Below are 230,686 nucleotides of genomic sequence, written 5' to 3'. Positions count from 1 at the left end.
AAGATTAATACTGGAATCAGGAAGCAAAAGACTAAAAAATTCGGCAATAATTAATATCAAAAACAACGAGTTTAAGCTGATGATAATCCATTTGGCATACCTTGGTGACAGTAAATAATGAATATCAAATTTCATATAACTAAAATCCCGTTATTTTATAAACATGCAAATGCGCTTATTCTTTGTTAAAAAATAATATACACCCAACACTGTTGGGTATGAACCCATACTAGCATAAATTACCTGAACTTCATTAAAAATGGTTATAAACCTCAGGACAAGTACATCTACATATTGAACAATAACAGAATTCCCTACATCATCTCAAATCCAGGTGGAGCAAGAGTCAGGGATTTCCTCGTTAAATAATTATTGTCAACAGCTGCTGATTCGCTACAATGGGGTAGCGTTTGCCTTCGAACGAGGCCTTAAATCTGTTCCATTCATGCGACCCATGTTATTAAGGATACCCATGTTACAATCAGTATTAATTATCGCACTAATGACTTTTAGTTTTATCACGCAGGCAGCACTACCCTCCGATCCAATCCAGCGCTGTCTTGATGTCAGACGATATGCTGACTTCACTACACGTATGAAAATGGCTGCCAAAGAACCTGGAGTGCTGCGTTTTAAATTTCATAAAATTTCCCCCTCCGAGCTGCCTATTACAAACCCTGAGGGTTCTATGAGTGAGGTAATTAATGCCTTAAATAACCAACTCAAAAACTGCAACAGAAGTCGTGGAGAATTTCAAACCATTACTATAGCCGGGCGTAAATTAACCCGTCAGGAATGGTGCCACCAAACCAATACCAAGTTGCTTGCTCTAGCGAAAGCTGCTGGTGGTGATTTCAAACGCTATTTATCAAGCATTAAAACAGAGTTTGATTGGTACCAAAGCGATGGTTGGCCTGAAAATCACGCAGGATTTAAAAAAGGCGAATTTCAATTTACCGCCTATTATGCACCCGCTGCTATTGAAGCAAAATCCAAACCTGTAGGTGCGTTTGTTCACCCTATCTACAAAAACCCAGGTGTGGTAAATGCCTCTTTGGAATGTAAAAAAATTCATTGCAAAGCCCCTCTTTGCGGTGTTGATCCTTTGACGAAAATTCCTCGTGGATTTTGCATGAAAAATGCGAATGGTACTTATTCGGTTGCACCTGACCGAAGTGAAATTGATCGTGGTGCCTTACATTCCAAACACATTATTGGTTATGTTAAAGACGCTAATGATCCTTCATTTCTGATGGTTGAAGGTTCAGGTTCTTTAATGCTTGATGGACAGTTATTTCATATCAATTACGATGGCTACAACGGCAGGCCTCGTACCATGCTGGGTCGAATAGTCCAATGCGCACAAGATCCAACCTGTGGTGGTAATCTGGATACTATAGAACGCTGTTCCAAAGATCCCAAATGTCATGACGAGGCGAAATTACGCTGTAATGTATCACAAAAAATCAGACAAAGCGCAGCCTCAGAAAAGCAAATTAGACAATACCTGGATTCACTGAGTAAAGAAAAAGCAGCCAACTTGCGCAACAGAGATCAGAGTTTTGTGTTTTTTGCCAAAGAAGATGGAGGGCCTTATGGCTCCGAAAACATTACTCTGACGCCCCATGCGTCTTGCGCCACCGATCACAGAGTTATTCCTGTAGGTATGAGCTTTATTTATAATACCAAAAATACAACGTCCTGGTGCCTTGCTCAGGATTCAGGAGGAGCTATAGTAGGCGCTCATGTTGACTGCTATAAGGGTGAAGGGGATCAGGCGGGTATAGAAGCAAATAATCTGAACCATATTGGAACCCTTTATGTGGCTCTACCTAAAAAGCGATAAATTTAAACTCACTCGATAGTAAAACCTAAACCAAACCCATTTGTTTCAATAATGGGTTTGGGTCTTAATGAGGATCAACAGTTTCCCCTCCCCTAATTTCCTTTGTTAGAAAATAATTTATACCCGTTATGAAGCAGATGCAGTTTCTCGAAATTTTTAGCCTACCCCTTCATAATCGTGATACTATTTCTCTCTTACTGCTTCTTTTATAAACTAAAAAACATGGTTGAACATTATCTTAATTAAAAGGAATATCCAATGGCATTTGAAATAACGCTTCCTGACCCCAGCATTCCATTCAGCAGATCTGCTTTTATGGAGTCAGTACTCAATGCGTTGAAAACCAGTATTGAATACAGGCAAATCACATTAGCTGATGTACTAAGTTTTAATTTCTACTCGTCTGAGCAAAGAAAAATTGCAACGTTGATTGACTACTTGATGAGTAACCAATGGCAAACGAGCTTTAAAAAAAGCCTGCCTTTACATGAACTCTTTAAAATGTTTCATAGTCTGGACTCTGAGTATCAAAACGAATTGCGCACCAAATGCTCTATTTATCTAAAGATTTTTTTTAACACTAAAGAAAATCTGAAAAGAGATGACTTCTTGTCCTCTCACCAATCCAGTGAGCGCATCCAAAGATCTTTATTATGTGACGATACAGCAAGAATTTTGAGCTACCTGGAACAGCACCAAGCAATTGATTTGCTCAATCATATAACCCCTAAAGGATATACTGTTTTGGCTCATTTGCTTAAAGTACACATCTTATCCCCTGTTATCAGATTCCTGAGACAGTTACCTGAGCACATCAAAAAAGACCTACTTAATACCATTCCTATTCCTCACTTTCTTGTCAACCTGGACAGTATCATTTATTCAGACGAAAAATTTCTGATTGAAGAACTGACCAGCGAAATAATTAAAGTCAATCCCTCTATCCTGGAACCTTATATTGTAGAGTTAGATCCTCTATTGTTTATATTAGGAAAAAGAAAATACAGTACTGATTTAATTTTAGAAGTATTTGCCCAATACAGTGATATACAAATCATGGAACTGGCCAAAATAAAGACTCTGAAAAAACAAGAAAATATACTCGAATTGTTTGCCTATAATCCTATAGTTTTTACCACTGTTTACAAGAGGTTAACTCAATTACTTTCTCCGGCTGAGTTAAACCACTTAATTTTATCATCCAAGAGTTTATTCGCAGATTTAATATTATTCCATCCCAAAAGCATCTTCATGCTTAAACCATACCTCAAAGATACAGACATCGATGCTTTAATAGAACAAAAAAACAAAAATGGAGATAACCTGCTCATGCAAGCAATTGACTCCTACAGTCCTTATGATGCTGTAGTGGCAGTTTATAATCTATTAGGCGAAATGCCTCATAAAAGAATGCAATCGTTAATGACCCTTTACAGTAATTCGGAGTATGAGAACACTATATTATTCTCATGCATTGATATTCGAACTGAAGTTTATTTACTGGAACGAATGACTGAATTTGCCCCGCAGTTAATTACAGAAATACTTTGCCACCGCCCCAATGGAGAGCACAGTGTGTGGGCTCGTGCTATGAGTCAGAATGGTTTAACCGATCAAGGTCGAACAGCTGCATACCTCAAATTGTTTTCTTTGCTCGATAGCGTCCAACAAAATATTTTGCTTGATTCCTTGAGACCATCACATGCTTCAACCGTTGATACACAAGCTACCCTATCAGCAACCTCATCTCTATTGACGCCCAAACCACTCCATCAACACCAATCGGGTGCAAGCAGCTCCATAACTGATTCACAACACAGATTCTTTTCTCAACCAGTTCAACTCATGCAACCGTTAAAGACAGTGGAAAATGACCATACGCCCCGTACGGAACAAAAAAACACTGAACTAATATGTGCTCGTGCCCAACATTGATGGAACCTTTGCCCGGTTTTTGAAGGATGATAAAGAGAAACTTTGCGCATGAAGCATGCTTAGCGAATTATCCAATACATCTGCATTTCTTCGTAGCAAAGGGAGTTGTTATGGAGAGTCGTTAGGTCGCTGCGAGTTTAAACCTAGAAATAGCAGCCTTGATGCAGCGCAAGCGAAATCAAGGTTGTTATATTCAGCACATTCAATTATTTTCCAATCCAACCCGTAGTGTATTTTCGTCATTAGGACGTATTGACAGTTGCCCCGCCTACGTGCCTCGGACAAGCCGAGGCACGTAGGCGGGAACAATTGTGAACACGCCCTAGTTTAAATAACTGTAATGCTGTGTTAATTTTTTTAAAATATCTTCAATAGGTAATCCCATAACATTAAAGCGAGAACCTTTAATTTCCTTAACAAATGAACCAAAAACATTCTGTATACCGTATGAACCCGATTTATCAAAAGGATCACCGGTTTTGATGTAATCGTTTATTTGCTCATCGGTGAGGGAATGGAACGTGATTTTTGTTAGAGCATAATCAACGTGTACCCTTAGGTCTGGAAGGTAAACCAAAGCATACCCCGTATATACCTCGTGAGATACACCACTGAGCATACTTAACATTCTAAAGGCATCTTGGCGATCTTTTGGTTTTTCTAAAATATGATTGTGAAGAGCAACAACAGTATCTGCGGCTATAATAACGTCAGGAGAACCAGGACAGTTTTGCGAAACTATTTTTTGTGCTTTTTCTTTCGCAAGCCGTGTGACGTAGGTTTGTACATCTTCTCCTGCGCAGTGAATTTCTTCTATATTTGCTGGCATAGCAATGGCATTTAAACCGTGTTCTTGCAATATGCTTAATCTTCTTGGTGATGCACTGGCGAGAATAATGTTTAACTGGTTAAGCGGTTTCATAATTGATCATTTATGCTTTTAAAGCGGAATAAAAAAAAGGCTGAGCTTTAAGCTCAGCCTTGCTGAAAGCGCTGCGTTACTTGGCGGCAGCAGCTTTCTTTTCTTTTTCTTTGGCGATTACTGTTTCAGCAACACTGGCGGGACATGGTGCGTAGTGAGAAAATTCCATTGAGAATTGACCACGACCAGAAGTCAGAGTACGCAATGTGCTGATGTAGCCAAACATTTCAGACAAAGGAACGTCAGCTTTAATACGAACTCCAGCAGCACTTGGCTCCTGACCAGAAATCATACCACGACGACGGTTCAAGTCACCAATGACGTTACCAACATCTTCTTCTGTACTGTACACATCAACTTTCATGACAGGTTCGAGTAACTGAGGAGCCGCTTTAGGAATGGATTGTCTAAACGCACCTTTTGCGGCAATTTCAAACGCAATCGCTGAAGAGTCCACTGGGTGGTAAGCACCATCACTTAAATTAATGGCTACATCCAATACAGGGAAGCCTGCCAAAGTACCGGAACCCATCATGGAACGGAATCCTTTCTCAATTGCAGGGAAGAATTCCTTGGGTACGTTACCGCCCACAACGGAAGTGACAAAAGTAAAGCCACTACCTGGCTCACCTGGCTCAATGGTATAGTCGATTTTACCGTACTGACCAGCTCCACCCGATTGTTTCTTATGGGTATAACTGTCTTGAACCGCTTTAGTAATGGTTTCACGATAGGCTACCTGGGGCTGTCCTACAATCAATTCAACGTCATAAGTACGTTTGAGGATATCCACTTTAATATCAAGATGCAGCTCACCCATACCGCGCAGAATGGTTTCACCAGAATCTTCATCAGTTTCAACTCGGAATGTAGGATCTTCTGCAACCATTTTACCAATGGCAATAGCCATTTTTTCGTTAGCGCCTTTGTCTTTAGGTTGAACGGCAATAGAGATTACGGGTTCAGGGAACACCATCGCTTCAAGAGTACATTCATGGTTAGGATCGCATAGAGTATGTCCGGTACGTACGTTTTTCATACCGACAATAGCAATAATATCACCGGCTTCTGCGTGCTGTAATTCCTTACGCTCATCAGCCTGCATTTCCACCATACGGCCAACACGCTCGGTTTTACCAGTAAACGAGTTAAGTATGGTATCACCCTTGTTGAGTTTACCAGAGTAAATACGTACGAAAGTTAAAGCACCAAATCGGTCATCCATAATTTTGAATGCCAAAGCACGGAAAGGCTCATCAGGAGAAACAATGGCAAATTGACCATTAGGCTCACCTTCGGCATTGGTTAAAGGCTGTGGGTTGACTTCATGAGGTGCTGGCAAATAATCAACTACTGCATCCAGAAGCAATTGCATGCCTTTGTTTTTGAAGGCTGAACCGCAATAAGTTGGGAAGAATGCCAACTCAAGTGTACCTTTACGAATACAACGCTTAATGTCTTCAATTGCGGGCTCTTCCCCATCAAGGTAAGCCATTAATAAATCATCATCCATCTCAAGCGCAGTTTCGATAAGCTGAGCTCGGTACATTTCGACATCGTCTGCCATATCAGCAGGAACATCTTGAATGGTGTAATTTTCTGGTTGTCCGGTTTCATCCCAGACATAGGCTTTGCGTGTTAACAGATCAACAACACCCACGAACGTGTCTTCAAATCCAATAGGCAATGTCATGATTAATGGATTAGCACCCAGAACTTTCTTGATTTGTTCTGTTACTTTGAGGAAGTTTGCACCGATACGATCCAGTTTGTTCACGAAGATTAATCGAGATACTTTAGAATTGTTCGCATAACGCCAGTTAGTTTCAGACTGAGGCTCGACCCCGCCAGAACCACAGAACACGCCAATACCACCATCGAGAACTTTCAGCGATCGGTATACTTCTACCGTAAAGTCTACGTGTCCCGGGGTATCAATTACGTTAAAGCGAGTGCCTTTCCAGAAACAACTTACCGCTGCAGACTGGATGGTAATACCCCGCTCGGCTTCCTGCACCATGAAGTCAGTTGTAGATTCACCCTCGTGAACTTCACCAATTTTGTGAATTTCACCGGTGAGTTTAAGAATTCGTTCGGTAGTGGTGGTTTTTCCGGCATCAACGTGGGCGAAGATACCAATATTTCGATAATGGTTTAAGTCAGTCATAGCGCTCTTATAATTTTAAATGGAATAAAAATAGTGGAATAGTATACAGTATATTATGAGGATTTAAAGCAGTTCCGTGCATGAAGATCAATAAATTATTCATCCACCCTGTTCTCCATTAACCCAGAACTGAAATGATGTAATGTTCTTCATATCCAGGATATTAAAATAGTTTTTATAAAACAACAAAAGTTCAAATAATGTACTAATATTATCACATGTACCATAGTATTCAGGTGTATCATGACTAAGAAAGATCCCGCTCTTGATTGCCCAAATCCCAGACTGATTTCAGCTGTGTATTTTGGTTTATTGTCTGTGGTTGGTACCGTATTGACTAATGCATTTCTAACGTCCATGGGTGTCAAGGAAGCGATACCGCTTTTTCAGGCGGTCATTTTAGGCATGTTCGTATCAGCTTGTACTGGCGCAATTATGGGAGAGCGCATTATCCATTGTCCAAAGCCTTACAAAACCAAAACCTTTTTTATTGGCTTTACCATGGTTATCGCTTCATTACCTGTTTTTGATTTAGGACTGTTTCTGTTTATGATAGTTGAACGTTCCGAATTATTGCCTGTGGCACAGCTGGATAAAATGATTGAATTCTACTTGTTTATACTGGCCTATACCTACATTAGTTTTGGGGTATTACTGGCTATTTGCTCAGGAGTTGCAGCGATGTTTTTACGTGGCCAACTGGTTTATGACATCTTATCTACCTATCTTCCAAAGAAGAAACCACTGAAATTATCTGCATCTCCTTTGGAACGAAGTGAAATAGAACATTCAGATAGAGTAAGCATCAGACCAGGAAAGACTCGTTAATTGACGATTAAGAATTGATGAACTGTTCCAGCCAGAATACTGAATTCCTACCGAATATCGATTACCCATAATTCTTTGCCTCTTTTTTTCTGAGGCAGAGATCACTTTTTTTTGTAATTGTTTTCTTGCCTACGCATGCATCCCTCACTAGAATGTCCTTCATGTTATTTATTCATATCATCTGTTTAAGCTTTAGTAACCAAAGAACCTAAAATGCAGGTAAAAAACTAAATGAAATCAGATTTGGCAGGATTATTTCGGGATTTGAATTTTTTAAAAAGGATTAAAGTACAATGAAAAGAACTCACTTTGATACACGCGCAATTCACGCTGGACAAGAGCCCTGCCCCAGTACCGGTGCAGTTATGACCCCAATATACGCCACTTCGACCTATAAACAAAGTGCTCCGGGCGAGCATCTGGGCTATGAATATTCCCGAACCCACAATCCCACCCGCACAGCTTATGAAGCCTGTATCGCCAGCCTGGAATCTGGTCAGAGAGGTTTTGCCTTTGCCTCTGGAATGGCGGCTATCAATACAGTTATTGATCTTCTGGATGCAGGAGACCACGTGATCGCAATGGATGATCTCTATGGAGGTACCTTCAGATTATTCGATAAAGTTAAAACCCGTACCTCTAAGTTATCTTTTTCCTTTATTGACATGTCAAACCCTGCGACAATAGAAGCAGCAATCACTCCCAAAACCAGGTTGTTGTGGTTGGAAACCCCATCAAATCCCATGTTAAAACTGGCTGATTTAAGAAAAATAGCTGCTCTTGCCAAAAAACACGGCCTTATTACTGTGGCAGATAACACTTTTGCAACTCCCTGGATTCAAAGACCCATAGAACTGGGATTTGATATTGTTCTGCATTCTGCAACCAAATACCTTAACGGGCATTCCGATGTAGTCAGTGGTGTTGTCGTTGTCGCTGATAAGCCTGAACTGGCTGAGCGAATCGCTTTTTTGCAAAATTCCTGTGGGGGAGTTGCAGGACCTTTCGACAGTTTTTTGGTTTTAAGAAGTTTGAAAACCCTATCCATTCGCATGGAAAGACACTGCCACAACGCAAATCAGCTTGCCGAATGGTTGAGCCACCACCCCAAAATTAAAAAAGTTATTTATCCTGGTTTAACCAGTCATCCACAACATGAGCTGGCCAAAGAACAAATGCATGATTTTGGTGGTATGATCTCTATGGTCATAGACGGTGGGCTGGAAGACGCCAGAAGATTTTTAGCTCGCTGTGAATTATTCACGCTCGCAGAAAGCCTGGGTGGCGTTGAAAGTCTGATTGAACATCCAGCCATAATGACTCATGCATCGGTACCAGCACCACAACGAAAAGCCCTGGGTATAGATGATGGTTTAATCAGATTATCCGTAGGTATAGAACACGTAGACGATTTACGTGCCGATTTAGAACATGCTTTAGGTTAAAACTTTCAGTTGATTTCAGGAGTAGAGATACATGCAAACACCAAATAAATTAACAGGACATATTCACGGGGTAATCGCTACCTTATTTCTTATCTGTTCTACTACCCTTTGCTTCATCCCTGTCCTGTTTATGGGGTTATTAAAACTAATACCGCATAAACCCTGGCAAGCACTATGTACTCGCAGTGTTGATGCGATAGCTACCTTTTGGTGCGGTATTAACAACTTCTATGTCAATAATATGCAAAACATTACCTGGGATATTACCGGTTTAAATAATCTTAATGCTAAAGACTGGTACCTGGTTATTGCCAACCACCAAAGCTGGCTAGATATTGTAATTCTGCAGAGGCTGTTTAACAAAAAAATACCTGTCTTAAAATTTTTCATTAAAGACCAACTCAAATGGATTCCCTTACTGGGATTTTCCTGGTGGGCTATGGGCTGTCCTTTCATGAAACGTTACAGCAAAGAGTACCTTGCAAAAAAACCGCACAAACAAGGAAAAGACTTGGTATCAACTATCAAAGCCATAGAAACGTTCAAGAAAACACCTGCATCAATCATGAATTTTGTTGAGGGCACTCGATTTACGCCAACAAAAAAAGAACAGCAGCAATCACCCTACAATCATCTGCTTAAACCCAAAGCGGGTGGTATCAGTTTTATCATCAGCACCATGGGCTCGCAAATCAACAGCTTGCTGGATGTGACCATAGTTTATTCAGAAAAAAATCATTCGCTTTGGGATTTTCTGTGTAAAAGAATAAGATCCATTAAAATTCACATCAGACAAATTCCCATTCCAACCCAGTTTACTTCTTTAAATCTCATTAATGACAGCGCAACACAAAATGAATTTAAAGACTGGCTCAACAACCATTGGGCTGAAAAAGATACCCTAATCGCCTCATTACAGGAATAAAACATGAACTCATTGCAAACTACAATTGAACACGCATTTGAACAACGGCAAAACTTATCTATGGAAACCGCTTCAGCCGATCTGATTGCCGCCATAGATGAAGTCATGTCCTGTCTTGATAGCGGACAATATCGCGTCGCTGAAAAAATTAATGGGGAATGGACTGTACATCAGTGGATAAAAAAAGCGGTGCTTTTATCATTTAAACTGTTTCCCAATCAGATAATTGATTCCGGTTTTTGTCAGTTTTATGACAAAGTTCCTCTCAAATATACCGGTTACAGTAAAGAACAATTTCAACAATCAGGTGTCAGAATCGTACCGCATGCGATGGTGAGACGAGGTGCTTATATTGCAAAAAATACCGTACTCATGCCCTCATATGTGAATGTCGGAGCGTACATAGACGAAGGCGTAATGGTAGATACCTGGGCAACTGTAGGTTCCTGTGCGCAAATTGGCAAAAACGTTCATTTATCAGGAGGTGCGGGTATAGGTGGCGTCCTGGAGCCACTCCAGGCAAATCCCACGATTATCGAAGATAATTGCTTTATAGGAGCACGGTCTGAGGTTGTAGAAGGCGTTATAGTAGAACGAGATTCCGTTATATCCATGGGAGTATTTTTAGGTCAAAGCACCAAAATATACAACAGACTAACCGGCACCATCACCTATGGCAGAATTCCTGCGGGCTCAGTTGTCGTTGCGGGTAATTTACCCAGTGACGATGGCAGCCACAGTTTATATTGCGCTGTAATCGTCAAACAGGTTGATGAAAAAACACGATCTAAAGTCAGCATTAATGAATTACTCAGAGCTTGAACCTATGAATGATATAAAAAACATTCTGGCTGAACTTGTTCGCTTTCCATCCATAACTCCCGATGATGCCGGATGCCAGGATTTTATAATCCAGTTTCTGAAACGATTAGGGTTTACCTGTCAAATAATGAATCAAGGGCCAGTATCTAATTTCTTTGCCTGTTATGGCTCAATTGGACCTTTGCTGGTTTTTGCCGGACATACGGATGTAGTTCCAGTCGGTGAGCTTGGGAAGTGGGATACTGATCCGTTTATTCTTCAGGCCAAGGGCGACATGCTCTATGGCCGTGGTGTTGCCGACATGAAGGGTAGCCTTGCCTGTATGTTAGTGATGGCAGAGCGCTTCATTAACACTTATCCCTCGTTTATTGGACGATTAGGCTTTTTGATAACCAGTGGCGAGGAAGGTGATGATTATGATCTTGGAACGCCCTATGTTATGGAACAATTACATCAACAAAATACCCACATAGACTATTGTGTAGTCGGTGAGCCATCGAGTACCAGTCAGGTAGGTGATGTTATAAAAATAGGCCGAAGAGGTTCTTTAAGTGCCAAAATCACCTTGCATGGCAAACAAGGGCATGTAGCCTACCCTCACCTTGCTGAGAATCCGATTCATACCATAAGCCCTGTTCTGGCAGAATTAACCTCTTTACAGTGGGATAATGGTAATGCTTTTTTCCCCCCAACTTCACTGCAAATTACCCACATTCACTCTGGCGGCCAGGCAAATAACATAATCCCTGGTGAATTAAATTTACATCTCAACTTCAGATACTCCACGGAGCAGACAGAAGAATCACTGATCAATAAAGTAATGGGTATATTTAATAAACACCATCTCCAGCCAACTACCGAATGGCGACTCAGTGGAGAGCCCTTTCTTACGGATAAAGGGGAACTGCTGGAATGTTGTAAAAAAGTCATTCCCCAAATTACCGGACTAACGCCTGAGTTATCGACCAGCGGCGGGACTTCCGATGGACGTTTTATTGCGCCCTATGGGGTTGAGGTAGTCGAGCTTGGTCCATGCAATGCGACAATACACCAGGTTAACGAATGTGTTGCGCTAAAAGATCTTGAATTACTGGAATCAGTATATTTTGCTCTTTGTGAAAAGCTGTTAATTGCCTAAATAGTGTCCATTGAAAAACCAATGGACAATAACCAAAGCAAAGAAATGGGTTACAAACCGCTTTTATCCCAGCTCAAGCTCCAGAGCTGAGCTCTTTTTAGGTAGGACTTTTAGCTCTTCTTCAGCAACCGCTTTATCGTTAACAACTTTGGTGACACAGGCATCGGACCAAACATTTAAAGCGGTCTCCAACATATCAATCATGGCATAAAAGGGTAAAATGACCCCCATCAAGGTTATGGGCACGTTCATGCTGGATAACAGGCTTACGCTAAGGAAAAAACAACCCATAGGGACACCTGCGTTACCGATAGCCGCAATAGTTGACACAAAAATCCACAAACCCATAGTCGCATAGGATATGGGCATGCCATGACTTTGCATCAAATAAATCACTGTCGCAAATATAAACGCTGCGCAGCCATTCATGTTGATACTGGTGCACAAAGGCAAAACAAAACGACTTATTTTGGGTTTAACCTGTAAATTAGCCTCTATAGTATTCATGGTTATGGGTAACGTGCCGACAGAAGACTTGGAGAAAAAGGCAACAGATAACGCAGGTATCATCGCCCGCATAGTGGCGAAGGGTTTAATTCCATTCATTCGTAACCACAAAGGTAAAATAATGAATCCTTGAATAAGATTAGCCAATACGATTATCAGTAAATATTGACCTATTCCCTTAATATCCATCCCTGAACGTAACTGAACGACGGTAGACGTGATAAATCCAAACAAGCCCAAAGGAATCAAAGTGATAATCCAACGGGTCATCACCAAAAACATGCCATGTGCACCCCGAAAAAAACGAGCCAAACTCTCTCTGGAATCCTCTTCGGGTATTTGCCGTATCGCAAATCCAATAACAATACTCAGCAATAATACCCCCATGACCTGCTGCTCAAGAAAGGGTGACAACAGATTGGTCGGTACGATATTGGTTAAGTAAGCTAAATAGCCAAGATTATTAACAGAATCGGCAGCCGTTGCCTGCAAATTGACTTGCACCGTATTGGGATTAATCAATAGATAAAGCAAACAACTCATGGTAGCTGCCACTAATGTGGTCAAAAAGGTGTATTTGATGGTTCTTTGCCAAATACGTTTCATCACTCCATCAGTTTTATAGTTTGCCAAAGTGACAATTATGGATAGGGAAATAATGGGCAAACTGATGCATTTAAATATCTTGATGAACAATTCAGAGATAAGCAGCCCCAACCCTTTTAAAAGGGCAATATCAGACATGCCACTTAAAATTCCCAAAACAATCACGAGAAAATAAATAACAGGAGTGGTTAAAACAGTTTTCTTACTTTTTTGATGCGCTGCACACATGGTTAAATCCTTAAATCAGAGAATAAAAAATAAAGCGGATTTAACAGCAACAACAGTACAATAACCTGATATTTGAGTGAAGCATAAGGCGGGCAAAATGCGTGAATTGAATTGACATAAACATCACTACCTTGATAAATATTTGAACACATCGACTACATTCTACCACATCATGAGTCTACGTCAAGACTATAAGTCCAAATTATATTGAAACATGTATTTAGAAACTCACAAGCTCAGCAGTACTGATCTGTTGCTTAAAGCGCTTGATACGTCTAAAGGCATCGTCAATTCGTTTCACATCAATACGCTGTTCAAGCACGAGTTGCTCAATACAATCAATTACTTCAGTTGCTGAATGTGTATTTAATTGATTGGCGAATATCACCATATCAGCACCGGCATTAATGGTAAGTGCAAGCGATTCTTTAAGTGAATAATGCTTGGCAATTGCCTGCATTTGCAAATCATCACTAATGATGATGCCATCGTAACCTAAAGTCTGCCTTAAAATTCCGGTTAATATTTCGTGAGAAAGAGTTGCCGGCAGTCCCTTACTGTCCAATGCTCTGTTAACAACATGAGCAGTCATGACCATTACCGGTTTATCATTATCTTTTAACAAGGTACGATAAGGAGCAAGCTCATCATCACTGAACGTATCAGTAACATCAACAAATCCCTCATGGGTGTCTCCAATAGCGCTGCCATGCCCAGGAAAGTGCTTGTAACAGCACCCTATTCCATAACGGCTAAACACTGATACGAATTGTCTTGCAACCTGGCTTACCACTTCCGGGTTATCCGAAAAACTCCGTCCCAGTTTGCCAATGATGCCTTCTTGATCGTTTAAATTTAAATCCACAACGGGAGCGAAATTTAGGTTAAATCCTAGAGATTTTAATGTAGATGCCATTTGGGCTACTTCTTCATTGAAATCATGTAAGGGCAATTTAGCGAGTTCACAAGGCCTCATGGTCGCCATGCATCCATCGATTTTCGTCAATCGATCAACGACACCCCCTTCATAATCAAGAGCAACTAATAATGGACAATGCTCCTCTTCGGCAAAACACTGCATAGAATAACGATTGAGTTGATGAATCAATTGCTTGATCTGAGCACTGTTTTTAAGATTTTTACCGTAGGTATCTGTAGAAACATCTTTATCAAATAATAAAACACCACCAAGACCATCATCGGATAACCATCGCACCACGGGGCTGTGCTCATTAAGTTCTGCTCCATTAAACCCCATTACCAGCATTTGTCCAATTTTATTTCTAAGAGTAATCATTTCGTTGCCCTATCCTGACTTATGCACGAAATAATACACAAAGTTGGCAAGCATGGCTATGTGTTATTCAGGAACTGTAAAAACCTGCTTGTTATTATCAGGGTTTAGGGGCGGGAATAGCGCTCATATCACACTTACAATTTCCCTTTGCATCGGGGGGTAATGGAATTTGTGAAAAATCAGCTGAAAAACAGATATTTAAAGTCCAGGCTTCATCTCCCGGGTTTATTGTACCAGGCAAACTCCAACTTCTAATCGCTGGGTAAACTTTACCTTTTTCGCTTTCCCAAAAGACAGGAGAGTATCGGGAAAAATACATCAAACTTTGAGCGGGAGTACAGGAAAATTCCACTCGCCCCCAAGATTCTCCTTTAGGAACAGTTATGGTGAATATTTTATCTTGTTTTGCAGAATCCATGACATCAACGCTGACTTCGTAATTCGTCCAACAACTGTCCTTAACCAGTGTATAATAACACTTAAAAGACCATAAGGGCGCACTCAAAAAACCCAGACAAAAGACAGTCAGTAAGCGCATCATAGAAGAATCCTGTTTCAGTCGATTAATGATTAACCAGTATTCTAAAGTATATACAATTTTGCATAAAAAGATATTGTTACAGAAACAAGGTTCTGGCGTACTCCAGTGTTAACCAGCGGGCATTTAACGAAAAAATGCAGTCAGGATGGTGTAACTGGGGTGTTTTTTTCATGATGTTTGAAGAAAACAAGTCCTCAGTTGAATTCCTTTTCAACTGAAAAAACTGCATCTGCGTCATTGCCTAAGGACAGAAACAACAGGATTCTATCTCTCCGTATAATGATGGTTCGGGTTGCATTACGTCAGCCAGAGCCATTAATCCATATCCCACACCCATTACAACCGCAGCCATAGCCCAACCTGCCAGTATTGCAGCGCCAACCATAGGCACTCCCAAAAGAACGGATAACCCCACTGCGATGAGAGAGGTAATAGGTGAAGCAATGAGTAGAGGAAGCGGATCAACTCTTGGACCCCAAAACAGCGCCCCTATCAGGAAACCCGTTAGAAAACTGTTGTGATTTTTATTCGCATAAGCAAGGAGAACAACATCAATTGCAACGGTACCAAATGCAGCCATAATCAAAAGACCTGCTCCACCACTGTACATCAAAATCTTGCCCATAATCATAGTCAAATCAGCAGTACCTTTCTGTACTTGTTTACAAACAGCCATGGCCATGTCGTTCCCCAACAAAAAAAAAGTTAAAATACACTTTTCCTTGGTAAGGATCAACCATTATTGTTCATTTAACTCTCAATTAATTCCATGCCATGTGATTTAACTGGTCATTTTATTAATCATTTTAAATTCTGTCTTGCAATTATTTTCTGACCAGTATAAGCTTGGCCGATTGGAGAGGTGGCCGAGTGGTTGAAGGCGCACGCCTGGAAAGTGTGTATACGGCAACGTATCGAGGGTTCGAATCCCTCTCTCTCCGCCAAAATTAATTTCTCACGCCTACATGCTGTAAAAACAAGCTTCGATTTCTGAGTGAACTAATTTAATTAGGGATATGACAGATGAAAATGAAATTGCAATTAATCACATTAGGAATTTTATTGTCAGTCAATGTATTCGCAGATGGCTACTATCCCGAGCTCACCTCACAGGATCAACCCTGGACCATCACCGCAAGTGTTGGCAATGGCCGATATCAGGACATCTATTCCAGAGACGGCAAAGCAGTTATTGGACGTTTGGCGTTGGGTAATGAGCTGATGCTCTCAGGAGATATTGCCCTCGGTTTGGAATTAGGATTACAAAACGGCAAACAAATGCGGCTTAATATTCCTAATGAAACTCTGGCTGTTCTTGAGTGGCTTCCAGTCAAAACAACGCTTGGTCCCATGCTGGATTTACTCATCACTGCCAAAAGTGATCCACTATTAGGTAGCTCTATTTTTGCACAGTTAAAAGGCGGAGTAGCTTACAGATACTGGCAGGTAGAGCACAGACCGATAAAAGAAGTATCTCAACTGGCGGGTGAACTGCAAGCCGGGTTTGGTTATCCGATTACCGCTCTAGCCAGCTTGAATTTGTTATATCAGGGTGTATACGGTAACGATGCAAAAATTAAAATTTACCCAAGTACACGCACAGCCAGCATCTCCAATATACCCATTTTACATGCTGTGCTGTTAGGCATGACCGTAAATCTCTAATGCTTGAGGTTAACGCTCCGCATCACAACTAATCCACACCATTTTCGATACATGAATCAGTACAAATTTTGTATACAAGAGGGTTGGATTATTTAGCCTTGCGTTATCGCAAACCCAGGCTGAATAAAGGTACTTCAAGGGAAAGCCCTATATTTTTTCAACAAACCATTGCCGAATAGAATCACTACTTTCTCAATTATTATAATTTAATCCTAAAACCTCTGGACAAAAAACTGTTTTTTAGTAACCATTCAGCTCATAATTCTTTCTAAACTAAAAAGGGTATACTGATGTACTTATCTGGATTAAAAAAAATAGCGACTCTATTGTCATTGATTCTCATTTGCCTGCAATTGGCGCATGCGGGATCAGCTCAAAAAACGGCTGAAAGCGACACAACTATAGAAAATGCTATTTTAGTTCACATTAATCAATACAGACAGCTTCATGGATTAAATCCCTTAAAAATGGACTCCAGAATAGTACTGGAAGCAAAACGTCATTCAGCGGATATGGCACATCACAAACTCCCGTTTGGACATAAATATTTTAACAATCGCATAGACCGGTTACATCGCCAAATCAAGGAATCTAACGCAGGGGCTGAAAACGTCGCATTTAATTACAAAGATGCTGAAGATGTAGTAAAAAATTGGTTACGAAGCCCAGGACACAAAAGAAACATCGATGGAAACTATAATCTAACCGGGATAGGAATTGCCCGTGATGCTCATGGAAAAATGTACTTCACCCAAATTTTTTTAAAAACAGGATCTCACAATAAATACAGCACAAGACATCCCAAAAGCGCTCTGTTCAACATATTTAAAAAATTAGGTTAAATAAACATAAGTATCTTCCCACGGTATCCCAAAACTGGGACATACCGTGGGGATTGGTAACAGTCATTATTTTACGACCTCATTCTTAACGCTATCTTTGCAATAAATCAATGTTCAGCACTGGAATTATCTGAAATAGTAACCTATTCTAAACTCATAGACGGTACACATTGTTCAGCCAACATCACACCCTTGGAAGCCAGAGTGAAAATGTGGTGCGCATGCTTAGCCAGACTAAGAAGCCTAAAGCATTTCAGAGGAGTCCACCTAGTGAACCAGGACTGTAATCGATATTGCTGTCTATCCAGTTAAAAAAATCAGGGCGCATTCAATGCGCCCTTTTCTTTTCGAAGGTATGAATTATTCGTTAGTTACTATCAAACGACTGCGGCAACATGAATCATGACGCCATGAGTATAAAAATGCTCCAGACTAAGCCCAGTGCCCAGAGTCTGTTCAAATGCTCTGCCTAATTGGTTTTTACCCCAATCAGCAAATTCATAACCTACACCAACTTGCCAGTTTTTACCCACTTGTCTTTGCACTCCAGCACCCAGTGTATAAGTAAATGCAGTCTTGGTTTGATTATTAAACTCAGGAGTAGGCACCGCTTCATAAATAACAGGTCTGCTTAAAAAATCAGAGGCTTGGTTAAACCCTGCACCAACACTGGCGCTTACCCAAGGGGTGACTATAAACCCGACATCGGATAACAATTTACCCTTGAGAGCAACATGGGTATGTTGTACTTTGTAGTTGTACACGTAATTATCAAACTGAGGATCTGCATCATCCCAGATTACACCCTGAAGTCTCCCCTTCCCGGTAGTCGCCACAGCAACCCCGATTTGGCCAGTCAAAAAGGAATGCCATTTTTTTTGGATACCTAAAAAAAGCTCACCATCAGGTATCACTTGTGATGATTGTTGAGCACTGTAGGTTTTTTCTATGTCTGGGGTCAAGAAAAGCGTCTGTGTCTTGCCCTCATTTTGCCATACTGGTCCGGCGCTTAAAGCAAGAATATAATTCCATGCCGCATCAGGGGAGTTATTCATAGTACCTGCGGTAGCATCAGCGCCAAGCAAGGCAGCGCACAAAGAGAGCATGGCCTTACCGCAATTTTTTTTGTTATCCAACATTAACCCTATTCCTTGTAAATTACCTTCAGGGGGTATGATATAAAGAAACGGGATGATTTCCAAATATTTTTCTCTTATTTGACATTTTATCTAATAGCAAATTATATTTAATTACAATAGGATGGATATAGAACGGTAAAAGGATTACCTCATGAACATAACAACCTTACTGGAATCAGGTCGGGAAACCCGCGTCGCTATTACACCTCATTCGGCTAAGCAACTGATAAAACTGGGATTTCACGTTGCCATTGAAAAAAATGCTGGACTGGCTTCTGATTTTTCGGATGCAGCGTACCAACAGGTCGGTGTTGAAATTATAGACAACAAAAAAACGCTCCTGACAAAAACGCAAATTCTTTTGTGTGTTAATGAACCCGAGCCTGAAGATTTGAAAGGTTTAGCGAAAGATGCTCTGGTAATAGGCCACATAGACAATGATCCACAAAGCAAACTGCTGCAATGGGGATTAAAAGAGCATATTTCTCTTTTTTCCATGAATATGATTCCCCGAATAAGTCGTGCACAAAGCATGGATAGCCTATCATCACAAGCGAACCTGTCAGGCTACAGAGCCGTTCTTGAGGCCGTAACTCAATTTCACCGAGTTGTCCCTATGATGATGACTGCTGCTGGAATGATTCAACCCGCCAAAATATTAATATTAGGTGCCGGCGTGGCAGGATTACAGGCTATAGCAACAGCCAAACGATTGGGTGCCGTTGTTTATGCGTTTGATGTGAGAAGAGCAGCTAAAGAACAGGTTGAAAGTTTAGGAGCCGAGTTTGTGGAGGTAATCCAGGAACAAGACAGCGAAACCCAGGGCGGTTACGCAGCAGAAACCAGTGAAGAATACAAACAATTACAAGCTGAGTTAATCGATCAATACGCTCGAATTTCTGATATCGTTATCACTACCGCATTAATACCAGGACGCAAAGCACCTGTTTTACTCTCCCAAAAAACTGTTGAGCAGATGAAACCCGGAGCTATTATCGTTGACTTGGCCACTTCTAGGGGCGGGAATTGTGAAGTGAGCGTTCCTGATCAGGTTATCCAGCACGGAACAGTAACTGTTATTGGCTTGAGTAATATGGCCGGTCTCGTTCCTGCTACAGCCAGCGACCTGTATGCAAATAATCTGGTTCATTTAATCAATTTACTGGCGACAGACCCGCCACAGATCGCCTTTAATCCTCAAGACGAAATTATTCAGCAAGCACTTTTGTGTTACGAAGGGAACTACTTGCCTTATAGAGCCAACAAGGAGAACCAAAATGCATGAAGTTCACTCAATTGCTAACCCTTACATAACCATATTGACTATTTTTGTCCTGGCATGTTTTGTAGGGTACTACGTCGTATGGAAAGTAACACCAGCGCTGCATACACCTCTAATGTCAGTTACCAATGCAATTTCAAGCATTATCATTTTAGGCGCTTTAATCGCTGCGGGAAGCCAAACTATGGGCTCTATTACCTGGCTGGGAGGGTTGGCAATATTCATCACTTCCATCAATATTTTTGGTGGTTTTGTTGTAACCCAACGCATGCTTCGTATGTATAAAAAATAACGAATTTAAGGATGGACTCTGCAATGAATTCACTTGTTCCCCTGTTTTATTTATCTGCTGCGGTGTGTTTTATCCTTGCTCTTAAGGGATTAGCCAGCCCATCCACCTCCAGAAGAGGCAATCTGCTGGGCATTCTTGGAATGACGCTTGCAATTGGCTCCACGCTCATGATGCCCTCCATATTCCATCACTACATGTTGGTAGGACTAATCATCGCTGGCGGAATCATTGGTACCTTTATCGCCTTAAAAATTAATATGACGGCCATACCTCAACTGGTAGCTGCATTCCACTCTCTGGTTGGTATGGCTGCAGTTTTGGTTGCATTTTGCGCCTTCTTATCACCTGAGTCATTCCATATTGGCAGTACGGGTAATATAGAAAAAGCAAGCCTGATTGAAATGAGTTTGGGATTAGTGATTGGTGCAATCACCTTTTCAGGCTCAGTCATCGCCTTTCTGAAACTGCAAGGCATCATGTCAGGCGTACCCGTGCGCTTCAGCGGGCAAAAAAGTGTCAACCTGTTGATAGCTTTGGCTATTCTGGGATTTTTTATCGTATTCTTACTAAATCAAAGTTTAATGTTATTTGGTGTTCTGGCCGGATTGGCTTTTCTTATTGGTGTTTTGCTCATTATTCCCATAGGCGGTGCGGATATGCCCGTTGTCATTTCCATGCTGAACTCTTACTCAGGATGGGCTGCTGCTGGCATAGGCTTCACTTTAAGCAATGATCTGCTGGTAATTACCGGAGCGCTTGTAGGCGCCAGTGGAGCTATCCTCAGCTACATCATGTGCGTTGGGATGAACCGCTCCATTTTCAACGTCATATTCGGTGGACTGAACTCTGCAGGAAATACTCAACTGGCTCATAAGGGTGACGAATCCAGATCGGTAAGACAAGCGAATGGTGAGGATGCTGCTTTTTTATTAAGTAATGCCAAGGACGTCATCATTGTTCCCGGTTACGGTATGGCAGTAGCACACGCACAACATGCGGTTAAGGAATTGGTTGATGCTCTTGAGGCACGCTCCATCAAGGTTCGCTTTGCCATCCATCCCGTTGCAGGGCGTATGCCTGGCCATATGAACGTATTGTTAGCAGAAGCCAATATTCCCTATGATAGAGTTTTTGAACAAGATGAAATTAATCGTGATTTTGCCGCCTGTGATGTTGCTTTTGTTATAGGCGCTAACGACATTACCAATCCCGCCGCCAAAACTGACCCCAGCTCACCAATCTATGGCATGCCTGTACTGGAGGTTGAGAAAGCAAAAACAGTTTTGTTTGTTAAACGAGGAATGTCTCCTGGATATGCTGGTGTAGAAAACAACCTGTTCTTTCATGACAATACCTACATGTTGTTTGGCGACGCAAAAACCATGACCGAGTCTATTTCCAAAGCATTGGGAGAACTCTAATCCAACAATTTATCGTGTTCAGATAACCGGGGTGGGATCCCAAAAATACTGCGCAAATGCCTCCTAATTTGCCAAGGAAATAAAATAAATGTATCTTAGCCTGTTAATTTTTCACATTGGAGATATCTATGCTACGAAAAATCGGCTTTTCCTTATTATGCGCAGCCTCAATAGTAAGCACAAATGTTTACTCTGTTGTAACGAATATAATGCAACCCAGCATGAGCATTGATTATGAATTAATGCCTAATGAGCCGCAACTATTTGTTAATTACCTCTATTGGGATTTACAAGCCAACTGCGTTATTACTACCAATGACGAGAGTAATGAACTTTTTGTTGAGGCTTTAGCAAAGCAAGGCACAATTAACGATGTAATACTGGTAAAAGGCGCAACAATGAGGATTATTGTACGTCAAGGAGACACGTTAAAAATTAATGCTCAATCTGGCGCTAAAGTTAAAATAACCAATCTGGGACAAAATACCATAAAAGCAAGCTGTTCTACTTAAGCGTACCGACAGACCTTTTCAGGTCAGATGACCTGCATCTACTGAATGTAGATACAGGTTATTGTTTTAAACAGGCCGAATAAACAGTCAAATGGATTAATTGTAACCCTTTATTAATGTTCTCTGGTCGCCTTAAACTTAATTTTGGGGTAACGTTCTTCGGCCATAGTGAGGTTAACTCGGGTAGGAGCCAGATACATGAGCGTATCGCTACCGTCCAAAGCCAGATAATCAAACGCTTTATCACGAAACTCACTCAATGCCTTGTCGTCATCAGCATAGACCCATCGGGCACAGGTCACACTCACCGACTCATAAACACAATCGACCTTGTATTCATGTTTCAGGCGATGAGCGACAACATCAAACTGCAAGATTCCTACTGCGCCAAGAATAAGCTGATTACTGTTTAAAGGTCTGAACACCTGAGTTGCGCCCTCTTCAGACAACTCAATCAAGCCCTTTAATAACGCTTTGCTTTTCAAAGGATCTTTTAAGCGAACCAAACGGAATAACTCAGGAGCAAAATTAGGGATCCCTGTAAATTTCAACTGCTCACCCTGAGTAAAGGTGTCGCCAATACGGATGGTGCCATGATTATGCAGCCCGATAATATCTCCGGCCAAAGCAATTTCAGTATGAGATCGGTCACCCGCCATAAACGTTAATGCATTAGGTATTAACACCTCTTTGCCAATGCGCAGATGACTTAACTTCATCCCTTTTTTGTAGGTGCCGGAACAAATGCGCAGAAAAGCGATTCGATCTCGATGTTTGGGATCCATATTGGCTTGAATTTTAAAGACAAAGCCACTGAATGCTTCTTCATCAGGGTGAACTATTCGTTCTTGGGTTGCTCTGGCTTGCGGGCCAGGAGCATACTGTACAAAATCGTCTAAAAGTTCTTTAATGCCAAAATTATTAATTGCAGAACCGAAATACACTGGAGTCATTTTACCAGCAAGATAGGCTTCCAGATTAAACTCATGTGATGCGCCCTTTACTAAATCAATTTCATCACGAAGCTCTTGAGCGCTATCTCCAAGTAATTCATCCAATTCGGGGTTATCCAACCCTTTAATCTGCATGGCCTCCTGTTTTTGAGCGTTTTTGCCATGCTGATAAAGATATACCGTATCTTCATAACGATGATAAATTCCTTTGAAGCGTTTCCCCATTCCTACAGGCCAGGTTATAGGCGCACACTGTATCCCCAATACCGATTCGACTTCATCAAGCAGATCTATAGGCTCTCGTCCCTCACGATCGAGCTTGTTAATAAAAGTCATAATAGGTGTATCGCGCAGACGGCATACTTCCATAAGTTTTACTGTTCGGTCCTCAACGCCTTTGGCAACGTCTATAACCATCAAGGCAGAATCAACAGCAGTCAAGGTACGATAAGTATCTTCAGAGAAATCCTCATGCCCTGGTGTATCCAATAAATTCATCACATGATTATTATGAACAAACTGCATCACCGAGGTAGTTATAGAAATTCCCCGCTCTTTTTCCATCTCCATCCAGTCAGAAGTGGCGTGTCTATCTGCTTTACGTCCTTTTACCGTACCGGCCAACTGAATAGCACCTCCAAATAACAGCAGTTTTTCAGTTACCGTGGTTTTACCCGCATCGGGGTGAGAAATAATGGCAAAAGTTCGTCTTTTATTGAAGTCTTGATAAAAATCAGACATAAAACTCTCTGGATAGTTTAATCATGTGCTGAATTCTAAGGGAAATACACCAAACTAACAATTTTTTCGACTGCTTTTATGCCTTTTGTCGGCATAAATGACCAAAAATCATCTAAGCCTTAATTGCTTGTTCCCTTTAAGCGAAATAGGAACGAACGGTACCAGGTAAGCACTCGGTGGCCAATTCAATTCGTTCATGTATACTCAAATGAGGGCCTTTAAATAATACACGCAAACTTAATACAGTTTTTGCCAAAAAATGCATCGTTTACAGGTACCGTAAATTAAAGGATTTAATTTAAAAAAAATAATAAGGAGTTTGCTATGAGACCTAACTGCTTTATTGCTCCTCTTGTTTTAATTCCTCTGTGCTCTTACAGCCAAGTGATGCTTCACACCGACAGGATGACGCCAGGTAATAATTTATCCCCCCGAAATTCCATAGAAAAAACCTATGCAAACATCCCTAATGCTCTGCATGAACAGCAAGCCTTTACCCGCACCATGGATTATCCTACGCAAATTATTCGTATGTCAGCATCCATGGAAGGTCAACAATTAACCTGCGATCAAGTCAACGAAGCAATTGAAGAGAAAATTATCCGCTTTATTACCACAGATAAATTTTCTTACCAGACTTATTTTAGCTGCACTTATAACCCAGATACCCATTATGCAATTCACTTTAAAATCAACAGCTATTTTGACGCCATCAATGATGAAGCGGTCACGTATTTGCAATCCTATCTCAATGCAAATAACGGTTCTGAATTTCTTGGAACTCATCTCAACATTGAGCCGGCTCAAGGGCTTGTCATAGCGCTCACGTTTTCAGCAGGTACAAAAAAAAATCCAACCAATCCACCTTTTATTGAATACCGACAGGATAGAGCAAATTTTTATTTCAAAAATAATTATGAAATGAATAAACACTTTTTAACGGCAATTAAAAATAATTTTTATTCCAACGAACCTGAAAAAATCCTGCCTTTCCTTGATAGATGGTTATTTCCCCATGCAGGAACCGTATACAAAGCCGTTTTACGGGATGCGAATTATACAGAGCTTAGGCCAGAACAAATTTTTCTCATGAAACATGGCGAGCCAATTTTTGTTTCCGATTTAAAATACCATTTTGCGCACAGTTGCGCCAAATATGCCAATAAGCGCTGTTTGATTCAAGGAGGCTAGGTTATTAATTCTCACTGAATGAATTGCCCAAAGTCACTTGAGTGATACATCGTTTTTGATGTGCATAAAAAATTGTGCAAGAAAATCCCCAAGACTGTCGAATCAGTCTTCGGGATTGATGCACACAAGATTAAATAACAATCAACTCCAGACCGGAATGAAATCGCTCGAAATAGTTCTCCACCATAGTATCGGGTATCAAATCCAGTCTTGATGGTTTCCAGTTGGGTTTTTTATCTTTGATGATCAACAAAGAACGCACTCCCTCATAAAAATCTCTGTCTTTCATAAAATGAGCGACCAAGTCAAAGTCCATCTTCAAACACTCGGCTAAAGATAACCCTTTTGCTTTGTGTAACTGAGCAAGAGTAACCTTCAAACTTAAAGGGGCTTTCTGCTCCAAAGTATTGTAAACACCTTCAGCCCAAATACCATCACAACGTCGAAGAGCATCACAAATAAGCTCTATAGTTGGGTGAGCAAAACACACATTAATTAAGGGCTTAATCTGGCTGACCTCATTGCTAGAGTCTGAATGAGTGAACGTTTGAATACATGCGTCTACCCGAGTATAGGCATCTTCTGATAAATCAGCAGCAATTAGCGCCTCAGTCAAAGCCCCCATTTGGCTGGAGAGAACGCGGTATTTAATCAATCCGGCTTTCAATGCATCCTGAGAACCTATCCGATTACCGGTTAATCCCAAGTAAATACCCAGAGAGCCGGGGCAGCGTGTTAATAGATGACTGGCGCCTATGTCAGGAAAAAAACCAATTCCAGTTTCTGGCATAGAAAAAACAAATTGTTCACTGGCTACAGAATGGCTGCCATGCAGCGAAATACCCACACCACCACCCATAGTAATTCCATCCATTAAAGCGATATAAGGCTTGCTGTAATGGTGAATGAAATGGTTAAGCCTGTATTCATGCCAGAAAAACTGCATTTGCTCGGAGTTACTGCTTCGTCCTGAATTGTAGAGCCACCGCACATCCCCACCAGCACAAAACGCATTCCCCGGCACGGCTCGAACAATCACTGCCTTAACGGAATTATCCTCTTGCCAAACTTCAAGTTGCTTTTGCATGGCCAGAATCATAGGTAAAGAAAGGGCATTTAACGCACTTGGCCTGTTTAGCGTGATTAAACCTATCTGCCCTTCCTGAGTAAAGAGAATTTCATCAGTCATGCTTATTCTCCTTTAAAAACAGCAGGTCGCTTACCAAGAAATGCTGCTACTCCTTCTGTTTTATCTTGGGTTGCGCACACTTTGGCGAAATGAATCGCTTCCAGATGAAGAGCCTCCTGTAATGATAAATCATAGCCATGATCAATAACTTCCATCACTCCTGCTATAGCCAAAGGCGCCATACTTAAAATACCATTTAACAGTTTTTTTCCCTGTTCCAGCAACTGTTCCGGTTCAGTAACCTCAGAGACTAATCCCCAGTTCAAAGCGGTTTCTGCATTGATAAAACGTCCAGTCAAACACAAATCCAGCGCCCGTCCCTTGCCAATAAGGCGAGCTAATCTTTGCGTGCCTCCATATCCAGGAATAACACCTAATTTGACCTCGGGCTGACCAAACATTGCTTTGGTTGACGCAATCCTCAACGTCGCTGCAATCGCCAATTCACAACCGCCGCCAAAAGCAAAGCCATTAATCGCAGCCAACGACGGTTTTCCCATATTTTCCAGCATACGAAACACATCCTGCCCATAACAAGCAAACTCATACCCGGACTGTGCGTTGCATTCAGCGAGCCTATTAATGTCAGCACCTGCGCAAAACGCTTTGCCATTACCCGTTATAAGTAATGCCTTAACCTGGGAATTATCTTTTGCGTGACGAAACAATTCAGCCAGCGCATCGAGGACGTCTGTGCTCAAGGCATTGAGTTTTTCTGGTCTGTTTAACGTTAAGGTTAATATACCGTTTGCGTCCAATTCATGTTCAATTAAATTCATTAATTAACTCCTGATGTCATCCTAATCAATAAAAAACTCTTCATCCAGGCTCGCTTTAGCGATAATTTCCCGCATGATTTCGTTGGTTCCTTCGAGAATCTGGTGCACTCTTAAATCCCTGAAAATCCGCTCAATCTGATAATCTCTTAAATAACCGTAACCTCCATGTAATTGCATTGCTTTATCACTGATTTTAAATGCTACATCTGTGGCAAGTCGTTTAGCCATAGCACAATACATAGGCGCATTAACGTCATTATTATCCATGGCTGTTGCCGCTCTGTAGACCATCAGGCGCGCCGCCTCATAATCGCTGAGCATGTCCGCAAAATAAAAACGTAAGGCTTGCATTTTGGTTAATGGCTTCCCAAACTGCTTTCGTTCATGCAGATAAGTTTGAGTTAAACGCAAGCAGGCAAGAGCGCCCCCCAAAGAACATGATGCAATATTAATGCGTCCGCCATTTAACGCATTGAGAGCGATTTTAAATCCAGCGCCCTCCTCGCCAACCAGATGAGAAACCGGAACCCGGCAATTTTCAAAATAGATCATGCAGGTCGGTTGACTACGCCATCCCATTTTCTTTTCCAGTTTGCCAAAGCTAAATCCGGGGGTATTTTTTTCGATGAGCAGGCAACTTATCCCATGATGTGATTCATCCCCTGTACGTACCATACACAGATAAACATCACTGACACTACCACCTGAAATAAAAGCCTTGGCGCCGTTAAGAACATAATAGTCTCCCTCCCGCACTGCTTTAGTCTTTAGGGAAGCAGCATCCGAACCGGACTCCGGTTCAGTCAAACAATAACTGGACAGCACCTCCATAGAGGTTAATTTAGGCCCCCAATAGGTGCGTAACGCATCGGATGCATAACGATCTATCAGCGAGGTTACCATGTTATGAATGGAAAGATAGGCACTGGTAGCAATGCAACCTGTAGCCAATTGTTCAAAGATTAACGAAGCGTCCAGACGGGTCAATTGCGCACCGCCGATGTCTTCTTTTGCCACCATACCCGCCATGCCCAATGCAGCAGCCTCACGGAGAATATCGGTAGGAAAGTGACTGTGTTCATCCCAACTATCAGCCATAGGCGCCAGTTTATTTTGCGCAAAATCGGCTGCCATCTGACGAAATGCCTGATGTTCAGTAGTGAATTCAAAATTCATAGACCGTCCTTAGAAAATTTGTTTTAACACTCCATATACCCATAGGGTATCAATACAAAAGAGTTTAATCTAATGCAACGATTAGGGCACTAAATTTTACAAAAATTCGTAGACTTAGCCCGCACAACGTCAAGTTTTTATTAAACTGCTCTGTTTACGGCTTAAAAGATGCTATTATTGCAAAATTTTAGCGCCTGTGAACGACAACAAGAATAATCACATGGGATCAATAGCGCAATCGACATCAATAAATACAAACGCCCTGACCGTCTTAAAGGACTACTTTGGCTTCGATTCCTTCAGAGCCCCGCAGGAAGACATCATCAATGATGTAATTGCCGGAGTCGATGTCCTCGTGCTGATGCCCACGGGCGGCGGAAAATCACTGTGCTATCAAATACCTTCATTGGTAAGACCTGGTGTAGGTATCGTTGTTTCACCTTTAATTGCGTTAATGGAAGATCAAGTTGCCTCCTTAAGACTACAAGGTATTAACGCCGCATACTACAATTCCTCTTTGTCCAGTGAAGAAGCCAGAAAAGTTTTGGCACAATTGCACAACAATGAACTGGATTTATTGTATATCGCACCGGAGCGACTTATCAGCGCTTCTTTTTTGGAGCGGTTGGAGGAGTGCGAGATCGCTTTATTTGCCATTGATGAAGCACACTGCGTTTCCCAATGGGGGCATGATTTCAGACCTGAATATGCCGCACTTGGACTGTTAAAAACGCACTTCCCTAATGTTCCAATGATTGCATTAACAGCAACCGCAGACAAACAAACCCGGGAAGATATTGTTGTCAAACTCAACTACAACCCCAAAAAATACGTTGCCTCTTTTAACAGACCTAATATTCATTACAAGGTTGTTCCTAAAATCAACGCAGTAAAACAGTTGAATCAATTTTTACAAACACAAGCCCAGCAATCAGGAATAATTTATTGCGGCACACGCAACAGCGTTGAACGAGTTGCAGAAAAATTAAAGGAAATGGGGTTTAAGGCAAGGGCGTATCATGCCGGACTCGCACACAGCGAGCGCCGGGAGGTGCAAAGCTTATTTCGCCATGATCGAATTGATGTTGTTGTCGCAACGATTGCCTTTGGTATGGGCATTGATAAACCTAATGTACGATTCGTAATCCATTATGATTTACCTAAAAATATCGAAGGCTACTATCAAGAAACAGGACGAGCTGGGCGTGACGGTTTGCCTGCAAGAGCACTGTTGCTTTACGATGCGGCAGACAGCGCCAGACTGCGCTCCTGGATAATCAATACGCCGCTTGATGAACAAAGAAGAGTTGAAACCAGTAAACTCAATCACATGCTGGCTTTTGCAGAAGCATCACATTGCCGCCGTCAGATTCTCTTGCGTTATTTTGATGAACCATGTGACACAGAATGCAAATACTGCGATGTCTGTGATAACCCACCTGAATTAACTGACGCAACAGAAGATGCGCAAAAATTACTTTCCTGTATTTACCGATTAAAACAAAATTACGGGTTAACTCATACCATAGACGTGCTCAGAGGCGCAGTAAACGACAAAATAAAACAGTTTGGACATGACCAACTTAGTACCTACGGTATTGGCAAAGATAAATCAGCACATTACTGGAAACATCTGGCCTGGCAACTCATTCATAAAGACTATTGCGAGCAGGATATGAGCCATTTTAATGTCTTGCGCCTTACGCCTAAAGCGATTCCTGTTTTAAAAGGTGCGGAAAAAATCTCTTTGACCATCCCAAATAACGACCTGAAAGGAACTAAAAAAACCAATAAAGAACGAAGCTCTATCAAACCGGATAGCAGTCCTTTATTTGAATTATTACGCAGTTTAAGGCGTAAGCTGGCAGATGAAGAAAATAAACCTCCATTTATGATCTTCAGTGACGCAACCTTACATGAAATGACACAGCAAAGACCTCATAATACCGATGAGTTGCTGAATGTATCAGGGGTGGGGCAACACAAACTAAACTACTACGGGCATCATTTTCTCAAAGTGATAAAAGAATTCAGCGACTAAATAATTAGCCCCAAACCTTAAGGTATTATGCTGAAAAACACCGAACAGGATTTAAAAAAAATACTCCCTGCATGATCCCGAACCCGAGCGTAAGAAAGATGAGATGATGCGCAGGATAAACGCATCTAAATTATGAACATAAATCTCCACCCTTTTGCCTACGTCCTGCGCTTTATGCGTAGGATCCATGCGATCTTAGTGCAGGCAAAGATCTGGATTCTACGCATAAAGCGCAGAACGTAGGCGTATTGGTCTTAGATAATACGTTTAGATGCGTTTGCCCTGAGATGATGGGGAGAGTTACAAAAGAAATAATAATGGTATGATATTGAGGTTAAAAATTAGTGTACAAGTTAGTACAAAATCATCTAATACTAAGCATAAAAGAGAAGTACCCGACCCATCTTATGCAAAACCTCCCTTCTTCCGCTGGCGGGAGAAGGTGCCCGAAGGGCGGATGAGGGCAGTTAAAATCAAAACCATTGCTCAATGAATATGCTGGCACCCGCTCCGAACATGTCGCAGCAAAAGATTTTAAAAACACCAACATGCCCTCACCATACAATAGATGTAAATAATTTTTACTGATTAACTCTATGCAAAAAACCCATAATATGGAATAATTATCGTCCAATCAAATTAAATTTTGTCTATTTATATGAAAATAAAAGCAATTTATTTCGTGATGGCATTATTGCTTCCAGTCACATCGTTAGCTAGCACTTCAACCTGCCCCTTGTCTGACGGAATTAATGTACTCACCGCAAAACGAACTTTAGCAATTTGTAAACACGGTTCGGTTATCAAGACCTTTAAAGTCGCTCTTGGATATAAAGGTGTAGGTAAAAAGAAAGCTGGAGATAATAAAACACCAGTAGGCCTATATCGTTTAGCTTACCCCAGAAAATCAAGACAATTTAAAGTATTTATTCCCATCCTGTACCCCACACCCAAACAGGCAGCTGCAGGATATACTGGAGCAGCCGTTGGTATTCATGGCCCCACTCAGTCATCTCAGGGTTTAAATTTGTTTAACAACTTACCTTACTCTACTCGAGGGTGTGTTGCTGTTGGCAGAAATAACTATATTGAGTATGTCGCAAATTGGGTAAAAGCGAACCCGGGAACCAAAATTCTGATCATCTAAACAGCGAATCAATGGAACTTATGTTCCATTGATAACCGGTCAATTTCAAATCACCAACAATTCAAGATGGTAACAAACAGATTCAATGACGGTATAGCCAAGGCTTAATAATAACTGCATTTGGAACTATACGTTTTATCCGCAAAGAAATCCCGGGATGATGGCAGCTACTTGCTGTAGTAACCGATTTTCAAATGGACCTGGTAATATCTAACTTTATTATCGTCAATGTACCCACGGGTCTCTAATACCTCAAACCACTCCAGTTTACCATGAGGTTGAGCTGCCTTTATTGCATTATCAATAGCCTGCTCAATTCCCTCTTGCGACGTGCCAACCAACTCTACAAATCGATATACTTTATCTGTCATTTTGCTTACTCCCTAAATTAATTTGATCCTGAGCTTTTGCGATCGCTTTACGTATCGCCTGAGACTCCTCAGACTGCTCCGGCGCCATCACTAGCAGGCGTTGCCAATAAGTAATAGCTGTTTCGTAATCATGACTCATGTAAGCATTCATAGCAAGCATAGCCAGTGCATCAGGCTGATTAGGATTTTTGTTCAAGAGCTGGGTAAATAAGTCGATTATCTCCTTGCTAAATTGCTGATTATTCAACAACCAAAGACTGTGTGCATAATTCACCGTATACTGCTCATCTTCAGGAGCTAACAAATGCGCTTTAGCAAAGGCTTGGGATGCATTTTTAGCCTCATTTTGACTGGTGTACAGACGCCCCAATAAATACCATCCCTTGGCACTTTCTGGATCTTCATCCAATCTGACTTTTAGTTTATCGATCAATTCCTGAGGACTTTTAATTGATTTCAAGACGTGTTGCGCTCGTTCACGAGATTCATTTTGGTGAATGAATTCCTGCCAGGGTGCAAAATTACCCCAGAAATAATAGCCTGTTGCACTGGCTATAAAAATAACAGGTACCAGAGCAAAACGAGCAAATAAGCTACCCTTCAGAGGATGGATTATCAAAACACTTACACTCCCGGTTATGATAACCAGAATACCAATCAACCACCATTCAGTCATAGGATCTTCGCTTAAAACAAGTTCGCCAAAAAATTAAAATACCCAATAATAAAAAAACAAAAGGACCAAACCACAACAATAAAGTAACCGTCTTTACTGGCGGTTTAAAAAGAATAAAATCACCGTATCGTGACGTCAGATAGTCGTGGATTTCACTATCACTTTTACCTTCTTTAACCATTTGATAGACTTGCAAACGTAAATCCTTGGCCAGCTCAGCATTTGAATCAGCCAAATCCTGATTTTGACAAACCAGACAACGCAAATCTTTTAACAAGTGTTCGAATTGTGCTTCTTGAGCCGGTGAGTTCAAAGGATAAAAACTATTAGCAAAACTGGCCGGTATGAACAAGAAAAACAACAACACGCACCAAGATAAATCTGTGATTTTCATGCGGCTTGCTCCAAAGCATGCATCAGCGGCAAAACATCTCTAAGCCACACATCCTGAGTCATAATCCCTACGTGCCGATAACGAATAATACCGTGTTTATCAACCAAAAAGGTTTCAGGTGCGCCATAAACACCCAAATCCATGGCAACCTTGCCATCACTATCCTGAACCACTATTTGATAAGGATTGCCCCATTGTGCTAACCACTGCAAAGCATCAGCGGATTTATCTTTATAATTTAATCCATAAAGCGGCACACCTTCCCTGGCGAGTTGCAACATAAAAACCTGTTCTTCAATACAGGCGCGACACCAGCTGGCCCAAACATTTAATAAAAATACCTTATTACCCAGTTGGGTGGAACTGAATGTCTTTTCAGGATGTTGGAGTTGAGGTAAGTTGAATTCAGGCATCGCTTTACCAATTTGCGCAGAGGGTAAGCGATGCGGATCAAGAGACAGACCTCTCCAAAGAAAAAAACTCAATAGTAAAAAAAGAATAACGGGGATTATCTTCCAGCGGATGCCACTCATGCCTGTACCTCCTGAGATCTAAGTACCGCAGCTTTTCTGTTGGTATAATATCGTCTGTCAGTCAAAGCAAAAAAACCACCAGCAAGAATTAAAAACCCTCCCCCCCAAATCCAGCGTACAAAAGGTTTATAATACACTCTTACAGACCAGGACTCACCGGCTAAAGGCTCGCCTAAAGCAACATAAATGTCCCTGAACGGAGTAACGTCTATAGCTGACTCGGTCATGGCCATCTGACCAATTGTGTATACTCTCTTTTCCGGATAGATGAGGCTGGTTTTTTCATGATAACTGATCTTGAACTCTGCTCTTGCCCCTTTATAGTTAGGGCCAACCACATCAGCTTGATTGATAAATGCAATCTGATATCCCGCAAGAGAAACTTTTGAGCCAGGCGCCATTTGCACATCATCCTGAATGCCATATGCTGTAGAAACAGCAACGCCAATCACCGAAGCAGCAACACCACAATGCGCCAAAACCATGCCCCAATAGGCCTGACCTACACCTGCAAAACCACGATCCTTAATTCGCCTCTGCAAAGCGTTAAACGTACTTAACACAACCCAAAATGCCAACATCAAACCGATTAGCGCTGAGCCATTAAACGGGCTGGAACTAAACCATAAAACAACCACAGGTAACAACAGACTAAGAAGAACAGTCCAATTTAGCCGGTTATAAACCGCTCTCCACCCGTCACTATTCCACTTTAAGTGAACACCAATACCCATAATCAGCAACATGGGGATCATCAGCGGAACAAACACCGCATTAAAATAAGGTGCGCCAACTGAGAGCTTACCCAGTCCCAAACCTTCAATCAACAAAGGATATACCGTTCCCATTAACACGGTCAGCATGATGACGACCAAAAAAACATTATTCAGTAACAATGCACTCTCTCGGGATAAGGGACTGGGATTGGTTGCTGTTTGCAACGTTTGCGCACGAAACAAAAAAAGGATTAAAGAACCCCCTATGACCAGGAGTAAAAAAGCCAATATAAACAATCCACGCTGAGGATCTACTGCAAACGCATGCACTGAAGTCAATACTCCAGAGCGAACCAGAAATGTTCCGATAAGACTTAAAGAAAAAGCGGCAATGGCCAGCAGCATAGTCCAAGCCTTAAACTGTTGACGTTGCTCGGTAACCGCCAGGGAATGAATTAAGGCAGTGCCTACAAGCCAGGGCATGAACGATGCATTCTCCACAGGATCCCAAAACCACCAACCGCCCCAGCCTAACTCTCTGTAAGCCCACCAGCTACCCAAAGTGATGCCTGCAGTCAAACAACACCAGGCTGCCAGGGTCCATGGTCTGGTCCATTTAGACCAGCTGGCTTCAACAGTACCTGCCCATAATGCGGCTATTGCAAATGCAAAAGCAACAGAAAAACCAACATATCCCATATAAAGCATTGGCGGATGAAATAAAAATCCGGGATCTTGCAATAAGGGATTCAAATCACGTCCCTGGGTATTTAAAATCTGAAATTGGCGCAGAAATGGATTTGATGTGGTTAATAAGAAAAGAATAAATCCTATGCTTAACCAGCCCAAAACAACCAATACCCGAGTACGCATTGCTTTATCCAGACTTTCGCTAAAATAGCCTACCAGAATCATCCAGAAACTAAGGATTGCTACCCACAACAACATAGAACCTTCATGCCCTCCCCAAACAGCACAAAGCTTGTAAAACCAGGGCAATAGAATACTTGAATTATTAACCACATAGACCACAGAAAAGTCATTATTAAGAAAACACCCTGTGAGGCAAATATAGGAAAGACTCACCATGAGAAATTGCAATCGTGCGTAAGCCTTGGCACTGTCCATCCAGGCGTCACGCCTGAGATACAGACCAGCAAGCGGAATCGTAGCCAGCAGCAAGGCGGCCAGTAAAGCCAGAATTAAACAAAAAAGGCCTATCTCTGCAATCATGAATTCACCTGTTTAGCCAAGGACGCTTTCACCTCAGGAGGCATATAATTTGCGTCGTGTTTTGCCAGTACCTGAGTAGCTCGAAAATGCTGTGAATCAATAACCTCGCCTTCAGCAACAATTCCTTGTCCCTCCCTGAATAAATCGGGCAAAATACCTGTGTAGGTTATCGTAATCGTTTTATTGAAATCAGTGATCTTAAACTGGACATCCAGTCCCTCTTTAGCTCTCACTATACTGTTTTTTTCAACCATTCCGCCTACACGTATCGAATGAGCTAATGGTGCCTCTCCCGATGCGACCTGGCTTGGTGTATAAAACAAACTGATGTTTTGTCTTAGCGCATACAGCACCAGTCCAGAAGCCACAGCTAAAATAGACATAAAAAACAGAATCTTGAGTAACTTGCGCTTTCTTGCCGGGTTCATAAATTTTATCTCTTAAACCATCGTTGCAGTTTTTGCCGAGTTTGATTTCTTTGTCTTTTAATACGCAAAAAATTCATGATAAGAACAAAACCAACCAATCCATAGGAAGACCAAACATAAGCAGAGTATCCACCCATTGCCAACCATTCGTTAAACGAGTTCATAGGCGCTCCTCTTCAATCAAGACTTTGACCCAGTTTTGTTTTTTTTCTCTGATCAGTAATTCATTCCTTGCTTTTTCTAAAATCATCCAGAAACAATACAAAAAAAATCCGGCCAAGGTAAGCAGTAAGGGATACAACATACTGGTTTCGATTTTGGGTTTGGCAAAAACCGATAAAGTAGCGCCTTGATGCAAAGTATTCCACCAGTAAACCGAATAGTGAATTATGGGCAAATCAATCAAGCCTACCAGCGTCAATATGGCTATAACTTTATCGCCATCTTCTTTATTTTTAACCGCATGATGGGTGGCCAAAACAGCAGCATAGAGCAACAACAAGATTAATTCCGAGGTCAAGCGTGCGTCCCAGACCCACCATGCTCCCCACATGGGCTTTCCCCAAATGCTGCCGGTAACCAAGGCAAGAAAAGTCATACTCAAGCCAATTTGAGCGACCAGACTAATCAATAAACCCGCAATTTTAATGCGCCAAACCAGAAGCAAAACCGCCAAAAACCCCATATAACCATAAAGAGCCATAGACAAAAATGCGCTTGGAACATGCACGTAGATGATCCTGAAGGCATCGCCCTGCTGATAATCGGGCGGAGCAAAAACCAGCCCCCAGAGAACGCCAACCACCAAAGTCAATAACGCTCCGGCTGCCAGCCACGGAATGAAACGCCCAGCAAGGGTATAAAATGTTTTAGGTGAGGCTAGTTGGTATAAAAACTTCCACATAGGAAACTATGAAATCAGGAAAAAGAAGCGAATTTTAGCATGTATCCGTGTTTTAGCAAAATAAACCCTTTAATCACCAGGGTAAACGCATCTAAACGTATTATCTAAGACCAAGACGCCTACGTTCTGCGCTTTATGCGCAGAATCCAGATCTTTGCCTGCACTAAGATCGCATGGATCCTGCGCATAAAGCACAGGACGTAGGCAAAAGGGTGGAGATTTATGTTCATAATTTAGATGCGTTTGCCCTGCTTTAATCAGCCTGCGTGATTCGAATCACACCGCTTATGGCATAAGGCAGAAAAGCAGCCGCAATTAAAGACATAGCCAATAACAATGCCAAATAGCCGCTAACAGGCAGCCCCTGCATGGCAATCTGAATCGTTCCGCTGCCAAAAATAAGTAAAGGAAGAGTCAGAGGAAGTAATATTAACGCCATTAATGCTCCCCTTTGATTCACGCCAACCCCAAAAGCAGCTGCCAGTGCACAAAGATAAAACAATGCAGGGGTACCGCAAATTAGACTAAACACCAATACCAAGGTTTCCCATAAAGAAAAGGAAAAAAATAATGCGGCTACAGGTGTCAGGAAGAGTAAAGGAATTAAATGAAACAACCAATGTGCCAAAACTTTTGCACTGACTATAACAGGTAATGACAGCCCTGAAACCAACCATTGCTCGATAACTCCATGCTCATAGTCCTGTTGAAACAGCCGCTCTGCGGAGAGCAACATAGAAAGCAACATGGCCATCCAAATCAAACCCGGAGCAATAGTTCTCATAAGCAGAATTTCAGGCTTTATGGTCAACGGAAATAAAAACAACAGCATTAAAAAAAACAGGCATGAATTCACTAAATAGCGGATTTGTCTCGTCTGGATTATTAATTCACGCTGAAACAGATTGGCGCACAACATAAAGCACGAATTCACAAATGATACTCCTGATACTCCCTCGCACTTGCTGGCAAATGTTGATGAGAAGTGAGCACTACCATACCGCCTTGTGCACGATGCTCTTCAATTTTATGCATCAAGGTCGCCAATGCGGTCTCATCCAGGGCTACGAGTGGCTCATCGAGTAACCATAATGGTCTAGCGGTCATCCACAATCTGAGAAGACCCACTTGTCGTCTTTGACCAGCTGAAAGCAAGCCACAGGGATGATCTAAAAAACGCTCGAGCTGAAAGTGCGCTGCCAAAGCAGTAATATCTGTTTTATTCTCGCCATAACTCAAATCAAACAAACAATTTTCTTTAATGGTAAGGTAAGGATTAATGCCCGTTTTGTGTCCTACAAAAGATAGCTGTCGTTGATAGGCTGAAAGCATAGTGAAAACAGGCTGCTCAAAAAAACGAATCTGTCCCTGCAGGGGTTGATGCAATCCTGCAATGACTTTTAGCAAGGTCGTTTTACCCGCTCCATTAGCTCCCTTCAAATGCAATAGGCCACCCGGGGGCACTTTGAAAGAAACACCATGTAACAAAGGTTGTTCCTGATAATCAAAATCAAGATCGATAACTTCAAGCATAAGAGTATATTTTAACCATAAAAAGCGAGACTAACCAGAAACGACAGACAAAACAAGTTTTTTAACCCAAACCGTGGCGTGTTAGCTGATATTTATCTTGCGAAGTCTACTCGTGATCGCCATAATTCCTTTTATTTATTCAAAGGGTAACTATGGAATTTCTTAGCGAATACGGCATGTTTCTTCTCAAATGTGTTACTTTGGTGACGGCATTATTAATACTTACGGGGGGCATTTTTTCTTTAGGCAGAAAGCCCAAACCAAAATTGGAGATTACCTCTCTTAACGAAGAATACCAACACGTTCAATCCCTGATGAACAAGGAAATCCTCGCTAAAAAAAGCAGTAAGAAGAAAAAAAGTAAAGAAAAGAAACCCACCTTGTTTGTTATCGATTTCAGCGGTGATATCAAGGCAACTCAAGTAGAACAGCTTCGTGAAGAAATTACTTCCGTTTTAAGCATTGCTCAACCCGAAGATGAGGTTGTTATTCGCTTGGATAGCCCGGGCGGAGCAGTCAACGGTTATGGGCTTGCTGCATCCCAGTTACAACGAATTCGTGATAAAAACATCCCACTAACGGTATGTATTGATAAAATGGCAGCCAGCGGCGGTTATCTCATGGCTTGTGTAGCCAATCAAATCATAGCTGCGCCCTTTGCAATCATTGGTTCAATTGGTGTTGTGGCGCAAATACCCAATTTTCACCGTTGGCTTAAGAAAAATGACATTGATGTCGAATTATTAACTGCGGGGGAATACAAGCGCACCCTGACTCTTTTTGCTGAAAATACCGACAAAGGCCGGAAAAAATTTCAAGAAGATTTAGAACAGATTCATACCGCATTTAGAAATTACGTTCTTACAAACCGAAGTCAACTCGATATGGACAAAGTTTCTACCGGTGAGCATTGGCTGGCAACAGATGCCTGTGCGTTAAGTCTTGTCGATAAACTGGCTACCAGTGATGAATATCTGATTGAAAAAATGAATCAATATAACGCATTCAAGGTCACCGTTCAGCCTCAAACAACGCTGATAAATAAACTTTTAAAACCAGCTATGAACCTGATGCAGCCTTGGGCCTAAAAATCTCGAGCCATTCCCATTAAAAACATCGTTTTAAATGGGGAGCAAGACGAGAGATGCAATGGGAGGACGCTTTAGCGTGCTTCCCAAAAAAGTAGCATAACAACAAAAGATGTAATATGAGTGTATAATTAAAGAAGCAATTCATATTCTGTGATGGAGTGAACCATGAACGATTTTAAATCCAAGCTGCCAGACTTAAAAGAGTTGTCTTCCATGGGCAGCAAACTCTTCAAAGGCATTAAAAGCAGTGTTGAAGAAATTATTCAAGACTATAAACAAAAAAGGGAACACCAGGAAACTCCTGTCGACGAGGTTAAAACTTCTGAAACCAGTATCAAGTCTACAGAAACTGCTGGCAAATCTGCAGATGAGCCAACTGATAACAAGCCTTAGTTCATAACTAAGGCTTGTACTGCACTCCTGTTATGCCCGCCTTATCTGTTTCACAAAAAACCGTCAGACACCCCAGATTGTTCTTTTGCGTCATAAAGTATGGGTCAGGCAGGTCGTGTTCCACTCAAAATAGTTTCATTGGTTGGAGTCAATCCAGCTAATTTCGCTGATTTTCTGATTAAATGGCTTTCCTTGGAGTGACGATATCCTGCTGTTTGTTCAAAATCAAGCAATGTATCGTAAATTCTATCAAGCGATTCACGGCTTTTAGCAAAAATTCGTACAGTTCCATAGGGGTTGTAATCCGCCATTGCCTGCTCGTTTTTTAATCCGCTACTAATGGTTAAAATAATCTCCAGTTTGGGACGATATTTAAAGAGGCTCACCAAAATATCATGAATTTCTCTAGTGGTAGCTGATGTCACATCTACAGCACAAATTTTATCCTTCTTATCAATAAAATCAATGGCATTCACCATATCTTCTTGAGTTGTATTGCAATGGTTTAAATCAAAAAAACAAACGTTATTCGGGAGTCTTTTTCTTACTTTAGTCTCCTCAGATGTTAGAGGAATAGAATATGAGCCTAATGCCATATCAGTTTCATAATACATTTGACTTGCGCTGAATGACATATTTTGTATATCGATTTTATAGGTATCATGAAGGTATTTTCTACTGGCTGCATGAATCAGTTGTAAGGCTCTCATACCCGTTGCAGTAATTATTTTTTTTGCATAAACTCTTTGTGTCCTTCTCCCTATTGTCAGATCATCTTCTTCATCAGAATCTGAACCACATCCATCTTCAACTTGGGGATTGGATACGGGTTGAAAAATGAAATTAGCAAGCAACATCTCAAAGAAAGAATGAATATGATCCATACGGTGTCCGTTAATGTAAGTCTCGATATCTTCAGATGTAGCACCCAAATGTTCTGCCATCTCATGTACTAAAACCCAAAATTCATCATCCACAATTTGTTGCGCATCACCCCATGCAAAAGATGACAACTGAGCAGTTGAAACTTGAACCGATATAGCAGTTTTATTCAAACGAAAACATTTAAGTACCTTAATAAGAGGATTTACGAAAGACTCATTAAAGGCCTTAGAATCCGAAATAAGACGTTCTGATGAATATTTTTGACACCCTTGTTGAATCAAATCAACGAGATATTCTTTAACTACCGATTTTCTGAATATTTGACTCGCAAAGGACTTACTCGAACTGTCGCACGGGGCCCATAAGGTATCCCAAAGTGTGTCTTGCAGATGAATATCTACTTTTTTTGATTTCATCTTTTTTGAGGAAGAAGCAGAAGAAGAAGAAGAAGAAGCTATTTCATGCTTTCTTTCGTTTTCTTGTGTTTTTATCTTACTATAGGAAACCAAGCTTTTGGCCAATTTTGCAGACTCAAATGGTATTTGAAACGATTGCTGATTTAAGATGACTCTTTGCAGTAAAAAAAGTGCATCAACCACACAATCAGCATACTCTTTTGGAGTTAATCCCAAATTAATACGTACACTCTCAGCACAATCAGCGATAGATGGCCTCAAACACCCAAAACTCGAGCGATGCACCATTTCAACATTTACGCCTCGCTCATGTGCCAGGGTATTTGTCAGGGCGACAAGGTATGCGGATAAAAGATGACTCCATGTAGTCACATTTTTTTCAGCGGGTGGTTTAGGCAAAGAAAACAAAACACAAGTATAATCGTTATCCGCATTAATGGAATAGTCAGGATCACGTTCTTTAACTTTCGCAACAACATAAGCAGCCATTTTTTTTTGGCGTGCCAAAAGCCTGTTATACCAAACAGCAGCTTCTGCGGTAGCTAAAGGATGAACAACAGGTTTTAACGCATCTTGATAGGCTTTAAAATGAAATGGATTATAAAAGTTACCTATTTTTGGGTACATACCCCTTTTGAGTTGCGTCTGATTTCCAAAAAATTTAAATTCGTCAGATGATACTCCCTCTAATTTTTTAAAATCACTTCTGTGGTAAGTCGACCATCGTACATAATCCATCATTGGCCACAATGCAGGGTATCTACAATGAAACTCTGAACGAGGAAAATAAACTCTATCGGTAAGCGGTTCCAGAGCACCTGAGGCAGCACGTTTAATTTGAATAATTTTCATAATGAGTTCTCTAAAGGCTAAGGCGTCTTAATCCTTAAAGACATTATATTTATTTCATTGTCAATTTACAGATATGAATTTATTTCATAATTGATGTGTTTACAATCTATTTCTTTAATTTTCAACCAAAGATGTGATGCAATATGGTGTCCCTCGATTTGTTTAAAAGGGATACACCTTTCGTATTCTCAACGTCCCGTGGCCATATCATTACCCATAATACTAACTCTACTCCCTGCGGTTTATCGACAGGATCCACAAGGTCTCTTTTCAAGACAATAATTTAAAACGAACTGAAGTAATCCAATACAGGATTGAACGAAGATAGGCTCCGTATTGCGCCGTTAACGCTCGTAATGATTTTTTTGTTCAAAATTTCTATTCTGGAATCAAGGGCGTTTTGACAATTTTCAACACGACCTAACATTTTTATACTATGAAATATCAGGATTTTCGTCCCTCAAATGGCATCATAAATCCCGCATAAACAATTTAAAGTCTAGCGCTCTTCTTTCTCTGGGCGAGTCAAGCCGTATTTGCGCATTTTTTCAACCAAGGTTGTTCTGCGCATATTGAGGTAACTTGCAGCGTGTGCCACCACCCAGTCGGATTCCTCAAGAGCCTGGCTGATTAACGCAAGCTCTGTTTTAACAAGATGTTCTTTTAAATCAATACCGTCTGCAAGAGTTGCTGGATCCTGGCTAATAATCTGCATGAGCGTTTCACGCTCAGCATAGGTTGAATTGTGTTCAGTGTAAGAAAGAGTACATTCACCCTGAAAACGCTGCGGCAAATCTTTTTTAGACACTATGCCGTTGGGGTATAAAATAGATAACCGTTCAACTAAATTTGCCAATTCTCTTACATTGCCTGGCCAACTGTAACGGCATAATGCATCCATAGCATCAGGCATTAACCTGACTATAGGTCTGTCTTCCCCTTCGAAACGAGAAATTAATTCATTAAACAAAAGTGCCACGTCACTGCTTCTGCTTCTTAACGGTGGAACCTCTATAGGAAAAACATTAAGCCTGTAAAATAAATCCTCTCTGAATTGACCTTCTTCAATAGCAGCTTCCAGATTTCTATGAGTAGCAGCAATGATCCTGACGTTAATATCAATGCTTTTATTTGAACCAACCCGCTCAAAACAACGCTCCTGCAATACTCTGAGCAACTTAACCTGCATGGCTAAAGGCATGTCACCAATTTCATCAAGGAATAGTGTTCCTCCGTTTGCCAGTTCAAAACGACCTTGTCTTGATGTAATCGCTCCAGTAAACGCTCCTTTTTCATGGCCAAATAATTCACTTTCCAATAATTCACCAGGAATGGCACCACAGTTAATGGGAATAAACGGTTTGTTGGCTCTGGCCGATAATGAGTGGATATTACGGGCGACGACTTCCTTGCCTGTTCCAGACTCACCTAAAATCAAAACGCTGGCTTCGGTATTTGCCACCTGCTCAATTAACTTGCGAACCAGGCTAATGCTCTCACTTGTGCCCACCAAACTTCGAAATAATGGTGTTCTTTGGGTGCTGGCAGTAATCATTCTTAGCGCATCTTTAGCAATGTGACATCGGTGCAATGCCTCGAGCATTTGAGGGTAGCTGAACGGAAAAGAAAGACAAGCGACAACATTTCTGTCCTCGCATTGCGCCGAATTAAGCTGATGATCGATGACAATAATTGGAACCTTGAAAAATACCGCTACCAAAGCATCCAGTTGAGCGAGAGTTTGTTCAAGCTTGGAGTGCGCCCCAAGAATAATAATACCGGGATGAGAAGTGTTCGTGTTTTGCCAGTTATTATAAGTGCTAACCGTTGTAGATTGCCCCAGAAAGTCAAATATAGTTCTCAACTTGTCACAACGATTTTCATTATCATCAATGATGTATATTGTCTCATTGTCACTCATAAACCTATCCTTAAGTTTGAGATAATTTAAATTAAGTATCGGTTACGTACTTTTTACTGACAAACTGCCGACACTAAATCAATAACTGTTATAAATAAAATACCCTAAAGACCAGTGAATTACCAACAACTCTTTGGACACATTCAGTGAAATATCCTCAGTTCATCATTCAAAAACAACGAAGTTACATCAATCTACCCAAGTTGCATCATCGATAACACAGTATGGATTTAAAGGCATTACACTGATTACCAAAACATAATTCCTGGCTGCCAATTGACTTAGTGGCGCTTATTTGAATCTCTTTAACAAAACTTTTTGCCTTTAGATAGCCCATACGGCTGCAGAAGGAATGTGCAGCTCGTGCACCACAACCTTTATTTTTGTCATAACACCAGTCTACTCTGTAGTCGTTATATCGTGGATATACATAAAGTTTTTCACGATAGTGGTAGGGTTTTGGAGGAGAGTGCGATAATCCAGTAGAACAACTTATGGTCATAAAACCGTTACAACGCCAACCTTTGCATTGCGTTCTACTGGATAAATAATTCGTTAAACCGACGTTGTAGGCAATCACATTTTGAGTGGAATAATCATAGCCCAACATGCGACAATATCGGTTAGCTAAATCTTTACCGCACTCTTTTCCGTCATAACTGCAATAATCAAGGCGCTCTCCAAGGTAAGTTGGATGCCAGATCGTTCTGAATGCTTTATTTTGTAGTTCTTTCGCTTGTATATGCAGCGAGTAAAAACAAAGCACAAATATAAAGACCAGTAATTTTTTAAAATTGATCATTATAACAATTCGTTAGCAACTATTGTCACATGTTAGCCCACTATACAGGGCGGGCACAAGAGCGATAGCTAAAGGACAGAATAAAAAAATAAGGAATTCGGTAACTCCCGCATCTCTTTTTACTCATCATATACACTAAATCCTGTTAACTCGTCCTTTACAGAGATATAAAAATCCCAGTTGCGAACAGCCAAGCTTCCTTTTTAAAAGGTCAGTACGTGACAGGTTATTTAGCGTAGCGAGTTTTTGGCTTTCTTTGCCAAACGGCTATGATTAATGCATCACAAAATGTGTCAGTCTTCATTCGGAAATTCATGCCCCAACCCACGAATTGTCTGAAAAACAAGTCGATTATTACCGTCAGATAAATCCATCTCTCGTGTGTTAGGATATAAGTAACATCAGATACATAAGCCCGATTAGGTTCATTGAACTTAAATTTTCTGTTTAATTCATTATCAAAAACAGGTTGATTGTGATTGCTGCTTGTTGTTACTTTTTATTTCTTTTTATATCAAACAAAAAACACCAGCGTCACGCATCAAACTTCGGTTTTTTCCTCGACCCACAGGCTAGCCAAAAGCATTTAGTGCCTTTCTTATCCTGAGATATCCTTAGGATTATTATCTTTTAACTGGGCTGTGTAGATCCATTAGACCACATCAATACAGGCTCCCCCCTTTTCATTTCAATTTGCTATCCACATCATCGTCCAACTTAAGGAAGCTATTTCATAGTATAATAACGCAAAAATTATTCATCCGGTGCCGCCTGTTTTTTCACCGTAACTTGATGAGACAGGCAATCTGACCACCTGTATTACGACTTTGTCTAATACAGGCTACGCCTACTAAATGAGTCACAAATCCGTATACGTAGCCAGTAATAGACGAAGTCGTATTACAGGGTAGCCAATCTGGGAATGTTTTTTCATGGCAGGATGTTATCGAGGTGATTCATCTGATGTGTCTATTTTTTAGAGCGACTTGATGAGATAGGGAATGTGACTACCTGTATTACGACTTCGTCTAATACAGGCTACGCCTAAATGAGTCACAAATTCATATATGTAGCCTGTAATAGACGAAGTCGTATTACAGGGTAGCCAATCTGGGAATGTTTTTTCATGGCGGGATGTCATCGAGGTGATTCATCTGGTGCGTTTGTTTTTTAGGGCGACTTGATTAGGTAGGGAATCTGACCTCCTGTATTACGACTTTGTCTAATACAGGCTACGCCCGTTGTAAGATGAATCACCTTTAGAGCAGTAACATAGACTATCTGGTACTGCTCTGAGAAGAGATTAATGGTAGATGGTTTTTAAAGTAAAAATTAGACAGGATTATCACTATCCAGAAACAAATGAGTCAAATTAAAATGTTGAGCCAAATGAGCACCTAATGCCTGAATACCATAACGCTCTGTTGCATGATGTCCACAGGCAAAATAGTCAATTCCTAATTCTTTGGCTTGATAATAGGTTCGCTCCGAAACCTCGCCGCTTAGGTACGCATCAACACCAAGTTGATGAGCATTTTCAATATAATCTTGCGCCCCTCCTGAACACAAGGCTATAGATTGTATTAATCTTGGGTGACCCGATATAAACAAAGGCTTGCGTCCTAAGATGTGTTCCAACGCATGGCTTAACTGATGTTCGGTCATGGGATTAGGCAAAATTCCAGTCCATAACAGATTCGCTGAAGTACCTACCTGGTGCATCTGCACCGCTTCTAAAGATAATAACTTCGTTAAACAAGCGTTATTACCCAAATCAGGATGACAATCAAGAGGCAAGTGATAAGCAAAAAGATTCATATCATGACGCAATAATGCATTGATTCGCTGGCGTTTCATTCCAGTGATCACCGGATCTTCGCCTCGCCAAAAATATCCATGGTGCACCAAAAGCGCATCTGCATGGCATTCTACAGCCTGATTAATAATGTCTTCAGAGGCTGTTACTGCGGTGCAGATCCGCTTGATTTCTGTCTTTCCCTCTACCTGAATACCATTTGGAGCGTAGTCGTTGTATCTGTTGCAACACAACAAATCATTCAGGTAAAGGCTTAATTCAGTACGGCAAATCACCGCTCCGAAACTCTCTTGATGTCAGCGCCTAGAAGAGACAATTTTTCTTCTATTCGTTCATAGCCTCTATCCACATGATAGATGCGCTCAACAGCAGTCTCTCCATCAGCAACTAAACCTGCTAAAATCAAACTGGCTGATGCACGGAGATCTGTTGCCATCACGGGAGCACCGGTTAGTTTTTCAACTCCATTAATTACTGCGGTATTACCGTTTAGCTGAATCTGCGCCCCCATGCGTTGCAGTTCCTGCACGTGCATAAAGCGGTTTTCAAAAATGGTTTCAACAATCGTTGAAGTACCCTCAGCAACCGAATTCATTGCCATAAACTGTGCTTGCATATCTGTTGCAAAGGCAGGGTAAGGAGCTGTTGCGATATTAACGGCCTGAGGTCTTTTGCCGTGCATATTCAAGCTGACCCAATCCTCGCCTATAGTCAATTCAGCCCCAGCTTCTTCAAATTTGCATAATTGAGACAGCAAAGTATCTGGTCTGACTCGTTTAACGGTAACGTGACCTCTGGTCAATGCACCCGCTGCGAGGTAGGTACCAGCTTCTATTCGGTCAGACATCACCGCATAAGTACCACCGGCAAGTGCTTCAACACCTTCTACTTCTATGGTTGATGTTCCTGCACCGGAAATTTTAGCGCCCATCTGAATCAGGAAGTTCGCCAAATCAACTACTTCAGGTTCGCGTGCGGCATTTTTAATTACCGTAGTTCCTTCGGCAAGGACTGCTGCCATTAAAATATTTTCAGTTCCAGTTACTGTTACTGTATCAAACAGCAGTTGACGTCCCTGTAAGCGTCCTCGCTTGCAGCGTGCATTGATGTAACCGTTTTTAACAGTTATGTCGGCACCCATAGCTTTTAATGCTTTTAGATGCAAATCAACGGGACGAGTTCCAATAGCACAACCACCGGGAAGAGAAACATCAGCTTTACCAAATCGTGCCAACATAGGGCCTAAAACCAGAATAGATGCTCGCATGGTTTTAACCAAATCATAAGGGGCAACAAATTCGTTGACTTGTCCTGCATCTACCTGCACATTCATTTTTTCATCAACGATTAAATGTGCGCCTAATTGCCCCAAAAGCTCCATCATGGTCGTAATATCTTTTAAATGAGGGACATTGGAAATGGTTACGTGGTCACTGGCAAGCAAGCTGGCCGCCATAATAGGCAAAGCCGCATTTTTAGCACCCGAAATCACGACTTCCCCATGCAGTGCTTTACCACCATTTATTAATAATTTATCCATGTTGCTTTCCCCATTCTTCTTTTGTCCATGTCTTCATGCTAATTGCATGAAGCCTGCCAGTGGTAATTAAGTCATTAAGCTGAGCGTAGACCCATTGCTGTCGAGCGACCCTGGTTTTATCTAAAAAAATATCGGTTACTATAACCAACTGGTACTGGTAACCGTCGCCTGTTACTTCGACATGAAGCACTTCATCAATGCTTTTAAGTCTCTGTTCAATTTCTTCATTACTTAACATAAAGTTAGCTCACTAATTGAAATAAATAAAATTTTTTTACCCTGATTGTAAAAAAAAATATAAAAAGAGGATTATACAGTCATTCCAAAGGAAGTTTTATAGCAAAAAAACGAGCCTGCACGAAATGCGGGCCAGATTCTCAGGGATGATGAGTATGTACCTAACTCAAGCTGTTTTATTCAGGATGTTTCTAAAATGCTCTTTACTCCACAAAATTCTGCTAAAGATTGAGTTTCTGGAGATATCCCTATCACTTCAAGCACCTTGTTACGATGCTTGCACAATTTTCTTGCCTCGATCAGTAACGCTAAGCCCGCACTATCGCAATGGGTTACATCACTTAAATCGAGGCAAAAAGTTCCTGCAGTGTTATCCGTTAACGCTTTAAAAAGATTAGCGCGCACGGATACAACTGATTTAAACGTTAGCTCTGCACCGGGTTTAAAATTAATTTTATCCACAATTACGAAGCCTTCTTAACTTGTTTTTTCTGCATTTCCTTAACCACTTCGTTAATACTGGAATGTTGCAGTGCCTGAGCGAACTGAGATCTGAAACTTTGCAGCAAACTCACTCCCTCAACGCTAATATCATAAATTTTCCACTGGCCGTTTTTGGCAATCAGGCTGTAACTTAGTGGAATGTTTTGTCCCTTGGAGCGAACGATTACACTGTTTACTCGAATAAACCTGCTGTTCAAAGAACCACGAATAGGTAAAAACTGAATGGTTTCATCAGAATATTCAGCCAGTGGGCTGGAATAGGTGCGTATCACCAAGCGGGTAAACGCTCTGGAAAACTCACTACGCTCTGATGGCGATGCCTTGTTCCATGCCTGACGACCCAAAACGGATCGGGACATACCGATTACGTCAACATTAGGCAATAAATAGGTCTCTACTGCCTTATGAATAATGGAAGGATTACTCTTCAGGCTGGATTTATTTTCTTTGAGCTTTGCAATGATCTCGTTAGCAGCTCGTTCCAGCATGGGTACAGGTGATGTCTGTGCCAACATCATCTGGGATAAGGACATACAGGCAACTACTAAAATGGTCTTCAATGCTCTCATGATTCACCTATTTCTTGATATTAAATAATAATTGACCTATTAAATTCTCAAGAATTATTGCTTCCTGAGTTTTTGCAATCACATCCCCATCCCGTAAATAAGGATGATCACCGCTTTCCTCATCTTCAAAACCGGGAACGATACTAATATAATTGGAACCAAGCAAGCCTTCGGTTAAAATTCGTGCAGAGGAATCTTCGAAGGGTATTTTTTTATCACTTCTTAAAGTCATGGTAACCCGTGCATTAAGATCGCCAGGTTGTAATTCAATACGACTAACCTCACCAATGCGAACACCAGCAACCGTAACCGGGGCTCTTACCTTTAAACCGCCAATGTCAGTAAAGTCTGCAGTAACACTATAGCCTTTTTGTGACATGAAATCATTAAAACTGCTCACTTTCATGACCATAACCAGTAAGGCAATCAGGCCAAGCAACATAAATATTCCCACACTGATGTCTACATATCGTTGCTTTCTCATTTACCAATCTCCAATCATCATTGCAGTCAACAAAAAATCGAGCCCTAAAACAGCAAGCGATGAATAAACTACTGTCTTAGTCGTCGCCTGACTGATACCTTCCGCTGTTGGCACACACTCAAAACCCTGAAATACCGCTATCCAGGTTACTACAAAAGCAAAAACGATACTTTTGATTATTCCGCTTAAAATATCAATGCGAAAATTAACTGCCGCCTGCATATTAGACCAGAAACTGCCGTCATCCACACCCAACCAGTGTACCCCGATAAAATATCCGCCATATATAGCCACGGCTGAAAAAATTAACGCAAGCACTGGTAAAGCGATAAATCCAGCCATAAAACGGGGATAAATCACTCGACCCAAAGGATCCACACCCATCATATCCATACTGGACAATTGCTCGGTTGCCTTCATCAGGCCAATTTCAGCGGTAAGAGCTGAGCCGGCTCGCCCTGCAAACAGTAACGCACTGATGACCGGTCCCAGTTCACGGGCAATGCTTAGAGCCAGTAATTGTCCTAATTGGCTTGCTGCACCAAACTTTTGCAGTGTATTGTAGCCCTGAAGGCCTACGACCATGCCTATAAACAAAGCCGAGACAACAATGATTAAGCAGGATAACACCCCAACAAAGTGGAGTTGCTGGCGCAGTAATGGCCATAATTTGGGTATATTAGGCTTCCTGAACAACATGGTAAACAAAAACAAGCCGGAATTGCCAATGCCCGAAAGTACCTGTGCGCCACGATTACCAAGACGTGCGATTGTATCAAGCATCCAATAACTCCTCTGTATAAGGTCTGGCCGGGTAATGAAAAGGCACAACCCCATCCGCTTCTCCGTGCATAAACTGCTTGATTTGAGGCTCCTCGGATTTTATTAACTCATCAGGAGTTCCCTGACCTATAATTTTTCCACCTGAAATGAGGTAGATGTAATCGGCTATTGAGCACGTTTCTTCAACATCATGAGACACGATAATGGTTGTCGTGTGCAACAGTTGATTGAGTCTTTTAATCAAACGCACTAAAACACCCATAGAAATGGGATCCTGGCCAGTAAAAGGCTCATCATACATCATCAGTTGAGGATCAAGGGCAATAGTTCTTGCCAATGCCACGCGTCGTGCCATTCCCCCAGATAATTGAGCCGGCATCAAGTGAGCCGCACCACGCAAACCCACTGCTTCAAGTTTCATTAACACTATATCACGCAACATGGAATCGTTTAACCGAGTGTGCTCCTGCAAAGGAAAAGCGACATTTTCAAAAACAGAAAGATGAGTAAACAATGCACTGCTTTGAAACAATAATCCCATATTACGCCTTGCATCGTACAACGCTTTACGGGAAAGCTCATGAATATTCTGGTTGTTAACGAAAACCTGGCCGCTATCAGGGAACAGCTGCGCACCTATCAAGCGTAACAAGGTAGTTTTTCCTGATCCGCTAGGGCCCATTATGGCAGTAATTTTTCCCTGCTTCACAACCATGTCTATGCCATCAAAAATGCAGCGATTATCCCGGGTAAACGTGAGATTTTTAACTACAACCCAATTTTCAGGCATGCTCGAGTTTCCAATTTTAGTCTTAGTTTAGAAGTATATACTGGTTCAAAAAAAAAATGTGGTTTTTAATTGCGTTTGCAATAAAAAAAAATTCATTTTTAAAAAAAAATAGAGATACATGATTCAAGAGCATTGTGTTAGAATGAAAAATAAACAAAAAACAGTATTTACTGCCTATGAATTTTTGCACACTCGGACTTGCGGTTATTGAAACTGAAGCCCAGGCTGTCTTCGAATTGTCTCAGCGAATTGATGAGCGATTTGAAAAAGCCTGCGAGTTGTTGCTTGCCTGCAAGGGACGAATCGTAGTCACCGGAATGGGCAAATCAGGGCATATTGCCAACAAACTGGCAGCCACCTTTTCCAGCACCGGCAGCCCTGCATTTTTTATGCATCCCGGTGAAGCAAGCCACGGTGATTTAGGCATGATCACCGCTTTGGATACCGTTGTTGCTATTTCCAACTCAGGGAATACCCATGAAATAGTAACCATACTCCCTTTGCTAAAACGTCTTGAAGTTCCGCTGATTACCTTAACAGGAAATCCTGATTCTACTCTGGCAAAATCCGCCGACGTCAATCTGGATGTCAGCATCAAGCAAGAGGCATGTCCTCTCGGTCTAGCGCCCACAACGAGTACCACTGTGTCTTTGGTCATGGGAGACGCACTGGCAATAGCTCTTTTACAAGCCAGGGGATTTAGCGCTGAAGACTTTGCTTTGTCTCATCCTGGAGGCTCGTTAGGCAAAAAATTGTTACTCAAAATTGACGATTTATGGCACCATGGAGATAACCTCCCACTGGTCAACGAAAAAGCAACTATAAGCGAAGCGCTAATAGAAGTAACCGAAAAAAAACTGGGCATGACCTGCGTTGTCAACAATCATGGCCATCTGGTCGGGGTATACACCGATGGCGACATTCGCAGAACGTTGACCCGTCAATACGACATTAATACAACTCAACTTGCAGAAGTAATGACGCAAAACTGCAGAACAATCCGCAAAGGAATGCTAGCTGCTGAAGCTTTGGCAATAATGCAAAAGCACAGTATTTCTTCTTTGGTAGTTGTAGATGATAAAAACATACCGCATGCTGTGCTTCACTTGCACGATCTTCTTAAAGCAGGCGTATTTTAATACAGAGAACCCTATATGAACGAATTATTTGAAAAAGCAAAAAAAGTAAAATGTCTTATCTGTGATGTAGATGGAGTACTCAGCGATGGATTACTGCACATAGACAATCATGGCAATGAACTGAAATCGTTTCATGTTCAGGACGGTATGGGTTTAAAACTGCTCATGGCAGCAGGTATAGATGTTGCTGTGATAACTACTGCTCGCAATGCAGTGGTGGATCATCGCATGAAACAATTAGGAGTAGTTCATTACTTCAAAGGGCAAGTAGATAAACGCAATGCCTACCAGCAATTGAAAGAAACGTTAGGTCTGCAAGACGAGCAATTTGCTTATATAGGCGATGATTTACCCGATTTGCCACTGATTCAGCAAGTAGGTTTAGGTGTTGCGGTTGGAAATGCCGTAACTCAGGTTAAAGAATTTGCCGATTGGCAAACACAACAAACCGGTGGCCGGGGAGCAGTCAGAGAACTCTGCGACTTTATTCTCAATGCACAAGATAAAATGGATTTAGCACTTGAAGGTTATCTACGACAATGAATGCCATCAAACAAGTCCTCTGGCTTTTTCTAGCGTTAGCACTACTCACGTGTTCCATCTGGTATTTTAATGGCGCAAAAAAACACATTACTCTCGATGCTGATGCCTTGGCAACCAGCATAGACTCTACTGTTACTCAATTAACAGTCAGACAATTTAACCCCGAAGGAATAATGATTAATGTACTAACCACCCCGTTAATGCAACATATTCCTAAAAACAACATTCATCTTCTTAAAACGCCGCACATTATAATCAAACAAGACGATCAACCCGCCTGGGAAATTAATTCACAGCGAGCCAAATCATACGAAGGAGGCAAACGTATCAAGTTTATAGAACAGGTAGTCGTTCATCAAAATCCCGGTGATAAAACGCAGGAGAGCACTTTAAAAACAGAGGAAGTAACTTATTACCCCAAAGAAAAAAAAGCGACATCAAACTTACTGGTTACGTTTGAGCAACCGGGCAATACCATCCAATCAACTGGGATGAATGCTTATCTTGATGAGAAGCGTGTAGAGCTGCTCCATCAGGCCAGAGGTAGCTATGAGCCAGCTAAAGGGTAATTTTTATCTGTTGGTTACGCTAATGCTGATTGTTACGGCCGGTTATGCCCTTCCCTCAGATAAAGAGCAGACCATGCATGTGGTATCAGATTCAGCAGATTTAAGTCAAAAAAACCATAAAGGCGTTTATATCGGTAACGTCGAATTCATCCAGGGAACAACCAAACTTAATGCCGCAAAAGCCATAACCCAGGGTGATGCTAAAAATCAGTTAATTCTTGCTGTTGCCAATGGAGAAAATGGAAAACAAGCGCACTACTGGACAGAAACAGGACCAAACAAACCACCCTTTCATGCCTATGCTGATACCATAAAATATTATCCACTAAAGCATTTGATTGAGCTGATAGGAAACGCACGAATAGAACAGGGCGATAATTCCTTAACAGCGGCTAAAATCAGCTACGATACTCAAGAGCAACATGTAGTGTCTGAGAGCGACGGCAAAACAAGAACAACTATTATCATCTATCCAGAAAAGAAACCGACATGAGTTTATTAGAAGCCAGAGAGTTAAAAAAAGCATTCAAATCCAGAACTGTAGTTAACGGCATCAGTATTCACATCAAAAAAGGTGAATGTGTAGGGTTACTTGGGCCTAATGGAGCGGGTAAAACCACCTGTTTTTATATGATAGTGGGGCTGCAATCCTGTGATGAAGGGCAGATTATTCTCAATAACCAGGACATCACGCAAAGTGCCATGCACCAAAGAGCGCGATTGGGTATAAGTTATCTTCCTCAAGAGGCATCCGTATTTCGCAAATTGACCGTTGCGGAAAACATCATGGCCATTTTACAACTGAGAACTGATTTGGACGAACAGGCTCGAGAGGAAAAACTGGATCTGCTGCTTCAGGAATTCCACATTACCCATATTGAAAAAAGTCTGGGGATGTCTTTATCCGGTGGAGAGCGAAGACGAGTTGAAATTGCCAGAGCCCTGGCGATTGAACCTTCCTTTATTTTACTTGATGAACCTTTTGCGGGAGTTGACCCTATCTCAGTAATAGACATCAAAAAGATCATCCAACATTTGTGTAATCAGGGAATTGGTGTGCTCATTACCGATCACAATGTTCGCGAAACCCTGGATATTTGCGAAAGAGCCTATATTGTCAGTCAGGGTAAGATATTATGTGAAGGCGCTCCTGAGGTCATCCTGGCAAACCAGCAAGTCAGAGCGGTATACCTCGGCGAGGATTTTGCTTTATAGGTATGTGATGCTTTTACTCATCGATAATTACGATTCCTTCACTTACAACCTGGTTCAATATTTCCAATGTTTGCACCAAACGGTTATCGTGCATCCTAATGATCACATTAGTATTGATGATATAAGAAAACTTGCCCCCCAATTTTTGGTTATCTCTCCTGGACCAAACTCGCCTAACGAAGCGGGCATTTCACTTGAAGCAATCAAAACATTGCATAAGGAACTTCCCATTTTGGGAGTTTGTCTTGGTCATCAATGCCTGGCGCAAGCTTTTGGGGGAACCATTATTCCAGCACCTGAAATCATGCACGGCAAAACCTCGGAAATTGAACATAACAGCAAAGGGCTTTTTAAAAATATTCCTGACAGATTTAAAGCCACAAGATACCACTCGTTGGCCGTAGAGCAAGCCAGTTTACCGGAGTGTTTTTCGATTGATGCCTGGGTCGATAACACAATTATGGCAATATCGCATCGTCAATACCCTCTTTTTGGTCTACAATTCCACCCTGAAGCTATTTTAAGCCAATATGGGCTGCAATTATTAGAGAATTTTTTAAGTTATGAAACCCAGCCAACTCTTTGAACATCTCATCGCAAAAAACGATCTTGACTCGACGCAAATGTTTGAAGTCATACAAGACTGTATGACAGGTCAATTAAACGATTTGCACATCGCTACATTTTTAGTGCTTATGCGCATGAAAGGAGAAACGGTCAGTGAGCTGACTGCCGCAGCAAAAGTCATGCAGAACATGGCGCATTCCATAGATTTGGGCGAACAATTAATTGATATTGTTGGCACAGGTGGCGACGGAAAAAACACCTTTAACGTATCCACAGCCTGTAGTTTTGTTACAGCGGGCGCTGGAATTAAGGTGGCAAAACATGGAAATCGGTCTGTCTCCAGCCGCAGTGGAAGCGCAGACTTATTGGAACAAGCAGGATTTATGTTGCATCTTGATGACCAACAAATCCTTACCTGCATAGAACAATGTGGCTTGGCTTTTTTATTTGCACCACATTATCATCCCGCCATGCAACACGCACGGTTAGCACGTCAACAATTAGGCATTAGAACCTTGTTTAATCTGCTAGGCCCACTGGTCAATCCAGCGCAGGTAAAAAAACAGGTTGTCGGGGTGTATCCGGGTACATGGTTAAAGCCTATATCCAGAGTATTGGCCAATTTGGGTAGCGAACGGTCACTGGTAATCAGCTCACAGGATGGATTAGATGAAATCAGCATTGCAGCTCCTACTGATGTAGTAGAATACCACAAGGGCGTATACAAAGAATGGGTCATCAATCCCGAACACTTTGGAATAAAACACGCCTCACTTGATGCCATAATAGTTGACTCACCCCAACACAGCATGGAATTAATTACATCTGTATTTTCGGGACAACCAGGAGCAGCACGAGATATGGTTGTGCTGAACTCCGCAGCTGCAATTTATTGCGCCACAGATGATATATCCTTTGACCAAGCCTTGGAGTTGGCCAAAATGTCCATAGATAGCGGTAAAGCAGCAACCTGTTTTAACAGCCTGCGTATTTTGACTCAAAATTTAAAAAAAGAAGCTCATCATGACTAGTATTTTACAGCGTATAGCAGCACATAAGCAGGAAGAAGTTGCCTATTCTAAAAAAAATATCCCCCTGGGTTCTATGGCCAAAGAACACGCTCTGGAAAAAAGAGATTTTGTAACCGCACTGCGATCATCCCCCTCTCCTGCCATCATCGCAGAAATTAAAAAAGCATCACCAAGCAAAGGATTAATCAGAGAAGACTTCAACGTAGGCGAAATAGCTACAGCTTATGCTCAAAACGGCGCAAAATGTCTGTCCGTTCTCACCGATAAACACTTTTTTCAGGGGCATCCTGATTATTTGGCATGTGCCAAGTCTCATTGCTCTCTTCCGGTTTTAAGAAAAGATTTCATCATAGATTCATACCAAATCCATGAGAGTTTGGCGCTGGGGGCTGACTGCATCCTGCTTATTGTCGCTATGTTAGATGACATGCAGCTCACCGATTTTTGTCAGATAGCTCAGGAACTTGACCTTGCAGTACTGGTTGAAAGTCATACCCAAGAAGAGCTGGAAAGGGCTCTAAAATTACCTACCCCGTTAATTGGGATCAACAACCGCAGTTTGCATACATTTAAAACCGACATGCAATTATCTATTCAACTAAAACAGTATATACCCGAAGATAAAATCATTATCACAGAAAGTGGCATTAATACCCGAAAAGACATTGAACTCATGCAATCGCATGGTATCAATACCTTTCTTATTGGGGAAAGTCTGATGCGCTCGCCAAACATAGGCTCAGCACTCAAGGAATTGATGAGCAACCCAAACTGAATTACTTTTCAAATCCAGGCTCTGGAGTCACAACCGGTTCAGGTTCCGGTAATTCGGGATAACCAGGCTCTGGTATGTCTGGATCTACAGGATATTCCCAAGGCTCTTCAGGATATTCATAGGGCTCTTCGGGTAGTTCGCCATTTTTCAAAGTAACACCTTAATGGAGGACCATCTTTAAATTATAGCAAAGTAAGTCAATTTTGCAGCTAATTGGTTAATTATTTATTCAGTATTAATCTTTAATAGCCAATATTATCTTGAAATGTAATTTACGTACTTAATTGAAGTTCGTGGAAAGGTACTTTGAAATCATTAAGACTCTTTTAAAACCTCATCGTTTGATTCAGAGCTTTTGATCGTTACAGTTTGGAATCAGAATAAATTATGATACCCTTGCGCAATCAGGATACTTAAATTAAATCATCAACTCCATAATAAAGGTTGCATGTAGTTTAAGTACACCAATCCACTTAATAATCAGGATACTGGAGAACTGAAATGAAGGTTGCTGTAATCACGGGAGCTGCAAGTGGTATAGGCCTGGCTCTCAGTCAAGCATGCCTGCAACGTGGCGTCAAAGTCGTCATGGTCGACAAGGATCATGACAAACTAATACAAGCCGCACAGGAACTGGCAACTTTATACCCCGATTCAGTATTCCCTAAAAACTGTGATATCACGATACCCGATGAAATAGACCATCTGCTTCACTATGTAAAAATCCAATGCGGACAAATAGACTGGCTTTTTAATAATGCCGGAATTATTGGAACTTTGGCACCTGTTTGGGAGTTGACGCCAAAACAACTCAATCAGGTAATGGATGTGAATTTGTATGGCATGACTCATATCATCCGAATTTTTATGCCTTATTTACAACAGCAAAAAATACGTTCCCATATTATCAATATGGCAAGCTTGTACGGGTTATGCTCCGGCTCTCATGTTGGAGCCTACTCTATGTCAAAACATGCTGTACTGGCATTGTCCGAGTCATTATTTTATGATTTGCGCCGACTAGAATATCCCATCGATGTTTCTATTGTTTTTCCTTCATTTACCGATACTGCTTTGTTAGCACATAATTCACCAGAAACAAATGCACCATTTCATCAATCCTTGAATTCTCTTTTAGCTCACTCAAGGCCTGCATCAGAGGTTGCGTTACATATCATCCAGGAAGTAGAGAAAAAACGATTTTATATCTTGCCAGACAAAGAAGTTAAGGGGTATTGTGAGGAGCGCACCAAGTCCATAATTCAACAAGAAAATCCCTACCTGAATAATGTTGAAAAACTAATGAGCTCTCTAATCAAGCGTAAACGCTCATCAGTTTAAAATGCACTGGATTGGCTCGCTTGCTATGTTCCCACGACCTTGTTTTTTTCTAACATATCTAATAATTCACGCCTGAACACGTGATAATCGACCTCTAAAGCATGACGCCTATTAGATTTGAAACGATAATGGGGTCTTTTCATTTCTTTTTCTATTTTTTGATGCAACTGTTTTGGACGTTCTAATGTTCCAGCAATAATGCGGGCGACAATTTTTGCCTGATAATCAGCCAAAGGCCAAATACACCCTTGTGGTTGGCAAAGACCAATAAAATATAAATTATCATAATCAGGATGCATCATTTTACGATAGAGAGGCACTTGAGTTACGTTACTAAAATCCAGACATTCTTTATCGAAAAATGGAAAACTGATTTTATAACCCGTCGCAAAAATAACTGTATCAAATTCATCCTGAGAGCCATCAGTAAAATGCACAACTCTGTCGGAAAAATGAGATAGTCCTGGACGAGGCGTAATTTTTCCATGCCGAATAAAATACAACAGTTCCGAATTTATGGTAGGATGTATTTCTAAAGGGCCACAATCGGGTTTCATCAGTTTGTATTTACCGTAGCGTCCCTGCAATCCTCTAACAACCAAACTGATAAATTTCTGTCTCAACCATCCTGGCATCCATTGAATTTTAGCCACTGCATCATCAGTAGGTTTACCAAAAATAAATTTGGGAAAAATATGATAGCCCCTGCGCATGCTGATGCATGTTTTAGGGGACACTCGAGAAATTTCTACCGCTACATCACAAGCCGAATTTCCACCACCGATAACCAGCACTCGTTTGTTTTTAAAAACAGATGCTTTTTTATACTGATGGGAATGAAGCACTTCCCCGGAAAACTCGCCTTGATACTCGGGCATGTAAGGATCCCAATGATGACCATTGGCTACCAGCAAATAATCATAATGCTCTTCATGTTGCCCTTGGGCATCCTCATAAAGAATATGCCACAAATCATCTTCAGTACGAGTAGCTTTTATTACTGTGGTATTAAACCGAATGTATTGATGCAAATTAAATTTTTGGGCGTAACTATGAAAGTAATCGAGTAATTGCGTATGAGAAGGATAATCAGAATAATCTGCAGGCATAGGAAAATCATCAAATTCTGACCATCTCTTTGAGCTGATTATATGGGTGGTTTCATAAACGCTTGAATGATTATTCTGCTCATCATATACCCAATTACCGCCTATCTGATTGTTTTTTTCAAATGCTGTAATATTGGTTAAACCATGTTCCTGCAAATTTTTAATTGCGGCAATTCCACTCGGGCCTGCGCCAATGACGCAGATACGAGGTGATGAGCTTTTTTTATGCGTCCTTTCTATTTCCATCAATTAACACCTTTTCAACTTTTTTCATTATCATCGCTTGCACGACTGCATCTTTATCAATGGTAAAATGATTTACATTGACGTCTTTTAATGACTCTACATTGACGTTTTCAATATGAGTTGATTGGGGATTTACGGCTCTTAACTTCAAACCACTAAACATGGGAACGTAACCCGGTTTATAGACGTTAAGCACCTCTTTGACATTTGGAGGGACTATAGTTTGAGATACCGCATCAACAGTAACCAATAACGCCACCGGAATTCCGGCTTTATCGAGGTTACGAGCCACTTTTATCTGCTCATTAGCTCCCAAAGAATGACCAACCAGTATTATGGGATGGCGTTTCTTTTGATGATAATAACTGTTGATTATAGTACGACTGACATCACCAGCGTTGTACCACATAGTACTTTGAGAAGAGATGTGATAAGTATCAGCGGCCTTATCTCTTAGTTGATTCATTCCTTTACTAAAAATACCCAGGCCTCCACGCATGGTGTGAATTTCACCGTCATTTACGGGCTTGGTATTATTTTTTAAAGAATGGGGTCGTGTTACGCCAGCATCATGTGGCATTTTCTTTCTGTAGGTGCTCTGCGAACCGGATAAATCGACACATCCAGTTAAAATCATACTTCCTGATAACAAGAACAACCAAACAAGATAAAATTTACGGTTACGACAAGAATACATATTATTTTTATTGTGATTTATAAAGGCTTCATCATATCGTATTCTCGATATATTTTACAGAGGGTCAGGCGTAGTTAGCAGGACTGTTCAATTAAAAATAGCCCCTTATTTCGAGCGTTGCAGACCACTTCCTCAAATCAAAGGAACAACAGGCTCCAGATACCGTCCTTGCCCCCAGCTAACATGAATCAATTCAAGGGCATGCCATTGTGCTTCTTGTTCTACTTGTGTTGCAACAACCTTGATATCCAAAGTTTTAGCCATCTCGTTAAAATAGTAAATAAAAAATTGTTTGCTTTCATTTTCATCAATATCCTGAACGAGACTCCCATGTAGTTTTAAATAATCAACATGCAATTCTCTGAGATAATGCAAGGGAGAGAAATGAATACCAACACCATCCACACCGATTTTGACGCCCAGTTTTTGCACCTGTTTCACAAATGATTTTGTCTCTTCAAAAGAGCTTAACACCTTGCTTTCGCTAAGCTCCAAAGACAGATTTTTAAGAATGGAAGCAGGTGTATTTTTTAACTGTTGCAGATATGCGTTTCTATGCTCTGTATGTACTAATGTATCTTCAGAAATGTTTAGAGCAAAACATTCAATGGCAGAATATTCTTTTTGAGTTAGCTCATTTAGAACATACTGATCAATCCTATGAGCTAATTCCATTTTTTCAGCCGCCGGCATAAAGTAACCGGCTCCCAACTCACTGCTATTTCGATCAAGAATTCGTACAAAGATTTCTTTATGTAAACTGTCTTTGCCGTTCGTTATTTCCTGGGAATATAACTGCATGTTTTTTTTGTTTAGGCAATCAAGCAAGTCCTCACGGGTAATTAACCGTGGATATTTAAACGTGTCATGCTCTTTCTGACAAAAGAACACCGTTTGTTCCCGCGCTTTTTTAACTGATAGATCAACCATAGATAATAAATTGGATACACTTTGATGCGCAAAATACCCCGTAGCACCCATATGAACCTCAATGTATTTAACCTCACTGATAGCTTGCCTCAAGAGATTTTCAAACTCTTTGCATTGTTGATCAAATAACTCAGGATCCAGCTCATGATTTATTAAAGCAAAAGTACTTCCACTGATTCGTGCGATAGAACTAACGGAATGCTGTCTCCAAAATTGATTACACAAACGTGCAATGCTCAAAACCAGATTATCGCCTTGTTGATAGCTTTGTTTATGATTGAGATCATCCAACCCATCAATTACTATCATTAAAACGTAACCAGGGATAAACTCATCCTCATTATCTAAAATTGCAGCTAATTGCTGTAAAAAATAGCGCCTGTTATTTAATCCAGTTAAAGGATCCTGATAAACCTGGACTCTTAACAATTCAGCCTGCTGCAGTTGATCTTCAAATAATGATTTGATCCGCAACACCATCTGGTTCATCGCAAGGGTTACCTGTTTTAGTTCTGGAGTATGAGGTATCTGCGTTTCAATTGGGAATTCATGTTCTGAAATCGCCAAGGCCTGAGCAGTAACTCGTTTCAAAGGCCGCATTAAAAGTTGAATAAATCCATAGGTTAAAAGCAACGCTATTAAAGCGAAAAGAAAATACGCCTTAATCATCACCACGGCGTTTCGCCATAAAGCCCGGTAGGCATTGCCTGGATCACTTATAACCGCTACTTCGCCTGCTTGCATCCATCCATCCATGACTAATGACGATTTTTTAGTCATAGGCCATTGAATCAAGCGAACAAACCACTCGGGAATGGTGTCGTTTTGGGGCATTAATTTTTTAGTGACCAGAATCTTGCCTTTTATGTCTTTGACCTGGATGAATGAAAAATATCCCCGATCAAATACTGCCTGAACCATGGAATTCACAGCAGGCTCATCATGATTTAATAAAGATTGAGACAGAGATAATCCCAAGGACGTTGCAGTATCCTGAGCATTACTTTCAATTTGCTGAATAAAAAAATTACGAGCATTATTCATTGTAATGAAATAAGTGCCCATAAAGACAAGCAGCAACATCATTAAAACAACTAAAGCTACTTTCTTAATTAGTGTCATGGTCTTTCACCTTTTATTGCATGCGCTTCATTAATTCATCCCATTTGCCCAAACCATTGGAGTGCCCCAGAAAAGAGCTTTGACCTCGTTGTTTGGCAAGCCATAAACCATCACCATTAAAACTGTAAATGGGTTTTAGATCGTTACGTTTGGAGGCAGGCAGTATCTTGGATTCCAAACTATCCAGAATAAGCGGCTCCGCTTCAGGAGTGGGATAGTAAGACAAAACCATATGCGCCTGATTTAATCGAGATGAGGTAACATAAGTAATTCTTAATCGTTCCGTAGGTACACCCAGGGCAATTAGCGTGAAGTATTTGATGATCGCAAAATCTTCACAATCCCCACCACCATCAATAATAAATTCCACAGGAGACTTCCAATAATCTTCTTCTTCCCGGGATTGCATATCAGATTCGTAGTTAAATTGATTAAAAAATGAATTTACCTTATCCAGTTTGACGTCTATGGATTGAGTTTCAAGGGTCTTAAGCAAATTACCCCAGGCCTTGAATCTTTTTTTAATATCGCCTTGTGACTTTTGCTCCATCTGATGAATGTTTTTTATGCTTATAAACGCTGAAGCATGGAGATCCCAGTTTATTGTATTCAAAAAAGCCAGGCACATCACCGTGATAACGCCCAGCAATCCGTTATACTTTGGGTGGCCTGTTTTTGAATGTAACAAGTAATCCTTGTACATGAGCCAGTTCCTTTAATCGTTCCATTCCATTGCCCGCATGCCCACGGTACTCATAAGGTCCAACTAATACAGACAAACGATTATCGCACTGAGTCATAAATGCTGAAAAACCAAGTCCTTGCAATCGATTAACCAGAGCAACAGCATTGCTTTTCAGTTGAAACACACCCACAGAAACATACCATAATTTAGGCGTAACCTGCTGAGGATAAGTGGTATTTTTATCAATTATTGCCTTATTAATGGGGGTTGTTTCCATATTTTTTACGGGTTGAGCCAAGAGCATAGGATGATCTGTATCATTAGGATAAGGTATTTCATCCATTTTTTTATTTAACAGTATATGTGTCTGAGCGGAGCTAAATACGTCATTATTGACCACATTAACAGGTAATCGTAATTTCAAATAAGACAGCAAATTACCCATGCCGTTGAGAATTCTAAATCGAGACAACATTTCGTCATTTTCACCCCGAGCCAGCTCAATCTCGGCCTGATAATACTCATTTTGAGAATCCAATAAATCAAGCAAAGTTCGCTTCCCAACCTTAAACTCATCTTGGTAAGCTGCACGTGTTTTTCGTGAGGCGACAACATGGGTTTTTAAAGGTTTTATTCTAAGAGCGGTAGAAGTATAAGCATTCCAGGACAACCTGATCGCTTCTTTTAATTGCAACACGCTACGGTTTTTAATTTCATAGGCTTCTTGAACCTGATAAGCTGTCTGACGCACATTGGCTTCATCTGTGCCCCCTCTAAATGCGTTATAATTCATGCGAATAGCAGCAAGATCAGAATTATTTGGCCCTATTAAACCACTAAGATTTCTGTTTTTCGAGGCGCTCAGCACCAAATCAACCTTAGGATAATAGGCTGCTCTGGCTACTTCATACTGGGCTTTAGCCTGCTTGATGTCAGCATAACTGGATTTAAGTGTTGGATGATTATCCAGACCTTTTTCCAAAGCTTTGGCCAATGTACTGGGTAATTCCTTGTCTGTGGGGATGTGAGGCCATGCCAAACGCTCAGGCCATTTTCCCACTAGCTTTGCGTAATTAATACGCACCTCTTGGAGGTTGGCTTCAGCACTGATTTTGTTCGATTCAGCCAGAGCCAGACGGGCAATAGCCTGATCCACTTCTGCCACGCGTGAAATTCCGGCATCAGCCCGTTCTTTTATCATTTTAAATACCGATTTATGGGCTTTTAGGTTATTAATGGAATAAGCATACAAGCGCTCATGCATGAGTACTGCCAGATAAGCCTTGGTAATATCCAACGCCAGATCCTCGGCAACTCCTTGTGTTTTCCATCTTTGGCTCTGAGTCAAATACTGGTTTCGCTTGACTTCGTTAACTATTCCACCGCCAGAAAACAAATTTTGTTTTAATTCAACAGCAGATTCAGTCCTGTCAAGGATTGCAACATTTGTATCGTCAATAGCTGCAGTAGTGGGGTTTAGGCTTCGCTCCCGACCAAAACCGCCTGTAACATCGATTGATGGGTAATAAGCCCCCTTGGCCTTATCAATACCTTGTTTTGCGGACAAGCCTTTCGCAGTATTGGATAAAACATCTGGATTAGAGATCATTCCATGTTGCACTGCATCGTATAAACTATCGGCGCAAACCGAAGAAGATGTAGTTAAAATTGCAAACCACAGTATCGCATGCTTCATGCCATGTCCCTTTTCCATCTATCAATTATTGGTTTTTCTCTTATTCTACTAAGTTAGTTCATGTAGCATTAACCATCAATAGATTTTGCATTCTTTTTTTATCTGTTAGTATATACAAACGCTTGATTTGATTGCCACTTTTTCATTATGTCTCTTATTTCTCCAGTTGTTTCCGTGAGTCAACTCAATAAACAGGTAAAATCCTTTCTCGAAAATGAATTGGGCCAGGTTCATGTTGAAGGAGAAATTTCAAATTTAAGCAAACCAGCATCGGGGCATTTTTATTTCACCCTCAAAGACAGTTCGGCACAGATACGCTGTGTATTTTTTAAAAACAGACATTTTGGTCCTTTTGCAGGGCAACTAAGTGATGGCAAAAAAATAGTGGCCACTGGCGTTCTCAGTTTATACGAGGCTAGAGGAGACTATCAGCTTATAGTCGAACAAATAACGGATGCCGGTTTGGGGGAACTATACCATCGTTTTGAAGAGCTTAAAAACAAACTGGCCGCCGAGGGGCTCTTCAATCCGGCCAGAAAAAAAAAGATACCGGAAATACCTCGAACTATAGGCATTATTACGTCCTCAAATGGTGCTGCGCTGCGTGATATTCTATCCACTCTGGCTCGCCGTTTTCCTCTGGCAAACATTCTTATTTATCCAAGTGAAGTACAAGGAGCGACAGCACCACAACAACTGATTCAAGCATTGCGCCATGCCAACAAATTCCCGCAATGTGACGTGCTCATCCTGGCAAGAGGTGGTGGGAGTATTGAGGATTTATGGGCTTTTAACAACGAACAGCTGGCTCGTGAAATTGCAATAAGTGTGATTCCTGTAGTTTCTGGAGTTGGACATGAGACCGACTTCACCATTGCAGATTTCGTTGCTGATTTAAGGGCTGAAACGCCAACAGCTGCTGCGGTTGCCGTTACTCCCAACTGTCTGGAACTTTGTAAACGCATAGATGATTCACTAGCTCGTTTACAAACAGCAATAACCAGGCATCTGCAACATCAGCAACTAAAAGTAAGTCATTTACTGGACAAAATCTCTTCTCCACGTCAAGCCATTATTACTTACTGGCAAAAAATCGACTATCTTGAGCGCCAATTACTTTCCAGCCAAACGCAATTTATGGCACGAATGAAACAAGATATTCATCGTTATGAAGCATTATTACATGCGCATAATCCAAGAACGCAAATCGAACAAACGCAACTGCGCATCAATCAAAACCTTGCTCAATTGATTCAGCACATAAAAAACAAAGTGATGGGATTAAGGCATCAATTAAAAAATAATTTGTCTACTTTTCACGCTGTAAGCCCCTTGGCTACTTTGGAAAGAGGATATGCAATAGCTACTTTAAACGATAAAATACTCTCTTGTGCGCAACAATTACACCTGGGTGACACAATAGAGGTGAGGCTGGCACAAGGACAAATTGCATGTAAGGTAACTGAAATTAAGGACAAAAGGGAATCATGATCAAAAGCATTTGCAGCGCTTTATTGCTATGGAGCTTATCTTCTCAACTGCTTGGGTGGGCGTTACCTGAAAACCATTCAGTCAATGGCGGATTAACCATTATTCCTGTAGACAGCAATCACCAACCCGAAGCTTATTATCAAGGAAAAAGAATACCCATTATTCCAAGCGTCAAACCCAATCAATGGTTGCTTGTGGTAGCCATACCCTTGACGAGTCGAGAACCGATTCACTATCTTGACCTAACCAAGCCAATACAATCGACCATTCCATTTCAAGTCAGCGATAAATTTTATACTACTCAGTATTTAAGAATAAAAGACATCAACAAGGTTGATCCCCAGCCTCAGGATCTTGTTCGGATCAAAAACGAAACCAAAAAATTAGCTCAGATTTATGCTCATTATTCCAATCAAAACCCATTCCAGAAAAAATATACTGCCCCGTTAAACGGAGAAATAAGCAGTCTGTTTGGTCTGAAAAGAGTATACAACAAGCAACCCAAAGACCCACACTCAGGACTGGACATCGCATCACCTGAAGGCCAACCCATCCATGCCGTGAATGACGGTGTGGTAGCGAATATCGGCGATTATTTTTTTACTGGTAAAACGGTAATTATTGACCATGGTATGGGCGTTTTTTCGCTGTATGCCCATCTGAGCAAAATTACCGTAACATCAGGCGAACGCATTAAACAGGGCAAAGAACTTGGTCTTGTTGGGATGACCGGGAGAGTCACAGGGCCGCACCTGCATTGGTCCATGATAGTCAACCAGACTCTTGTTGACCCTTTGCTCTTTGTCCCCCTGCGTCATATTGCGCTTAAACCAACAGTAAAACCACAAAAGTTGCCTAAAACAAATAATCATTCTCAGGAAAAATCATGGTGAATGAACTCTGGATCAGTGTTGATTTAATAGTCAGTCAAACACAAAATAATCTCAATACGCTTGGTATCATTCTGCTTATACCCTGGACTATTTTTTTTATCAGTCATTTTGTTACCCCAAATATTTTATTACTGGGAATAATCCCCCGTCACTTGCGTGGACTTCCTGGAATTATTTGCGCTCCCCTGCTGCATGCAAATTTCAATCACCTGTTTTTTAATTCAATTCCTTTAGTGGTGTTAAGTAATTTCGTTCTTATCAACGGGCTTGATTATTATCTGACTGTAACCCTGCTTATAACTCTGCAAAGCGGCCTGGCCATCTGGTGTTTTGCAAAACCGGGACTGCACATTGGTGCCAGCGCACTAATTACGGGTTATTGGGGATTACTGGTTTCCAATATTTATCAGCAAGGAACTTTAACTACCTTAATCCTTGGTTTGATAAGCCTGTATTATTTTGCCGGTATTTTTTTTGGAATTATTCCCAGTCGAAAAGGCGTATCCTGGGAGGGGCATTTGTTTGGATTGCTTGCCGGATTGACAACAAGCTATCTCTTGACTCTTATCTCACAGTAATTAGATGATGACTAAAGGAAATAAAACCAGGCAAGTATAAGCTACCAACTCGCCTGGGAATTAATGGGTAAATATCTAATATTTTTTATTACTCTGTGCTATCCTAAAATTAATAAATCTTGAGAAAAATCACATGTCATCATTTAAAACTCTTTTGATATCAGGAATATTAAGCATCGTTTTCTCCCCATCATTTGCAGGTGGATGTTGCAGTTCCATGGGTGGAGTAAACTATTGCGATTCCTCAGCGGGTCGTTTGGTGTGTAATAATGGTTTTTACTCTACCTGTTACTGCGACCGCCATGCCGTGATGGATTTGCAACTTTTAAAAGGATGTTGCTTATGGCAAGGCGGAGTTTCTCCTGACTATGCCTATTCTGGACTTGTTGTCTGCAATGACGGTTCCATATCAGAGGAATGCAGCAGAGAAAATCCCCAGCAAAGTGTGGCTACCTGGTAATTCCTTTATGGTGTCATTCGTCATGAACATCAGTTAGACAAAGTACGACGCTTCGGTTAGTATTGCTCTAAAAAAAATACTTCATCTTTGTTGATGAAGCTTGAATGAATGAACACCTTATGCGTTCCGAATTTTATAAATTAATGCTGGTTACTCATAGGCAGCAAACCCCCATCTCCAACTACCTGAATTTTATCAAACAATGTATTTCCTCCGGAGTTACTTGTGTTCAGTTAAGAGAAAAAAATTCCCACGAAACAGCGAAGCTGGAATTTGCTCTGGGACTAAAAGAACTTCTTGATGCTTATCAAATTCCTCTTATAATCAATGATGATGTCAATCTGGCCATAAAAATTAATGCTGATGGCGTTCATCTTGGACAAACCGATAAGAGTCCCTTAAATGCTCGAGAACTCTTGGGGAATAATCGATTTATTGGCCTTTCAATTGAGGCTGAGGATAATTTAATACAGGCGAATAATGTTGATTTAGCCTATGTTGCCGCAAGCGCTGTTTTTCCAAGTCAACACAAAAATAACCTGAAAAAAATTTGGAATATTCATGGACTTACTCATCTGTGCGCTCATTCAAAACATCCCGTAATCGGTATTGGGGGGATTAACCAGAATAATTTACCGAATGTTCTTGCGGCTGGAGCACAGGGAGTCGCGGTAATTGGCGCTCTGCATCAGGCAGCTAATCCTGCGGAAATGGCGTTAACACTACGCAAGATAATCGACCAGAGGATTTTTTAAATATGTTGGATGCAATAAAAACTTCTTTTTTGCGTATTAGAGAAAAAAAACCTTTAGTGTTGTGTTTAACGAACTACGTTACTATGGATTTTATGGCCAACAGCCTGCTTGCTCTTGGCGCAGCTCCCCTAATGACTGAAGACCCATCCGAATTAGAAGAATTAATCACTTTAAGTCAGGCAGTCTACATCAATACAGGCACTTTACATCACCAATTTACAGAAAACGCTCTTTATGCCGCTTCCATCTCACAAAAATTAAAAAAACCTGTTCTACTTGATCCTGTAGGAGCTGGAGCCAGCTCAGTAAGAACCTCTGCTGCATTAAGCATCCTTCCCTACGCCACTATTGTTCGAGGTAATGCCAGTGAAATCATGTCTTTATCCGGAATGTCTGGACTAACCAGAGGTGTTGATACCAGTCACTCAGTACATAATGCTCTAGGTAGTGCGCTCTCTTTAGCTCAGCAACATAATACTATTGTGGTCATTAGCGGGTCTGATGATGTAATAACTGATGGGGATCAGCAGCAGATCATTCCTTTTGGCTCTAATCTTATGCCTCTGATTACTGGAATGGGATGCACTATGACTGCCGTTATCAGCGCATTTGTTGCAGTGAATTCTCATTACATCAAAGCCTGTTCACAGGCAGCTGCCTATTTTAGCCTTTGTGGCCAATTAACTCACCAGCAGACCCAACTTCCCGGTACGTTCAAACAACGATTTATTGATAATTTATACATGCCGGACTGGAATTTTTTTGCTGATGCGATCAATCATTCAAGGATACACATCTAATGCGTTATAAAGCGCTATCTATTGCCGGTTTCGATGGTTCTGGCGGAGCAGGAATCCAGGCTGATCTCAAAACTTTTTCAGCCCTGGGATGTTATGGCATGACGGTTCTGACCGCATTACCAGTACAAAATACCTGCGGAGTAAGAACCTGTTATGAAATTCCCCTACAAGCAATTGAAGATCAACTCCATGCGATTTTTGATGACATCAGACCCGACAGTATTAAAATCGGGATGTTATTTAAAAGCGATATTATCAAGCTTGTTGCTTCTTTTCTGGAAAAAAGAGCGAAACATATTCCTATAGTGCTTGATCCGGTAACTGTTGCTAAAAGCGGAGATGCCTTATTGCTGCCTGAGGCAATAGATACTCTCAGCTCGGTACTCATGCCTCTTGCAACACTCATCACGCCAAACATCCCTGAAGCTTTTTCTTTCACGGATATCAATGCAGCATCAGAAGAAGAGATGATAACAGTAGCACAGAAATTATTAGAACTTGGCCCTAAACATGTATTACTCAAAGGCGGCCATCTTCAATCCACCCAATCCAATGATTTGCTTTATGGCGCAGACGGAACAGCAATATGGTATAAAAATAACAGGATTAAATCTAAAAACACGCACGGAACCGGATGCACTTTATCAGCAGCAATCGCTGCCTGCCTTGCCCAGGGCATGAGCTTGACAAATGCTTGCAGCGTAGCCAAGAACTATCTTACCGGTGCCATCGAGGCCGCAAAAGAGAGGTCAGTGGGTTGTGGTAATGGACCCGTTCATCACTTCCATCAATTATGGCCCGATCACTACAACAGTTAAGCGCCTCCCGCCTGAGTTTCCTGACTCATCCGGGATAGATCAAGAGGCATGCAAATATTATCTAACTTCGCTGTCTGAATTCTGCGTTGCTCTATCAGTTCCCCAAAACACAAAGCGCTCATCACGACTAACAAATACCCAGCTGTCGAATAACACAGGATAGTATCGGAAAATGAACCGATACAAAACGAGATTAATATTCCCCAAATAATCGGTTTTGTTTCAGTTAATTGAAAGGAGGTAATCAACAAGCTGCTTAAAAAAAACATCAGCAAGACAAAGCCAATCACTCCCTGTTCTGCTAAAGTCATCCAATATTGACTGTGGGGATCAGTCAATTCTTTTCCCCAACTGGGTACCGGGTTATCTTGTGAAAAACTGTATTTAAAACCTCCGGTACCAATTCCGACAACGGGATTTTTTTCCCACAACGATTGAGCATAATCATGAAACTGGATTCTGTATCCAAGAGAAGTATTGGCATTGTTGTGTTTTAACGCCTTGATATCCGAAAGTAAATCATGCACACGGCCATACATAATTGGACTTTCATGATACACCAAACCCAAAAGAGCGCACAAAAAAACGACACCTAACACCGCTTTTTTAATACTTAACTTCTGCATCATTAAAAAAGCCATTAAAATAAAGTACATGACGTAACCGGTTCTTCCTGTATTGATAAAAAGCACCTGATAACTCATTATTGCAAATAAAAACACATACCCTGCCCTAATCCAGCCCTGATATTTAAATGCGTACAAACTCGCTAGATAAGCAGCGAATCCCATCATAAAACCGGTAATAATATGATTATAAAATACTTCCCCAGGATCTCCGGGAGTTAAAATATGCTCTGATTTGAGCACTGAGATGATGCAGGTTACAAACATGGCGGCAAGATAACTGTTAAGGGCCAAATTTCTTATTTTTGCATGAGCAAAAGCTACTGCCAGTACCGGAAGATAGATTAACTTTGAATATTTACCAACCACGGTTAATTGCATCAAAAAAGGTGCAGGACTCCACAAACAAGCGACCATAGAGTACAACAACAAAAATAAAGACGCCCGCCCCCACAATGAATTAAAGGCATAAGGGATGAATTGATTGAAATGCGGGGTAAGTAAAATGACACCAACCGAGCAAGCAAAAAAAATGGATTTCAAACTCGGGCTTATAGGAATAAAAAACATAAATAAAGCAAACAAAATCGATGTAAACAATATCCCTTGTTCTTCTGATAATGTTACTTTCACAATCCATCCTTAGTTTCGTTAATTATTTGGGGTAGTTGATGCAAATCATTGTCTTTATAAATCTGTTTTAATCCACGATAAAAAGTACCCTGAGCACTATACACAGCAAATAAAAAGCCCAGTTTTCCATCCAAAAATCCGCGCTGTAAAATAAAACAACGGCTAAACATCCATCCGGTGTTCAGTAAAACGCCCAAAAAACCCGGTTTTTTATTTGATGCAATACGAATTTTAGCACTATACGATGAGTATTTATTGAGCTTGTACAATGCATGACTTAAATCTCTGAACGAATGATGCTGTATGGCGTTTTTTAATCTGCTAATCCGTGAATTTGGCGCTACCAGAATTTTTTCATGAACAATATCAGTACTGTAATTGGCATTCTCTCGCTTAAACAGCCGGATATGCCTTTTTGGAGAGGCTGAGTATTTTAACAGCTGATTATAGAAAAACATTTGAATGGGAACCCGAAATGCGTCAGCTGAATCTGAGGCAATCACATTTATTATTTCTTTTTGTAACTCAACACTTACTGATTCATCTGCATCAAGGTTTAATACCCAATCTCCGTTTGCTTTGGCCAGAGCTCTTTGCTTTTGCACACCATATCCCTGCCAATCAGTTTGAAACACCTTATCAGTGTATTCTTGCGCAATAGCTACTGTTTTGTCAGTACTTCCTGAATCGACAACGATAACTTCATCAGCAAAACGAACGGATTCCAGGCATCTTCGAATATTGGTCTCTTCATTTTTAGTGATAATAATTACTGTGAGCATGAACAATCAAAACGGTAGAAAAAAAATCATTATATCGACAATTAAACAATATTGTAACTGGATGACTTGCAAAATACACCAACAACCGACAGCAAAACCTGGATCATGATATGAAGATTAGCCACTGGATTATGATGCAAAAATTAAAATAAGCTTTTGGTTTCGTTGCGTGATATTTTAGTTTGCATTTTTTCTCTTTACACAACCTCCTACGCCATCCCGAAACAAAAGGCTGAGAGAGAGAAAAGTTTGGGAGTTATCGCTATCAGAATTTGCCGTCTATCATATCGCTGACTTTAACAGAAACTGGTTTCCCGAGGCCAAGCCTCGGGAATTCAAAATTAGAACACCAGGAATCAAAACACTCCCTCACGGTGATCCTGGCTATCAAAATGCAACTTGCCGTCTTTAACTCTGAGTGTCACGTGACCACCATGAATCAATTTTCCAAACAGCAGCTCATCAGCCAAAGGCTTTTTCACATTTTCCTGGATTAAGCGAGCCATAGGTCTTGCACCCATTGCCTTATCATATCCATGCTCAATCAGCCATTCACGAGCAGATTTATCCACAGTGAAGGTAACTCCCTTATGACTTAATTGCTCATCAAGCTCCATGATAAATTTATCAACAACTAATCCTATAGTCTGTGAATCCAGTGGCGCAAAATTAATTATCGCATCCAGCCTGTTTCTGAATTCCGGACTGAACTGCTTCTTAATCACTTCCAACCCATCGTGGGTATTATCCTGCTGCGAAAATCCTATGGAATTGCGCACAATTTCACTAGCACCGGCATTGCTGGTCATGACCAGGATGATGTGTCTAAAATCAGCCTGCCTGCCATTAGTATCGGTCAAAGTGCCATGATCCATTATTTGGAGCAAGAGATTAAAGACGTCAGGATGCGCTTTTTCTATCTCATCGAGTAATAATACCGCATGAGGATTTTTAGTTACCGCTTCAGTCAAAAGGCCACCTTGGTCATAGCCAACGTATCCTGGAGGAGCTCCAATTAAACGGGATACCGTATGCTTTTCCATATACTCTGACATGTCAAACCGTAACAGCTCAATACCCAACACATTAGCTAACTGGCGAGTAACTTCTGTTTTACCCACTCCAGTGGGGCCTGCAAACAAGAAACATCCCACAGGTTTTTGCGGTTCTCTAAGACCTGAACGACCTAATTTAATGGCTGATGCCAATGCAGTAATCGCCTGATCTTGTCCGTAAACCAACAACTTCAAATCACGTTCCAAATTACGCAGAGTGTCTTTGTCTCGAGCTGAAACCTTCTTAATAGGGATCCGAGCAATTTTAGCAACCACACTTTCAATTTCAGTAACACTGATGATTTTTTTACGTTTGCTTGCCGTGAGTAAATTTTGATAAGCACCTGCTTCGTCAACAACGTCTATTGCCTTATCGGGTAAAAATCGGTCATTAATGTATTTGGCAGACAATTCAGCCGCTGCTTTTAAGGAAGGGATGGTGAATTTTACCCCGTGATGCTCTTCCAAACGACCTTTTAATCCTTTAAGTATTTCAAAGGTTTCATCAATTGAAGGCTCAGAAATATCTATTTTTTGAAAACGTCTGGCCAGAGCTCTGTCTTTTTCAAAAATACCGCGATACTCCTGATAGGTTGTAGAACCGATACATTTTAATTCGCCATTAGCCAATAGAGGCTTGATCAGATTTGAGGCATCCATAACACCACCAGATGCAGCGCCTGCACCAATGATGGTATGTATTTCGTCTATAAACAACACAGCACCCTCTTGCTGACCTAATTGTTTCAATACAGCTTTCAAACGCTTCTCAAAATCACCACGATATTTTGTTCCGGCCAACAAAGCACCCAAATCGAGCGAATAAACCACGCAACCTCGAATGGCGTCAGGAATTTCGCCATCAACAATTCGGCGAGCTAATCCTTCAGCAATAGCGGTTTTACCAACGCCTGCTTCACCAACGAGTAATGGATTATTTTTTCTTCGTCTACACAAGACTTGAATGGTTCGTTGAATTTCTTCATGACGACCAATCAGCGGATCTATTTTACCCTGTTTGGCACGTCGGTTAAGATTGGTACAATAACTGTCCAGAGGAGACTCATTACCTTCGTGAGATATCATGTCGTCATCCATAGAAGAATTCATATTCTCCTGCATATCATTATTCTGATACTTGGATACACCATGAGAAATATAATTAATAACATCAAGACGGGTTATATTTTCTCTTCTGAGAAAATAGACTGCCTGGCTTTCCTGTTCACTGAATATGGCAGCCAACACGTTAGCACCAGTTACTTCAGTTTTTCCGGCAGACTGTACGTGAAATACAGCCCTTTGCAGTACTCGCTGAAATCCTAAAGTGGGCTGAGTTTCCCTGTCCAGCTCATCATCAGGGATACGAGGGGTTGTTTCGTCAATAAATTCAATCAAATCACGGCGTAGAGCCTCAATATTGGCGTCACAAGCCTGCAGCACGTTACCAGCTGCTGGGTTATCAAGCAAGGACAACAGCAAATGTTCAACGGTCATAAATTCATGACGCTTTTCTTTTGCTTCCTTGAAGGCCAGATTCAAGGTGAATTCTAGTTCTTTATTTAACATTGTCGTTGCTCCTTTCCAGCCCACCACCAGTCATTCGGGTTCCATGCTAGATAGCAATGGATGTTGATTCATTCGAGCATATTCATTTACCAGGGCGACTTTAGTTTCAGCTATGTCTCTTGTAAATACGCCACATACGCCCTTCCCTTGCATATGAACCTGTAACATCACCTGAACCGCACTTTCTTCACTTAAATGAAAAAAATGCTTCAGTACTTCTACCACAAAATCCATTGGTGTATAGTCATCATTGAGCAATACTACTTTATACTTTCTTGGCAACTTGATCTCTGTACTAAACTGAGTATCAGCTATCTCATGCCTGACAAATTCATCTAAATTCTGCCCGCTCATAACTTACTACCTCATACTATTTTTATAGACTCCCCTCACACATTTGGCCAGTAAATTTCATTAATTTTAACGAAAAAATTAGGCGTTGAAATAATCAATAACATATTGAACAGTATAATGTCAGTTTATTGTACCGATTATCAGTTCGTAGCGTGGAGGAAATCATTACCGCTTAATTTTATTGGGGTTGAATATTCCTTAAAAAAAACACCCCCTTTACCAGCGGAATCACCGTATTGAATACTCTGTATCAAGCACAATTTATAAGACGATTGTGCATGAATCACACGTTAAGAATTGGTCTAGGATTCCAGCCCTTAACGCATGATAATGAAACAATACCTTTAGAATCAAGTACAGAAAAAGACTTGATTATGCCTGCATGTGTTTGATCATTTCATCAGCAAAACCTGAGCTGCTCACCAAGGTAGCGCCAGTCATTCCGCGTTCGAAATCATAAGTCACTGTTTTTGCTTCGATAGCGCCTTCCATTCCTTTGATAATTAAATCAGCGGCCTCGGTCCAGCCCATGTGCCTTAACATCATTTCAGCAGAAAGAATAATAGAACCAGGATTAACTTTATTCTGACCGGCGTATTTGGGTGCTGTACCATGAGTTGCTTCAAACACGGCAACATCATCGCTCATATTAGCTCCTGGCGCTATACCAATACCACCTACTTGAGCCGCTAAAGCATCAGAAATGTAATCACCGTTTAGATTTAAGGTAGCAATAACACTGTACTCTTCTGGTCTAAGCAGAATTTGCTGTAAAAATGCGTCGGCAATTACATCATTGATGATGATTTGCTTGCCCGTTTTTGGATTTTTAAACTCCATCCAGGGGCCGCCCTGATACTCTTTGGCGCCAAAAAACTCTCGAGCTACCTGATAACCCCAATCTTTAAATGCACCTTCAGTAAATTTCATGATGTTCCCTTTATGAACCAGGGTAACAGTTTGTCTGTCGTTATCGATTGCATACTGAATAGCAGCTTTTACCAAACGAGTAGTCCCTTCTTTGGAGACTGGTTTCACTCCAATCCCACAATGTTCAGGAAAGCGAATTTTCTTAACGCCCATCTCATTTTGCAAAAAGGCAATGACCTTTTTTGCCTCGGCAGAATCAGCCGGCCACTCAATTCCTGCATAAATGTCTTCAGCATTTTCACGAAATATGACCATGTCTGTTTTCCAAGGCTCTCTGACTGGGCTGGGAACACCTTTGAAATAACGCACAGGACGTAAACAAGTATAAAGATCCATATCCTGACGAATTGCAACATTCAAAGAACGAATACCGCCACCAACAGGCGTAGTTAAGGGACCTTTAATAGACACCACGTACTTTTTCAATGCGTCCAAAGTTTCTTTGGGTAACCAGTGATCACTGCCATAAACCTGAGTCGCTTTTTCGCCAGCATAAACTTCCATCCAGGCGATTTTTCTTTTATTACCGTACGCTTTCTCAACCGCTGCATCGACAACACGAATCATCGGAGGTGTCACATCGACCCCAATACCATCACCTTCGATAAAAGGAATAATGGGATTATTAGGGACACGAAGAGAAAGATCAGCAGCTACTGTAATGGCTTCACCTTGTGCAGGCACTTTTATTTTATCGTATGTCATTGACCACTCCGTAAATTTGAGAGAGGTAAATCATAGCATGTGATAACACCGAATCCCAAATAGGAAATTGTAATATTGCGTATTCCAGAATTGATAGACAGACTTCTCTGCTTTTTTTATTGGATTAACCAGTCAACCAGGTATAATATCCTGCGGCAATAAACTGCGATTTTACTTTGGTTAGAGAGTATCAGTGCCGTATTCAGAGAACGCTTATGGTCTGTCACGCCAATACGATAAAAGGAATTACTCATTTAAATGAAAATATTAGCTACCGTTACCCTTTTACTCTGCCTGATGCAGTCGAGTTTTGCATTAACCAAACATGAAGAGCAACTACTCACCAAGGTTCAAAAAGAAACTTATCATTACTTTTATGAATTCGCACACCCTGAAAGTGGTATGGCTCGAGAAAGAAGCAATAAGACTTATCCCGATTACGATCCTGAATTAATTGTTACTACTGGAGGTTCAGGATTTGGTTTTATGGCAACTGTTGTTGCAGTTGAGCGGCAGTTTATTACCAGAGAACAAGGCGTAGATCACCTGCTTAAAGCGGTTCGTTTTTTGGATGAGCGAGCAGATAAATTTCATGGCATCTTTCCGCATTGGATGAATGGAGATAGCGGCAAAACTTTTGCTTTGTGGCCATATGATGACGGCAGTGATTTGGTTGAAACCGCCTTTTTATTTCAAGGCCTCTTAACTGCTCATCAGTATTTTGCTCAAAATAATTCCAAAGAAAACGAATTACGCCAAACCATTGATAAATTATGGCGTAACGCCAATTGGAATTGGCATACCAACAACACAAACGACACCCTCTTCTGGCATTGGTCACCCAATTATGAATGGCGCATGAATCATAAAATCCGGGGATGGGATGAAACCTTGATAACCTATGTATTAGCGGCAAGTTCACCCACCCACTCCATTACGAAAGAGGTGTATGATAACTGTTATAAAAATTCGCCTACCTATTACAACGGCAATGAATATTATGGCTTGAAGTTACCCCTTGGAGTTCCTTTTGGTGGTCCTTTGTTTTGGTCGCACTATTCTTTCCTTGGTCTTGACCCTAACGGTCTGACTGATGGAACGACAGATTATGCGGAACAAACCGTTGCTCACGCCAAAATAAATCATGCCTACTGCGCTGATAATCCCAAAGGATATCAAGGATACAGTAAAGACTGTTGGGGACTGAGCGCATCCGATATTGATAGTGGATATGGCGCCCAATCACCGACTCAGGATGTCGGAGTACTCACGCCCACAGCAGCCCTGGCCTCTTTTCCCTACACGCCCAAAGAGTCTATGAAGGCTTTGAAATGCTTTATCAAGCAACCCCGATTATGGAGTAATCTTGGGTTCAAAGATGCCTATAATCCAACTACCGGCTGGGTTGCCGAAGGTTCTTTAGCAATTGATCAAGGACCTATTATAGTCATGATTGAAAACTACCGCACTCAATTGCTCTGGCGTCTGTTCATGTCGCATCCTGATATCCAGCACGGGCTGAAAAAAATTGGATTTCATTCCCCCAGGATACATTAAGATGACTGACTATAAAACCTGGTGTGCCGTCCTTCTTTACGGCATTATTTCATCAGTTCACTCGCAAATCGCAGAACAAAAAGAAGCATACATTAATAACCTGCTAGCACGTATGACCTTAGCAGAAAAACTGGGTCAATTGAATTTGCTAACCGTTGGTTTAACTGCAACAGGGCCTGTCAGCAATCAGGACATTGATAATAAAATTAAAAATGGCCAGGTCGGTGCGCTGATGAATGCTTATTCACCAAAGGTTGTGAAACAGTTACAAGACCTGGCAATTAATAATTCCCGATTAAAAATCCCCTTATTGTTTGGTTTTGATGTGATTCATGGATACAGAACGGTGTTCCCTATTCCACTGGCTCAAGCGTCAAGCTGGAATCCTGAATTAATTAAAAAACTGGCTCATGCCTCGGCAGCTGAGGCAGCGCAAGACGGACTGCATTGGACCTTTAGCCCTATGGTTGATATAGTCAGGGATCCACGTTGGGGCAGAGTGATGGAATCCGCTGGAGAAGATCCCTACCTGGCAGCTCAAATAGGCGAGGCCATGGTTAAAGGTTATCAAGGCACTGATCTATCTCAACCTTCATCCATAATGGCCTGTGTCAAGCATTTTGCTTTATATGGTGGCGCTGAAGCCGGACGAGATTACAATACTGTAGACATGAGCCTGCCTCGAATGTACAACGAGTATTTGCCTCCCTATGTTGCAGCAATCAAAGCTAATGCAAAAAGTGTGATGACCTCTTTTAACGATGTCAATGGCATCCCGGCTACCGGCAATTACTGGCTGATGAACAAACTATTGCGTGATACCTATCATTTTGACGGTTTATTGGTTACTGATTATACAGCAATAAACGAAATGATGGCTCATGGTGTTGGCGATGACCAGGAAGTCACTCGTTTAGCCATGAATGCCAGCGTTGATATGGATATGGTTGGCGAGATGTATGTCAATCAGTTACCCAAGCTTGTTAATAACAAAAGTATCAAAGAGGAACAAATTGATGCCGCCGTAAAACGAGTTCTTCGTGCCAAATGGGATTTAGGGCTTTTTGAATCACCCTATCATCAAATGGACAGCCTGGCTTATGACAAAAAAAAGCATCAAGCGCTCGCTCACGAAGCGGCTTTAGAGAGCATGGTTTTATTAAAAAATAACAACCATATTCTGCCACTCAATCCCAAACAAAAAATAGCCTTCATAGGCCCCTTTGTAAAGGATGCGAATCAACAACTTGGGGAATGGCGAGCTATAGGACGTCCTGAAGAAGCAACAAGCCTGTGGCAAGCATTACAAAAAGACCAGGATGCAAAAAAAATCCTCTACGCAAAGGGCTGTAATTTTTCAGATGATAAAGAGCTAATCACCTATTTGAACCAACATGGTGGTTCGATTAAAAATGACGATCCCCAAAAACTGCTGAACGAAGCCTTGTCTATTGCCAAGAAAAGTGATGTGGTTATTGCTGTATTGGGTGAGCCTTTTGGCATGAGTGGCGAAGCGGCCAGCCGTACCCGAATTGGTTTATTACCCAATCAATCGGATTTATTGAAAGAACTAAAAAAACTTGATAAACCTTTAGTTTTGGTATTAATGAACGGACGACCGTTAACTCTGGAATGGCCACATCACCATGTGGATGCCATCATTGAAGCCTGGTATGGCGGTAGCGAAGCTGGCCCTGCTTTGGCTGATATTCTATTCGGTCGGTACAATCCTTCAGGTAAATTAACCATGACTTTCCCTCGCCATGTTGGTCAAATCCCAATTTATTATAATGCCAAGCCAACAGGACGGCCTTACCGCCAACCCAACCTGCGATTTGGCGAAAAATATAAAAGCAAATACATCGATGAATCCAACTTACCACGATATCCTTTTGGTTATGGCTTAAGTTATACCCAGTTCGAATACCAGGACTTAAAATTAAGCTCATCTGTATTACACAAAAATACCCCAATAACGGCCTCGGTTACAGTAACCAACAAAGGTTCATATCCCGGTCACGAAATTATCCAACTGTATCTCCATGACAAAATTGCATCAACAACTCAGCCAGAAAAGCAACTCAAAGGGTTTAGAAAAATCTTTTTAAGACCCGGGGAATCCCAATTGATTCAATTTACTATCAACGAATCCATGCTCCGGTTTTATAATGCCCGTTTGGATTATGTTTCCGAACCAGGCGAATTTGAGCTGTACATAGGCCCTGACTCACAAACAAATAAGAAAATATCTTTTAGTTACTCGTCTGATGGATGAAACGCGATTAACGGGGCATTTTTTCAGCTAAAAATTAACCGCAGTTGCAGGTAACCATTCTTCAAAAACTCAATAAACAAATAAACTGTCATGCCCACAAAAGCAGGCAACCATTCCTTAGAAGAATCCCAAACCCAAATCAAACCAGTGAAGATTATTTTGCTCGATGTGGTTTATTTTCCTCTATCGTTCCCATTTTTAGATGCGTTTTTCTCTGTTTATTGCTATATAGTGATCCGAATGACCGAGATTATCTGCTGTTTAATGTGGTTGCTTCGCAACACTATTTAATCCCCCTCACCCTTAATCCCTCTCCCCCATGCTGCGCACGGTGGAGAGGGGAAAATTCGTTAAGCTCAATTAAGTATGTCGAGAATTACGATTGTTTTACTTGATATAGTCTATTTTCCACTGTCGTTTGCATTTTTTGATGCGTTTTTCACGGGTTATTGCTACATAAGGATCCGAATGAATTTTACAATAAACTCAATAGTACCTCCTTATAATTGCGACCGAGATTATCTGATGTTTCTTGTAGGTCAGCACGTTATCTCAATTTACTTCCGTGCCAAACCAGATATAGTTGCCCGCATTTTTAAACGCAAGAAAATCCGGCTGATCGCAATAAGGATTAGTATGACCAACCAATACAGCTTTATGAGCAGGATAAGTCGATTGTGAACAGTGATTTAGAGCCCCGTAACTCTCCACGTACTTAATTGAACTTAACGCATTTTCCCCTCTCCACCGTGCACAGCATGGGGGAGAGGGATTAGGGGGGTCCGACCCGGACACATCAGTAACAAAAGTGACCAGACACATGGGTAACAGTTAACATTCATACAGACGAGAAGCCCGTAACTCTACACGTACTTAATTGAGCTTAACGCATTTTCCCCTCTCCACCGTGCACAGCATGGGGGAGAGGGATCAAGGGTGAGGGGGATTAAATAGTGTTGCGAAGCAACCTCATTATTTTATTTGGTAAGCTCAACTAAGTAAGTAGATAATTACAATTTTTTTACTCGATAAACTTTATTGTCCATTGTCGTTTCGATTTTCCAATAATACTCCGTTTGCAAGCGTACACGCTGCTGTCATGACTGATTACAAATCAGGCATGTTCCAGCATTTTTATTTGTTCGTACAACTGATCATAACCAGCCTCTACGTTGATGTATTCACTCTTAGCCAAAAATATGGAAAGAGAACCGTCATCGGTGGCAGAGGGTTTTTGTAATATTCCGTTAAAACCTTGTAATTTTAAACGAATATAGTCGCTTAATTTTGTTACCAGATAAAAATTTCGAAAATAATTTTGCGGACTGATATGTACGGCTTTAGCGTCCTTTGCCAATTCATGGCCAGGCAAATAATCTTTTAAAGAGTAGGAAGAGTTATTATGTACCGCAATTATTTTTCCATCAGGCAATAATTCTTTAATTTTATTTGCTAATTTTTTTACTTCTCTATGCGCCTCAGGAGAATAAGAACTGTAGTGAATTAGTGTTTTTTTAATCCCATTATCGGTATATATTCGGTTGGGATCAAATTCATAGCGTTTGTTGTTTAAATGAAAAACAATAGTTCGTCCGCCAGAGTGGATTAACGTAATCAGACTTCCCCCATCCTTACGAATTACCGCCTTTGCAGCCTTTAAAGCAGTCTGTTCATTGCGGTGAACATGGACATAGGTTTTTTCACCCTTACCAACGGTTTGTTGCACAACAACCCGCTCATCACCAACCATTACCTTATGATTAATCGCACAGCCAGACTGAACCAAAACCAACAAAACAAGCAACATCCATTTCATGAACAAATTTCACCATAAAGAGTAAATTTGCATCATTGTATAGTGATAAAATGCGAAATACAATCAATACGGTCTATTGGACTCTAAATAACCTTAATCCCGAAGCTAATGAAGCTCTCCCCAAAATGGTAAGTCTTCAAACGAGAAGAACCCACGCCAAGCCCTTTAATAATTGATGCAGTGCATTTAAATACCAACCCTCTGTAACAAGATACAAAAAGTTGTTGCCATTAACACCATGCTCAGCCAGCCTTGGAACTAATCTGCTTTGCAGCAAAAAAGCATATCATAATCGTGAAACAGTTGTCTAAAATACGAAAAAAATCTACCATTAGCATCTGTTTTCGTTGACTGTATTAATCCCATGCCCCAAATAATTCTTTTTAATAAACCCTATGGGGTTGTCACACAATTTACCGGTGCAGCACACGAGGAAACCCTTGCAGCATACATCGATATACCCAATTTTTACGCAGCGGGGCGTTTGGATAAAAATAGCGAGGGTTTACTGTTATTAACGAACGATGGCGCTTTACAACACCGTTTAACGCATCCTAAGTTTGAAAAAAAGAAATATTATTGGGTCCAGGTGGAAGGGGCACCAAAAGATAGTGATTTAAATCCTCTACGAAAAGGATTAACCGTAGGAGCACATGATTTTTTGCCTGCGGAGGTTCAGCTAATCCCTGAACCCGCCCTCTGGCCTCGAACGCCGCCAATCCGTGTACGCAAAGCCATCCCCACCAGCTGGTTAGAAATCATCTTAAAGGAAGGTAAAAATCATCAAATACGCAAAATGACAGCAGCCATTGGGTTTCCTACCTTAAGACTGGTAAGGCACCGAATTGGCGATTGGCAGTTAGGTACATTACAACCAGGCGAATTTATTATGAAGGCATAATACAACCCACAACTAACTCTACAGTTAAAAGTCCAGATAAAGTCTGATTTTGTTGTCTTGAACACAAGTATGAAAACATACTGGTGTTATCAGCACTACATTATCGATATACCAAACGGGTCAGCAAGGAGCCATCACCTAATAAACGTATCCAGGGCCAGAAAAACATTCCTAAAAGAGCACTTGCTAAAGGCGTGAATAAGCTGTAATGAAAACCTAGCAATCCATCGATAAAAGAAATAACGGATTGATATAATAAACAAAAAAATCCAATAAGGCATATTTGCTGCATCATAGAAAAAAACTGAAATCGTCTTGATTTGGTGGACGCAATCCAGGTTACCAGCAACAAAGCAAATGAATGTTCACCAATCACAGAAGACATAAGAACATCCAACAAAAGTCCGGTAAATAAAAGTGCTGTTAATCTGAAATTACCAGGTAAATAATATTCAATATATAAAATCAACAACAAAACCCAAGGTGGACGAAACGCCGACAACCACTCCGGCAAAGGCAAGATGGATAAAACCAAGGCGCCAACAAATCCGACCAACAACCTCAGACCAAGATTCTTCATTAAGCTGGCTCCTGGACATTCAATCGTTCGTTAATTTGCTGTGTTAATTCCTCTTGCTCAGGATCTGGCCAAATTAGAAGAACCAGCCTATTATGGTTCAATAAAGCAACTGGACTTACCATGACTCTGACAAAATCGTCACCCGGAATGCTGTTAACACGCTCAACACGTCCCACCGGATATCCTTCTGGATAACGTCGCCCTAACCCGGAAGTCACCAAAACATCACCAGGATGTATGGATGAAGTTTTAGGTAAATTAATCAGTGAGAGTTGATCAATACTGTTATTGCCAACGAGGATCGCTCTCTCTCCGGTGCGATTATTTCTTACAGGCACCGCACTTTTAGAATCAGAGATAAGCAATACTGTACTGGTCATTGGGCCTACGTCAATAACCTGACCCATAACCCCTTTTGCATCAAGAACTGGCTGACCCGAGTAAACGCCATCACGGGTTCCTTTATTTAGCACGACAATTTGCCGAGAATGATTGGTGTCAACAGCAAGGATTTGAGCGGCCATGGCACGCATATCAGCTTGAGATGAGGTCAATAACAGTTCTTTAAGTTGTAAATTTTCTTTTTGAATGATTAACAATTTTTGCAATTCCGCTTCCAGCATGATTTGCTGATAACGCAACCGCATGTTTTCATCTATGAGTGCTTTTTTGGCGCTAACCAGCGATTGAACCCAGCCAACTACCCTGACAGGATAATCAACGACATACTGCAAAGGAGATACAACTAAAGAAAAACCACTCCGAACATTATCAAGATGGTGATAATGGTAATCAGAAATCATCATGGCAACAGAAAAAAACAGAGCAAACACAAATCCGATAGAACTGTGTCCGCTCTTGATAAATAATCTGTTATGTCTACTATTCTGTTGAGAGGAAATCACCGCCACGCAAATCCATGGTTTCCAAAGCTTTACCACCACCTCGAGCAACACAGGTTAATGGATCTTCGGCAATTAATACAGGTAAGCCTGTCTCTTCCATTAGTAAGGTGTCTATGTTTTTCAACAATGCCCCGCCTCCGGTCAAAACCATACCACGTTCAGCAATATCTGCTGCCAATTCTGGTGGAGCTAATTCCAATGCGGCTCGCACTGCACCTACTATACCGGATAATGGTTCTTGTAATGCTTCAAGAATTTCTGCGCTGGTCAGAGTAAAGCTGCGTGGCACACCTTCGGCAAGATTTCGTCCACGAACTTCAATCTCAAACAAATCGCGGCTTGGAAATGCAGAACCAATCTCGTGCTTAATACGCTCTGCTGTTGTTTCACCAATCAGGGTGCCGTAGTTGCGACGAACATAAGACACAATGGCATCATCGAACTTGTCGCCACCTATACGTACGGACTGATGATAAACAATACCGCTTAAAGAAATGATAGCAACTTCAGTGGTACCACCACCAATATCCACTACCATAGAGCCACTCGCCTCTTCTACTGGCATTCCAGAACCCAACGCAGCCGCCATAGGCTCTTCAATAAGAAACACTTCTCTTGCCCCAGCACCCATAGCAGACTCACGGATAGCGCGACGCTCAACCTGAGTTGAACCACAGGGAACACAAACCAGAACTCTCGGACTGGGTCTTAGAAATTTATTTTCATGCACTTTATGAATAAAGTGCTGCAGCATTTTCTCAGTTACGAAAAAATCGGCAATGACGCCATCTTTCATAGGTCTGATTGCGTTAATATTACCGGGAGTCCGACCTAACATGCGTTTTGCTTCAATACCCACAGCGGCAACCCGCTTTTGGCCTGATTCATTTCGCAAAGCAACCACGGAAGGCTCGTTAAGGACAATGCCCTTATCCCGAACATAAATCAATGTATTTGCTGTTCCCAAGTCGATTGATAAATCGTTAGAAAACACGCCCCTTAATTTTCTGAACATATGCAGTAAGATCCCGTTCTTCTCTTTGGTTGCTACTTTATCCTATATTCGAGTAAAAATCGACTGTTCAATTGTAAGAAATTTAAATAATTGCGTAAATTTTGAGGTTACATCAATCCTGAAAAAATCAATACCCGCAGGGATCTTGAAGTTGTATTTATTTTCTCATTCATACATGTATAAAAAAAATTATTCTTATCAGACAGAAATCAAACGCCACCCCAAACCATTGTGAGTCAGACACAAACAAAACGGTACATCTACACGACTAAACTCAAGCAACAACATGGGCTGGCCATAAAATTAAAGGACAAAATTAACATTCAAGGACAAGAGTAGCAAAAGGCGCAATGGACTGATGATAATCTTACTGCAATTATCCTTGAACCTCATCCTGCCTTAATTGATAACAAACACCTCTTTCAATTTTTGTCGGTTGGTATCCATAAACCGCTGCCCAAATCCTTTCACTTCAGCGAGTTCTTCAATCGATTTAAACCCTTTGTGACTCTCTCTGTAAGCAATAATGGCTTGTGCTCGCTTTTTACCAATGCCTTTAAAGGAACCGGTAAGTGTGGCTAATCCTGCCCTGTTGAGATCTATTTTGACTGGCGCAGCCAGGTGATGATCTTGAGTTTTTTTAGGGACAGTATTTGCCTGAGCAGGAATGGTTACAACGAGTAATGATAATAATACAGCAATAAATCTTGCGTTCATGATATTCTCCTAATTGTTGGACTAAAACGGCTCGTTCCAGAGCCGTTGTGCAGTATCCCAATATTTTACCCAACTGTCGAGGGCATTTTCGATTTATTTTTGTTGAGAAAAACTGTAAAGAACATATGAAACGCACGATGTTAATTTCTTAACCATATCCAGATGCAGAAACTCATTGGGGCCATGAGCGTTTGAGTGTGGGCCTAAAACACCGGTAATCATAAATTGAGCTTTTGGAAATTGCTCCCCGAGCATTCCCATAAATGGAATGGTACCCCCCTCACCCATGTATGCTGCAGGTTTACCATAAAAAGTCAGTGATGCTTCATTTGCCGATTGCGCTAACCATGGTGAAAGCTCTGGAGCATTCCAACCTTTAGATCCATCATCAACCCTGAAACTGACTTTTGCATGGTAAGGTGGATTAGTCGTCAGAGTGTGGTGCAACAGGCGTGATGCTTCTTGCGGGTTGACCAAAGGAGGTAGACGCATGGAAAGTTTTAATGCTGTTTTAGGACGCATGACGTTTCCGGCATCGGCAATAGGTGGTAATCCATCAGCTCCAGTCACCGTCAATGCAGGCCGCCAGGTTCTGTTCAAAATCAACTCCGGCTCTTCCTGTTGAACCGGGTGAACGCCATTGTGCCAGGGAAATTCACTATAAACCTGGTTACCAAGCACCTCCGCACATTTTTTAGCCTGCTGGATGCGCTCTTGGGGAATATCACAATAAAGCTGTGACAACTTGATTGTTCCCGTGGTTTCGTCTTCTATTCGGCTGATCAATTGTCTTGCAACTCTGAAGCTGTCAGCAACAATACCACTGGCATTACCGGAGTGAACTCCTTCTTGAATCAGCTCAACCGTTAACTCGCCCACTACATTACCCCGTAATGATGTCGTCATCCATAATTGATCGTAGTTTCCGGCACCTGAATCAAGACAAATAACCAGGGATGGTGTGCCTATACGTTCTTTTAACAGGTCTATATAACGAGGTAAATCGTAACTGCCGCTTTCTTCACACGCTTCAATAATCAATACGCAGCGAGGATAAGGAATATTTTGTGCTTCCAGAGCACGAATGGCTGTCAGTGATGCGTAGGCGGAATAACCATCATCAGCGCCGCCCCTACCATACAAAAGGCCATTTTTCAGCACTGGCTTCCAGGGTTCCAAATCGTCATCCCAACCTTCCATTTCGGGTTGTTTGTCCAAATGCCCGTAAAGCAAAACGGTCTCATTTATCTGCCCGGGAATTTCCATAAAAATGAGTGGTGTTCTGCCCTCTAACTGCATGATTTCCAGCATCATACCCTTGGGTGCATGATCAGCACACCATTGAGCAATATGTGCTACGGCTTTATCCATGTAACCATGTTCTTTCCACATGGAATCAAAGTGGGGGGATTTGTTAGGAATTTTAATGTAGTCGCATAAACTGGGCAGTATTTCCTCCTGCCATTGCTGATTAACGTAATCAGACAGTTCTCGGGATTTCAACATGCGCTTGCTCCTTGATTAGTGCTATGATTTTATCCGTGGCAGACTCAATATTTAATGCCTTGATTTTACTTTTTATATCACCTTGATTTTGCATGACTTCTTCTAAAGCGCTTAATAAAGTCTCTGCATTTAAACCCTGATCCTGAATCACCACGCTAATTCCCAATCCTTGAAAATAACGTGCGTTTTGTATTTGATCTCCTCGACTTACTTGCGCCGATAGTGGAATTAACACATGCGGTTTTCCTAACGCCAATATCTCATATAGGGAATTTGCCCCAGCTCGAGAAACGACCACATCTGAAGCTGCAAACAAATCAGCAAGCTCTTCGTGGGCGTATTCAAACTGGCAGTAGCCAGGGTATTGAAGCAAAAGGGGATCAATTTTTCCCTTACCGCATAAATGTATCACTTGAAACTGTTCGGTTAATTGCCCAATTGCAGCTCTCACGCTCTGATTAATTGAGCCCGCTCCCAAGCTTCCTCCAATCACCAACAAACAGGGTTTTTCAGGAGTAAAGCCACACCTCGCCAGGCCTCGGACTTTAGAGCCAGTAAACAATTGTTCACGTATTGGCGTACCGGTCACCTCAATTTTATCCTGTCGCTTGAAGTGCTTTTTTCCTGCCGCAAAAGTAAGACAAATTTTGTTCACAAAAGGAAAAGAAAGGCGGTTGGCTAATCCTGGGGACATATCCGATTCATGGGCGACTACAGGGATTCGATTCAACCAGGCCCCTACAACCACAGGGAATGCGACAAATCCCCCCTTGGAAAAAACCACATCAGGTTTTAAACGATGAAACAAGCAAAAAGATTGCATGATTCCAAAAAGAATTTTAAAAGGATCCAACACATTTTTCAGACTGAAGTAACGGCGTAACTTACCACTACTCACTGCATGAAAGGGGATTCCTATATTCTCAATCATCTCATGTTCTATCCCTTGTTCCGAACCAATATAATGGATAGTCCACCCTTCTGTTTTTAATTGTTTTATTAATGCCATATTGGGTGTAACATGGCCAGCGGTTCCACCGCCTGTAAATACAATACTCAAGTTCATAAGACTTCCCTAACCAATAAACTCAAATCGATTGCCTTGAGTGATTTTGTAATCGCCCCTACCGAAATAAAATCAACCCCACAGCGGGCGATATCTTCTATAGTGTCACTATTAATTCCACCCGAAGCCTCAAGTTCACAATATTTAGGCTGATTGAGCTGTACAGCCTGCGCCAAAAGATCAAGACTGAAATTATCGAGCAATATCCTGTCAGGATGCGCTGCCAAAGCTTCACGCAACTCATCAAGAGTTTCTACTTCTATCTCAACCAACACATGTTGGTTGGTTGCTCTGGCCAGACTAATCGCTTTAGCTATGCTGCCACACGCTTTAATATGATTTTCTTTGATTAGAAAAGCATCGTACAATCCCATACGGTGATTAACCCCACCCCCGCAACTTACCGCATATTTTTGCGCTTTTCGCAGGCCAGGTATGGTTTTACGGGTATCTAACAAGCGGGTTTTGGTTCCGGCTAATTTCTTAACGTAATGATGAGTTTGCGTGGCAGTAGCCGAAAGGGTCTGTAAAAAATTTAATGCCGTACGCTCAGCGGTTAGAATACTACTGGCAGTCCCATGCAGGACACACAAAGTTGCTGGCTTGTCCAGCCAATCGCCCTCGGCTACCAGCCATTCTATTTCAATTTTAGGGTCGACCTGGGCAAAAACTTCATTGACCCAAGGCTGCCCACAGACCAACATCGCTTCTCTGGAAATTATCTCTGCTTCAACAACAAGACGAGATGGCAACAAAGCAGCGGTCACATCACCGGTACCTATATCCTCTTGCAACGCACGCCTTACATCGGAGGCTACTTGTAGTGTGTCTATTTTCAAACCTTGAGTTCCTTTTTCTTGTTAGCATAACGCACTTTTAATAAGGGAGGCGCAATAAACGTAGTAACTAAAACCATTAAAACTATGGATGAAAACAACTCATCAGAAATGACGCCCAAGGTTCGGCCTATGGAGGCAAATACCAGTCCAACTTCACCACGGGGTAACATTCCAATGCCAATCAACAACCTATCGTCTTTACGATTTGCACCCAATCCACTGAGTAATTTACCTATTATCGCAGCACAAATTAAACCACTGGATAATACTATCACGTTCCAACTGTAAAATGTTTCCAACTTGACCTGCAGACCAATTACCATAAAAAACATAGGCGCAAGTATGGACTCCAAAGGAGAAATTAAATGATGGATACTGCGGCTTTCCTTTGGCGGCCCACCCTTTGCTTTAAAATAATCATCATGAATGATAACGCCAGCAGCAAAAGCACCGATAATTGCAGCCAAATGCACAAAGGATGCAAACCATGAAAGAGCCATAACAAAAATAAACGTGATAAACAGCGTCGATTCCCATGGCTCAAGAGGACGTAAAAATTGAACTGATTTACGTAAAAATATAGGCCCTAATACCAAAGCGCCCATGAAAAACAGGATAGACGATATGATAATTCGGAGTACCACACCCAAATCAACCGAGTTGCTTGTAACGACACTACTGACTACAGCTAATAAAATCAACCCGAGGATGTCATCCAGCATGGCTGCACCAAGAATGGTTCTGGCTTCCCGAGTACGCAGTTTATTCATCTCTTTCAGTACTCTGGCAGTGATGCCTATACTGGTAGCACTTAAGGTTGCTGCAATGAATAAATCCGCTTGTACATGTGCCTCAGGCAACAAAAAATATGCAGCAAAAAATCCGAGAATCATTGGCGCCAAAATACCAATCAAAGCAACCAAAATGGATTCTCTTCCAGTATGTTTAAGTTCCTCCAAAGAGCTTTCCAAGCCAACCATAAACAACAAAAAGATAACGCCCAGTCGAGAAAATATATCCACTATATAAGCGATTTTAAGATACTCAGTTCCCTCTGGGCCACTTAAGGCCTGGGTAATTTGCTGAGCATAAAAGGGATTGGGAATTACGGAATTCACTGCCTGACTAACCGAAACCCCCTCTAAAACTTCTTTCATCACAGTGAAAATTGAGGAGCCTTCTCTTAGGATAACGATGAGCTGATTACCAAAAAAATAACTGACATTTCCAACAAAAACCCCCATCAATAATTCACCCAGAACACCTGGCTGGTTAAAACGTCTGGCGGTATATCTGCCTATTATGGCGAAGAGTAAAATACAGGTCACACCAAGCAGAACCGAAGCAACGGGATCAGCATGATCATCAGCTCCTGAGGCGCAAGCAATTACAGGAAAAATGCCTGCTAAAAGAAACAACCATTTAGAACCTCGTATCATTACTGCCTCTCCCTTTACTGTGGTTACTTTGACAGGAAGATTACACGTAACGTCTTCCTGTCAGTCTTTTACTGTTTTGCCAAAAACAAACAGGTTTCCAAAACAGAATCAGGGTTTAATGACACGCTGTCTATGCCTTCTTTCATTAACCATTGTGCAAAATCCTGATGATCTGAAGGCCCCTGACCACAAATGCCTATATACTTGCCTGCATTTTTACACGCAACAATCGCCAAGTGTAATAACGCTTTCACAGCATCATTTCGCTCATCAAATTGCGCAGCAACCAAACCGGAATCTCTATCCAAACCCAGTGTTAATTGGGTCAGGTCATTAGAACCTATAGAAAATCCATCGAAATACTCTAAAAATTCACTCGCCAGCAAGGCATTAGAGGGGAGTTCACACATCATGATCACCCGTAAACCGTCTTTACCCCGCTCCAACCCATGCTGCTTCAATACCTGAATCACACCACTGGCCTCAGAAACGGTTCTCACAAATGGAATCATGATCTCAACGTTGGTTAACCCCATGTCCTCTCTTACTCGTCTGACTGCTTTACACTCCATAGCAAAGCATTCAGCAAATTGAGCAGAAACATAACGAGATGCCCCCCTAAAACCCAGCATTGGATTTTCTTCATGGGGTTCATATAATCTGCCACCAACAAGATTAGCGTATTCATTTGATTTAAAATCGGAAAGACGAACAATGACTGGCTTGGGATAAAAAGCAGCAGCAATAGTTGCTATCCCCTCTTTGAGCCGCTCTATATAAAATTCAACTGGTGATGCATAAGCAACAGTTTTGTCAGCAATAAACTGCTTAAGTTCAGTGTCTTCCAAAGTATCAAAATCCAGCAAAGCTTTGGGGTGTATACCAATAGTGTTGGAAATTAAAAATTCCAACCGGGCTAGTCCCACCCCTGAATTCGGAATTGACTGAAAAGCAAATGCTCTTTCTGGATTTCCCACATTTAACATCACTTTGATGGGTAATTCAGGCATGGTATCCACATCAAGTTTTACTTGCTCAAAGGGCAATAAACCCGCATAAACAATACCTGTATCGCCTTCAGCACAACTTACGGTAACGTCATCACCATCGGTAATGGTTTTGGTTGCATCACCACACCCCACAACGGCAGGAATACCTAATTCACGAGCAATAATTGCAGCATGGCAGGTTCTTCCTCCCCTGTTGGTTACAATAGCAGAAGCACGCTTCATGACCGGCTCCCAATCAGGATCTGTCATGTCAGATACCAGGACATCACCAGGCTGTACCTTATGCATTTCACTTATGTCTTTGATAATTTTGGCTTTGCCCTGACCAATACGTTGGCCTATGCTACGTCCTTCACTTAAAACTTCGCCTTTTTTCAACAAGGTATATCGCTCTAGTACCTGTTTATTGTCTCTGCTTTTAACCGTTTCAGGTCTGGCCTGTAAAATATATAACTTACCGTCTTTTCCATCTTTTGCCCACTCAATATCCATGGGGCGACCGTAGTGTTGTTCTATGATTAAAGCCTGCCGGGCTAATTCTTCCACTTCCAGCGCATTCAAAGAAAAAAGGAGTTGCTCTGCCGGATCAACATCAACAGTTTTAACCCGTCTATCCAGGGTTCGGTCATCACAGTAAACCATCTTTAGTGCTTTACTGCCAAGATTTCTGCGAATTACCGCAGGTTTACCTGCAACAAGTCCGGGCTTGTGAACATAAAACTCATCGGGATTCACCGCACCTTGCACAACCATTTCACCCAATCCATAAGAAGACGTGATAAACACCACCTGGTCAAATCCTGATTCCGTGTCCATGGTAAACATCACACCACTTACTGCCAAATCACTGCGGATCATTTGTTGAATACCCGCAGATAAGGCCACATCATGATGAGCAAAATTATGGTGAACCCTGTACGCTATAGCCCTATCGTTAAACAAGGATGCAAAAACATGTTTTATGCAATCCAAAACCGCATCAATTCCTTTGACATTCAAAAAAGTTTCTTGTTGACCAGCAAAAGAAGCATCCGGCAAATCTTCTGCTGTAGCAGAGGATCTTACCGCAACACTAAAATCATCATGACCAATACGACGGGCTAAATCCTCATAAGATGCTCGAACTGCATGTTCAAATTCAGGGGCGAAGGGGGTATTAACTATCATCTCGCGGATCTGCCTGCCCACTAGTGCCAACTGACACACATCATCCGTATCCAAAGCAGATAATTGCTCGTAAATTTTCTTATCAAGTCCATCACGTGATAAAAACTCCCGGAATGAATCTGCCGTAGTCGCAAAACCGCCAGGAACAGCAACTCCAGCTGAGGATAAATGACTGATCATCTCACCCAGAGAGGAGTTTTTACCACCCACCTGCTCCAGATCCCGCATTCCAAGTTGCGCCAAATCGATAGTATGTATTTTATCCGCCATATCAACCCCAAAGTCATAAAATGATAGCCATTCTACTTAAATTGTCAGTCTATTGGAATGAGAACCTTCAATGTCTTTGAAACTTGGCTCTGTAGCGGTGATTTGTATTGAAAAAACACCAGGTTATTCCCCAGAGCCTAAGGCATAATCACCCATTGTCCTTGGTGCAAATAGCCTATCCTGCAGCAGGATTATCAGCCTCGTCCGTGAATTTATCCTGATTTTTTTGAGCACGAGCGTTCAGATGACAAGCAAGCAAAGCCTTGGAAAAATCCCTGAAAAAGTTATGTTCGCCAATTCGACCAATAATACCCATTTTGCGTAGTTTTTTTTCAACCAACTCATTAGCACCACTGAGGATAACCCGAACCCCACGTTGTTGCATTCCGGCAATCACTTCATCAAGAGTCTGCAAACCAGTAGCATCTATGAACGGCACCCATCGCATTCTGATGATCACAATTTGTGGATCGGTATGGGTATAAGCCAGGGCACGCTGGAACAGTTCTACTGCACCAAAGAAAAAAGGACCTTCAATGGCATAAACCAAAACATCTGAAGGTAATTCAGCGATATTGTGCTGTAGCAATTCCTGAGATAAATCCTCCTGAGACATTTGTTGCACTTCAACGCCCAAAGCCATTTGCCGCATAAACAACAAAATAGCAATGATTACACCAATATTCACCGCCACAACCAAATCGACAAATACGGTCAAAAAGAAAGTCACCAACAATACGAAGGCATCTGCTCTTGGCGCCAAGCGAATTATTTTTACAAAATGATGCGCCTCACTCATATTCCAGGCAACAACAAACAATACAGCGGCAAGAGCCGCAAGCGGAACATTTACTGCCAGGGGAGCTAAAAACAGTATGATCAAAATCAAAGTAACAGAATGAACAATCCCTGATAGTGGGCTGTTTCCGCCATTACGAATGTTGGTAGCAGTCCGTGCTATCGCACCAGTGGCAGCAAATCCGCCAAACAGAGGCGTCAGGATATTTGCCAATCCTTGTCCAATCAACTCTCTGTTTGAATGATGTTGTGTACCGGACATACCATCTGCAACAACAGCGGACAACAAGGATTCTATCGCACCGAGCATGGCAATAGTAAAGGCAGGACCAACCAGTTCTATTATTCGATCCAGCCCCACAGAAGGCCAGGAAAAATCAGGTAAACCCTGAGGAATCCCGCCAAACATACTGCCTATGGTAGCTACTCCCTCAAAATGCATCATTGATTGCAGCATCGTTATTACCACCAAGGCAGTTAAAGGACCAGGAACACGCTTTAATCCTGGAATTTTGTTGGAGTAAATCACGATGAACAGAGAACTGACTCCCAACAAGGTGGTGGATAAATTCAGCTGAGGAATAATCTGGATCAAATGCCATAGTTTTTCATGAAAATGGGCGTCAGTTACAGGGGGTAATCCCAGAAAATACTGCCACTGCCCCACCCAAATGACTACTGCAATACCGGAAGTAAAGCCAATAATCACAGGACTTGGGATGAATTTGATAATTCCCCCCAGGCGGGCAAGGCCAAAAAACAACAGGATGAATCCAGCCATCATGGTAGCAATTTGCAAACCTGATATGCCGTATTTGGCAGTAATTCCGGCAAGCACAACGATGAAAGCACCCGTAGGGCCCGCAATTTGCAGCCTGCTTCCTCCCATTATCGAAACCACCAGACCCGCAACGATCGCTGTATACAAACCCTGTTCGGGCTTAGCTCCAGATGCAATAGCAAAAGCCATTGCCAAGGGTAACGCTACTACGCCAACAATTACCCCTGAGATAATATTGGGTAACCAATATTTTTTTTGAAACAGCCCTGCCCGGTAGGATTCGATTATAGTATTCATTAAAAGAGGACCAATAGATATTATTTTGGGGCTATTATACGCACTGGGATCAAAAATACGTAAATTATGATATAAAATTTCTCACTTTAATTCACATCTTGCCTCGCATCTAATATCATATGTGCTTTATTATCTGGGAAGGCTACCGATGACACTTTCAGCTTTAAACGCAATCTCTCCCATAGATGGTCGTTATATCAATAAAACCAGGGCGTTAAGTCCTTATTTCAGTGAATTTGCTCTAAATTACTATCGTTTGATGGTAGAGATTCGCTGGCTTGAATCTTTGGCAGCCAATGAAACCATTCCTGAGGTCCCTGCCTTAAGCGCCGACTCAAAAGCATTTTTATCTGCTTTGATTGATAATTTCGATGAATCCGAAGCCGCAAAAATCAAAGAATTTGAAAAGCAGACCAATCACGATGTTAAAGCCATTGAGTATTACCTGAAAGACAAATTCCAAAATCACGAACAACTGAAATCTACTGTTGGCTTCATTCACTTTGCCTGCACCTCGGAAGACATTAATAACCTGGCCTATGCGCTCATGGTAAAACAAGCGATTGCTCAGGTTATTCAGCCTACTCTGGCTGAAATTATGGGCAGCATCACCCTGCTTGGTAAACAACATGGCGATGTAGCAATGTTATCCAGAACTCATGGCCAACCAGCAACACCAACTACTATGGGTAAAGAACTGGTCAACTTCGTAGCCCGACTGAAAAGACCCCAGCAGCAACTGGCTGAAGTACTTATTCCCGGAAAATTTAACGGTGCTGTTGGTAACTACAATGCGCACATTATTGCCTATCCAGAGGTAGACTGGCGAAAACACTGCGCTAATTTCGTCACCTCCTTCGGTTTATCCTTTAATCCCTACACCACTCAGATTGAGCCACACGATGGCATTGCTGAAGTGTCACAAATTATGGTACGAATCAACAATATCTTGCTCGATTACACCCAAGACATTTGGAGTTATATTTCTTTGGGCTACTTTAAACAGAAAACTGTTGCCGCCGAGGTTGGCTCATCAACCATGCCCCACAAAGTCAATCCAATTGATTTTGAAAATGCAGAAGGAAACCTGGGAGTGGCGAATGCCCTGTTCATCCATTTCGCTAATAAACTGACTCAATCTCGCTTGCAAAGGGATTTATCTGACTCCACTGTACTTCGAAATTTGGGAGTGGCTTTTTCATACAGCCTGATCGCCTATTACTCCATTACCAAAGGCAATGACAAGCTGCAAATTAACAAAACAGCCCTGCTTGAAGATTTAAACTCCAATTGGGAAGTTCTGGCGGAAGCAGTGCAAACGGTGATGCGGCGATATAACGTTCCAGATGCATACGAACAACTCAAAGCACTGACCAGAGGTCAAGGTGTTGATGCTGAAAGTCTGAACCATTTTATTCAGAATCTATCCATTCCAGATGAGGCTAAAAAACAGCTTTCTTGCCTGACCCCCGAAACCTACACAGGTCTGGCAACACAACTTGTTAAGGCATTTTCATGAACAATACCTTATCCCAACAAGGACAAGGCTTTAAATACGATGTTCTTGTTATAGGTACAGGATTGGCCGGATTGCATTACTGCCTGCAAGTACTGGCAATCCAGCCTCATTTAAAAATTGCATTAATCAGCAAAGTAGAAGCAGCTGAATGCAATAGCCGCTATGCACAAGGCGGTATTGCTGCTGCTTTTTTACCAGAGGATTCTTTAGAATCTCACATTTCCGACACCCTGGTTGCTGGTGACGGATTATGTTATCAACCTGCTGTTGAATTTATTATTCGTCAGGGTCCAGATATCATCAAACAGTTGGTGAACTATACGGTTCAATTCAAACAAAACAAAAATGGCGAATTTAACCTGGCCAAAGAAGGCGGACATTCGCACAGACGCATATTCAATTGCGGTGATCAAACCGGTTTGACAATAACTGAAACATTAAATCATCTGGCCAGACAACACCCCCAAATAGATTTTTTTGAACACCACGTTGCGGTTAATTTAATCACTCAATATCTGCCCCACCGAACCGACAATCAAGGTGAGGTTTTAGGCGCTTATATCCTGGATTGTCAACACAATCGCATCCATACCTTTTTGGCCAATTGCGTCATTTTGGCAACTGGAGGCGCAGGTAAAACATACCGTTATACAACCAATCCTATGGTTGCCACTGGTGATGGCGTCGCTATGGCTTACAGAGCTGGGGCACGAGTGGGTAATATGGAATTCTATCAATTTCACCCTACTCTGCTGCACCATCACTCACTAAATAACTTTTTAATCTCGGAAGCCGTTCGCGGCGAAGGCGCATTACTCAAAAATCCCGAAACAGGCGAGCGTTTCATGAAGCATTACGCCCCTGAACAGATGGAACTGGCAACCCGTGATGTTGTTGCTCGAGCCATCTTTAACGAAATAGAACAAAGCCAGGCAGGATATGTGTATTTGGACATAACCCATCAAAGTAAATCCTTCCTGCAAAAACGATTTCCACAAATTTATGCCACTTTATTATCTGTGGGCATAGAAATGAGTCAGGACATGATTCCTGTAGTTCCTGCAGCTCATTACCAATGCGGCGGAGTTTTAACCGACGTTGATGGCCGTACCGATCTGAAGCGTTTGTACGCTATAGGTGAAGTCGCTTTCACCGGCCTGCATGGTGCCAACCGTCTGGCCAGCAATTCGCTGCTGGAGGCGCTGGTCATGGGAGCAAATGCAGCACGATGCACCCTTAAAGACATTACCTCACCTATTAAATCCATAGATGCCGTGCCCAACTGGAGCTCTCCAGGTGAAGTAAACGCCAGACGTGCCAGTCAAATTAATGCCCAATGGCGAGGCTTAAGAGGCGAAATGACCTCCTATGCAGGAATAGTTCGAACTGAAGCAGGTCTTCAGGATCTACTACAATTAATTATGAAACGAAAAAAAATTATTGAAGAATATTACTGGAAGCACAGCATTACCCGAGATTTTATCGAACTAAGAAATATCATTCTCAACGCAGAGCTCATCGTTAGGGCAGCTTTAGCTCGACGAGAATCACGGGGAGGCCATTACAGAGAAGATTTTCCAGGAAAAAATATCAAAGCTCAAGAGAGCATTGCCAAACTGGGGCCTGTAGATAATTCTTTAGGTTAGAAGGTCTTTGCTTTTTATGATGTCTGAATATTTTTTTTAACGAGCAAGATATTGGTTTAACCCATTGTCAACATCGCCTGATTCATCATCAGGTAAAGGATAAATTCTAACTTAATGATTTTATCCCTAATTACATTAGAGGCAGATTTAATGTTTAAAGATTCGACTATTTACCAACCAGAAACGACCTTAATGCACATACGAAATGATATGAGCATTTGCCAAAGTGATTACCCAATAGATTGGTATCAGGAAGACTTTATACCTTATGCCGAAGAATATCAGGCACTTCCTGATCGCAAATTGACCACTGTATTGGCATGGATGAAGCCCTATATCAAGAAAGCTCAAGATCACTTCGGAGATAAAATGCTCCTGCTTGCGCACTATTACATGGGAGGGGATATAGTCCGATTGATCGAACAGTTTGGCGGTCAAATAGGCGATTCATATCAACTGGCGCTTATGGCTGCCAATCATCCTGAAAAGTCTGTCATTATAGAGTCTGCCGTACATTTTATGGCGGAATCCATCAGTATTCTGGCCAACCCATCCCAGCATGTTTACATCACTAATCCCAAGTCAGGATGCACCATGGAAATGCTTGCCAAAGATTTTATGGTTGAACCTGCTTTTATGGATTTAAACGAGCGCTATGGTGCCGAAAACATTCTACCGGTTTGTTACATGAATACTTCAGGCCGAGTTAAAGCAATGACGGGGGCACAAGGTGGTGCAGTTTGTACCAGTTCTAACGTCAAAAAAATAGTTCAATGGGCACAAAAGCAAAATAAAAAAATACTTTTTATTCCCGATCAGCACATGGGAGAAAATGTAGCGTACTGGCTGGGTATTAAAAATCTTGCCTATTGGCCAGGTGGAACAGCAGGTGCTCGCTACTCTCTGGCGGAACAAGATAAAAAAACTCTGGATCAATTTGATAAAGCGCAATTAATTTTATTTGCGAGTGAATGTGCGGTTCACACCCATTATCAACCTGAAATGTGTGAATACTGGCAAGAGCAAGGTTATGCCACCATAGTACATCCGGAATGCCGTAATTCCGTGATTCGAGCAGCCCAGTTTTCCGGCTCTACTGCATTTATATGGGATCACGTGGTTCATGACAAAGCAGGAACCAAACGCTATGCAATAGGAACAGAAAACCATATGGTTGCCAACCTGAAACAATACTGTAAGGGGCTGGGAATAGAGGTGGTTAATCTGGCAGAGGCACCCAAAAATAATGAGGAAAAAGGCATAGGCTGTGGCTGCGCTACCATGTCACGTAATGATCCACCTCATCTCGTTGCTTTGGTTGATTTATTGCGCCAGGGTAAAAACATGGCCTACAACGAAGTTAAGGCCGGTGATGTGGTAAACGAATTTACCGGAATCAGAAACAGACTCCCGGTAAATGATCAACAATGGGTAATAGACAACGCCAAGAAATCTCTCGAAATGATGATTAACATAACAGAAGATCGTATTTAACGTTATAACTGGGTAGCATTTTCAAATTAAAGTAAAGGCACAGGTTAAATTGTGCCTTGAATCATTTCAGCGATGCCGCCCACGGCTGTGATGACGAGATTGTCTTTACTTAACAGCTCACCTCAGACGCATGGTCACAGGACAATGGCGCTTAATCGACTTTTAGCGTTCAGAAGTATCTGCCACATAAAACTCGCATTGAGTTAAACCCTGGGTACACACATAACCACCTAACGTATCTATCCAGTTATTATCCGTCCGGGCAGGAATTTTTGTCAGAATCTGCCACCAGATGGAATAGTCACCGACAGAGTTTCGGTACGTACAGGTCACACCTTGACCATAACTGGCAACAAGAATATTGGCTTTAACAAAACGGGTATTTTCTTCCCCTTGCGGTTTATTCACAGAAAAAGGATTTTCTACCCACGGAGATGGCGGCACCCCCCATCTCAAAGAAGTGGTGTCAGGATCAGGGCATTGAGTACAAAAGCCAGAAAAACTTTGAGCCAATAAAACAGTACCTAAAACCCAAAAGCCACATTTCTTCATACCTACCTCACTCAACACTGATTTAGTCTAAATATAATTCAAATTCAGGTCATTATTCAGTTAAGTGACTAAAATTGTCAAATAACAAAAAAATAGATGATTTATCAAGAACCATTAATCAAGATAATCCCTAAAGAACGCTGTTTTTTATTTTGAATAAAGATATTTTTTCTAAAATCTCTTGTTCGCATAATTATCTTTGTTATAATGGCCGCTTGTGCCGGGGTGGCGGAATTGGTAGACGCGCCGGATTCAAAATCCGGTGATGGTGACATCGTGTCGGTTCGAGTCCGACCCTCGGTACCATTGAGACATTTTGTAACAGTTCTCAATGGTTCACAACGGCACATAACCTCTTGATTCTTATTGAAATAACAATGACTTTCTCTTCTCAAACCTTTCTCAACTATTCGTTATTTTTCGCATATAACCGCGAGCACTTTGGGTAAGATCTTGGGTAAGACTTTTTATCCTTCCATTCAAAGTTGCCGCTTAGTTGAGGTAATTACAAATGCTTTCAGATGCAAAGATTAAATCCTTAAAAATAGAAGATGGAAAACGCCATGCTGATCGAGATGGTTTAGTACTTGAAATAAGACCTAGTGGTAAAAAGGTATTTATCTTTCGTTTTCAATGGGAAAAGAAACCACAAACAATGACGCTGGGCAATTACCCTAGTTTAAGTTTGGCTGACGCTCGTACCATTGCTATTGCACACCGTGATTTACTGAGCAAAGGGATTGACCCACGAAAAAGAGATGTTCCCGAAATCCCAAAGCTCATCTTTAAAGAAGTAGCGGAACAATGGCACGCAAAAAACTCTCATCTATGGAGGACAGTTACAAAAAACCGTCACCATAAAAGCCTTGTTAGAGATATTTATCCATACATTGCTAATAGCCCTATCGACACAATAACTAAAGCAGAGCTACTACAAATAATCCGCCCTCATGAAGCACTAGGTCACCATGAAATAGCGCATCGACTACATGCTAGATTAGAAGCTATCTTCGAATTTGCGGTTGGTTCTTCTCTTACAGAAAATTATCCTTTCATTGGACTGAAAAAAGTATTAGCTCCAAAACCACGTGTAATTAATCAGCCAGCAATAAATTTTAATGAAGCCCATGAAATGTTGTCAGTGATCAAACAAAGTCCAGCAACAAAAATAAACAAAATTTACATTGAACTCTTGGCTCATCTGTTTACGAGACCATCAGAGCTAAGACTAGCTCAATGGAGTGAGTTTAATCTGCAGCAAGCTGAATGGAATATACCTGCTGACCGCATGAAGATGGCGGCAGCGCATTGGGTTCCCTTATCAAAAAAAGCATTAGAGTTACTTAAAGAGCTGCGCCTTATTACCGGTTTCACTCCCTATTTATTTAATTCACCAACAACCAAAACACATCAACCAATCAGCGAAACCAGCGCACGCAAGTTGCTCCATAATTCGGGGTATAAAAATAGACACACATTGCATGGTTTTCGCGCTCTAGCCTCTACAGTTTTACATGAGCAAGGAGACTTTAGAATAGATGCAATTGAAGCTCAGTTAGCACATAAAATACAAGGAGTACGTGGAATCTATATGAGGGCAGATTTTAAAAAAGAACGTAGAAAGCTCATGGATTGGTATAGCAATTGGCTGTGTACCCCTTTGACTCAATCAATTAAATTTAAAGGAGCCCAATAATGGAAGTTTATGAAGATCCTGCTCGTACTGCAGAATTACTCCCGAGATTAATGAATAGTTATATTCCAGATGATCCCTACACTCCACAAACCATTTTATTTATACAAGAAAAATTGAATGAATTAATAAAAAGCGAAATTTCACCACAACACGTTATAATAATAATTTCTTCTTGGCGCCATTATCAAAAATTAATTAATACAGGTCGAAGTGCTAAATTGAGGAGGCTAAAAAGAAACATTCAGAAGCTCATCCCTCTTCGTGATGAAATTTTGATGGACATTCATAACAGCGATCTTAAAGCTTTTAACCATAAAAAAGAGGATATTTTAGCTATATTTGGCAAACGAGAAAAAATTGATGAATTTCAGAAGTACTTACATCGAAAACATGGATCACCTTATAACAAATACACCCTAACAAAACTATTTTATTATGAATTGCTATTCATAGGAGAATCTTTCGGATTAACCCCTCCCCTAAACTTTTATAAATCGAGCCCTTTGAAAGCTTTTTTAAAAATTATTGCAGAACCGTTACCTGAAAAATATAAGTCAACCGATGATATGCTTGAATTTTACTGTCAACAATATGATAACGCAAAGAAGCAAACACACATTCAAGATAAAATCACTGCATTAATAGAAATGAGTAGTTTATATCGATCAAATTTAATTAAATGGGAATTGTTATTAAATATTTACAGAAATGAAATTTCTCCTTTAATCCTATCTCATGAAGCACAGCCCAAAGACACAACATCATAAAAGACGCAGTGTCTTTCGGGTCAGCGATAAAAATATATTTCCTTTAAAATTCTTCTGAACTCGTGAGAAAGGTTCAGAAGAATAAGTCATTTTTTAACAACAAGATTTAAAACTCTTCTTAACTCCTAATAAAGGTTTAGAAGAAACGGCGTTTTTAAAGAAGAACAAGATAAAGGAGCAATATATGAATGAACTACCAATATTACTTTACCCTAATCAGGCTCAAAAACTATTAGGAATAGGTACTACAAAATTTTATGAACTTGTAAAACTTCCTGATTTTCCTAAACCAAGAAATCTCTTTGGCGGCAAGCGTTCTGTGTATTTGCGAAATGAAATTGAAGAATGGGCAACTAATCTTGCAAAAACAGAGGTAAAACAAGGAAATGGAGGGCGTTATGGAAGAACACCTAAAGATGATACTCAACCTATTGCAACGCAGAATTGTTAGTACTAGCAAACAATACGGGGCGAGCCAAGAATATATTCAACGCCAATTGAAAGAAGCTCACCACCAAGTTGAAATCTTAGGACAAAAGTTACATAGGAGTAACAAACATGGATTTTAATCAAATTATTCAAAACTTCCAAGCAGCAATGCCATTACATGGAGTTACACCCCCTCAGCATATTATTGGCGATGGCAAGTTGTACCGTTTTCATGTCCAAGGCGATAAGAGAGGATCTAAAAATGGCTATTATCTGCTTTTCATGAACCATATATCCTGTGGCATATTTGGCACTTGGAAAATAGGTATTACTCATAAATGGTGTTCTAAAAAGCGCGAATACATGAGTAATTGGGAATACAAAGAATACAAGCGACAAATCGAAGAGGCAAAACTACAACATGCAGCAGTCCGAGCCAGAGAACAAGCCGAAGCAGCAAGGCTAGCAGAACATATTTTTTATAGTTGTTCTTTTGCTGATCCTAAACACCTTTATTTGGTACGAAAATGTATTAAGCCATTTTATGCACGCCAACGAGGAAATAATCTTGTCCTCCCTGTAATAAACTTTAACGGCGAATTCTCAAGTTTACAGTATATTGCACCAAATGGGGGTAAGTGGTTTTTGTCTAATGGCGTTATTTCAGGGCATTTTATACCTATCCAGCATCAGTTAGTCGCTAGCAGAAAAATATTGATTTGCGAGGGCTTCTCAACAGCAGGTGCACTTGCCCAAAAATACCCAGACGCATGCGTAATTGCTGCCTGTAATGCTGGTAATTTAAAATCAGTTGCAGTTAGCATTCGTCAACATTTACCAGAATCAGAGTTAGTAATAGGTGCCGATATTGATCCAATTGGCTTGCTTAAAGCGAGAGAAGCAGCAAGAGCAGTTAATGCAACAATCATAAAACCAAAATTTCCATCAGGTGTTAGCAAAAAATTAAACGACTTCAATGACTTGTTTTGCTTGGTTGGTTCAGGGGAGCCACAAGTATGAACACCCCCGATTTAGATACATTCAAAAATTCTATTGAAATAGAGGATCTTCAAGTAAGGGCTGTTAGTCTGAGTGAACTTTTAAGCATGGAGTTACCCCCACGTGAAAATTTATTAAATCCTTGGTTACCGAGATCAGGATTATGCATGGTATACGCCAAGCGCGGTGTCGGTAAAACTTTTTTTGCCCTTGAAATAGCAATGGCTCTAGCATACGGAACAAGTTTCCTGTCGTTCACTGCCACTAAGTCAGTTAAAGTCCTCTATATTGATGGAGAGATGCCCGCAAATACGATGCAAAAACGCTTAGCTGAAATAGAAAAGCGAATGTCTGCTAATGAGCAAATGATTGAACCATTTTTTATTACACCGGATTTGCAGGGTGATTTCATGCCGGATTTAAGTACCTTGGATGGGCAAGAATCAATCCGTACAAAGACTGATGAGGCTGATTTAATTATTGTGGATAATATTTCAACCTTAGGCGGGTCTGCCAAAGAGAATGAGGCTGAAAGCTGGATTCCTTTGCAACAATGGGCATTATCTCTAAGAAAACAAGGTAAAAGTGTATTGTTTATCCACCATGCTGGCAAAAATGGTAATCAAAGGGGAACCAGCAAGCGTGAGGACGTTTTGGATACCGTTATAGCCCTAAGGCATCCATCAGATTACGAACCATCTGATGGGGCTTGTTTTGAACTTCATTTTGAAAAAGCACGAGGTATGGTCGGTGATTGTGTCAACCCTATCAGATGCTGGCTTACGAATGAAGGTTGGAAATATGAGTCACTTGATCAAAATAATTATCAACGGGTGATTGCGCTTGCAAATGAAGGGCTTTCACAAAAAGATATTGTAATAGAGCTAGACCTTTCAAAAAGCCAAGTAAGTAAATTACTCAAAAAAGCCAGAGAACTTGGGGCAGTAAAAAAAGATGGGTAACTTTCAATACTTGGCTCAAAAAGTGTTATCTAAATATAGTCATGACACTAAAGTTAGCCATGACACTAAAGTTTCCTGTTTCACACCCTTAGGAAAGGAAACTGGAAACTTTCAGAGGAAATCAGGAAACAACGCTGGAAACTTTAAATACACATATCATGAAGAAGAGCTGTGTACATCTGGTTTTAACGAGGAAACATTAAAAGAAACTAACAGGAAACCAGAATCAAGTAATCAGGAAACTTTTGTAGTAAAAATCAATGATAAAAGTTTCCTGATAAAGAATGGTACAGTAGGGATGCTGAATGGTTTTTTTTCTAATGCTGCTGGATTGAATATAGATTTATTACCTGATGACAAACGTTGGCTTAAAGCGGTTTGTTACGGGATCAATAATCCAACACTTACCAGTTTATTAAGTGAATATATTGATCGCTGGCGTAAGGCAATTGAGCGAGAGCTGGTAACATATAAAAAACAAAACGTAGGAAGGCGAGCAGCAAATATTTGGTTAAGGGAAACTCTGACAAATCACATATCATGAGGTGGGGCTATGACGATTAAAAAACATCGAGGCAATCTGGTTAAAACAGGAAAGTCACTCCAAATAGGGGCTCAGGAGTCTATAGTTTTACGGGACGAAAAGGCCATCACTGCTGTTTTAGGTAATTATGCGACAAAAGGCACGGACTTTACAGGTATGGGTGCTGATGAAAAAAAGCAACGAGAGGATAAATTATATCAAGCAACAAAGATCCTGACAGATGCTCTAGGCGCAAAAGGGTTGGTTGAGCATCTTCTATCGACCCAATTACTTGATATCCATGAGTTACAGCAAAGATTAATAGTGTATGCAAATCGTTCTATGCACTACCCAGAGGAGAATCAATATTATATTAATGCAGTTACCAAGCTCTCAAATGCTTTCGTTTCTCAAATAACGCTGCTACAAAAACTGCAAGGCCAGAGCCAGCAAAAGGTTACTGTAGAGCACTTACATGTCCATCAAGGGGCACAGGCTATCGTTGGCCAAGTAAATGCAAATAATACGGGGGTAGCTAATGAAAAATAAAATTAACCCCATACAAGCGGCTGATGGAACTGCCTATCCGTTTTTACAGTCACCCCGTTGCCAAGCTAAAACTAGGCGGGGAACAGCATGTCAAGCACCAGCAGTGACTCATAAGAAGGTCTGCAGAATGCATGGCGGAGCAAAAGGTAGCGGTGCTCCTATTGGTTCTCGGAATGCATTGAAACAAGGTTTTAATACTAAAGAAACTAAACAACTTAAAAAAACTGTGAAGTTGATGTTTAAAGAATTATCTTAATCATCAGCATAGATTGTGGAAGAGCTGCCATCCGAGTTAAATATCGTGGCGCCCCCATTCCCATCAGAATTAAATATAGTTCCATCAGCCATAGCTAAATTGCTTGTTATTCAACATATAATTAGTATTAAATTCTTCATTCGTAGTCTCCTATAATTGTGAATATTGGTGTTGCAGGTTTTAATCAATTACATTGATTTTCTTAGCTTCATAAACTCTACAACTTTGGCCATTTTTTCTAATTCGCCTTTAAATTCTATTTGATTGACTGCTAGTTCTATTATTGGTGATTCATGCTTTTTATTTTGTTTCATGCTACTCAATTCATCAGCTCTCACACTTATTTCGGTCCATGAACCAGGATATAGATCTTTGGTAATATAGTATTTTTTTGTTTCAATTTCGGAGTTTTTATCTGTCAGGAAAGAAAAGGATATTGTGATTTCCTTTGCCACATAATTATTTGGGTTTCCGATTAAAAACTTACCAACATATGAATTACTTTTCTTTGGCTCTTCTTTACAAAAAATAGTCATAAATCCGGCATTTGTTTTAATAAATGAATATTGTTTTTTTATATTTTCAATCTGAACTATTTGTTCTATAAATTCCTTGGCAAAAGAAGAACCTATCTTTTGTAATGAATCGTTCATCCGATCCAATTTATGGGATAAGGAGGCATTTCTAAGCTCTAACAAAGCAACGTCCACTTTTAAAGTAGATATGGTATTTATGTATTGATAAAAACAAAAAAATAGACCACTTGATATAAGTACTCCAATGAGCACTTTTTTTAATATTTTCATTTTTTTACTCTCCTCGTAGGTCGTATGCCTGTCGTTTTTAATCGTTTTCATTGCTTGGCTTTAGTGCCTATTTTTTTAAGTTGGCGAAGTTGTTCTCTCATAATTTCCATTTGTAATTGGCGCATAGCCTCTTCTTGTCTTTGCATGTTTATTGATTGTTGTGCTTGCTGCGCCGCTGTAATGTTATTGCCAAACCTACTTCCTGAATCTAATCCTTTTGAAAAGGCATCCATCCCTGACTCTGGCATAGGTATATTCAGATAAGCATATAAGTTTATTGTAATAAAATTGAAAATAATAAATGTAATGATTTTAGCCACATTGATTCTCTAATTAATAGCAAACGTTGTTATGACAATGAATGCCTGAGCGTGGATTACTTGATCTATGTCGTTGAACAAAAGTGCCGTTTTTTTTGAAATACGGCCTGACACTATGAGTCCTACCATAGCTAGATCCATATTTGGGTGTCCGAGGCAAATGATAGTTATATCGCTTGGCATGTGATGGTGTGAGATGAATAAGACAAAATAACGCACCCAATAATAATACTTTTAATTTCATTGATTACCTCAATAACAGGATAAGAAATTAAATAGTGGCCTCCAATTATTATTGTTTTTGTCGAACTCTTTTGTGAGGTCGTGGAATAGAACTATTTATATAAAATGGTTTTTCTTTGATCATTTGTGATGAATGGTAAGGAATCCTTACTATATTGTCAAGGCAAAAACTAAGAATCTCTTATCTATATTTCTATTAAAATAATCGAGCTAAGAGAGATGGTTGATTCACCTCTACCCAAAAGATTAAAAGAAGCCAGAAAAATCGCAAAGATATCTCAAAGAAAATTAGGAGTGGCTTCAGGGATGGATGAATTTTCAGCTGGTCCTCGCATGAATCAATATGAGACAGGGAAACATACTCCTGATTTCCTTACATTGAAGCGTATTGCTGATGTGCTTCTTGTACCCACTGGATATTTTTATACTGAAGATGATCGTTTAGCCGAAATAATAAGAATGTTTGGCCAACTTGATGAGGAGCAACAATCAAAGATTTATAAAATTATTGCTTGGACACGATCAAATAAAGAAATTAATAGATAGCTGGGGTGTTCAGCCTTGCCCACTACAATTATATAAATGCTTCTGTTTCCCTTGAAACATTTTTTTGTTTCGTAATAATCGCAGTGCCTTGAGGGGACTGTAACGTTTTGAAATCCACTATGGAATGGTAATTCCTGTATTTATTAACCAACACTGATATTCCAGAGTCATATTTATAAGATATGACCATGTCATAAGCTGATTTAACAATTTCCTTATTAAATTGTCTTACTTGAGATGGTGTTAACTCTATGTAAGACAAGCCTCTTCCCAAACTTGCTCGAATTATCAAAGCGTACTCAGGCGTCAATGGCAGATATATTGGATCGGGTTTTCGATACGCTAATGTCTCAAGTGCTACATGAGTCTCTGAAAGAAAAGCCGGCAAAATACAAGGCGTATCAGACGTGATAAATTTAGTACTGGATTTATTCACTAATATCTCCCAATTTCGGTGATATATTAAATTTCCAAACTCCCCCAAAAATCCAGCACTTCTTGCTTTAAAATAATCTTCATCATCAACCCGAGCTTTAATTTTACCATCTAAAATAGCTTTTTTTGCCGTTAGATCTAAATCGACATGATTAGATTCAGCTAACATCTTTAATAAATAGTCATTTAAAATACGCTCCTGCTGTTCTTGTCCTAAACCTACCATAGTAGGAGACAAGCATCGCAGATATGCTATATATAAACTAATCCGAGACAACAATGTTAAGCCATCTTCTTTGGGGGTAGAATTGTTAGTTGCAATAATTTTTTTGGACTTAACGGATTCTATAAAAAGGTTCCACGCTGGTTCTAGATTGGAAAGCACCTGACGCACAGCAAATATATTTTCCAGACCATGACAAATATCACCACCTTTTGCAGTACATATAGAGTTTATCGGCATGTTCTTTTCAAGTTTTTCTTTTTTTCTATAGACAAAAACATGTTTTGGAATGCTGATAAATTCCTTTAAATATGTACGTGAAACATAGTGATCATCTCTATTTAATGACTTATCCACCATAAGGAATGTTACCTGAGCGATGCAAAAAACATATTGTCCTATTAAAAAATGAGCATATCAAGACACTGATGATAGCAGTAAGGCTGAATTTTATATAAGCGCTTTGTAGATAACCTTCACGTATCAGATTGATTTTTCATCAATTTTCAAGCTAATTAGGCCATAATTGACAAAATATTGACCATGGTGTATACTAAAGAAGGTTGAAGGAAGAATTATATGCTGTAGGACTGTACTATAAATAATTCAAATGGAAATAAAAAAAATCCAACTTACTACGGGTCATTTTTTCAAATGATACCCGGTACTTCTGTTCTATTCATTTTGACAGTTTTCTTAAGTTCTTCTTTAAACAACTTCAATAAACCATTTTTGATAAGGAGAGAACTTATGAAAACTTAATCTTCCTTTAATAAGGTTAGATTGTATAATTATAACGCAAAATGATTATAACTATCTTTCCTATATTAGTCAAATAAAACACGCGAAGAATTGATGAGGAAAATTCAATCACTTCGTTGTAATTAAGCACGTCCAATTTATATAGGATAAATAAATGAATAATATTTTAATTGATGCAATTCAAAACAAAAAAACAATTTCTTTTTCTTATCATGGTAAGAAAAGAGTTGTACAACCTCACCACTTAGGAGTTTTTGGTATTCATGATCAAATACATGCATATCAAGTTAACTCTGAGTTTACGACACCCGGCTGGAAAAATTTTATTGTATCTTCCATGCAGGATATTTGTATTAATCAACTCAATTTATTTGTGCCTCAAAGTACATATAACCCGAGTAATTCGAAATACTCAAGAATATATGCATCTGTATTAGACATAAATAACTCCGATCGTTATGATCCAGATGATCCCAACGACTCTGGTTTTCAAATATAAGAGTTAATTTATCAATAGAATGATATCTAAATATTCGCAAAGTAATGTAAGCCAGGGATCTTGATTATTAATTAGCAAGATCCCTATTAATAACTATTTATAATTCGTATCTTTTCGTAATCATTCAAATCAGCTATCATACCCAACGTTGGGTAAGATATTGGGTAAGTTCCGAGTTCTTATTATTCTAAGCCAATAAAATCAAAGGGTTACAACGAGGTTCGAGTCCGACCCTCGTACCATTGAGCAATTTAGTTACAATGCTTGATGGTTTACAACGGCACATATCCTGCTCGTCTTTATCAAAATTTTTCATCTACTACCAAACACAATAACCTGCAATTTTTATAATATTTCGAACAATATATACTTTTTGTAACTCCCCCACGTCATCCCGAGCGCTGCGAGGGATCTCCTTGCATTGGCACACTCTCTAACATAGCGAGCTATATAAATCGTCCCACTCAGGATTTAATGAATTAATCAGATTCTGCTTCTTTTTTCGAGACCAGCCTTTGATTTGCTTTTCTCGCTCTATAGCCATGACGATACCTGAACACACTTCAAAATAAACCAATCGATCCACATTGTATTTTTGGGTAAATCCAGCCACCAGTTTGTTCTTATGCTCATAAACACGGCGTATCAAATCACTGGTGACGCCCGTATACAAAACATTATTATGTTTATTGGCCAGAAGGTAAACGTATGATTCCGTACGCATATACTATTCCTTATTAAGTTGGACTGTATTGTTATTTCAGATTCCTGATAACACAGGGATACTACCAGAGAAAATAGTCTGAATGGAACTGATAATGCTCAGTCCTTGTTTGCGGATTGCGCTGATGAATCCGCATATACGAGCAAATTGTTCAGCGCCTTGATCGGTTCGAAAACCACCAGATATTTTTTGTTTGCATTTCATCATTCGCAAATCACGCTCAGTATCATTATTGGTAAATGGAACTGACGGATCATGGAAAACCCGTAAAACGTCCTGTTTGTAATGAAATAACCGCAATAAAAGATTGTGTCCTGTGCGTTGAGGTTGTCGATCTTGCTTGCCTTTACATGGCAATGGCGGCAGTGCTTCATGATACACCAGCCCATCTCGAATAATATTGTTGTAAATATTGGTCAACCACTTGATGCGGGCAACAGGTATTACATGATGTTCATGAAAGTGACGACAGCGAAGAGCAACACGTAATAATCGAGTCATAGCTTGTGCCCATGGTTCTTTGTCATGCTCGATTATTGCTTTTAATTCAGGCAGTTGATGCTGATTGCATAAGGAATACTCAACACCTTCCAGATTGTAATAGCTTTTCCAGTGATCATGGATGACCGTGCCTGAAAGTCCATCCAGTAATGATTTTCGTTTTGGAGATACGTGATAATAAGTTGCCGTTTTAGTTGATGCCACATGCAGCTTGCTGCTGTGCGACTTTTTCCAGTTCAGCACTCTTTGCCAAAAGCGTTGATATGATTTGTTCGTAATCCTTCATGCCGCTATTTGATCATAACCAGATAATTTTCCAAGTGTTTTTTACACTATTTTAGTATGTGCCAATGCAAGGAGATCCCTCGCTATGCTCGGGATGACGTGGGGAGTTACTAAAATTCTAATCGAATATTTTACGACATATTGTTTGATAGAGGGATTATAAGATTAGGTAGGGTGAGTCAGCCTACCTAATCTTAATTCTGGGAAATTTTGTGACTGTCTTTAAAGTTCAGGATAATTTTTGTGTAAACTTCAATCACATTCATCTGCCAGTTTTTCAACTACCTCTCTACAAAAAAATAGTCAACCCTGATGCAGGATTACATGCCAGGAGATAGCGCTTCACTACTCTCGCTGCTTATACCTGCCATATGCAATCCTGTTGAGATGCTTCGAGTTAACATAGCCACAGCGGTTAAGGGTAATAAAAACAGGTCAATTATCAGCTGCCCCAGACTGACTATGATAGTCTTGGAAAGATTTAGAAAAAATGAACCGCTAACATCATCTCCGCACAGATCACTAATAGCACCAACCGTAGCAGATAAAGCAGAAAAGCCTATGACCATAGCAGGGTAAACAATTAGCGTAGCAGGCACCAATACACACAAACCTATCATGGCCATGGGAATAAACGTATGGCGTGCGCAATAAACAAATTCTTCTCTTGATTCATAAGGTTCAAAAAACATTTGACCTACTGTTCGGCGCTGACGAGGCAAAAGCAGATCACCCATTAAACGATTTTCTGTGGCTTTGTGTGAACCGGTTAAAAAACCTGTTGTGAACAATCTACTCATAACTCCCCTCTAACTTCTGGTTTTAATAGTTACCTAGAATACATCAATCACAAAAATAACTCAATGTGAGTTTTTATTGGATAACAAATCCCCTGACCATGTAAAACAAAAACGTCACTGAAAAAAACAAGAAAGGCCAATGAATTAAGTAAAAGTTCTTTTGCGTTGCGCTAAAATCTGATTTTCAGCTTAAAGAATGTCTAAAATGTTCTTCAATAATGACAATTTGTTTCTTTTCTTAATAATTCAATAAGATATTTATGCTATTTTTAAACATAGAGAGAACCTAAAAATGAGAGTATCACGATGCCTATGCCTTTCTTTGACGACAGTCAGTCAGAAACATACACTCAGGTTTTAATTAACCGCTTCGTGGCCCTTTCCAAAGCAATTAAAGAGGGAATAATAACCCCTGAGGAATTGCAAACAATCAGTGCCCTATCCACAGCATCCTTAGCAAGTAAAGGTGAATTAATCGCAATCGGTACTTTTGATGCCAGCAACTCACCTGATCTGGAATTAAAAAAATTATACGATTTACTCAAAACAGCACCTGAATTATCCATTCAAGAAGCAACCCCCTTGGTTAATGCCCTCAAACGCTTTGACACGGAACACGGTGAGTACCTTTCTTTAAAACCACTTGCGGTGCAAAACGATCAAACTCTGGCATTAAGTCTTAATGACATGGCCGCTTTATACCCGTTGATTATTCAACACATGAGTTTTACCCGGGAACAGGGAGAAATGGGTGACCAGTACCGTATTCAATTTGATGAGCTCGCTGCCCGAACTAATTGGCTCAACTGGCAAAGCACTCGCCCTGCTCACATCCGTTTTGATCCGTCAAAAAGCGAGCAACCCGGTATTTTTGAAAAATTTCTTGCCGATCAAATAAAAAAAGATGAATGGCTTACCGACCTCGATATTCGCCGGGAGTTGAGCCAACTCGGATTAGAGCAACATGTGCATGTAGTTCCTTTCAAAGCGGATGATATTGGGCTTGCATTGCATTTTGCAAGACAAAAGCATGAGCTTGATGATCCCAAACAACCCTACTCTATCCCACTAATCGTTAATCTTGGAGAAGACGGTCACAGCCGCATAGACTCACGGGGCATGCACTGGACTCGAGTCATGGTAAACGTCGATCCACGTCAAGATCCTGTAACGATTTCAGCAGATTATCAAGACGAATTATTTTTACACGAAAGCAGCAAAAAGCAGATTACCAGCGTCCTCAAAAGTGCACTCAATTACCGAGAGCAACTGGGCGGATATTCTGGAGGTGACGAGTTTAAAGTGTATCAGGCATTTCCTGAGTGCGACAATCCTACTATTACTGTTAATGGCTCTGGTGAACAAAGGGATGGGTTTACCTGCGGCTACAGAGCATTAAAAGGAATAGTCCATGATCTTATCGCACAAGGAGAGATCGCAACAGAAGACAATGAAGAATACCAGGCGCTCTTGAATTGCCACGATGCCAAGAGCCTGCGTGACGTTATCCAACGCTCCTTACTGGGTAATCAACACATCTCGGAAGAAACGAAAAAAGCACTTCACCACAACGTTCCTCAAAGCGTTTTTCAGGAAACTCAAAACGGAGAATTTGTGATTAATCCCGCACTGGTTGCAGGACAAATTCTCTCCTATTCAGAACCGGAACGTAAAAAGAACCGAAAAAAAGGAACGCTCAGTAGCGAAAGATTGGAGCAATTACAAAAAATTGTCGACGACAATAAAAAAATTGACTCATTACTTAAGCTTGATGTGATAAGCCAAATAGCAACTGCGAAAGATGATCCTCTTGAAATTAACTTAAAGGAACTCATTGAAAAAGCCGGAGAACACGAAAAAGACACTCAGCTGATATTGCGGGTCGTGTTTGATCAAATACGGGCTAATGAAGAATTAATAAATCTTAAGCTTTCTGGAACAAAACCGCTAAATTCTGAACTTTTGCATCAAAAAATTGATACAGTACCATTGAAGGTTCAACTGAGTTCTGATGAAGATACTCTTGGTGACTACTTAAACATCATCAACGCCCGTAACAAGCTGATGGACAGTCTTAACATTCCTGGTTCAGATGACAGCGATCCGTGGGATACTTTATTCGAGCACCTGCTGTTTACTCCCTCTGATTTCCCATCAGGTGCACGTTTGGAGTGGAATAACCATTACCTCAAGCAAAGTGCTGATGCCACAGTTGCACTGGGTGCGACCGGATTTACCAAGCTGTTACAGTACGCAGCAGCAAACCAAAATCGTTTTGCAGAAGCCAATCATCCCTTTACAGAATTTGATACCGCCCATACTAATCCTGCTCATGAGCTCCAGAAAACTTCTGGCCTAGGGTTTCTTACAGCATTAAAAGAACACCTGCAATCTGACGAGCCTTTTATCCCTTTTAAGCGGTTTAATTTGAGTATTGCTGATTTAGCCAAAGTCGATCAGACTCAGTTAATCCAGGAGCTGACTGCTGTCCTCAAATCCATGCAAGCGCCAGGACTGGAAAAACTGGAACTGAACACTGACTCATTGGAACATTTTCCCGAACAAACCGTAGATGCCTTAATTGCTTTGGTGAAAGACAATAACTATTCCACCGTTATTTCGTTTACCGGCCCCAAAGCAAGCATCAGTCCTTCATTACAAGAAAAACTGTATGAACTGGAACATGCGGCTTTATCTAACAAACGTAAAGGACTCACTACCCCGAAAAACCCTGATGCCACTGCTGCGATATCTCAAAAGCAAGAACCTGTGGTGTTGGGTAAAATTGGTAAAGCCATTTTCAAAACAGAAGGACTGCAAGGATTAAGCACCGAAGTGCAAATTCAAGAGCAGCAACAGCAACAGGTTCAGCAACAAATACAAACAGCGCTGGATAACGAAGAGCTTCCCGATGAAGATGAGTTGAATGAAGAAGCATTTACTCCTTACACCGGGGAAGAGGAATTGCTTACTCGAGACACCATAATAAAACTGGCATTCTTTATTGCTCAGCGTCACCCCCATTTACAACCCGAAAAGTGTTGGGATTTAATTACCGGCCTGCATGCCAATCAATTCAAATACGGCATAAAAAAAATGACAGTATCTGCCGCTAAAATGCTGATAGATAATTTAGAAGACGTGCAGTACGGACTGCATCCCGACAATTTACCTAAAGGATTTTCCCTGCAACAAGACCCCAAAGGCGATCTGGTTCTTGCTTATACTTCGTTAAACCCCGCAATTAATCTTAATGAATCACCCCTTACTGTTCGTTTTAGTACGCCTATGGCACCCAAAGAATGGTCAGGTAATGCATTGCAGTTCATGACACGAGAACAGGCGCAAAGTATATACCGCAGTGTTATAGAACCAATGAAAAAACCAATACCTACTTTAGATGAATGCATTAATGAATTTTTCTTTTTAAAAACAGGTCGTTTAACTGCAGCCGGTAAGGAAAAAATACTCGATGATGCCCAACGTAGTGCTGTTTTTAACGGCTTTATTGCTGCGATGGCCACAAAAGAAGAAGCACTTACCATTAAAAAACAACTTGATTCTCTTTTTGGCGCAGAGTGTCCACCAGCGACTTATCAGGCATTAAGTGAAGTGCTTTATGAACAGGGCGTTTCAGGGCTAACCAATCTGTTAGAGGATTTAAATCACATAAAAACCCAGAAAGGTGACGCCTTTTTTGCAAGTTTTAAAAAATGCTTTATAGACCCATCCCGCAATCTTAACGAATTAACAACCGAAAACTCACGCAACGCCATGAAGAAATTATTAACTTTTTCTTCAGCCCAAAGCGCATGGTGGCAGTCACTAACCGAACAGCATACCACCAGTTTACAATACCATCCGGCAACTGACGAAGATGGATTTACTGTGTTGCAAACGCCAGGAAAACGCTGGACAAATTTGGCAGAACTGACCGAAGGATTTATCTATTTTTGCGGTCAACTCAATGAAATCAATAGCAGCATAGGGCTTACCGAATACTGCCCCTTGTCTGGTGTGGCTGACATGCGTGTGGGTTTGGATCGCCTGATATCGACCATACTGCCCAATGCATTGGACGTAGAAGAACAATTTTATCAAGGCTTACAAGGATTGTCTCTTGACGGACTAGGACCTTTTTATGCCTCCCGCTATGAAGGATTTAAAATCGTTACTCCTGCCATGCAGCTAAACCTTGATGACAGTTACAGTGAAGACAAAAATCCTGCAAACAGAGCACAGGTAAACAAACGATTTGCTGCCGGAGATTTGTGTTTTCAAAGTGACAAAAACAGCATTGCACCTAATTTTACTGATCCAGTCATAGATGCGGACGAAAAAGTTACCTCTCTCTTTTTACGATACATAGCAACCTTTAATCACAGAGCGCCCTTAAAAAGATATATTGACGCACAAAGCAAACTGTCCAATGTAGGAAATAACGATTCAGATACAGTTCAAAGCGATGCATTAATTACCTTACTAGCAGTTTATGGGACAGGAAAACGAGGCAAACACTTTACAGACGAGAACATCGATCATCTTTTAAATTGGAAAAACGCTTACGAACCCGACTCAGAAGAATACAACAATATTTCAAAAATACTTCACGCCTGGATTGGATTACAATTCTACTCTATCCATCCTACATTAACCGAGATTATCGGTATTTCAGAATTAGCGCTGCAAACAAATGATCCCGGTCAATTCATGAAATCAGTACAGTTTATAATAAACGTCTATTGTGGAGTGAATAACCAGGAAGGCATTAAAGCCACTCATCACTTCATCGAAGCGTTAATGACCCTGAGCCAAAACAAAAATGCCTCGAACCCTAATATTTTTCTGGCTTGTGCTGAACAGGTTCAAGAGCTGAATACCTCGGGCAGTATCCAAAGAGAATTCGCTTTATCCTGTAATCTAAGTGCCGCAACAATAAAATTACTTGCGGTTTGCAGTTCAGAAGAATTGAATGAAGAAAATGCTCAACAAGTTGTAGAGACATTACATTCTGAAATTGAACGCTGCCTGAAAGCACACGGAACACAAACGACCCTGAATTTACTTGAGTTGCTGGGTAATATTGATTTAAAAAACTCAGCAAATTTGCCTTCTCTAAAAGAACTGACAGCCATAATCAAAGACATTGCTGAACAGGCCCCTTCCCCTAATTACAGTTCCTTAGAGGAACTGGTAAAAGGTAAATTACCGGAACAGTGCGTCATTCAAATGGCAAAGGTAACCGCTGCGCCAGCCGAATCTTCTGACAACTTACACACCATCATTACCAAGAATATGGGTACAATAAGAACGGAGTTAGCTCAATACAAAAGCCATCTTGGCAAGGGCTTTTATGACAGTCTTGCAACGCCCGAAGGCGCACATATTTTATTAAAAAAACTCAATACCCTAGGCGATGTAAGCGGATTTTTGGGGAGCATGGTTCAGGGTAAAATTAAAGACGTCATGTTAAAGGTGTATGACAGTGTCCTATTTGACGGCCCTGCTCGTGTTGGTCTTAAAGATGAAGCAAGTAAAAAACGCTTCGCCAAGATTCTTAATGAAAAAATGAATCATGCCATAAAAAATGATATGAGTTTCACCGTTTTTTGTAACTCCTTTGGCAAGGAGCTACAAGCCATGAACGAATTACTGAATACCTTACGAGACATTAATAAAAACTGGCCAGCACAGTGTTCTGCTGTTCTTGATGCTCTTGATACTGCTGATAAAAACTCACAACTTAGCGCCATGCCCTTGCCTTTAGTTGCCGATATTGTGGGGGCACTAGCAACTAATTTTAACAAAACCGAACCATTTCCATCTGATTTACTGCACCAATTCCTCACGCCCAAAGAAGTTAAAGAACACACATTTGCGGCATTAAAACTCATAGCAACAGAGGTATTGGATCCAGAGCAAACAGCCCATTTAACCAGCTCTGAAAAAAAACTGCTGTGTGAATTAGCCCTGCGTTATTGTGAAACTGCCGATGATCCCCGCACTGTGGCAGCATTTATTAATAACGTGCTTGAGTTCAAAACAATGGATAGCGATTTATTTTTTGGTCGCTTGAAAATGCTGTCGGCCAGTGACCGCATAGACACAAAATCACTAAACAGAGTAACGGAAGCCTTTAACATGCTGAGTGAAATGGGTGACGTCACATTGAACGCTCAGATAATCGCCTTTTTTAAAGATCAAAGTAAGGAAAAAGATTTTCTCCTGGTTACAGAAGCAGCCGGGCAAGTCGAAACAGCCAAACGGGCGCAGGTCTTAACCGTCGTATTAAACGCAGCAGAGCAAAATGACACAGCGTATCGTTGCGATTTAATGTGTGAAACCATAGATGCACTAAGCCATCTTGATGCAACACTCCTGCAGCGCCTTTGTTCTTTATACCGCTCCCCCAAACACCCTGATTTAACGGAATTACATGGGCTCCTTACGAATCAGGAACACCCATTTAACGCTCAAACCCTTGAGACTTTAGAAGCAGACTATGACAGAAATTATTGGTTAAAAACTAAAAACAGGGATAGAGATTTTACTACCGGCAAACTGGGACAATATCTCGATAATCTTCAGGATCTAAACTACGAGCGCCCCTTGTTACTCTCCCAACGTCAGGAGCTGCAAGGCTGGTTTTTATACATCAATGCCATAGGAAACAGCAGAAATCTGCCAACAGCACCATGGACTGCAGATGGCGGTGCCTGTAAGCCCGTTAAAGACATGTCTCATGAAGAAATCCAGGGGTTGCTGCAACACTACCGCAACCTCTTACACGATACTCAACTATCTCCAGAAGACGGCCTAAAAGCACGGTTGGAAACTATTGCTCTTTTGCGTGAGGCAATGTACCGAGGTACAGGAATATTCCCAAGACCCACACAGGTTCTTTACCTGTTAACCGCCATGCAAACCGGTCAGGATTTTATTGCTCAGATTCAAACCGGACAGGGTAAATCCATAATTGCAGGTCTGGCTGCGGCCATGGCAAACATGGAAGGCAAAACCGTAGACATGTGCACCAGTAGTCTTTTTCTGGCACAGGAAGGATTAAATGAAAACAAAGGATTTTTTGAATATCTGGGAATGAAAAGCAAGCTGATTACCGCACAGTCCGGCAAAGACGACTATGAAGAGCAAGCGATTCATTATTCCAGTATGTCTGAATTGGCACTGCATCGCTCCAAGATGCAATTACTGGGCAAACAATTTCCCGAAAACTGCACCTTGATTGCCGATGAAGTCGATTTTTCGACTTTGGATGACAGCACCCGATACCGTTATGCCACATCCCTGGATCCTGTCACTGATCCCAACCAAAGCCCCTACACCTGGATTTACGAATCACTGGTTCAATTTGTCGATACCCAAAACAAACCCATGTCCGATGAAGATTTTTTAAACCAGGCCAAAATGTGGTTGAGAATTGCAGCCAAAACCAAAGAAGAAAAAAATCAGCTGCGCCAGTTAGAAGAATCACCAGAAGTCTACGCCAAACGATTGGGAACCTGGTTGGTTGCTGCCGGAAAAACCAGTCAACTGGCTGAAATGGAACAAGTCCGTTTCAGAGTAGTCACTTTAGATCATAAAAAATACGGCACTGTTTCCAAAGCCTGTATTTTAACTGGCGGTCGCCCTAACATTCAGGCGGAATTTAGTGACGCCATTCAACAATTTCTGCACGTCCGTCTGCGTCAAAAATACCGCAGTCAGATAGATAAAGGAGAAATGCCTGATTTTCTGGTAGAGCCTGAAAAAACTTACATTACCACGCTTAACAGCAAAATTTTGGCAAACAGTTACCAACAGCGTCAGGGCATGACTGGTACCGCAGGCTCAAGGACTGAAATTGAAGAGCAATATGCAAAATACGGTTTTCGATTTATAGACATCCCACCCTTCGCAGCATCCAATCGACGTGATTTGAAACCGATTCTGACCAACCCCAAATTGATAACCAATCCAGATGCAGAACGTCGTGATCACATCAACCGTATTGTCAAAGAAACACTTCATTACATCAGCAGTCAAGAAGGAAAAGCAGGCCCAGTCTTGATTCACTGTGTTGATAAAGATCAGGGCGAACTCATTCGTGCTGCCTTAATTCAAGAACTACGTAAAAATCCTAGAAAATACGCCAATAAATTTAATGGAGAAGAGGGAATACAAAGTTTTTACAGCAGCGAAAAATCAACTTCTGAGGCACGTAATCAGGAAGAAAATGACGTAAAAACCAAAGCAGCCGAAAACGGCATGATAACCCTGTCTACAGTTTTTGGCCGAGGAACGGACATAAAACCTACTCATGCCAATGGCTTATACACCATAGATACCTTCGTAGACACCGCACCTTATTCTGCAGAAGACCTGGAGCGTTCAAAGCGCCAGAAAATTGGTCGCTCAGGACGAGCAGGTCAAACAGGTTTTACTCGCTTAATAGTCCGCCGTGGTGAGTTTTCAGACGTATACAGCGAGCAAAAAATGCGGGCTATGCCTGAAACAAATGAAGGTCTTGACGAGGCTATTGCCGATCTGAACAAAATACGTAATGAAAAACGAGAGCAAGAACGGCTGATTCGTGAAACCTTTGATGATGTGAAAGAAATAGTCTACCAGGAATTTTTTAAATTCATCCAAACAGTGAACTCAACTCCTGATGACGTACCCAAAAAATCAATTCGCGACAACCTGACCAGAGAGTGGAATCTGGTATTAAGCCGCATTGACGACCGTTGGGAAGAAATACAACACGATCCTGAATACGCCAATGATTTGGAAAAACAGTTAGATGCCATTGCACACTACGCCTGCGAACAATGGAACCACCTGTCTGCAGAAGACGGTCCCCTGCATCAGAACATCAAGGCTTGGGCTGACTACAATAAACTGGCATCAATCAACCCGCCCTCAACACAACCGCTTGCCTCTGCAGGGATGGTCGAAAAAATAAAAGCCAGAACACCCCATCTTCACCATTATTACGTGAAACAAAAACAACAGCATACTCGTGTTAACCCTAATGTCTCTGAAGACACCGTTTACAGCAATTTTATGGCCAAGTCCAAATTCCCGGAAATTCAAAGCCAGACACAAAGGGCAAGACAGGAAGCAACCAATGCATACATCCTGCAAAAATCGCAATGGTTAACCTCTCCAACACACCGAGATGGAGTTGGTGCTAAATTTAATATCATTCCAGGCACGTCTACTCAGGAAAATGTGCAACACATGATGGAAGCAATGCTCTTTTTAAGATACAAAGCCTATCGTGATGGCAATCCTGTAGCCTATGCACGATTAAGTAATGAATGCAGACACTTCCAGCGACACATCATCTGGGGACAAGATGACGACAAAATACAGGCTATTGCCCGTGCGCAAAAGAACCATTTTAACCATTTAACTCATCACCGAGGCAATCATGAGCCACAAAAAGCCCAGTATTTGAGTGTGCTTATGGCAGAAAACCGCCAGCTCCTGCCCACCCAGACAACCCAATGGAAACAAGAGGGATTTACTACATGGTGGCAAGGAACAGAAGGACAACCCGGGATAAAAGCTGGTGCTGAACAGTGGTTGTCTGCGTACAAAGACCATTGGTGGGCACGCAGCTTTGTGAGTGCTGATCGTAAAGAGGTAGCAACATACTTCCTTAATCAACTTAATCAGTGCAAATCACCACAAGAGGTACTTGATGCCATTGCAACTGCAAAAAGAACTTTGCTGAGAAAAGACTCTGAATTATCTCGTTCTCTAAAGAGCGGTATAGAGGGGCGTCTTTATAACTTCCTGAACGAACTCGAAATTAAAGTTCAGGCAGCAATGACACCGAAAGAGCTTGACGATTATTCTAAAAATAATTTGGTTCATATCAAAAATGTTTTAGACCAGACGGCTACTCTGGGCATTCAGCATGCGGGAATAGCGGAACTAATTAAATCATTTGACTCCTTCTCAACGGAAGAGCAATTTAGAAAACTATCCGTATTTTTTGATAATATTGCACGGATGCACACACCTGATGGAGTAAAAGACTCTGACTGGAGCGTATTCAAGACTCATTGCGCCCAAACACATACGCAAATGGTGCGCTATTTTAATCAGTGCGAAACAAACAGTGCCTTGTGTGCAAAACAGTCCATACATGTGTATCAGGCTGCGTCACAAGCGGCTGCAACACATTTTAAAAAGGTGATGAACCAGACTGATAGCCACCAACTTAATCCTGCGGTTTCAGAACACATCAATTATCGCAATAGAGAAATTGCTATTACACGCAGCTCCGAGCTGTTAGATAACAAAAAAATAACGAAGACGCCATTATTTCGTAACCTCAACCAGGATAACAGTTACACCGAGTTATTGTACTCTTTGGAACGCTCAATAATTGAACGATCCCCCGATAATACTCAAGTGCAGTTTATATCCATAAATCTGGATAGCAATAGTACGAGCCGTTTTGCAGATAAGGGGTTTAGCTTGTCGGTCAGCATGCGGGTTAATGGTGTTCCTGCGCAAGTGGATTTTGACATCAACAGCATCACCGGAGCAATGTATGCTGATGATAACACTCTGCAACACCTTGATAAACCGCTCCTTAAAGAACCTGTTTTAGACCCATCCCGCATCGATGAAAGAATAAAGCAATTAGAAGACAGATTAGCACAGCTTGAAACTGAGGCTGAAAAACTAGCTAAAGAAACAGATAAAGCACGGTTAACAGAACAAACAAATGACATTAAACAACAACTCAAAGAGTTAAAACAATCCAGGGAACCAAAAACTGAGAAGACCCAAGATTATCAAGCTAAAGGCCAAAAACCTTAAGCCACATGCAATTTTAGCGGTTTATTGATAAAATGACTTTATTTTAATCAAATTAAAACAAGGAATAGATTATGCCACAAGCAAAAAACGACGATTTACTCATTAAAAAACATCAATGGGAATCATTAATCAGGCAGACCAATTCAGTTCTTAAAGACCTGCACGATCTCAGGCTGCAAATAAGAGAAGAACTAAACTCTTTGACTGAACTGAAAAAAAAATACCCTGAAAGTGAGCGAATTCCTGAGCGGGTGCACCAAAATAATCAATCCCTGGAACGCATCGCAGTGATGATTCAAGAGACACAAGAGCAATTAAAAAGCTATCACCAACAACAAGACGCAATAGATGCAGCATTAGACTCAAGTAGAAAACCCCAATCGGGAAGACATTCTTTTTAAAAACTCCTGGTTATGAACAGCCCCAAAGAGTAATTGAATCATCAAACAAATCAACCTTCTTTATACGCCCCCAGGGTAAACGCATCTAAATTATGAACATAAATCTCCACCCTTTTGTCTACGTCCTGCGCTTTATGCGCAGGATCCATGCGATCTTAGTGCAGGCAAAGATCTGGATTCTGCGCATAAAGCGCAGAACGTAGGCGTCTTGGTCTTAGATAATACGTTTAGATGCGTTTGCTCTGTATACGCCCCCCTCGTCATCCTCACCCTCGCTGCGCTCGGGATCTGGATGACGTAGCGAATTACTTTTATGAATCAAAATGCTGTATAATTAGCTAATAAGAATCAAATTAAGGCAAAAAGAATGGGGATCTACTTTTGTTTTTCCGATGGGCAAGAATATTTTTTGGAAGGATCTGAATTTGATGAGCTTTGGCAGTTACACAGAATTCTTGGTCATCAATTTGATAAAAATCCTCATGGACTGCAAGTCAATTATCTAGGGGCTGTTTTAAAATCCCGGTTACCTGTAGATTTTGCTAACACAGATTATGACGAGCTGACTACGATGGTGACGTTCGATAGTTCCTACCCAAAACCAGCCCAAGACTTCCTGACTATAAGTTCCAGTAAAAAATTCAACCCCTCATACTTATACCAGCAAAAAAGCAGCGAGACCAGTTGGTCAAGACTTCCACGTGGTTCTCTCAACGTAAACCGGCTCATTGCCAACCTGCCCTGCTTTACAAGCCCCCATACTCAAGCAGAGGAAAAAAAACAAAACATAGTCATCCATGACTTTTCGGCCAGAGTTTGGGATAGCAAAAGAACAGTTCAAGTCACGCAGTTTGCCAATACCCTATTACAAGAAGGTTATCCGGTTTATACCCCGCAAGGGGATAAACTTATTCAGGTAGACAGCGGCGAGGCACTTGTTCTTTTACTTAAAAATAATGGTATACCCTACACCGAGGATGAAGTTATCCTCGCCGCCGCAAGGCAAAGAATAGCTCAGGATACTCTTCATATCATTGACTACCATGAACTTAACGTACTTCTTGATGGGGCAGAGCCGGATAAAAAATCACTTGAAACCGGATATTGGTGGCATAACCTGAACCGTGATGACTGCGAGAGTCTTTTGGCTTATTTGAACTATCACCAGAAATCTTTTGCCTTTATTCGGTGCAGGATATTCCCTGATGATGTTCGCATGGCCAGGGAACTGAGTGATGCGTTACATGGAATCCCCATTAGATGGCATTATCAAGAAGTCAATCTATCACCTGGCGATCTTTTAGATCTGGTGCGCCTCCAATCACTCCAACGTCGTGGAGCTGTACTGGACAGCAGTCATTTTGCTGCTGTTGAGTCACTAATCGTTCATCATTGTAATGAAGAGTTAAGCATTCCTGATGACTTCATCGGTTTATTGCAGCACTTTACTTCCCTTAAGTGCCTCAGCCTTGAAAAAGCGCAAAACACAACATGCCTGCAATCAATACCCGAGCTGGCTCAACTGGAAACACTCAATCTTGCAGGCTCAGACATCGATGACCATACTTTATCCGCCATAATCAGTAAATCACCCAAACTCAAGCATCTTGCACTTGAGCAATGCAAAAATATAGACTGGAACCAGCTGGATTACTCCATTTTCGCCCAATTAGAGCTTCTTTCCATAGACTCTAAAGTAAACCTTGCTGCCTTGTCCAAATCAACCCCCAAATTAAACACCCTCAATCTACTTATTGAATCCAAAATAAACAACCCAACAAGACTGAATACCCTGAAACACCTTAATATTTATGGGCAACCAATAAACGCAGAGGACTTGTTTATCTTGATACGAAAAGCAACAAGCCTTGAATCACTTACGTTTGTTGGTATTAAAAATGATTTATATAGTCCGGTTTTTCTTAGCGCACTGCAAGAGCTTGATCTTTCCCAAAAAGACATTACATGCTATTGCCTCTCTGCCCTACTTCATGAAGCACCAAGCTTAAGAGCACTGAATCTCGCTAACTGCAAAAGGATTAATGGAAAAATAACCTGCGGCACTCTTCCCGAACTTGAAAAAATCAACCTGAGAGGCAGCAACATATCTATTAATAATGTCGCCATTATGCTGGATAATGCACCACGATTAAGAACGCTAGATCTGTCCCATTGTAAACAGATTTATGCAGAACAAACCTTCAACACAATTTATGAGCTTGAAGAAATTAATTTGCATGGCAGTAATATTACCACTAAAACTCTTGTTAACCTTATCAGTTGTATCCCCCGTGTAAAAACAATGGACCTCTCCCACTGCCAAAAAATCGCTGGAGATATTACCTGTGACAATCTTATCTATCTCGAAAAACTGGTGCTTTCCCGCAGTGGAATCAATAGCTCAAGCCTGTCAAATGTGCTTAATAAAACCCCAAATTTACAAATTCTCGACCTCACCGGGTGTTATAATATTATTGAAAAGATTACCTGCAAAGACTTAAGTGAACTCATCACACTGGATCTTAGCAGTAGCACAATAACCAGTGAGAGCCTGGCTTTACTATTAAGTAATACACCTAAATTACAAACACTCAGACTGGGGGGCTGTAATCACATTAATAGCGAGTTCACTTGCGGTAACCTGCCCATGCTTGAAACACTTATTCTGCATAACAGCAAGATAACACCGAAGAGCTTGGAAAATATTCTAAACAAAGCGCCTAATATCAGATCCCTGGATCTGGGTTACGCCAGTCAATTTACCAAAGAGACCCTCCCTCCAACGCTCAAAGCGCTATTAGACAAAATTCAGGTGACCTATCCAGGAACTGCAAATGAATTCGTTTTCAATGATTATTCAGACGACTGGTCTGATGATCCTGATGATTTAACTGATCTGCATCCACTGTCACATACTGCCCATTCCTCTCAACCTTCTCAGCCTATTACGTCTGCAATCGAAACTATTGACGCAGATACGTCAGAAACAGAAATAACGCTTCATGCGCAAAAAATTTTTTATGCGCTAACCGAGGGTACAAAAGAACCTGAGGTAAGCAGTTACCGTCTTGCTGTATTTGACGAATTGCGGGTAAATGATACCCCCTGTAGTTTGAAAGAAGCATTTTTCTGGGTGAATAATAAGGGAGTGCTTGAAACAATTGACTATTCTCGCCTGCCCGTATCCCCTGCAAACACTCCATCTATAAAAACGCCAACAGCCATTCTTGGCATTCAAAAATTGACACTTGACTCAGACTGGCAGCCGCTTGCCTCCCTTAATCCTGCTGAAAAACTTACGGCTGTTTATACAGAACCTGTTGATGCATGCATTGAAATCAAATATTCCAGTGATGAAAATCTTTATTTCATCCGCACCCCAGAAGCATCACAAAACATAAACATACATTTTGTCCTGGAGCATGCAAAGCCGCATACTGTGCCCGCCTTGCCAGAGGCAATTGATCATCTGCACCAAAAAATAAAGAGCTACGGACGAGGTAAGCTCGAACTCACGGGAACGCATTTAAACGGCAAAGATTATCTCAATGCCATTTGCACACAAAGAAAAGGAGCCTGCCGTCACCGTGCGATTGCCTTTAAAGCGACCATGGCCGAACTCGCTCCAGATCTTCCCGTACGAATTATCCGCAATCAAGTGCATGCCTTTGCAGAAGTATGCATTGAAGACTATTGGCTAAAATTGGACTTTGGCGGTTATCCAATGAATCTGTGTATTGAAGCACTGCAACATCCACAATCTGCCGCACAGCCTCAAACTACAGATTCCCAAGAACAAGGCGCTGCAATCCAGCAACATCCCGAGTCAACGCCAACACTGCAAACAACGGTAAATGAAGTGCGTCTTGATGAACACGGGCAAATAAGTCACGAAAAACCGTCACAATTCCATCCTTCCCACTACGAAACTCTGCTGGCCACCTGGATAGGAAATACGCCTAAACAATGCAGTTTGTTGGAATATTGTCAGCAAAAAGTATATCCCCATGCCCCTAAACAATCCCTGATTGAGTTGCCATCAGACAAAGCGCTAACAGGATTAAGTAATCAACTGCAAATCCACTGCCAAAACATCAGTCGCCCAGTATTTTACATCCACTCACCACAAGATTTGGTATGCCAGGCTTCCACAGTATGCCTCAAGGCAGATGGTAAAACGGGCGAGCCGTGCAAAGGTCCGAGCGGTGCATTGTATGAGTTCCTGCAAAGGCCTTGCGATGTGGCTAATCCGCCAATACTAATCGTCAATTACAGCACCTTTGCAGCCGATGACATGGTGCAGTTTAATGCACTCCTGGATCCTGAGCGCTTCGCTGACGGTATAGCGGTTCCCAAAGCTGCCAAAATTATAGGACTTATCAATACTCAAAAACCTGACCGCTATACGGGTTCAGATTTTTATTCTCGTTTTGGCGGTGCCGTTGAATCCTGCCCTGTACACAGCCAAGAGCTTGAGCAGGCCTGTATAATCCCTTTTGCTGATGCAACATCCTTGTCCGCAGAGACAGAAACAACACGCATTAATCTCTTTCACGCTGCAGATTGGAAAGAGCGCCTGCTGGGTGTATGGCGGTTGCAAGGGAATAAGCTGTTTTTTGAAGAAGGAGTTTTAGGTGCTGCTTTAGCATCCGGTAAACCCATCATTCTTGAAAACGCACCAGTTAACGTTCCAGATTTTCAGGTTTTTTGGCGACAGGCTCTGGTTCAGGGCTATATCCATTACCCTCCGGGAATGCTGGAAATTTCCCCATCTACCCGTATTCATCTGCAAAAAGGCTATAACTGGTCCGCTCTCATTGAGGGGGTTCGCTGCGACACCCGCTTCGAGGAGAGCGGTATCGTTTGCAACCCGACCAAAGTATCCGAGTTGTTTCGTCGTTTTAAATGCCATAAAACGAAACTGCATACCTTACCCGGCCTGCTCCAGGAGCATCAAAACAACGATGTTCACTTGAACATAACTCGCAACCTCTCCGAAGACGCTTGGGCCGAGTGCTTGTCTGCCGCTCAAAAATATCAAATCAGATTGCATCTGCATTTTCCCCACTCTTCGCTGATTCCTGAGTTTTTGACTCAATACGGGCACGCTGCTGCTTCATCGTCTTCATCATCGGCCACCAGCAACATGACCAGCCTGCCGCTTCCTCAGTGGCAGCTCGACACCACTGTAACAACGAGCGTAATCATCAGCACTGATCCTGATGCCACCATCGCCTGCGTCACGCAAAAAGAACCTGGCCAATGGACGGTGATAGATTGTTCCGAATACTTAGCCAGCGACTTGCTTGACTCGCTAAACGGTGAATTTAATCAAGAATCCATGCGCTTTGTATTCACCCAACGAAACAGCCCCCTCATCAAAGCACTGGAAGAAGGCAAAGCCATAGTACTTACTGGCCAATTCGCCCCGGAACTGGTTGATGAGCTAGTCGAACTCATCATAAAACGCCAACACCATCCTGCTTCCGGTCGTCTGATGATTGTTACCAACGCCTCAGAACCCTTCGCTTGCCTTCCCCAATTCACTCATCAAGTATCGGCTGCTGAAAAGCGAGCGCTTCTGAATCTGGAGCACCTCTATGCAATTGGCGGTGAGGTTGCTTTGGCTACAACACCATTTGCAATCCTCAAAGCACGAAAAAGCTTTGTACACAATCATCCAGGCCAACACTTTTCAAAAGCCTAGGAGGGCATGAAATACCTTCCCGCTAAGATTACTTTAACACCATTTAACGCCCTGCACAGCGAACAAGATGCCCAAGCATTTCATCAACAGCGCCTTGCAGCGGTTGCACACCGTTTATCCTATGCGCCTTTTGTTTTTTTAACTGGCCTGACCGGGGTTGGCAAAACAACCTTTATGCGCAAACAACTGGCCAAACTATACTCGATTCACTATGGTGAAGAAGGGATAGCCAGCTGGATTAAAGACACCTCTGATACCCTTAAAATCATCTTCATTGACGAAGCCAATCTTGAATTGAAGCAATGGAGTCAATTTGAAGGTCTTTTTCATCAGCCAAGAACCCTGCTCTTTAAAGGCCAATTAATTTCTCTGTCTGATCAGCATCGTGTGGTTTTTGCCGGAAACCCAGTCAGCTACGGTGACGACCGCAGTCTTGCATCCCTTTTTGCTCGTCATGGCAATGCACTCGTCTTTGAACCTTTATCTCTGGCGTGTATTTATCAAGACATTCTGAAACCCGTTTTTCCTGAAGGGATTCCCGAAATGCAGATTCTTGCACTTTGTCAGCCCATACTCGAGGTTTATCAATTTTTATGTGAGCACTCTGCGGATGAAGTACTGATCACCCCGCGCGAACTGCAAATGATGGCCCTACTTCTGATGCATGCCTCGCAACCACCTTCAATGGAACGTGCTTATGCGCTTGCATGCACTATCGCAAGTCATGCTTTGCCGACCACCTACCAAAGCGCCTTTAATCAGCGATTTCCCAAACCGTCTCTCAAAGCTGAACGTTATGAATATCTTGGACGTAAGTTTATCATTACGCCCTCCCGCCAACCTGCCGCAGAGCTGATGAGCAACATACTTGCACTTCGCCAGGCTCGCTGCCTTGCCGCAAACACTCAAAATGAAGCGTTATGTTACGGAGGCCTGGGCGGTATCCTTTTTGAAGGCGAACCCGGAGTAGGTAAAAGTAAATTTGTCCAAAAATACCTCATCGCTCACGGCTATACTAGAAAAGGAGCGGATAGTACCGATTCCCAAGACAAAATATATTATGAAATTCCCGTCAGCATGGGACTTGAGCAAAAAAAGGCTGCTTTGCTGCAAGCCTTTCATTCAGGAGCGGTAGTCATTATTGAAGAAATCAACAGCTCACCGATGATGGAACAATTACTCAATGGCTTGCTTATGGGTATAGGCCCTAACGGTGAACGGCCGCAAAAACCAGGGTTCATGGTTATAGGTACGCAAAATCCTATCACCATGGCCGGCCGCCGGGCACAAAGCACTGCTCTCGCACGCCGAATGATCACCCTGGTTATGTATGACTATCCAGATGAGGAACTGCAAGAAATTTTGCATGCCACCATAGGTATTCAACGCCAGGATGCCTTGCAGATGATTCACGCATGGCAAAAACAAACAGCTTACGCCAAACAACATCACCTCAAACCCGCCCCCTGCCTGCGTGACCTGCTTAACCTTGCCAAACACAAAGTAAAAGCTACCCGCATCAACTCCTATGCCGCATCATCTTCATCAACTGCCGCACACTCCTTAAAAGGCAACGAAGAGCGGTCATTAATGACAGAAGCCCAAATGCTGGTTCAACGACACTACCCTACCTGGGGATTGAATCACAGCAACAAACAGGAACAAACTGGCGATGCTCTGGATCCGCCCTATAAAGAACGCTGTCAGGGTCTGACAGATGTGTCATTAAAAAGAGAAATCCTGCTCATCGTTACCGAACAACTAATAGAAGCCGAAAGCGAAGAACAGTACTATCACATTCTCGACGCTCTGCAAACCTCAGGAGCTCTTGCCGCTCTGAGTAAAGAATCCATTTACAAAACCACTTTTTTTGATACGCAAACGAACGCCATCAAGGCACTGGAAGACATCAAAACCACCGTGTTAATGAATAAAGAATGGACAGATAAGACACCGAGAGTAACCCGCCACATACTTAATTGAGCTAACTAAGTTTTCACATGCCACCGTGCGCAGCTTAAGGGAGAGGTGAATACTCGGTAAGTTTAATAAGTACGTGGGTAGTTATAGGCTTAGTGCTAAGATGCGTTTTTTTAATATCTGGTTCTTTGTTCGCTTACAGCGTTCAATTCTTCTTCTTTAGCCATAAGCAACTCATTATCATTAGTCTGATCTTTGATTAACATAAGAAATGGAATAAACACCAACGCAAACAAAACGGATAACTGATACAAACCTATCCAACCAATAGTTAATTGAATATTGGCCGCTAATGGTCCAGAAATAATTCTAGGGACAGTGGACAGAGCAACGAGAATAGAAAATTGAGTACCGGTAAATTGTTTGTTTACTAAACGCATGAAAAAGGCAACCAAAGCAGTGGAGCCCATACCTGCAACAAAATTATCGAAGAACACGGCAACAGCCAATAAAACAGTATTTTTTCCTATCACAGCCAATGCCACAAAAAGCACATTTGTAACCGCCTGTAATATTCCAAACAATAACAAAGAGCTATAAAGAGAACAGTGTAATAATATAAAACCTGCCGTTAATCCGCCAATTAATACAGCGCCTATTCCCAGCATTTTGTTAATATAACCTATAGTATCGAGAGAAAAACCCAAACCCTGAATTAAAAAGGGCATAACGATTCCGCTGGTTGTAGTAGTAAATGCCTCTCCAAGTTTGTAACAAAAAACAAACAGCAAAAGACAAATGATTCGGGGACGCCCAAATAATTCTTTAACAGGGGCAATGTAGGAAAGCATAAAACTGGATTTTTCCTGAATTGCAACTGAAGGCTCCTGGCTCAATAAAATCACAGCCATACCAGCAAGCATTACAAAGCCCATAAATCGGTAGGTAAATGCCCAGCCCCAATGCTCTGCCATGATTAAAGCCAAACCACCAGATAATAACAAGGCTAATCGATACCCAAAAACAGCAAGGGATGCACCTAAAGCATGTTCGGTAACAGGAAGATACTCCGCTCGGTGTGCATCAATGGCCACATCCTGAGTTGCAGAAAAACAAGCCAGCACCAAAGCAAGAAATGCCAATAATTTAGGGTACTGTTCTGGAGTCAGCCAAGCCATAAGATTAAATCCAACCAACAACAAAAATTGCATGGTTATAATCCAGCTTCGCCTTTTACCTAATTGAAACAAAGAATAACGATCTAAAACAGGCCCCCAGAAAATTCGATAAGCATAAGGAAGACTAACGAGACTTAAACTACCAGTAACCAGAATAGACACGCCACTGGAGGCATACCAGGCTTGTAAGGTGCTGCTGATTAAGGATAAGGGGAGACCAGAGGAAAAACCTAAAATAAAAACAACAAAAAGACGTTTATTTATTATGTGATAAATCATTAAACGAAGTCACTGCAATACAAATCTCACCTTGAAGAAAAATATTCAAGGTGAGATTACTATTGATTAGGCATCAGATTTTTTAACAGAAATCAAATGAATTTTGAAAATCAAAGTTTCATTGGGTCCAATAGGTCCGCCAATACTGCGTGAACCATAAGCCAGAGCCGCTGGAACATAAATCTCCCAGGTAGATCCAGCTGGCATTAATTGCAGAGCCTCAGTCCATCCAGGAATAACTTGTGACACCTGGAATGTTGCTGGTTTACCAGTTTTGTCTGAACTGTCAAATATAGTGCCGTCAATTAAACGACCAGTATACTCTACAGTCACTGTATCTGATTTACCGGGCTTGGTGCCTGTACCGGCATCTAAAATTTTATATTGCAAGCCGCTGGGCAGAACTACAACACCGGCTTTAGTTTTATTTGCAGTTAAAAAGGCTTCGCCTTTTAATTTGTTTTCATCGGCTTTCTTATTGAATTCCGAGGTGCGTTTTGCCATTAAATCTTTTTGGAATTTATTAAGAACGTCTTTCATTTGCTGTTCTGTAAGGATTAATTGCGTGCCACTCATCCCGTCTTGCATTCCTTTAGCCAATGCCTCTGGATTCACATCTATACCCTGATTTTTAAAATTCTTTCCCAAATCAGCACCGATACTGTAAGACAATTTATCTTTGTCTGTAGTTAAGGATGTAGCATCAGCTGCCATTGCACCAGACATTGCCAGCCCCAAGACGGCTGCAGCGACCAATTTCATCTTCATAAACAATCCCCTTTTAGTCTTTCTTAAGTACATATCTTCCTTAATTAAGTTAGAAAGATATAGAACATTGTTAAATAGCTCATCCATTCTGCCTAAATTCATACAAAATTACCAGTCATAATCAATGATTTAATTACAAATAGACAAATAGTTAATATCCTTCTAAACTTGGCACTAAATGGCGCAAGAGATTTTAAAAATTATGAACATCAGTGTTTTTGATTTGTTTTCGATTGGAATTGGACCTTCAAGTTCGCATACTGTCGGCCCCATGTGTGCAGCGAATGCTTTTTTGTCGTTGCTGGAGGAAGGTGCTTTTTTCAACAAGACTCATAGAGTCAAAGTTGAATTATACGGATCATTAGCTTTGACCGGAAAAGGGCACGGAACCGACAAAGCCATTTTGAACGGACTGGAAAATAAAGCCCCCGAAACCGTACTCCCCGAAACCATGGTTCCTCGCATGCATGAGATTCTCAACACGCATACACTGAATCTGGGGGGCAAGAAAAATATATCCTTCAATGAGGCAACTGATTTTTTATTTTTACAAAAAGAATTACTCCCCAAACACACCAATGGCATGCGTTTTTCTGCTTTTGATAGTGAAGGGAATCTATTAATCAGTCAGGTTTATTACTCCATAGGCGGTGGTTTTATAACTACTGAAGAAGATTTTGATAAATCTGGTGAGGACTCTAATCCTCCGCCCTATCCCTTCTCGACTGCAGAACAACTGTTAAATTTGTGTCAGTCTAACAAGCTGACCATAGCTGAATTAATGATGGCTAATGAAAAAACTTGGCGCAGTACTGCAGAAATTCATCAAGGAATACTCGCTATAGCCAAAGTGATGGATGATTGCATTAGTAATGGATGCAAACATGATGGCTTATTACCCGGAGGGCTTAATTTAAAAAGACGAGCTCCCGATCTGTACAAAAGACTGATGGATCAACAAGGGGTGAAAAGTGTATTTGAGCAATCGGATATTATGAATCACTTAAATCTTTATGCTATGGCGGTTAATGAAGAAAATGCAGCTGGCGGTCGAATAGTTACAGCACCAACAAATGGTGCGGCAGGAATCATTCCTGCTGTTTTAAAATACTGTCAAAAAGCTCATGACAAGATGAGCGATGAGGATGTCTACACTTATTTTCTAACCGCAGCGGCTATAGGCATCCTTTATAAAAAAGGCGCATCAATATCCGGGGCTGAGGTTGGTTGTCAGGGAGAAGTTGGTGTTGCATCTTCCATGGCAGCCGCTGGCCTTACTGCCGTTTTAGGTGGTACTGTTGCCCAGGTTGAAAATGCAGCAGAAATTGCAATGGAACATCATCTGGGCATGACGTGCGATCCGGTACTTGGACTGGTACAAATACCATGTATTGAACGTAATGCTATGGGTTCTGTTAAAGCGGTAAATGCAAGCCGTATGGCGCTTATTGGTGATGGCCAACATCAAATTTCGCTGGATAAAGTAATTAAAACCATGAAGCAGACAGGTATGGATATGCAAAGCATTTATAAAGAAACATCTATGGGTGGATTAGCCGTTAATCTGCCTGAGTGTTAAACCTGGGATAAAGACATGCGTCAGATTGTTCTGAGTCTTGTTATTTTTATTATGTCTGTTAATGCCTATTCTGCGCCCGTCTTTGAAATTATCCCTTTGGGTGTGTATGGTGGATTAGACGATGGAAATTTATCCGCCTACTTATTAAAGAGCATCAAGAGCGAATATTATATCGCTCTTGATGGGGGTACACTGATCAATGGGCTTAAAGCTGCGATAAACAAACAGTCCATACCCAACAAAAATATTGAGGATTTGCTAAATAAATACATTCCAGCATACCTTATTTCTCACGCCCATCTTGATCATCTGATGGGTCTGGTGATTGCGCAACCTGAATTGAGAGAACAACAAACCATATTAGCGCAAAATGAGACCCTGCAGGCATTGCAACATCATATTTTTAACTGGTCTGTTTGGGGGAATTTTGGCAATAAAGGAGCGATTCCGCAGTTAAATTATCAACAATACCAGTCAATACCCTTACTTGAATGGGTAGCAATTCCCAAAACGGATCTGCGTGTAAAAACATTCCCATTAAGCCATGGTGGAATGGCATCCAGTGCGTTTTTAATTCGGTATAAAAACGAATACATCCTGTATTTTGGTGATACTGGTTCTGATGGCATAGAACAATCAACCAACCTGGCACAAATTTGGCAAGAAATCGCTCCTCTTATCCAAACAAAACAACTGCATGCCATCATGCTGGAATGTTCTTTTTTGAATTCACAACCTAACCACCAGTTATTTGGCCATTTAAAACCTGATTTGTTCATGCTGGAATTGCACCAACTGGCCTCTAGGGTTAATCCACTGGACATAAAAAATTCCTTGAAAGGATTACCTGTAGTTGTCACTCACATCAAACCGCAATTAAATCATTCCGGGCTTTTTCAAGAACAGACAGCCAACCAAATTATGAGCGAATTATCACAACAAAATGATCTGGGCATCCAGTTAATTAAGCCCATTCAAGGAATGAAAATCAGTTTATAAAAAAACCAATACTAATCACTCTTTTGCGAGGACTGATTCATTAACAAAGTCCATGCCTCTGAGGCTTCTTGAGTATAATAACGATCACTCACCGCATAACCAATAATTGCTGCAAGTTGATCGTTAATATAAAGTAAGGGAATATTCTGCCTTAACCAGGGCGGTACTTGCCAATCCTGAAATAATTTTTTTAGCTGTTTTGTCTGACCATGCCAAAAAAACGTCTCTCCGCCCTGCCTGAATTGAATATGGAGTACCGCATCTTGAGGAATTCTAATGCCTTCTTTTGTCTTTTTGGCTGACAAACAAAATCCTGTATCCCCTAAGTATAAAGGTTTTGGAAATTCATCCCACTTGAGTACAACAGGAAAGTTGCATGAGTTAGCGGGTAAGAGATAGAGCGTATCGTGATAACGACGAATCTGTACTTTATCCCAACTAATCAACGGATTAGCATCTTCACTCGCCAAAACTGCTTCATTAATTAACCGTTGAAACGTTGCTGCGGAAGGCAATCGCACCTGGTTGTTTTTCAACCAAACACGCAACACATTATTAATACGCTCAACACTTAAAGATTTTAAAGGCGCAAGAGCCAATAGATTGGCCGGTGTTGATAATGCGCAACAATCCATAAAAGCAAGCGCATCGAGATTAGTACGCGCCTGCTGACAATGGAGAGCTGCTCTGGCTATATTACCCACAACGCCAGGCCACTTTGCCGTCAGCGAAGGAATAATCTGTTGCCTGATAAAATTACGCGAATAATACTCATCCTGATTGCTTTCATCTTCTATCCAGGACAGTTGATGACAATCAGCATAGTGCTCTAATTGTTTGCGAGAACTGGCCAAAAGAGGTCTGGCCAAACGACCTGATCCACAGTTGCCTGATTCCATCATGGCAGCCAATCCATCCACCCCCGCCCCTCGAAACAACTGCAACAAAACAGTCTCCGCCTGATCATCCTGATGATGACCCAAAACCAGGCAATCATGCTCATCCATCAACGAAATGAATACTTCATAGCGGGCATTTCTCGCCCCTTCTTCTATATTGGCTTGGCGATCAAATTCAACCTGCTGAGCAATAAAAGCAACACCGGCATCAAGACAAAAAGCCTCACAATGAGCTTGCCAGAGTGAAGCATTAGGACTTAAACCGTGATTTACATGAACTGCAATTAATTTATTGCGCAGAGTCGGTTGCGAAACCAGCGCATGCAATAACACTGTAGAGTCCAGACCACCGCTGAACCCCACAAATAAACGTCTAAACTGCTCGAGAAAGGATACCCACCTCAAGTTAAGTAAAGGTTTAGTCACATGCCCCCATAGCCATAAATTTTTGATATCTCATTTCGATTAATTGTTCCAAAGGCACCCCTTTCAAAGCCTGAAGCTCGTTGATAAGAATCCGCTTTAATCGACTTGTCATCTCTTCAACATTGCGATGAGCGCCGCCCAAGGGTTCAGGAATGACCATATCAACCAGTTTGTTTGCATAAATTCGGTCTGCGGTTATCCCCATCGCACGAGCTGCTTCACTGGCTTTAGCCGCATCTTTCCATAAAATGGACGCACAACCCTCAGGCGAAATAACCGAATAAATGCCAAATTGGAGCATGAGCACCTTATCACCAACGCCAATAGCCAAGGCGCCTCCCGAACCGGCTTCACCAGTTACGGTACAGATAATAGGCGTTTTCAACCGAGCCATCGCAAACAGGTTGCGAGCAATAGCCTCTGATTGATTTCGTTCTTCTGCCCCTATACCAGGATAAGCTCCAGCCGTATCAATGAAGGTAAAAATAGGCATCTTAAATTTTTCAGCCATATTCATCAAACGCAATGCCTTGCGGTATTCCTCAGGACGAGCCATACCAAAATTTCGGTAGACTTTTTCTTTGGTTCGTTTGCCTTTTTGATGCCCAAGAACCATAACCGGTTCATCGTTTAAACGGGCTACTCCACCAATAATAGCTGGCGCAGAAGAATGACTGCGGTCACCGTGCAACTCCTGAAAATCTGTAAATATGTGTTCAATGTAATCAGTCGTCTGGGGTCTAAGAGGATGTCTGGCCATTTGCGCAATCTGCCAGGGCTCCAGATTGGAACAAATATTCGCCGTTAACTCAGAGCATTTTGCTTCAAGACGGGCAATTTCTTCACTTAAATTGACTTCATTATCACTACCAACCATGCGGAGTGCTTCAATTTTTTGATTCAACTCTTCTATAGGTTGCTCAAAATCCAAAAATTGTCGGCTCATTGATTACTCTTTGTTGAATTAAATGTCATGGTATATGATACTCTTAACCGTTAATTGACGCCAGATTCAAAACACTTGATATGATAATTACAGGATTTACTCCATTAAATACACAAAATTGCATTCTAAATGACTTGCGTATAGACCTTTGGCAGTTCTCTTTAGAGCATGAACTCCATATCGCTGATCAGTTATTAAATGCCGAAGAAAGGGCAAGAACCGATCGTTTTTACTTTAGTCGGCACAAAAGACGGTTTTCAACCGCCCGAGCCACTATGAGAATTATTCTTTCCCGTTATCTCAATACAGCCCCAGAACGACTTGAGTTTGTTTATGGCCCGCATGGCAAACCAACAGTTCTTAATTCGCAAAAACTGCAATTTAACATCAGCCACACCGGTGATTTGGCACTGCTTGCGGTTGGCAAGGGTTTTCCAATGGGCGTGGACATTGAACATTATTCCGCTCGACCTTATGAGGGCATAGCTAAAAATTTATTTTCCGAACAGGAATATATGGAATTGATAAAAGCCCCTTCATCCATGAAACCTGCCTTATTTTTTCATGTCTGGGCACAAAAAGAAGCCTTTATCAAAGCCAGCGGCTTGGGGCTTTCTTACCCGACTAAAGAGTTTCACGTGCCAACCACCATGCCAACCAAACAACTGGTTGATGATCCCTTACATAATATGACCTGGCATTTACGTACATTCATGCCCGAAGTGGCGTGTAGCGGTGCTTTGTGCCATCACCCAACCATCAGGGAAATCCGGCATGGGTTAATCGAGCTGCATCAAAACGCCGCTTTACAGTTTTAAACCATGATCCAGTTTAATCAGACACAGCGAACCCTACTCCAGATCCTTGGTGATGGCTTGTGCCATAGTGGCAGTGAATTAGGCAATGTTCTGGGCATGAGTCGTTCGGCTGTCTGGAAGCACATCAACCAGCTCATGGATGTAGGGATAGGAATTATCCGTATGCCACAACAAGGCTATCGTTTAGCGAATCCGCTGCAGTTATTGGACGAAACGCTCATAACCAATCACCTGCACCAAAAAGCATTTCCCCAGTCCTTCAAACTGCATCTTTTTTCTTCAATTGACTCCACTAATCGCTTTTTAAAAGAAATCCCACCCAGCTCAACATTGGATATTTGCTGCGCTGAAGTACAAACCCAGGGAAGAGGTCGCTTCGGCAGAGCATGGCATTCCCCATTTGGCGAGAATATTTACTGCTCCAGCCGTTGGAATGTCTATTGTGATCTTAGCCGTCTGTCTGGATTAAGCCTGATTACCAGCTTGGCAATACTCAAATCATTAAAGGAGTCCGTTGCAACTGATGCAATTAAAATCAAGTGGCCCAATGATCTGCTTTGGGGCAATAAAAAAATATGCGGGGTATTGATTGAAATTATTGCCGAATCCAATGGACACGCCCAAGTAATTATTGGCATTGGGCTTAACGTAAACAGCGACACGCAAAACCATCCTCTGCCCGATAAGCCCTGGGGTTCTTTGTTTGATCTGGCTCATCAGCAATTCGACCGCAATATTCTCATTGCCAACCTGATGTATCATTTAAACTGTAACATCAATCAATTTTTAAACCATGATCTCACCAGTTTTATGGATGAATGGAAGCAATACGATTATCTTGCCGGAAAACACATCAGTGTTACCCAAGCGCTTAATTCATTTACAGGAACTGCTTGCGGAATTGATGCCGCAGGGCAACTGATCCTTAGGGACGATAAGGGCATCATCCATCTGCTCTCATCTGGAGATACTTCATTACATAATGACAGGCAATAGACTACCCCAAACCGGTCAGGGCAAACGCATCTAAACGTATTATCTAAGACCAAGATGCCTACGTTCTGCGCTTTATGCGCAGAGTCCAGATCTTTGCCTACACTAAGATCGCATGGATCCTGCGCATAAAACGCAGGACGTAGGCAAAAGGGTGGAGATTTATGTTCATAATTTAGATGCGTTTACCCTGCCAAACCGGTTTTATTCTTGACAAGTGTATTTTTTTGTTCAAAATCAGCATTTCATTGTATAAGGAAATCCCGACGTGCCCGATCTAATCTCCGATTTTATGACAGGACTCTACACAGAGACTGCGAATATGCTGGATAAATACCGCAGTCCGCTACATTCTGCTTTATTACGTAATCCTCGTTATGAAGAAGTAAGCAAGATTATTGAGCTTATTCACCATAAGAGGTATTTAAAATTTTCAGATCTGGTCAGGGATTTGGATCAATTAATAAGCAATGAGGTTCCACTCATTTTTCATTTTGATGACATCTTGCCCGAGCTTATTGAGCGCATTAAGGACATGCACAAACAAAAACTACTTTATAACATGAGACTCTTTCCTGTAATGATTAAATTTTGCCAAAAACAGGATTATCTGCTTCAACTGTTAGATGCAATCAGTACGCTAGATCCACATGACCAGATTACCCTGTTTCACATACAGAATAATCATTACTACAAAGGATCTTTATTAAAAGCCCTGCTTATTGATGTTAATGCCAGATCTGGCGTTTCAGATAGCGAGCCTTCTAACTTTGAACTATTCGCTGAATTTATTTGTAATTTACTGGAGATAACAAAATCTATAGACCATCCTGCCGTTCAGACGAATCATCAAAATGTGGTCAAGAAATTATTAACAAACTCCACCAGCGACCAAATGTTACTGAATGGTATTCCAGTTAAAGATAATCTGTTAATACAAACAATAATCAAACTAAAACGGATTCCTCAAAGCCTATTACGTCTATGTGAATATCTAGGGCCTCATTTACAGCAGCTGTTATGGAATAATGAGATGATATGCAATAGATGGTTTATGGAGGTCTCGGATCATGTCGACTATCATGTTTTCAGCGCCCTAGGCTATGCAATGGATCATGCTCCCAATTCAATAGGTGTCTTATTAAAGACCATAAGCTGTCTGGATTCAAACGAACAAATTCACCAGATTTGCTGTGCCGTATTTGGCTCTTTCTTTAAAACCGTAAATCGCAAGAATCCTGAGCGTTCAGCTATAAAATTACCCCACGATATTGACCAAAATAAAGCTCTGCAACGTTTTTTCACCCTGAGACCTCTTTTGCCAACCACTGTATGGACTCAGGTTTTGTTACGAGAATTCGAACCCTATAGACAAAGTTTACTGGAATTTGCGGTACGTTCAAATACTGAATCGTTCTCAGAAATAGTCAATCTGATCAAAGACCTTCCTCCAGAAGAAAAAATACCCTTTTTGACACGAGAGTTTTTTTATTCACAGAAGAACATATTAGAACTGGCAATTTCGTATAGGGTCAACGCTAATTTGATCCAAACTATTCTGGATGCGATCGCAGATCTGCCTGTAGAGATAAAAATAAGTATCTTTTCTCATAGCACAAAAGACACAAGTACGAATTTATTGCTGGAAGCCTATGAAGTCGACAGTTCCGCTATGGCCACCATTCGCAACGAAATCGATAAGTTGCCACCAGAAAATAAAGCAGCTGTCCTGGATCAGATTGATTGGAGAAAAGGCAACATGCTCATGCGAGCCATGGATTGGGATATAGAATCATTTAAATGGTATCTTGCCTACCTGGAAAAAAAGCCACATGAACACCAGATTTCCGCCTTGCTTCATACCGATGTTGGATGGCATGGGTGTTCCTATCAGCGCAGCATTTCAGATGATCGAGGCAATAGTGCATTACTGCTGGCATTGCAACAAGTTAAGTCCGAACAATTGATGGTATTTTTTGATTTTATCAGCAAGGCCATTTATTGGGATGAACAAAAGAATCACCCTGATACAGTCGCCCTTTTAAAACTGTTGCGACAAACCAATTTATACGGTTTGAATGCACTAACCGCCTCGTTATCACAGAATGATGTACCTGACTTTGCTTTTCATGAAGTATACAAGCTTCTCCAACTCATCCCTGTTTCATTGCATACAGAATTAGGTTTTTTAATACTGCAAAATACCCCAAACCAGATGAATTGCTTGCTGCTGGCGGTGCAAAACAACCGTCAGGATGCAATACACTCTTTACTGTCTTTAGCAAAAAAAATATCTCCTTCCTGTATTGTATCATTGTGTGAACAGCACAATAGCCAGGAAGAAAACTGTCTCATGTTGGCCATGATACACAACCACCATGCTCTACCCCTACTGCTTAATGAATTAACTGCACTACCGGAAACGGAACAATGCGAACTGTTTTGCTCTTTAATGACAAGAACCAATAAAGAGGGGCGAAACGTGCTGGATCTGGCAATACTGCACTATCCCGAATCAGTTTCCCTTCTCTTGCCCATTATTGAATTATTACCCCTGGATGCTCAGGCCAAAGTATTCTGCCCCCAAAAAACAGACAATGACAAAACAGGCAACCCTCTTCTTTTGGCCATAAATAAATGCCAAAATCCGAGTATCGCATTATCCATACATCAAGCGATTACAAAACTGGACGAGCATATTCCTGGCTTCTTAAAAGAAGCAGAAGCACCTGCAAGGGCAAGACCCTATACCCAATATTTTTTCAAGATTCATTCTCAGAGGAGCACAAACGAAGATGAATTGGTTGATGCATGCAGTTTAGGCTTGCCTGATTAACGGCACACAAAATTGATTTTTTTAGCTTGTAATAAAAACTCTGTTGTAACTGTGCGAATTGGAAGAGTAGCTATTGAGTAGACCGGATTTAGAGGGGATAGTGAGAGTTCGTCCCGAGCCGTTTTAATGGCTCGGAACTGGATGAACTGCGAGGAAATCGATTTATACTTCTTGTTCAGAATCGTCAGATCCTTTTTCTTGTTGTATGCGTAAATAAATTTCTTCACGATGAACTGAAACATCTTTTGGTGCATTGATACCCAAACGAACCTGGTTACCTTTAACACCCAACACGGTAATATTAACATCATCACCAATGATTAATGTCTCACCTATACGCCGAGTCAAAATTAACATGACTAAATCTCCCTAATAAGGCAGCTACCTACTTTCCCACAGAACGCTTCCATGGTGTTCTTGGCAGCCACATGCTGACTAAAAATTAAACAACTTTTCTTACTCGGATAACATTGTACACTCTGATTATTAACGGAGTATTAAGGCTAAGATAAAATGTGTAATTAATTTTCACTTTTAATGAACTGTAACGGTATCCCTAAAAAGCTTAAAGACACGCTACAGCATTCTCCTTTACATCGTACCTAAACAGAACAAAACTCAAAACAAATGACTTAAGCCTCCACTCATTGTTATTTAAGTAGAGCCGTAACTCCGCAGGTTGAGGATAAGATTGGTTTGAATTTAACCAAACCGCACTCACGTCATCCTGAACGTAGTGAAGGATCTTCTGAATCTGGCTCAGTTCCAGGCATTTGGAGATCCTTCGCTACGCTCAGGATGACGTACCTGGGGAGTTACGCATAGGCCAAAATACGTGATTAAGAAGGAACAATAATCTACCTGCAAATCAATTCTAATTCCAGACCTAACAAAAAAAATCATTGATTCATTTGGTCATTATAAACCGAATCACTCCGGCAGTTTACTTAACCCGTTGATTAAATTTGCCGGGACGGCAAAATGCATGTTTTTAGGTGGGGCAAGATTTAGACTATTCATCATGGCAACATACTCCTCTCTGGAACTAACCTGTAATCTGGGATTATGCGCTTTTTCATGTGCTATGGTACTGAATTTTTTTTCATTATAATCATGAGCAGGATATACCTTCATGGTATCAGGTAATTTGAGCAATTTATGAAACAAACTGTCATACTGCATACTGGCACTTCCTCCTTGAAAGTCAGTTCGTCCTGTAGCATTAATGAGTAATGTATCCCCGGTAAAAACGCTATCGTCCCAAACAAAAGAATAAGAATCTGGGGTATGTCCTGGGGTATGTAAGGCCTGAATCCTTAAATCGCCAAAGTCTAAAAACTCTTGATCATGAAATTTATAGCTGAGAAATTGGACTTCCGTTTCAATCCCCATCATGGATTGGCAATGAGTCAAATAACCCAAATCACCGGAACCGGTAATGTGATCGGCATGAGTATGAGTATCCAGGGAAGCAACCAGATTTAATCCAGATTGATTGATAAAGTGAAGATACTCTTCAATATGAGATTTTACCGGATCGATGATAATACCGTGCTTGCTGGCAGGTGAACCAATGAGGTAAGTATAGGTTGATGAATCCTGATCAAAAAACTGATGAAATATCATTCCTCACTCCATGGTCTTTTTTAAGGTCAAAATACAATAGAGAAAATCAAAAATCAGATTTTTAACATCGTATTTTTATTGAATAGATGCGATCGTATTATAATAAATTCTAAATAACAACGAGTATTTCGCCATATTGAACAACAGGATTCCCTACGTTATCCCGAACCCGAACTCAGCGAGGGTGAGAGATCTCCAAAAGTTGGCACAGTGCCATCTTCAGGTTGATTTCTCCGGCGGCTATTAAGAAGTTGTTCCTTATACTAAAAAACTATTGTTGTTCAATCTATTTATCCATATACTGCATTCTATTTTTAGAAAAAAATCATATGCTTTTTAATTCATATCAATTTCTATTTCTGTATCTTCCTATAGTTTTATTTGGTACTTATCTGCTTATTTACTTCTTTAAACCTGGGGTAGTTCCCTGGTTATTGACCTTTTCTCTGCTGTTTTACGGCTGGTGGAATCCCGTCTATCTGACTTTGTTACTGACCTCCATTGGATTTAATTTTATTGTCGGTAAATTGATTGTACAGAGTACGATTCAATCGCATAAAAAATGTTATTTAATTCTGGGAATAGCAGCAAACCTGGCTGCTCTGTTTTATTTCAAATACATGAACTTTTTCATCCAGAATATCAATTCTCTTGCTCATACCAATTTTAATTTTTACAACATCATTCTGCCACTGGGAATTTCCTTTTTTACCTTTACCCAAATTGCTTTTTTAGTTGATGCCTATTATGAAAAAGTAAAACAATTCGGAATTTTTAATTACTCGCTTTTTGTAACGTATTTTCCTCATTTAATTGCAGGGCCCATCATTCATCATAAAGACGTCATGCCCCAATTCAATAAAATACTCGACACCAAAGAATTCCCTCTGATGCGCTACTTCATGATTGGACTGACAATTTTTATCATAGGCTTGTTTAAAAAAGTGTGTCTGGCCGATACGCTGGCTCCCAAAGTCAATTATATTTTTGATATACCGGGCAAAGGATACGAGTTGTCTTTCGTTGACTCATGGATGGGGGCTATTGGCTATACCTTGCAACTGTATTTTGATTTTTCAGGATATTCTGAAATGGCCATTGGCTTAAGTTTTATGATAGGAATCAAACTACCCATCAATTTTTTCTCACCTTATAAGGCGGTAAATATTATTGATTTCTGGCGACGATGGCACATGAGCCTGTCCCGTTTCTTTAGAGATTATTTATACATTCCACTTGGAGGCAGTAAAAAAGGACCTTTTCGTAAATACCTTAATTTGTTTATTGTGATGGTCATTGTCGGATTCTGGCATGGTGCCGGGTGGACTTTTATTTTATGGGGTACCTATCATGGTACTTTACTCATTTTGAATCACAGCTGGCATACCGTGAAAAATCAGCTGATCAGTCAGTTTGATTTCAAGATAACCTCTGGATTCATGAAGAAAACAATCCAGTTGCTGTCCATTGCTCTAACCTTCTTTTGCGTTGTTATTGGATGGGTACTTTTTCGTGCCAATGACTTCGCCACTGCGCATAATTTTTATCAGGGAATGTTCCATTACCACAACTATTACTACGGCTCTAGTGGATTACTTACTCTGTTAAACTACATTTTCTTTGGATTGTTTCTTTTAGCAGGGCTGATTATCTGCGCTTTTATGCCCAATACTATTGAGCTGATGAAATCAGCACATGCCATACTTGATTCACAACAGGTAAATTCAATAAATGCAAATAAATCCAATACACTTAGTTTGATTTGGAAACCAAGCCTGGCATATGGATTAGTTATTGGTGCAGCTCTGTATTTTTCTTTAACGACTATATCCCAAACTCCAAGTACCTTTTTATATTTCAATTTTTGAAAAGAGAACATCACAACATGAAAGAAAAAAAGTTATACCAATATTTCATAGCAGTTTTTTCCGGGGTTCTGCTCACACATGTTCTTTTCAGTTATATTATGGGGTTAGTGACCACTGGTTTTTATAAAAATACACTGATTAATGTCCGCAATTATGACGGATCAGAAACAAAACCATTATCACGATCCTATCTGACAAACTTTTTAAAAAAATCCCAGAAACCGGTTATGCTGATTATGGGTTCTTCATTTTCTTATGGAAACTCACTATCCGCTCTAAATACCTATGCTCATCATTTGATGGAACAATTCCCCAATTTTTTAATCATGAACGCATCAGTAATTGGGGAAAGTGGGCAATCTTATCTGGATAACCTGAGTTACCTCAAAGCGAAAAAAATATCGCTGGATACACTAATAATCGAAATAAATCTGTTTAATTTTATTTCCACGAATTCATATTTTATAGATGACGAAAAATTTGCGCCCAAAGATCTAGCCTACGATTCATACTTCGATTTTTACTTTCTTCATCCTCACGGCATAAATTCCATACTCAATCTGGATCTAAACCGCCTGTACACACTGGAACAAACCGGAGAAAATAAATATCAATATGTAGCACTTCCTGATGCCTATTCCGAACCTTATGATAGATTTAAAGACAAGCTGCCTAACTATACATTGTTTCTTAATTCATTATTTTCGTCCTCATCTTCTGTAGCTCATAATGTGTATTTTTTTATATCACCGATTTACAAAAATGGTGTAGCGCAATCTCAATTTAAAGTAAGCGATATAGAGTGCGAATTAAACGACATCTACAAAATCTGCCAACAATTTCCCAAAGTTCATTGTTTAAATCCCGGACTTGATTATCCTGAAAGCCATTTTATGAATCTTTCTCATTTTAACGAAGAGGGGCATAGACATCTGGCAAAATGGCTGGCGAGACAAATCAACGGGGACGAAAAAAATCAGCTGGCTCAGAAGGAAGCGGATAAACAAAATAGCTAGCACCAATCAACAAAAATAAAAACATCTGCTGGCTCGAGTAGATTTAAATGAGCCGGTCAGCTAAAATGTTTGGCAAATTAACTACCTCCTATAACATCATGAAAAAAATACTCATCATAGGCGCAGGACAATTAGGCAGCCGCCATCTGCAATCGCTAAATTTGCTCAATGAGCAACTGGATATTACCGTTGTAGATCCCAGCGTGGCTTCTCTTGAAACAGCACGCTCACGGTTTGAAGCGACCATTGCGCAAGTAACACATCAAATCAATTACACCCAAAAATTAACTGACACTCATACTGTAGACGTTGCGATCATTGCAAGCACTGCTCAAAGCCGCCGCACCATAGTAGAAGATCTACTCAAGCAAGTCGAAGTGAAGCACCTGGTTCTGGAAAAAATCCTGTTTACCCAAGAGCAGGACTATTACGATATAGCAGAATTGTTATCCAGACATCAAACAAAAACATGGGTTAATTGCACTATGCGCATGATGCCCTACTACCAAAATCTCAACACATTATTTCACAATGAAGCCGTTCAGTATCACGTTACAGGCAGTCAATACGGCCTGATTACTAACGCCATCCATTATCTGGATCATGCAGCCTACATCACTGGCGACAATGAATTTGAACTCGATACTCATCTCCTGGATAAACACATCATTGAAAGCAAGAGAGCAGGATATTACGAATTAACCGGAACTCTGGTCGCACGTTTCGCTAATGGCAGCCAGGCGTTCATCAACTGCGATAAACACGGTTCGGCACCTATTCAAATCGAGATTTATAATCACAAAAACCGCATTATTTCTAAAGAATGGGAACAAAAAGCTTGGCAAACCGGGGTTGATAAGGATTGGAAATGGGAGGAAGTCAATGCGCCAATTCCCTTCCAAAGCACTCTGACAGCTGAATTGGTTCATTCGCTCTTGACTACAAATCGTTGCTCACTGACCGACTACACCACATCCATGCAAATTCATCTGCAACTACTGAAACCACTTAAATCATTTGTAGCTGAAAACAGATTAACCAGCCATATGGACTATCCATTCACCTGAACACAGTATAGGAATCAATAATGATCAATGTTGTAATTTTTGGCTCAGGCCCTATGGCATGCGAATACAGCAAGGTTCTGCAAGCCTTGCAAGTGCCCTTTACGGTACTTGGCAGAAGTGAGCAATCAACTAACGCCTTTCACACTACCACCGGAATTAAAGCTATCCCCGGAGGATACGAACAGTATTTAGCCACCAATCAACATTCTTTTTCACATGCCATCATCGCCGTTGGTGAAAAACGATTGGGGGATGCTGCTCGGGCTGCAATTAATGCCGGTATAGCAACCATTCTGGTTGAAAAACCTGGAGGTATAGATGCTGAAGATATTCGAGCTGTTGCTCAAACAGCTAAAAACAAAAATGCCCGAGTTCTGGTAGGTTATAATCGCCGATTTTACGCCTCAGTTGAAAAAGCCAAATCCATTATTGCCGAGGATGGCGGTTTACTGTCTTTCAATTTTGAATTCACCGAGTGGGGACATGTGATTGCCAACATTGAAAAAGAAGAAGGCGTTAAAGAGCACTGGTTTTTGGCTAACTCATCTCACGTCATTGACTTGGCTTTTCACCTTGGTGGAACTCCTCGAGTGCTGAATGCGTTAACCGCTGGTTCTCTATCCTGGCATCCAAAAGCTGCCGTTTATGCCGGTTCCGGGATTACTGAACAGGGTGTTTTATTTACTTATCAGGCAAATTGGCAGGCTCCTGGTCGTTGGGGTTTGGAGTTTTTAACTCGACAGCACAGACTCTATTTTAGACCTATGGAAAAACTGCAAATTCAGAAATTGGGTAGTGTTGCTCTTGAGGATGTGGTGCTGGATGATGCCCTGGACTATGATTTTAAACCTGGTCTGTATCAACAAACTCACGCATTCATTAACGACCCGGCTCAATTACCGGATATTGAAGAACAGGTCAGCATGCTCAAATGGTATGAACAAATTAATACCCCGAGCAGCCTGTGAATAAAATCTCTTTAATCAGCATAGACCACATCAATCAGTTGATTCCTGCCTATGCTGCTTTAAAACACGCACGCATTCACAATAAACTGGAAGAAAAGACCTTGGTTATTTTAACCAAACCTCACATTCCATTTAGCTCGTTAAAAATTAAGCACATTAAAACTCTGATGAGTAATGAAAAGGCCGCTGTCGTGATAAACGGCTTTTCTTTATTTAAATATCCCAAGCTCATGACCTATTTCCCGGCACGGCTCAGATCCTGGTTTTTATACCAAAAATTAAAGCATTATTCAGTAGAGGAACTGTTTTTCGCCCACGACATCAGCAGCGATTTCTGGAACCAGACATTAATGCACGCTTTTCCTGCCGCACGGCGTATTTGTTATGGTGATGCGCTTGGTTTGGTCTACACCCCAAATTATTTTACCCAATTGATGTACCGAATCAAAAGCCGCAACAAAATTATTGTTCATAATCTACTTGCCCGAATTAAAAGAAAATTTTTATATCCCGGAAATAAACACCAGTTAATGCCACAAGATGCTATTTTAGCCATACCCTGTGACCCAGGAAGGGATTTCCTGAGCAAGTGCACCCTTTCGATCATTAACCAAAAGGATTTAAAACTCTGTGTGCAGGAACTTGCCACAACCTTGCCTGAATTTAAAAACCACATGCAAGAACACATTAACAGCAGCCCAACACCCTGTTATTTATTGATGTTTAGCAATTTTACTGAATCCAAACTAACTACTTTAGAAAATGAAATTGCACTCTATCAAGAAATACTTAAAACCCACGCTCAACCTGACAGCACTATCATAATTAAACCTCATCCTGCACATAATCCAGAGGTATTTCAACAGATCATTGGCGCCCTGAGTGAACACTACTGTATTCAAATAATTAATAAAGACTTTTACCATTTACCCATAGAACTCGCTGAATGCCTGGTTCAGGGGTGTGAGGTACTGTCTGTTTCTTACTCATCCATCTCCCTACCCTATCTTTATGAAAAAAAGGTAACGCACGTTTTAACGCAGGAACTGATTAATCAATATTTCTCAATTGAAAAAATGAGCTGGTTTATTGAGAGTAATAATTTATACCTGCTGATGATTGATGCCCTAAAAAATTGGACTCAGGACCATGAATTACCTATCTGATACAAAAAAAGATGCGCCAGTTAACATAGCGGTCATCATCGTTAACTACAATTCTGCCTCTTATTTATTAAAAGCGCTTCATGCTCTGGCGATTCAGTTATATAAACCCCATCAAGTGATTGTATTCGATAATGCCAGTTCAGAAGAAATTCCCGCAGAAATTCATCAATTGAACTTGCCGTTAACCCTCATCAAAAATCCAACTAACCTTGGTTTTGCAGCTGGAAACAATAAAGCAATTGAATATCTCGATCCCGAAATAAACTGGATAGCCCTTTTAAACCCTGATGCCTACCCTTACAAAGAATGGTTGGCAGAAATGGTAACGGTCATTCATACCCATCCACAATATGCCTTTCTGGGTTCCAAACTCATCTGCGAGAAAGAGCCGCACTTACTCGATGGAACAGGCGATGTGTACCACATTAGCGGTAAAGCATGGAGAAATCATCACCGAAAGCCATTGCATCGTTCCTCCACAAAAATAGAGGAGATCTTTTCTCCCTGTGCTGCAGCCGCCTTATACAAACGAGAAGCATTTGATGAAGTTCAAGGTTTTGATGAACATTTTTTTTGTTACTATGAGGACATCGATTTAGCTTTTAGACTATGGCTGGCGGGTTACAAAGGAGCATATGTTCCCAAATCAATTGCCGAGCACACTGGTTCTGCAACAACAACAAGACACAGTGATTTTTATACCTACCATGGTCATAGAAATTTGGTATGGACTTATTTTAAAAACATGCCGACCCTATTGCTTCTTATTTTTTTACCCTTACACCTTTTGCTGAATATGGCAACTATTGCACTCTTTGTTAAAAGAGGACAAACCAAAACCATACTCAAATCCAAGCTGGATGCATTAAAAGGCTTGCAGCGCATTTGGCAGCAACGCAGGATAGTGCAAAAAACACGAGTTCTCAGCACATTCCAACTTTTTAAAATCCTTAATAAAGGCTTGCCATGGTAAATTATTCCGTTACTGTAGTCATCGTAAACTATAACTCAGGTGAGATGCTGGTCAACTGCATCAATCAGGTACTCACCAGCACTGTTCCAACACAAATTATCGTATCGGATAACGCATCATCGGATAACAGCCTCAGTCTGGTAGAAACGGCATTTAAAGATCGCCCCGAGGTAATGATTCATAGAAACAATGCCAATCGTGGTTTTTCTGCGGGAAATAATGCCGTTTATGAGTTCATTACTACCCCATATATTCTTTACCTCAATCCAGATTGTTTTATTGAAAAAGACACTTTGGAACAATTAATCCATACTATGAAACAATTTCCAAAGGCCGGCATGGTTGGCTGTCTGGTAACTAACCCCGATGGCACAGAGCAAGCGGGATGCAGAGGATTAACCCCCACCCCATCACGAGTGTTCAATCAACTATTCCATTTAGCTAAACTCTTTCCTGATAATCCTAAATTTTCAGGCTACATTTTATCCAATAAACCACTTCCCGATGAACCTGTTGCAGTAGAGCTGATTTCTGGTTCCTGCATGTTCGTTCGTAAAGAAGCCATTGAAGAGGTAGGCTTACTCGATGATCAGTATTTTCTTTACTGTGAAGATTATGATTGGTTCTACAGATTCATAGCTGGACAATGGAACATTATTTTTAACCCTAAAATCAAAGTAATGCACATTAAAAGTTTCAGCACCCGTCAAATTCCTCTCAAAGTTCTTGGTTATAAAGCCCGTGGCATGTGGCGCTACCATAACAAATTTTTTAAAAAGAATTCATCCTGGCTCACAAATGGATTGGTTAAGATTGGAATAATATCTCGCTTCCTGATCTTGAGTGGAATGGTGCTTGTCCAAAAAACATTAAAACAAATAAAGAGTTAATTTTAATCACTCGTGCACAATTCATCATAACAAGCACTAGCTCTCAACGATTTTTTATTTAAAATTTGAATTATTGCTTTATGTACCCTTCGGCATTATAATCCGGCGAAACTGCTTTTAGTTAATGAATTAACTATGATAAAAAATAAAAGGATTTTTGCGTTTATACCGCTCCGAGGCGGAAGTAAATCAATAATTAATAAAAATCTTGCGCTCTTGGGGGATAAACCCCTGCTTGCATGGCCAATTGAAATCGCATCACAAGTCCCCGAAATCGATCAAGTCATTGTTTCAACCGATAATGAGGATATTGCCAAATCAGCGCTGTCTTATGGAGCCACCATCCAAAAAAGACCTGATTATCTAGCCACTGATACGGCTATTGTTGCGGATGCAATTCGCTACTGCCGAACGGTACTGGCTGCTGAAAATAATCTCCCTGATTATCTGGTTTTATTAGAGGCTACATCTCCTTTTAGAACCGCAGAAATTATTCAAAAATGCCTGCACAGACTGGTTAATGAAGAACTCGATTCAATCGCCACTTTTAATGAAGCTGAAATTAACCCCCATAGAACTTGGTCTATAGAAGAAGGCCAACCCCAACCCTTTATAGAAGGGGCAATCCCCTGGTTACCGAGACAAAAATTACCTAAGGCCTATCAGCTCAATGGAGTGGTTTATGCGTTTAATCTAAAAACCTTCCCCGAGGAAGGACCAAACGTGTTATATGGAACAATGGGCGCAGAAATTCTTGATGGAAGTTCTGTTATTGATATTGATACTAAAAAAGATTTGGTGGTTGCAAATGTCTTATTCGAAACCAGAAACAGCGCCGAGGTTGTCTGAGCTTTTCTCTTTAAAAAATAAAACTGCCCTGGTTATAGGAGGCGCAGGCTTATTGGGCAGTGAATTGTCTTATGCTTTGGCAGAACTTGGGGCCAATCTTATCATTGCAAGTCGTGACATCAATAAATGTCAAAACTTCGTTGATACCATTAAAAATCAGTTCCCGGACAACACCTTTACCGCCTTAGCCATAGATATTGCCGATCCCGAATCTATTGATTTGTGTTTGCACTCGGTGACTGAATTATCCCCTCAAGGTCTTGATATCCTGGTCAACTGTGGATGGTCTGGGCGTAAAAACACCTTTGAATCGATTTCAGATGAAGACTGGAATCAGGACATTGAAGTCTGTTTAAATGGCGTTTTCAGAACAATTAAACGCTTTCATCTCTTATTAAAAAAACGGAAAGGAACCATTCTTAATATTGCATCCATGTACGGACATGTTGCGCCAGATTATCGTCTGTACGATAGTGAGCGATTTGCTAACCCACCAAGTTATGGAGCAGCCAAAGCCGGATTGATCCAGTTAACAAAATATCTGGCAAGTTTTTTATCTCAGGATGGTATTCGGGTGAACGCAATTAGCCCAGGACCCTTCCCATTTGAAAGCACTCAAAAAGAAAATCCTGATTTTATTCAACGCTTGTGTGGTAAAAATCCATTAAATCGAATAGGCACGCCTTATGAATTAAAAGGAGCAGCCGCATTGCTTTGCTCTGATGCTGGAGCCTATATTACTGGTCAAAACATCTGTGTTGATGGTGGATGGGGTGTCTGGTAATGAAAGCAGGAATACTGGGTTACAGCGAGGGAAACGGTCATCCATTTTCATTTTCTGCAATAATAAACGGCTACGAGCCTGAAGAATTTGTTAATGCTGGGTGGAGCGTCATTCTTGACTATCTTGAAAAACAACCCCGTGACGCCTTTGATTTTCATGAGGTTGAAGTGAGCCACGCCTGGACTCAGGATATCAATCTAACAAACCGTTTATGTGCAGCAAGTAAAATCCCTCACGCAGTAGAACACTATACTGATATGCTAGGTAAAGTGGATTTCGTCTTTATTGCACGAGATGATTACCATACCCATTTTCCTATGGCAAAACCCTTCCTCGAACACGGAACTCCGGTTTTTGTTGATAAACCATTAACACTGAATGAAGAGGAGTTAAACTATTTTGAGCCCTATCTGCATAATGGCATGCTGATGAGCACTTCCGGTATGCGTTATGCTAAAGAGCTGGATACCATCAGAAACAATAACTCAGAACTTGGCGAGCTAAAATTAATTGAAGGTGTTATTTTAAATAACCTGGAAAAATACGGCATTCATCTTCTTGATGCAATCAACGGCCTGGGCATTAAAGGCATTAAATCGATAATACGCCTTCCTTCTTCATTTGAAGCCTACAGCATCGAATTAGACAACGGGATTCAATTTAATCTGTCGTGCCTGGGTTCTGTTACTAAAACGCTTCATCTGTCTTTATACGGCACTAAAAATCATTTTCATTTTGATTTGTATGACAATTTTTCTGCATTCAAAAGAACTATAGGCGAAATGATCCACATGGTAAAAACCAAATCGCCAGTTATCTTGCCTGAAGAAACCATTAACAACATGAATTTAATTAGAAGAGCAAAATTTCTTAATCCAATGGAGAAAATAACTTTTAATTAATCTAAGGAGAGCTCTGTGTTTAATCTCAATAATAAAACCGCAATTGTAACTGGTGGTGCGGGAATTCTTGGACAAGGTTTCTGCAGAGCATTATCCTCGAATGGAGCTCGCGTAGCTGTAGTTGATGTATCTTACGATAAAGCAGAACAAGCGTGCTTTGCCATACAGGAAGATAACCCTGCGGCAGATTTACTTCCGCTGCGCTGCGATGTAACAGACAAAGTAAACATCGAGCATATGGTACAAACAGTAAAAAACAAATTTGGCTCTGTGGATATTCTGTTGAATAACGCAGCCACCAAAACTAATGATTTAAAAAAGTTTTTTACCTCCTTCGAAGAGTATGATCTGGACACCTGGCGTCAGGTCATGTCTGTTAATCTGGATGGAATGTTTTTAGTAGCGCAAGCTGTTGGTAAAGAAATGATTCAGCAAAACACAGGTGGCAGCATCATCCAAACCAGCTCCATCTATGGAGTTGTCGCTCCCGATCAAAGCATTTATGCCGGGTCAGAATTTATGGGAGTAGAAATTAATACCCCCGCAGTGTACTCCGCATCCAAGGGCGCAGTACTTAGTTTATCAAAATATCTTGCGACTTATTGGGCAAAACATAATATCAGAGTCAATACGCTAACCCCTGGCGGAATAGAAAGTGGGCAAAACAACACCTTTGTAACTAATTATTCTCGCAAAGTTCCCTTAGGACGTATGGGTAAATTTGATGAGCTGCTGGGCGCACTGCTGTTTTTAGCCTCTGATGCTTCAACCTACGTTACGGGGCAGAACATTATAGTAGATGGAGGATTTACTTGTTGGTAACACTTTAAAGTACCTTGAAAAGCCCTATTATCAGCTCCTCTATCACCTTTTAATTTAACCAAAACTCTCACTGTCATCCTAACCCTAAACATAAAGCTGGTGAAAGATGACGTGATGAGGACATAAGTCGATTCATAAAAGTGTTTCATAAGTTTTAGAATGGACGTTTCACACCATAATACTAATTTTTGTAACGCCCAAAGTACTTAATTGAACTTACCAAATGTTCCCCTCTCCACTGCGCATAGCGTGGGGGAGAGGGATCAAGGGTGAGGGGGATTAAATAGTGTTGCGAAGCAACCTCATTACTTAAAAAAAACTTATTATTATTAAAATTTAAAAAATTCATAATCCTATATTAGGATTGTGATACTATTACACAACATATATATACCCATATAAAAAACACATGATGCCCACTAAATTTCTAAACCGATTTTTTTTAATTTTATTATTCATTTCAACCACACTTTTTGCGCAAGGGAATGAAGTACAACAACAAATAAAAGCCCTTTGTATGGATAGATATCGAGCGCCTGGTGACTTTGTTCAATTTACAAATAAATTAATGAAATTAGGCATTATAAGGCAAACTTATGACGTCACCAATGATGAACTTGCGTTTTATTCTAAAGATTCTATGTTATCCCATTTTCCTGCAGCACAACTCGATAAATCCATAGATAAAAATTCGTTTATCTTTGGTGAGTCTTTAGACCTGGACATACTCAAAAACGCTATAGATAAGTTCGACCACAACAAATTATCGGTTGTGGCGTTTCATAAAGAGGTTGCTCGTGCGGGAGTTGTGTACGTAAGTGTCTATCTAAAGCAAAGAAAGATCTATTATTTAAGTCAAAATGGTCAGTTTTTTCTTGAATCCTATTAATTAAAACCTGGTTCGGAGTCACTGAGTTATTGTCGAACAATACTACGATCCACGGAAATATGTCCTGAGCTGACATTTGTCGAAATGCCAGCCAGGGCCTTGATGCAGCGCAAGCGAAATCAAGGAATTACTCACCCAATCCACCCATAGGCTAAAACACCAAGTTAGCCCAATTCCTGATTGTTTTTTTCCTGTTCTTAAATCACGGATTGGATTAGAGAATAATTTAATGCGCAGTATATAAAAAACCTTGATTTCGCTTACGCTGCATCAAGGCTACCAGCTGACAATACTTCAGTGATAGGCAGAAAACCAGCCAGCCTTGATGCAGCGTAAGCGAAATCAAGGAATTACTCTCCAAATCCCCCATAGGCTCAAGCAACGAGTCAGCCCAATTCCAGTTCTTTTTCTCGTTCTTAAAAAATGATGAACATATTTAAGCTCGATTCAGTATAAGTGCATGAGGTTGAAAGGTGACGAGTTGAATAGTTAAAAATAAATCCAATCACAAATCAAAAATTTTGAATCAACTCAGCGCAGCAACATCCTCGTTTATTGTTAATTGATTAATTAATGCATGTATACGATTTATATTAGAACCATCAAGAACGCCCCAATCAGCGGCAATCTTCTTCTGATTTGAACAGACCTCTTCGTAATAGTCGTCATCATTAATTAGTCTGCCAACTATTTGCTCAAATGAATTTTGCTCATTAACATGTAATACAGAGGATACCTCTTTGTATTCGTTGATATTGAATTTATAAAAATCGTAATTCACTACAGGCTTACCTAAAGCAATTGCCCAACGTATAGTACTGGAAAAACAACTAATATAAATATCATGTCGAGGTAATTCGTTAAGAATATATTCTTCGCTGATATTCAGGTTTAAACCGGCAACAAATGATTTAAATTCAGTTTGTACTGCTGGGTGAAGGCTTAACGTTATCGTTATATCTTCCAATTTACTCAAAAAATTGAAAACACTGGCAGTTAACTCCTGATAACTATCAAAATCACATAAATGAGCACGCTCCGCATGATAACTTGGAGGCCAACAAACCAACATAGAACGTCGATTATTTTTTTTCTTGGCAGAATTATGAATACTCTTGGAGCAGTCAATAAAAGCCTTTAAATAATCACAATATGGCGTGCCAGTTAAAATAATCTTATTAGCATTGATACCTTCATTTAAATAATGTGCATACATAGATTTGCTCTCTGCAGCAAGCCTTGTAGCGTATCCACCATGAACTGTCCATGGATTACTCACTGAAATCCCTAATTCTTCACGAGCTAATATAAAATATGGGTTTAATAAAATACTCCCCTCAAAAGCACCCTTTTTTACCCACTGCGGATAAAATTCTTTCACTACCAACCCTGCACCACTCTCTGAATTATATAATTCTTCATTTCGTTGTTTCTGCTCCAGGGCATTTTCAAGATCAAGTTTACTGCCATAACCATAGGGGACGTCCAGAACTGGTATCTTAAACTCAAGAGCTGCATTTATTAGAGGGGCATTTGCAGATACACCATCCTCTGCAACAATTAATAATTTGGGACTATATTGTTTAATTATGCTTTTTGATCGAATTAACTCCATGCGCTGGCTACAATAGAGGGCTTTTAGAGTATTAAAATCCAAATTATATGTGATGTATTTTTGCTTGATTTTTTCAAAAAAAATCTCATCCTTTTTAGTAAATGATTCACAAGAATAACCATTATTAGAATAAATAAATTGGACTTTTTCACTTGTAATAAACGATTTGATTCTTGCTTTTAAAGACTTATTCTCTTCGGATAATAGAATAATAATAGATTCTTGTTTCTGTATTAATTGATTTGCAAGAATTCCAATTAACGGTGCCTCTGTAAATGAAGCTACATAAAGCAAAATAGGTCTAATATTTTTTTTATGATACTTCATATGAACTAGCCTATGAGCTATTTTAGAAAGAATCTTCATAGATTTCCTTACATCACTTGATTAAAATATAATTAATTATTACTCGATGGGGAGTGATAGTTGGGACTCATTAATTAATTTTACACGTTAACTCACTCAAATAATTCAAAGCATTCGCAGCCGCATAGTCAGGATTTTCAAGTTTTTTACTGGCAATCCAGTGCTCTTGCTTTCCCTGATCAGAAAATAAATAGCGCAATCGTTCCCGCTCGGGTTTTTCAGCATCAAAAATAGTTGCAATATTCATCTTTTTATAGGGAGAAGCTTTGATCATATTATAATTATTTAAGTGTTTTAATATATCTTCTTTGTAACAGAAAGCTATTGGCGTAATAAATGGAGTTGCCGAAAAGAAATTCAGATAACTGGCATCATACAAACAATTAGATAAAATGCTGCAAACTGCATCACACATTATTAAAGAATGTTCTACTTTCCTATGATTGACTAATTTAAACGATACAGAGGAACGTTCCAGTAATTCTATGGTCATAAGCGCATGCTCTTCACTCTCACGAGGATGTTGTCGATAAACTATCTGTGCCTCTGGTTGAACTTGGTAAATGAGGTTAAGTAATTCTACAAGAGTATCTTTATAACCAGAAATATGGTGTAAAGACTGACCAAAAAGTCCTATAACCAACTGATTATGTAATAACCCGGCCTCCTCTCTTAATTCATTTCTTAGCATATTTAGATTGAGGGATTTATACCAGGAATGACGAGGTGATCCAATCACAAGACCCTCGCAATTATTTCGCTCCTCTGTTAATCGTTTTGCTTCGTGATCAAGGCAAAAATAATAATCTGCGCAGACACCAAAAAAATCGTTTACCTCCCCCCAAAAATCCTGCATGACTACACTAGGGACTTTGTTTTTCGCAACAGCAATTAACGCTTCATCAATACCTGCATCACCTGGGGTAGATAAGCCACACAAGAGAATATCGGGTTTGATTTGATTCAAAATTTTTTGGGCATAATCTAATAATATTTGTCCTGCTTCAGATTCTGGTTCTGTGGCTATGATATGTGGAACTGACTCAAAGCTAAGGTTATTGGCTTTGAAATAAGTTGAGGCCGGAGATTGTATATACAAAAATAGGTCGAAATGTGCATCATTTTGAGCCAGTTTAACAATCTCTATAATATTTATTGCCGCACCTACATCTCTGCATGATACCAGTATTTTTTTTCTTGACATATAAATTAAACCTGTAATATCGCCTTTAAAATAGGGTGAGTATTGGCTGCAAGTTCCGATAAATTTCGAAATTTGTTCCACTCTTGCGCATCAATTTTATTTCCTTCGAGTTCACATAAAGTCAATACACAGAGAGATCTTAACGCCAAAGTTGATTGGGCATAGACATCCGTTTCATGGAATTGATAAAGGCCGCCATGTGAACGATAAGAATTTAAAAAATCCCTCCCCAAGTGCACAATGTCTTCTGCTGAATCATGACGAACAAATATCAAACGCTCCATAACTAAAGCAAGTTCATACACAAGAGGTAAATGACTGTGAAGTGTGTCTTCAAAATCAAAAAAATAAATGGTGTCGTCAACTTGCATCATGTTTCCTGGATGTAAATCACCATGCAAAACTTGTGTGTGTGTTCCTTGGGTAAAATTAAGACATTCATCCTGAGCAAGTGCTCTGACATAATCAGGAAAAGGGCCAATTTTAAGCCGTCCTTTTGCGATTTCTGAGCGAATTTCATTAAGTAAATTGATGCGATAATCCGTTTGGTTTTGTATTTCAATTTGATTAGGATAGCGTCTAAGCGCTTCATGCATTTTGGCAAGGGCTCTGCCCAAATTTTTTAAAGTAGCACTGGATGAGGCCAAACGTCGCCCATCAAGAAAGGGATAGATCAAACAGCCCGCCGATTGCCAGTTAAGCGTTGCGTTTGCCTTTATATTTTGGTTTTGTAACCATAAAGCGACCTGCTCTGCTTTTTGGTAATGATCTGCATGTTCTGCAGTAAAACACTTTATAAAATAAGGAGTTTGATTTTGTTCTGCTTTGATTAAATAAAAGCTCGACGGTTGACCATCAAAACTGGCTTGATAGACGCTCCCCCTAATATTAGCTTTGGATTGCAAATCCATTGCCTTTACCGCATCAACAGGAATAAAAGCAGGCAGACCCGGACTCAAAGTCTGCCAACTAGGATTTTTAAGAATCATTTTTTTTAATATCGCACCACTGAACGGGAGTATTTGCTTTTACAGGCGTTGTAAATGAACTGCCTATAGCCAAATCCCAGTGCTGCACGGGAATGCCAAGACAAGGAAAAGCAAAGCGAACATTATCGAGAGAAAGTATCTCTCCTGGTTGAATGTCTCTTTTGGCAACAACGCATTGTCTTTGTGAGCTTCCAATAACACCTTTAATGAGATTACGTGGATTTCGTTCTGTACTCCCTAAAGACACCCAGGCATCATAAACTTTCTGTAAGACCTCTGGTAAATCCTCCAGATTCATTGAGTGAGATATGTCCTGATCCAGCTCGTCCGGGTATACATGAACTCCTTTTTCCAAGATAGAAGCCCCCAGCGCAACTGAAATATAGAGCATTTCTAAACCGTTGTGATGATCTGACAAACCTACAGGCAGATTAAATGCTTTGGAATAGGTTTGGAGTAAACGCAGATTATGTGCTTCAGGTAATGCAGGATGACCGTCTGGGCTGTGTTGAATAATAATATCCTCACAACCTGCCAAACGTGCTGTATTAACGGCATTAAATACCTCTGCGATTGTAGATCTTCCAGTATCAATAATCATAGGCAGCCCTTTAGCTGCAGCATAACGTATTAACGGTATATGCACGATATTCGCCGATGCGATTTTTAAGGCACAAGCACCATGTTCAGTGGCAAAATCAACTGCAGTAAAATCATAAACAGATACAATAAATGGCATTGAAGCGTTTCTGATTATCGCAAACAACTGTGCATACTTATCCAGAGACATGCATTTACGCTCGATCAATTCCCTGTAGTTTTCTTTTTTAATTTGACCATTTTTGCAGGTGTAAGTCTCCTGTAGCGCACCAGGAAGGCAAATCTCAGGATCGTTGAGAATTTCTGTTTTTAGAACAACCGGCTGATTAGGAACCAAAGAACTGGCTTTGATGATGGTTTCAACCATATTTTTAGCGAGTTGATAATCTCCGTTGAAATAACTGCCCACCTCTGCCAAAAAAATAGGGGGCGTTTCGGTACTGACATCAAAAGGACCGAGTTTAAATTGTCTCTCCACGATACTATCCTTAAAATTATAATGATATTTTTAGTAAATAATGATCTACTAATAATTTAAGACCATTAGTTAATTGTCTGTTATTGTGTTCTGTTTTCAAAGTCCAGGTTCTTACAGGGTCTTCTTTGGGTTTAATGTCAAAACCGATTCTAAATGGATGGAAGCTCCAATGATTACATCGGTCTTGTATCAGTTCTGCAATTGTCTCTTTGCTAAATACATTCCATCCTTTTTCCCAATTGCCTTTAACCTCTTGAATACGTTTTCTATGTTTAATCTCACAATCCACACCGAATTCATTAAAAGGTGAGAGTATGTAAATAGAAGCACCTGGTCGACATGCTGCAAATAGATTATCAAAAAACAAGGATAACTCTGACTCATCGAATATAGACATAACACCAACTACCGTAACAACATCAAATTTACCTTTTAATTGCTCTGGTAAATGGAGTATTGATGCTTTTATAAATTCTTTTTCGGGTTGCAAATTTTTACATTGATTAATTAAATCATCAAAAACATCTATGCCAGTAAAGTTATATTCTGGATAACGACTTGATAAATAATATAGAAACTCTCCTGTTGCACATCCTACATCTAAAAGAGCAGTGTTTGAATGTCTCTGTTCCTGGGCAAGATGGAACTCCAGAAACTTAAAAATTTCTTTAGGATTTTTTGACCAACCCTCTGTTATATAATGTTGAAAATTTTCATAGTTAGCTGACATGTTGATTAACCTTGGTCGTTTTATTAACAGACAATAAGAGCTCACAAAACTGTAAATCCAATATAGAATCCACATCAATACTGTCATCAGCGTTCATAATGAACGGAAAACAAGGTGATTGATAAAATTTTAACTCAGATAGAAAATCAGCAGTTTTAAGAGCATAGATTGCACCGTTTTGCCTATACACTTCCTCTAAATCCTGTGTTCTTTTCTCAACGTCTTCCAGACTGGTGTAAGGTTCGGCTTGTTGATGATTAATACGAATACATTTTCCGGGATGATGCTCTACTTTACACACGCTCATCACGCTTTTCATTCCTGAATTTAAAAATTGGCGCAGGCATTGTTCCAAATGCAAGGAGGTTCTTAGTGGAGAAGTAGGCTGCAATAACACCACATACTCCGGGAAGTAGTGATCAGCGGTAAATACCTCAATCGCATGCCGGATCACGTGTTCATTAGAAACAGTATCACCCGCTAAAGCCTGAGGACGCTTGATAACCATAGCTCCTGCATTGGAAGCAACGCTGCAAATTTCAGGATCTTCGCTGGTGACGACAACATCACAAATATAATCACAGCCAAGCGCTGCTTCTATCGAATATTCCAGTAATGGCTTATGACCTAATCTCAAGATATTTTTTCGTGGCAGCCTTTTAGAACCGCCACGCGCTGGAATAACAGCAAGTATGCTGTCTTTTTTTAGTTCTCGAGATGTATGATTCATCTCACATCCTTTTAGCGTTTAAACGACTTGATGTCTTAATACCCATTGCCCTTGATCATAAGCCCAAAGATGCGGGGATCTGAAACGATTTGTCAGTCGCTCAAAGTACTCTCTGTCCATTTTAGTACATTCAAATTGCTTGGCAGCCAGAGGCAACTTCACTTCATCAATACTCAAATATTCAAAATTTTCCTTTTCAAAGCGCTCAGGGTACTCACCATCAAAACGTCTTACCAAAGCAACGCCTTCTTCCCTAACCAGTTCGCCATTTCGTATTTCCTGAGAGCTGTCATAGGTCGCACGGCCAATACCAAATTTGATGAATGTAGTGTAATAATGCAAGTCATCAATCTTATCATCTATACCACTGTACTTACTGTAGGTTCCAGCAGTGCGCTCAGGCGAGGGTATGAAACCACCATTGTTCACAGCAAAATAATAACAATCCTGTGGATGCCAGGGTAAGTAATAGCCTAAATACTGAACCTCTACATTTTTTTCAGCCAATCTGTTGGGATTAGGTGGAATATAGGGCTGTAATTCTACCTCGGTTAACCCAAAATCTTCTTTCAACTCTAAAGCAGAAATACCTGACAGATAAATTTGCGAACTGTCAGTGGCAGTAAAATAAGATAAATCCTTGGTTGCCTTATCATCTTCTTTCGCATTATTACCGTATTCAGCTGGATTTTCTCCATAAAATACCAAAGGAATATTGAGATCCATGGCAATTTTTGGTGGAAAGTACATTTGTCCCAGAATGAAGGGTTGAAAAGGATGATACAGTTTTTCCAGCGCCAAGCGAGTTAACAATCGGTGAATCTGGCCATTGGGTGTGAACAGGTAGTTGTCAAATCCGGCATTAATCCAGGATTGAAAGTTTTTCCAACCCCACGGCGTATAAATATGTGGAGCCCAGGTTACGGTTAAAGGATTCATACCGTATTCATATTTCAAGATATAAGCTGTGTAAAAACTGTCTTTACCACCAGAACCGGGAATCAGGCAATCGTAATGACCGTTTTTACTGCGGTATTTATCGCACAATTCTTTAAGTTGCTTTTTTCGTTCATCCCAATCAATTGCTTTTTTCTTTTCTGCGATTCTGCACGCAGAACAAACACCCTGCTCATCAAAGTTAATAGTGGGTTTTTTGGCATTGATGGTGTGTTTGTATTCTTTTTCTGAATTGGGTTTTTGATTGCTGTAGGTGCATTTGCTGCAAAATGATACTTCCGTTGGCAAACCATAAAATGCTTCTTCAGGTTGGGTGTCCGGTTTGTACTTATCAAAATCAATTTGTCCTGGGTAAGTAATCATTACTTCAATTCTCCAAAAATTCTATATCCGCTATATCTTTTGCAGGTATTTATGAGCGCCAACACAACAGTATATTGTATAGGAATACTTTTTTATAAGATGGCATACAGAATCAACTTCGACGATTCACTCACGCCATCTTATGCCATAATCAGCAAAATCAATCCTGTCTCATTGTGCTGAAGTATATTTCATATTTTTATCAAAATCATCAGGATAACCTGATCTTAATGAAATTAAACGCCATACATCTGATGAATTAACTCCATGGTTTTAAGACTGTCATTTATGGTGATCGCCTTGCTGGGTAATCCACGAATACCGTTGCATACTTCAACTGCCTGTTTGTAAAAACCGGCTTTATATTGCCTGTCTGCATCGTCTAAAGCAGCATCATGCACCACACGCTCGTTTATATTCTGATACCTGGCTTGTTCCAGTGGCTGCATGGTCCAACGTTTATGTGGAGTACTAACAGCACAAGCCCATGGACCTGGCCCTTTCCATATGCACTCATACAGTGCTTTATCTCCACTATCAAACTCAACATAACTCATGAAAATTTGAGTTTCTTCCTTTTTCCAGGGAAGTATGGGCACCACTTTAGTGACGCCGCCACGGGCAAAATAACGAATCAGGTCTATGGTATGAATTGAATTGGCATACATAAATTTTTGGACAACTTCTTCCGGGTGATTACAAGCACGTGCTTCTGTGTAACTTTGTTGATCCTGAATATGAATGTATCTGCAGTCATCCTGTCGAGAATTTAAATCATCCAGAATAGTCATTGCGCTGGCATAAAAACGTCGATTCAAACCTACATATACTGGCTTGTTTGTAGTTAATGCAGCCTCTGCAATATCATAAGCATCTTTCAAATCATAACCAGCCGGCTTTTCGAGTAAAACAGCCCATTGATATTGAAAACAGTGTTTAGCAACCTGATTTGCCTCAAGTTCTGGAACAGCAACAACGACCAAATCAGCCTGTGACTTTTGATGCAATTCATCTACAGATTGTGCAACACAGGGGATATTAAATTCTTTTGCTAAAGCGTGTGCTTTCTCAAGGGTTCTGCTTAATAAACCAGTAACGTTAACACCTTCAATTGCCTGAAATGCCTTGATGTGCTCTCGTCCCATTTTTCCCGCACCAATAACCGCTATGTTTAACTCGTTCATAATCTACCTTTCTGATAAACTCAAGACGCCTTACGACGAACTTTTTTTAGTTGCACCAACTCTTTGACCAATCCATTGATTCGATGAACGGATTGACCATCCAGATGACCCCATTGTATTTTTTCCTCATTTAAATAATTTTTTAAAATTAAATATTCTTGAGGATTACTTATGCGTTGAACCGCTGTTTTAAATTCCTCTTTGGTACATACATTAAGCACACCATTAACATGTTTATAATCGGAAAAATCATAATAAAACATATCGTAATTAATGGTTGGCACGCCACAAGAAATAGCCCAGCGTATTGTTGATGAAGCAAAGGCCAGATAAACGTCTGATAAAGCGACTAATTGTGCCGTATCGATATGTGTAATAGTAATTTTTTTTTGCGCAAATAATTCCGCCAGTTCCTGATAATTAGGATGTGGTCGAAAAAGCAATTCATAATCTGTTCTAAATTCATCAATACATTCAGTGATAAAATCGACTGCTTCTTCGTTGTCTTTAAAATCAAACCCAGGAGGATTGCCCAGAAGTTGATTGGGAAAACCGCCAATTAAAAATAATGGCTTTTGGCTAACTATGTTTAACTGCTTATATAATTTGGCACGCTGATTTTCTTTGTCCAAATAAAAGCTCGCCAAATTATCGTCATAACATGCCCCTGTAATTTTCATTTTTGAAGCTGGGATACCACTCTTGCGATAGTATTCAAACATTTGTTCATTCTCGATCGCAATAATATTGGCAAAACCACTATTCATCATCCATGGATCAGGGGGAGAACTGCGAATTAACAAATGACCAAGAACATGCTCGGCAGGAAGACGCAGTACAGCGTGATCACTGTCTTTCATAACCCAGGATTTAAAAAGAATTCCCAGAACCTTATTAATCAATTTACTGTGTACGCTCAACTCATCTCGTTTCTTAAGCGCCTGAAAGGCTTCTGTTTGATTACAGATAGTATAAGGCAGCACCATACTAGGAATATGCTGATTATGACCCGCTTTTATGAGTACCGGGCTTATTTTTCCAACCACATCTTCGGGTAATATGATTAAGTTAATCTGATACCTGGTTAGAATTTCACAAAAACGTTTATAGTTGACTTTATAGCTTAGCGGAATAACATAATAGGAAGAAAAAAATAATTGATTAAGATAAGTTACAGCACTAACCATCCTCATCTTAATTCTTAGTATTATTTTTGCTTTAATATAATGCACCACTCTGCGAAAAAAATGCACCTCTTTGTATTTATCATGACTATCCTTAAAATCAGAGATGTATTTTTTATGCGCATATCGCACAACTCGAAGTTTTTTATACCATAGCAATGGCTTACTTTCGGTTTGTTGTGTCTGGTTTGCAGTATTTGATTCTTTAAGGGATTGCAATTTGGTATCACAGAGCCTTAAAGGTTCTGATTCCAATCGGTTAAAATTAAAAAAACGCACTATTTTCTGAACAATAGTATTGGAATTAATTGAAATCTCGTTGAAAATTATTTTGTCATCGATCTCACCAGCATCCATGCTTTTTTTTATTTCCTGAATAACGATATCATCATGAACCTGAGAACCAACCCCACAAAAAAGCATAATACAGTGGTAGCCGTATTTTTTTAAACTAACCGCAGCCCTGCGCATTTCAACAAAATCAGATAAACGCTGCGAGACAAATAGTATTTTTGTTTTAGAGTCCATTTTTGAATTATTCTTAAGTCCTGTGTCGTGATTAACTCCCTAAACTGATGGCATGATTTCACGAATTTAACTCATTGTAAAGACGGCTAAAATCGAACATTGCCAAGCACAATAGTGTTCTTTTTCTTTCAGCGATGCATACTTTGTATTGGTAGTACAACCCTGTATAATCATCAGTTTCAAGTGCCACTAATCGGAATTATTTAAATTAATGCTTTTTAACTCCTACTCTTTTTTATTTATTTTTTTACCTGTTACCTTCATTCTGTTTTTTATTTTACAAACCGTATTCAAAGGAACGTACTCCATACTCTATCTTTTTATTGTTTCCGTAGTGTTTTATGGTTATTGGAACCCGGTATATCTGCCATTACTCTTGGCTTCGATTGCATTTAACTACTGTATCAGCCTATTAATGAACTGGAACAATCGATGGTTCTACTGTGTGGGTGTAACTGGTAATCTCGCACTACTTACTTACTTTAAGTACAGTTCATTTTTGCTATCCAATATCTCTTTACTGTTTAATCAACCCATAGAATTACTGGATGGAGATTTACCTTTAGGTATATCCTTCTTCACATTTACGCAGATAGCTTATCTCACTGATTGTTATCGCAAAGAAATCCCTGTGCCCAAAATAGAAAATTATGGACTTTTTGTTACCTTTTTTCCTCATTTAATGGCGGGACCAATACTCCATCATAAAGAAATAATGCCGCAATTTAAGCAAAAAAATTTGCTCAACTGGGAAAATATTGCTGTGGGTCTGACTTTGTTTTCCATAGGCTTATTCAAAAAAACCATGATTGCTGATTCTTTAGCCCCTTATGCCAACACCTTGTTTGATGCGGCGTCAAAGGGTCCTGTAACCTGTTTGGAGGCATGGTGTGGGACTCTTGCTTATACCTTCCAGCTTTATTTTGATTTTTCCGGTTATTCCGACATGGCGATAGGACTGGCACGTGTCTTTGGCATCATGTTTCCCCTGAATTTTAATTCACCCTACAAAGCTGCAAATATTAGTGAATTCTGGCGACGTTGGCATATGACACTGTCACGGTTTTTAAGAGATTACATTTATATTCCGCTGGGAGGTAATCGCAAGGGCTCCATAAAACGCTATACTAACTTGCTAATTACCATGATCATCGGCGGTATCTGGCACGGTGCAGCTTGGACTTTTATTATCTGGGGCATGTTGCATGGCATGTTCTTAATGATAAATCATTTATGGTTGTCCGTTAAAAAAAGTGTTTCAGGATCTTTCCTTACCCATAATCTCTTGATTTCAAAACTACTGGCACGAACGCTAACATTCCTGGCTGTAACTTTTGCCTGGATATTTTTCAGGGCAGAATCCTTCACAACCAGCCACCACATATTAAAAGCCATGATGTCGCTTCATTTTTCATTGGCGAGTACTCTGTATAACGCCTCAACCTTGCATCACTTAATCATTCTTTTAGGTACTACCGGTTTTATTGTGTTTTTTGCTCCTAATTCACAACAATTACTGTACCAATACAAGCCGGCTTTAGAAACGTACCCGGGTGAAATCGAGCCTTATCGCTTTAAACCAGTGCAATGGAAACCTAATGCATTTACTGCAGCTCTTTGTGCTCTAATGACCGTGCTTTCTTTGTTGGCTTTTGGCCATATAAGTGAATTTTTGTACTATAAATTCTAGGATTAACTCAATTGAATTACTTTAAAAAATTCGCAATACACTACTTCGTATTTTTTGCCTTACTCTGCTTCATTATTATTTTATTAAACTGGTTGGTTAATCCTTATAATATTTACCAATCGCTCCCCATCAAACAATTCAGCCAAAAACCTTTGGTAACCAGCCATCTTCGTTTGGCAAAAGCAATAGCAGTTGAATGGATTAAACCCGATATTCTAATCCTTGGTTCATCAACCGCAGAAACTGGATTAAGTCCACAATTTCCAGCCTGGAATAATTCAAAAGTCTATAATCTCGGTTTGAGTGGAGCAAATATTTATGAGGTAATGCGTTATCTGCAACACGCTCAATCAGTTAAACCTGTAAAAAAAGTGATTCTTACTGTTAATTTTTTCATGTTTAATGCCTACATAGACAATAGAGATGATTTTGATGAATCGCTTTTAAAAGTAGATGCGCAAGGAAATACGAATCCTCTTGCTCTTAATAAGGTCTTTACTACCCTGCTTTCCTATGATGCCATAAAGGCAAGCTGGGAAACCGTAAACAACCAAAACAAAAAAAATGCATTCCAAAGCAACGGTCAATTAGTTCTTGATTACCGAGAAGATCAGGTCAATCAATTAAAAGGTTATAAAAATAATTTCTTATATACAGAACGCTTTAACAAATCCTCACTATTACCCCTACCCCAAGAATTATTTGATTTCGTTAACAAAGAAAAACAAATTGATACATTACAGTACATGAAAAACATCATTACTGTTTGTGAACAAAACAATACTCAGCTTATTGTGGTTATTGCACCTGAGCATATTCGACTTTTGGAAACTTATAAACAACTGGGTTTATGGACTCAGTATGAGCAATGGCAGGAAGAGCTGGTGAATATTATTGACGTCCACAACAAAAAGTATTCCAATGCTCCCGTTGAATTATGGGGGTTTAATAAAATTAATGCCATCACTACCGAAAAACTACCCGAAAAAAACGATGTAGAAACGACCATGCGTTGGTTTTGGGACCCCTACCATTTCAAAAATGATCTGGGCAATCTGATTCTGGAAGCCATATGCAACACAACAAAGAAATCTAAAATCACCAATTTCTTTGTTCGCCTGACACCGAATAATATTCAAACAGAATTACAGCGCAACAGAGCAGATTTATCTCGCTGGGAAAAAGAACATATTAGCGATGTCAGTGAGTTAGCAGAGAACTTAAATGTAACAGCAAAAACCAGTTGATAATTCACAAGAGACGGCAAGGATGTAATTTAAAATACTGGTTATTTGCTCAACTGCGTTGATTCATTGGGTATATTTTTTCAACAGCACAATAAACCGCAATCAGTAAAAACAATACCGCACCTACCACGACAACGCTGTTTATTAGGTGATTTAAAGTATAAAAAACCAGAAATCCTGCAATACTATTGATTATCAACTGCCCTAGTAGAATGAAACGGGTATCCATGCCGTATTGCTTTAGTCTTTGATAAGCATGCTTTCTGTGAGGAGCAAACCATTGTTCTTTGTTAGCTATCCTGCGGAGCAAAGTAATTGTCGAATCAAAAAGAAACAAACCGTTTAACACAAACCAATACCCTATGGGAATCTGATATTTTTGCTGTCCCAGCAATGCCAAAGAAAAAATAATGAGCCCTAATGATGCACTACCTACATCACCCATAAATAATTTGGCAGGAGGGAAATTAAATACCAGAAAAGCGAATAAACCCATCATTAAAATAAAACAGAAATCCTGATAAACCGCAGCTTGATAACAATAAAAAAAAGTCGCATAGCATGCCAGCAAAAAAATGGCCTGCAAAGCGCAAAAGCCATCCAACCCATCCATAAAATTAAAATGATTGATGGCCCAGATCACCACAAAGAAAATAAAAACAGATATTACATATCCATTACTTATTGAGAAAAAAATAAAATCGAGGTGTTCAGGCCGTAAAAATAGCGAAACAATTAGTGCAACAACGCATTGTACAGCGAAACGAACGGTTACTGATAAATGATACAAATCATCTAAAAAACTGATTACCGCTATAAGGATCACACCAATGAGCAACCCCGCCCAATCTCCGAAAGAAGTGGCATTGATGTAACACAAAAAGGGAATGCTCAGTAGAGCCAAAGCAATAAAAACCACACCCCCTCCACGAACAGTAGGTTCGAGATGCAGGGTTCGGTCGTTGGGTCTGTCTATGAGTTTTGAATTTTGCGCCAATGTGCAAAATAATCGGGTACAGGCATAAGAAAGCAAAAAAATGCTACTTAGAATTATGATCATATTGATACCATGCTGCAGTTATCTTCAACCCTTCTTGTGATGTAACCGGAGGCATCCATCCCAATTGAGACTTAATTTTATTATTACTAACTTCCAAAGAACGAAACAAACGTAAATTTAGATTGTTAAATCCAATTAATTTAAAGAAAAAAATAAGAAACGCTACAGGTATATTAAGCAATTTTAACTGAACATTCATCCCTTGCGAGAGAATTGTCAACAACTCAGTCAATGACCAGGCATCATTATCAGCAACGAGGAACAACTGATTAGCCGCATTGGGATGATCCATTACAGCAACTATTGCAGAGATCAGATTATCTATGTAAATGAAACTTCGTTTATTGGCAACTTTACCAAAAGGTAGAGGCCATCCTTTTTTAATCATATGTAGCATTTTTAAAAAATTAGCTTTGACACCCGGCCCATAAACCAAAGGAGGCCTTAGAATGACTGTCTCCATACCAGTTCGCTGGCTGATCTCCTGTAAATACTGCTCTGCATATAATTTACTTTTTGCATAAGGATCTTCAGGTTGAACATCACTTTGCTCACTAAAAGGCAATAAAGGCGGCGTAAATTCACCATTAACCTTGATGGAACTCAAAAATATAAAACGTTTCACATGGTGTCGAGCTGCCTGTTCTGCAAAATTTTTGGTAGCAATACTGTTTACCTTACAATACTCTTGCAGGGAAGATTGAGCATTTTCCTTCATAATGTGCACTCTGGCAGCAAGATGAATCACAATGTCTACACCATCAAGTGCCGCTGACCAATCAATTTTCTCTTCCAGTTTATTTATTACAATTTGTTCCGCATTCAGACCATCTACTTTTTGCCAAACGGCACAACGAATATCATGCCCTGCAGCAACCAGAGCCGGAACCAGACTCCGACCTATAAATCCTGTTGCACCTGTGATTAAAATTTTGGACACTATCGTACCTAAATGAATTAAAAACGTTGATGATTTAATAAGCCTGAGAGATATTGTCCATAACTGCTTTTGTTGAGTTCCTTTGCCCGCAGTAACAGTTCCTCATCACTGATAAAGTTCATACGCCAGGCAATTTCTTCAGGACAGCCAATTTTTAATCCCTGACGCTGCTCTATAGTCTGAATGTAATTACTCGCTGACAATAGCGTTTCTGGTGTTCCCATATCCAGCCATACAAATCCTCGACCCAATACCTGAACATCCAATTTATTTTCATACAAATAAAACTGATTAACATCGGTGATTTCCAGCTCACCTCGTCCAGAAGGTTTTAAATTCCTGGCAACTTCTATAACCTGATTATCATAAAAATACAGACCCGTAACCGCATAATTCGACTTAGGTTCCACAGGTTTTTCTACTATTGAAATGGCTTGTTTTTTGTCGTTAAACTCAACAACGCCATAAGCCTGCGGTTTGTCTACATAATAGGCAAATACTGTGGCTCCATTTAAATTATTTTTGGCGTTTTTTAATAATTCAGATAGCCCTCTACCCTGGTGAATATTGTCACCTAAAACCAGACAAACAGAATCAGTTCCAATAAAACTCTCGCCTAAAAGAAATGCTTCTGCAATCCCTTTAGGTTCATTTTGAATAACGTACGAAAAAGAGATACCCCATTGCGAACCATCCCCCAATAATAATTGATACAGGGGAAGATGCTCTTGGGTGGAAATGATCAGTATTTCCCGAATATCAGCCAGCATCAAGGTAGAAATGGCATAATAAATCATTGGTTTATCGTAAACTGGAATGATGTGTTTGCTAATGGCTTTTGTAAGGGGATGAAGTCTCGTTCCAGAGCCACCCGCCAGGATAATTCCTTTCATTGGATAATGTTCTCTCAGTAGTTACTTTGGCATAAAAACGATGGTGATATTACCAAGTTTATTCATCCATTACATTAAATTCGTGCATGTTCGATGAGTAATTTATCAATTTGTCTGGTTAATTTAATAAAGAAAAAATATCACTGACTGATTTGGCACTTTCTACACCAGGCTGATCAAAGGGATTAATATTCCAGATAACGCTTTGAACGAATACTTTATGTTCATATAAAGCGACCAAAGCACCCAGAGAATAAGGCGAGCAATTGGATAAACGAATATGACTCAAAGGCATTTTACCTGAAATATAACCATTTGGATTTTCAATTGAATCAATTCCCTCGCTCAACACTTTCATTTTGTAGTCAGACATCGCATTAAGAATATGGTTATCATGGGTCTGCAAGGTAATAAAATCAGCTGCGCAATGATGAGTCCCCTGACACAACAACTGTAAATAACTGTGTTGTGCCTGATTGCCCAGCCCACCCCAGACTATAGGACCGGTAGCATAATTAACCACCCGACCACTAACATCTATAGACTTGCCATTGCTTTCCATATCCAGCTGCTGAACATAGGGTATAAAATATTCCAATCGTTTCGAGTAAGCCAAAATCAGTAGATTATGAATATTCAGAAAATTATTATTCCAAACGCCAAGCAAACCCATTAAAACGGGAACGTTTTCTTTAAAATCGGTATTTCGCACATGTTTATCAACATCATGTGCACCAGCAAGTAACTCTGAAAAATACTCATAACCAATAGCAATGGCTGTAATCAGATTCACAGCGGAACAAAATGAATAGCGACCGCCAACCCACTCCCAAATAGGTAAAACAGTCTTAATCCCCATCTTCAACGCTTTGGCGGGATGAGCTGTAACCGCAATAAAGTGATGCTCAATTGCTTGCTCAATGGGGTAAAGTTTCATTGCTTTGGCAGCATTTAATAAGGTTTCTTTTGTAGTAAATGATTTGGAAGACACAATAAACAAGGTTGTCTCAGGGTTTATTCGTGCAACGACATGATGAAAACTGTCTGGATCAACATCCGAAATAAAATGAAAATTTATGGAAGCAATACTTAAGGACGCCAGCGCATTAATACACAAACGAGGACCTAAATCCGATCCACCCATACCTATGTTAACAACGTCAGTTATAGGCTTACCCGTATGCCCAAGCCAATGTTTGTTTCGTACCGAATCAGCGATTAACTTTATTTGTTCTTTAGTATCCATCACTTCATTCATAATGTTTAATCCATCAACATAGACTGGACTATTCGTTAAATCTCGAAGTGCGGTGTGCAGCGCTGCTTTATTTTCACTAACATTGACTTTGGAACCGCTCATCAAACAATCAATTCGTTCCGCTAGTCGTGCTTCATCAGCCAATTGAATCAGCAAATCAACAATGGCTTCTGTCACCCGTTGCCTGGAATAATCAAAAGTAATGCCGGCTATCTGCTTGAGGTATTGGCTACCATGCAGGCGAGTTAACTCCTGCAACTCGGTGCCAGTTAACAAACGAATATTAGACGCCTGCCGTTTAAGTTCATTCCAGAATATGGTTTCAGTCAGTTGCTTCATAGCTGTACTGTTTATAAGATTCAGAATAAGGTACCATTTTTGTTGCTTTTTTCCTATTTCTTTAATGGATTGTATCAGGCTATAGAGGAAATTCAAAAAGCGATCAACATCACCTAATGTATCACCACTGCCCCATTAAAAAACAAATCTCTATCTACATCATAAAATGCATTACCACTCACCACTCCACGGGTTGGTGATGAGTAGGCGATGCCGTAATAATAATTCTTGATACGGTTGTTTTGCAGCAATACGTCGCTGGGATATACAAGATTACCACCGACCCAAATTCCAAAACTATGTCCTGAACTACCTCGATGATGCGCCCTTTTGGCAAACAAAGCGTACGGATTAAAAATCTCATTATCCCTGGCCACAGATTTTTGACAATTATTGGAAAATGAAATAGCTATGCTCTCACCAGTACCCTTAGCCTTTGTATTCCTGATGCTATTGCGTTCAATTTGTGCCTGGGGACCAATAATTTCAATACCTATTGCAAATGCGTTTGCAAAAACCTCACTACCGCCAGTATGAGTGATCAGATTATTTCTGACAACGTGTTTCACCCCTTCAAGCCGGATGGCTCGAAACGTGTTGTTCGTTAATTGCATATTTTCAATTAGATAATTTCCTGAGGTACTATCCCCTTTTGTATTGGATCCTTTTTTATCGGCAAGATAGATGCCATACATGAATCCACTTACTTTTCCATTTTTTATTATGAGATCATGGGCATTTTTAGAATAAATCCCGTAAATACTGTTCTTTGAACTCCATGGAGTTAACTGTATTTTATGACGATTAAGATCCAGAACGACATGCGATGATTTGATAGTAATGGCATGAGTTGTCCCTGAATAATAAAAATTATGCATCAGACAATAATGACCGGCATGATTAATTTCCATAGGAAGATTCACAATGGGAATACATGAATGACCTGCATAAAGGGTCGCATTAGAACACATGGTCAAAGCACAAACTAAAAACAGTACCGCAGTTTTTTTGTACATGATCTTCTACTCCATTGCGCTTATTCCCGCATGAATTGCTCAGTGCATATAAAACTGAATGGTGCTTATCAATTTTTGCATAAAATCACCCTGCGGTGTCCAACCCAGATGGGTTTGAATTTTAGTGTTGTCTATGGCGTATCGTTTGTCATGTCCTTTTCGATCTTCCACATAAACAATCAACGATTCATAAGAATCAGACATGGGTTTCATATCATCCATCAAATGACAAATAGTTCGTATTAATGTCAAATTATCCAACTCATTTTTTCCGCCTATGTTATAAACCTCACCTATCATTCCTTTCTGAAGGATAACATCTATGGCCTCACAATGATCTTCAACATACAACCAATCTCGAATATTCTGGCCAGTTCCATATACTGTAATAGGCTGTTGGTTCAAACAGGAATGAATGACCTTGGGGATCAATTTTTCTTTGTGTTGATTAGGCCCATAATTATTGGAGCAGTTGGACGTAGTGACGGGTAAGCCATAGGTATGAAAATAAGCTCTGACTATGTGATCAGAACCCGCCTTGGATGCGGAATAAGGCGAATTGGGTTGATACATGTGTTGTTCTGTAAATGCAGGATCATGCTCATCTAATGAACCATACACTTCATCTGTAGAAACATGATGAAATCTGCATTGGGTTTTATCCCATTTGTTTTCATCCAACCAATAATTCCTTGCTGCTTCCAGCAAGGTAAATGTTCCAATAATATTGGTCTCAAGAAACACCAAAGGGTTATGAATTGAATTATCGACATGCGACTCTGCAGCAAAATGAACTACAGTATCTATATGATGCTCTCTTAAAAGATCTGCAACAAGGGCTTTATCGGTAATATCACCATGAACAAACTTATGGTTTTTTTCCTGCGCAACAGGCGATAAATTTTCCAGATTTCCCGCATAGGTTAGTTTATCCAGACTAACAATTTGAATTCCAGGATGTTTGGCTAACATAAAGCGTACAAAATTAGACCCTATAAAACCCGCAGCTCCAGTGACCAGTAAATGTTTAGCGTGATAATTCATGTGTTCCTTCTTTTGTAAAAATACTGTCTATTATTTCAGGTAAATAATTGTTCCATGCCTGACATTCGATTCCTAATAGGTCTTCAATACGAGAAGTATTCAGAACTGAGTTTTTAGGTCTTTTGGCTTTAGTGGGATATTGATCGGTGCTAATAGGATTCAAACGTGCCCATTTTAACGATTTATTGCTGGCTTTTACCAAATCCATAAATACCTGGGCAAATTCATACCAATTAGTTTCACCCTTACCAGCATAATGATAAATACCCCAACGGTCAAAAGAAGAGCCATCAATTTTCATAACGATTTCAACAATTACTCTGGCAATATCTCGTGCTGCTGTTGGCCTTCCCTTTTGATCTGCAACGATGTTTAACTCGTCCCGTGATGCAGCAAGATTCACTATGGTTTTAACAAAATTAGTACCCGTTACGCCAAATACCCAACTGACACGCAAAATAATATATTGGGTTAAAACAGACGTTATAGCCTGTTCGCCATGCAATTTAGACAGCGCATAAGCACCCTTCGGATTAGTATGATCCAATTCATCATAAGAATCGTTTTTTAAGCCATCAAACACGTAGTCAGTAGACAGATGAATTAAGGGTACATTCCATCGCCGACAAAAAATCGCCAATTCCCTGACAAAATCTGCATTTACAGCCTCAGCCAAATGTGGCTCTTCTTCTGCTTTATCAACAGCAGTATAAGCAGCGGCATTAATAATCAGCTCAGGTTGATAAATCACAAGAGTGGAATATACTTTGGCAACTGCAGAACAATCCATATCCCGTCGAGTTAAGGGAATAATCTCATGCCCTGTGTGAGCAAATGCTTTTACAAGCTCAGATCCTACTTGCCCTTGAGCACCGATAATTAATAGTTTCATTTATTCTCTGTATGTAGGCAAAAATTGTGCGTCTATCATCCCTAAAGGCTTCGCAGCTTTATCTTTAGATGACAACTGCAGCTCTCCCTCTAAAGGCCAATCTATTGCCAAGTCAGGATCGCAATAACTAATAGAAAATTCACTCTCAGGATGATAGTAATCAGTACATTTGTAGGCAAAATCAGCAAATGAACTTAACACATAAAATCCGTGCGCAAAACCTTGAGGGATCCAGAATTGTCGCCTGTTCTCAGCCGAAAGAACGACCCCGGCCCACATACCAAATGTAGGTGATCCCAAGCGAATATCCACTGCCACATCAAACACTGCTCCACTCAAAACAGAAACTAACTTTCCTTGGGGCTGTTGGCTTTGATAATGCAGTCCTCGCAAAACTCCTTTTTGCGAACGTGAAAAATTATCCTGAACAAAAGTATCCTGAATATTGAGCAACTCGGCATATCGCCTGGCTTGAAAGGTTTCATAAAAGAAACCGCGTTCATCACCAAAAATCTTTGGTTCAATAATTTTAATTTCAGGAATTTTCGTATCGATTATTTTCATTTGCAGGTCCACAATCTGTGCCAAATGTTAAGGTCGCTAAACGAATAACATATTTATTTCATTAAGCAGGTTTGTTCCAGATTTGCCATCCAGAGTACCCCATTTATTGCTATCTTTAATCTGAGCTGATTGAAGGTGTTGATAAAACTCTTTTTCAATTATCAATTGACGTAAACGAGTTGAAAACTCTTCACGATCAAACAAGGTGAGTACGCCTTCTATTTCTTTGTAATCGTCATAACGATAACGATAAAGATCATAATTGATTACAGGTATTCCACAACTGACTGCCATCCTGATGGTTGCAGAACAGGTAGCAACATAAACGGCGCATAAAGGAATTACCTCAGCAATATCCCCTTTAAAAACAGTAACTGGATAGTCACTAATATATTCAACATCTTCGGGCCTGATACGGGGATGCAGATTAATGATAACATTGTAATCGTCTGCATATTTGGATAATTCAGACATTACAAACCGTACCAGCTCTTCATAGTCTGAAAACTCAATTTCATCCTGACGCCCATCACATTGGTTTGGTGGTAAGGCACATAAAAGCAGGGGCTTGCCTTGCTGCAAATTCAATTTTTTATAAAGTTGCGTTCTGTTTTCTTCTGAGTTCTGCAATTTAAAATACAGTTCATCATTGTACAACGCACCCGTAGCTCGTAAATACTTTTCATCTATACCAGCTGAAACATAATATTCTTTCATTGCATCGCTTTCCAAAGCCAGAAAGTCTATGTCACCACTGTTAAGTAACCAGGGATTTTTAGGGCTGATGTGTAACATTTCATGAAGTAAAACCAATTCTACGGGCAATAACAATTGTTTTTGTTTGTAGGTGTGAATCCAATGAGGAAAAGCAGCAGCGCATATTTTATTGTACAAGTTAGACAACGATCGTGATTTTTCCTTATGAAAGGCTTCGGCCCACTCCATAGTATTCGCTATAGTAAATGGAACTATAATAGAGGATACGCCCTGTTTTTTTCCCAAATAAACAAATAATTGGGTAAAGTAAAATAAGTTATGTTCAGGGAAAACCATAAGTTTTATATCATATTCTTTTAATATTCCAGGAAGGTAGCGACAATAACGATGGGCTAATCGTGAAATAGCCGGGAGCAGAAAAGGAAAATGATTCCAAAACAAGGCATATCCCGATAGCAATAACTTGGGGAGATGGGTATTAGTATTCAGGCGTGTACCATCTGATTTCTTTTTAAAGATTTTTCTGTAAACATCATGAAGAGTTTTTAGAGCATAACCCAATGGGAATAACAGATATTTAATTATTTCTAAAAACCTCAATAAAATAATGAATAATCGTCTTACAATACGAAACCATAATTTTATTTTTACGATTTTATTGGTATCAAAATAACAAATGTATTGAATCTCTTCCGCTTCACAAAGAGCAATATGTTGTTCAACCCCCTCATATTGCGCATCAAAAAAAATAAACGGTTGATATAACCCATTATTTTTCATAACTCGAGCAACACGAATTATTTCTTTAAAATGGGTTGAGATATGGACGTATAACAAAGTATTTCTTTGTGTATTCTTCGTATTCATTTATATCAGAACATTCCCAAGCGCAACCCAAGAACTCAAATGGCATACGCCATTAAGTTAACTGTTTTCAACGACTGAATTAATGTCAGCTTCTATTAGAAATTCACTACTTTTTACGTGCTCAACACGCCAAACCAACTTAGGTCTTAGCAATCCTTCTGGCCAAGCGCCAGTCCAATTGGAACGAACACCGACAGGTAATTGATCATCAATGATTTTCATGGACAAACACTCCACACAATGAATTTCATTTTGTTCATTATCCAGCTCGTTAAGAACAACGGAAATCGTGAATTGCCCCTCATTTAAAAATTCTTTAGGAATAATGACGGTTTCTGTGTACAAACCCTCTTCACGGATTGAATGTTGTGCCAAAGTAGCATGATCCATAATGGTAAAGAGTTTTATGCCTTCAAATGCAGATAAATCCACTCGCAGATTAAACCTGGCATTATTCGTTAATACTTTAAACGTAATTTCTAAATGAATGTTTTCATTAACGGTAAACTTTTCCTGGGTTTCACCGTCATCATTAAGTAATTTTAATGAATGTAATATTACAGTATTTTCTATCCGAGGCGCATGAGCCAAATCATTCACCCAGTTTTGTTCTGCACAAAGCACAAATTTCTTATCAGCGGCAGATGAGTTACTCACTGACTCTGGAGGTAGGACTAACTCTGGGGCGGGCGTAACGATCAACTCAGGCGAAGCAGGTATCTCAATAATACGCTCAGCTTCTGGAGATTGACTATTGGGTGTAATGCTTCGTGTTTCAATAATTCGACCATGAGCCACTTCAATTACTTTTTTACATATTGACTCAATCGCAGTCATGTCGTGACTAACAAAAATAACTGAACGACCGTCATTGGCTACTTCCAGCATTTTTTCCTTACATTTCTTTTGGAAATCTTTATCTCCAACCGCCAATACTTCGTCAATTAATAATATTTCTGACTCAAGAAACGCAGCAACAGAGAAAGCAAGCCTCATATACATACCTGAAGAATAACGCTTTACAGGAGTATCAATTTGACCACCTAACTCGGAAAACTCAACGATATTCTTAAAAATAGAATTAATTTGTTGTCGAGTTAAGCCATTGATTGCCGCATTTAAATAAATATTTTCTCGCCCGGATAACTCAGGATGAAAACCTGTGCCTACTTCCAACAAACTGATTAAGTGTCCTCTGTAGCGGAATTCCCCATGAGTAGGCGCAGTGATTCTTGACAGGATTTTCAATAAAGTACTTTTACCTGAACCATTCTGACCAATTAAACCAACCCGCTCTCCTGGGCTTATTTGGAAATTAATGTCTTTTAATGCCCAAAAATATCCTGGCGGCAAACCTTCGGTTTGTTCATTGGAAACAACAACCCTGCTTGATGTTTTTTGTAAATCCTCAATACTGTCCTGGATAGACGTACTTTTTCCCAGCAGTTTTTTCTTGATTTTTCTTGATAATTGTTCGTAAAGAGTGCCATGTTCAGTAGCTCCAGCACCCAGCCTATATACTTTACTTAAGTTATCTACTCTTAATATCCAGTTCATAATGCATCTACTAAAGATTGTTCATGTTTCCTGAAGGTTGTAAAACCAACCACGAAAATTAAAATTGCTGCTGAAAATCCAAAAACGAATTGTTCGGGATTTGGCCAACTTCCCTTCAGAGCATCGCGAAACCCGCAAATCACCATACTCATTGGGTTAAACTCATACCATAGACGCAACCAACGTGGAGAAGCCGATATTGGGTATAAAATAGGATTAGCAAAATAATAAAACTGGAGTGCTAAAGGTACAAATAATTTTAAATCTCTGTAGCGTGTACTAAATGGCGCCAGCAGCAAACCTAAACCCATTGCAAACATGGCCTGAATTATAAATAACAAGGGGAACAAGACAAAAAGATGGTAATCCAGCCTATGATAAATCGCTGCACAAATTACAATAAGCCCAAAGCCGACAACATAATCTACTCCAGCTGACAGAGTATAGGTTCCGCCCAAGAGAAGCCTTGGAAAATATATTTTATTAACCAAACCGGCATTCCCTTCAACTGATCCCATGGTCAAATTGATCATCGCCATAAAGGCATACCAGGGAATAATCGCCACTAAGTAAAATAAAAGATAAGGTAATCCATCTGTAGGGATTTTAATCATAAATCCAAAAACAAAGGTAAAAACGCCTACCGTAATCAGTGGTGATAAAACTATCCAGCCAAAACCCAGCACTGTTTGCGAATAGCGAACCTTAATATCTCTCGCAGTAAAGACCCAAAGTAACATTCTATAACGCCATATATCCAATAAATAAGTCTTTAACGGCTGAATATCACCGGCTTTGATCACCGTTTCCTTCAATGGTTTGTTTTCGTTCATAATACTTAAACTACCTCAGCGTTATTTTGATTGCATTTGAAAATATCATTTAAACAATGAATAACTCTATCAATGTCACGGGAGCTTAAATTAGATCCTGATGGAAGGCAAATACCTTGGTCAAATAAATAATCAGAAACACTAAACTGTTCATCGTGAGGATAATAAGCGGTTCCAGCAAACAAGGGCTGCCTGTGCATGGGTTTCCAGGTTCGCCTTGCTTCGATATTATAGTTTTTCAACTGTTCAATGACCATTTCCGGCCTGATACCGCACAAGTCCGATTTAATAATCATGGTGGATAACCAGCGTGTAGTAAATCCATTTTTAATTTCTGGCATCATTTCAATAAAAGGGAGGGATTCAAAAGCCTTTTTGTATTGATTAAACACAGCTCTTCTGGAATGCACTCTTTTTTCGAGGACTTTTAACTGTCCTCGACCAATTCCTGCCAGAACATTGCTCATCCTGTAGTTGTAGCCCACGACACTGTGTTCATAATGTGGGGCAGGATCTCGTGCCTGAGTTGCTAAAAAGCGAGCTCGTTCGATAAGCGACTCATCATCTGAAACCAACATACCGCCGCCCGATGTGGTGATGATCTTGTTTCCATTGAATGAGAACACGCCTAACTTGCCAAAAGTACCACTGTGCTTGCCATTATACGTTGCCCCTAAAGACTCGGCGGCGTCCTCGACAATAGGCACACCGTATTCATTGCAAATTTGACATAAAGCCTCGTAATTAGCACTCTGACCATATAAATTCACAATAACAACCGCTTTAGGTAACTTGTTTTTTTCTTTACTTTCTTTTAACGCCCTGGCCAGCGCTATTGGGGACATATTCCAGCTGTCCAGATCGGAGTCAATAAATACTGGTGTTGCACCCTGATATAAAATAGGATTAACTGTAGCAACGAAAGTAAAACTGGACGCAAAAACCTCATCGCCCGGACCAACACCCAATAAAACCAATGCCAAATGAATAGCAGCAGTACCTGAACTTAGCGCAACAGCTGACTTAACGTTTATGTAATCAGCTACTTCTTTCTCAAATGAGTCTACATTAGGGCCCAAAGGCGCAACCCAGTTTGTTGCAAAAGCTTCCTGAACATACTGTTGTTCATGTTCACCGATATGCGGGGAAGACAATAAAATATTTGAAGACAGCTCTCTACGATGGATTAATCGAACAGGTTTATTGTTTTCATCCAATACAGGGATATGATCCAGCGCAAATTCAGTCATTAGGTGATAGGCATCCTGAATGGTTGCAGATGCAGGCAGTGATTTGGATGAATGAGCCGAAAGCTGTTCTAAAGTAGATTCAAGAGTGCACTCTTTTAACAAAAGCCTCCGAATATCACCATCAGTAATTGTTCTGATGAATTTGTCGTCACTATCAACCAAAAATAATACGCCCTGTCCTGTTTCATCCAATTTGGTCAGAGCCATTTTCAAGCTAAACTGTTTGTTTACATATAACTCTTTAATCGTAATCATTTTATTCCTTTTATACCGCTGGGACACCCTTTACCGTAGTATTTGGTTGTACGTCTTTAACTACAACCGCACCTGCGCCTATAATCGCATCATCTCCAACACAAACGCCAGGCAAAATCACAGATCCAGCGCCTATTAATACTCGACTTCCTATTGTTACTCTACCGCCTAAAGTACTGTTAGGTGCAATATGTGAGCACGAGCCAACCACTACCTCATGATCCACAATAGCGCCATGATTAATAATTGAACCCCGACCTATTACGCTGTCAGGGCCCAGTATCGCTCGTGCGGCGATAAACGTTCCCGATTCAACGTGCGACGATTTGGCTACCGTTGAGTCAGGATGAATTACAGTAAACAGAGATGCTCGTTGAACAATTGATTGTATAATCTGAAAGCGAACCTGATTATTACCAATAGCAACATGAGCTAATCCATCATAGTCTGATAGGTCATCCATAGTTGAATCGATCAAATAGCCAGCAAGCTCCCTGCCCAATAACTCTTTATTACTGTCGCAAAGAGAAATTTCAAAAATTCTGGAATCTAATGATAAGGCATCTAAAACTACTTTACTGTGTCCGCCACAACCTATTATTTTTAATTTAGTATGCATTGCTTTTATTTAATAATTGAGAATCAAAAGTTATAGTCTTTAATAATTGATAACAACGTTCACTGGAATGACCATCACCGTAGCAGTTAATAATGTCTTCTCTTGGTTGATTTAACGCTCTGTTTATCCCTGACAGTATTGCTTCATGATCAATACCTACATCAATTACATTATTACTTCGCTCTCGTAAATTTTGCCGGGTACCTACATTAACAACAGCAAGCTTAAACGAAGCAGCTTCAATAATGCCACTGCTTGAGTTTCCAACCATTACATCAACATTAGCAAGACAGTCAATGAATTCTGAACGATGCAAATGTTTGATGATGCGAAGAGAAGGATAATGTCTGTAGTCATTGAGAACTTCTCTTATCAACTGACCACCGGCATCGGAATTGGGTTCCAGGCAAATTATTTGCAACCCTGCGCTTAAAGTCGCTTCAATAACATTCTGACATTGTTTTTTAATTTCTTGATATTCCTGAACTACAGGATGATAAATTAACAATGCAATCTTCTGTTCGGGGTTAAAAGCGTAATGCTGGTAAAAATGCGATCTGCTGGATGTTTTAAAGCGTTTTAATTCGTCAAGACCCGGTGCTCCGACTACAAAAATAGAACTTTCTTTTTCGCCCATTTTAATCAAACGGTCTCGTGATGATTCTGTAGCAACAAAATGAATATGGGCTAATTTGGAAATGGCATGACGAATCATCTCATCAACCGTTCCAGAACGTTCGCCTCCATGCAAGTGCACTATGGGGATATTTAAATGAACCGCAGCTAATGCTCCAGCAAGCATTTCACCCCTGTCTCCAAGCAATAATACAATATCTGGCTTTTCTCGTTCGAACACTTCAGTAAATCCTATAAGCTCAAACCCCACCGCTTTAGCCATAGTACTGTGATTTGTGTTTTCTACATCAACGGGTATAGTCCCGCAGATTTTAAAGCCATCATCCTGGATTTCAGTTATGGTATTTCCATAAAGACCAGATAGATGCATTCCTGTGACACAAAGAAACAAATCCATCTCTTCTGCACAATCCAGTTTTTTTAAAACCTCACGCATCAGGCCGTAATCTGCTCGAGTGCCTGTGACATAAATTATTTTTTTTCCCATCACGCGTCTATATGTTCCCATAATAAAGTACTGCCAGCAGGAAGATTAACGCTTAAACGAGCGCCTATAATCTGAGGCAATTCCGCAGGACTTATCCCTGTACCTGGTCTTAATAAAATTAAATCATCTTGGCTTAGGTGTGCGCCTTTAGGTAAATCATGTTTTAAACTAACACTTCGTCTGACTAGCGCTCTAATCGGAATTTCGTTTTCAGTCGGTTTTTTTTCACCGTCCCCCAAAGCGGATTCAGCATCTCTAACAGTTTGAACCAGAATTTTTAATTCTTCAGGATCCATAGACGCAAGATGATCGGGGCCAGGCAATGATTTGTCCATAGTAAAATGCTTTTCTATTACCGTGGCTCCCATGCCTATTGCCAGAGTGGGAACCATTATTCCCAAGGTGTGATCCGAATAACCGACCGGTAAATGGAATTCCTTAGCCAAAGTACACATGGCTTTTAAGTTCACATCATGATAAGCAGCAGGATAATTGGATGTACAATGCAATAAAACAAGGTTCTGTGCATAACCGTCACCAAAATAAGGTTTTACTGTTTCAATTGCACTGCGCACTTCATGCAAATCGCACATACCGGTGGATATAATCAGAGGAAGTTTTTTACTGGCACAATGATGCAAGTAAGGAATATTGGTGATCTCTCCTGAGGGAATTTTTAGACGTTTCACCCCCAAATCAACCAGAAAATCTATGGTCTGATTATCAAAGCCGGTTGACATAAACTCTATGCCAAGTGACTGCGCCAAATCACTTAAAAGATAGTGATCCTCTTCAGTCAGCTCCAAGGCTTTAAGCATTTCATATTGCGTGTTTGAATCAGGTGCGTTAGTTTTCTGATACTCGGCTTTTCCTACCGTTTTGTTAACGAGGGTATCTGCTTTAAATGTTTGAAACTTTACCGCATCAGCTCCGGCTTCTTTTGCCGCATAAACCAAATCTTTAGCTAATTGAATATCACCATTATGATTTACGCCTGCCTCAGCGATTATAAAACAAGTCATACCAGAACCTCTTCCTTTAATTCTAATAATTTTTCAACTAAAGCCCAATCCAAAGAAGTATCTATATCAATAGACTCACTAGGGCTGTCAATAAGTAATGCCTTGGTAGGTTCACTATAAAAGGTCTTGTTTGTCAAGATGTGATCTGTGCTGGCAATATAAATGGAACCATTAAGTCTGTATATTGGCGACTCTTCTTCAATCGCTTTTTTATCAATCAACACCTCAACCCTGGTCAGGTTGCCCTCATTATCTATACCCCTATACCATGAGGGTTTAAAAGATACTTTGTTGATTGAAACAACACTTTGGCCGGTATCCTTGTGTAACTCTACTGCTTTTTTTATGGTTTCAGCTTTTCTAAATGGAGAAGTGGGTTGCAGCAGAAGTACACTATCAAAATAACGGTCAATCTGAGCGTAGCGCTCAAGAACATCGGTCACTGCGCCAATAACGTCTGATGAGTCTCTTGCCAATAGTTCGGGTCTCAGCCAAGGTACAGTGGCACCATGCTCTTTAGAAATGTCAGCAATTTCCTGACTATCAGTAGAGACGATGATTTCATCACAACAAGATGATTGAATTGCAGCCTTGATGGTATGCGCAATGAGAGGTTTACCAGCAAGCAATCGTGTATTTTTGCCAGGCAATCTTTTCGATCCTGATCGAGCTGGTATTATTGCTAAGACGTTCACTTATTTAATCCTGAATGTGTAAGAACTGGTTAATTATTTTTAACCCTACTTCACCGCTTTTCTCTGGATGAAACTGACATCCGTATACATTATCATTTTTGATGACGGCACTTATTAGCTGGCCATTATACAAAACATCGGCTAATCGGTTTTGGGGATTTTCTGGAACGGCCATAAAAGAATGAACAAAGTAGACGGATGACTTATCTGGAATATTTTTTAAGAGGGTTTGTGACCATTCCTCTCCCTGAGATGATGCGATCAATTCATTCCAGCCTATATGAGGAATTTTGTGACGAATACCGTCTGTACCTTCCAGAGGAATAGAAACCACCTCTCCATTGATTAAACCAAGTCCTTCATGCAAACCAAACTCACAGCTTCGGGATAACATCATTTGCATGCCAAGACATATTCCAAGGAAAGGTTTACCACTTGCTGCAAATTCTTTGATAGGTTCAACAAAATTTAAATCAGTTAACCCTTTCATGCCATCCGCAAAAGCACCTACACCGGGTAATACCAAACGTTCTGCTTTTACTATTTCTTCCGGTGTACTGACTATATTCACCTGCGCATCAAAGTAATGAAAAGCACGTGCAACACTTAATAAATTACCTACGCCATAATCAATAATGGATACTGAGCTCATAAAGTTCTCACATGAATGTCGTTATCAAGGGCATGCTTTCTGATTTCAGCCAAACTTAATCTTTTGTAATGCAACACATCAGCCATTGCTACCGCATCAGCCTTGCCCTCATGAATTACGTCTGTTAAATCTTCCAAGCGCCCCATACCACCACTAGCTATCACCGGAATTGAAACAGCTTCAGATACTTGCTTAACAAGTTCCAAATCAAAGCCTTTTCTTGTTCCTTCCTGATCAACAGAAGTTAATAATATCTCACCAGCACCGAACTCTTCGCCATTTCTGGCCCAGTCAACAACATCCATGCTGGTGTGTTCACGTCCATTATCAGTCAACACTTCCCAACGACCGTCCAAAGTACGCTTAGCTTCGATTGAAAGGACGACACATTGCGATCCAAAGCGTCTCGCAATATCGGTTAACAAAGAAGGGTTTTTGGTGGCTGCGGTATTAATAGCCACCTTGTCAGCACCGCAACGCAGCAACTGTTTGACATCATCAACAGTTCGAATACCACCACCAACAGTGATGGGAATAAATACATTTTCAGCGGTTGTTTTCACAATATCCGAAAGATTATTACGGCCATACAAGGAAGCAACGGTATCCATGTATATCAGTTCATCCGCACCCTGAGAATAATACTCCATGGCAAATTCGTTAGGATTTCCTACGACTCTCAATCCTTCAAGATGAATTCCCTTAATGAGATTGGGGCCTTTTATATCCAATCGAGCAATCAGTCGGACATTACTCATTAAACCGTCTCCAAATATTCCGCTGTGGTTTTTTCAAGATTAGTAACCTGATGTCTTAATAACCATTGATCGCCTTCTTTTTTCCACAGATGAGGGGATCTGAATGTATCAGCCAAAGCCATGAAGTAAGCTCTATCCATAATAGGCTGTTCGAACATTTGTGATGCCACAGGAAAATCTTTGGAATTAATACTCAAGTACTTGAATATTTCTTCTGCAAATCGCTCAGGGAATTCCAAATCAAAACGCTTCACCAGAGCAACACCTTCTTCGCGCGTTATATCGCCTGAACGTATTTCCTGAGAGGCATCGTAAGTCGCTCTACCTATGCCGAATTTGGTTAATGTGGTGAAATAATGGAAATCGTCGATTTTGTCATCAATACTGTTGTATTTACTGTATGTCCCGGGAGTTCGCTCAGGAGATGCCTCAAAGCCGCCATGTTCTACCGAATAATAGTAACAGCTTTGCGGATGCCATTTCAGGTAATAACCCAGATAATGAACTTCAATTTGCTTGTCTTCAATTTGCTGAGGATCTGCTGGCAAGTAAGCATCCAAATCGCAATTCACCAGACCGTAATTTTCCTTTAACTCCTGCACCGATGTACCACCGAGAAATATTTTACTCTTATCTTCAGCAGTGAAATATTTCCAATCACGTTTGGCTGACTCAGTATCGCCTATGGGATTTCCGTATTCCGCTTCGTTTTCACCGTAGACTACCAGTTTGATATTATGAAGTAATGCCATTTTAGGCGCATAAGCTTTTTGACCAATCATAAATGGCTGAAATGGGTGAAATAAATTTTCAACGGCTAATCGAGTAACTAATCTATGAACACGTCCATTAGGAGTGAACAGATGATTATCAAAACCGGCATGCAACCAGGACTGAAAATTTCTCCAACCCCATGGGGTATACATATGAGGAGCCCAGGTTACAGTTAATGGATTCATGCCGTATTTATACTTGAGTACGTGAGCTGCATAAAAACTGTCTTTGCCACCAGAACCAGGAACAACACAATCGTAAGATCCGTCTTTGCTTCTGTAACGGTCACACAGTTCTCTTAATTCTGCATCCCTTTCTTCCCAGTTAATACCGGTTTTTTTTCGCTCAGCCACACGACAAGCATCACATATTCCATGCTCATCAAAATGAATGGTATTTTTCTTGGATTCCTTTTTGTGCTCGTATTCAACTGCAGAGTTAGGTCTTTGATTTGAAATGACGCAACTTCTGCAAAATTCTACATTTTGAGGTAGCCCGTATTTGGTTTGAAGTTGCTCTTCTGGAAGTTGAAAACTGGACAAATCTATAGATTTTGGTGCAGAAATTTTACTCATAACAATTCCTTTCTGGCGTGTACACTTTTTTATAATTTCGGCAGTATACAATAAAAAACATAGCTATTAAACAAGTCCTGCCATCAAATAAACGAAGATTATAAAGTTATACTATTTTCATCAATCACCTGTCGCCAATTGCCCCATTTTAGAGATATACTTTGATAATAGTGTTAAACAGGAATTCTGCATGTCCTTGAAGGCCATGTATAACCAAATCGCTGATAACTACGACACCGCCAATCGCTTTGGGGCGATTAGCGAAAGTCATCACGTTGCTATCGAACAGATGAAGAAATTTCATTTGGGTTTGAAACCCAACTATAAAGTTCTTGATCTGGGCGTTGGTGATGGCGCTTTTCTGCGCAAACTATCGGATATTATGCCATCAGCAGAGTTTACTGGTATTGATGTTTCGGCAGAGATGTTGAAACGTGCCAGTGAAAACTTAAATTTAAAAACCATAGAAGCCAGTGCTGCCGAAGCAGGAAAATTCTTGCCGCCACACAGTCAGGATTTGGTTCTCGCTCATTTTATCAATGCTTATATACCTATCAATACATTGTTTGACGAAGCCAAGCTATTAACCCGAGCCACGGGTCATTATTCCATGATTACCACGACTTATGACTCATTTCCTGTCGCACAACAGCAATTGGCCGAATTTATAGCCCAAGACTCTTTGTTAAGCGGTGTTGTTGGTCATTATTACAAGTCCATAGTCAAAAATACTACTGTAGCTGCAAATAAAGAGGAGTTAATGTTTGCGTTCAAACAACATCAGTTTGAAATAATCGACCACCAGCGACTGGAAATACCCATCACTCTGAATAATATTGATGAATTAGCTCTTTTTGGCATAGAAGGAACCTGGTTTCTTAACACCTTGTCCATTCGTATGTTACCCAAATATTTTCTGATTCAACGCTTGAAAAGACTTTTTAGTAAAATATTCACTTTTCCATATCATGATGTTCACATAATAGACGTGGTTCTTGCTAAAAAGTGAATTCGTCATGAACACCAGATATAACGATTTAAATCAATTCATTCTGTTAAAATCGACTGGGGTCTGTTGACAATACACCGCTGCCTTCGTGCCGTGGCTTGTCCACGGCATCCAGTAGCTCTCAATCATAGGCAAATTTCTTCATATAGCTCGCACCATTCGGGATTAAGTTTTTCAATGAGATTTCATTTTCACTGTCTTGGGCAATTTTTGAAACGTTTTTCACGGCGAGCTGCTTCAATATACAACTCATCCATTTCATAATAAACCAGCATGTGTACGTTATATTGGGCTATGAAGCCGGGTATGAATTTATTTTTGTGCTCACAAGTACGCTTAATAAGGTCTGTCGTAGCTCCTACATAAAAAGTGCTGTTAGTCAGAACCGTTATATTATGAGTTTGCTCTTCTTAATCAATCTGTTAGAAAGTTCATATTTTAATTGGACCATCTACTGGATGCCGTGGACAAGCCACGGCACGTTGGTGTTGGTGTTGGTGAATTGTCAACAGACACTAATGGATGATGGATGACGCAATGCGGAACTCGATGTACTCGAGATTCAGACAGGTTTATCCAATCCCAGATTATCTCGCTTAAAAACGCGATCAGCTCTGTAACTGGATCGAACCAAAGGACCCGATGCGACTTCAAAGAAACCCTTTTGCAAACCTGCTTGTCTTAATTCAGCAAAAGTTTCTGGCGTCACGTAACGAGCGATGGGTAAATGATTTTTAGTCGGTTGCAAGTATTGGCCTAAGGTCAATATATCGACTTGATGAGCCCTTAAATCATCCATAGTTTGCAGAATTTCCTCGTTGGTCTCGCCCAATCCCAGCATCAAACTGGTTTTAGTTAAAACATCAGGCCTATATCGTTTCGCAAAAGCCAATACTTCCAGCGTTTGATGATAACCTGCTCTGTTATCACGTACAGGATGAGTTAAACGCTCTACAGTCTCTACATTTTGTGCAAAAACATCAACACCACTATCTAAAAGAACGGCAATATCTCGTTCAACACCCTGAAAATCAGGAGTCAGAGCTTCAACCTTGGTACGTGGAGAGCGTTCTTTGATTGCTCTAATCGTTTTAGCATAATGGCTGGCTCCACCATCCGGTAAATCATCTCTGTTTACCGAGGTCAGTACCACATAATCAAGATTCATTAACGCAACGGTATTGGCAGTATTTTCTGGTTCATCAGCATCGAGCCAACCGTGTGGATTTCCAGTGTCTACAGCACAAAATCTGCACGCCCGGGTACAAACGGCTCCCATCAACATAATAGTCGCTGTTCCATGAGACCAACATTCAGCAATGTTGGGACATTTAGCTTCCTCGCATACTGTGGCAAGCCTATGCTTTTGAACCTGTTCTTTCACCTGATTATAAGCAGGAGTGGTGTGATTGACGATACGCAGCCATTTTGGTTTTGGCAAGCGCTCATGAGCCAGTCCCGTTGACTTTACTCCATCTTTAATTGCCGTGACTCCGTTTGCGGTTTTGTATTTTTGCCCGCTTTCAACAACAACTGGAATATCAATGAGTTTACTCATAGTACTGCCCTAAAAACCAAGAATTCAGATAATCCCAAATCATGCGTACAAGATCAAGTCAAATTTACATGAAAGATATGAGGCTGTTCCAACAAAACCATGAGTTACAGTCTCGACTAAAGAATTTCAATTCGATTACGGCCACTGTTCTTGGCTTTATACATCGCCTTGTCGGCACGCATGAATAAATGTTCAAGATCGTCTTTATCTGTAACGGTAGTTAAACCAAAAGATACCGTTACATCTACTTTTTTATCCTGATAATAAAATTGACACTCTTCAACGAGTTTGCGTAATTTTTCCAAAACAGTTAAGGCTTGTTGTTGTGGGGTCTCTTCAAAAATAAATACAAACTCCTCTCCGCCAAAGCGTGATATAAAATCCAGACTGCGAACGGATGATTTAAAAATCATAGCGACTTTCTTTAACACCTTATCGCCAGCCAAATGACCAAAATTATCATTAATATGCTTGAAATGATCTATATCACCCACTGCAAGCGAGAGCGGCCTTGAATGCATTTTCCAGCGTTGAAATGAGTCGGTCAAATATTCATCATAGGCTTCACGGTTTGGTAAACCTGTTAAGCTGTCGTGGTTAATTCTGTATTTTTGAAAAGTGAGCAAATTCCTGATCTCTTCGGCATTTTGCTGAGATTCGGTTAACTTGGTTTGTAATGAAACAACCTGTTGTTCAAATTCTTTTTCACGGCGTTGCTGATTTTTTCTGAAGGTGCGAATTCGATCACCAATAAGTTTAAGGTTTTGGCTAACTTTTATGGAGAGTTCTTCAATTGTCGTTGAATTATCTAAATGATTTTTGATTTGATCGATATTATCTTGAATTCCAGTTTCTAATTGACGACTCTCGAGCGAGCCCTGAGCATGGTTTTTTGAGCTGACTTTTAAATAAACATCAAAATCTTGCAACTGATTCGTTAACTGTTGCAGAAATCCTTTAAATCTGTTTTGCTCGACGTTAAACGCATCAACCACCAAATCGGTTAGCCCATCTATTATTTTGTTCAAATCCTGAGATGTTAATGGGTGCTCTAATATTGTTTTAATTTCTTCTTTTTTAACGTCCAAAGCCTGGGGTATTGATAAATGGTCAATTAACTGTTGTAAACTGTCATTAATTTTTTGACTGATTTCGCCATCTGTATTTTTTACCGGTTCATCTGCTGAGGATGCTTGGGACAACTGCTCCAGCTCCTGAATCACCAAAGACACGCATCGGGTTAGTGCTTCATTAAATTGCACCAAAACGACTTGGTTTTCTACCCCCGTCTCGAGCATTTTATACAGTTTATCAACCGCTCGTTTATCGTAAGACTTAGTCGCTATGCGACTGAGAGAATCAACACTTTGCTTAATTAACCCTGAAATTAAACGAGCAGACTCCGTTTTTTTATGTTCAATTTTTACAAATTGTTTTACCAGAGAATTAACCTTTCTTTCCAACTCTTCAAGATTGAATTCCTCATCCAAATATTCTCGAAATTTGGAGAGTTGTTCATCCATGTCATAATTAATTCCTAGTGGGGTGATGATCAGTTGATTAATAACATTTTTCAATGCGTTAATTTGCAATTGCATTTTATCGCATTTAGTCTCATAGCCGCTGATTGTATTGACTATTTTTTTCTTTAAGTCCTGATCGATCATTTAAGAAATCCTTTACTTGATTTATTTAGTCTGCCTTTTTCATTTGTGTTAACAAAATAATAGGACATGTGATCCATCAAACAGTAGAGGATTTGGGGGCTATTTACTCATACCATAATAAATCAGATAACACGCACTCTGGTAAGAAAAAAATCCCCAAAACCACATCATTTCAACATAACAACCACAACACTCTATTCATGGTCTTTGTTTATCTATTTCTATGCACTTACTGTAAAATCTTTGTAACTCCCCAGATTATGGATAAGATTGGTTTTAATTTAACCAAACCGCACTCACGTCATCCTGAACGTAGTGAAGGATCTCCTGAAGCTGGCACAGTTCCAGGCAGTTTGAAATCCTTCGCTACGCTCAGGATGACCTACCTGGGGAGTTACAAATCTTTTTTATATTATTAAGTGTATTCCATAAATCTTAAAATGATCCATATGCTGGATTTATTTTTACTTATTCAAGAATTCAATCCGTTATCTGCTCACGATATTTGCTTAAAAACCAACCACATACAAATAAAGCAATCAGGATAAACAAAGAAAACAGTAAATTCGCCAGAGCCAAAGGATAAATTATCAATAACAACCCTATTGCCATTAAATACAACAATCCAATAGTATTTAATTTCGTTTTAAATCCAATCCAATATTTAGTCTGAGTAAGAAACATGTATAAAACAAGGCTAACGAATAAAAGCAATAAATACACTGTCTGATAAGCTAACTGATACAGTATCGATTGAGTAGTACTTAATTGTTGATTAGATAACCATTGACCAAAAATATAAGACCAGTTCATGACACAGGTTTGCTGATAGGACTGAAGCATCAATGCCAATAAAAAGGTCAATAAATAAAATAAAGGTACTGGTTGACGCTGTCTGTAATATTGTCCCGCAAGGTAAAAAGCAAATAATCCGGTTATTGCTGCTGGCAAGCGTAGAAACGGAAGCCAACCAAAAAAGTTACCGGCATAAACCTGTTGAAAATAATGCACTCCCCCCAAGGTAAAAATAAACAAGAGTCCAGTCAAACACTGGTTCTTTCTTTTATCCTGAAGAAAAAGAAGCGCAAAAAACCCGGCGACACAAAATAAAGCACACGGGTTAATCGCATCAATTAACGCCATAGTGCTGATGTATTTAGCTGCTGAAGGAGGGTCTATCATGGACGAGTCAAATAAGTTGGCGTTTGCCCATCGTTGCAGTACGTCAACAGTAGCTTGTGGTAATGAGCCTTTTTGTTCTATTTGATCTTTACAATAAGTCAATCCTCGCAGCAGATCTTTACCTGTTGTCTCATTCGATGCAAATCCAATCCAGCGCGAATTACAAAAAAATACAGAGGGTACGCTAAAGTCATACATATTCTGTTCGGTTAATAACTTATTGAATCGAATGAGTGCTTTTTTATCATCATTGATCACATAACGCTGCACGCGTAACCAAGGAGTATTCGCTTGCAGCTCCTTAAAAAAGGCATCCGCTTTATGACAATATTTACAGGTAGTCGTCACGAATAATTCAATATGAATAATCGCCTGTTTCCCTTCTTTTAAGGTATACCAGCGACTCGCCACATCATCAGCCCAAAGACTGGCGCATAAACCAAAGAACAAAAGTAAAATTCGTAATATATTCGTCATGGATTGATTGCTAAAGTTAAAAATTAACTATAACACTGGGCAATACTTTTAGAAATAAATATGAGTTTGCTCTTTTTAATCAATGGATTAATGATTTTAATTTAGCTTTATTTTATCTTGAGCATCTCCAGGATGCTTCAGACAAACGAAGCACTTAGACTGAAGAAGCAATTATCTACATGCACTGCTTTAAAAGGCATTTTTTGACTGTACATATGATTCGTATTTTAGAACATCAACACTATCTATACCCTGACATTCAATACGATTAAGTATCATGCTTTAATCCTTTTTAGTTATGAATGTAATGTTCTAAATGTTCTATTACTCGAGCTTTATCTTCCAGTAAATGAACAAGAATATCACCAATAGATAAAATCGCCAGAAACTCTTTGTCTTCACGAATCAAAATGTGCCTTCTTTTGGTCTGACTCATAACTTGCATGGCTTTTTCGACGGTATCGTGAGGACTGAGAATACTTGGACTCGTATAGACCACATCAGACACCCGACCAGTATTCATGTCAATACATCGATGCAAACAAGAGCGAACAATATCCCGTTCGCTTACAATACCAACCAGTTGTTTGTCCTCATCTATAACTACAGCGGCACCTATATCCTGTTCTACCATTAAATTAATACAGTGTTTCACTGATTCATTAGGATGAATGTAAACAATTTTACGAGGAGGCATGGGTAAGATGCTGTATATTAACTGAGCCATTTCTTTCTCCATGAACACAAATTACTATTTTTTAACCACCAACTGTATAAATATAGCACAATAAATAGGGGGTTGTTAACTCGAACGGAAGGATTTAATAAGGCTTTGTGCGTAAGATGTATTATCAAGAAAAATAGCTGGCTGAACCCAAAGCCGTTAGCGCTTTTCAAACGCTAACGGCGTAGAGGAATAAAATCAGATAACTGGCTAGCTCACAACACGCCATGAGCCATCACCCTGACGACACGCTTTACCGTAGATTTGCTGTGTTTTTCCGCCAATCAGGGCTTTAGTAATGTATTCACGACATGGTTGCTGAGCTTGATAATAAGTTCTGGTAGGCTGTACAGTATAACGATTTCCGTTATCGGGATTTGACCACACGACTGCCCTGCCTGTTGGTGCAGTCTCCAAAGCACGCTGCATTTCCAGCCTATCCTGTCTATCCATGGTTTTACCAATTTGCCCACCCAGATAAGCACCCAACAAAGCACCACCGGCTGCTGCCATTACTTTACCTGAACCACCACCAAATTGACTGCCAAGCAATCCACCAACAACGCCGCCTGTTATAGTTCCAACGCCTTCATTGTTGATTGGCGCACAACCAACTAAAAAAAATGACAAAGTTAAAGATGCAACAGTTATTTTTTTCATTACAGTTCACCCGTTTCATGAGTTACAAATAGGTTGCCATTCTACCATCACGCTCAGATATTATCCATACCTCAGGTATTCCAGTCTGAATTCTCTCTGTCGGAAGTCTACTTCATCGAAAAAAGATTCTAATCGTGACGAACTCGCTCGGAGATCTGGCATAATAATTCATAGCCTATAGTCCCCGCCGCCTGTGCAATTCGTTCAACCAGGATATGGTTTCCCCATAGTTCAACTGAATCACCTACAACCACATCAGGGTGGGCGGTTAGATTGACGGTTATCATATCCATGGATACTCTGCCTACAACAGTTACTTCTCTACCTCTAACCCAAACAGGAGTACCAGAGGAGATATGTCTTGGATAGCCATCACCATAACCTGCTGCAACAATACCGATAACTGAGGGTTTATCACTTTTCCAGGTACCACCATATCCCACTTGAGCATTAGGAGGAAGATGATGAATAGCTGTTATTGCTGACATAAAGCACATTACTGGTTTTAAGCCCAGTTCAGGAGCAGTTTGATGTGCAAATGGCGAAACGCCATACAGCATAATACCAGGTCTGATAAAATCATGATGCGTTTGGGGAAATGAGATAATTGCTGCTGAATTAGCGATACTGCGTTTACTGAACCCACTCAACTTTATTTGTTCAAACAAAGAAATCTGCTGTTCATTTTCTTGTCTGTTTATTTCATCTGCACAAGCTAAATGAGTCATCAGACCAATATCCTGGTCAACCCAGGAACAAGACTGTAACGCACTGATTACATTACCCAGCTCCCCGATTTTAAAGCCTAATCGGTGCATTCCAGTATTAACTTTTACCCATAATTTAATAGGGTTAGGCAATGGGGTATTGATAAGCCATTCTAACTGATGAGGCTGGTGCAGAACGCATTCCAGTCGATTCTGTGCTACAACAAGTAATTCATCAGGGCTGAATACACCTTGAAAAAGAATACACGGCGTTTGGCTGCCCATTCTTTTAATAGCCAAAGCCTCTTCAAGACAAGCCACACCGAAAGCATCAACTTGACCTTCCAGTGGTGGAATAATCGATTTAATTCCACAACCGTAAGCATTCGCCTTAACCATGGCAATTATTTTTTTATTGGGAGCAAATCGTCGGATTTGTGCCAGATTATGTAACAATGCGCTGGGTTCTATAACCAGGCGAGTCGGTCTGGACACGTTAATCTACTCCTTGATAACCATTAAAAGCCAAATCCTCAAATCGAGTAAATTTACCCAAAAAGGCTACGCGAACTCGACCAATAGGACCATTTCTTTGCTTGGCTATAATAATTTCAGCGGTTCCCTTATCCGGGCTGTCTTCATTATAGACTTCATCCCTATAAATAAAACAGATTAAGTCAGCATCCTGCTCTATGGCGCCCGACTCCCTGAGGTCAGACATAACCGGACGCTTATCAGCTCGTTGCTCCAGGCTTCGATTCAACTGAGACAGAGCAATAACAGGAACCTGCAATTCCTTTGCCAAGGATTTCAAACTGCGCGAAATTTCAGATATTTCAGCAGTTCGGTTATCGGCACCAAATCCAGGTACTTTCATTAATTGCAGATAATCCACCACTATTAAACCCAAGGCGCCATGTTCTTTTGCCAAACGTCTGGCTCTAGCCCTCATTTCTCCTGGACTCAATGCCGGAGTGTCATCTATAAATAACGGCGCTTCGGAAAGCATGTGTACTGCGGAGGTCACTCGAGGCCAATCATCGTCATCAAGTTTACCAGTTCTGATGCGATGTTGATCAATACGACCCAATGAAGACATCATCCTCATAGCCAGTGAATCAGCTGGCATTTCCATAGAGAACACTAAAACCGGTTTACCTGCCTTGATGGCAGCATGTTCGGCCATATTCATCACGAGCGTTGTTTTACCCATAGATGGACGGCCTGCAACAATCACCAAATCCGAAGGCTGTAACCCTGAGGTCATTTCGTCTAAGTCGGATAATCCTGTAGCAAGTCCAGTAATGGCATCGCCACTGTGATAAAGCGCATCAATTTTCTCTACGGCACGTACCAAAATAGATTTAATATTTTCAGGGCCACCATCTCCACCAGTCTGCTCACCAATGGCAAATACTTTAGATTCTGCAAGGTCTAAAAGTTCTGGAACCTGTCTTCCAACAGGATTATATGCTGAATCGGCAATCTCTGTTGCTACAGCAATTAACTGCCTTTGTACTGATTTTTCTCTGACTATATCTGCATAAGCAGAGACGTTAGCCACACTTGGAGTATTGTTTGCCAATTCAAAGAGATAGGCCTCGCCACCAGCATCATCCAATTCATTGTGAGACTTTAATGCATCAAGCAGTGTCACTACGTCAAAAGGCTGATCCTTTTTGGCTAAGGCAGTTATGGATTTAAACAGTATGCGATGTTCGGTTCGGTAAAAATCTGCTTCACAGAGTTTCGTGTTGATTTTGTCCCAAACCTGATTATCCAACATTAAACCACCAATGATGGATTGCTCTGCCTCGACTGAGTGAGGAGGACGTTTTAATGGATCAACAGATTTCTTTGATGTTTGAAGCTCTGGCATCATTGCAACACTATATTCACGTTAGATTTACTTTTAACAGACACCATTGTAATGCGGTTTTAATAAAAAAGGCACACTTTAGTGTGCCTTTTTTTCTATTATTTTTTCAAAAGTATCATCTGACCCAAGTTTGAGTCCTGCCCAGCATGGATACTCCGACATAACCTCTAACGTACATTTTATTACCTTGGAGGGTTGCTTTGACTTTATAGATTTTTCCTGTTTGAGGATCAAGTATGGAACCACCACTCCACACCCCATTTCCTTCATCTTTTAAACCCCAAATAAAACCAAGACCTTGAATTTTTTTATCTTTGAACGCCCCAGGACATTTAGAGCAAATACCAGTATCGCCAGCCCGTGAATACACTTTGACTATGTGTCCACTTAAAACTCCATCAGAGATGGATAAATTAACCAAAGCTCTTTTGGCTCCAGTTTTATCGTCTATTGTAGTCCAGTTACCTGCAGGTGAACCAGCCGCAAAAGTCAATGGTAAATAACATACTGCAATAAAAAAACAACTTAGCGATTTCCAAAAATTCATAATCATTCTCCATAATGGGCAACACGCAAAGTTTAAGCCATGCTGTTCGATTTATCCAATTTATTTTTTTAAGAAACCCTAAGGTCTTTAGACAATTCAATAAACTAACATAACAAATATTGAGTCGCTGCTAAGGCAGGCACAACCACAATATCGAGATACATGAAGCCAAACCTATAAACCAGACTGTAGATCGCAAGGTGGCACAATTCATCAGATACAGGATGTTATAAATCACTCTGGAAACAATATAAACTACCGCCAAAATCTGTATGCCCGAGCTGACATGATTGGTTGCAATAGCGGTAAGAGCTGCGGTCGAGAATACCGATAACGATTCAAAACAATTCTGGTGCGCTGCTAATGCTCTGGCACCAAAGCCTACCAACTTCGCTTGTTGTTCTCTAGGATGATTATTGTCATAACCGCCCGACTTTTGCATTGCATAACCAACAGGAATTTTAGCTAAATAAGGCAATATCACAGCAATAAGCAAGCAAATAATTAAAACAGTCATAATAATCTTCCTGAACACTAAGCAGTTTATATGTTGGATACTATCATAAAGAATTTAAGGTTCTTGTTCAATCAATGGGTTATGGCCTAGAATAGATAAAAAACTAAAACACCTGAACTGTTGTGACTTTTAGAAAAATTATACGATCAGGGATTGATGGAGAATAAAAATGAATGACATAAGCCGAGGTGCTATAAGGGTCAAAGGATTTTCTGATCCTGAGATGGATTTTCAATTAATTCGACAATTAGGAGCCAGCACATACCGAGCATCATCCATAGGCGAATGCCTGAACATTGCTCATCAAATTCCTGACGGAACACCCGAAGACTGGGTGAGAGAATTTGAGCGCCTTGCAGAATGGCAAAAAGATGATGGCATGGAACGTTTGGTAAAGAACCACGTAATTAGCGGCCGAGAGCAACTGTTTCGCGCATCAAACTCGTACCGTGCAGCTGAATATTTTTCTCCTTGCTCATCAGATCATCACCGACGTTTAGGATTAAACTCAGCAGATTGTTTTTGCACTGCCATATCCAACATGGATCTTCATTTTGAAAATCATTCCATCCCTTATAGAGGGATTAATCTTCCAGCTTATTTTGTCTCCCCAGAAAACGATGGTGTAAAACGTAATACCCTAATGATAGTCAGCGGATTTGACGGAACCCTTGAAGAAGAATGCATGATGCGTGGCTTGGCTGCTGTTGAGCGAGGATACAATGTCATTCATTTCGCAGGTCCCGGACAAATGGATGTATTCAGAAAATATCCGGCTACTTTTTTTGAACCTGATTTTGAGCAGATTCTAAAGCGAGTCATAGATTATTTCGAATCAAGACATGAAGTGAACAAACACAGCCTTGCATTGATGGGAATTAGTTTTGGAGGATATTTTGCTACCCGTGCGGCTTGCCATGAACCACGCATTAAGGCGCTTATTGCCAATTCCCCCATCCTGGATTTACATGCTTATATGTGTTCTTTTGTTAACATGGATCCCTGTAAAATGTCCGATTCAGATGATTTCGGACTATCAGATTTGCAATCCATTCCTGATGAAGTAATGCCTCCCAGACTTAAAGCACAATCAGAGCAACTCATCAGACGCTTTGGACAAAAATCATTTAAGGCAACCTTCGACTATTTAAAGCAATTTACGGTAGGTAGTTCATTAACTCAACTCAATATTCCATGCCTGGCATTGTTAGGTATGAGTGAAGGAATTGAACCAGAAAAACAATTTAATCAATTTTGTTCCAAAACTGATGCTGATAAACATGTATTCAGTGATTTTGAAGGCGCAGGAGGACATTGTCAGGTAGGGAATATATCTTACGCCAATGCTGTAGTTTATGATTGGCTTGATAATACTGTTTAAAAAGCCCATCCTCTCCAGCTCAATAAAAGGAATTAGTATCATGTTACCTGATGAGACAAAGAAAAAAAGCAAAAGCCATGTTGTTTTAACGTCGCATCCATCCGGACATACTGCTGCACCATTAAAAATCAAATGGGGTGAAGCCAATCCCAGGGAAAGAGGCCCTGTTATTGCCTCGTTAACCCAAATCAAGAACAGAAACGTCATAGGAACTCATTCGGGCTCTTATTCCGTATATCGAGCGCTGGCCGTTGCCGCTGGTGTACTGGATCCGGAACATATCCCTGATTTGACCGATACCACTCCCCCGGTAGAAATTGGCCCCCACAAACAATGGAGTGAGCCAGGTAAAATTATCTCTCTTGATCCGTGGGGACATAAGGTGGCTACTGTTTTTGCAGATGAAATTAAAGCTGGTTACGACATCAGGCCAACTATTGCAGTTACTAAAGCCCATATTAATATTCCTGAGTTGCATACTGCTATTCAAAAAGGTCGCTTAAAACCTGATGGTAAAATATTAAGTGAATCAGGCGATGTCGTTGTGACTAAAGCAGCCATAGAGCCTGTTTGGTATTTACCAGGTATAGCTGAGAGATTTCAGATTTCCGAGTCATTAATGCGCCGCACTTTATTTGAACAAACAGCAGGAATGTTTCCTGAATTGATCACCCGTAGTGATTTGGATGTCTTTCTACCGCCAATTGGTGGTCTTACCGCTTATTTTTTTGGTGATGTCACAACGATCCATGATCCCAAAATCGAATTAACCTGTCGTATTCATGACGAATGTAATGGTTCGGATGTCTTTGGATCCGACATCTGCACCTGTAGACCCTACCTGACTCATGGCATTGAACTGTGTATTGAATCGGCTCAACGTGGAGGTGCGGGATTAATCGTATACAACAGGAAAGAAGGAAGGGCATTAGGTGAAGTTACCAAATTTCTGGTATACAACGCACGCAAAAGACAAAAAGGCGGCGATACAGCAGCTAAATATTTCGAACGGACCGAATGCGTGGCAGGCGCCCAGGATATGCGTTTTCAGGAATTAATGTCTGATATCATACATTGGTTAGGCATTACCAAAATTCACCGTTTTGTTTCCATGTCCAATATGAAATACGAAGCATTGCAAAAGGCAGGAATAGAAATTGTTGAACGGATTAAAATACCAGATGATTTGATTCCTCCTGATGCTAATGTTGAAATGGATGCCAAAAGAGCCGCTGGGTACTATTCACCCGATGGCATCATAGATATTAACGAATTGGCTCTTCCAAAGGGGCGCAGTCTTCATGAATAAAGAAGAAGAAACCAAATCTATCCTCAACACATTAAGAGATCCAGTAACTATTCGCACTCGAGCCCATCGTTTATTGGATTTGGCAAAAGAAAATAAACTGAATTATTTTTCTGTTGATCCCAAACAAATGATGCCAACAGCGTCTTATGTCATCGATGTAATAAAGCAAAATTACCCTGATCTTCAGGTTCCCTATCACTCAAGATGGCGACATTTTGAAGCAGGCGGTATAAACCGTATTCAAGCGCTGCGCAATAATCTAGGTCACATGCCTTCTGATGAGCAGGGAAAAATACTCTTTGAACTGGTAATCATCAGTGTTTTTCTGGATGCTGGAGCGGGTTCATTATGGCGTTATAAAGAAAAAATCAGTGATGAAGAATACACACGTTCGGAAGGGCTGGCTCTGGCAAGTTTATCACTTTATCAACGTGGCGTACTAAGTAATGATCCTCATAATCCTTATCGCATCGATGCTGACCGATTAATTACTTTCACAGAAGAGGATTTACAAAAGGCGTTTCAAGTTACCCCCAATAACCCGCTTGAAGGCGTTTCAGGAAGAGTAGCATTGCTTAAAAAATTGGGAATGATACTAAAAACTCATCCTGAATATTTTGATAAACAAGGCCGGCTTGGCAATTTTTATTCATATATTACCTCATTACAAACAACGCAGACTCTTGCAGCACAAACGCTATTTCAGGCGGTATTAAATGCATTTAACGAGGTGTGGCCAATAAGACTGTCATTTCAAGGAGTATCACTGGGCGATGTCTGGATACATAGTGCATTAAAATCAAATGCGCCAGGTTCTGAATACATGCCCTTCCATAAATTATCGCAATGGTTAACCTACTCGCTGCTTGAACCACTTGAAACAGTTGGCATTAAAGTCACTGATCTGGATTCGTTAACCGGTTTACCAGAGTATAGAAACGGGGGATTGCTCATAGATACAGGTCTTCTATGCGTGAAAAATAAGGAATTACTTCTTAAACCACAAGATCCCGGATCAGAAGCGATAGTGGAATGGAGAGCTTTAACAGTAGCACTATTGGACGACTTGGCAGAACTGATTAGAATCCAATTAGGTAAAAACGCTTATTCCCTCCCTTTGGCAAAAATTCTTCAAGGCGGGACGTGGGAGGCGGGGCGACGTATAGCTAAAGAAAAAAGAGTCCAGGGAACACCTCCCATACAAATTATTAGTGATGGCACCGTTTTTTAATAAGGAATTCCAATGAATAAAAAAAATGTTGTTGTAGTAAATCATCCACTGGTTCAGCACAAACTCACGATTATGCGAAAAATGGAAACCAGTACGGTTAAATTTCGTACTTTGATGCATGAAATCAGTATGCTTTTGGCCTATGAAGTCACTCGTGATCTGGAAATTGAATATGAGGACATACAAACACCTTTGGCCACCATGCAATCTCCTATTCTAAAAGGAAAAAAACTGGTGTTCGTTTCCATATTACGAGCAGGAAATGGGCTCCTGGACGGAATGCTCCAACTGGTACCAACCGCAAGAATTGGACACATTGGCCTCTATAGAGATCCCAAAACTCTTGAACCAGTAGAATACTATTTTAAACTCCCTGAACACACTCAAGATCGTGATGTCATTGTTGTTGATCCCATGCTCGCAACGGGTAACTCAGCGATTGCGGCCGTTCGAGAGATTAAAGCCATTAATCCAAAATCCATCAAGTTCCTATGTTTGCTTGCCTCTCCCGAAGGAATAGCGTCTTTCCAGGAAGAGCACCCGGATGTTCCAATATTTACAGCGGCCATAGACAAACAGTTAAACGAAAAAGGGTATATAGTTCCGGGGCTGGGAGATGCAGGAGACAGGCTTTATGGTACCAAACTTTCCGACTAGAGCTTTAACACCAGGAATGAACGATGTCATATGCAAAAAAAGCGACTGATTTGTTGGTTCAAATGAACGATTGTCATCAGAATCTGGAAACTATTTTTGCCGAACACCCATTAGATAACAATCTGAATGCGCAATTGAAACAGGTTGAATCCTATTATGACAAAGCATTTCATCGTGCTGAAAATAAATCAGCCAAAATTCGTATTTTGCAAGACTATAATCGCCTTATTTTAATCCTGAAGCAAACCAGTTTCGGGATAATATCGTCTGATCATGCTCTTAATTTGATGGCTCAAAGGACCACAAGCTATCAGATAGAAATTATTATTCATAATCTGATCATAGTCTGTGAATTATTATTTTGGGCAGCAACATCGGCCTTATTCTATTTTTCCTGCATTTCTGTAGGAATTCCTCTGATTCTGGTTGACCCCATATGTGGACTCATGTGCAGCCTTTGTTCTGCACTACTGCTTATGAGCTCGATGAATAATGGCCTTGCTTGCTTTGCCAAATTTAAAACCTTTGATCCATTGAATAATGAAGCGGAGCGAGAAAAAAACTTGCTGTGTTTTTTTAATACGTGTAAAGCACGATCAAACGGCAATACCCCTGCTCAGGAACAAACAGATCAGAGTGCATCCCTCAGTTGTACATTAAATCAAGAATAAATAACTAAAACGAATATCACATTGAACCGTATTTACAGATTATGTTTCAAGTTTACCTGTAAGTTGCATTGCGAAAATTACCTAGATGCTTAATAATGATTAAATCACTGATTAAAGGAGTGGAAATGTCACTCAACGCAAATAAAAATCGAGTTCTTTGCCTTGGATTAATCATTTGCTTTTTAAGCGGTTGCTTTCATCCGCCTTTTAATAATTTTAAACCCGATTCACGAACCGCTCGCACAGCTGCTGGCGGAGCAGCTGGAGGTGCAGTAATTGGAGCCGTAGCCAGCGGAACGGTATCAGGAACACTACTTGGTGGTGGCATAGGCGGAGCCGTTGGGGCAGTCTCTGGTCTTTATAAAGATTCTAAACCAAAGATCATCAAAGACTTGATGAAACAGGATATACAATTTATTCAATACGGGGATACCAAATTACTTATTGTGCCTACCGATAAGTATTTTATGTTCAATAGTCCACGACTAAACGAGGTTTGCTATCCTGGCTTAAATAACATCATCAGGCTATTAAAATACTACCCCAACAGCCGATTTTATGTAGCAGGATTTACTGATAATGTGGGTTCACGCCATCACAAGAAACAGCTTTCACAGGCGCAAGCTGAAACCATGCTGAGCTTCCTATGGGCGAATAACATACCTGCAAGCCAACTAAAAGCAGAAGGATATGGAGATAAAAATGCCGTCTCAGATAATAATCTGATACACGGAAGTGCACAAAACAGACGCATAGAAATTCAATGGGTTGATGCTTCAATTGCTCAACCTCAAGAGATGTATACAAAATAAGGCTGATTCATGCGTTCAAGATTTATAGGCGGTATCCTTCTCATCGTGGGTACTTCAATAGGCGGGGGCATGCTTGCCCTGCCGGTTGCTAATGCAGCTACCGGATTTTGGCAATCCACTCTTTTTCTATTGATATGTTGGGCGTTTATGACACTCGGCGCTTTTTTTATCCTTGAGGCCAATCTTTATTTACCCAGAGGAAAACACATGGTTTCCATGGCAGCAGCCACATTGGGAAATTATGGTCTTATTGCAGCCTGGATAAGTTATCTGTTTTTGTTATATACCCTTCTCTCTGCTTATATATCTGGTGGAGCTGATGTGCTCAATAGCCTGGTATTAAAAACAGGTCTTCAGCTTAATGAATGGCAAGCCAGCACCCTGTTTACTCTGCTTTTTGGGTTAGTTGTGTACGGTGGAATTCGTTATGTGGATATAGCCAACAGAGCACTGATGTTTGGGAAACTGGCAATTTATGCTTTACTGGTCGTTTTGATTGCTCCATACATAGAAATTAGTCATTTTCATCACGGTGACCTCAGCTACATTAGTGGTTCCATAATGATTCTGATTACTTCTTTTGGGTTTGCCATTATTGTGCCGAATTTGAGAGAATATTTCGATGATGACATCAACACATTAAAGAAGGTTATTCTGATAGGCTCTTTAATACCATTACTTTGTTATATTGCGTGGGATGCTGTCATTATTGGTACCTTACCTTCGGATGGTAATGAGGGACTTGAACGCTTAATGCAAAATCCGCATACCACCAGTGCACTTGCTGCTTTATTGTCTGCAAAGGTACACAGCTCAACCATCACGGCATTCTTTAATCTGTTTACCTCCATTTGTATGCTCACGGCTTTTCTTGGAGTATCTCTTTGCCTGTACAGTTTTCTTGCCGATGGGTTAAAATTGCGTGATAAAGGAACGCATGGAATGGGTTTATTTCTGTTAACCTTTATGCCCCCCTTGCTTATTGTCATCTTTTACCCTGGCGCCTACATTCATGCCTTGAGTTATGCAGGAATCTTTTGCATTATCTTATTGCTGCTTTTACCTGCGCTCATGTGTTATTTTGGCAGGAAGCATTTTAATGCCCAATTCAAGGTACCTGGAGGAAAAATATCTCAATGGGCTGTAATTCTTGTCTCCATAGTCTTACTTATTCATGAAATTTACGGTTTTCTGGTTTAAAAATATAGGTTCCAGAAGTGCAAACAGATTGACTTTGTATGAAAACAAAAGTATCATAGTGTTTTATATTTGTACTAATATTGGGTAATAATTAAGTGCGTAACTCAAAATTGATAGGTGGTATTCTACTTATTGTAGGGACGTCCATTGGTGGTGGAATGCTGGCTTTACCTGTCTCAACGGCTGAGGTAGGTTTTGGTAACTCCATTTTCTTCCTCTTCTTTTGTTGGTTGGTAATGACTTCTGGCGCCCTACTCGTTCTTGAAGTCAATATACGTCTTCCTGCAGGGAGTAATATGATATCCATGGCTAAAACCACTTTGGGATTGCCGGGACAAGTCATCGCCTGGATAACGTATCTGTTTCTTTTATATACCCTTTTGGCAGCGTATATTTCTGGAGGCAGCGATGTATTTAGCAGCCTATTGCATAAAATTCACATTGAACTGCCTAACTGGTTAACATCCGTTATATTTACAGCCCTATTCAGCCTGGTAGTTTATAAAGGCATACGCTCCGTTGATTACGTTAATAGAGGATTAATGTTTGGTAAACTGGGAGTCTATGTACTGCTTGTGGCCATTATCAGCCCACATGTTTCAACAACCGGTTTAAGTGGCGGATCAGCAAGTGCATTTACTGGAACGTTGATGATATTAGTTGCATCTTTCGGTTTTGCATCGATTGTACCCAGCTTGCGTGAGTATTTTGAAGATGATATTCGCACTCTGAGAAAAGTAATATTATTTGGTTCACTAATTCCTCTACTGTGCTATATAGTCTGGGATGCAGTAATTATGGGTGTTGTATCTCGTGAAGGCGATAATGGTCTTATTGCTTTGATGAACTCGGAACACGCCACAAGTGGTCTGACTGAGGCTCTGAATCAGTCAGTACACAATCAATGGATCAGCGGTTTTTTTGGTTTCTTTACGTCCATTTGTATGATTACTGCGTTTTTGGGAGTCTCTTTGGGATTGTTTGATTTTCTTGCTGATGGTTTGAAATTCAAGAAGAATGGATATCAAGGCAAATACACTCTGGCACTTACTTTTCTTCCTCCACTTGCTGTTGTTTTAATTAATCCTGGTATTTATTTGCATGCACTAAACTATGCAGGAATTTGTTGTGTCGTTTTATTACTGCTCCTCCCTGCGATAATGGCCTGGAAGGGACGTAAAACCTGCGTATTAGCAGCAAAAGATGGGCATATGGTTCCTGGTGGCTCAATTGTCTTAAGCCTTATTGGTGCGATTTCTTTAGGATTACTCATAATAGCCATAATGTACTGATGAGAAAATCATTAATTGCTCTGTTTTTTAATTGAAAAATAAGAGATACTCCATACAATTGAATTCGAATAAACTGTATGACCAAAATAAGACCTTTTCTCAAATGGGCTGGAAGCAAATACAACTGCCTGCATCAAGTGATTAGTTCTCTTCCTCCCGGACAGCGCTTAATTGAACCTTTCGCTGGTTCCGGGGTGATTTTTATGAATACCAATTACCCAGCTTACCTTATGGGAGAGAGTAATTCGGATCTGGTGCATCTCTTTAATACCCTGAAAAACAAGGGGCTTTTTTTTGTAGATTATTGCAAGCAGTTTTTTGAACCGGAAATGAACTGCAAGGAAAAATACTACGAACTTCGTGATGCCTTCAACAAAATCAATAAGTCTCAAAAGAAATCAGCCATGTTTTTGTATTTAAATCGGCATGGTTATAATGGGCTATGCCGCTATAATTCAAAAGGGATATACAACGTGCCTTTTGGACTTTATACCAAACCCTACTTCCCTCATCAGGAAATGCTTCTTTTTCACCAAAAAAGCGCTCAGGCAGAGTTTATTCATAATGACTTTCGCAAGACATTCCAGATGGCTGAGAAAGGTGATGTCATTTATTGTGATCCACCATACGTGCCCATAACCATTAAGAATAGACCGCTACCTTACACCCAAAAAAATTTTTCTGACGACGATCAAATAGAACTTGCTGAATTAGCCAGAGCAACAGCAGACAGAGGCATCCCTGTCATCATCTCTAACCATGATACCGAATTTACCCGTGAACATTACAAGAATGCACAAATTAAAAGCTTCCAGGTTTCCAGGCTTATTAGCTGCCAATCAGAGCGCCGTCTTCCAGTAAACGAGTTAATTGCTGTTTTTAAATAACTCAACAGAACCCTATTTAGGTTTATAAATGCAATTATCAGATTATTTAAAAGAAATGGACTTACCTAACAAAAAAATTGAATCTGAAGGAAAAGTCAGTCAGTTATTTTTAAAACACAATATTTCAACGTTGTGGGAAGCTGTTAACTACGTACATGCATTACCCTATGAACGAACATCAGATAGAGAAAATTATTTTCAAGTGTTGGAGGAAAAACGAGGGGCTTGCAGTGTAAAGCATGCATTAATTGCAGCATTGGCTCAAGAACAATTGATTCCCTTAAAATTAGTGCTTGGTATTTTTTTCTTAACTCGAGAAAATATGCCTAAAATTGCTCCTGTTTTAGATGATTATAAAATAATCAAAATACCAGAAGCACATTGTTTTTTGAAATACGAAACTCACTCTCTCGACATTACCTTCCCTGAAAGCACTGATTTTTCGTTTAACGTAGATTTAGAGCAAGAATTTATTATCAATCCTCATCAGATCGGTCAATTTAAAGTAGACAAACATCAAGTTTTCATTAGGGAATGGGGGAAGCAACAAAATATAAAATTTGATTTGATTTGGAAAGCGCGTGAAGAATGGATTAAAAAATTAAGCAAAATGTAAAATTAAGGTTTAATCACACTTCGGTAAAGGGGATTTTGAGCTAGGGCTGGAATACTTATTAAAACAATTAGAAGAGTCTAATTCGTAATAAATCACAACCACTCTCCCAATAAAAATGAGCATTTCAATACCTCGTCATATCCATTAATTATTCCTCATTGTTTCTCATTGCATCATTAGACAATTTTTTCGACAGATTCAGCTAAAAATTTAAGGTTTTTTATGATCGCTAATCACTGATTCAATTATGGCATTTGTCACTGGTTTGATGGCGCTGCCAAAAAAATTTAAACCAATACGTGCGTACGTATAGCTCATTTCACCTATCGTTGCCACGGGTCTCACCACAACGGTTTTTGCTAATTTGTTGGCTTTACCAAATATGCCTGGGTGTTCACTTAGACCAACATGAAAGGGGTTTCGCTCTTGGCGCCATGTCTCTCCTGCAAGATCTTGATTGATGAGTTCAATATTATGCTTACTGGATAAATCCAAAGCACCTGCGCCCATTAAGGGTTTAAGCATATAATCCATGCCTATATGTTCAAACCCGAAAGATGCAGGGGGAACAGCCGTCACAATATCTCCGCTCCTCCACCAACGCATGATGTTCTTTTTTCCAAGGAGCTTTTCTGTTTCCTGTGCTGCATTAGTACCATAAACACGAGGTGATGATACGGTGACCAAGCCAATATAGCCTGACTCAGGATGTTTCATTTTGAAATCGCGTGCCGCCAAACTGGCTATTGCACCACCCAAGCTGTGTCCTGAAAAAATAAAATACACATCGGAATAGGCTAAATGATTATCGTGTATTAACTTATTAATATCGGCATGCATATGGTCTTGCATTCGACTATACCGTTTTATAAATCCACCATGCGCAGAATGTTCCCCGACGATTGCTACAACATCATAAATAAATTGTTCAGCAACACCTCTATCTTTTCTATCGATTTCCTCTAATGATCGATGGGGATATTCGCCATTAGTTTTGACAAAATCATCCCAAAGGGTGACAGAGCCTCTAAACGCAATGGTCATGACTGGATTTTCAGGACAATTGTTGTATTCAATTAGATAGTCAATTAATCCACCTTCAACTCGGACCATATTTCCGACTGCACGAAATTCAGCGATTTTTTCGTGATTATAAATTTTTTCTGCCAGGTGGCGTGCATGTGAGCTTTCTTCAGATACAATTAATGCTGTTTTGTTTCCTGATTTTTTTATTGTAATTTCATGTTTCCAGCCTTGATGGAGTTGTAAGCTATCCAGTCTCGATAATCGATATCTGGCTCTTCTATGCCCTTGTTGTTTGGCTTTTAAATACCATATTCTTGCCTCAGTATATTGTGCTTTCTTTTCGTATAATCTTCCCAGTAAATATTGCGCATACTGGCTTCCTCGTTCAGCTGCTTGAGTATAGTGCTCAATCGCTTTGTTGATATCCTTTTTTGCTCCATTACGGCCCAAAGCACAATCAACTCCTTGGGTGTTAAAAGAATTGGCTTCTGAATCAAGCGTATTAAATGCCTGTTGAATGAGAGGATTCCCCTGCTTTGCATCTTGTTTCAAACGAACTAGTGATGCTTGCGATTTTTCGTGACGATTTGTAGCTGCTTTGGTGTACAGTCGGATGGCTTTAAGGACATTTTTTTTAACCCCTAATCCTTTTTCATAACAATCGGCAAGATTAAAATGTGCCGAAATAATACCTTGGCTGGATGCTGACTTGTACAAAGATGCTGCCATAGTGTAGTTTTGTTCCAGCCCCCCGGAACCCGCTTCAATCATAATACCCAGATAATTCTGTGCTGATGGGCTTCCTAACACAGACGCTTCAACAAAACAGACTGCTGCTTTGTATTCATCAGCTTGGGGTAGGCCCTTGCCGGTATAGTATTGAATCCCGAGTTTTAGTTGGAGTTCAAGTAGTATTTTTTTGGCTTCAAGATGCCCTTGCTTTGCGGCTAAACGGTAATATTTGACTGCTTCAATTTCATTTGCAGGAATACCTAAGCTGCCTTTCTTGAGCAGCTCAGCCAGTTCGAACTGAGCATCTTTAACTCCTTGATCCGCTGATTTTTTATACCAATTCATTGCAATTGAACTATTCTTATCGACATATAATCCCCTTGCATATCGACTGGCTAAGAAATACTGTGCATTTTTATGGCCCAGTTTTGCTGCAGATTCAAAATAGATGACTTCTTGTGTACTACATTTTAGCCCCATGGCCAGTTTGTATAATTTTTCAGCTTCGTCCTGCAGGGTTTTAATTCTGGATATCGCTAATTCATGCTGCTGCGCAGCTGCTTTACGATAATATTTAAGTGCTTTTAGATAGTCTTGTTTCACATCATATTGATATGCGACAAAATACTGTGAATCAATATGGCCACAATCAGCGGCTTTCTTATAATAGATAAAGGCTTTTTCGTTATCTTGGCCACGCAAGTTAGCTAAATGCAGGTAATGATAGATGCCGTTAGTCTCATCATTTATAGTGTTGGGCATGCAATCTCCACAAAATGGATCACTGGGTCTATGTAAGTCCTAGCGTGCTTATCAAACTTACACTGTGAACGATTGGCAACAGTCCAGAATGAATCTCGAAAAAGTCATTAACAGAATGATTTTAATTGATTATTTTTTACACTAATAGGCTTGATTATTTTAAGGAGCGCAATAATAACCCAATCAAGTTGTTTGTCAAGTTGAAGGTAAAAAGCCCCAAAAATATGGTTTAGTTGATAGAGGTAATGCTCATATGGTAATTAATTACCCATTAATGATTGAAAATATCATAAAAAATATCTATGATGCGCTCTTTTTATCCGAATGCCCGGGCAGCATTACATTAAGATCTATTACCAGATATGTTCTGTACGGATATATAACTCTGATTGTCATATTCATTGAAAAATGATGCCTAGCTCCCAATTCAAATTTAGGAAACCATATAGTGCCTTATACTGATGATAGATATCTCGAAAAATGCATAAAAAATAAAAACGCTTTAATTCTTAAAGATCATGTCTATTCACATTTTGATCATGAATATTTTACTTTATCAGAGGGTAAACCTTGGCAATCGAGAAATATTGAAATAATTTGTAATTTTTTAAATAAACATCCAGAAATTACAACGCTTGATGTGAGCAATCATCGGATCGGTATAAAAAGCCTGGAAAAATTGTTAGCTGTACCAAGCTTAAGAATTCTAAAGATTAGAGGGAATAAACTAGGCGATGACGCTGTAAAAATAATAGCGTCCAGCCCTTATTTAGATGAATTGGATGTTAGTGATAACAAAATCAGTTATATAGGTGCTGAAGCCTTTGAATTGAATGAACGTCTGCTTAGCCTTGACATAAGCTGCAACCAAATTGGTGTTCAGGGTGCTAAAGCCTTAGCGCGTAATAAATCTATTCAACGTCTCAATTTGAGTTACAATCATATTGGTGATGAAGGTGCCCAATATTTAGCATCAAATACACGACTTACTTTTTTAGATGCCAGTACTAATGACATCCGGGGAGAGGGAGCATGCGCATTGACCCAAATGCCAAATCTTCGTGAATTAAATCTCAGTAACAATTACATTTACGATTTCGCCCTGAGAATTAGTCCTAATATGAGTACTCTCAATCTTTCTTCTAATCTTTTAACTGATAGAAGTGCGTCTGCCTTAGCAAAGAACAATTTACTGTATCATCTTATTTTGAAATCAAACCGTATTACCAATGAGGGTGCTATTGCCTTGGCAGGTCATACATCGCTGGAAAAACTTGATGTGAGTTGGAATCGCATTACTACTGAAGGAGCGATTGCTTTTGCAGCAAGCCAAGGTTTGATTTGGCTGAATATTGAGGGAAATAAGATTGATTGCTCAGGTGCCAATGCCTTTATAAACACTCAAAATTTGTTATGGCTGAATGTTGGGGCATTAAATCTTGGTTATGGTAGTAATAACTTGTTGACGCAAACCAGGGAAAAATTAGATGATGGTGTTTATGGAAAAATACTAGTACCTTTAAGAGATGTGAAGCTCCCCAGCCCCGTTCCTGTTGATAAACCATTAATTAAAGCAGTAACGCCTCGCATTCCAGAGCGAAGAGTAGCCATACCTAGTCAGCCTGTTTGTTCTATGTCGATTTTAAGAGGATTTATAGCGGTTTTAGGTATTACTCAGATTGCTGTAGCGTTCATTATTTTGGATGCAGCGTCTCTTGATCCTACCAGTTTTTTAGCGGCCACGACAGGAGCAGCTCTGCTTGCGTTCGGAGTATTTGGTACTACTTTAACGAACAAAGCTGCAAGTGAAAATGCTCATTTATTTCGAGCCTATTGAAAAAGTCACACGTTAAATTGACGTTGCGCTCTGGAGTAGATATGGATTGACATCCATCTGGATGTCAATAGTCAGGAGGCTCAGGCCTTGCTTAAGGCTGATATAAAAGGCTCAAACTGGTCAGACGATAAGATATCGCAAGCGTTTGACTGTCGCAGACAAGCTGTTGAAGATATCCGCAAGCGCTCTTGATGTTAGAAGGATTTAAGATTGCGGTTGATGGTTGCTTATTTTAATTGCTCCCGCCTACGTGCCTCGGACAAGCCGAGGCACGTAGGCGGGAGCAATTGGTAACACGCCCTAGTTTAGATTAACTACATCACACCTCAAGTCAGGCTAAAAATCATCCTGAGCTTGAGAAATGAATAAAAGGCTGAATGACGGTTAATGCTCGGAACTAACTGAGTGATCTTTAATAAAAAAAGCCAGTATTGTTACCATCAATAGGGATATAGGCAATATAGACAAGGCAACCTGATAATCTTCTACAGTATAGATGTGTTCTCCAGCCACTATACCACTATCTCCAAATGTATCGAGCAATTTACCCACTAAAGGTTGAAATACAACGCCACCCAAAGTAACTATCATATTGGTTGCAGCAAAAACAGTTCCTGACAACTTGGCGCCACTGCATTCTTTTGCCATGATAAAGACAATAATTTCCGTTGCACTAAACACACCATAAAGAAACAGCAGAATGTTTAAACTAACATATGACAGTCCAGGACAATAAAGCACCAGACTAATACAAATTAATGATAAAATAGCCCCAATCACTAATGGTAATACTCGTCTTCCAGTGCTATCAGATAAGTAGCCTGCGATAGGTGCGCCTACAGCCCAACCCAAAAAAACAGCCGATACTGTCCTGGCTGCTTCAACCTTGGTTAAATGATGTGCCTGCTCCAAATACGTTTTACCCCACAACTCTCCAAATACAGATAGGGACGTGTAAAGGCATGCACCAACAAACCCAATTAACCAGACCTCAGGAGACATGAGTACTTTTAATACGTTATGAAAAAACTCAGGTAAGGGATATTTATTGGGTTGAAACCCTTCAGGGCCATCTCGTACAACAAAAAACATCAAAACACTTAAACCTGAACCTATGACAGCAATCAGGAACAAAACATGCTCCCAACCCATGATCATAGACCATTCGGTTATTTTAACCTCACCGTATACCAAGCCCAACATGCCAAGAGTGGTAATCAATCCTGCAACCAACGAAAAATATCGTCTTGGTAACCAGTGCAAGGTCAAAGATAAAACGCCCACAAAAGCAAAGGAAGAACCAAACCCTACCAGAAATCGGCCACAACCAACCAAAAACATGGATGAGGTCAGAGTAAACATCCAGGACCCCAAGGTGCAACACAAACAAGCAAAAGTGAGCAATCTTCTGGGGCCGAATCTGTCCATCAACATGCCTACAGGCATCTGCATGGGTGAATAGGCAAAATAATACAGCGCCGAAATCTGCCCAAAAGTAGTTGCTGATATATGTCCCAGGGCAGCACTAAGCTCGGACTGTAACGCTCCGGGAATAATTCTCAGTATAAACTCATAGCAGTAAAATACAGCCCCAACAAAGCAGACCAGTATGCCAAACATCATTTGCTTTTTGTTCATCATTTTATCTGTGTGCATGGGCGTGCGTTTCTTTTAAGAAGAAAGTCAATATAGCTGCGATGAGAATACCCAACGGAATAATTGACAAAGCAAATTGATAATCATCGACAGTGTAAACTTTCTGGATGTTATCCACTAGGGTACCTGTAAGCGCTGCATCGCCAACGTGAGTTGATAAACTAAAATCGAGCAGATGACCCACAAGAGGTTGTAACAACATGGCTCCCAACATAACTATCATATTCGTGACAGCCATAGCGGTACCAGCAGCTTCACCGGGACTTAATTCACGGCCAACTGCAAAAACTATAGCTTGAGAACTATAAAGCAGGCCAAGCAAAAACATCAGGGACTGAATGTTCGTTTCACTCAAACCGGGAAGATATAAGATCATCATCATTACAATCGCTGCACCGCCAGCACCTATAAGCATAGGAAATTTACGTCTGTAGAGTCTATCCGAAATGTACCCCATTAATGGAGCACCCAGAATAAAGCCTAAAAAGAGTAATGAATTGGCGAGACCTGCACCCTGTGCGGTTAATCCGTGCGCATGTCTCAGATAAGGAATACCCCAGAGCTCTGCAAAAACAGTGGTAGGCAGGTACACGAGACATCCATACATACCATTAACCCATATTTGCTTGTTTCTGATAATGATACCGAGATCTATCATTCCTTTTTTGAAACTTGATACAGTACCGCTATTTCGATGGTGGCCTTTTCTATCCTGAATTCCAAACCACAGCACCACTGTGAGCACAATTCCGAATAACGCAGTAATATTAAGCGTTTTAATCCAGCCTATTTGCTCAATAAAGATCTCAAGGAAATTATCACCCAACATGGCGCCTATAGGGCCAAGTGCTGAAGTCATCCCTGAAACCATAGCCAACCTGTTTTCCGGCAGCCATATGGTGGCGAGTTTCAAGACACCCACAAAAGCAAATGCTGAACCAAAACCAACTAAAAAGCGGCCAAGTGCAGCAACCCAAAAGACGGTAGTGGCGGTAAAAAGGAAAGTACCGATAACACAAACGAGGCACGCAAAAGTTAATAAACGTTTAGGGCCATAACGATCCAGCATAACACCAACGGGTAATTGCATAGGAACATAAGCAAAGTAGTAAACTGAAGAAAGTAGACCAAATCCTGATGCCGATAAATTAAAATGGCCTCTTAAGGAATGCTCCATCACACTGGGAGCTATACGTAATAAATATTCATAGCTGTAAAATACAGCGCCTAATCCACAAATCAGCCATCCCAGGATTGCGTAATTATCACGGTTTTCTGAATGCAAAGTTATCTCCTTAACGTTCGGGTTAAGCAAGAGCACGAAACCTCCCTTTAAAGAGAAATAAAGTGCTCTGTTTACTTTTAGTTATTTATTTGACCACACCACTGGCTATTGCAGCTTTTGCAACGGCTTCAGGAACCCTTTCTCTCAAACGAGGATCTATGGGTTTAGGAATGATGTAGTCGGGACCAAACTCCCATTGTGTTACACCAGGATAGTTATCCTTGACAACCTGGGGAACTTCCTCATGCACCAGCTGGCGTATTGCCTCAACCGCCGCAATCTGCATTGCCTGATTAATACACGTAGCGCGCACATCCAGTGCACCACGAAAAATATAGGGGAAACATAACACATTATTGACCTGATTTGGATAGTCGCTTCGTCCTGTTGCAATAACCAAATCATTACGAACCTGATGAGCAAGCTCTGGTCGAATTTCAGGATCAGGATTAGACAGAGCAAAAATGACAGGATTTGGAGCCATTAAATTTAATAGATCCGCATTTAACAAGTCAGGTTTGGCAACACCAATAAAGACATCTGCATTTTCAAGAGCATCTTCGAGTGTTCGACAATGCGTCGAGCGTGCAAATGCAAATTTGTAGGCGTTCAGATCTTCACGGCCGGAATGAATAACTCCTTTGGTATCAAGGAGCAGCATATTTTTTTTGTCTGCACCCAAAGCAACCAGCAAGCGCATGGATGCAATTCCAGCTGCTCCTGCGCCTATACACACTATTTTAACTTCTGAAAGGCGTTTTTTTTGTAACTCAAGTGCATTTAAAAGACCGGCGGCAACAACAATAGCTGTACCATGCTGATCGTCATGAAATACTGGAATGTTAAGTTGCTCTGTCAGAGCCTGCTCAATTTCAAAACACTCAGGAGCTTTAATATCTTCAAGATTAATGCCGCCAAATGTTGGCGCTATAGCCTTGGCGGTAGCTATAAATGCTTGACAATCATCTGCGTCGACCTCTATATCGAACACATCAATATCAGCAAATTGTTTAAATAATACTGCCTTACCTTCCATGACCGGTTTACTGGCCAGTGGGCCTACATCACCCAAACCCAGTACAGCAGTACCATTAGTCATTACTGCGACCAAATTGCCTTTACTCGTAAAACGATAGGCATTTTCTGGTGTTTCAGCAATAGCTAAAACCGGTGCTGCCACACCCGGGGTATAGGCCAGGGATAAATCATCCTGGGAATTAGTCGATTTGGTAACGTGTACACCAAGTTTTCCTGGAACAGGAAATTCATGATAGTCCAACGCACGCTGCTTTAATACGTCATTATCCAAAGTGCTTACTCTCTATATCAGACCACACGAAAATAAAAGTTTTTTTCAACTCACTAAAACTTTTTACAGGGTTCAGTCGGAACAACTCACTACCCATTTCCCTATTTTCATTAACAACGTTAATGCTTATACGGGAACACGATTTGAATATCAAGGGTATTTTTTAAAGTGAGCATTCCAGACAAAGTAAAGACAATTACTAAAAAGGCACGTGTTTACTGTGCCTTTTTAAAAAAAATGTGCCTAAACCCGCTTGATTATTCTTTAGATGCAGTTTTAGCAGAACGCATGTTATAACGATCACGGAATTTCTGAACACGACCGCCTGTATCTACTAATTTTTGCTTACCGGTATAAAATGGGTGGCATTGTGAACATACTTCAATGCTGAGATCTTTACATAAAGTTGAACGAGTTTCAAAAGCCTCGCCACAACTGCAGGTCACTTTAACTGTTTTGTAATCGGGATGAACAGATGCTTTCATAATACCACTCTCTTATAGTTCTAAATGAATATCGCCACCTGGACTCTACTGCCAAGCACCATACTCTACACAAATGACGCAAAACAATAGCAGAAATGAAATTATAAATCAATTTTTTCTAAAAACCTCAGGGTAAACGCATCTAAACGTATTATCTAAGACCAAGACGCCTACGTTCTGCGCTTTATGCGCAGAATCCAGATCTTTGCCTGCACTAAGATCGCATGGATCCTGCGCATAAAGCGCAGGACGTAGGCAAAAGGATGGAGATTTATGTTCATAATTTAGATGCGCTTGTCCTGCTAAAACCCTACCTGGAGTTTAATGTACTGGCAAGGCGACTGAATAAACCAAAGTAATTATAACCTCTAAGCACCGTACGCTTGAATAGATTACACATCGAGTTCCACCCATACAGGTGCATGATCAGAAGGACGCTCGGCTTTTCTCGGCTCTTTATCAATTTGCGATTGTCTGCATAATCGATTTAACTCATGGCTCAGTAAGACATGATCAATACGCAAACCTCGATTACGCCTAAAACCAGCGGCACGATAATCCCACCAACTGAACGAGCCCTCTTCCTGTTCAAAATTTCTAAAACTGTCATGTAATCCTGATTCGATTAGTTCTTGAAACGCTTTTCGTTCCGCAGGACTTACCAATACACAGCCCTTCCACTCTTCAGGATCGTGAACATCTCTATCTTCTGGAGCGATATTAAAGTCGCCTACTACCGCCAGTTTTGGATATAAAAGCAATTGCTGTTGAATAAAAGAAATCACTTTATTTAACCAGTGCAGTTTATATTGGTATTTGTCAGAAGTAAGTTCTGAACCATTTGGAACATACAGATTGATTATTCTGATGTCACCAACAGTCACAGCCAAAATTCTGCGCTGCGGATCGTCAAGCCCCGGAATATCCGTCATCACCTCACTAATAGGTTGACGACTTATCACAGCGACTCCATTGTATGTTTTCTGTCCTGAAAACTCAATATGATATCCTTTGTCAATAAAAGCTGCTGCCGGGAAATTTTCGTCTACCAGTTTGGTTTCCTGCATAGCAAGAACATCCATCTGAGTTGACTCAAGCCATTCCAAAACCTGCTCGAGCCTGACCTTTAGGGAATTAACATTCCAACTAGCCAGTTTAAACACACCAGTCTCCTTTGTACTCTATCATTAAGGGCGCATGATCCGATAAACGCGGCTCTCTAAAAATTCGACTGTCGATAACATGTTCTTTCAGCCCCGGAGTAATGACTTGATAGTCTATTCTCCACCCTACATTTTTTTCCCAGGCCTTATTACGGTAGGACCACCAGGTATATTGTTCTTCTTCCTGATTGTGTACTCGAAATGCATCTACAAACCCCATGGTTCCAAAAAGTTCATCCATCCAGGCTCGCTCTTCAGGTAAGAAACCTGAGTTTTTTTGATTCCCTCGCCAATTTTTCAAATCAATTTTCTTATGCGCAATATTATAATCCCCACAAAGAATAAGTTCTCGTCCCTCATTTTTTAAATTCGTCAGATGAGAAGCGAATTTCTCGAGAAAATCGTATTTAACTTCCTGGCGCCCATCTCCGCTGGTACCTGATGGTAAATATAAGGAAATAACACTTAATTTAGGATAATCAAACTGAATGTAACGTCCCTCATTATCACAATAATCAAATCCCATGCCTTTGACGATACGAGTAGGTTTTTGTCTGGCATAAATAGCAACACCGCTGTATCCCTTTTTTTGTGCATCAAAATAATCACAAAAATAGTCTTGTGGATAATAAAGCTCTTCGGGTAATAATTGATCAACCTGAGCTTTGGTTTCCTGAATACAGACAAAATCAGCGTTTTGACCTGCAAGCCATTCATAAAAACCGTTACGTGCGGATGCACGAATACCATTGGCATTAAAACTGATTACCTTCATAACCTTTCTTACTCCAGATTCCCAAAGTGCAGGGTTTTGCGCCTCTTGTTGGGTATTTTAATACATTGCCCGTTTCGTATTATTCGTTTAATTCTTTTTAATTGATAAAGCCAAACGTGCCAATCGCTCTCCCAGGTGACGAGCCAAAGTTATCTCATCCTGACTCATGGGATGATCGTTTGCAACACCAGAAACATGCGTTACACCATATGGGGTGCCTCCGGTAATGGTTGTATTTAGGGCAGATTCTGTGTAGGGAACACCCACAAGAAACATACCGTGATGCAATAAAGGTAACATCATGGATAACAAGGTACTTTCCTGCCCTCCGTGCATGCTTGCTGAGGAAGAAAAAACGCAAGCCGGTTTATCGACCAAATCACCAGCTAACCACAAAGCAGAGGTTCCATCCAGAAAGTATTTTAATGGGGCAGCCATATTACCAAAACGAGTTGGGCTTCCAAGAGCAAGACCGTGACAATAACGCAAGTCATCCAGGCTGACGTAGGGAGCACCACTTTCTGGAATGGCTTTCTCAGTAGCTTCACAAGTCGTTGAAACCGGAGGGACGGTCCTCAATCTGGCTTCAATTCCTGCGACACGTTCAACGCCTCGAGCAATGTATTGCGCTAATTGAGCAGTAGAACCTGTTCGAGAATAATATAAAACCAGGATATAGGGCTCTGACATGAATAAACTCCATAATTTTCTTTTCACGGAGTATATATCAGGTCCAGGTGCATGACAAAAATTACATAAGATATCTGGATTTTATAATAAAAAACTTAGTGCCCCATAACCAGTACATTTGCAGCAAGCATGTGTTGAACAAGCTCTGCTGAATCGGAGGTTCCAAAAACAGACACCACATCCACACCACTCAATACTATGGTTTCTGGCGAGGCATTGAAGAGTGCATTACCCGTAGGATCAGTCTTGATTACAGTATCGGTTTGATTGGTTGACTCATTCAAAATGGTACTTATTTGCAACAAACTATCCAACGAATTAGAAGTTAAAGTCGAATCTTTAAACAGATCAGTTAAGTCCAAAATACTTTTTTCACCATTAATGGTTTCTTCAATACCCAGTTTAAAATCAGTGATGGTATCAATTCCAGGTTGGGATCCAATATCGGATTTTTCAAAAACAAACACGTCATTGCCACCTCCACCAGTCATCAGGTCATTACCCATACCGCCATGAATAATATCATTACCTAATCCACCGACTATGGTATCGTCCCCTGCACCGCCATGAAGAAAGTCATCTCCATCCCCGCCAAAGATCAATTCATTACCGTATCCGCCATAGATGAAATCATTATTCGCACTGCCATACAATTCTTCAGTGCCAGTAGATGAAGAGGAATATTGTGTTGTATTATCATTGCTCTGACTGATATCAGGAAAAAGAACGTTTTCTGTCTCCAAACCCAAATCCAGCAATGTATACACATAAAAATCGTTAACTTGAGCCGCATCCAGACCATGAGCAGTCATAAAATCATGCACTACAGTATCCAACTGCTGAACGAAATTACTGGTGCCGTTGTCTTGAGTGCCATCGGCTGAGTATTCTGAATAATAAGTGCTGGATTGATTAACCACAGCAGTAAACTGATCATTAAAGTCTCTGAGCGCATCGTAACTAATGCTCGAACTGCTGAAGGCAAGCACAATGACACTGATGTCACTTAATATATGAGATGGCAAATACCCCCTACTGTATGATTCAAGAATCTGGGCATAACTGCCCTGAGTCAAGTGCTGTACCTCACTAATGGCAGCAAGTGCATTATCTCCGGGAGCCAGGGTTTCCATACTGACGTGTAATGCTCTTTGACTTGCGGCTAAAAAGTCAATAACCTCTGCGCTGGCAAGCTCACCCAAATCAAGGTATGAAGCAATAGAATTCAACAAATTCGTGTCACTAAAATCGGCAATAACCCCTTCAGGCAACTCAAGCAAAGCCTTGCTGATTGCTTCGAATACTGAAAAAGAAACACGCCCCTCATCGGTGGAATAACGAATGGCAGCAAGTTCCGCAAACTGAACAGCAGCCGTCATAACGGACGCATTTTGCATAAGAATATCATGAGAACCCATTATCGGATTAAGGCTAATGAGCTCGGTACCTTCTGGCAAACCCAAACGTGCAACAATATTGGCATTCGCTGTTTGATAATCAAAGCCTGATTCCAACTGAGCCTGCAACAAACTGGTTAAAGGTGACACTATCGCTGAGCCCACAGGACCAAAAAGATTTATCTCGTAGGTAAGTCCCGTATCAATATCAAAGCCTCCCGTTTGCACGGCTCGAGCTTCTCCTAAAACGTATTGACCATCCCCATTCACATCCAGTTTGGCAAGATCCAATACCCACTCAACATGACCGTATTGATCCGTAATGCCCAGACGCTCACCTTCGTCTTCCTGGTTGTTATTGTTAATATCCAGATAAAGAATGGCTCCTACTATAGTTCCATCAATAGTAGCCGTTCCGCCACTTAAAACAACTCCGGTAAGTTGAGTATCTCCTGAATCATTCAACACCGCACCGTTAGATAAATTTACTTTAAAATATTCCGTCGCAGCACCTGAATAAGTCACGGTTATCGTGTAAATATTTGAGGAAGGGGTAGAAACAGATACGCCGATGATGTTTGTTCCTTTGATGACAATAGTATCCGTATTTACAGTGAAATCAGTGATAATATCGGTTGGAGCCGCTCCCGCAGTAGCGCCTCCTTGCCCTTTAAGCAAAACAATTTGATCAGAACCTGATCCTGTGGTGATGGTATCATTTCCTAATCCACCGATAATCACATCAGAACCATTACCTCCTGAAAGAATATCGTTGCCTGAGTCACCGGTTATCCAGTCACTGGACGCTGTTCCGGTTATGGTTTCGGCAGGACTGTTCCCGGTAATTTCCAAATAAACAGGAATAGACTGACTGGTGGCTGTATTGCCATTTGAAGATTCAACAGAAGAGGCAGTAGCAGTAATCGCACTGATTTGCGCAGCGGTCAGTACCGTTGTTGATGTTAGCCTGATGTCATTCCCTACAATAACATTGGCGCTACCACTGGTAACAACTACCTCAGTATTGGTCACCGTATCAAATAATGTAACTCCATTCGGAATGGAGGATAAAGTTATAGTACCTAACGTTTCACTGCCATCAAGATCGCTCAGAAACGCCTCTGTCTGCAAGATATACTGGAAACTTGCAGCCTGATTGACAGTTAGATTGTCCCAACGTGATGCAAAATCACTATCGAAAGTGTACATTCCTACAGTTGTCAATGCCGGAGCAGTAGATGCTCCACCGCTGACTGTGCCGTATACATAAGAAAGACTTGCCTGGGTAGCTGGATCAGTAAGATCTGTTGCCGCAATAGATATTCCCGTAGCACTCACGTTAATGACCAGGTTAAACCAATCATCTCCGTTAAAAGTAGTGCGAGCCAAATCAGTGGGTGTTCCTGCGACAATTTGTACCAAACTCAACTCGTAATATTGCCCAGGAAGAAACTGAAAAGATGATCCTCCTGGAGCAAAATTAATGTCGGGATTTTCCCAGCGCACCAGAAAATAGTTCGAACTGTTCTGGTAACCAAATACGACACCGACTCCATTGACACTAGTATTAATATTTGCAAATACATCAACCGAAATAACGTAACTCGTGAGCGCTCGCTCTGCAACGGTCATCTGATTCGTGTTTAAAAATAAAATACCTTGAGAATCATCGTTAGCATTTGCAGAATTATAGAATATCTCTCCCCCTGACTTAGTCCACCTGCTATTAAAGTTACTAACTTCGGTTGCATCAGTACCTGTTTGACCTGCCCAGGCACTACTGGTAAACAAATTGGCCTCGGTTTGCGATTTACCACTACCACCTTGAATTTCTGCAAAAGTGTTAGTGAATAATGCTACTCGTGTCCAGTTAGTCAAATTGTTTTCATTGATATTATCGCTAAAATTCGCATCGATCACATTGGTACCGGCAGTTATGGTGGGCAAACTCAAGTGAGCATAAACTAATGGTGTATCGGCAACCGCTCCTACATCAATAGTAAATAAATTAGGGGTTTGATCCAGGTTAACACCTCCATTTGCAGTCCCGCCATCATCGGATACCTGGAAGGTAAAGGTGCTCGCTCCATGAGCGTCTTTGACGGGAGTGAAGACTAAAAGACCCGCATTAATATCAGTAGCATCTATATTTTGCCCCGCAGTAACAGCTACACCATTTAACGTGAGCGTTCCACTGGTAGGTAACGTCGCAATTCGCACTCTGAGAAGAGAATTGGCAGGATTATCGTTCACATCGGTCATACTAAAATGAGCCGTTGACAAGACTATAGGAGTATCTTCAGTCGCTGAAAGTGTATAGTCTGAACCTTGTGGTGCATCACTAACAGGATTAACTGTAACATTTACTGTTGCAGTTTCCGTAGCTCCGCCCGAGGTCACGGTGTAGGTAAAACTGGTACTTCCATTAAAATTATTTGCAGGAGTAAAAGTAACCGTTCCATTGGCATTCAAAAGAACTGTACCATCTGCAACATTCACGGTACCGCCAACAGTAATAGCGTTACCGTTTATGGCTGTAATGACACGACCAGCATTTTCAAAGGTATCATTTGCAATTACAGCAATATTCACCGCAGTATCTTCGTTAGTAACTGCGGTATCATCAGCAATATCGACTCCGGCAGTAATATTAATCAACGTAACATGAGTACTGCTGGAAACTCCATCATTTGCAGTGAACGTTAACGTGTCCTGACCGTAGTAATCTTTTACTGGTGTATAATTTAAACTTTCCAATAAAGTAGTCATATTAGCTGGAGCACCTACTAAAGTAATACTCATACTTCCATTATTACTTACGGCAATACCTTGAGTTGTCGCTATGGAATCTGAAACCGTCAAGTTTCCATAAAGTACTGAGATTGTTATTGTTACTGAAGCACTATCAGTATCAGAAAGTGTAAACTCATTGCTATTAGCGATTCTAAAATTTCTACTGCCGTCTTCAACCATGGTTTGATTTAATTGACCAGTAATTATTGGAGCATCATTAACTGCGGTCAGACTTATGGTCAAAGTAGATACATCAGTATTGCTTCCATCGCTTAAAGTATAAGTGACTAGCGGCACAGCACCGTTGTAGTTAGAATTCGGTATAAAACTAAACGTACCATCCGTATTGATTTGCAAAGTACCCACACCAGAAAGAATCGCCGTATCCCCTGCAACGTAGGTAGCAGGGTCACCTGCCACACTAAACTCGGTCACAGTGACTGGCCCATCCACACTGCTCGTGCCGCTTAACACCGTACCATTAAGCGGCGTGTCTTCGGCAGTGTTTAACACCTCATTACTGTCGCTAAACGAATCATCCACAGGAGTCACGTCCAGAGCTAAAGTGGATGTATCAGTGCTGCTGCCATCGCTTAGGGTGTACGTTACCAGAGGAACAGTGCCATTATAGTTGGCGTTGGGGGTAAAAATAAAAGTACCATCGGCATTAATCAATAAGCTACCGACGCCAGCAATAACAGCGGTGTCTCCTGCAAGGTAAGTCGCCGGATCGCCTGCCACACTAAATTGGGTCACATTGACCGGCCCATCGACACTGCTCGTACCACTTAACACAGTGCCATTAAGTGGCGGCGCATCTTCAACGATGCTCAATACTTCATTATTATCAGTAAAGGCATCATCAACAGCTGTGACGTCCAGACTTAAAGTCGACGTATCACTTGTGCTGCCATCGGTAAGGGAGTACGTTACCAGTGGAACAGCGCCATTATAGTTGGCGTTAGGAGTAAAACTAAACGTTCCATCGGCATTAATTTGTAAACTACCGATTCCTGTAATAATCGCCGTATCACCTGCAAGATAAGTCGCCAGATCACCCGCCACACTGAATTGGGTCACAATTACGGCGCCTTCAGGGCTACTCGTTCCGCTTAATACAGTACCATTGAGTGGGGTGTCTTCAGGGGTGCTTAACACCTCATTGCTGTCAACTAAGGGATCATTTACAGGCGTGACGTCCAGACTTAAGGTGGACGTATCAGTACTGCTGCCATCAGTTAGGGTGTAAGTCACCACGGGAACCGCACCGTTGTAGTTGGCATCAGGGGTAAAACTAAACGTTCCATCGGCATTAATTTGCAAACTGCCGATGCCAGCAATAACCGCCGTATCACCTGCAAGATAGGTCGCCGGATCGCCTGCCACGCTGAACTGAGTGACAGTAACTGACCCATCGACACTGCTCGTACCGCTCAATACGGTTCCATTCAATGGGGTATCTTCGACAGTACTTAATACTTCGTTATTATCACTAAAGGCATCATCAACAGCTGTAACGTCCAGACTTAAAGTCGAGGTATCACTGCTGCTGCCATCGGTCATGGTGTAAGTCACCACGGGAACCGCACCGTTGTAATTGGCCGCAGGAACAAAACTGAACGCACCATCGGCATTAATCAGTAAGCTACCGACGCCAGCAATAACAGCGGTGTCTCCTGCAAGGTAAGTGGCCGGATCGCCTGCCACGCTAAATTCAGTGACACTCACTGCACCATCCACACTGCTCGTTCCGGTCAACACGTTGCCATTCAAAGTCGTG

The 230,686-nt window shown here is 40.6% G+C and carries 199 protein-coding genes, 2 tRNA genes and 2 pseudogenes (1 of these 203 running past the window's edge); 87 read left to right on the top strand and 116 right to left on the bottom strand.

The genetic code is table 11. From position 1 onward, the window contains the following. Window positions 1-135, bottom strand: partial view of a type II secretion system protein N gene (locus Lwor_RS13115; RefSeq protein ID WP_058494320.1) — the beginning only. Its footprint begins 384 nt before the window's first position; only the first 135 of its 519 coding nucleotides appear in the window; it begins with the start codon at window positions 133-135; its stop codon lies beyond the left edge, outside the window. Between the two features lie 337 nt (window positions 136-472). On the opposite strand from Lwor_RS13115, the gene Lwor_RS13110 reads away from it, so the two are divergent. Both Lwor_RS13110 and Lwor_RS13105 read left to right on the top strand, forming a co-directional pair. Next, the gene (locus Lwor_RS13110) at window positions 473-1,846 is read left to right on the top strand and encodes an MltA domain-containing protein (protein WP_058494319.1); all 1,374 of its coding nucleotides are present in this window, start codon (window positions 473-475) and stop codon (window positions 1,844-1,846) included. A 258-nt stretch (window positions 1,847-2,104) separates the two neighbouring features. Next, a complete protein-coding gene (locus Lwor_RS13105; RefSeq protein ID WP_058494318.1) occupies window positions 2,105-3,781 on the top strand; it encodes a hypothetical protein in 1,677 nt (558 codons plus the stop codon). Between the two features lie 322 nt (window positions 3,782-4,103). Here Lwor_RS13105 and Lwor_RS13100 read toward each other — a convergent pair whose 3' ends face one another. Together Lwor_RS13100 and fusA are read right to left on the bottom strand one after the other, a co-directional pair. Next, on the bottom strand, window positions 4,104-4,703 hold the full coding sequence (locus Lwor_RS13100; RefSeq protein ID WP_058494317.1) for a Maf family protein: 600 nt from the start codon (window positions 4,701-4,703) through the stop codon (window positions 4,104-4,106). Window positions 4,704-4,779: 76 nt separating this feature from the next. After that, a complete protein-coding gene (gene fusA, locus Lwor_RS13095) occupies window positions 4,780-6,870 on the bottom strand; it encodes an elongation factor G (RefSeq protein ID WP_058494316.1) in 2,091 nt (696 codons plus the stop codon). A gap of 243 nt (window positions 6,871-7,113) precedes the next feature. Between fusA and Lwor_RS13090 the strand changes: the two genes are divergently transcribed. The 5 genes from Lwor_RS13090 to dapE all read left to right on the top strand — a co-directional run bounded on the left by Lwor_RS13090 (window position 7,114) and on the right by dapE (window position 12,028). After that, window positions 7,114-7,698 carry a hypothetical protein gene (locus Lwor_RS13090; RefSeq protein WP_058494315.1) on the top strand — a complete coding sequence of 195 codons (585 nt, stop codon included), beginning with the start codon at window positions 7,114-7,116 and terminating at the stop codon, window positions 7,696-7,698. 293 nt (window positions 7,699-7,991) lie between these two features. Next, complete coding sequence (locus Lwor_RS13085; protein ID WP_058494314.1) at window positions 7,992-9,143, top strand: cystathionine gamma-synthase; 1,152 nt, start codon at window positions 7,992-7,994, stop codon at window positions 9,141-9,143. A gap of 31 nt (window positions 9,144-9,174) precedes the next feature. Next, window positions 9,175-10,068: an acyltransferase gene (locus Lwor_RS13080; RefSeq protein WP_058494313.1), complete on the top strand. Its 894-nt coding sequence runs from the start codon at window positions 9,175-9,177 to the stop codon at window positions 10,066-10,068. Window positions 10,069-10,071: 3 nt separating this feature from the next. Then, window positions 10,072-10,890, top strand: coding sequence for a 2,3,4,5-tetrahydropyridine-2,6-dicarboxylate N-succinyltransferase (dapD, locus tag Lwor_RS13075; RefSeq protein WP_058494312.1), 819 nt, complete (start codon window positions 10,072-10,074; stop codon window positions 10,888-10,890). Between the two features lie 4 nt (window positions 10,891-10,894). Then, the gene (dapE, locus tag Lwor_RS13070) at window positions 10,895-12,028 is read left to right on the top strand and encodes a succinyl-diaminopimelate desuccinylase (RefSeq protein WP_058494374.1); all 1,134 of its coding nucleotides are present in this window, start codon (window positions 10,895-10,897) and stop codon (window positions 12,026-12,028) included. A gap of 63 nt (window positions 12,029-12,091) precedes the next feature. Here the strand turns inward: dapE and Lwor_RS13065 are convergent, their stop codons facing one another. The 4 genes from Lwor_RS13065 to Lwor_RS13050 form a co-directional block, all read right to left on the bottom strand. After that, entirely contained in the window at window positions 12,092-13,369 is a 1,278-nt protein-coding gene (locus Lwor_RS13065) for a dicarboxylate/amino acid:cation symporter (RefSeq protein ID WP_058494311.1), read from the bottom strand. A gap of 220 nt (window positions 13,370-13,589) precedes the next feature. Continuing rightward, window positions 13,590-14,666: a glycoside hydrolase family 3 protein gene (locus tag Lwor_RS13060; RefSeq protein ID WP_058494310.1), complete on the bottom strand. Its 1,077-nt coding sequence runs from the start codon at window positions 14,664-14,666 to the stop codon at window positions 13,590-13,592. A 97-nt stretch (window positions 14,667-14,763) separates the two neighbouring features. Further along, window positions 14,764-15,207, bottom strand: coding sequence for a hypothetical protein (locus tag Lwor_RS13055; protein ID WP_058494309.1), 444 nt, complete (start codon window positions 15,205-15,207; stop codon window positions 14,764-14,766). 241 nt (window positions 15,208-15,448) lie between these two features. Further along, window positions 15,449-15,883, bottom strand: coding sequence for a hypothetical protein (locus tag Lwor_RS13050; RefSeq protein WP_058494373.1), 435 nt, complete (start codon window positions 15,881-15,883; stop codon window positions 15,449-15,451). A 180-nt stretch (window positions 15,884-16,063) separates the two neighbouring features. Between Lwor_RS13050 and Lwor_RS13045 the strand changes: the two genes are divergently transcribed. The 3 genes from Lwor_RS13045 (at window position 16,064) to Lwor_RS13035 (ending at window position 17,714) form a co-directional block, all read left to right on the top strand. Beyond that, a tRNA-Ser gene (locus tag Lwor_RS13045) sits at window positions 16,064-16,151 on the top strand. 79 nt (window positions 16,152-16,230) lie between these two features. Continuing rightward, complete coding sequence (locus tag Lwor_RS13040; protein WP_083501638.1) at window positions 16,231-16,872, top strand: hypothetical protein; 642 nt, start codon at window positions 16,231-16,233, stop codon at window positions 16,870-16,872. Between the two features lie 290 nt (window positions 16,873-17,162). Then, a complete protein-coding gene (locus tag Lwor_RS13035) occupies window positions 17,163-17,714 on the top strand; it encodes a CAP domain-containing protein (protein WP_058494308.1) in 552 nt (183 codons plus the stop codon). Between the two features lie 377 nt (window positions 17,715-18,091). Here the strand turns inward: Lwor_RS13035 and Lwor_RS13030 are convergent, their stop codons facing one another. After that, window positions 18,092-18,853 (bottom strand): outer membrane protein, encoded by a 762-nt coding sequence (locus tag Lwor_RS13030; protein ID WP_238584672.1) that lies wholly within the window; start codon window positions 18,851-18,853, stop codon window positions 18,092-18,094. A gap of 151 nt (window positions 18,854-19,004) precedes the next feature. Between Lwor_RS13030 and Lwor_RS13025 the strand changes: the two genes are divergently transcribed. The 4 genes from Lwor_RS13025 (at window position 19,005) to Lwor_RS13010 (ending at window position 22,360) form a co-directional block, all read left to right on the top strand. After that, window positions 19,005-20,138 carry a Re/Si-specific NAD(P)(+) transhydrogenase subunit alpha gene (locus Lwor_RS13025; protein ID WP_058494307.1) on the top strand — a complete coding sequence of 378 codons (1,134 nt, stop codon included), beginning with the start codon at window positions 19,005-19,007 and terminating at the stop codon, window positions 20,136-20,138. Continuing rightward, complete coding sequence (locus tag Lwor_RS13020) at window positions 20,131-20,427, top strand: proton-translocating transhydrogenase family protein (protein ID WP_058494306.1); 297 nt, start codon at window positions 20,131-20,133, stop codon at window positions 20,425-20,427. Before Lwor_RS13025 ends, Lwor_RS13020 begins: the two co-directional genes overlap by 8 nt. 23 nt (window positions 20,428-20,450) lie before the next feature. After that, window positions 20,451-21,848 carry an NAD(P)(+) transhydrogenase (Re/Si-specific) subunit beta gene (locus Lwor_RS13015; protein ID WP_058494305.1) on the top strand — a complete coding sequence of 466 codons (1,398 nt, stop codon included), beginning with the start codon at window positions 20,451-20,453 and terminating at the stop codon, window positions 21,846-21,848. A 128-nt stretch (window positions 21,849-21,976) separates the two neighbouring features. Beyond that, a complete protein-coding gene (locus Lwor_RS13010) occupies window positions 21,977-22,360 on the top strand; it encodes a hypothetical protein (protein ID WP_058494304.1) in 384 nt (127 codons plus the stop codon). A 113-nt stretch (window positions 22,361-22,473) separates the two neighbouring features. On the opposite strand, the gene Lwor_RS13005 is transcribed toward Lwor_RS13010, so the two are convergent. Then, entirely contained in the window at window positions 22,474-24,054 is a 1,581-nt protein-coding gene (locus Lwor_RS13005; protein WP_058494303.1) for a peptide chain release factor 3, read from the bottom strand. Between the two features lie 324 nt (window positions 24,055-24,378). Here Lwor_RS13005 and Lwor_RS13000 point away from each other — a divergent pair, with 324 nt between their 5' ends. Then, window positions 24,379-25,245, top strand: a complete 867-nt coding sequence (locus tag Lwor_RS13000) for an Lpg0189 family type II secretion system effector (protein ID WP_058494302.1) — start codon at window positions 24,379-24,381, stop codon at window positions 25,243-25,245. 130 nt (window positions 25,246-25,375) lie between these two features. On the opposite strand, the gene Lwor_RS12995 is transcribed toward Lwor_RS13000, so the two are convergent. Genes Lwor_RS12995 through Lwor_RS12985 form a run of 3 tightly spaced genes read right to left on the bottom strand, consistent with a single transcriptional unit; the run spans window position 25,376 to window position 28,389 of the window. After that, on the bottom strand, window positions 25,376-26,434 hold the full coding sequence (locus tag Lwor_RS12995) for an enoyl-CoA hydratase/isomerase family protein (RefSeq protein ID WP_058494301.1): 1,059 nt from the start codon (window positions 26,432-26,434) through the stop codon (window positions 25,376-25,378). 2 nt (window positions 26,435-26,436) lie between these two features. After that, window positions 26,437-27,213, bottom strand: a complete 777-nt coding sequence (locus Lwor_RS12990) for an enoyl-CoA hydratase/isomerase family protein (protein WP_058494300.1) — start codon at window positions 27,211-27,213, stop codon at window positions 26,437-26,439. 21 nt (window positions 27,214-27,234) lie between these two features. Continuing rightward, on the bottom strand, window positions 27,235-28,389 hold the full coding sequence (locus Lwor_RS12985; protein WP_058494299.1) for an acyl-CoA dehydrogenase family protein: 1,155 nt from the start codon (window positions 28,387-28,389) through the stop codon (window positions 27,235-27,237). A 220-nt stretch (window positions 28,390-28,609) separates the two neighbouring features. Here Lwor_RS12985 and recQ point away from each other — a divergent pair, with 220 nt between their 5' ends. Then, window positions 28,610-30,430 carry a DNA helicase RecQ gene (gene recQ / locus Lwor_RS12980; RefSeq protein ID WP_058494298.1) on the top strand — a complete coding sequence of 607 codons (1,821 nt, stop codon included), beginning with the start codon at window positions 28,610-28,612 and terminating at the stop codon, window positions 30,428-30,430. A 658-nt stretch (window positions 30,431-31,088) separates the two neighbouring features. Continuing rightward, complete coding sequence (locus Lwor_RS12975; RefSeq protein WP_058494297.1) at window positions 31,089-31,577, top strand: L,D-transpeptidase family protein; 489 nt, start codon at window positions 31,089-31,091, stop codon at window positions 31,575-31,577. A 167-nt stretch (window positions 31,578-31,744) separates the two neighbouring features. Here the strand turns inward: Lwor_RS12975 and Lwor_RS12970 are convergent, their stop codons facing one another. From Lwor_RS12970 to ccmA, 10 genes are all read right to left on the bottom strand, one after another. Then, window positions 31,745-31,948, bottom strand: coding sequence for a dodecin (locus Lwor_RS12970; RefSeq protein WP_058494296.1), 204 nt, complete (start codon window positions 31,946-31,948; stop codon window positions 31,745-31,747). Next, window positions 31,938-32,624, bottom strand: a complete 687-nt coding sequence (locus tag Lwor_RS12965; protein ID WP_058494295.1) for a tetratricopeptide repeat protein — start codon at window positions 32,622-32,624, stop codon at window positions 31,938-31,940. Before Lwor_RS12965 ends, Lwor_RS12970 begins: the two co-directional genes overlap by 11 nt. Further along, window positions 32,617-33,018 (bottom strand): cytochrome c-type biogenesis protein, encoded by a 402-nt coding sequence (locus Lwor_RS12960; RefSeq protein ID WP_058494294.1) that lies wholly within the window; start codon window positions 33,016-33,018, stop codon window positions 32,617-32,619. Before Lwor_RS12960 ends, Lwor_RS12965 begins: the two co-directional genes overlap by 8 nt. Then, window positions 33,015-33,551 (bottom strand): DsbE family thiol:disulfide interchange protein, encoded by a 537-nt coding sequence (locus Lwor_RS12955; protein ID WP_058494293.1) that lies wholly within the window; start codon window positions 33,549-33,551, stop codon window positions 33,015-33,017. Before Lwor_RS12955 ends, Lwor_RS12960 begins: the two co-directional genes overlap by 4 nt. Continuing rightward, window positions 33,548-35,500, bottom strand: coding sequence for a heme lyase CcmF/NrfE family subunit (locus Lwor_RS12950; RefSeq protein ID WP_058494292.1), 1,953 nt, complete (start codon window positions 35,498-35,500; stop codon window positions 33,548-33,550). The genes Lwor_RS12955 and Lwor_RS12950 overlap by 4 nt, the downstream gene beginning before the upstream one ends. Continuing rightward, window positions 35,497-35,928: a cytochrome c maturation protein CcmE gene (gene ccmE, locus Lwor_RS12945; protein ID WP_058494291.1), complete on the bottom strand. Its 432-nt coding sequence runs from the start codon at window positions 35,926-35,928 to the stop codon at window positions 35,497-35,499. Before ccmE ends, Lwor_RS12950 begins: the two co-directional genes overlap by 4 nt. A gap of 5 nt (window positions 35,929-35,933) precedes the next feature. Beyond that, the gene (gene ccmD, locus Lwor_RS12940; RefSeq protein ID WP_058494290.1) at window positions 35,934-36,092 is read right to left on the bottom strand and encodes a heme exporter protein CcmD; all 159 of its coding nucleotides are present in this window, start codon (window positions 36,090-36,092) and stop codon (window positions 35,934-35,936) included. Beyond that, complete coding sequence (ccmC, locus tag Lwor_RS12935) at window positions 36,089-36,832, bottom strand: heme ABC transporter permease CcmC (protein WP_058494289.1); 744 nt, start codon at window positions 36,830-36,832, stop codon at window positions 36,089-36,091. The genes ccmD and ccmC overlap by 4 nt, the downstream gene beginning before the upstream one ends. A 253-nt stretch (window positions 36,833-37,085) precedes the next feature. Beyond that, window positions 37,086-37,766 (bottom strand): heme exporter protein CcmB, encoded by a 681-nt coding sequence (gene ccmB / locus Lwor_RS12930; protein ID WP_238584670.1) that lies wholly within the window; start codon window positions 37,764-37,766, stop codon window positions 37,086-37,088. Beyond that, complete coding sequence (ccmA, locus tag Lwor_RS12925) at window positions 37,763-38,365, bottom strand: cytochrome c biogenesis heme-transporting ATPase CcmA (RefSeq protein WP_058494287.1); 603 nt, start codon at window positions 38,363-38,365, stop codon at window positions 37,763-37,765. Before ccmA ends, ccmB begins: the two co-directional genes overlap by 4 nt. Before the next feature lie 152 nt (window positions 38,366-38,517). On the opposite strand from ccmA, the gene sohB reads away from it, so the two are divergent. Together sohB and Lwor_RS12915 are read left to right on the top strand one after the other, a co-directional pair. Next, window positions 38,518-39,453, top strand: coding sequence for a protease SohB (gene sohB / locus Lwor_RS12920; protein ID WP_058494286.1), 936 nt, complete (start codon window positions 38,518-38,520; stop codon window positions 39,451-39,453). Between the two features lie 168 nt (window positions 39,454-39,621). After that, window positions 39,622-39,849, top strand: coding sequence for a hypothetical protein (locus tag Lwor_RS12915; protein WP_058494285.1), 228 nt, complete (start codon window positions 39,622-39,624; stop codon window positions 39,847-39,849). A gap of 104 nt (window positions 39,850-39,953) precedes the next feature. Here Lwor_RS12915 and Lwor_RS12910 read toward each other — a convergent pair whose 3' ends face one another. The 12 genes and pseudogenes from Lwor_RS12910 to Lwor_RS12860 form a co-directional block, all read right to left on the bottom strand. After that, a complete protein-coding gene (locus tag Lwor_RS12910; RefSeq protein WP_058494284.1) occupies window positions 39,954-42,002 on the bottom strand; it encodes a hypothetical protein in 2,049 nt (682 codons plus the stop codon). A gap of 499 nt (window positions 42,003-42,501) precedes the next feature. Further along, entirely contained in the window at window positions 42,502-43,923 is a 1,422-nt protein-coding gene (locus Lwor_RS12905) for a sigma-54 dependent transcriptional regulator (protein WP_058494283.1), read from the bottom strand. Between the two features lie 208 nt (window positions 43,924-44,131). Then, window positions 44,132-44,725: a hypothetical protein gene (locus tag Lwor_RS12900; protein ID WP_058494282.1), complete on the bottom strand. Its 594-nt coding sequence runs from the start codon at window positions 44,723-44,725 to the stop codon at window positions 44,132-44,134. Between the two features lie 244 nt (window positions 44,726-44,969). Next, window positions 44,970-45,339 (bottom strand): annotated as a pseudogene (locus tag Lwor_RS13605) (DDE-type integrase/transposase/recombinase); the annotation flags it as partial. A gap of 718 nt (window positions 45,340-46,057) precedes the next feature. Next, the gene (locus Lwor_RS12895; protein WP_083501637.1) at window positions 46,058-46,816 is read right to left on the bottom strand and encodes a Nif3-like dinuclear metal center hexameric protein; all 759 of its coding nucleotides are present in this window, start codon (window positions 46,814-46,816) and stop codon (window positions 46,058-46,060) included. Beyond that, window positions 46,813-48,081 carry a UDP-N-acetylglucosamine 1-carboxyvinyltransferase gene (murA, locus tag Lwor_RS12890; protein WP_058494281.1) on the bottom strand — a complete coding sequence of 423 codons (1,269 nt, stop codon included), beginning with the start codon at window positions 48,079-48,081 and terminating at the stop codon, window positions 46,813-46,815. The genes Lwor_RS12895 and murA overlap by 4 nt, the downstream gene beginning before the upstream one ends. Continuing rightward, window positions 48,074-48,319 (bottom strand): BolA family protein, encoded by a 246-nt coding sequence (locus Lwor_RS12885; RefSeq protein ID WP_058494280.1) that lies wholly within the window; start codon window positions 48,317-48,319, stop codon window positions 48,074-48,076. Before Lwor_RS12885 ends, murA begins: the two co-directional genes overlap by 8 nt. 179 nt (window positions 48,320-48,498) lie before the next feature. Further along, window positions 48,499-48,780, bottom strand: a complete 282-nt coding sequence (locus tag Lwor_RS12880; protein WP_058494279.1) for an STAS domain-containing protein — start codon at window positions 48,778-48,780, stop codon at window positions 48,499-48,501. A gap of 2 nt (window positions 48,781-48,782) precedes the next feature. After that, complete coding sequence (locus Lwor_RS12875) at window positions 48,783-49,391, bottom strand: MlaC/ttg2D family ABC transporter substrate-binding protein (protein ID WP_058494278.1); 609 nt, start codon at window positions 49,389-49,391, stop codon at window positions 48,783-48,785. A 7-nt stretch (window positions 49,392-49,398) separates the two neighbouring features. Beyond that, complete coding sequence (gene mlaD, locus Lwor_RS12870; RefSeq protein ID WP_058494277.1) at window positions 49,399-49,875, bottom strand: outer membrane lipid asymmetry maintenance protein MlaD; 477 nt, start codon at window positions 49,873-49,875, stop codon at window positions 49,399-49,401. Then, the gene (gene mlaE / locus Lwor_RS12865; protein ID WP_058494276.1) at window positions 49,876-50,658 is read right to left on the bottom strand and encodes a lipid asymmetry maintenance ABC transporter permease subunit MlaE; all 783 of its coding nucleotides are present in this window, start codon (window positions 50,656-50,658) and stop codon (window positions 49,876-49,878) included. Continuing rightward, on the bottom strand, window positions 50,651-51,448 hold the full coding sequence (locus tag Lwor_RS12860) for an ABC transporter ATP-binding protein (RefSeq protein ID WP_058494275.1): 798 nt from the start codon (window positions 51,446-51,448) through the stop codon (window positions 50,651-50,653). Before Lwor_RS12860 ends, mlaE begins: the two co-directional genes overlap by 8 nt. A 176-nt stretch (window positions 51,449-51,624) precedes the next feature. On the opposite strand from Lwor_RS12860, the gene Lwor_RS12855 reads away from it, so the two are divergent. The 8 genes from Lwor_RS12855 to trpC are packed head-to-tail and all read left to right on the top strand — an operon-like array spanning window position 51,625 to window position 57,287. Then, on the top strand, window positions 51,625-52,587 hold the full coding sequence (locus Lwor_RS12855) for a KpsF/GutQ family sugar-phosphate isomerase (RefSeq protein WP_058494274.1): 963 nt from the start codon (window positions 51,625-51,627) through the stop codon (window positions 52,585-52,587). A 15-nt stretch (window positions 52,588-52,602) separates the two neighbouring features. Then, window positions 52,603-53,130, top strand: a complete 528-nt coding sequence (kdsC, locus tag Lwor_RS12850) for a 3-deoxy-manno-octulosonate-8-phosphatase KdsC (RefSeq protein WP_058494273.1) — start codon at window positions 52,603-52,605, stop codon at window positions 53,128-53,130. Beyond that, the gene (gene lptC, locus Lwor_RS12845; RefSeq protein WP_058494272.1) at window positions 53,127-53,699 is read left to right on the top strand and encodes an LPS export ABC transporter periplasmic protein LptC; all 573 of its coding nucleotides are present in this window, start codon (window positions 53,127-53,129) and stop codon (window positions 53,697-53,699) included. The genes kdsC and lptC overlap by 4 nt, the downstream gene beginning before the upstream one ends. Next, window positions 53,680-54,192: a lipopolysaccharide transport periplasmic protein LptA gene (lptA, locus tag Lwor_RS12840; protein ID WP_058494271.1), complete on the top strand. Its 513-nt coding sequence runs from the start codon at window positions 53,680-53,682 to the stop codon at window positions 54,190-54,192. The genes lptC and lptA overlap by 20 nt, the downstream gene beginning before the upstream one ends. Continuing rightward, on the top strand, window positions 54,189-54,914 hold the full coding sequence (gene lptB, locus Lwor_RS12835) for an LPS export ABC transporter ATP-binding protein (RefSeq protein WP_058494270.1): 726 nt from the start codon (window positions 54,189-54,191) through the stop codon (window positions 54,912-54,914). Before lptA ends, lptB begins: the two co-directional genes overlap by 4 nt. A gap of 7 nt (window positions 54,915-54,921) precedes the next feature. Then, a complete protein-coding gene (locus tag Lwor_RS12830) occupies window positions 54,922-55,500 on the top strand; it encodes an anthranilate synthase component II (RefSeq protein WP_058494269.1) in 579 nt (192 codons plus the stop codon). Beyond that, complete coding sequence (trpD, locus tag Lwor_RS12825) at window positions 55,478-56,512, top strand: anthranilate phosphoribosyltransferase (protein ID WP_058494268.1); 1,035 nt, start codon at window positions 55,478-55,480, stop codon at window positions 56,510-56,512. Before Lwor_RS12830 ends, trpD begins: the two co-directional genes overlap by 23 nt. Continuing rightward, entirely contained in the window at window positions 56,505-57,287 is a 783-nt protein-coding gene (gene trpC, locus Lwor_RS12820; RefSeq protein ID WP_058494267.1) for an indole-3-glycerol phosphate synthase TrpC, read from the top strand. Before trpD ends, trpC begins: the two co-directional genes overlap by 8 nt. 1 nt (window position 57,288) lies before the next feature. Here trpC and Lwor_RS13925 read toward each other — a convergent pair whose 3' ends face one another. After that, window positions 57,289-57,438: a hypothetical protein gene (locus tag Lwor_RS13925; RefSeq protein ID WP_169792198.1), complete on the bottom strand. Its 150-nt coding sequence runs from the start codon at window positions 57,436-57,438 to the stop codon at window positions 57,289-57,291. 350 nt (window positions 57,439-57,788) lie between these two features. Between Lwor_RS13925 and Lwor_RS12815 the strand changes: the two genes are divergently transcribed. After that, a complete protein-coding gene (locus tag Lwor_RS12815; RefSeq protein WP_058494266.1) occupies window positions 57,789-58,628 on the top strand; it encodes an SDR family NAD(P)-dependent oxidoreductase in 840 nt (279 codons plus the stop codon). A 23-nt stretch (window positions 58,629-58,651) separates the two neighbouring features. On the opposite strand, the gene Lwor_RS12810 is transcribed toward Lwor_RS12815, so the two are convergent. The 5 genes from Lwor_RS12810 to Lwor_RS12790 form a co-directional block, all read right to left on the bottom strand. Beyond that, window positions 58,652-59,983: a flavin-containing monooxygenase gene (locus tag Lwor_RS12810; RefSeq protein ID WP_058494265.1), complete on the bottom strand. Its 1,332-nt coding sequence runs from the start codon at window positions 59,981-59,983 to the stop codon at window positions 58,652-58,654. Continuing rightward, window positions 59,961-60,620, bottom strand: a complete 660-nt coding sequence (locus Lwor_RS12805) for a hypothetical protein (protein ID WP_415582905.1) — start codon at window positions 60,618-60,620, stop codon at window positions 59,961-59,963. The genes Lwor_RS12810 and Lwor_RS12805 overlap by 23 nt, the downstream gene beginning before the upstream one ends. A gap of 192 nt (window positions 60,621-60,812) precedes the next feature. Then, window positions 60,813-62,732, bottom strand: coding sequence for a bifunctional diguanylate cyclase/phosphodiesterase (locus tag Lwor_RS12800; protein ID WP_058494263.1), 1,920 nt, complete (start codon window positions 62,730-62,732; stop codon window positions 60,813-60,815). Between the two features lie 13 nt (window positions 62,733-62,745). Continuing rightward, a complete protein-coding gene (locus Lwor_RS12795) occupies window positions 62,746-63,435 on the bottom strand; it encodes a transglutaminase-like cysteine peptidase (protein ID WP_083501636.1) in 690 nt (229 codons plus the stop codon). Beyond that, window positions 63,386-65,113, bottom strand: coding sequence for a TolC family outer membrane protein (locus Lwor_RS12790; RefSeq protein ID WP_058494262.1), 1,728 nt, complete (start codon window positions 65,111-65,113; stop codon window positions 63,386-63,388). The genes Lwor_RS12795 and Lwor_RS12790 overlap by 50 nt, the downstream gene beginning before the upstream one ends. A 147-nt stretch (window positions 65,114-65,260) precedes the next feature. On the opposite strand from Lwor_RS12790, the gene xseA reads away from it, so the two are divergent. The 7 genes from xseA (at window position 65,261) to thiD (ending at window position 70,908) form a co-directional block, all read left to right on the top strand. Further along, on the top strand, window positions 65,261-66,604 hold the full coding sequence (gene xseA, locus Lwor_RS12785; protein WP_058494261.1) for an exodeoxyribonuclease VII large subunit: 1,344 nt from the start codon (window positions 65,261-65,263) through the stop codon (window positions 66,602-66,604). Next, the gene (locus Lwor_RS12780; protein ID WP_058494260.1) at window positions 66,601-67,497 is read left to right on the top strand and encodes a M23 family metallopeptidase; all 897 of its coding nucleotides are present in this window, start codon (window positions 66,601-66,603) and stop codon (window positions 67,495-67,497) included. Before xseA ends, Lwor_RS12780 begins: the two co-directional genes overlap by 4 nt. Next, window positions 67,491-68,075, top strand: a complete 585-nt coding sequence (locus Lwor_RS12775) for a rhomboid family intramembrane serine protease (RefSeq protein ID WP_058494259.1) — start codon at window positions 67,491-67,493, stop codon at window positions 68,073-68,075. Before Lwor_RS12780 ends, Lwor_RS12775 begins: the two co-directional genes overlap by 7 nt. 133 nt (window positions 68,076-68,208) lie before the next feature. Further along, complete coding sequence (locus tag Lwor_RS12770) at window positions 68,209-68,535, top strand: hypothetical protein (protein WP_058494258.1); 327 nt, start codon at window positions 68,209-68,211, stop codon at window positions 68,533-68,535. 104 nt (window positions 68,536-68,639) lie between these two features. Next, complete coding sequence (gene thiE / locus Lwor_RS12765) at window positions 68,640-69,290, top strand: thiamine phosphate synthase (RefSeq protein WP_083501635.1); 651 nt, start codon at window positions 68,640-68,642, stop codon at window positions 69,288-69,290. Window positions 69,291-69,292: 2 nt separating this feature from the next. Next, complete coding sequence (gene thiM, locus Lwor_RS12760) at window positions 69,293-70,090, top strand: hydroxyethylthiazole kinase (protein WP_058494256.1); 798 nt, start codon at window positions 69,293-69,295, stop codon at window positions 70,088-70,090. Next, window positions 70,090-70,908 (top strand): bifunctional hydroxymethylpyrimidine kinase/phosphomethylpyrimidine kinase, encoded by an 819-nt coding sequence (thiD, locus tag Lwor_RS12755; protein WP_058494255.1) that lies wholly within the window; start codon window positions 70,090-70,092, stop codon window positions 70,906-70,908. The genes thiM and thiD overlap by 1 nt, the downstream gene beginning before the upstream one ends. Here the strand turns inward: thiD and Lwor_RS12750 are convergent. The 5 genes from Lwor_RS12750 to icd all read right to left on the bottom strand — a co-directional run bounded on the left by Lwor_RS12750 (window position 70,905) and on the right by icd (window position 77,562). Further along, entirely contained in the window at window positions 70,905-72,167 is a 1,263-nt protein-coding gene (locus Lwor_RS12750) for an O-antigen ligase family protein (RefSeq protein ID WP_058494254.1), read from the bottom strand. The genes thiD and Lwor_RS12750 overlap by 4 nt on opposite strands. Beyond that, window positions 72,164-72,949 carry a glycosyltransferase family 2 protein gene (locus Lwor_RS12745; RefSeq protein ID WP_058494253.1) on the bottom strand — a complete coding sequence of 262 codons (786 nt, stop codon included), beginning with the start codon at window positions 72,947-72,949 and terminating at the stop codon, window positions 72,164-72,166. Before Lwor_RS12745 ends, Lwor_RS12750 begins: the two co-directional genes overlap by 4 nt. A 356-nt stretch (window positions 72,950-73,305) precedes the next feature. Further along, window positions 73,306-75,573, bottom strand: a complete 2,268-nt coding sequence (gene clpA, locus Lwor_RS12740) for an ATP-dependent Clp protease ATP-binding subunit ClpA (protein WP_058494252.1) — start codon at window positions 75,571-75,573, stop codon at window positions 73,306-73,308. 30 nt (window positions 75,574-75,603) lie between these two features. Then, window positions 75,604-75,927: an ATP-dependent Clp protease adapter ClpS gene (gene clpS / locus Lwor_RS12735; protein WP_058494251.1), complete on the bottom strand. Its 324-nt coding sequence runs from the start codon at window positions 75,925-75,927 to the stop codon at window positions 75,604-75,606. A 372-nt stretch (window positions 75,928-76,299) separates the two neighbouring features. Beyond that, window positions 76,300-77,562, bottom strand: coding sequence for an NADP-dependent isocitrate dehydrogenase (icd, locus tag Lwor_RS12730; RefSeq protein WP_058494250.1), 1,263 nt, complete (start codon window positions 77,560-77,562; stop codon window positions 76,300-76,302). A gap of 258 nt (window positions 77,563-77,820) precedes the next feature. Here icd and Lwor_RS12725 point away from each other — a divergent pair, with 258 nt between their 5' ends. Next, entirely contained in the window at window positions 77,821-79,119 is a 1,299-nt protein-coding gene (locus tag Lwor_RS12725; protein ID WP_058494249.1) for a glucoamylase family protein, read from the top strand. A gap of 1 nt (window position 79,120) precedes the next feature. Further along, on the top strand, window positions 79,121-81,394 hold the full coding sequence (gene bglX, locus Lwor_RS12720; RefSeq protein WP_058494248.1) for a beta-glucosidase BglX: 2,274 nt from the start codon (window positions 79,121-79,123) through the stop codon (window positions 81,392-81,394). Between the two features lie 1,114 nt (window positions 81,395-82,508). Here the strand turns inward: bglX and Lwor_RS12715 are convergent. After that, the gene (locus tag Lwor_RS12715; protein WP_115091050.1) at window positions 82,509-83,210 is read right to left on the bottom strand and encodes a protein tyrosine phosphatase; all 702 of its coding nucleotides are present in this window, start codon (window positions 83,208-83,210) and stop codon (window positions 82,509-82,511) included. A gap of 364 nt (window positions 83,211-83,574) precedes the next feature. Here Lwor_RS12715 and Lwor_RS12710 point away from each other — a divergent pair, with 364 nt between their 5' ends. Beyond that, window positions 83,575-84,111 carry a pseudouridine synthase gene (locus Lwor_RS12710; RefSeq protein ID WP_058494247.1) on the top strand — a complete coding sequence of 179 codons (537 nt, stop codon included), beginning with the start codon at window positions 83,575-83,577 and terminating at the stop codon, window positions 84,109-84,111. Between the two features lie 100 nt (window positions 84,112-84,211). Here the strand turns inward: Lwor_RS12710 and mreD are convergent, their stop codons facing one another. From mreD to Lwor_RS12660, 10 genes are all read right to left on the bottom strand, one after another. Then, complete coding sequence (gene mreD / locus Lwor_RS12705; RefSeq protein WP_058494246.1) at window positions 84,212-84,691, bottom strand: rod shape-determining protein MreD; 480 nt, start codon at window positions 84,689-84,691, stop codon at window positions 84,212-84,214. Then, window positions 84,691-85,596: a rod shape-determining protein MreC gene (gene mreC, locus Lwor_RS12700; protein ID WP_058494245.1), complete on the bottom strand. Its 906-nt coding sequence runs from the start codon at window positions 85,594-85,596 to the stop codon at window positions 84,691-84,693. The genes mreD and mreC overlap by 1 nt, the downstream gene beginning before the upstream one ends. Then, window positions 85,574-86,611 (bottom strand): rod shape-determining protein, encoded by a 1,038-nt coding sequence (locus Lwor_RS12695; protein ID WP_018577556.1) that lies wholly within the window; start codon window positions 86,609-86,611, stop codon window positions 85,574-85,576. The genes mreC and Lwor_RS12695 overlap by 23 nt, the downstream gene beginning before the upstream one ends. Before the next feature lie 399 nt (window positions 86,612-87,010). Next, the gene (locus tag Lwor_RS12690) at window positions 87,011-87,328 is read right to left on the bottom strand and encodes a ComEA family DNA-binding protein (protein WP_058494244.1); all 318 of its coding nucleotides are present in this window, start codon (window positions 87,326-87,328) and stop codon (window positions 87,011-87,013) included. A gap of 93 nt (window positions 87,329-87,421) precedes the next feature. Further along, window positions 87,422-88,834: a M20 family metallopeptidase gene (locus Lwor_RS12685; RefSeq protein WP_058494243.1), complete on the bottom strand. Its 1,413-nt coding sequence runs from the start codon at window positions 88,832-88,834 to the stop codon at window positions 87,422-87,424. Beyond that, window positions 88,809-89,900, bottom strand: coding sequence for an undecaprenyldiphospho-muramoylpentapeptide beta-N-acetylglucosaminyltransferase (locus Lwor_RS12680; RefSeq protein WP_058494242.1), 1,092 nt, complete (start codon window positions 89,898-89,900; stop codon window positions 88,809-88,811). Before Lwor_RS12680 ends, Lwor_RS12685 begins: the two co-directional genes overlap by 26 nt. Beyond that, window positions 89,897-90,739: a carboxylating nicotinate-nucleotide diphosphorylase gene (nadC, locus tag Lwor_RS12675; RefSeq protein ID WP_115091047.1), complete on the bottom strand. Its 843-nt coding sequence runs from the start codon at window positions 90,737-90,739 to the stop codon at window positions 89,897-89,899. The genes Lwor_RS12680 and nadC overlap by 4 nt, the downstream gene beginning before the upstream one ends. Then, window positions 90,736-92,175, bottom strand: a complete 1,440-nt coding sequence (locus Lwor_RS12670) for a cation:proton antiporter (protein WP_415582913.1) — start codon at window positions 92,173-92,175, stop codon at window positions 90,736-90,738. Before Lwor_RS12670 ends, nadC begins: the two co-directional genes overlap by 4 nt. Window positions 92,176-92,246: 71 nt before the next feature. Continuing rightward, window positions 92,247-94,625 (bottom strand): phosphoenolpyruvate synthase, encoded by a 2,379-nt coding sequence (gene ppsA / locus Lwor_RS12665; protein ID WP_058494240.1) that lies wholly within the window; start codon window positions 94,623-94,625, stop codon window positions 92,247-92,249. A 175-nt stretch (window positions 94,626-94,800) separates the two neighbouring features. Next, window positions 94,801-96,501 (bottom strand): SulP family inorganic anion transporter, encoded by a 1,701-nt coding sequence (locus tag Lwor_RS12660; RefSeq protein WP_058494239.1) that lies wholly within the window; start codon window positions 96,499-96,501, stop codon window positions 94,801-94,803. 148 nt (window positions 96,502-96,649) lie between these two features. On the opposite strand from Lwor_RS12660, the gene purB reads away from it, so the two are divergent. The 3 genes from purB (at window position 96,650) to nadA (ending at window position 101,160) form a co-directional block, all read left to right on the top strand. Beyond that, window positions 96,650-98,020: an adenylosuccinate lyase gene (purB, locus tag Lwor_RS12655; RefSeq protein ID WP_058494238.1), complete on the top strand. Its 1,371-nt coding sequence runs from the start codon at window positions 96,650-96,652 to the stop codon at window positions 98,018-98,020. Next, complete coding sequence (gene nadB / locus Lwor_RS12650) at window positions 98,017-99,666, top strand: L-aspartate oxidase (protein WP_058494237.1); 1,650 nt, start codon at window positions 98,017-98,019, stop codon at window positions 99,664-99,666. The genes purB and nadB overlap by 4 nt, the downstream gene beginning before the upstream one ends. A 150-nt stretch (window positions 99,667-99,816) precedes the next feature. Continuing rightward, complete coding sequence (gene nadA, locus Lwor_RS12645) at window positions 99,817-101,160, top strand: quinolinate synthase NadA (RefSeq protein WP_058494366.1); 1,344 nt, start codon at window positions 99,817-99,819, stop codon at window positions 101,158-101,160. A gap of 162 nt (window positions 101,161-101,322) precedes the next feature. Here the strand turns inward: nadA and Lwor_RS12640 are convergent, their stop codons facing one another. Beyond that, on the bottom strand, window positions 101,323-101,712 hold the full coding sequence (locus Lwor_RS12640; protein ID WP_058494236.1) for a DUF3757 domain-containing protein: 390 nt from the start codon (window positions 101,710-101,712) through the stop codon (window positions 101,323-101,325). 219 nt (window positions 101,713-101,931) lie between these two features. Between Lwor_RS12640 and Lwor_RS12635 the strand changes: the two genes are divergently transcribed. The 9 genes from Lwor_RS12635 to Lwor_RS12595 all read left to right on the top strand — a co-directional run bounded on the left by Lwor_RS12635 (window position 101,932) and on the right by Lwor_RS12595 (window position 107,893). Next, a tRNA-Leu gene (locus Lwor_RS12635) sits at window positions 101,932-102,018 on the top strand. A 205-nt stretch (window positions 102,019-102,223) separates the two neighbouring features. After that, window positions 102,224-103,408 (top strand): tyrosine-type recombinase/integrase, encoded by a 1,185-nt coding sequence (locus Lwor_RS12630; protein ID WP_058494235.1) that lies wholly within the window; start codon window positions 102,224-102,226, stop codon window positions 103,406-103,408. Continuing rightward, entirely contained in the window at window positions 103,408-104,175 is a 768-nt protein-coding gene (locus tag Lwor_RS12625) for a hypothetical protein (RefSeq protein WP_058494234.1), read from the top strand. Before Lwor_RS12630 ends, Lwor_RS12625 begins: the two co-directional genes overlap by 1 nt. Before the next feature lie 184 nt (window positions 104,176-104,359). After that, window positions 104,360-104,626: a helix-turn-helix transcriptional regulator gene (locus Lwor_RS12620; RefSeq protein WP_058494233.1), complete on the top strand. Its 267-nt coding sequence runs from the start codon at window positions 104,360-104,362 to the stop codon at window positions 104,624-104,626. Between the two features lie 107 nt (window positions 104,627-104,733). Beyond that, entirely contained in the window at window positions 104,734-105,624 is an 891-nt protein-coding gene (locus Lwor_RS12615; protein ID WP_058494232.1) for a toprim domain-containing protein, read from the top strand. Then, window positions 105,621-106,565: an AAA family ATPase gene (locus Lwor_RS12610; RefSeq protein WP_058494231.1), complete on the top strand. Its 945-nt coding sequence runs from the start codon at window positions 105,621-105,623 to the stop codon at window positions 106,563-106,565. The genes Lwor_RS12615 and Lwor_RS12610 overlap by 4 nt, the downstream gene beginning before the upstream one ends. Then, on the top strand, window positions 106,558-107,109 hold the full coding sequence (locus tag Lwor_RS12605) for a hypothetical protein (protein WP_058494230.1): 552 nt from the start codon (window positions 106,558-106,560) through the stop codon (window positions 107,107-107,109). The genes Lwor_RS12610 and Lwor_RS12605 overlap by 8 nt, the downstream gene beginning before the upstream one ends. Before the next feature lie 9 nt (window positions 107,110-107,118). Continuing rightward, on the top strand, window positions 107,119-107,637 hold the full coding sequence (locus Lwor_RS12600; RefSeq protein WP_058494229.1) for a hypothetical protein: 519 nt from the start codon (window positions 107,119-107,121) through the stop codon (window positions 107,635-107,637). After that, window positions 107,627-107,893: an HGGxSTG domain-containing protein gene (locus tag Lwor_RS12595; protein ID WP_058494228.1), complete on the top strand. Its 267-nt coding sequence runs from the start codon at window positions 107,627-107,629 to the stop codon at window positions 107,891-107,893. The genes Lwor_RS12600 and Lwor_RS12595 overlap by 11 nt, the downstream gene beginning before the upstream one ends. Before the next feature lie 188 nt (window positions 107,894-108,081). On the opposite strand, the gene Lwor_RS12590 is transcribed toward Lwor_RS12595, so the two are convergent. Together Lwor_RS12590 and Lwor_RS12585 are read right to left on the bottom strand one after the other, a co-directional pair. Further along, window positions 108,082-108,699 carry a hypothetical protein gene (locus Lwor_RS12590; RefSeq protein WP_147279872.1) on the bottom strand — a complete coding sequence of 206 codons (618 nt, stop codon included), beginning with the start codon at window positions 108,697-108,699 and terminating at the stop codon, window positions 108,082-108,084. A 47-nt stretch (window positions 108,700-108,746) separates the two neighbouring features. Then, the gene (locus Lwor_RS12585; protein ID WP_058494226.1) at window positions 108,747-109,019 is read right to left on the bottom strand and encodes a hypothetical protein; all 273 of its coding nucleotides are present in this window, start codon (window positions 109,017-109,019) and stop codon (window positions 108,747-108,749) included. 462 nt (window positions 109,020-109,481) lie between these two features. On the opposite strand from Lwor_RS12585, the gene Lwor_RS12580 reads away from it, so the two are divergent. Next, window positions 109,482-109,808: a helix-turn-helix domain-containing protein gene (locus tag Lwor_RS12580; RefSeq protein ID WP_058494225.1), complete on the top strand. Its 327-nt coding sequence runs from the start codon at window positions 109,482-109,484 to the stop codon at window positions 109,806-109,808. A gap of 28 nt (window positions 109,809-109,836) precedes the next feature. Here Lwor_RS12580 and Lwor_RS12575 read toward each other — a convergent pair whose 3' ends face one another. Then, window positions 109,837-110,826 carry a DUF4238 domain-containing protein gene (locus Lwor_RS12575; protein WP_058494224.1) on the bottom strand — a complete coding sequence of 330 codons (990 nt, stop codon included), beginning with the start codon at window positions 110,824-110,826 and terminating at the stop codon, window positions 109,837-109,839. 556 nt (window positions 110,827-111,382) lie between these two features. Between Lwor_RS12575 and Lwor_RS12570 the strand changes: the two genes are divergently transcribed. Continuing rightward, the gene (locus tag Lwor_RS12570) at window positions 111,383-111,727 is read left to right on the top strand and encodes a WYL domain-containing protein (protein ID WP_058494223.1); all 345 of its coding nucleotides are present in this window, start codon (window positions 111,383-111,385) and stop codon (window positions 111,725-111,727) included. Between the two features lie 433 nt (window positions 111,728-112,160). Here Lwor_RS12570 and Lwor_RS12565 read toward each other — a convergent pair whose 3' ends face one another. From Lwor_RS12565 to Lwor_RS12555, 3 genes are all read right to left on the bottom strand, one after another. Beyond that, a complete protein-coding gene (locus Lwor_RS12565) occupies window positions 112,161-112,451 on the bottom strand; it encodes a GIY-YIG nuclease family protein (protein WP_058494222.1) in 291 nt (96 codons plus the stop codon). 36 nt (window positions 112,452-112,487) lie between these two features. Next, a complete protein-coding gene (locus Lwor_RS12560; RefSeq protein ID WP_058494221.1) occupies window positions 112,488-113,195 on the bottom strand; it encodes an IS66 family transposase in 708 nt (235 codons plus the stop codon). 362 nt (window positions 113,196-113,557) lie between these two features. Next, window positions 113,558-114,037 (bottom strand): hypothetical protein, encoded by a 480-nt coding sequence (locus tag Lwor_RS12555; RefSeq protein ID WP_058494220.1) that lies wholly within the window; start codon window positions 114,035-114,037, stop codon window positions 113,558-113,560. 306 nt (window positions 114,038-114,343) lie between these two features. Here Lwor_RS12555 and Lwor_RS12550 point away from each other — a divergent pair, with 306 nt between their 5' ends. The 4 genes from Lwor_RS12550 (at window position 114,344) to Lwor_RS12535 (ending at window position 132,967) form a co-directional block, all read left to right on the top strand. Beyond that, window positions 114,344-124,876 carry a hypothetical protein gene (locus Lwor_RS12550; RefSeq protein WP_058494219.1) on the top strand — a complete coding sequence of 3,511 codons (10,533 nt, stop codon included), beginning with the start codon at window positions 114,344-114,346 and terminating at the stop codon, window positions 124,874-124,876. Window positions 124,877-124,947: 71 nt separating this feature from the next. After that, window positions 124,948-125,277 (top strand): hypothetical protein, encoded by a 330-nt coding sequence (locus tag Lwor_RS12545; RefSeq protein ID WP_058494218.1) that lies wholly within the window; start codon window positions 124,948-124,950, stop codon window positions 125,275-125,277. Window positions 125,278-125,644: 367 nt separating this feature from the next. After that, on the top strand, window positions 125,645-130,984 hold the full coding sequence (locus Lwor_RS12540) for a leucine-rich repeat domain-containing protein (RefSeq protein ID WP_058494217.1): 5,340 nt from the start codon (window positions 125,645-125,647) through the stop codon (window positions 130,982-130,984). A gap of 6 nt (window positions 130,985-130,990) precedes the next feature. Next, window positions 130,991-132,967, top strand: coding sequence for an AAA family ATPase (locus Lwor_RS12535; RefSeq protein WP_058494216.1), 1,977 nt, complete (start codon window positions 130,991-130,993; stop codon window positions 132,965-132,967). A gap of 110 nt (window positions 132,968-133,077) precedes the next feature. Here Lwor_RS12535 and Lwor_RS12530 read toward each other — a convergent pair whose 3' ends face one another. Both Lwor_RS12530 and Lwor_RS12525 read right to left on the bottom strand, forming a co-directional pair. Further along, window positions 133,078-134,346, bottom strand: coding sequence for an AmpG family muropeptide MFS transporter (locus Lwor_RS12530; RefSeq protein ID WP_058494365.1), 1,269 nt, complete (start codon window positions 134,344-134,346; stop codon window positions 133,078-133,080). 81 nt (window positions 134,347-134,427) lie between these two features. Then, complete coding sequence (locus Lwor_RS12525; RefSeq protein WP_058494215.1) at window positions 134,428-135,129, bottom strand: BamJ family beta-barrel-assembly machinery protein; 702 nt, start codon at window positions 135,127-135,129, stop codon at window positions 134,428-134,430. Between the two features lie 202 nt (window positions 135,130-135,331). Here Lwor_RS12525 and Lwor_RS12520 point away from each other — a divergent pair, with 202 nt between their 5' ends. Both Lwor_RS12520 and Lwor_RS12515 read left to right on the top strand, forming a co-directional pair. Further along, entirely contained in the window at window positions 135,332-136,708 is a 1,377-nt protein-coding gene (locus Lwor_RS12520; RefSeq protein WP_058494364.1) for an L-serine ammonia-lyase, read from the top strand. Window positions 136,709-136,723: 15 nt separating this feature from the next. Beyond that, window positions 136,724-137,707 carry an MBL fold metallo-hydrolase gene (locus Lwor_RS12515; RefSeq protein ID WP_058494214.1) on the top strand — a complete coding sequence of 328 codons (984 nt, stop codon included), beginning with the start codon at window positions 136,724-136,726 and terminating at the stop codon, window positions 137,705-137,707. 11 nt (window positions 137,708-137,718) lie between these two features. On the opposite strand, the gene tilS is transcribed toward Lwor_RS12515, so the two are convergent. Next, window positions 137,719-139,032 (bottom strand): tRNA lysidine(34) synthetase TilS, encoded by a 1,314-nt coding sequence (gene tilS / locus Lwor_RS12510; RefSeq protein ID WP_058494213.1) that lies wholly within the window; start codon window positions 139,030-139,032, stop codon window positions 137,719-137,721. Beyond that, window positions 139,025-139,978: an acetyl-CoA carboxylase carboxyltransferase subunit alpha gene (locus Lwor_RS12505; protein WP_058494212.1), complete on the bottom strand. Its 954-nt coding sequence runs from the start codon at window positions 139,976-139,978 to the stop codon at window positions 139,025-139,027. The genes tilS and Lwor_RS12505 overlap by 8 nt, the downstream gene beginning before the upstream one ends. A gap of 80 nt (window positions 139,979-140,058) precedes the next feature. Between Lwor_RS12505 and Lwor_RS12500 the strand changes: the two genes are divergently transcribed. The 3 genes from Lwor_RS12500 (at window position 140,059) to Lwor_RS12490 (ending at window position 144,625) form a co-directional block, all read left to right on the top strand. Continuing rightward, a complete protein-coding gene (locus Lwor_RS12500) occupies window positions 140,059-140,796 on the top strand; it encodes a 4'-phosphopantetheinyl transferase family protein (protein WP_058494211.1) in 738 nt (245 codons plus the stop codon). Between the two features lie 3 nt (window positions 140,797-140,799). Then, window positions 140,800-141,792, top strand: a complete 993-nt coding sequence (locus Lwor_RS12495; protein ID WP_115091045.1) for a biotin--[acetyl-CoA-carboxylase] ligase — start codon at window positions 140,800-140,802, stop codon at window positions 141,790-141,792. A 265-nt stretch (window positions 141,793-142,057) separates the two neighbouring features. Continuing rightward, the gene (locus Lwor_RS12490) at window positions 142,058-144,625 is read left to right on the top strand and encodes a hypothetical protein (RefSeq protein WP_147279871.1); all 2,568 of its coding nucleotides are present in this window, start codon (window positions 142,058-142,060) and stop codon (window positions 144,623-144,625) included. A 162-nt stretch (window positions 144,626-144,787) separates the two neighbouring features. On the opposite strand, the gene csrA is transcribed toward Lwor_RS12490, so the two are convergent. Together csrA and Lwor_RS12480 are read right to left on the bottom strand one after the other, a co-directional pair. After that, window positions 144,788-144,982 (bottom strand): carbon storage regulator CsrA, encoded by a 195-nt coding sequence (gene csrA, locus Lwor_RS12485; RefSeq protein ID WP_058494209.1) that lies wholly within the window; start codon window positions 144,980-144,982, stop codon window positions 144,788-144,790. Between the two features lie 573 nt (window positions 144,983-145,555). Then, complete coding sequence (locus Lwor_RS12480; protein WP_058494208.1) at window positions 145,556-146,251, bottom strand: MBL fold metallo-hydrolase; 696 nt, start codon at window positions 146,249-146,251, stop codon at window positions 145,556-145,558. A 329-nt stretch (window positions 146,252-146,580) separates the two neighbouring features. Here Lwor_RS12480 and Lwor_RS12475 point away from each other — a divergent pair, with 329 nt between their 5' ends. From Lwor_RS12475 to Lwor_RS12420, 12 genes are all read left to right on the top strand, one after another. Next, window positions 146,581-148,119, top strand: a complete 1,539-nt coding sequence (locus Lwor_RS12475) for an MBOAT family O-acyltransferase (RefSeq protein ID WP_058494207.1) — start codon at window positions 146,581-146,583, stop codon at window positions 148,117-148,119. 17 nt (window positions 148,120-148,136) lie between these two features. After that, the gene (locus Lwor_RS12470; protein ID WP_058494206.1) at window positions 148,137-149,135 is read left to right on the top strand and encodes a hypothetical protein; all 999 of its coding nucleotides are present in this window, start codon (window positions 148,137-148,139) and stop codon (window positions 149,133-149,135) included. 47 nt (window positions 149,136-149,182) lie between these two features. Then, on the top strand, window positions 149,183-150,202 hold the full coding sequence (locus Lwor_RS12465) for a Gfo/Idh/MocA family oxidoreductase (RefSeq protein WP_238584668.1): 1,020 nt from the start codon (window positions 149,183-149,185) through the stop codon (window positions 150,200-150,202). Window positions 150,203-150,222: 20 nt separating this feature from the next. Then, a complete protein-coding gene (locus tag Lwor_RS12460; protein ID WP_065235861.1) occupies window positions 150,223-151,170 on the top strand; it encodes a Gfo/Idh/MocA family oxidoreductase in 948 nt (315 codons plus the stop codon). Next, window positions 151,167-152,336, top strand: coding sequence for a polysialyltransferase family glycosyltransferase (locus Lwor_RS12455; protein ID WP_058494205.1), 1,170 nt, complete (start codon window positions 151,167-151,169; stop codon window positions 152,334-152,336). The genes Lwor_RS12460 and Lwor_RS12455 overlap by 4 nt, the downstream gene beginning before the upstream one ends. Next, window positions 152,320-153,309, top strand: coding sequence for a glycosyltransferase family 2 protein (locus Lwor_RS12450; RefSeq protein ID WP_058494204.1), 990 nt, complete (start codon window positions 152,320-152,322; stop codon window positions 153,307-153,309). Before Lwor_RS12455 ends, Lwor_RS12450 begins: the two co-directional genes overlap by 17 nt. Next, window positions 153,303-154,199 (top strand): glycosyltransferase family 2 protein, encoded by an 897-nt coding sequence (locus Lwor_RS12445; RefSeq protein WP_058494203.1) that lies wholly within the window; start codon window positions 153,303-153,305, stop codon window positions 154,197-154,199. The genes Lwor_RS12450 and Lwor_RS12445 overlap by 7 nt, the downstream gene beginning before the upstream one ends. A 135-nt stretch (window positions 154,200-154,334) precedes the next feature. After that, the gene (locus Lwor_RS12440; protein WP_058494202.1) at window positions 154,335-155,048 is read left to right on the top strand and encodes an acylneuraminate cytidylyltransferase family protein; all 714 of its coding nucleotides are present in this window, start codon (window positions 154,335-154,337) and stop codon (window positions 155,046-155,048) included. Further along, window positions 155,008-155,832, top strand: coding sequence for an SDR family oxidoreductase (locus Lwor_RS12435; protein ID WP_058494201.1), 825 nt, complete (start codon window positions 155,008-155,010; stop codon window positions 155,830-155,832). Before Lwor_RS12440 ends, Lwor_RS12435 begins: the two co-directional genes overlap by 41 nt. Beyond that, window positions 155,832-156,734: a Gfo/Idh/MocA family oxidoreductase gene (locus tag Lwor_RS12430; RefSeq protein ID WP_058494200.1), complete on the top strand. Its 903-nt coding sequence runs from the start codon at window positions 155,832-155,834 to the stop codon at window positions 156,732-156,734. The genes Lwor_RS12435 and Lwor_RS12430 overlap by 1 nt, the downstream gene beginning before the upstream one ends. Window positions 156,735-156,749: 15 nt before the next feature. Beyond that, on the top strand, window positions 156,750-157,556 hold the full coding sequence (locus Lwor_RS12425) for an SDR family oxidoreductase (RefSeq protein WP_058494199.1): 807 nt from the start codon (window positions 156,750-156,752) through the stop codon (window positions 157,554-157,556). A gap of 409 nt (window positions 157,557-157,965) precedes the next feature. Next, on the top strand, window positions 157,966-158,445 hold the full coding sequence (locus Lwor_RS12420; RefSeq protein ID WP_083501632.1) for a DUF1398 family protein: 480 nt from the start codon (window positions 157,966-157,968) through the stop codon (window positions 158,443-158,445). A gap of 526 nt (window positions 158,446-158,971) precedes the next feature. Here the strand turns inward: Lwor_RS12420 and Lwor_RS12415 are convergent. From Lwor_RS12415 to Lwor_RS12375, 9 genes are all read right to left on the bottom strand, one after another. Continuing rightward, window positions 158,972-160,426: a hypothetical protein gene (locus Lwor_RS12415; protein ID WP_147279870.1), complete on the bottom strand. Its 1,455-nt coding sequence runs from the start codon at window positions 160,424-160,426 to the stop codon at window positions 158,972-158,974. Between the two features lie 70 nt (window positions 160,427-160,496). After that, window positions 160,497-161,630, bottom strand: coding sequence for a hypothetical protein (locus tag Lwor_RS12410; RefSeq protein WP_058494196.1), 1,134 nt, complete (start codon window positions 161,628-161,630; stop codon window positions 160,497-160,499). A 5-nt stretch (window positions 161,631-161,635) separates the two neighbouring features. Next, complete coding sequence (locus Lwor_RS12405; protein ID WP_058494195.1) at window positions 161,636-162,619, bottom strand: phosphotransferase enzyme family protein; 984 nt, start codon at window positions 162,617-162,619, stop codon at window positions 161,636-161,638. Continuing rightward, on the bottom strand, window positions 162,609-163,697 hold the full coding sequence (locus Lwor_RS12400; RefSeq protein WP_058494194.1) for an N-acetylneuraminate synthase family protein: 1,089 nt from the start codon (window positions 163,695-163,697) through the stop codon (window positions 162,609-162,611). Before Lwor_RS12400 ends, Lwor_RS12405 begins: the two co-directional genes overlap by 11 nt. A gap of 16 nt (window positions 163,698-163,713) precedes the next feature. Beyond that, window positions 163,714-164,427, bottom strand: a complete 714-nt coding sequence (locus tag Lwor_RS12395; RefSeq protein ID WP_238584667.1) for a class I SAM-dependent methyltransferase — start codon at window positions 164,425-164,427, stop codon at window positions 163,714-163,716. Continuing rightward, window positions 164,417-165,157 (bottom strand): acylneuraminate cytidylyltransferase family protein, encoded by a 741-nt coding sequence (locus tag Lwor_RS12390; protein WP_058494193.1) that lies wholly within the window; start codon window positions 165,155-165,157, stop codon window positions 164,417-164,419. Before Lwor_RS12390 ends, Lwor_RS12395 begins: the two co-directional genes overlap by 11 nt. Window positions 165,158-165,175: 18 nt before the next feature. Further along, the gene (locus tag Lwor_RS12385) at window positions 165,176-166,477 is read right to left on the bottom strand and encodes an N-acetyl sugar amidotransferase (RefSeq protein WP_058494192.1); all 1,302 of its coding nucleotides are present in this window, start codon (window positions 166,475-166,477) and stop codon (window positions 165,176-165,178) included. Window positions 166,478-166,713: 236 nt separating this feature from the next. Continuing rightward, window positions 166,714-167,661: a Gfo/Idh/MocA family protein gene (locus Lwor_RS12380; RefSeq protein WP_058494191.1), complete on the bottom strand. Its 948-nt coding sequence runs from the start codon at window positions 167,659-167,661 to the stop codon at window positions 166,714-166,716. A 20-nt stretch (window positions 167,662-167,681) separates the two neighbouring features. Further along, on the bottom strand, window positions 167,682-169,373 hold the full coding sequence (locus Lwor_RS12375; RefSeq protein ID WP_058494190.1) for a hypothetical protein: 1,692 nt from the start codon (window positions 169,371-169,373) through the stop codon (window positions 167,682-167,684). A 211-nt stretch (window positions 169,374-169,584) separates the two neighbouring features. On the opposite strand from Lwor_RS12375, the gene Lwor_RS12370 reads away from it, so the two are divergent. Continuing rightward, window positions 169,585-171,063 carry an MBOAT family O-acyltransferase gene (locus Lwor_RS12370; RefSeq protein ID WP_058494189.1) on the top strand — a complete coding sequence of 493 codons (1,479 nt, stop codon included), beginning with the start codon at window positions 169,585-169,587 and terminating at the stop codon, window positions 171,061-171,063. 11 nt (window positions 171,064-171,074) lie between these two features. Next, window positions 171,075-172,310, top strand: a complete 1,236-nt coding sequence (locus tag Lwor_RS12365; protein WP_058494188.1) for a hypothetical protein — start codon at window positions 171,075-171,077, stop codon at window positions 172,308-172,310. A gap of 49 nt (window positions 172,311-172,359) precedes the next feature. Here Lwor_RS12365 and Lwor_RS12360 read toward each other — a convergent pair whose 3' ends face one another. The 19 genes from Lwor_RS12360 to Lwor_RS12270 all read right to left on the bottom strand — a co-directional run bounded on the left by Lwor_RS12360 (window position 172,360) and on the right by Lwor_RS12270 (window position 192,013). Further along, window positions 172,360-173,370, bottom strand: a complete 1,011-nt coding sequence (locus Lwor_RS12360; protein WP_115091043.1) for an MraY family glycosyltransferase — start codon at window positions 173,368-173,370, stop codon at window positions 172,360-172,362. Beyond that, entirely contained in the window at window positions 173,351-174,310 is a 960-nt protein-coding gene (locus Lwor_RS12355; RefSeq protein ID WP_058494187.1) for an NAD-dependent epimerase/dehydratase family protein, read from the bottom strand. The genes Lwor_RS12360 and Lwor_RS12355 overlap by 20 nt, the downstream gene beginning before the upstream one ends. Window positions 174,311-174,327: 17 nt before the next feature. Next, window positions 174,328-175,203 (bottom strand): glucose-1-phosphate thymidylyltransferase RfbA, encoded by an 876-nt coding sequence (gene rfbA / locus Lwor_RS12350; RefSeq protein WP_058494186.1) that lies wholly within the window; start codon window positions 175,201-175,203, stop codon window positions 174,328-174,330. Window positions 175,204-175,321: 118 nt separating this feature from the next. Continuing rightward, window positions 175,322-176,800, bottom strand: a complete 1,479-nt coding sequence (gene pgi / locus Lwor_RS12345; protein ID WP_058494358.1) for a glucose-6-phosphate isomerase — start codon at window positions 176,798-176,800, stop codon at window positions 175,322-175,324. Window positions 176,801-176,913: 113 nt separating this feature from the next. Then, window positions 176,914-177,816: a right-handed parallel beta-helix repeat-containing protein gene (locus tag Lwor_RS12340; RefSeq protein ID WP_058494185.1), complete on the bottom strand. Its 903-nt coding sequence runs from the start codon at window positions 177,814-177,816 to the stop codon at window positions 176,914-176,916. Window positions 177,817-177,855: 39 nt separating this feature from the next. Next, window positions 177,856-178,860 carry a dTDP-glucose 4,6-dehydratase gene (gene rfbB / locus Lwor_RS12335; RefSeq protein WP_058494184.1) on the bottom strand — a complete coding sequence of 335 codons (1,005 nt, stop codon included), beginning with the start codon at window positions 178,858-178,860 and terminating at the stop codon, window positions 177,856-177,858. Then, window positions 178,844-179,752, bottom strand: coding sequence for a dTDP-4-dehydrorhamnose reductase (gene rfbD, locus Lwor_RS12330; protein WP_058494183.1), 909 nt, complete (start codon window positions 179,750-179,752; stop codon window positions 178,844-178,846). The genes rfbB and rfbD overlap by 17 nt, the downstream gene beginning before the upstream one ends. Beyond that, window positions 179,753-180,316, bottom strand: coding sequence for a dTDP-4-dehydrorhamnose 3,5-epimerase (gene rfbC, locus Lwor_RS12325; RefSeq protein ID WP_058494182.1), 564 nt, complete (start codon window positions 180,314-180,316; stop codon window positions 179,753-179,755). Between the two features lie 36 nt (window positions 180,317-180,352). Next, window positions 180,353-181,900, bottom strand: a complete 1,548-nt coding sequence (locus Lwor_RS12320; protein WP_058494181.1) for a hypothetical protein — start codon at window positions 181,898-181,900, stop codon at window positions 180,353-180,355. Window positions 181,901-181,957: 57 nt separating this feature from the next. After that, the gene (locus tag Lwor_RS12315) at window positions 181,958-183,457 is read right to left on the bottom strand and encodes an ABC transporter ATP-binding protein (RefSeq protein ID WP_058494180.1); all 1,500 of its coding nucleotides are present in this window, start codon (window positions 183,455-183,457) and stop codon (window positions 181,958-181,960) included. Further along, window positions 183,454-184,290, bottom strand: a complete 837-nt coding sequence (locus Lwor_RS12310; RefSeq protein ID WP_058494179.1) for an ABC transporter permease — start codon at window positions 184,288-184,290, stop codon at window positions 183,454-183,456. Before Lwor_RS12310 ends, Lwor_RS12315 begins: the two co-directional genes overlap by 4 nt. A gap of 5 nt (window positions 184,291-184,295) precedes the next feature. Next, window positions 184,296-185,795, bottom strand: coding sequence for an aminotransferase class I/II-fold pyridoxal phosphate-dependent enzyme (locus Lwor_RS12305; protein ID WP_058494178.1), 1,500 nt, complete (start codon window positions 185,793-185,795; stop codon window positions 184,296-184,298). Between the two features lie 10 nt (window positions 185,796-185,805). Further along, window positions 185,806-186,414 (bottom strand): acetyltransferase, encoded by a 609-nt coding sequence (locus Lwor_RS12300; protein ID WP_058494177.1) that lies wholly within the window; start codon window positions 186,412-186,414, stop codon window positions 185,806-185,808. Continuing rightward, entirely contained in the window at window positions 186,404-187,537 is a 1,134-nt protein-coding gene (gene neuC, locus Lwor_RS12295; protein ID WP_058494176.1) for a UDP-N-acetylglucosamine 2-epimerase, read from the bottom strand. Before neuC ends, Lwor_RS12300 begins: the two co-directional genes overlap by 11 nt. After that, window positions 187,537-188,559 carry a N,N'-diacetyllegionaminate synthase gene (legI, locus tag Lwor_RS12290; RefSeq protein ID WP_058494175.1) on the bottom strand — a complete coding sequence of 341 codons (1,023 nt, stop codon included), beginning with the start codon at window positions 188,557-188,559 and terminating at the stop codon, window positions 187,537-187,539. The genes neuC and legI overlap by 1 nt, the downstream gene beginning before the upstream one ends. Then, window positions 188,556-189,254 carry an acylneuraminate cytidylyltransferase family protein gene (locus Lwor_RS12285; RefSeq protein WP_058494174.1) on the bottom strand — a complete coding sequence of 233 codons (699 nt, stop codon included), beginning with the start codon at window positions 189,252-189,254 and terminating at the stop codon, window positions 188,556-188,558. Before Lwor_RS12285 ends, legI begins: the two co-directional genes overlap by 4 nt. Window positions 189,255-189,258: 4 nt before the next feature. Next, on the bottom strand, window positions 189,259-189,906 hold the full coding sequence (gene hisH, locus Lwor_RS12280; RefSeq protein ID WP_058494173.1) for an imidazole glycerol phosphate synthase subunit HisH: 648 nt from the start codon (window positions 189,904-189,906) through the stop codon (window positions 189,259-189,261). Then, a complete protein-coding gene (wbuZ, locus tag Lwor_RS12275) occupies window positions 189,903-190,664 on the bottom strand; it encodes a glycosyl amidation-associated protein WbuZ (protein WP_058494172.1) in 762 nt (253 codons plus the stop codon). The genes hisH and wbuZ overlap by 4 nt, the downstream gene beginning before the upstream one ends. Next, window positions 190,664-192,013, bottom strand: coding sequence for an N-acetyl sugar amidotransferase (locus tag Lwor_RS12270; protein WP_058494171.1), 1,350 nt, complete (start codon window positions 192,011-192,013; stop codon window positions 190,664-190,666). The genes wbuZ and Lwor_RS12270 overlap by 1 nt, the downstream gene beginning before the upstream one ends. 190 nt (window positions 192,014-192,203) lie before the next feature. On the opposite strand from Lwor_RS12270, the gene Lwor_RS12265 reads away from it, so the two are divergent. Next, complete coding sequence (locus Lwor_RS12265) at window positions 192,204-193,022, top strand: class I SAM-dependent methyltransferase (RefSeq protein WP_058494170.1); 819 nt, start codon at window positions 192,204-192,206, stop codon at window positions 193,020-193,022. A gap of 125 nt (window positions 193,023-193,147) precedes the next feature. Here Lwor_RS12265 and Lwor_RS13600 read toward each other — a convergent pair. The 10 genes and pseudogenes from Lwor_RS13600 to Lwor_RS12220 form a co-directional block, all read right to left on the bottom strand. Next, a pseudogene (locus Lwor_RS13600) lies at window positions 193,148-193,414 on the bottom strand (GIY-YIG nuclease family protein). 170 nt (window positions 193,415-193,584) lie between these two features. After that, entirely contained in the window at window positions 193,585-194,580 is a 996-nt protein-coding gene (lipA, locus tag Lwor_RS12260; protein WP_058494169.1) for a lipoyl synthase, read from the bottom strand. 116 nt (window positions 194,581-194,696) lie between these two features. After that, the gene (locus Lwor_RS12255; RefSeq protein ID WP_058494168.1) at window positions 194,697-196,247 is read right to left on the bottom strand and encodes a GGDEF domain-containing protein; all 1,551 of its coding nucleotides are present in this window, start codon (window positions 196,245-196,247) and stop codon (window positions 194,697-194,699) included. Window positions 196,248-196,727: 480 nt separating this feature from the next. Then, window positions 196,728-197,906: a hypothetical protein gene (locus tag Lwor_RS12250; protein ID WP_058494167.1), complete on the bottom strand. Its 1,179-nt coding sequence runs from the start codon at window positions 197,904-197,906 to the stop codon at window positions 196,728-196,730. Window positions 197,907-198,198: 292 nt separating this feature from the next. Further along, window positions 198,199-198,633 (bottom strand): CBS domain-containing protein, encoded by a 435-nt coding sequence (locus tag Lwor_RS12245; RefSeq protein ID WP_058494166.1) that lies wholly within the window; start codon window positions 198,631-198,633, stop codon window positions 198,199-198,201. Between the two features lie 207 nt (window positions 198,634-198,840). Next, window positions 198,841-199,290, bottom strand: coding sequence for an RT0821/Lpp0805 family surface protein (locus Lwor_RS12240; RefSeq protein ID WP_058494165.1), 450 nt, complete (start codon window positions 199,288-199,290; stop codon window positions 198,841-198,843). A gap of 128 nt (window positions 199,291-199,418) precedes the next feature. Next, window positions 199,419-200,492, bottom strand: coding sequence for an alanine racemase (alr, locus tag Lwor_RS12235; protein WP_058494164.1), 1,074 nt, complete (start codon window positions 200,490-200,492; stop codon window positions 199,419-199,421). A gap of 1 nt (window position 200,493) precedes the next feature. Next, window positions 200,494-201,876 carry a replicative DNA helicase gene (gene dnaB / locus Lwor_RS12230; RefSeq protein WP_058494163.1) on the bottom strand — a complete coding sequence of 461 codons (1,383 nt, stop codon included), beginning with the start codon at window positions 201,874-201,876 and terminating at the stop codon, window positions 200,494-200,496. Window positions 201,877-201,991: 115 nt separating this feature from the next. After that, entirely contained in the window at window positions 201,992-202,423 is a 432-nt protein-coding gene (locus tag Lwor_RS12225; protein WP_058494162.1) for a DUF2147 domain-containing protein, read from the bottom strand. Window positions 202,424-202,553: 130 nt separating this feature from the next. Next, entirely contained in the window at window positions 202,554-202,940 is a 387-nt protein-coding gene (locus tag Lwor_RS12220; protein ID WP_058494161.1) for an MAPEG family protein, read from the bottom strand. 169 nt (window positions 202,941-203,109) lie between these two features. Between Lwor_RS12220 and Lwor_RS12215 the strand changes: the two genes are divergently transcribed. The 10 genes from Lwor_RS12215 (at window position 203,110) to Lwor_RS12170 (ending at window position 212,996) form a co-directional block, all read left to right on the top strand. After that, window positions 203,110-204,321, top strand: a complete 1,212-nt coding sequence (locus tag Lwor_RS12215) for an alpha/beta hydrolase (RefSeq protein WP_058494160.1) — start codon at window positions 203,110-203,112, stop codon at window positions 204,319-204,321. Between the two features lie 40 nt (window positions 204,322-204,361). Next, window positions 204,362-205,630, top strand: coding sequence for a GTP cyclohydrolase II (locus tag Lwor_RS12210; protein WP_058494159.1), 1,269 nt, complete (start codon window positions 204,362-204,364; stop codon window positions 205,628-205,630). Beyond that, entirely contained in the window at window positions 205,623-206,861 is a 1,239-nt protein-coding gene (locus Lwor_RS12205; RefSeq protein ID WP_058494158.1) for a URC4/urg3 family protein, read from the top strand. Before Lwor_RS12210 ends, Lwor_RS12205 begins: the two co-directional genes overlap by 8 nt. A gap of 12 nt (window positions 206,862-206,873) precedes the next feature. Further along, the gene (gene upp, locus Lwor_RS12200; RefSeq protein ID WP_058494157.1) at window positions 206,874-207,518 is read left to right on the top strand and encodes a uracil phosphoribosyltransferase; all 645 of its coding nucleotides are present in this window, start codon (window positions 206,874-206,876) and stop codon (window positions 207,516-207,518) included. Window positions 207,519-207,541: 23 nt separating this feature from the next. Further along, window positions 207,542-208,189, top strand: a complete 648-nt coding sequence (locus Lwor_RS12195) for a DUF5638 domain-containing protein (protein WP_058494156.1) — start codon at window positions 207,542-207,544, stop codon at window positions 208,187-208,189. A gap of 125 nt (window positions 208,190-208,314) precedes the next feature. Then, a complete protein-coding gene (gene cmpA / locus Lwor_RS12190) occupies window positions 208,315-209,001 on the top strand; it encodes a C-OmpA-like family protein CmpA (RefSeq protein ID WP_058494155.1) in 687 nt (228 codons plus the stop codon). A 9-nt stretch (window positions 209,002-209,010) separates the two neighbouring features. Beyond that, the gene (locus Lwor_RS12185; protein WP_058494154.1) at window positions 209,011-210,201 is read left to right on the top strand and encodes an amino acid permease; all 1,191 of its coding nucleotides are present in this window, start codon (window positions 209,011-209,013) and stop codon (window positions 210,199-210,201) included. 95 nt (window positions 210,202-210,296) lie between these two features. Continuing rightward, window positions 210,297-211,493 (top strand): amino acid permease, encoded by a 1,197-nt coding sequence (locus Lwor_RS12180; RefSeq protein ID WP_058494153.1) that lies wholly within the window; start codon window positions 210,297-210,299, stop codon window positions 211,491-211,493. Window positions 211,494-211,570: 77 nt separating this feature from the next. Next, window positions 211,571-212,380: a Dam family site-specific DNA-(adenine-N6)-methyltransferase gene (locus tag Lwor_RS12175; RefSeq protein WP_058494152.1), complete on the top strand. Its 810-nt coding sequence runs from the start codon at window positions 211,571-211,573 to the stop codon at window positions 212,378-212,380. A gap of 28 nt (window positions 212,381-212,408) precedes the next feature. Beyond that, complete coding sequence (locus Lwor_RS12170) at window positions 212,409-212,996, top strand: hypothetical protein (protein ID WP_058494151.1); 588 nt, start codon at window positions 212,409-212,411, stop codon at window positions 212,994-212,996. Window positions 212,997-213,206: 210 nt separating this feature from the next. Here the strand turns inward: Lwor_RS12170 and Lwor_RS12165 are convergent, their stop codons facing one another. Further along, on the bottom strand, window positions 213,207-215,516 hold the full coding sequence (locus Lwor_RS12165) for a lipase family protein (RefSeq protein ID WP_058494150.1): 2,310 nt from the start codon (window positions 215,514-215,516) through the stop codon (window positions 213,207-213,209). Window positions 215,517-215,964: 448 nt separating this feature from the next. Between Lwor_RS12165 and Lwor_RS12160 the strand changes: the two genes are divergently transcribed. Further along, the gene (locus tag Lwor_RS12160) at window positions 215,965-217,353 is read left to right on the top strand and encodes a leucine-rich repeat domain-containing protein (RefSeq protein WP_058494149.1); all 1,389 of its coding nucleotides are present in this window, start codon (window positions 215,965-215,967) and stop codon (window positions 217,351-217,353) included. Window positions 217,354-217,737: 384 nt separating this feature from the next. Here the strand turns inward: Lwor_RS12160 and Lwor_RS12155 are convergent, their stop codons facing one another. From Lwor_RS12155 to Lwor_RS12120, 8 genes are all read right to left on the bottom strand, one after another. Continuing rightward, entirely contained in the window at window positions 217,738-219,009 is a 1,272-nt protein-coding gene (locus tag Lwor_RS12155) for an MFS transporter (protein ID WP_058494148.1), read from the bottom strand. Further along, window positions 218,996-220,294 (bottom strand): MFS transporter, encoded by a 1,299-nt coding sequence (locus Lwor_RS12150; RefSeq protein WP_058494147.1) that lies wholly within the window; start codon window positions 220,292-220,294, stop codon window positions 218,996-218,998. Before Lwor_RS12150 ends, Lwor_RS12155 begins: the two co-directional genes overlap by 14 nt. Before the next feature lie 85 nt (window positions 220,295-220,379). Then, window positions 220,380-221,603: a malic enzyme-like NAD(P)-binding protein gene (locus Lwor_RS12145; RefSeq protein WP_058494146.1), complete on the bottom strand. Its 1,224-nt coding sequence runs from the start codon at window positions 221,601-221,603 to the stop codon at window positions 220,380-220,382. A 257-nt stretch (window positions 221,604-221,860) separates the two neighbouring features. Beyond that, window positions 221,861-222,088 (bottom strand): 50S ribosomal protein L31, encoded by a 228-nt coding sequence (rpmE, locus tag Lwor_RS12140; protein ID WP_058494145.1) that lies wholly within the window; start codon window positions 222,086-222,088, stop codon window positions 221,861-221,863. A 392-nt stretch (window positions 222,089-222,480) separates the two neighbouring features. Continuing rightward, window positions 222,481-223,251 carry an exodeoxyribonuclease III gene (gene xth / locus Lwor_RS12135; RefSeq protein ID WP_058494144.1) on the bottom strand — a complete coding sequence of 257 codons (771 nt, stop codon included), beginning with the start codon at window positions 223,249-223,251 and terminating at the stop codon, window positions 222,481-222,483. Further along, complete coding sequence (locus Lwor_RS12130; RefSeq protein ID WP_058494143.1) at window positions 223,244-224,026, bottom strand: exodeoxyribonuclease III; 783 nt, start codon at window positions 224,024-224,026, stop codon at window positions 223,244-223,246. Before Lwor_RS12130 ends, xth begins: the two co-directional genes overlap by 8 nt. Window positions 224,027-224,113: 87 nt before the next feature. Then, window positions 224,114-224,716, bottom strand: a complete 603-nt coding sequence (gene wrbA / locus Lwor_RS12125) for an NAD(P)H:quinone oxidoreductase (protein ID WP_058494142.1) — start codon at window positions 224,714-224,716, stop codon at window positions 224,114-224,116. A gap of 95 nt (window positions 224,717-224,811) precedes the next feature. After that, window positions 224,812-230,667: a tandem-95 repeat protein gene (locus tag Lwor_RS12120; RefSeq protein ID WP_157063151.1), complete on the bottom strand. Its 5,856-nt coding sequence runs from the start codon at window positions 230,665-230,667 to the stop codon at window positions 224,812-224,814. Between the last annotated feature and the right edge of the window lie 19 nt (window positions 230,668-230,686).

This window comes from Legionella worsleiensis (assembly GCF_001467535.1).
GTDB classification, from domain to species: Bacteria; Pseudomonadota; Gammaproteobacteria; order Legionellales; family Legionellaceae; genus Legionella; species Legionella worsleiensis.
Note: the sequence above shows the minus strand (reverse complement) of the source record. Positions and strands in the feature narration are given on the sequence as shown.

Bases quoted from the DNA above. Each gene is read 5' to 3' on its own strand.
- lptC (WP_058494272.1), top strand. From the start codon at position 53,127: ATGAATGCCATCAAACAAGTCCTCTGGCTTTTTCTAGCGTTAGCACTA.
- Lwor_RS12965 (WP_058494295.1), bottom strand. From the start codon at position 32,624: ATGACTGAATGGTGGTTGATTGGTATTCTGGTTATCATAACCGGGAGT.
- Lwor_RS13055 (WP_058494309.1), bottom strand. From the start codon at position 15,207: ATGATGCGCTTACTGACTGTCTTTTGTCTGGGTTTTTTGAGTGCGCCC.
- Lwor_RS12390 (WP_058494193.1), bottom strand. From the start codon at position 165,157: ATGAATCATACATCTCGAGAACTAAAAAAAGACAGCATACTTGCTGTT.
- Lwor_RS13105 (WP_058494318.1), top strand. From the start codon at position 2,105: ATGGCATTTGAAATAACGCTTCCTGACCCCAGCATTCCATTCAGCAGA.
- Lwor_RS12415 (WP_147279870.1), bottom strand. From the start codon at position 160,426: ATGAAGATTCTTTCTAAAATAGCTCATAGGCTAGTTCATATGAAGTAT.
- Lwor_RS13080 (WP_058494313.1), top strand. From the start codon at position 9,175: ATGCAAACACCAAATAAATTAACAGGACATATTCACGGGGTAATCGCT.
- nadB (WP_058494237.1), top strand. From the start codon at position 98,017: ATGAACAATACCTTATCCCAACAAGGACAAGGCTTTAAATACGATGTT.
- Lwor_RS12305 (WP_058494178.1), bottom strand. From the start codon at position 185,795: ATGATTACGATTAAAGAGTTATATGTAAACAAACAGTTTAGCTTGAAA.
- Lwor_RS12265 (WP_058494170.1), top strand. From the start codon at position 192,204: ATGTCCTTGAAGGCCATGTATAACCAAATCGCTGATAACTACGACACC.
- Lwor_RS12600 (WP_058494229.1), top strand. From the start codon at position 107,119: ATGACGATTAAAAAACATCGAGGCAATCTGGTTAAAACAGGAAAGTCA.
- Lwor_RS12155 (WP_058494148.1), bottom strand. From the start codon at position 219,009: ATGCACACAGATAAAATGATGAACAAAAAGCAAATGATGTTTGGCATA.
- Lwor_RS12795 (WP_083501636.1), bottom strand. From the start codon at position 63,435: ATGTACAAGGATTACTTGTTACATTCAAAAACAGGCCACCCAAAGTAT.
- Lwor_RS12215 (WP_058494160.1), top strand. From the start codon at position 203,110: ATGAATGACATAAGCCGAGGTGCTATAAGGGTCAAAGGATTTTCTGAT.
- Lwor_RS12360 (WP_115091043.1), bottom strand. From the start codon at position 173,370: ATGATCATAATTCTAAGTAGCATTTTTTTGCTTTCTTATGCCTGTACC.
- murA (WP_058494281.1), bottom strand. From the start codon at position 48,081: ATGGATAAATTATTAATAAATGGTGGTAAAGCACTGCATGGGGAAGTC.
- Lwor_RS12420 (WP_083501632.1), top strand. From the start codon at position 157,966: ATGATGCCCACTAAATTTCTAAACCGATTTTTTTTAATTTTATTATTC.
- Lwor_RS12440 (WP_058494202.1), top strand. From the start codon at position 154,335: ATGATAAAAAATAAAAGGATTTTTGCGTTTATACCGCTCCGAGGCGGA.
- purB (WP_058494238.1), top strand. From the start codon at position 96,650: ATGACACTTTCAGCTTTAAACGCAATCTCTCCCATAGATGGTCGTTAT.
- Lwor_RS12710 (WP_058494247.1), top strand. From the start codon at position 83,575: ATGCCCCAAATAATTCTTTTTAATAAACCCTATGGGGTTGTCACACAA.
- fusA (WP_058494316.1), bottom strand. From the start codon at position 6,870: ATGACTGACTTAAACCATTATCGAAATATTGGTATCTTCGCCCACGTT.
- Lwor_RS12475 (WP_058494207.1), top strand. From the start codon at position 146,581: ATGCTTTTTAATTCATATCAATTTCTATTTCTGTATCTTCCTATAGTT.
- ccmA (WP_058494287.1), bottom strand. From the start codon at position 38,365: ATGCTTGAAGTTATCGATCTTGATTTTGATTATCAGGAACAACCTTTG.
- Lwor_RS12565 (WP_058494222.1), bottom strand. From the start codon at position 112,451: ATGCGTACGGAATCATACGTTTACCTTCTGGCCAATAAACATAATAAT.
- Lwor_RS12780 (WP_058494260.1), top strand. From the start codon at position 66,601: ATGATCAAAAGCATTTGCAGCGCTTTATTGCTATGGAGCTTATCTTCT.
- rfbA (WP_058494186.1), bottom strand. From the start codon at position 175,203: ATGAAAGGAATTATCCTGGCGGGTGGCTCTGGAACGAGACTTCATCCC.
- Lwor_RS12165 (WP_058494150.1), bottom strand. From the start codon at position 215,516: ATGCCCAACACTATAAATGATGAGACTAACGGCATCTATCATTACCTG.
- Lwor_RS12495 (WP_115091045.1), top strand. From the start codon at position 140,800: ATGATCCAGTTTAATCAGACACAGCGAACCCTACTCCAGATCCTTGGT.
- rfbB (WP_058494184.1), bottom strand. From the start codon at position 178,860: ATGAATTATCACGCTAAACATTTACTGGTCACTGGAGCTGCGGGTTTT.
- Lwor_RS12375 (WP_058494190.1), bottom strand. From the start codon at position 169,373: ATGGACTCTAAAACAAAAATACTATTTGTCTCGCAGCGTTTATCTGAT.
- csrA (WP_058494209.1), bottom strand. From the start codon at position 144,982: ATGTTAATTTTGACTCGGCGTATAGGTGAGACATTAATCATTGGTGAT.
- Lwor_RS12805 (WP_415582905.1), bottom strand. From the start codon at position 60,620: ATGATTTTAACTGGATGTGTCGATTTATCCGGTTCGCAGAGCACCTAC.
- rfbC (WP_058494182.1), bottom strand. From the start codon at position 180,316: ATGAAAATAATCGATACGAAAATTCCTGAAATTAAAATTATTGAACCA.
- Lwor_RS12625 (WP_058494234.1), top strand. From the start codon at position 103,408: ATGGAAGTTTATGAAGATCCTGCTCGTACTGCAGAATTACTCCCGAGA.
- Lwor_RS12465 (WP_238584668.1), top strand. From the start codon at position 149,183: ATGAGCCGGTCAGCTAAAATGTTTGGCAAATTAACTACCTCCTATAAC.
- Lwor_RS12520 (WP_058494364.1), top strand. From the start codon at position 135,332: ATGAACATCAGTGTTTTTGATTTGTTTTCGATTGGAATTGGACCTTCA.
- Lwor_RS12340 (WP_058494185.1), bottom strand. From the start codon at position 177,816: ATGTACAAAAAAACTGCGGTACTGTTTTTAGTTTGTGCTTTGACCATG.
- Lwor_RS12885 (WP_058494280.1), bottom strand. From the start codon at position 48,319: ATGTTAAGTAATGAAGAAATTGAACAGAGACTTAAAAGCATTGATGAA.
- Lwor_RS12130 (WP_058494143.1), bottom strand. From the start codon at position 224,026: ATGAAGGTAATCAGTTTTAATGCCAATGGTATTCGTGCATCCGCACGT.
- Lwor_RS12435 (WP_058494201.1), top strand. From the start codon at position 155,008: ATGTCTTATTCGAAACCAGAAACAGCGCCGAGGTTGTCTGAGCTTTTC.
- trpC (WP_058494267.1), top strand. From the start codon at position 56,505: ATGACTAGTATTTTACAGCGTATAGCAGCACATAAGCAGGAAGAAGTT.
- Lwor_RS12570 (WP_058494223.1), top strand. From the start codon at position 111,383: ATGAATAATATTTTAATTGATGCAATTCAAAACAAAAAAACAATTTCT.
- Lwor_RS12640 (WP_058494236.1), bottom strand. From the start codon at position 101,712: ATGAAGAAATGTGGCTTTTGGGTTTTAGGTACTGTTTTATTGGCTCAA.
- Lwor_RS12445 (WP_058494203.1), top strand. From the start codon at position 153,303: ATGGTAAATTATTCCGTTACTGTAGTCATCGTAAACTATAACTCAGGT.
- Lwor_RS12950 (WP_058494292.1), bottom strand. From the start codon at position 35,500: ATGATTGCAGAGATAGGCCTTTTTTGTTTAATTCTGGCTTTACTGGCC.
- Lwor_RS12990 (WP_058494300.1), bottom strand. From the start codon at position 27,213: ATGAATTTAATTGAACATGAATTGGACGCAAACGGTATATTAACCTTA.
- Lwor_RS12225 (WP_058494162.1), bottom strand. From the start codon at position 202,423: ATGAATTTTTGGAAATCGCTAAGTTGTTTTTTTATTGCAGTATGTTAT.
- Lwor_RS13110 (WP_058494319.1), top strand. From the start codon at position 473: ATGTTACAATCAGTATTAATTATCGCACTAATGACTTTTAGTTTTATC.
- lptB (WP_058494270.1), top strand. From the start codon at position 54,189: ATGAGTTTATTAGAAGCCAGAGAGTTAAAAAAAGCATTCAAATCCAGA.
- Lwor_RS12695 (WP_018577556.1), bottom strand. From the start codon at position 86,611: ATGTTCAGAAAATTAAGGGGCGTGTTTTCTAACGATTTATCAATCGAC.
- Lwor_RS12555 (WP_058494220.1), bottom strand. From the start codon at position 114,037: ATGAGTAGATTGTTCACAACAGGTTTTTTAACCGGTTCACACAAAGCC.
- Lwor_RS12470 (WP_058494206.1), top strand. From the start codon at position 148,137: ATGAAAGAAAAAAAGTTATACCAATATTTCATAGCAGTTTTTTCCGGG.
- clpA (WP_058494252.1), bottom strand. From the start codon at position 75,573: ATGTTAAATAAAGAACTAGAATTCACCTTGAATCTGGCCTTCAAGGAA.
- Lwor_RS12545 (WP_058494218.1), top strand. From the start codon at position 124,948: ATGCCACAAGCAAAAAACGACGATTTACTCATTAAAAAACATCAATGG.
- trpD (WP_058494268.1), top strand. From the start codon at position 55,478: ATGAAACCCAGCCAACTCTTTGAACATCTCATCGCAAAAAACGATCTT.
- Lwor_RS12915 (WP_058494285.1), top strand. From the start codon at position 39,622: ATGAACGATTTTAAATCCAAGCTGCCAGACTTAAAAGAGTTGTCTTCC.
- Lwor_RS12905 (WP_058494283.1), bottom strand. From the start codon at position 43,923: ATGAGTGACAATGAGACAATATACATCATTGATGATAATGAAAATCGT.
- Lwor_RS12195 (WP_058494156.1), top strand. From the start codon at position 207,542: ATGTCATATGCAAAAAAAGCGACTGATTTGTTGGTTCAAATGAACGAT.
- lipA (WP_058494169.1), bottom strand. From the start codon at position 194,580: ATGAGTAAACTCATTGATATTCCAGTTGTTGTTGAAAGCGGGCAAAAA.
- mlaD (WP_058494277.1), bottom strand. From the start codon at position 49,875: ATGAGAAAGCAACGATATGTAGACATCAGTGTGGGAATATTTATGTTG.
- Lwor_RS12975 (WP_058494297.1), top strand. From the start codon at position 31,089: ATGAAAATAAAAGCAATTTATTTCGTGATGGCATTATTGCTTCCAGTC.
- Lwor_RS13010 (WP_058494304.1), top strand. From the start codon at position 21,977: ATGCTACGAAAAATCGGCTTTTCCTTATTATGCGCAGCCTCAATAGTA.
- mlaE (WP_058494276.1), bottom strand. From the start codon at position 50,658: ATGCTTGATACAATCGCACGTCTTGGTAATCGTGGCGCACAGGTACTT.
- Lwor_RS12430 (WP_058494200.1), top strand. From the start codon at position 155,832: ATGAAAGCAGGAATACTGGGTTACAGCGAGGGAAACGGTCATCCATTT.
- Lwor_RS12300 (WP_058494177.1), bottom strand. From the start codon at position 186,414: ATGCATACTAAATTAAAAATAATAGGTTGTGGCGGACACAGTAAAGTA.
- Lwor_RS12800 (WP_058494263.1), bottom strand. From the start codon at position 62,732: ATGACACTAATTAAGAAAGTAGCTTTAGTTGTTTTAATGATGTTGCTG.
- Lwor_RS12790 (WP_058494262.1), bottom strand. From the start codon at position 65,113: ATGAAGCATGCGATACTGTGGTTTGCAATTTTAACTACATCTTCTTCG.
- Lwor_RS12500 (WP_058494211.1), top strand. From the start codon at position 140,059: ATGATAATTACAGGATTTACTCCATTAAATACACAAAATTGCATTCTA.
- Lwor_RS12580 (WP_058494225.1), top strand. From the start codon at position 109,482: ATGGTTGATTCACCTCTACCCAAAAGATTAAAAGAAGCCAGAAAAATC.
- upp (WP_058494157.1), top strand. From the start codon at position 206,874: ATGAATAAAAAAAATGTTGTTGTAGTAAATCATCCACTGGTTCAGCAC.
- icd (WP_058494250.1), bottom strand. From the start codon at position 77,562: ATGACATACGATAAAATAAAAGTGCCTGCACAAGGTGAAGCCATTACA.
- Lwor_RS12385 (WP_058494192.1), bottom strand. From the start codon at position 166,477: ATGATTACTTACCCAGGACAAATTGATTTTGATAAGTACAAACCGGAC.
- clpS (WP_058494251.1), bottom strand. From the start codon at position 75,927: ATGAGCGGGCAGAATTTAGATGAATTTGTCAGGCATGAGATAGCTGAT.
- Lwor_RS12245 (WP_058494166.1), bottom strand. From the start codon at position 198,633: ATGGCTCAGTTAATATACAGCATCTTACCCATGCCTCCTCGTAAAATT.
- Lwor_RS12995 (WP_058494301.1), bottom strand. From the start codon at position 26,434: ATGACTGATGAAATTCTCTTTACTCAGGAAGGGCAGATAGGTTTAATC.
- Lwor_RS12770 (WP_058494258.1), top strand. From the start codon at position 68,209: ATGTCATCATTTAAAACTCTTTTGATATCAGGAATATTAAGCATCGTT.
- Lwor_RS12185 (WP_058494154.1), top strand. From the start codon at position 209,011: ATGCGTTCAAGATTTATAGGCGGTATCCTTCTCATCGTGGGTACTTCA.
- Lwor_RS12715 (WP_115091050.1), bottom strand. From the start codon at position 83,210: ATGAAATGGATGTTGCTTGTTTTGTTGGTTTTGGTTCAGTCTGGCTGT.
- rfbD (WP_058494183.1), bottom strand. From the start codon at position 179,752: ATGAAACTATTAATTATCGGTGCTCAAGGGCAAGTAGGATCTGAGCTT.
- Lwor_RS12205 (WP_058494158.1), top strand. From the start codon at position 205,623: ATGAATAAAGAAGAAGAAACCAAATCTATCCTCAACACATTAAGAGAT.
- Lwor_RS12745 (WP_058494253.1), bottom strand. From the start codon at position 72,949: ATGCTCACAGTAATTATTATCACTAAAAATGAAGAGACCAATATTCGA.
- Lwor_RS12900 (WP_058494282.1), bottom strand. From the start codon at position 44,725: ATGATCAATTTTAAAAAATTACTGGTCTTTATATTTGTGCTTTGTTTT.
- Lwor_RS12250 (WP_058494167.1), bottom strand. From the start codon at position 197,906: ATGACGAATATATTACGAATTTTACTTTTGTTCTTTGGTTTATGCGCC.
- Lwor_RS12370 (WP_058494189.1), top strand. From the start codon at position 169,585: ATGCTTTTTAACTCCTACTCTTTTTTATTTATTTTTTTACCTGTTACC.
- Lwor_RS12320 (WP_058494181.1), bottom strand. From the start codon at position 181,900: ATGAATACGAAGAATACACAAAGAAATACTTTGTTATACGTCCATATC.
- Lwor_RS13065 (WP_058494311.1), bottom strand. From the start codon at position 13,369: ATGTGTGCAGCGCATCAAAAAAGTAAGAAAACTGTTTTAACCACTCCT.
- Lwor_RS12380 (WP_058494191.1), bottom strand. From the start codon at position 167,661: ATGAACGAGTTAAACATAGCGGTTATTGGTGCGGGAAAAATGGGACGA.
- Lwor_RS13060 (WP_058494310.1), bottom strand. From the start codon at position 14,666: ATGATTACTCTTAGAAATAAAATTGGACAAATGCTGGTAATGGGGTTT.
- pgi (WP_058494358.1), bottom strand. From the start codon at position 176,800: ATGAAGCAACTGACTGAAACCATATTCTGGAATGAACTTAAACGGCAG.
- Lwor_RS12960 (WP_058494294.1), bottom strand. From the start codon at position 33,018: ATGAAAATCACAGATTTATCTTGGTGCGTGTTGTTGTTTTTCTTGTTC.
- Lwor_RS12480 (WP_058494208.1), bottom strand. From the start codon at position 146,251: ATGATATTTCATCAGTTTTTTGATCAGGATTCATCAACCTATACTTAC.
- Lwor_RS12410 (WP_058494196.1), bottom strand. From the start codon at position 161,630: ATGTCAAGAAAAAAAATACTGGTATCATGCAGAGATGTAGGTGCGGCA.
- Lwor_RS12910 (WP_058494284.1), bottom strand. From the start codon at position 42,002: ATGAAAATTATTCAAATTAAACGTGCTGCCTCAGGTGCTCTGGAACCG.
- wrbA (WP_058494142.1), bottom strand. From the start codon at position 224,716: ATGTCAGAGCCCTATATCCTGGTTTTATATTATTCTCGAACAGGTTCT.
- recQ (WP_058494298.1), top strand. From the start codon at position 28,610: ATGGGATCAATAGCGCAATCGACATCAATAAATACAAACGCCCTGACC.
- Lwor_RS12725 (WP_058494249.1), top strand. From the start codon at position 77,821: ATGAAAATATTAGCTACCGTTACCCTTTTACTCTGCCTGATGCAGTCG.
- Lwor_RS13020 (WP_058494306.1), top strand. From the start codon at position 20,131: ATGCATGAAGTTCACTCAATTGCTAACCCTTACATAACCATATTGACT.
- ccmD (WP_058494290.1), bottom strand. From the start codon at position 36,092: ATGAACTCGTTTAACGAATGGTTGGCAATGGGTGGATACTCTGCTTAT.
- dapD (WP_058494312.1), top strand. From the start codon at position 10,072: ATGAACTCATTGCAAACTACAATTGAACACGCATTTGAACAACGGCAA.
- Lwor_RS12615 (WP_058494232.1), top strand. From the start codon at position 104,734: ATGGATTTTAATCAAATTATTCAAAACTTCCAAGCAGCAATGCCATTA.
- Lwor_RS12610 (WP_058494231.1), top strand. From the start codon at position 105,621: ATGAACACCCCCGATTTAGATACATTCAAAAATTCTATTGAAATAGAG.
- bglX (WP_058494248.1), top strand. From the start codon at position 79,121: ATGACTGACTATAAAACCTGGTGTGCCGTCCTTCTTTACGGCATTATT.
- lptA (WP_058494271.1), top strand. From the start codon at position 53,680: ATGAGCCAGCTAAAGGGTAATTTTTATCTGTTGGTTACGCTAATGCTG.
- Lwor_RS12595 (WP_058494228.1), top strand. From the start codon at position 107,627: ATGAAAAATAAAATTAACCCCATACAAGCGGCTGATGGAACTGCCTAT.
- Lwor_RS13085 (WP_058494314.1), top strand. From the start codon at position 7,992: ATGAAAAGAACTCACTTTGATACACGCGCAATTCACGCTGGACAAGAG.
- Lwor_RS13090 (WP_058494315.1), top strand. From the start codon at position 7,114: ATGACTAAGAAAGATCCCGCTCTTGATTGCCCAAATCCCAGACTGATT.
- sohB (WP_058494286.1), top strand. From the start codon at position 38,518: ATGGAATTTCTTAGCGAATACGGCATGTTTCTTCTCAAATGTGTTACT.
- Lwor_RS12630 (WP_058494235.1), top strand. From the start codon at position 102,224: ATGCTTTCAGATGCAAAGATTAAATCCTTAAAAATAGAAGATGGAAAA.
- Lwor_RS12405 (WP_058494195.1), bottom strand. From the start codon at position 162,619: ATGATTCTTAAAAATCCTAGTTGGCAGACTTTGAGTCCGGGTCTGCCT.
- Lwor_RS12810 (WP_058494265.1), bottom strand. From the start codon at position 59,983: ATGGAAATAGAAAGGACGCATAAAAAAAGCTCATCACCTCGTATCTGC.
- Lwor_RS12460 (WP_065235861.1), top strand. From the start codon at position 150,223: ATGATCAATGTTGTAATTTTTGGCTCAGGCCCTATGGCATGCGAATAC.
- dnaB (WP_058494163.1), bottom strand. From the start codon at position 201,876: ATGCCAGAGCTTCAAACATCAAAGAAATCTGTTGATCCATTAAAACGT.
- ccmC (WP_058494289.1), bottom strand. From the start codon at position 36,832: ATGTGGAAGTTTTTATACCAACTAGCCTCACCTAAAACATTTTATACC.
- mreD (WP_058494246.1), bottom strand. From the start codon at position 84,691: ATGAAGAATCTTGGTCTGAGGTTGTTGGTCGGATTTGTTGGCGCCTTG.
- Lwor_RS12525 (WP_058494215.1), bottom strand. From the start codon at position 135,129: ATGAAGATGAAATTGGTCGCTGCAGCCGTCTTGGGGCTGGCAATGTCT.
- Lwor_RS13050 (WP_058494373.1), bottom strand. From the start codon at position 15,883: ATGGCTGTTTGTAAACAAGTACAGAAAGGTACTGCTGATTTGACTATG.
- Lwor_RS12690 (WP_058494244.1), bottom strand. From the start codon at position 87,328: ATGAACGCAAGATTTATTGCTGTATTATTATCATTACTCGTTGTAACC.
- Lwor_RS13035 (WP_058494308.1), top strand. From the start codon at position 17,163: ATGTACTTATCTGGATTAAAAAAAATAGCGACTCTATTGTCATTGATT.
- wbuZ (WP_058494172.1), bottom strand. From the start codon at position 190,664: ATGAGTAATGTCCGACTGATTGCTCGATTGGATATAAAAGGCCCCAAT.
- Lwor_RS12955 (WP_058494293.1), bottom strand. From the start codon at position 33,551: ATGAGTGGCATCCGCTGGAAGATAATCCCCGTTATTCTTTTTTTACTA.
- Lwor_RS12620 (WP_058494233.1), top strand. From the start codon at position 104,360: ATGAATGAACTACCAATATTACTTTACCCTAATCAGGCTCAAAAACTA.
- Lwor_RS12605 (WP_058494230.1), top strand. From the start codon at position 106,558: ATGGGTAACTTTCAATACTTGGCTCAAAAAGTGTTATCTAAATATAGT.
- nadA (WP_058494366.1), top strand. From the start codon at position 99,817: ATGTTTAAAGATTCGACTATTTACCAACCAGAAACGACCTTAATGCAC.
- Lwor_RS12685 (WP_058494243.1), bottom strand. From the start codon at position 88,834: ATGTTGAAATCCCGAGAACTGTCTGATTACGTTAATCAGCAATGGCAG.
- Lwor_RS12450 (WP_058494204.1), top strand. From the start codon at position 152,320: ATGAATTACCTATCTGATACAAAAAAAGATGCGCCAGTTAACATAGCG.
- Lwor_RS12255 (WP_058494168.1), bottom strand. From the start codon at position 196,247: ATGATCGATCAGGACTTAAAGAAAAAAATAGTCAATACAATCAGCGGC.
- xseA (WP_058494261.1), top strand. From the start codon at position 65,261: ATGTCTCTTATTTCTCCAGTTGTTTCCGTGAGTCAACTCAATAAACAG.
- Lwor_RS12270 (WP_058494171.1), bottom strand. From the start codon at position 192,013: ATGAGTAAAATTTCTGCACCAAAATCTATAGATTTGTCCAGTTTTCAA.
- Lwor_RS13100 (WP_058494317.1), bottom strand. From the start codon at position 4,703: ATGAAACCGCTTAACCAGTTAAACATTATTCTCGCCAGTGCATCACCA.
- Lwor_RS12540 (WP_058494217.1), top strand. From the start codon at position 125,645: ATGGGGATCTACTTTTGTTTTTCCGATGGGCAAGAATATTTTTTGGAA.
- thiM (WP_058494256.1), top strand. From the start codon at position 69,293: ATGTTGGATGCAATAAAAACTTCTTTTTTGCGTATTAGAGAAAAAAAA.
- Lwor_RS13030 (WP_238584672.1), bottom strand. From the start codon at position 18,853: ATGTTGGATAACAAAAAAAATTGCGGTAAGGCCATGCTCTCTTTGTGC.
- thiE (WP_083501635.1), top strand. From the start codon at position 68,640: ATGAATGAACACCTTATGCGTTCCGAATTTTATAAATTAATGCTGGTT.
- Lwor_RS13040 (WP_083501638.1), top strand. From the start codon at position 16,231: ATGAAAATGAAATTGCAATTAATCACATTAGGAATTTTATTGTCAGTC.
- Lwor_RS12830 (WP_058494269.1), top strand. From the start codon at position 54,922: ATGCTTTTACTCATCGATAATTACGATTCCTTCACTTACAACCTGGTT.
- ccmE (WP_058494291.1), bottom strand. From the start codon at position 35,928: ATGAACCCGGCAAGAAAGCGCAAGTTACTCAAGATTCTGTTTTTTATG.
- Lwor_RS12240 (WP_058494165.1), bottom strand. From the start codon at position 199,290: ATGAAAAAAATAACTGTTGCATCTTTAACTTTGTCATTTTTTTTAGTT.
- Lwor_RS12660 (WP_058494239.1), bottom strand. From the start codon at position 96,501: ATGAATACTATAATCGAATCCTACCGGGCAGGGCTGTTTCAAAAAAAA.
- Lwor_RS12505 (WP_058494212.1), bottom strand. From the start codon at position 139,978: ATGAGCCGACAATTTTTGGATTTTGAGCAACCTATAGAAGAGTTGAAT.
- kdsC (WP_058494273.1), top strand. From the start codon at position 52,603: ATGAACGAATTATTTGAAAAAGCAAAAAAAGTAAAATGTCTTATCTGT.
- Lwor_RS12855 (WP_058494274.1), top strand. From the start codon at position 51,625: ATGAATTTTTGCACACTCGGACTTGCGGTTATTGAAACTGAAGCCCAG.
- thiD (WP_058494255.1), top strand. From the start codon at position 70,090: ATGCGTTATAAAGCGCTATCTATTGCCGGTTTCGATGGTTCTGGCGGA.
- Lwor_RS13005 (WP_058494303.1), bottom strand. From the start codon at position 24,054: ATGTCTGATTTTTATCAAGACTTCAATAAAAGACGAACTTTTGCCATT.
- Lwor_RS12590 (WP_147279872.1), bottom strand. From the start codon at position 108,699: ATGAAAATATTAAAAAAAGTGCTCATTGGAGTACTTATATCAAGTGGT.
- Lwor_RS12210 (WP_058494159.1), top strand. From the start codon at position 204,362: ATGTTACCTGATGAGACAAAGAAAAAAAGCAAAAGCCATGTTGTTTTA.
- Lwor_RS12315 (WP_058494180.1), bottom strand. From the start codon at position 183,457: ATGAACTGGATATTAAGAGTAGATAACTTAAGTAAAGTATATAGGCTG.
- Lwor_RS12680 (WP_058494242.1), bottom strand. From the start codon at position 89,900: ATGAACTTGAGTATTGTATTTACAGGCGGTGGAACCGCTGGCCATGTT.
- Lwor_RS12395 (WP_238584667.1), bottom strand. From the start codon at position 164,427: ATGTCAGCTAACTATGAAAATTTTCAACATTATATAACAGAGGGTTGG.
- cmpA (WP_058494155.1), top strand. From the start codon at position 208,315: ATGTCACTCAACGCAAATAAAAATCGAGTTCTTTGCCTTGGATTAATC.
- neuC (WP_058494176.1), bottom strand. From the start codon at position 187,537: ATGGGAAAAAAAATAATTTATGTCACAGGCACTCGAGCAGATTACGGC.
- legI (WP_058494175.1), bottom strand. From the start codon at position 188,559: ATGACTTGTTTTATAATCGCTGAGGCAGGCGTAAATCATAATGGTGAT.
- Lwor_RS13025 (WP_058494307.1), top strand. From the start codon at position 19,005: ATGAACATAACAACCTTACTGGAATCAGGTCGGGAAACCCGCGTCGCT.
- dapE (WP_058494374.1), top strand. From the start codon at position 10,895: ATGAATGATATAAAAAACATTCTGGCTGAACTTGTTCGCTTTCCATCC.
- Lwor_RS12985 (WP_058494299.1), bottom strand. From the start codon at position 28,389: ATGAATTTTGAATTCACTACTGAACATCAGGCATTTCGTCAGATGGCA.
- Lwor_RS12515 (WP_058494214.1), top strand. From the start codon at position 136,724: ATGCGTCAGATTGTTCTGAGTCTTGTTATTTTTATTATGTCTGTTAAT.
- Lwor_RS12875 (WP_058494278.1), bottom strand. From the start codon at position 49,391: ATGAGAGCATTGAAGACCATTTTAGTAGTTGCCTGTATGTCCTTATCC.
- Lwor_RS12310 (WP_058494179.1), bottom strand. From the start codon at position 184,290: ATGAACGAAAACAAACCATTGAAGGAAACGGTGATCAAAGCCGGTGAT.
- Lwor_RS12550 (WP_058494219.1), top strand. From the start codon at position 114,344: ATGCCTATGCCTTTCTTTGACGACAGTCAGTCAGAAACATACACTCAG.
- Lwor_RS12170 (WP_058494151.1), top strand. From the start codon at position 212,409: ATGCAATTATCAGATTATTTAAAAGAAATGGACTTACCTAACAAAAAA.
- Lwor_RS12175 (WP_058494152.1), top strand. From the start codon at position 211,571: ATGACCAAAATAAGACCTTTTCTCAAATGGGCTGGAAGCAAATACAAC.
- hisH (WP_058494173.1), bottom strand. From the start codon at position 189,906: ATGAGCTCAGTATCCATTATTGATTATGGCGTAGGTAATTTATTAAGT.
- rpmE (WP_058494145.1), bottom strand. From the start codon at position 222,088: ATGAAAGCATCTGTTCATCCCGATTACAAAACAGTTAAAGTGACCTGC.
- Lwor_RS12535 (WP_058494216.1), top strand. From the start codon at position 130,991: ATGAAATACCTTCCCGCTAAGATTACTTTAACACCATTTAACGCCCTG.
- Lwor_RS12575 (WP_058494224.1), bottom strand. From the start codon at position 110,826: ATGGTGGATAAGTCATTAAATAGAGATGATCACTATGTTTCACGTACA.
- Lwor_RS12220 (WP_058494161.1), bottom strand. From the start codon at position 202,940: ATGACTGTTTTAATTATTTGCTTGCTTATTGCTGTGATATTGCCTTAT.
- Lwor_RS12815 (WP_058494266.1), top strand. From the start codon at position 57,789: ATGAAGGTTGCTGTAATCACGGGAGCTGCAAGTGGTATAGGCCTGGCT.
- Lwor_RS12860 (WP_058494275.1), bottom strand. From the start codon at position 51,448: ATGCCTGAAAATTGGGTTGTAGTTAAAAATCTCACGTTTACCCGGGAT.
- Lwor_RS12775 (WP_058494259.1), top strand. From the start codon at position 67,491: ATGGTGAATGAACTCTGGATCAGTGTTGATTTAATAGTCAGTCAAACA.
- Lwor_RS13015 (WP_058494305.1), top strand. From the start codon at position 20,451: ATGAATTCACTTGTTCCCCTGTTTTATTTATCTGCTGCGGTGTGTTTT.
- Lwor_RS12970 (WP_058494296.1), bottom strand. From the start codon at position 31,948: ATGACAGATAAAGTATATCGATTTGTAGAGTTGGTTGGCACGTCGCAA.
- Lwor_RS13000 (WP_058494302.1), top strand. From the start codon at position 24,379: ATGAGACCTAACTGCTTTATTGCTCCTCTTGTTTTAATTCCTCTGTGC.
- ppsA (WP_058494240.1), bottom strand. From the start codon at position 94,625: ATGGCGGATAAAATACATACTATCGATTTGGCGCAACTTGGAATGCGG.